The sequence below is a fragment of the Nannocystis punicea genome (assembly GCF_026965555.1).
In the GTDB taxonomy this organism is placed as follows: Bacteria; Myxococcota_A; Polyangia; order Nannocystales; family Nannocystaceae; genus Nannocystis; species Nannocystis punicea.
In genome coordinates, this window is the sequence record NZ_CP114040.1 from 12,721,773 (window position 1) to 12,951,685 (window position 229,913).

General features: G+C 71.5%; 189 protein-coding genes and 1 riboswitch (1 of these 190 only partly in view). Of the genes, 93 read left to right on the plus strand and 96 right to left on the minus strand.

All coding sequences use genetic code 11. The features are described from left to right. Positions 1-336: 336 nt before the first annotated feature. The gene (locus O0S08_RS49020; RefSeq protein ID WP_269036464.1) at positions 337-777 is read left to right on the plus strand and encodes a hypothetical protein; all 441 of its coding nucleotides are present in this window, start codon (positions 337-339) and stop codon (positions 775-777) included. A 526-nt stretch (positions 778-1,303) separates the two neighbouring features. On the opposite strand, the gene O0S08_RS49025 is transcribed toward O0S08_RS49020, so the two are convergent. From O0S08_RS49025 to O0S08_RS49045, 5 genes are all read right to left on the minus strand, one after another. Then, entirely contained in the window at positions 1,304-1,975 is a 672-nt protein-coding gene (locus O0S08_RS49025) for an alpha/beta hydrolase (protein WP_269036465.1), read from the minus strand. 12 nt (positions 1,976-1,987) lie between these two features. After that, positions 1,988-2,977, minus strand: a complete 990-nt coding sequence (locus O0S08_RS49030) for a hypothetical protein (protein ID WP_269036466.1) — start codon at positions 2,975-2,977, stop codon at positions 1,988-1,990. 602 nt (positions 2,978-3,579) lie between these two features. After that, on the minus strand, positions 3,580-4,200 hold the full coding sequence (locus O0S08_RS49035; RefSeq protein WP_269036467.1) for a hypothetical protein: 621 nt from the start codon (positions 4,198-4,200) through the stop codon (positions 3,580-3,582). A gap of 49 nt (positions 4,201-4,249) precedes the next feature. Beyond that, positions 4,250-5,977 carry a DUF8740 domain-containing protein gene (locus O0S08_RS49040; RefSeq protein ID WP_269036468.1) on the minus strand — a complete coding sequence of 576 codons (1,728 nt, stop codon included), beginning with the start codon at positions 5,975-5,977 and terminating at the stop codon, positions 4,250-4,252. Positions 5,978-6,009: 32 nt separating this feature from the next. Then, the gene (locus tag O0S08_RS49045) at positions 6,010-6,342 is read right to left on the minus strand and encodes a hypothetical protein (protein WP_269036469.1); all 333 of its coding nucleotides are present in this window, start codon (positions 6,340-6,342) and stop codon (positions 6,010-6,012) included. Positions 6,343-6,974: 632 nt separating this feature from the next. Here O0S08_RS49045 and O0S08_RS49050 point away from each other — a divergent pair. Then, positions 6,975-7,553, plus strand: coding sequence for a tetratricopeptide repeat protein (locus O0S08_RS49050; protein WP_269036470.1), 579 nt, complete (start codon positions 6,975-6,977; stop codon positions 7,551-7,553). 240 nt (positions 7,554-7,793) lie between these two features. On the opposite strand, the gene O0S08_RS49055 is transcribed toward O0S08_RS49050, so the two are convergent. Further along, positions 7,794-9,122, minus strand: a complete 1,329-nt coding sequence (locus tag O0S08_RS49055) for an RsmB/NOP family class I SAM-dependent RNA methyltransferase (protein ID WP_269036471.1) — start codon at positions 9,120-9,122, stop codon at positions 7,794-7,796. A gap of 43 nt (positions 9,123-9,165) precedes the next feature. Here O0S08_RS49055 and O0S08_RS49060 point away from each other — a divergent pair, with 43 nt between their 5' ends. The 3 genes from O0S08_RS49060 (at position 9,166) to O0S08_RS49070 (ending at position 11,489) form a co-directional block, all read left to right on the plus strand. Next, positions 9,166-9,657 (plus strand): hypothetical protein, encoded by a 492-nt coding sequence (locus O0S08_RS49060; protein WP_269036472.1) that lies wholly within the window; start codon positions 9,166-9,168, stop codon positions 9,655-9,657. 196 nt (positions 9,658-9,853) lie between these two features. After that, a complete protein-coding gene (locus O0S08_RS49065; RefSeq protein WP_269036473.1) occupies positions 9,854-10,099 on the plus strand; it encodes a hypothetical protein in 246 nt (81 codons plus the stop codon). A gap of 298 nt (positions 10,100-10,397) precedes the next feature. Then, complete coding sequence (locus O0S08_RS49070) at positions 10,398-11,489, plus strand: hypothetical protein (protein ID WP_269036474.1); 1,092 nt, start codon at positions 10,398-10,400, stop codon at positions 11,487-11,489. A 585-nt stretch (positions 11,490-12,074) separates the two neighbouring features. Here O0S08_RS49070 and ettA read toward each other — a convergent pair. Further along, a complete protein-coding gene (gene ettA, locus O0S08_RS49075; protein ID WP_269036475.1) occupies positions 12,075-13,754 on the minus strand; it encodes an energy-dependent translational throttle protein EttA in 1,680 nt (559 codons plus the stop codon). Positions 13,755-14,029: 275 nt separating this feature from the next. On the opposite strand from ettA, the gene speA reads away from it, so the two are divergent. After that, complete coding sequence (gene speA / locus O0S08_RS49080) at positions 14,030-16,036, plus strand: biosynthetic arginine decarboxylase (RefSeq protein ID WP_269036476.1); 2,007 nt, start codon at positions 14,030-14,032, stop codon at positions 16,034-16,036. 450 nt (positions 16,037-16,486) lie between these two features. Here speA and O0S08_RS49085 read toward each other — a convergent pair whose 3' ends face one another. Further along, on the minus strand, positions 16,487-17,167 hold the full coding sequence (locus O0S08_RS49085; protein WP_269036477.1) for a hypothetical protein: 681 nt from the start codon (positions 17,165-17,167) through the stop codon (positions 16,487-16,489). A 304-nt stretch (positions 17,168-17,471) separates the two neighbouring features. Here O0S08_RS49085 and O0S08_RS49090 point away from each other — a divergent pair, with 304 nt between their 5' ends. The 5 genes from O0S08_RS49090 to O0S08_RS49110 all read left to right on the plus strand — a co-directional run bounded on the left by O0S08_RS49090 (position 17,472) and on the right by O0S08_RS49110 (position 21,052). After that, the gene (locus O0S08_RS49090; RefSeq protein WP_269036478.1) at positions 17,472-17,822 is read left to right on the plus strand and encodes a hypothetical protein; all 351 of its coding nucleotides are present in this window, start codon (positions 17,472-17,474) and stop codon (positions 17,820-17,822) included. Positions 17,823-18,095: 273 nt separating this feature from the next. Then, positions 18,096-19,025 (plus strand): hypothetical protein, encoded by a 930-nt coding sequence (locus tag O0S08_RS49095; protein WP_269036479.1) that lies wholly within the window; start codon positions 18,096-18,098, stop codon positions 19,023-19,025. A 130-nt stretch (positions 19,026-19,155) separates the two neighbouring features. Then, positions 19,156-19,695, plus strand: a complete 540-nt coding sequence (locus O0S08_RS49100) for a YceI family protein (RefSeq protein WP_269036480.1) — start codon at positions 19,156-19,158, stop codon at positions 19,693-19,695. Between the two features lie 5 nt (positions 19,696-19,700). Then, the gene (locus O0S08_RS49105) at positions 19,701-20,099 is read left to right on the plus strand and encodes an OsmC family protein (protein ID WP_269036481.1); all 399 of its coding nucleotides are present in this window, start codon (positions 19,701-19,703) and stop codon (positions 20,097-20,099) included. Positions 20,100-20,143: 44 nt separating this feature from the next. Continuing rightward, positions 20,144-21,052, plus strand: coding sequence for a pirin family protein (locus O0S08_RS49110; RefSeq protein ID WP_269036482.1), 909 nt, complete (start codon positions 20,144-20,146; stop codon positions 21,050-21,052). A gap of 63 nt (positions 21,053-21,115) precedes the next feature. Here O0S08_RS49110 and O0S08_RS49115 read toward each other — a convergent pair whose 3' ends face one another. Genes O0S08_RS49115 through O0S08_RS49130 form a run of 4 tightly spaced genes read right to left on the minus strand, consistent with a single transcriptional unit; the run spans position 21,116 to position 24,843 of the window. Then, on the minus strand, positions 21,116-21,499 hold the full coding sequence (locus O0S08_RS49115; RefSeq protein WP_269036483.1) for a hypothetical protein: 384 nt from the start codon (positions 21,497-21,499) through the stop codon (positions 21,116-21,118). 41 nt (positions 21,500-21,540) lie between these two features. Continuing rightward, entirely contained in the window at positions 21,541-21,921 is a 381-nt protein-coding gene (locus O0S08_RS49120) for a RidA family protein (RefSeq protein ID WP_269036484.1), read from the minus strand. Between the two features lie 37 nt (positions 21,922-21,958). Beyond that, positions 21,959-23,311 carry an amidohydrolase family protein gene (locus tag O0S08_RS49125; RefSeq protein ID WP_269036485.1) on the minus strand — a complete coding sequence of 451 codons (1,353 nt, stop codon included), beginning with the start codon at positions 23,309-23,311 and terminating at the stop codon, positions 21,959-21,961. A gap of 17 nt (positions 23,312-23,328) precedes the next feature. Further along, a complete protein-coding gene (locus O0S08_RS49130) occupies positions 23,329-24,843 on the minus strand; it encodes an amidohydrolase (RefSeq protein WP_269036486.1) in 1,515 nt (504 codons plus the stop codon). Positions 24,844-24,966: 123 nt separating this feature from the next. Between O0S08_RS49130 and O0S08_RS49135 the strand changes: the two genes are divergently transcribed. Genes O0S08_RS49135 through O0S08_RS49145 form a run of 3 tightly spaced genes read left to right on the plus strand, consistent with a single transcriptional unit; the run spans position 24,967 to position 27,741 of the window. Beyond that, on the plus strand, positions 24,967-26,130 hold the full coding sequence (locus O0S08_RS49135) for a thioredoxin domain-containing protein (protein WP_269036487.1): 1,164 nt from the start codon (positions 24,967-24,969) through the stop codon (positions 26,128-26,130). A gap of 4 nt (positions 26,131-26,134) precedes the next feature. Next, entirely contained in the window at positions 26,135-27,088 is a 954-nt protein-coding gene (locus O0S08_RS49140) for a prenyltransferase (RefSeq protein WP_269036488.1), read from the plus strand. Continuing rightward, positions 27,079-27,741 (plus strand): ferrochelatase, encoded by a 663-nt coding sequence (locus O0S08_RS49145; RefSeq protein WP_269036489.1) that lies wholly within the window; start codon positions 27,079-27,081, stop codon positions 27,739-27,741. Before O0S08_RS49140 ends, O0S08_RS49145 begins: the two co-directional genes overlap by 10 nt. Positions 27,742-27,833: 92 nt before the next feature. On the opposite strand, the gene O0S08_RS49150 is transcribed toward O0S08_RS49145, so the two are convergent. Then, complete coding sequence (locus tag O0S08_RS49150) at positions 27,834-28,457, minus strand: hypothetical protein (protein ID WP_269036490.1); 624 nt, start codon at positions 28,455-28,457, stop codon at positions 27,834-27,836. A 26-nt stretch (positions 28,458-28,483) separates the two neighbouring features. Here O0S08_RS49150 and O0S08_RS49155 point away from each other — a divergent pair, with 26 nt between their 5' ends. After that, the gene (locus tag O0S08_RS49155; protein WP_269036491.1) at positions 28,484-29,476 is read left to right on the plus strand and encodes an RluA family pseudouridine synthase; all 993 of its coding nucleotides are present in this window, start codon (positions 28,484-28,486) and stop codon (positions 29,474-29,476) included. 326 nt (positions 29,477-29,802) lie between these two features. Here O0S08_RS49155 and O0S08_RS49160 read toward each other — a convergent pair whose 3' ends face one another. After that, positions 29,803-30,336 carry a hypothetical protein gene (locus O0S08_RS49160; RefSeq protein WP_269036492.1) on the minus strand — a complete coding sequence of 178 codons (534 nt, stop codon included), beginning with the start codon at positions 30,334-30,336 and terminating at the stop codon, positions 29,803-29,805. Between the two features lie 46 nt (positions 30,337-30,382). Continuing rightward, a complete protein-coding gene (locus O0S08_RS49165) occupies positions 30,383-31,372 on the minus strand; it encodes a hypothetical protein (protein WP_269036493.1) in 990 nt (329 codons plus the stop codon). Between the two features lie 899 nt (positions 31,373-32,271). Here O0S08_RS49165 and O0S08_RS49170 point away from each other — a divergent pair. From O0S08_RS49170 to O0S08_RS49185, 4 genes are all read left to right on the plus strand, one after another. Beyond that, positions 32,272-33,012, plus strand: a complete 741-nt coding sequence (locus tag O0S08_RS49170; protein ID WP_269036494.1) for a hypothetical protein — start codon at positions 32,272-32,274, stop codon at positions 33,010-33,012. 12 nt (positions 33,013-33,024) lie between these two features. Then, a complete protein-coding gene (locus O0S08_RS49175; protein ID WP_269036495.1) occupies positions 33,025-33,897 on the plus strand; it encodes a hypothetical protein in 873 nt (290 codons plus the stop codon). 66 nt (positions 33,898-33,963) lie between these two features. Continuing rightward, complete coding sequence (locus tag O0S08_RS49180) at positions 33,964-34,485, plus strand: hypothetical protein (protein ID WP_269036496.1); 522 nt, start codon at positions 33,964-33,966, stop codon at positions 34,483-34,485. A 65-nt stretch (positions 34,486-34,550) separates the two neighbouring features. Continuing rightward, positions 34,551-34,976 (plus strand): hypothetical protein, encoded by a 426-nt coding sequence (locus O0S08_RS49185; RefSeq protein WP_269036497.1) that lies wholly within the window; start codon positions 34,551-34,553, stop codon positions 34,974-34,976. Positions 34,977-35,139: 163 nt separating this feature from the next. Here the strand turns inward: O0S08_RS49185 and O0S08_RS49190 are convergent, their stop codons facing one another. Both O0S08_RS49190 and O0S08_RS49195 read right to left on the minus strand, forming a co-directional pair. After that, positions 35,140-35,997: a hypothetical protein gene (locus O0S08_RS49190; RefSeq protein ID WP_269036498.1), complete on the minus strand. Its 858-nt coding sequence runs from the start codon at positions 35,995-35,997 to the stop codon at positions 35,140-35,142. A gap of 9 nt (positions 35,998-36,006) precedes the next feature. Next, a complete protein-coding gene (locus O0S08_RS49195; RefSeq protein ID WP_269036499.1) occupies positions 36,007-36,645 on the minus strand; it encodes a hypothetical protein in 639 nt (212 codons plus the stop codon). 242 nt (positions 36,646-36,887) lie between these two features. On the opposite strand from O0S08_RS49195, the gene O0S08_RS49200 reads away from it, so the two are divergent. Both O0S08_RS49200 and O0S08_RS49205 read left to right on the plus strand, forming a co-directional pair. Beyond that, a complete protein-coding gene (locus tag O0S08_RS49200; protein ID WP_269036500.1) occupies positions 36,888-38,747 on the plus strand; it encodes a hypothetical protein in 1,860 nt (619 codons plus the stop codon). A 35-nt stretch (positions 38,748-38,782) separates the two neighbouring features. Continuing rightward, positions 38,783-40,267: an FAD-dependent monooxygenase gene (locus O0S08_RS49205; protein WP_269036501.1), complete on the plus strand. Its 1,485-nt coding sequence runs from the start codon at positions 38,783-38,785 to the stop codon at positions 40,265-40,267. 278 nt (positions 40,268-40,545) lie between these two features. Here the strand turns inward: O0S08_RS49205 and O0S08_RS49210 are convergent, their stop codons facing one another. From O0S08_RS49210 to O0S08_RS49230, 5 genes are all read right to left on the minus strand, one after another. Continuing rightward, positions 40,546-42,669, minus strand: a complete 2,124-nt coding sequence (locus O0S08_RS49210; protein WP_269036502.1) for an ATP-binding cassette domain-containing protein — start codon at positions 42,667-42,669, stop codon at positions 40,546-40,548. Positions 42,670-43,252: 583 nt separating this feature from the next. Beyond that, complete coding sequence (locus O0S08_RS49215) at positions 43,253-45,946, minus strand: cysteine peptidase family C39 domain-containing protein (protein ID WP_269036503.1); 2,694 nt, start codon at positions 45,944-45,946, stop codon at positions 43,253-43,255. Next, positions 45,943-47,112 (minus strand): HlyD family secretion protein, encoded by a 1,170-nt coding sequence (locus O0S08_RS49220; protein WP_269036504.1) that lies wholly within the window; start codon positions 47,110-47,112, stop codon positions 45,943-45,945. The genes O0S08_RS49215 and O0S08_RS49220 overlap by 4 nt, the downstream gene beginning before the upstream one ends. Positions 47,113-47,971: 859 nt before the next feature. Next, positions 47,972-49,048: a hypothetical protein gene (locus O0S08_RS49225; RefSeq protein ID WP_269036505.1), complete on the minus strand. Its 1,077-nt coding sequence runs from the start codon at positions 49,046-49,048 to the stop codon at positions 47,972-47,974. After that, entirely contained in the window at positions 49,045-52,131 is a 3,087-nt protein-coding gene (locus O0S08_RS49230; RefSeq protein WP_269036506.1) for an FG-GAP repeat domain-containing protein, read from the minus strand. The genes O0S08_RS49225 and O0S08_RS49230 overlap by 4 nt, the downstream gene beginning before the upstream one ends. 162 nt (positions 52,132-52,293) lie before the next feature. Between O0S08_RS49230 and O0S08_RS49235 the strand changes: the two genes are divergently transcribed. Beyond that, complete coding sequence (locus tag O0S08_RS49235) at positions 52,294-52,848, plus strand: heme NO-binding domain-containing protein (RefSeq protein WP_269036507.1); 555 nt, start codon at positions 52,294-52,296, stop codon at positions 52,846-52,848. Continuing rightward, positions 52,845-53,762: a sensor histidine kinase gene (locus O0S08_RS49240; protein WP_269036508.1), complete on the plus strand. Its 918-nt coding sequence runs from the start codon at positions 52,845-52,847 to the stop codon at positions 53,760-53,762. The genes O0S08_RS49235 and O0S08_RS49240 overlap by 4 nt, the downstream gene beginning before the upstream one ends. An 8-nt stretch (positions 53,763-53,770) precedes the next feature. On the opposite strand, the gene O0S08_RS49245 is transcribed toward O0S08_RS49240, so the two are convergent. Both O0S08_RS49245 and O0S08_RS49250 read right to left on the minus strand, forming a co-directional pair. After that, positions 53,771-53,932, minus strand: a complete 162-nt coding sequence (locus O0S08_RS49245; protein WP_269036509.1) for a hypothetical protein — start codon at positions 53,930-53,932, stop codon at positions 53,771-53,773. A gap of 306 nt (positions 53,933-54,238) precedes the next feature. Beyond that, a complete protein-coding gene (locus O0S08_RS49250) occupies positions 54,239-54,841 on the minus strand; it encodes a TetR family transcriptional regulator (protein ID WP_269036510.1) in 603 nt (200 codons plus the stop codon). Between the two features lie 98 nt (positions 54,842-54,939). On the opposite strand from O0S08_RS49250, the gene O0S08_RS49255 reads away from it, so the two are divergent. Next, positions 54,940-55,845: an oxidoreductase gene (locus O0S08_RS49255; RefSeq protein WP_269036511.1), complete on the plus strand. Its 906-nt coding sequence runs from the start codon at positions 54,940-54,942 to the stop codon at positions 55,843-55,845. A 4-nt stretch (positions 55,846-55,849) separates the two neighbouring features. Next, positions 55,850-56,539: an NAD(P)H-binding protein gene (locus O0S08_RS49260; protein WP_269036512.1), complete on the plus strand. Its 690-nt coding sequence runs from the start codon at positions 55,850-55,852 to the stop codon at positions 56,537-56,539. A 232-nt stretch (positions 56,540-56,771) separates the two neighbouring features. Here O0S08_RS49260 and O0S08_RS49265 read toward each other — a convergent pair whose 3' ends face one another. Further along, on the minus strand, positions 56,772-57,644 hold the full coding sequence (locus O0S08_RS49265; protein ID WP_269036513.1) for a hypothetical protein: 873 nt from the start codon (positions 57,642-57,644) through the stop codon (positions 56,772-56,774). Positions 57,645-57,727: 83 nt separating this feature from the next. On the opposite strand from O0S08_RS49265, the gene O0S08_RS49270 reads away from it, so the two are divergent. The 3 genes from O0S08_RS49270 (at position 57,728) to O0S08_RS49280 (ending at position 62,322) form a co-directional block, all read left to right on the plus strand. Then, positions 57,728-59,788 carry a RecQ family ATP-dependent DNA helicase gene (locus O0S08_RS49270; RefSeq protein ID WP_269036514.1) on the plus strand — a complete coding sequence of 687 codons (2,061 nt, stop codon included), beginning with the start codon at positions 57,728-57,730 and terminating at the stop codon, positions 59,786-59,788. A gap of 265 nt (positions 59,789-60,053) precedes the next feature. Then, the gene (locus tag O0S08_RS49275) at positions 60,054-60,956 is read left to right on the plus strand and encodes a ChaN family lipoprotein (RefSeq protein WP_269036515.1); all 903 of its coding nucleotides are present in this window, start codon (positions 60,054-60,056) and stop codon (positions 60,954-60,956) included. A 10-nt stretch (positions 60,957-60,966) separates the two neighbouring features. Beyond that, on the plus strand, positions 60,967-62,322 hold the full coding sequence (locus O0S08_RS49280) for a hypothetical protein (RefSeq protein WP_269036516.1): 1,356 nt from the start codon (positions 60,967-60,969) through the stop codon (positions 62,320-62,322). Between the two features lie 700 nt (positions 62,323-63,022). On the opposite strand, the gene O0S08_RS49285 is transcribed toward O0S08_RS49280, so the two are convergent. Next, positions 63,023-63,613: a hypothetical protein gene (locus tag O0S08_RS49285; RefSeq protein ID WP_269036517.1), complete on the minus strand. Its 591-nt coding sequence runs from the start codon at positions 63,611-63,613 to the stop codon at positions 63,023-63,025. A gap of 185 nt (positions 63,614-63,798) precedes the next feature. Here O0S08_RS49285 and O0S08_RS49290 point away from each other — a divergent pair, with 185 nt between their 5' ends. Further along, on the plus strand, positions 63,799-64,881 hold the full coding sequence (locus tag O0S08_RS49290; protein ID WP_269036518.1) for a hypothetical protein: 1,083 nt from the start codon (positions 63,799-63,801) through the stop codon (positions 64,879-64,881). A gap of 79 nt (positions 64,882-64,960) precedes the next feature. Here O0S08_RS49290 and O0S08_RS49295 read toward each other — a convergent pair whose 3' ends face one another. Genes O0S08_RS49295 through O0S08_RS49320 form a run of 6 tightly spaced genes read right to left on the minus strand, consistent with a single transcriptional unit; the run spans position 64,961 to position 71,367 of the window. Then, entirely contained in the window at positions 64,961-65,197 is a 237-nt protein-coding gene (locus O0S08_RS49295) for a formate dehydrogenase subunit delta (RefSeq protein ID WP_269036519.1), read from the minus strand. An 11-nt stretch (positions 65,198-65,208) separates the two neighbouring features. Next, positions 65,209-68,055, minus strand: coding sequence for a formate dehydrogenase subunit alpha (gene fdhF / locus O0S08_RS49300; protein ID WP_269036520.1), 2,847 nt, complete (start codon positions 68,053-68,055; stop codon positions 65,209-65,211). Positions 68,056-68,077: 22 nt separating this feature from the next. After that, positions 68,078-69,613 (minus strand): formate dehydrogenase beta subunit, encoded by a 1,536-nt coding sequence (locus O0S08_RS49305; RefSeq protein WP_269036521.1) that lies wholly within the window; start codon positions 69,611-69,613, stop codon positions 68,078-68,080. Then, complete coding sequence (locus O0S08_RS49310) at positions 69,610-70,083, minus strand: formate dehydrogenase subunit gamma (RefSeq protein WP_269036522.1); 474 nt, start codon at positions 70,081-70,083, stop codon at positions 69,610-69,612. The genes O0S08_RS49305 and O0S08_RS49310 overlap by 4 nt, the downstream gene beginning before the upstream one ends. Before the next feature lie 58 nt (positions 70,084-70,141). Beyond that, positions 70,142-70,963 (minus strand): formate dehydrogenase accessory sulfurtransferase FdhD, encoded by an 822-nt coding sequence (locus O0S08_RS49315; protein ID WP_269036523.1) that lies wholly within the window; start codon positions 70,961-70,963, stop codon positions 70,142-70,144. After that, the gene (locus tag O0S08_RS49320; RefSeq protein WP_371879588.1) at positions 70,960-71,367 is read right to left on the minus strand and encodes a nitrate reductase associated protein; all 408 of its coding nucleotides are present in this window, start codon (positions 71,365-71,367) and stop codon (positions 70,960-70,962) included. The genes O0S08_RS49315 and O0S08_RS49320 overlap by 4 nt, the downstream gene beginning before the upstream one ends. A gap of 474 nt (positions 71,368-71,841) precedes the next feature. Here O0S08_RS49320 and O0S08_RS49325 point away from each other — a divergent pair, with 474 nt between their 5' ends. From O0S08_RS49325 to O0S08_RS49360, 8 genes are all read left to right on the plus strand, one after another. Beyond that, on the plus strand, positions 71,842-72,048 hold the full coding sequence (locus O0S08_RS49325) for a microviridin/marinostatin family tricyclic proteinase inhibitor (RefSeq protein WP_269036525.1): 207 nt from the start codon (positions 71,842-71,844) through the stop codon (positions 72,046-72,048). Between the two features lie 76 nt (positions 72,049-72,124). Next, on the plus strand, positions 72,125-73,054 hold the full coding sequence (locus O0S08_RS49330) for an MvdC/MvdD family ATP grasp protein (protein WP_269041923.1): 930 nt from the start codon (positions 72,125-72,127) through the stop codon (positions 73,052-73,054). A gap of 25 nt (positions 73,055-73,079) precedes the next feature. Beyond that, on the plus strand, positions 73,080-74,096 hold the full coding sequence (locus O0S08_RS49335; protein ID WP_269036526.1) for an MvdC/MvdD family ATP grasp protein: 1,017 nt from the start codon (positions 73,080-73,082) through the stop codon (positions 74,094-74,096). Positions 74,097-74,153: 57 nt separating this feature from the next. Next, on the plus strand, positions 74,154-75,881 hold the full coding sequence (locus tag O0S08_RS49340) for an ABC transporter ATP-binding protein (protein ID WP_269036527.1): 1,728 nt from the start codon (positions 74,154-74,156) through the stop codon (positions 75,879-75,881). A gap of 42 nt (positions 75,882-75,923) precedes the next feature. Beyond that, a complete protein-coding gene (locus O0S08_RS49345; protein WP_269036528.1) occupies positions 75,924-76,583 on the plus strand; it encodes a pentapeptide repeat-containing protein in 660 nt (219 codons plus the stop codon). A 176-nt stretch (positions 76,584-76,759) separates the two neighbouring features. After that, positions 76,760-77,884: a hypothetical protein gene (locus O0S08_RS49350; protein WP_269036529.1), complete on the plus strand. Its 1,125-nt coding sequence runs from the start codon at positions 76,760-76,762 to the stop codon at positions 77,882-77,884. A 260-nt stretch (positions 77,885-78,144) separates the two neighbouring features. Then, positions 78,145-78,759, plus strand: a complete 615-nt coding sequence (locus O0S08_RS49355; RefSeq protein ID WP_269036530.1) for a helix-turn-helix domain-containing protein — start codon at positions 78,145-78,147, stop codon at positions 78,757-78,759. Then, positions 78,743-79,561 carry an SRPBCC family protein gene (locus O0S08_RS49360; protein WP_269036531.1) on the plus strand — a complete coding sequence of 273 codons (819 nt, stop codon included), beginning with the start codon at positions 78,743-78,745 and terminating at the stop codon, positions 79,559-79,561. The genes O0S08_RS49355 and O0S08_RS49360 overlap by 17 nt, the downstream gene beginning before the upstream one ends. Before the next feature lie 23 nt (positions 79,562-79,584). Here O0S08_RS49360 and O0S08_RS49365 read toward each other — a convergent pair whose 3' ends face one another. From O0S08_RS49365 to O0S08_RS49375, 3 genes are all read right to left on the minus strand, one after another. Further along, positions 79,585-80,226 carry a hypothetical protein gene (locus O0S08_RS49365; protein WP_269036532.1) on the minus strand — a complete coding sequence of 214 codons (642 nt, stop codon included), beginning with the start codon at positions 80,224-80,226 and terminating at the stop codon, positions 79,585-79,587. Between the two features lie 74 nt (positions 80,227-80,300). Continuing rightward, on the minus strand, positions 80,301-82,181 hold the full coding sequence (locus O0S08_RS49370) for a S8 family serine peptidase (RefSeq protein ID WP_269036533.1): 1,881 nt from the start codon (positions 82,179-82,181) through the stop codon (positions 80,301-80,303). Between the two features lie 352 nt (positions 82,182-82,533). After that, on the minus strand, positions 82,534-83,646 hold the full coding sequence (locus O0S08_RS49375; RefSeq protein ID WP_269036534.1) for a hypothetical protein: 1,113 nt from the start codon (positions 83,644-83,646) through the stop codon (positions 82,534-82,536). A 474-nt stretch (positions 83,647-84,120) separates the two neighbouring features. Here O0S08_RS49375 and O0S08_RS49380 point away from each other — a divergent pair, with 474 nt between their 5' ends. Next, entirely contained in the window at positions 84,121-84,696 is a 576-nt protein-coding gene (locus tag O0S08_RS49380; RefSeq protein ID WP_269036535.1) for a hypothetical protein, read from the plus strand. 7 nt (positions 84,697-84,703) lie between these two features. Here the strand turns inward: O0S08_RS49380 and O0S08_RS49385 are convergent, their stop codons facing one another. The 4 genes from O0S08_RS49385 to O0S08_RS49400 form a co-directional block, all read right to left on the minus strand. Continuing rightward, complete coding sequence (locus tag O0S08_RS49385; RefSeq protein ID WP_269036536.1) at positions 84,704-87,094, minus strand: ATP-binding cassette domain-containing protein; 2,391 nt, start codon at positions 87,092-87,094, stop codon at positions 84,704-84,706. Between the two features lie 133 nt (positions 87,095-87,227). Beyond that, positions 87,228-87,662: a VOC family protein gene (locus O0S08_RS49390; protein ID WP_269036537.1), complete on the minus strand. Its 435-nt coding sequence runs from the start codon at positions 87,660-87,662 to the stop codon at positions 87,228-87,230. Positions 87,663-87,672: 10 nt separating this feature from the next. After that, positions 87,673-88,116 carry a helix-turn-helix transcriptional regulator gene (locus tag O0S08_RS49395; RefSeq protein ID WP_269036538.1) on the minus strand — a complete coding sequence of 148 codons (444 nt, stop codon included), beginning with the start codon at positions 88,114-88,116 and terminating at the stop codon, positions 87,673-87,675. A gap of 304 nt (positions 88,117-88,420) precedes the next feature. Further along, positions 88,421-89,428, minus strand: a complete 1,008-nt coding sequence (locus tag O0S08_RS49400; RefSeq protein ID WP_269036539.1) for a DUF4062 domain-containing protein — start codon at positions 89,426-89,428, stop codon at positions 88,421-88,423. A 135-nt stretch (positions 89,429-89,563) separates the two neighbouring features. Here O0S08_RS49400 and O0S08_RS49405 point away from each other — a divergent pair, with 135 nt between their 5' ends. Continuing rightward, complete coding sequence (locus O0S08_RS49405) at positions 89,564-89,857, plus strand: hypothetical protein (RefSeq protein WP_269036540.1); 294 nt, start codon at positions 89,564-89,566, stop codon at positions 89,855-89,857. A 222-nt stretch (positions 89,858-90,079) separates the two neighbouring features. Here O0S08_RS49405 and O0S08_RS49410 read toward each other — a convergent pair whose 3' ends face one another. After that, the gene (locus tag O0S08_RS49410; protein ID WP_269036541.1) at positions 90,080-92,575 is read right to left on the minus strand and encodes an FG-GAP-like repeat-containing protein; all 2,496 of its coding nucleotides are present in this window, start codon (positions 92,573-92,575) and stop codon (positions 90,080-90,082) included. Positions 92,576-92,804: 229 nt separating this feature from the next. Between O0S08_RS49410 and O0S08_RS49415 the strand changes: the two genes are divergently transcribed. Beyond that, on the plus strand, positions 92,805-93,563 hold the full coding sequence (locus O0S08_RS49415; RefSeq protein WP_269036542.1) for a DUF2071 domain-containing protein: 759 nt from the start codon (positions 92,805-92,807) through the stop codon (positions 93,561-93,563). A gap of 48 nt (positions 93,564-93,611) precedes the next feature. Here the strand turns inward: O0S08_RS49415 and O0S08_RS49420 are convergent, their stop codons facing one another. Continuing rightward, positions 93,612-94,310 (minus strand): hypothetical protein, encoded by a 699-nt coding sequence (locus O0S08_RS49420; RefSeq protein ID WP_269036543.1) that lies wholly within the window; start codon positions 94,308-94,310, stop codon positions 93,612-93,614. A 236-nt stretch (positions 94,311-94,546) separates the two neighbouring features. Between O0S08_RS49420 and O0S08_RS49425 the strand changes: the two genes are divergently transcribed. Further along, positions 94,547-94,984 (plus strand): YbaY family lipoprotein, encoded by a 438-nt coding sequence (locus O0S08_RS49425; RefSeq protein WP_269036544.1) that lies wholly within the window; start codon positions 94,547-94,549, stop codon positions 94,982-94,984. A 3-nt stretch (positions 94,985-94,987) separates the two neighbouring features. Here the strand turns inward: O0S08_RS49425 and O0S08_RS49430 are convergent, their stop codons facing one another. Both O0S08_RS49430 and O0S08_RS49435 read right to left on the minus strand, forming a co-directional pair. Then, positions 94,988-95,635 (minus strand): glutathione S-transferase family protein, encoded by a 648-nt coding sequence (locus O0S08_RS49430; protein WP_269036545.1) that lies wholly within the window; start codon positions 95,633-95,635, stop codon positions 94,988-94,990. A gap of 31 nt (positions 95,636-95,666) precedes the next feature. Further along, on the minus strand, positions 95,667-96,107 hold the full coding sequence (locus tag O0S08_RS49435) for a YccF domain-containing protein (RefSeq protein WP_269036546.1): 441 nt from the start codon (positions 96,105-96,107) through the stop codon (positions 95,667-95,669). 146 nt (positions 96,108-96,253) lie between these two features. On the opposite strand from O0S08_RS49435, the gene O0S08_RS49440 reads away from it, so the two are divergent. The 4 genes from O0S08_RS49440 to O0S08_RS49455 all read left to right on the plus strand — a co-directional run bounded on the left by O0S08_RS49440 (position 96,254) and on the right by O0S08_RS49455 (position 100,307). Next, a complete protein-coding gene (locus O0S08_RS49440) occupies positions 96,254-97,021 on the plus strand; it encodes a hypothetical protein (protein WP_269036547.1) in 768 nt (255 codons plus the stop codon). Positions 97,022-97,326: 305 nt separating this feature from the next. Next, complete coding sequence (locus tag O0S08_RS49445; protein ID WP_269036548.1) at positions 97,327-98,148, plus strand: hypothetical protein; 822 nt, start codon at positions 97,327-97,329, stop codon at positions 98,146-98,148. A gap of 15 nt (positions 98,149-98,163) precedes the next feature. Continuing rightward, positions 98,164-100,023, plus strand: coding sequence for a zinc metalloprotease (locus O0S08_RS49450; RefSeq protein WP_269036549.1), 1,860 nt, complete (start codon positions 98,164-98,166; stop codon positions 100,021-100,023). A 38-nt stretch (positions 100,024-100,061) separates the two neighbouring features. Next, positions 100,062-100,307: a hypothetical protein gene (locus O0S08_RS49455; RefSeq protein WP_269036550.1), complete on the plus strand. Its 246-nt coding sequence runs from the start codon at positions 100,062-100,064 to the stop codon at positions 100,305-100,307. A 101-nt stretch (positions 100,308-100,408) separates the two neighbouring features. Here O0S08_RS49455 and O0S08_RS49460 read toward each other — a convergent pair whose 3' ends face one another. From O0S08_RS49460 to O0S08_RS49475, 4 genes are all read right to left on the minus strand, one after another. Then, complete coding sequence (locus tag O0S08_RS49460; RefSeq protein WP_269036551.1) at positions 100,409-102,880, minus strand: thioesterase domain-containing protein; 2,472 nt, start codon at positions 102,878-102,880, stop codon at positions 100,409-100,411. A gap of 132 nt (positions 102,881-103,012) precedes the next feature. Beyond that, a complete protein-coding gene (locus O0S08_RS49465; protein ID WP_269036552.1) occupies positions 103,013-103,837 on the minus strand; it encodes a hypothetical protein in 825 nt (274 codons plus the stop codon). Positions 103,838-103,913: 76 nt separating this feature from the next. Further along, entirely contained in the window at positions 103,914-104,798 is an 885-nt protein-coding gene (locus tag O0S08_RS49470) for an alpha/beta hydrolase (RefSeq protein WP_269036553.1), read from the minus strand. 45 nt (positions 104,799-104,843) lie between these two features. Beyond that, positions 104,844-106,388, minus strand: a complete 1,545-nt coding sequence (locus O0S08_RS49475) for a right-handed parallel beta-helix repeat-containing protein (RefSeq protein WP_269036554.1) — start codon at positions 106,386-106,388, stop codon at positions 104,844-104,846. A 171-nt stretch (positions 106,389-106,559) separates the two neighbouring features. Here O0S08_RS49475 and O0S08_RS49480 point away from each other — a divergent pair, with 171 nt between their 5' ends. After that, complete coding sequence (locus O0S08_RS49480; protein WP_269036555.1) at positions 106,560-108,584, plus strand: hypothetical protein; 2,025 nt, start codon at positions 106,560-106,562, stop codon at positions 108,582-108,584. On the opposite strand, the gene O0S08_RS49485 is transcribed toward O0S08_RS49480, so the two are convergent. Beyond that, positions 108,538-112,125, minus strand: coding sequence for an alkaline phosphatase D family protein (locus O0S08_RS49485; RefSeq protein ID WP_269036556.1), 3,588 nt, complete (start codon positions 112,123-112,125; stop codon positions 108,538-108,540). The genes O0S08_RS49480 and O0S08_RS49485 overlap by 47 nt on opposite strands. 432 nt (positions 112,126-112,557) lie before the next feature. Continuing rightward, a complete protein-coding gene (locus tag O0S08_RS49490; RefSeq protein WP_269036557.1) occupies positions 112,558-113,076 on the minus strand; it encodes a P-loop nucleotide/nucleoside kinase family protein in 519 nt (172 codons plus the stop codon). A gap of 161 nt (positions 113,077-113,237) precedes the next feature. Between O0S08_RS49490 and O0S08_RS49495 the strand changes: the two genes are divergently transcribed. Then, the gene (locus tag O0S08_RS49495; protein ID WP_269036558.1) at positions 113,238-113,576 is read left to right on the plus strand and encodes a helix-turn-helix domain-containing protein; all 339 of its coding nucleotides are present in this window, start codon (positions 113,238-113,240) and stop codon (positions 113,574-113,576) included. A 142-nt stretch (positions 113,577-113,718) separates the two neighbouring features. Here the strand turns inward: O0S08_RS49495 and O0S08_RS49500 are convergent, their stop codons facing one another. Then, positions 113,719-114,267, minus strand: coding sequence for a GNAT family N-acetyltransferase (locus O0S08_RS49500; protein WP_269036559.1), 549 nt, complete (start codon positions 114,265-114,267; stop codon positions 113,719-113,721). Between the two features lie 212 nt (positions 114,268-114,479). Between O0S08_RS49500 and O0S08_RS49505 the strand changes: the two genes are divergently transcribed. Next, on the plus strand, positions 114,480-115,508 hold the full coding sequence (locus O0S08_RS49505) for a B-box zinc finger protein (protein ID WP_269036560.1): 1,029 nt from the start codon (positions 114,480-114,482) through the stop codon (positions 115,506-115,508). A 107-nt stretch (positions 115,509-115,615) separates the two neighbouring features. On the opposite strand, the gene O0S08_RS49510 is transcribed toward O0S08_RS49505, so the two are convergent. Continuing rightward, complete coding sequence (locus O0S08_RS49510; RefSeq protein ID WP_269036561.1) at positions 115,616-116,986, minus strand: hypothetical protein; 1,371 nt, start codon at positions 116,984-116,986, stop codon at positions 115,616-115,618. Between the two features lie 252 nt (positions 116,987-117,238). On the opposite strand from O0S08_RS49510, the gene O0S08_RS49515 reads away from it, so the two are divergent. Next, entirely contained in the window at positions 117,239-117,499 is a 261-nt protein-coding gene (locus O0S08_RS49515) for a hypothetical protein (protein WP_269036562.1), read from the plus strand. Between the two features lie 315 nt (positions 117,500-117,814). Continuing rightward, positions 117,815-118,252: a hypothetical protein gene (locus tag O0S08_RS49520; RefSeq protein ID WP_269036563.1), complete on the plus strand. Its 438-nt coding sequence runs from the start codon at positions 117,815-117,817 to the stop codon at positions 118,250-118,252. A gap of 39 nt (positions 118,253-118,291) precedes the next feature. Here O0S08_RS49520 and O0S08_RS49525 read toward each other — a convergent pair whose 3' ends face one another. From O0S08_RS49525 to O0S08_RS49535, 3 genes are all read right to left on the minus strand, one after another. Further along, positions 118,292-119,359, minus strand: a complete 1,068-nt coding sequence (locus O0S08_RS49525; protein WP_269036564.1) for an iron-containing alcohol dehydrogenase — start codon at positions 119,357-119,359, stop codon at positions 118,292-118,294. Between the two features lie 448 nt (positions 119,360-119,807). Next, on the minus strand, positions 119,808-120,707 hold the full coding sequence (locus tag O0S08_RS49530; protein ID WP_269036565.1) for a hypothetical protein: 900 nt from the start codon (positions 120,705-120,707) through the stop codon (positions 119,808-119,810). A gap of 106 nt (positions 120,708-120,813) precedes the next feature. Continuing rightward, entirely contained in the window at positions 120,814-127,062 is a 6,249-nt protein-coding gene (locus O0S08_RS49535) for a hypothetical protein (RefSeq protein ID WP_269036566.1), read from the minus strand. A 224-nt stretch (positions 127,063-127,286) separates the two neighbouring features. Here O0S08_RS49535 and O0S08_RS49540 point away from each other — a divergent pair, with 224 nt between their 5' ends. From O0S08_RS49540 to O0S08_RS49550, 3 genes are all read left to right on the plus strand, one after another. After that, the gene (locus O0S08_RS49540) at positions 127,287-128,189 is read left to right on the plus strand and encodes a LysR family transcriptional regulator (protein ID WP_269036567.1); all 903 of its coding nucleotides are present in this window, start codon (positions 127,287-127,289) and stop codon (positions 128,187-128,189) included. Positions 128,190-128,390: 201 nt separating this feature from the next. Further along, positions 128,391-129,287, plus strand: a complete 897-nt coding sequence (locus O0S08_RS49545; RefSeq protein ID WP_269036568.1) for a glycerophosphodiester phosphodiesterase family protein — start codon at positions 128,391-128,393, stop codon at positions 129,285-129,287. Positions 129,288-129,297: 10 nt separating this feature from the next. Further along, positions 129,298-129,855: an ASCH domain-containing protein gene (locus O0S08_RS49550; RefSeq protein ID WP_269036569.1), complete on the plus strand. Its 558-nt coding sequence runs from the start codon at positions 129,298-129,300 to the stop codon at positions 129,853-129,855. 89 nt (positions 129,856-129,944) lie between these two features. Here O0S08_RS49550 and O0S08_RS49555 read toward each other — a convergent pair whose 3' ends face one another. After that, positions 129,945-131,189, minus strand: coding sequence for a hypothetical protein (locus tag O0S08_RS49555; protein ID WP_269036570.1), 1,245 nt, complete (start codon positions 131,187-131,189; stop codon positions 129,945-129,947). 51 nt (positions 131,190-131,240) lie between these two features. Continuing rightward, positions 131,241-132,437 (minus strand): hypothetical protein, encoded by a 1,197-nt coding sequence (locus O0S08_RS49560; RefSeq protein ID WP_269036571.1) that lies wholly within the window; start codon positions 132,435-132,437, stop codon positions 131,241-131,243. A gap of 118 nt (positions 132,438-132,555) precedes the next feature. Between O0S08_RS49560 and O0S08_RS49565 the strand changes: the two genes are divergently transcribed. The 7 genes from O0S08_RS49565 (at position 132,556) to O0S08_RS49595 (ending at position 141,305) form a co-directional block, all read left to right on the plus strand. Continuing rightward, positions 132,556-133,857, plus strand: a complete 1,302-nt coding sequence (locus O0S08_RS49565; RefSeq protein WP_269036572.1) for a hypothetical protein — start codon at positions 132,556-132,558, stop codon at positions 133,855-133,857. Between the two features lie 45 nt (positions 133,858-133,902). Further along, positions 133,903-134,373: a 4-hydroxylaminobenzoate lyase gene (locus tag O0S08_RS49570; protein ID WP_269036573.1), complete on the plus strand. Its 471-nt coding sequence runs from the start codon at positions 133,903-133,905 to the stop codon at positions 134,371-134,373. Positions 134,374-134,380: 7 nt separating this feature from the next. Further along, a complete protein-coding gene (locus O0S08_RS49575) occupies positions 134,381-136,015 on the plus strand; it encodes an AMP-binding protein (RefSeq protein ID WP_269036574.1) in 1,635 nt (544 codons plus the stop codon). A gap of 143 nt (positions 136,016-136,158) precedes the next feature. Next, the gene (locus O0S08_RS49580) at positions 136,159-136,941 is read left to right on the plus strand and encodes a hypothetical protein (RefSeq protein WP_269036575.1); all 783 of its coding nucleotides are present in this window, start codon (positions 136,159-136,161) and stop codon (positions 136,939-136,941) included. A 108-nt stretch (positions 136,942-137,049) separates the two neighbouring features. Then, positions 137,050-137,264, plus strand: a riboswitch (cobalamin riboswitch). Between the two features lie 201 nt (positions 137,265-137,465). Continuing rightward, positions 137,466-139,877, plus strand: coding sequence for a ribonucleoside-diphosphate reductase subunit alpha (locus tag O0S08_RS49585; RefSeq protein WP_276082580.1), 2,412 nt, complete (start codon positions 137,466-137,468; stop codon positions 139,875-139,877). Continuing rightward, on the plus strand, positions 139,874-140,896 hold the full coding sequence (locus O0S08_RS49590; RefSeq protein ID WP_269036576.1) for a ribonucleotide-diphosphate reductase subunit beta: 1,023 nt from the start codon (positions 139,874-139,876) through the stop codon (positions 140,894-140,896). The genes O0S08_RS49585 and O0S08_RS49590 overlap by 4 nt, the downstream gene beginning before the upstream one ends. After that, a complete protein-coding gene (locus O0S08_RS49595; protein ID WP_269036577.1) occupies positions 140,883-141,305 on the plus strand; it encodes an acyl-CoA thioesterase in 423 nt (140 codons plus the stop codon). Before O0S08_RS49590 ends, O0S08_RS49595 begins: the two co-directional genes overlap by 14 nt. A 559-nt stretch (positions 141,306-141,864) precedes the next feature. Here the strand turns inward: O0S08_RS49595 and O0S08_RS49600 are convergent. Next, on the minus strand, positions 141,865-142,197 hold the full coding sequence (locus tag O0S08_RS49600) for a hypothetical protein (protein ID WP_269036578.1): 333 nt from the start codon (positions 142,195-142,197) through the stop codon (positions 141,865-141,867). 70 nt (positions 142,198-142,267) lie between these two features. On the opposite strand from O0S08_RS49600, the gene O0S08_RS49605 reads away from it, so the two are divergent. Continuing rightward, positions 142,268-143,563, plus strand: coding sequence for a hypothetical protein (locus O0S08_RS49605; RefSeq protein ID WP_269036579.1), 1,296 nt, complete (start codon positions 142,268-142,270; stop codon positions 143,561-143,563). Positions 143,564-143,638: 75 nt separating this feature from the next. Here O0S08_RS49605 and O0S08_RS49610 read toward each other — a convergent pair whose 3' ends face one another. Together O0S08_RS49610 and O0S08_RS49615 are read right to left on the minus strand one after the other, a co-directional pair. Then, positions 143,639-144,478 (minus strand): MbnP family copper-binding protein, encoded by an 840-nt coding sequence (locus tag O0S08_RS49610; protein ID WP_269036580.1) that lies wholly within the window; start codon positions 144,476-144,478, stop codon positions 143,639-143,641. 107 nt (positions 144,479-144,585) lie between these two features. Then, positions 144,586-145,056, minus strand: coding sequence for a hypothetical protein (locus O0S08_RS49615; RefSeq protein ID WP_269036581.1), 471 nt, complete (start codon positions 145,054-145,056; stop codon positions 144,586-144,588). 1,076 nt (positions 145,057-146,132) lie between these two features. On the opposite strand from O0S08_RS49615, the gene O0S08_RS49620 reads away from it, so the two are divergent. Continuing rightward, positions 146,133-147,401 (plus strand): metallophosphoesterase, encoded by a 1,269-nt coding sequence (locus tag O0S08_RS49620; RefSeq protein WP_269036582.1) that lies wholly within the window; start codon positions 146,133-146,135, stop codon positions 147,399-147,401. A gap of 23 nt (positions 147,402-147,424) precedes the next feature. Here the strand turns inward: O0S08_RS49620 and O0S08_RS49625 are convergent, their stop codons facing one another. Next, the gene (locus O0S08_RS49625) at positions 147,425-148,381 is read right to left on the minus strand and encodes an MSS51 C-terminal domain-containing protein (protein ID WP_269036583.1); all 957 of its coding nucleotides are present in this window, start codon (positions 148,379-148,381) and stop codon (positions 147,425-147,427) included. A gap of 116 nt (positions 148,382-148,497) precedes the next feature. Between O0S08_RS49625 and O0S08_RS49630 the strand changes: the two genes are divergently transcribed. Then, positions 148,498-150,201: an Eco57I restriction-modification methylase domain-containing protein gene (locus O0S08_RS49630; RefSeq protein ID WP_269036584.1), complete on the plus strand. Its 1,704-nt coding sequence runs from the start codon at positions 148,498-148,500 to the stop codon at positions 150,199-150,201. A gap of 74 nt (positions 150,202-150,275) precedes the next feature. Here O0S08_RS49630 and O0S08_RS49635 read toward each other — a convergent pair whose 3' ends face one another. From O0S08_RS49635 to O0S08_RS49660, 6 genes are all read right to left on the minus strand, one after another. Next, positions 150,276-151,934, minus strand: coding sequence for a S53 family peptidase (locus O0S08_RS49635; protein WP_269036585.1), 1,659 nt, complete (start codon positions 151,932-151,934; stop codon positions 150,276-150,278). Further along, the gene (locus tag O0S08_RS49640) at positions 151,925-153,754 is read right to left on the minus strand and encodes an NAD(P)/FAD-dependent oxidoreductase (protein ID WP_269036586.1); all 1,830 of its coding nucleotides are present in this window, start codon (positions 153,752-153,754) and stop codon (positions 151,925-151,927) included. Before O0S08_RS49640 ends, O0S08_RS49635 begins: the two co-directional genes overlap by 10 nt. A gap of 86 nt (positions 153,755-153,840) precedes the next feature. Beyond that, positions 153,841-153,981: a hypothetical protein gene (locus O0S08_RS49645; protein WP_269036587.1), complete on the minus strand. Its 141-nt coding sequence runs from the start codon at positions 153,979-153,981 to the stop codon at positions 153,841-153,843. A 57-nt stretch (positions 153,982-154,038) separates the two neighbouring features. Further along, the gene (locus O0S08_RS49650) at positions 154,039-154,764 is read right to left on the minus strand and encodes a hypothetical protein (protein WP_269036588.1); all 726 of its coding nucleotides are present in this window, start codon (positions 154,762-154,764) and stop codon (positions 154,039-154,041) included. Positions 154,765-154,951: 187 nt separating this feature from the next. After that, complete coding sequence (locus O0S08_RS49655) at positions 154,952-155,848, minus strand: M28 family metallopeptidase (RefSeq protein WP_269036589.1); 897 nt, start codon at positions 155,846-155,848, stop codon at positions 154,952-154,954. Positions 155,849-156,075: 227 nt separating this feature from the next. Next, positions 156,076-156,798 carry a hypothetical protein gene (locus tag O0S08_RS49660; RefSeq protein WP_269036590.1) on the minus strand — a complete coding sequence of 241 codons (723 nt, stop codon included), beginning with the start codon at positions 156,796-156,798 and terminating at the stop codon, positions 156,076-156,078. Between the two features lie 98 nt (positions 156,799-156,896). Here O0S08_RS49660 and O0S08_RS49665 point away from each other — a divergent pair, with 98 nt between their 5' ends. Next, positions 156,897-158,111 (plus strand): MYXO-CTERM sorting domain-containing protein, encoded by a 1,215-nt coding sequence (locus O0S08_RS49665; RefSeq protein WP_269036591.1) that lies wholly within the window; start codon positions 156,897-156,899, stop codon positions 158,109-158,111. On the opposite strand, the gene O0S08_RS49670 is transcribed toward O0S08_RS49665, so the two are convergent. Continuing rightward, positions 158,092-159,768 carry a serine hydrolase domain-containing protein gene (locus O0S08_RS49670; RefSeq protein WP_269036592.1) on the minus strand — a complete coding sequence of 559 codons (1,677 nt, stop codon included), beginning with the start codon at positions 159,766-159,768 and terminating at the stop codon, positions 158,092-158,094. The two genes, O0S08_RS49665 and O0S08_RS49670, sit on opposite strands and share 20 nt — an antisense overlap. Positions 159,769-160,090: 322 nt before the next feature. Between O0S08_RS49670 and O0S08_RS49675 the strand changes: the two genes are divergently transcribed. Next, positions 160,091-160,669 (plus strand): hypothetical protein, encoded by a 579-nt coding sequence (locus O0S08_RS49675; protein WP_269036593.1) that lies wholly within the window; start codon positions 160,091-160,093, stop codon positions 160,667-160,669. Positions 160,670-160,734: 65 nt separating this feature from the next. Beyond that, on the plus strand, positions 160,735-162,270 hold the full coding sequence (locus O0S08_RS49680; RefSeq protein ID WP_269036594.1) for an AMP-binding protein: 1,536 nt from the start codon (positions 160,735-160,737) through the stop codon (positions 162,268-162,270). A 59-nt stretch (positions 162,271-162,329) separates the two neighbouring features. Here O0S08_RS49680 and O0S08_RS49685 read toward each other — a convergent pair whose 3' ends face one another. Beyond that, positions 162,330-163,409, minus strand: a complete 1,080-nt coding sequence (locus O0S08_RS49685) for an aldo/keto reductase (protein WP_269036595.1) — start codon at positions 163,407-163,409, stop codon at positions 162,330-162,332. 93 nt (positions 163,410-163,502) lie between these two features. Here O0S08_RS49685 and O0S08_RS49690 point away from each other — a divergent pair, with 93 nt between their 5' ends. Beyond that, positions 163,503-163,910: a MarR family winged helix-turn-helix transcriptional regulator gene (locus O0S08_RS49690; protein WP_269036596.1), complete on the plus strand. Its 408-nt coding sequence runs from the start codon at positions 163,503-163,505 to the stop codon at positions 163,908-163,910. 55 nt (positions 163,911-163,965) lie between these two features. On the opposite strand, the gene O0S08_RS49695 is transcribed toward O0S08_RS49690, so the two are convergent. The 3 genes from O0S08_RS49695 to O0S08_RS49705 all read right to left on the minus strand — a co-directional run bounded on the left by O0S08_RS49695 (position 163,966) and on the right by O0S08_RS49705 (position 166,479). Further along, on the minus strand, positions 163,966-164,307 hold the full coding sequence (locus tag O0S08_RS49695; protein ID WP_269036597.1) for a DUF779 domain-containing protein: 342 nt from the start codon (positions 164,305-164,307) through the stop codon (positions 163,966-163,968). Next, positions 164,307-165,827, minus strand: coding sequence for an acetaldehyde dehydrogenase ExaC (gene exaC, locus O0S08_RS49700; protein ID WP_269036598.1), 1,521 nt, complete (start codon positions 165,825-165,827; stop codon positions 164,307-164,309). The genes O0S08_RS49695 and exaC overlap by 1 nt, the downstream gene beginning before the upstream one ends. Positions 165,828-166,002: 175 nt before the next feature. Further along, the gene (locus O0S08_RS49705; RefSeq protein ID WP_269036599.1) at positions 166,003-166,479 is read right to left on the minus strand and encodes a GFA family protein; all 477 of its coding nucleotides are present in this window, start codon (positions 166,477-166,479) and stop codon (positions 166,003-166,005) included. Between the two features lie 158 nt (positions 166,480-166,637). On the opposite strand from O0S08_RS49705, the gene O0S08_RS49710 reads away from it, so the two are divergent. From O0S08_RS49710 to O0S08_RS49745, 8 genes are all read left to right on the plus strand, one after another. After that, complete coding sequence (locus O0S08_RS49710; RefSeq protein WP_269036600.1) at positions 166,638-167,033, plus strand: YchJ family protein; 396 nt, start codon at positions 166,638-166,640, stop codon at positions 167,031-167,033. A gap of 63 nt (positions 167,034-167,096) precedes the next feature. Further along, entirely contained in the window at positions 167,097-168,827 is a 1,731-nt protein-coding gene (locus O0S08_RS49715) for a right-handed parallel beta-helix repeat-containing protein (protein WP_269036601.1), read from the plus strand. 401 nt (positions 168,828-169,228) lie between these two features. Then, the gene (locus O0S08_RS49720) at positions 169,229-170,308 is read left to right on the plus strand and encodes a restriction endonuclease (RefSeq protein ID WP_269036602.1); all 1,080 of its coding nucleotides are present in this window, start codon (positions 169,229-169,231) and stop codon (positions 170,306-170,308) included. Positions 170,309-170,351: 43 nt separating this feature from the next. Continuing rightward, positions 170,352-170,897, plus strand: coding sequence for a GNAT family N-acetyltransferase (locus O0S08_RS49725; protein WP_269036603.1), 546 nt, complete (start codon positions 170,352-170,354; stop codon positions 170,895-170,897). A gap of 515 nt (positions 170,898-171,412) precedes the next feature. Next, positions 171,413-171,793, plus strand: a complete 381-nt coding sequence (locus O0S08_RS49730; protein WP_269036604.1) for a hypothetical protein — start codon at positions 171,413-171,415, stop codon at positions 171,791-171,793. A gap of 451 nt (positions 171,794-172,244) precedes the next feature. Then, positions 172,245-173,300 (plus strand): GNAT family N-acetyltransferase, encoded by a 1,056-nt coding sequence (locus O0S08_RS49735; protein ID WP_269036605.1) that lies wholly within the window; start codon positions 172,245-172,247, stop codon positions 173,298-173,300. Further along, positions 173,297-173,866 carry a GNAT family N-acetyltransferase gene (locus O0S08_RS49740; protein WP_269036606.1) on the plus strand — a complete coding sequence of 190 codons (570 nt, stop codon included), beginning with the start codon at positions 173,297-173,299 and terminating at the stop codon, positions 173,864-173,866. Before O0S08_RS49735 ends, O0S08_RS49740 begins: the two co-directional genes overlap by 4 nt. 24 nt (positions 173,867-173,890) lie before the next feature. Beyond that, on the plus strand, positions 173,891-174,571 hold the full coding sequence (locus tag O0S08_RS49745; protein WP_269036607.1) for a HEAT repeat domain-containing protein: 681 nt from the start codon (positions 173,891-173,893) through the stop codon (positions 174,569-174,571). 502 nt (positions 174,572-175,073) lie between these two features. Here the strand turns inward: O0S08_RS49745 and O0S08_RS49750 are convergent. The 6 genes from O0S08_RS49750 to O0S08_RS49775 are packed head-to-tail and all read right to left on the minus strand — an operon-like array spanning position 175,074 to position 180,704. Then, positions 175,074-175,976, minus strand: coding sequence for a crotonase/enoyl-CoA hydratase family protein (locus tag O0S08_RS49750; RefSeq protein WP_269036608.1), 903 nt, complete (start codon positions 175,974-175,976; stop codon positions 175,074-175,076). 48 nt (positions 175,977-176,024) lie between these two features. Beyond that, entirely contained in the window at positions 176,025-177,173 is a 1,149-nt protein-coding gene (locus tag O0S08_RS49755) for an OmpA family protein (RefSeq protein ID WP_269036609.1), read from the minus strand. A gap of 41 nt (positions 177,174-177,214) precedes the next feature. Further along, a complete protein-coding gene (locus O0S08_RS49760; protein WP_269036610.1) occupies positions 177,215-178,291 on the minus strand; it encodes a class I SAM-dependent methyltransferase in 1,077 nt (358 codons plus the stop codon). A gap of 7 nt (positions 178,292-178,298) precedes the next feature. Continuing rightward, positions 178,299-179,246: a fibrinogen-like YCDxxxxGGGW domain-containing protein gene (locus O0S08_RS49765; protein WP_269036611.1), complete on the minus strand. Its 948-nt coding sequence runs from the start codon at positions 179,244-179,246 to the stop codon at positions 178,299-178,301. Between the two features lie 5 nt (positions 179,247-179,251). After that, positions 179,252-180,214, minus strand: coding sequence for a class II fructose-bisphosphatase (gene glpX, locus O0S08_RS49770; protein WP_269036612.1), 963 nt, complete (start codon positions 180,212-180,214; stop codon positions 179,252-179,254). A 1-nt stretch (position 180,215) separates the two neighbouring features. After that, on the minus strand, positions 180,216-180,704 hold the full coding sequence (locus tag O0S08_RS49775; protein WP_269036613.1) for an acyl-CoA thioesterase: 489 nt from the start codon (positions 180,702-180,704) through the stop codon (positions 180,216-180,218). Positions 180,705-181,273: 569 nt separating this feature from the next. Between O0S08_RS49775 and O0S08_RS49780 the strand changes: the two genes are divergently transcribed. The 5 genes from O0S08_RS49780 to O0S08_RS49800 all read left to right on the plus strand — a co-directional run bounded on the left by O0S08_RS49780 (position 181,274) and on the right by O0S08_RS49800 (position 188,593). Next, positions 181,274-182,311: an alpha/beta hydrolase gene (locus O0S08_RS49780; protein ID WP_269036614.1), complete on the plus strand. Its 1,038-nt coding sequence runs from the start codon at positions 181,274-181,276 to the stop codon at positions 182,309-182,311. 14 nt (positions 182,312-182,325) lie between these two features. After that, complete coding sequence (locus tag O0S08_RS49785) at positions 182,326-184,098, plus strand: DUF8614 domain-containing protein (RefSeq protein ID WP_269036615.1); 1,773 nt, start codon at positions 182,326-182,328, stop codon at positions 184,096-184,098. Beyond that, a complete protein-coding gene (locus tag O0S08_RS49790) occupies positions 184,095-186,686 on the plus strand; it encodes a DEAD/DEAH box helicase (RefSeq protein WP_276082581.1) in 2,592 nt (863 codons plus the stop codon). The genes O0S08_RS49785 and O0S08_RS49790 overlap by 4 nt, the downstream gene beginning before the upstream one ends. 111 nt (positions 186,687-186,797) lie before the next feature. Beyond that, positions 186,798-187,352: a heme NO-binding domain-containing protein gene (locus O0S08_RS49795; protein WP_269036616.1), complete on the plus strand. Its 555-nt coding sequence runs from the start codon at positions 186,798-186,800 to the stop codon at positions 187,350-187,352. A gap of 2 nt (positions 187,353-187,354) precedes the next feature. Then, positions 187,355-188,593 (plus strand): sensor histidine kinase, encoded by a 1,239-nt coding sequence (locus O0S08_RS49800; RefSeq protein ID WP_269036617.1) that lies wholly within the window; start codon positions 187,355-187,357, stop codon positions 188,591-188,593. On the opposite strand, the gene O0S08_RS49805 is transcribed toward O0S08_RS49800, so the two are convergent. From O0S08_RS49805 to O0S08_RS49815, 3 genes are all read right to left on the minus strand, one after another. Continuing rightward, on the minus strand, positions 188,533-190,041 hold the full coding sequence (locus O0S08_RS49805; protein WP_269036618.1) for an SLC13 family permease: 1,509 nt from the start codon (positions 190,039-190,041) through the stop codon (positions 188,533-188,535). The genes O0S08_RS49800 and O0S08_RS49805 overlap by 61 nt on opposite strands. 6 nt (positions 190,042-190,047) lie before the next feature. Then, positions 190,048-191,394, minus strand: a complete 1,347-nt coding sequence (locus O0S08_RS49810) for an MFS transporter (RefSeq protein ID WP_269036619.1) — start codon at positions 191,392-191,394, stop codon at positions 190,048-190,050. A gap of 517 nt (positions 191,395-191,911) precedes the next feature. Then, entirely contained in the window at positions 191,912-193,051 is a 1,140-nt protein-coding gene (locus tag O0S08_RS49815) for an oxygenase MpaB family protein (RefSeq protein ID WP_269036620.1), read from the minus strand. Positions 193,052-193,276: 225 nt separating this feature from the next. Here O0S08_RS49815 and O0S08_RS49820 point away from each other — a divergent pair, with 225 nt between their 5' ends. The 8 genes from O0S08_RS49820 to O0S08_RS49855 all read left to right on the plus strand — a co-directional run bounded on the left by O0S08_RS49820 (position 193,277) and on the right by O0S08_RS49855 (position 201,707). After that, complete coding sequence (locus O0S08_RS49820) at positions 193,277-193,681, plus strand: MarR family winged helix-turn-helix transcriptional regulator (RefSeq protein ID WP_269036621.1); 405 nt, start codon at positions 193,277-193,279, stop codon at positions 193,679-193,681. 168 nt (positions 193,682-193,849) lie between these two features. Further along, positions 193,850-194,605: a hypothetical protein gene (locus O0S08_RS49825; protein ID WP_269036622.1), complete on the plus strand. Its 756-nt coding sequence runs from the start codon at positions 193,850-193,852 to the stop codon at positions 194,603-194,605. Beyond that, entirely contained in the window at positions 194,602-195,678 is a 1,077-nt protein-coding gene (locus tag O0S08_RS49830; RefSeq protein ID WP_269036623.1) for a hypothetical protein, read from the plus strand. The genes O0S08_RS49825 and O0S08_RS49830 overlap by 4 nt, the downstream gene beginning before the upstream one ends. 125 nt (positions 195,679-195,803) lie before the next feature. Continuing rightward, positions 195,804-196,424: an RNA polymerase sigma factor gene (locus tag O0S08_RS49835; RefSeq protein ID WP_269036624.1), complete on the plus strand. Its 621-nt coding sequence runs from the start codon at positions 195,804-195,806 to the stop codon at positions 196,422-196,424. Then, positions 196,421-197,467 carry a tetratricopeptide repeat protein gene (locus O0S08_RS49840; RefSeq protein ID WP_269036625.1) on the plus strand — a complete coding sequence of 349 codons (1,047 nt, stop codon included), beginning with the start codon at positions 196,421-196,423 and terminating at the stop codon, positions 197,465-197,467. The genes O0S08_RS49835 and O0S08_RS49840 overlap by 4 nt, the downstream gene beginning before the upstream one ends. Then, entirely contained in the window at positions 197,464-198,675 is a 1,212-nt protein-coding gene (locus tag O0S08_RS49845) for a hypothetical protein (protein ID WP_269036626.1), read from the plus strand. Before O0S08_RS49840 ends, O0S08_RS49845 begins: the two co-directional genes overlap by 4 nt. Positions 198,676-198,760: 85 nt before the next feature. Continuing rightward, positions 198,761-200,206, plus strand: coding sequence for a hypothetical protein (locus O0S08_RS49850; protein ID WP_269036627.1), 1,446 nt, complete (start codon positions 198,761-198,763; stop codon positions 200,204-200,206). A gap of 43 nt (positions 200,207-200,249) precedes the next feature. Beyond that, the gene (locus O0S08_RS49855; RefSeq protein ID WP_269036628.1) at positions 200,250-201,707 is read left to right on the plus strand and encodes a hypothetical protein; all 1,458 of its coding nucleotides are present in this window, start codon (positions 200,250-200,252) and stop codon (positions 201,705-201,707) included. A 399-nt stretch (positions 201,708-202,106) separates the two neighbouring features. Here O0S08_RS49855 and O0S08_RS49860 read toward each other — a convergent pair whose 3' ends face one another. From O0S08_RS49860 to O0S08_RS49885, 6 genes are all read right to left on the minus strand, one after another. Further along, positions 202,107-202,811 (minus strand): response regulator transcription factor, encoded by a 705-nt coding sequence (locus O0S08_RS49860; RefSeq protein WP_269036629.1) that lies wholly within the window; start codon positions 202,809-202,811, stop codon positions 202,107-202,109. 49 nt (positions 202,812-202,860) lie between these two features. After that, complete coding sequence (locus O0S08_RS49865) at positions 202,861-203,613, minus strand: NADH-quinone oxidoreductase subunit B family protein (protein WP_269036630.1); 753 nt, start codon at positions 203,611-203,613, stop codon at positions 202,861-202,863. 674 nt (positions 203,614-204,287) lie between these two features. After that, positions 204,288-205,838, minus strand: coding sequence for an NADH-quinone oxidoreductase subunit D-related protein (locus tag O0S08_RS49870; protein ID WP_269036631.1), 1,551 nt, complete (start codon positions 205,836-205,838; stop codon positions 204,288-204,290). After that, positions 205,835-206,587, minus strand: a complete 753-nt coding sequence (locus O0S08_RS49875; RefSeq protein ID WP_269036632.1) for a hypothetical protein — start codon at positions 206,585-206,587, stop codon at positions 205,835-205,837. Before O0S08_RS49875 ends, O0S08_RS49870 begins: the two co-directional genes overlap by 4 nt. A gap of 942 nt (positions 206,588-207,529) precedes the next feature. Continuing rightward, positions 207,530-207,868 (minus strand): cupin domain-containing protein, encoded by a 339-nt coding sequence (locus O0S08_RS49880; RefSeq protein ID WP_269036633.1) that lies wholly within the window; start codon positions 207,866-207,868, stop codon positions 207,530-207,532. Between the two features lie 62 nt (positions 207,869-207,930). Continuing rightward, positions 207,931-209,781 (minus strand): multiheme c-type cytochrome, encoded by a 1,851-nt coding sequence (locus tag O0S08_RS49885; RefSeq protein ID WP_269036634.1) that lies wholly within the window; start codon positions 209,779-209,781, stop codon positions 207,931-207,933. A 198-nt stretch (positions 209,782-209,979) separates the two neighbouring features. On the opposite strand from O0S08_RS49885, the gene O0S08_RS49890 reads away from it, so the two are divergent. Together O0S08_RS49890 and O0S08_RS49895 are read left to right on the plus strand one after the other, a co-directional pair. Beyond that, positions 209,980-210,456, plus strand: coding sequence for a hypothetical protein (locus O0S08_RS49890; RefSeq protein WP_269036635.1), 477 nt, complete (start codon positions 209,980-209,982; stop codon positions 210,454-210,456). A 485-nt stretch (positions 210,457-210,941) separates the two neighbouring features. Continuing rightward, the gene (locus O0S08_RS49895) at positions 210,942-212,009 is read left to right on the plus strand and encodes an NAD(P)/FAD-dependent oxidoreductase (protein ID WP_269036636.1); all 1,068 of its coding nucleotides are present in this window, start codon (positions 210,942-210,944) and stop codon (positions 212,007-212,009) included. A gap of 199 nt (positions 212,010-212,208) precedes the next feature. Here the strand turns inward: O0S08_RS49895 and O0S08_RS49900 are convergent, their stop codons facing one another. The 5 genes from O0S08_RS49900 to O0S08_RS49920 form a co-directional block, all read right to left on the minus strand. After that, the gene (locus tag O0S08_RS49900; protein WP_269036637.1) at positions 212,209-213,063 is read right to left on the minus strand and encodes a helix-turn-helix domain-containing protein; all 855 of its coding nucleotides are present in this window, start codon (positions 213,061-213,063) and stop codon (positions 212,209-212,211) included. 106 nt (positions 213,064-213,169) lie between these two features. Beyond that, the gene (locus O0S08_RS49905; RefSeq protein ID WP_269036638.1) at positions 213,170-214,381 is read right to left on the minus strand and encodes a hypothetical protein; all 1,212 of its coding nucleotides are present in this window, start codon (positions 214,379-214,381) and stop codon (positions 213,170-213,172) included. 278 nt (positions 214,382-214,659) lie between these two features. Then, entirely contained in the window at positions 214,660-215,787 is a 1,128-nt protein-coding gene (locus O0S08_RS49910; protein WP_269036639.1) for a hypothetical protein, read from the minus strand. Positions 215,788-215,868: 81 nt separating this feature from the next. Continuing rightward, entirely contained in the window at positions 215,869-217,473 is a 1,605-nt protein-coding gene (locus O0S08_RS49915; RefSeq protein WP_269036640.1) for an ATP-binding protein, read from the minus strand. Next, positions 217,470-220,019, minus strand: coding sequence for an adenylate/guanylate cyclase domain-containing protein (locus O0S08_RS49920; RefSeq protein ID WP_269036641.1), 2,550 nt, complete (start codon positions 220,017-220,019; stop codon positions 217,470-217,472). The genes O0S08_RS49915 and O0S08_RS49920 overlap by 4 nt, the downstream gene beginning before the upstream one ends. Before the next feature lie 373 nt (positions 220,020-220,392). Here O0S08_RS49920 and O0S08_RS49925 point away from each other — a divergent pair, with 373 nt between their 5' ends. Further along, positions 220,393-221,178: a hypothetical protein gene (locus tag O0S08_RS49925; protein ID WP_269036642.1), complete on the plus strand. Its 786-nt coding sequence runs from the start codon at positions 220,393-220,395 to the stop codon at positions 221,176-221,178. 87 nt (positions 221,179-221,265) lie between these two features. Here O0S08_RS49925 and O0S08_RS49930 read toward each other — a convergent pair whose 3' ends face one another. The 4 genes from O0S08_RS49930 to O0S08_RS49945 form a co-directional block, all read right to left on the minus strand. Then, positions 221,266-222,483, minus strand: coding sequence for a peptide-N-glycosidase F-related protein (locus O0S08_RS49930; RefSeq protein WP_269036643.1), 1,218 nt, complete (start codon positions 222,481-222,483; stop codon positions 221,266-221,268). A gap of 333 nt (positions 222,484-222,816) precedes the next feature. Then, complete coding sequence (locus O0S08_RS49935) at positions 222,817-223,608, minus strand: hypothetical protein (RefSeq protein ID WP_269036644.1); 792 nt, start codon at positions 223,606-223,608, stop codon at positions 222,817-222,819. A gap of 668 nt (positions 223,609-224,276) precedes the next feature. Then, entirely contained in the window at positions 224,277-225,854 is a 1,578-nt protein-coding gene (locus tag O0S08_RS49940) for a GMC oxidoreductase (RefSeq protein ID WP_269036645.1), read from the minus strand. Further along, on the minus strand, positions 225,851-226,705 hold the full coding sequence (locus O0S08_RS49945) for an SIR2 family NAD-dependent protein deacylase (protein WP_269036646.1): 855 nt from the start codon (positions 226,703-226,705) through the stop codon (positions 225,851-225,853). The genes O0S08_RS49940 and O0S08_RS49945 overlap by 4 nt, the downstream gene beginning before the upstream one ends. 29 nt (positions 226,706-226,734) lie before the next feature. Here O0S08_RS49945 and O0S08_RS49950 point away from each other — a divergent pair, with 29 nt between their 5' ends. Further along, complete coding sequence (locus O0S08_RS49950) at positions 226,735-227,124, plus strand: TraR/DksA family transcriptional regulator (RefSeq protein WP_269036647.1); 390 nt, start codon at positions 226,735-226,737, stop codon at positions 227,122-227,124. 826 nt (positions 227,125-227,950) lie between these two features. Then, positions 227,951-228,187, plus strand: coding sequence for a hypothetical protein (locus O0S08_RS49955; protein ID WP_269036648.1), 237 nt, complete (start codon positions 227,951-227,953; stop codon positions 228,185-228,187). Positions 228,188-228,286: 99 nt separating this feature from the next. Here O0S08_RS49955 and O0S08_RS49960 read toward each other — a convergent pair whose 3' ends face one another. Next, positions 228,287-229,913, minus strand: the 3' portion of a protein-coding gene (locus O0S08_RS49960; RefSeq protein ID WP_269036649.1) for an ABC transporter ATP-binding protein. The gene runs 188 nt beyond the window's last position; 1,627 of the gene's 1,815 nt are visible here — the last part of the coding sequence; its start codon lies beyond the right edge, outside the window — the gene reads right to left on this strand; its stop codon occupies positions 228,287-228,289.

Here is a 229,913-nt window from a genome sequence, read left to right on the forward strand (position 1 = left end):
TCGACGGTGACGTCGACAACGACGACTCCACCCGCGTCGACGGGGACGTCGACAGCGCCACCCGCGTCGACGGGGACGTCGACAGCGCCACCCGCGTCGACGGGGACGTCAACAACGACGACTCCACCCGCGTCGACGGGGACGTCGACGACTCCACCCGCGTCGACGGGGACGTCGACGACTCCACCCGCGTCGACGGGGGTGACTTCGGGGCCGACGACAACGAGCAACAGCGCGACGACGGCTCCGGACGCGGCCACTTCGGCGGCGGGCGGGGTGACGAGCCCCGGGTCGAGCGCCGAGACGGCGCGGCCGACGACGGCTCCTGGGGGGTCGGTGGCTGTGGAGGCGCCCGCGGAGCCGGGGCGGTCGCGGCCGCGGACGTGGCAGATCTATCAGCGCCCGCTGCCCGGCGCGGAGCACAGCTGGGGGCCGCCGAACGGGCAGATGCCGGCGGTGGTGGAGGTGTCCGAGGCGCCGATCGATCCGAACAGGACGCCGCCGAACGGGACCCCGCGGATGATCATCGGCGCGGCGATGGGCACGATCGGTCTGGTCGTGTTCGGCCTCGGGATCGCGGCCCGCACGACCGACGTGTTCGGCGAGGACCGGCGCGCCGGCGTGCCGCTGATCGGCGGCGGCCTGGTCGTGGCTGCCATCGGCTGGGGCCTTTTCACCCACGGGGTGCTGCGTCGCAAGGCGTTCCTCCGCTGGCAAGAAGGCCGCGCGACTGTGGCGCCGACCATCGGCGGGGCCATGCTGCAGCTGCGGTTTTAAAAATAGCTAGACGGCCAGCGGGGTGGTCGAAGGGACAGGTGTGCGGCCGGGCCGGGAAGCGAGCCTCGGTGTCGCGCATGTCCGAAGGGACAGATGCGCACGCGCGGGTCGCTGCGCCGGTGGTCGAGGTGCTCGTGCGCCAGAGGTGGCAGTCGAGGCCGCGGAGCGAAGGATGTCGGAAGGCGAACGCCACGCCGAGTCCGACGCCACGCGGCAGACGAATGGGCTCGCCCGCGCAGGCCAGGGATGAGGCCCAGCGGGTCGCTGAAAAGTCCCGGCCGGCAGAATCGGCCTGCCCCTTCGGACAGATGCGCGCGCGCGGGTCGGTGCGCCGGTGGTCGAGGTGCTCGTGCGCCAGAGGTGGCAGTCGAGGCCGCGGACCGGCGCACGGCGCTCCTCGATGATGGATCGGGCGGCCTCGCGGGGCTCCGCTGCGAGATTTCAGCGGCCTGCGAGGCCGAGGCGAGGATAATTAGCTGTCCGAGAGGACATGTCTGAATGTTTAAAACATGTCCTCTCGGTCATGTCATCGCGGCAGCCGCTCGTGCAGCCAGCCGGACACGAGCTGGAGCTCGGCGGTCGAGACCTCGTGCTGGATGGGGTAGTCGTGCCAGCGGACGTCGCGGCCGGGGCGGAGGGCGGCGTCGTGGGCGGCGCGGCCGGCGAACATCGGCACGAGGGGGTCGTGGCGGCCGTGGCAGAACAGGGCCGGGGTGTCGAAGTTGGCGCGGGTCTGCTCGTCGCGCTTGTCGGCCAGGAGCTCGTAGGCGCTGAGGACGAGCAGGCCGGCGAGGGTCTCGGGGTGACGCGAGCCGGTGAAGAGGGCCATGGCGCCGCCCTGGCTGAAGCCGCCGAGGACGATGCGGTGGCTGGCGATCCCGCGGGCGTTCTCGCGGGCGATGAGGCGGGTGATGGCGGCGGCGCTGGCCCGGATGTGGGCCTCGTCCTCGCGCGGGCCGGCGTGCGGCTCGAAGCCGAGGCTGCGGATGTCGTACCAGGCGGGCATGACGAAGCCGCCGTTGATCGTGACCGGCAGCGAGGGCGCGTGCGGGAGGATGAAGCGCGCCCACGGCAGGCCGAACAGCGGGACGGCCGGCTCGAAGTCGTGGCCGTCGGCGCCGAGGCCGTGGAGGAAGATGACGCTGGCAGTGGCGGGGACCTGGGCGTCGACCTCGACGCAGGGGAGCAGTTCGTTCATGACGGCACGCAATCACTCGGCGGCGGCGCCGAAGAAGATCTCGGTGACTTTTTCGCGCTGGGCGTCGAAGGTGAAGATGACGCCGCTATAAACCGAACCGGCGACGAAGGACAGCGCGTCCTGCTCCTCCTCGGGGTCGCGGTCGGCGAGGTAGGCGGCCTCCACGGTTTTATAAAGGTCCCCGATGCCGATCCCGCGAGCAGTGCGCAAGGCGCAGGGGGCGACGGCGCGGATGGCGGCGAGCGCGTAAGGGCCGCGCTTGTCGGCGGCGTCGAGGGTGAGCTCGAGGCCCCTGTCCGGCCAGCTCCACTGCTGGACGTAGCTGCCTGTCGCTTCGGACATCTCGGCCCGGCCGCGGCGCACGGGGGCGCCGAGGAGCCGGGTGACCTCGTCGGCGGCGAGGCCGATCTCGAGCTCGCCGAGCCGCTCGCGCGTGAGGATCGACGGCGGCTCCTCGGGCTCGCCGCCGTCGTCGGCGCCGGCGTCGGGCGGGCCGGGCAAGAGGCAGGCGCCGAAGCTGACCCAAGCGCCAGGTCGCTCGCTCGGCCTCCATTGCTCGCGGGTGCCGAGGACGTCGCCCGGGTGCTCGGCGCCGATTTCGCGGCAGGCGTGCGTCAGCGAGCGGGCGACGATCGATCTGCTGCCGCCTCCGCGAGCCTTGCGCTCGAGACCCTCGCAGTCGGCCTCGGCCTGCCGGCAGGCGGTCGTCGGGGTCGGGCCGACCCGCGAGTAACAGGTGCACCACCAGCGGACCTGCTCGGCGGCGGGAGGGTTGGCGAGGGGTGGGCTGTCCTTGGGGGCAGATGTGGCGGACGGGCTGTCCCTGGGAGGGGGTGCGGAGGGCGAGCTGTCCTCAGAGGCAGGTGTGGAGTGAGTGCTGTCCTTGGGAGCAGGTTGCGCGGCGGGGCCCGGCGAGCTCGCAGTGCAAGCCGCCGCCAGGAGCACGAGCGCCGCGGCGCAGGTGGGCGCGAGCTGGAGGAGACGGCGCGGGCGACGGAGCACGACTGGTGGTCGCAGACTCTCCAGAGCCGGTCAAGCGCGGCCTCGGGCGAGGACGCGCGTCCATGGGTAGCGAACGCTGGTCGCGTTCTCCAGGCCGCGTGCACGCGTGCTGCCTGGTAGATCGCTTACGCAGCCGGCGAGGCCGCCGGAGAACTCATGGGACGGACTCGACGAAGGCGATCTCGGCGCAGTGCGGCAGTCCTCCCTCGCCGCGACCTTCGTCTTCCTCCACCTGCCTGGCAGTGTCGTCTGGACGACGAAATCGTCGGTCCGCTGGCGGTGCGGGGCGTCCCGTCATGAACGAGCGCGCTCGTTCCGCGGGGGTCCGCCGCTGACGCGCCGCTGCGAGGGTGTCGAGGCCGCGGGAGGACTCGACGGGGGTGATATCGGCGCTGCTCGACAGTCTTCTTCCACCACTCGGCAGTGTTCGCCTGGACGACGAACTTGTCGGTCCCCGGGACGGGGCGGCGCATTCCCCTCGTGTCGTGTCCTGACGGCTCGTTGCAGGCCATGAGGGCGAGGGCGAGGACGACCGCGGGCGGGGCTTGCCGCCGTACTCGCTCCCGGAGCGATCGAGGATGTCCTTTGGGACATGTACGCGATCACGGGGCGAGCACGCCGCGGACGCTGAGCTCGACGCCGGGGGGCGGGATCGACATGGCGAACGGCTGCGACTGGAGGCACTCGAGGACGTCGGTCGCGTTGCCGTGGTCGGCGAACTGGCGCCCCAGCAGCTTGCCGTCGGGGCCGAAGGTGGCCTGGACGAAGATGTTGCTGGCGTCCTTGCCGCCGCAGGCGCGCAGGAGCGAGCCGCGGCGGTCGTCGAGGGCCTTCTGCAGCTCGGAGGTGGCGGCGGCGCGGGCGGCCTCGAGCCGCACCTGCGCGCTCGTGTCGACCTCGATCTGCGGCCCCGGGTCGGCGAGCCAGGCCTTGCGGTCGGAGGTCAACTTGTCCTCGGGGACAGGTTCGATCCGCGGGGGAGCGGCGGCGACGTGGTCGGGGCGCGGGTCGAAGTCGTCGAATTGCCGCCGCGCCGGGTCGGCGTCGGCCGCCTGCACGCCGAGCGAGACGGCCGGCTCGGGCCCGGCCGCCGGCGCGGCGGGCTCGGGCGCTTCACCGCCGGACAGGAGGTACCAGCTGCCGAGCAGGAGCACGGCGCTGCCGGCGAGGGCCGCGGCGATCCGCCGACCGCTGCGCGCGAAGATGTCTGAACTTCGGGTCATGTACGATCATTGGGCCGCCCCGGCCGTGCGGCCGGGACGGGCGCGAGGGTCAGTACTTGGGCCATTCGGAGCAGCAGTACTTGCCGCTCTTGGTGTTGCCCACCGGGTCCTGGCCGTCGAAGTTGTTGCAGTCGGCGATGTTGACGTACATCGCGTCGTCGTCGTCGACGCGGTCGGCGAGCCACGAGTTGATGATCGGCGTGAAGCCGCCGGCGATGCAGGCGCGACGGATCTCCTCGTGGCGGCACAGGTGCGCCCCGCCGTAGAAGTTGTAACAGTCGTTCGTGGACAGGTTCCAGTTGGTGCCGAAGTTCTCGTGGTACACGCAGAGCAGCGAGCGGGCCGTGTTCACCGATGCCAGCTGGTCGGCGAAGTTGACAGCGGGGCACGCGGGCACGCTGGTCGGCCCGGGGGCGCCTTGCGGACCCTGGGGGCCCTGGGGTCCCTGGGGTCCTTGCGGGCCGGTGGCGCCTGCGGGGCCGGCCGGACCTGAAGGGCCGGCGGGACCGGCGGGGCCGGCGGGGCCGACCGGACCGACAGGACCGGCGGGGCCCATCGGACCGACCGCGCCTTGCGGGCCCGGAGCGCCTGCAGGGCCCTGAGGGCCGGCGGGACCGGCAGGACCGGCGGGGCCCGTGTTGCCCTGGAGGCCTTGCGGGCCCGGATCGCCCTGCGGGCCGGCAGGGCCGGCCGGGCCCGCATCGCCCTGCGGGCCGGCAGGGCCAGCCGGGCCCGCATCGCCTTGCGGGCCGGCCGGACCGGCGGGACCCGGGTCGCCCTGGACGCCTTGAGGGCCTGCAGGGCCCGGATCGCCTTGCGGGCCGGCGGGACCGGCGGGGCCCGGGTCGCCCTGGACGCCCTGGGGGCCCGCGGGGCCGGGATCGCCTTGCGGGCCCTGGGGACCGGCGGGGCCGGGCTCGCCCTGGACGCCCTGGGGCCCGGTGGGGCCGGGATCGCCTTGCGGGCCCTGGGGACCGGCGGGGCCGGGCTCGCCCTGGACGCCCTGGGGCCCGGTGGGGCCGGGATCTCCTTGCGGGCCCTGGGAGCCGGCGGGACCGACGGGGCCGGCAGGACCGGGCGGGCCATCGGCGCCGGCGGGGCCGGCAGGGCCGTCGGGACCGGCGGGGCCGGCAGGTCCGGCGGGACCGGCGGGGCCATCGGCGCCGGCGGGGCCGGCAGGGCCCTCGGGACCGGCGGGGCCGGCGGGACCGGCGGGGCCGGCGGGGCCCTCGGCGCCGGCGGGACCGGCAGGGCCCTCGGCGCCGGCGGGACCGGCGGGTCCGGGCGGGCCGGCGGGACCGATCAATCCGGACGGATCGCCGACCCACTGGCCGCTCTCGTTGATGACCTGGCCGAAGCCCTGAATGTTGACACTGGTCGGGTTGATCTCGCCGCGGACGTCGCCGGCGAACATCGCATACGGGACGCTGACGATCGCCGCGCGCGGGGTCATCTCCGGGTCGGCGCCGACGGTGATGCCGAGCCAGCGGGTGCTGCCGTCGAAGACGATCTCGTCGAGGACGAGCTGTTCGCCGAGGCGGACCGAGAAGAAGCCCTCGTCGAAGGTGACGCTGATGGTCTCGGCCCAGATCTCGTTGCCGGCGACCTCGGCGTCGTAGATGGCGAAGGTGAGGTCCTGGGTGCCGTCGACGGGGACGCCGTTCGCGTCGAAGAGGCGGCCCTGGTGGGTGACGAGGGCGGGCACGGCGAGGGCGCTGGCGTCGGTCGGGAGCAGCCACGCGGACGCGAGCACGGCCCCGAGCCACCACCTCTTCATCATCGTCCTCGTCCGGTTGCGTTGCGTCGATTTCATGGCGGGTTCCCGTTGGCGCCGATCAGGCCGCCCTGCAGGCGAAAGTTGTCGGAGATGTAGATGCCCTGATTCTGGGTCGGTTGGCCCAGGGTGAAGACCATGCGAAAACTGGGGCTGGCGGCGACGGTGCCGCTGTTGACGGTCTGGGTGACCGAGCGGCCGGCGACCGGATCGCCGGTGGTCGTGCCCGTGTCCGTGTCGGTCGCCGAGGTGGTCGTGGTCGACGTCGTGGTGTCGGTGTCACCGGTGGTGGACGTCGTCGAATCGGTGGTGGTCGGGGCGACCGTGGTGGTCGGCGCCTCGGTGGTCGTCGAATCGGTGGAGGTCACCGGATTGGTGGTGGTCGGCGTGTCCGTGGTCGGTGAGGCGGTCGGCGAATCGGTGGACGTCGGCGCGTCGGTCGTCGTCGCCGTCGGACCCTCGGTGCCACTAATAGAGAGCGTGCCGGCGGTCGTGTCGTCGGCGCATCCGGCCGCGTTCGACGCGGCGCATACCAGCCCCAATACAGCCCCACACCTGCGCCCAAGCGCGGTTCGGCGCATGCTCACCCCCAGTCCGAAGAGCGACGTCTACAACGAGAGACGCGGCGATCGACTCGCGCCCCACGACGCGACGATCTCGGTCCACGCTATCATGATTGACAGCGGAGCGACAAGACCACACTTTCGCGCGAGAGGGCCGGTGCGTCGGCGGCTGCACGGCGCGATGCGTGGGGGTGAGGCCTCGGGCGAGGATGCGTCGAATGTCCCGAGGGACATGCGCGAGCGGGACGCGGACGTCTCATGCGAGATGTCCATTGGGACATGTGACGGGGCGGGGCCGCGCAGGTCGGCGGGTGGGATACGGCGGAGGGCGCGCCCGCGCGCGGCGGCGACGACGGCGAACGCCGACGTCGGGGCGCCGGAAAATGATATGACAGCGGGGCCCGAGGTCTCTGATGTTGCCGTGCCTGCGCCGTGTCGTGCTCCCGCTCCTGCTCGCGTTGCCCGTGGCCTGCGACGGCTCGGCGCCGGCGGCCCCGCCCGACCGGCCGAGCGCCGAGACCCCGGCGGCCTCGCCCGAGGCCGAGAAGCAGTACCAGGAGGCGCTCGAGCTCGAGGCGGCCGGGCGCCACGAGGAGGCCCGGCTCGCCGTGGAGAAGGCGATCGCCGGCGGGTCAGGGCGGGACGCCAAGCTGCTCGCGGCCAAGCTGGCGATCCTCCGCGACGACCTGGACGAGGCGACCCGGCTGCTGGAGCCGCTCGCCAGCGACGGCGGCGACGCGCTGGTCCTCTACAACCTCGGCCTCGTGGCGCAGAAGCGCGGCAAGTACAACAACGCCCGCAGCAACTACCTGGCCGCCCTCAAGGCCGACCCCAACTACAACCCGGCGCGCTTCAACCTGGCGGTGCTCACCTGGGAGGCCGGGGTCAAGGACGAGGCGCAACACCACGCCCGCAAGTTCATCGATGCGGTCCCCGGCGACGACCCCTTCGCCGCCAAGCTGCAGCAGATGATGGGCGGCGTGGCCCCGGCCCCGGCCTCGCCCGGCCAACGCTGAGCGGCGAGTTTACCCGGGGACATGTTGAAATGAACATGTCGTGAAGGACATGTACTTTTAGACATGGCGCGTGGGGCGGGTTGAAGCGCGAGCTCGGCGCATCCGCAGACGGGCCACGAATCACGAGCCGGACGACGCGGTCCGTCCCGGCGTCGAGCTGGAGCGCGAGCGCGTCGACGCGGAGTCGTGCCCGTCGCCGTCGCGGCGGCCGAGCTGTCCGGAGGGACATGCGGACGCCGGTCAGGTCGGGCGGAGGCGGGCGAGGTAGAAGCCGTCGGTGTGGTGGGCCTCGGGCGTCCAGGTCTCCTCGTGCTCGAGCGTGAAGGCGCCGGCCTCGCAGGCGGCGCGGACCAGGCGCGGGCCCTCCTCGGGCTCGAGGCTGCAGACGGCGTAGACCAGGCGGCCGCCGGGGCGCACGCGGGCGCGGCAGCGGTCGAGGAGGCGGCGCTGGAGGTCGGCGCAGGCGGCGATGTCGTCGAACTGCACCGTGGCGCGCAGCTCGGGGTGGCGGGCCAGGTTGCCGAGGCCGGTGCAGGGGGCGTCGAGCAGGACTGCGTCGTAGGTCGAGTCGTCGACGCCGAGCTGTGGTTCGGGGGCGGCGAGGTCGGCGACCACCGTGGTGAAGCTGAAGTCGGGCGCGTCGAGCTCGCCGCGGCGGCGCAGGGCGGCGTGCTCGCCGAGGCGCTGCTCGCTGGCGTCGGCGGCGACCAGGCGGCCGCGGCGGCGCATCAGCTCGGCCAGCTGCAGCGACTTGGTGCCCATGCCGGCGCAGGCGTCGAGGACATGTTCTTCAGGACATGGCGCGAGAGCCAGAGCAGCCCGCTGCGCGCCGAGGGCCTGGATCGAGAACAGGCCGCGCTCGTGCAGCGGGTGGCGGACCAGCTCGCCGCCGCCGCGCACGCGCAGAGTCTGCGGCTGGTCGGGGAGCAGCTCGACCATGGCCTTGGAATCGGCCTCGCGCAGGGCCGCGGCGACCTCTTCGGCTGTCGTTCGGGACAGGTCGACGCGGAGCTCGACGGCGGGCGGCTCGGCGAGGGCGCGGGCGCGGGCGAGGGCGAGGTCGGGGCCGAGGGTGGCGAGCCAGCGGCCGGCCAGCCAGCGGGGGATCGACCAGCGATTGGCGAGGACGTCGAGCGGTTTGCCGGCGGCGAGGCGGGCGTCGAGGGCGGCGCCCTCGCGGTCGATGGCGGAGAGGATCGCGTGCAGCGGGCGGGCCAGGCCGCCGCTCGGGTCGAGGGCGGTGGCGAGGCCGAGGGCCTGGGGGATCGCGGCGTGCGGCGGGTGCTGCAGCTCGCGCAGCTCGAACACCGCGACGCGGGCGATCTCCCGCGCCCGGGCGCTGAGGGCCTTGGGGCGGGCGGCGGCGGCGTCGATCAACGCGTCGAGGCGGCCGCGGTGGCGCAGCACGCCGTACACGAGGGTCGTGGTGAGGCCGCGCTCGCGCCGCTCGAGATCCGGGTGGCGCTCGAATTGCTCGGCCAGGATCCGGTTGCTGAAGCCGCGGCGTTGATCGATCTGCCGGAGCGTCTGGACGGCGAGCGCACGGGCGGTGATGGGGTTTCTCGGCACGGGGGCGCGGATCGTAGCCGCAAAGGGTGTTATGGTGTCGACGATGTCGACGCGCCGCAGCGCCGCGATCGCCGCCGTCCTCCTCGGGGCCGCCCCCGCGGGCTGTGAGGAGCCGCTGCAGCCGGTGTCCGAGGCGCCCACGCTGCTGGCCGAGGCCGGCGATTACACGCAGTGGGCGCGGCCGAAGAACCGGGCGGAACGCCAGCCGGTAGTCGCGCCCCACGGCGGGTTCGTCGACATCTACATCAACGACGTGGTGGTCGCCGACCAGGCGATGGTCCTGCCCGAGGGGCTGCCCGCGTGGTCCGACGAGGCGATGGTGGTGCTCGCCGGCCACGACGCGATGGAAGGCGGGTCCCTGGTGCAGGTCGCGGTGATGCAGAAGCGCGGCGGGGTGTGGGCGTGGGAGCAGTACGACGGCTCCAGCGACGAGCCGCGCTTCTCCGGCCGCCCCGACGTGTGCGTCGGCTGTCACAGCGCCGGCGAGGATTTCATCCGGTCGTTCCGCCTGCCCGACCCACCGCCCGAGGAGTGACGGGCGCTACGGCGAGGTCGGCGCGAGGAGTCGGAGCGAGGGGACGAGGTCGAAGCGCGGCGTGAGGAGTGAGACGCGGCGCAGGGCGTTGCGAGGAGCGGGACACCCGCGAGCGGGTGGGTGAGGCGTGAGTCGTGGCGGGGGGCGAGGGGCATGTGCTTGCTCGCGGGCGGACGAGGGGCTATGCCCCCCGGCGATGCTGCAGAACGCACTCGTCCGTGTCCCCACCGAGGACCTCAAGCGGCTGCTGGCGCTGCTCCACCGCGGAGAGCTGCAGTGCCCGCTGACGCCGGTCGAGGTGACGCGGTGCGGCTTCCAGATCCACATGGACGCGCTGCTCGGCCACCTGCGCGGGCTCGAGGCGCCGGCGGTGCGGGCGGTGCTGACGGCGGTGCTGCTCGAGCGACAGGCGGCGCAGGAGCGGATGCCTCGCCTGGTCTGAAGGGCATGTCTTGAGGGACATGTTGTAGGTCGTTCGCGGCCGGCGAAGCGGCGTCACGAAGCGCGGGCCGCGACGATCGGCGTGAGGCGAGGTCGTCGCGACGAGCTCGGATGCCCGTGCGAGGGCGACTCGGAGCACCTCGCGCGGCGTCTCGCAGCAGCGCCGCGCCGGGAGCGTCACGGGTGATCGGCGCTCACGGCCGGGCGCAGTTCGAGAGCGAGCTTCGGGCGCCGGTATGGCCGGCTTCGCGCCTGCATTGGCAGCCGCGCTCGCCGCCGGCCGCCGCTATCATCCGTCGATGCGCTCCTGCCCGCACGCCCGGACGCTCCTGGTCGGTATGTGCCTGGCGACCTGCCTGACGACCGCGCGCGCCGACGTCATGCCCGAGGCCGAATACGACGGTCAGGAGATCGGCGCGGTCACCGAGCTCTCCGGCCTGTCGCGCTTCCCCGAGCATGTCTTCTACGTGTTCCCGGCGTACTGCACGGAGGCGCTGGCGAAGTTCACGGGGTCGCTCGAGTCCGGCGACGAGGATCCAGAGATCGATCCGCGGTTCTACTACGACGACAAGAACGACGGCCGGCCCAATTACCTGGTCCTGAGCGACGGGCAGCTGCCCCGGTGGACCAGCGGGGACACTCCCTGCATCTCCTCGACCCTCTATTCCGTGGCGCGCGAGGTCGCGGCCGGCGTCGATCTCGCGGCCATGCCGCTCGCGGAGATGCACCGCTTCTTCACCGAGGACCCGCGGGTGTTCCGCAGCGACTTCGAGTTTCAGGGTTCTCCTCTGTACGCGCCGAAATACTCGCGGCTGCGCGCGGTCCACGAGGCGGTCCGGATCGTTCGCGTCGGGCCGACCGAGCTCGACGCCGTCCTCGACGCCGCCACGTATCGCTTCGAAGACGGCACCGAACAGACGCTCAAGCTCGCCCACACGGAGCGCCCCGCGCTCCCGTTCAAGCCGCTCAAGCCGGAGAAGATCGCCAAGTACGCCGACAAGTACGCCAAGTGGGAGGCCCGCCAACCACTCGAGCCGCCTCCTGCACCGCAGCTCCCCGCGAGCGAAGACCTCGCCGCCGAACCGGTTGCCGAACCAGCCGCCGACGCGACCGCCGGAGCGGACGCTCCAGTCGTTCCGCCGCCCGCCGAGGCGCCCGCGGTCGACCTCGTCGCCTCGGCGCCGGCCCCTGCACCCGCTCCCGTCGCTCCCGCGCCCGCTTCGCCGCTGGAGCCCGAATTCGCGGCGCCTGGTGAGGATGTCCCCGAGGACATGGATGAAGAGGCAGCTCCGACCTCGGATCCCGCCTGGCCGCTGGGCGCCGCGATCGCGGGAGGTCTGGCGCTCGTCGTCGTCGTCGCGCTGACGCGTCGGGCACGAGCCGGCGGCTGATCGCGGCAGACATGGCACGAGATGGGGGCACTTTGGCCGCTGGGAGCTGCGATCGCGGGAGTCCTGGGGCTGGTCGCCGTCGTCGCGCTGACGCGTCGGCCGCGAGACGGCGGCTGATCGCGGCAGACATGGCACGAGATGGGGGGACTTTGGTCGTTGGGCGCCGCGATCGCGGGAGTCCTGGGGCTGGTCGCCGTTGGCGCGCTGACGCGTCGGGCGCGAGCCGGCGGCTGATCGCGGCAGACATGGCACGAGATGGGGGGCACTTTGGCCGCTGGGAGCTGCGATCGCGGGAGTCCTGGGGCTGGTCGCTGTCGTCGCGCTGACGCGTCGGGCGCGAGCCAGCGGCTGATCGCGGCAGACATGGCAGGTCACTGGATTCACCGCCGAGGTACCGGTCGCGTCGCGACGGCAGTCGCGGACGGTATGGGCTACGGACGGCGAGTTCAGTGAAATCATGTCGCGGCATCCTCCGCGGGCGCTTCACCGCCGGATCGGCCCGGGAAACGGTTCGGCTGCGACCATTTTAAAAAGACATGCCCCTGAGGTCATGTCCTCGGGGGCATGTTCTTCAAGGAAGAAAGCTCAGTGGGTGAGCTTCTTGTAGCGGATCCGGTGCGGCTGGAGGGCGTCGTCGCCGAGGCGCTTCTTCTTGTCGGCCTCGTAGTCGGCGAAGTTGCCCTCGAACCAGGTGACCTTGGAGTCGCCCTCGAAGGTGAGGATGTTGGTGGCGATCCGGTCGAGGAACCAGCGGTCGTGGCTGATGACGACGGCGCAGCCGGGGAAGGCCAGGAGGGCCTCCTCGAGGTGGCGGAGGGTGTCGACGTCGAGGTCGTTGGTGGGCTCGTCGAGCAGCAGGAGGTTGCCGCCGCGCTTGAGCAGCTTGGCCAGGTGGACGCGGTTGCGCTCGCCGCCGGACAGCACGCCGACCTTCTTCTGCTGGTCGGCGCCGTTGAAGTTGAACTTGCTGACGTAGGCGCGCGAGTTGACGTCGCGGCCGGCGATGCTGAGGACCTCCTGGCCGCCGGAGATCTCCTGCCACACGGTCTTGTTGGGGTCGAGGGCGTCGCGGGACTGGTCGACGTAGGCGATGTCGACGGTCTCGCCGACCTTGATCGCGCCGCCGTCCGGCTTCTCCTGGCCGGTGATCATGCGGAACAGGGTGGTCTTGCCGGCGCCGTTGGGGCCGATGACGCCGACGATGCCGCCGCGCGGGAGGGTGAAGGTCAGGTCCTCGAACAGCAGGTGGTCGCCGTAGGCCTTGCTGATGCCCTTGCACTCGACCACGGTGGTGCCGAGGCGCTTGGTGAAGGGGATGACGAGGTCGGTGGTGTCGACCTTCTTGTCGCTGGCCTGGGCCAGCAGCTCCTCGTACGCCTTGACGCGGGCCTTGCTCTTGGCCTGGCGGGCGCGCGGGCTCATCTGCACCCACTCGAGCTCGCGCTGGAGGGTGCGCTGGCGGTTGGACTCGGCCTTTTCTTCCTGGGCCAGGCGCTTCTTCTTCTGGTCGAGCCAGGACGAGTAGTTGCCCTTCCACGGGATGCCGGAGCCGCGGTCGAGCTCCAAGATCCACCCGGCGACGTTGTCGAGGAAGTAGCGGTCGTGGGTGACGGCGACGACGGTGCCGGGGTAGTCCTGCAGGTGCCGCTCGAGCCAGGCGACGCTCTCGGCGTCGAGATGGTTGGTGGGCTCGTCGAGCAGCAGGAGGTCGGGGCGCTGCAGCAACAGGCGGCACAGGGCGACCCGGCGCTTCTCGCCGCCCGACAGCTTGGTGACGTCGGAGTCGCCGGGCGGGCAGCGCAGCGCGTCCATGGCGATCTCCAGCGTGCGGTCGAGCTCCCAGCCGTTGCCGGCGTCGATCTTGTCCTGCAGCTCGGCCTGCTCGGCCAGCAGCCGGTTCATCTCGTCGTCGCTCATCGGCTCGCCGAGCTTGGTGCTGACCTCCTCGAAGCGGGCCAGCGTCGTCTTCATGCCGATGACGGCCTCCTCGATGTTGCCCTTGACGTCCTTCTTGGGGTCGAGCGCGGGCTCCTGCGGCAGATAGCCGACCGAGACGCCCTCGGCGCTCCAGGCCTCGCCGATGAACTCCTTGTCGACGCCGGCCATGATCTTGAGGAGGGTCGACTTGCCGGAGCCGTTGAGGCCGAGCACGCCGATCTTCGCGCCGGGGAGGAAGCTGAGCCAGATGCCCTTCAACACCTCCTTGCCGCCGGGGTAGACCTTGCGCAGGTCCTTCATGGTGTAGATGTACTGATACGAGGCCATGCCGTGACGACTCCTGGAGCGCCCTGCGGGCGCGGGGCGGGAGGATAGCAGAGGCGCGGGCGAGCAACCGCGGCCGCGAGCGGCGGCAGTTGCGAGCCCCGCCGGCCGCGACCGGCGCGAGCGCGGGCCGGCCTCGGTCCGGGCGGCCCCCGGGGCCCGCAGGCGTGCTCGTCCGCATTTTCCCGGGCTGCGCGGCGAACCGGCGGCGCGCCGGGCGGGAGATCGCCGGAAGGGCTTGCGGCCGGGGCCGATGCGCACCCATCATCCCCCGCGAGATGAGCCAGACGACGGAAGCAGATGTGGTCAAGCCGGCGGCGCCGGTGGCGGTCGAGGTGCCGGTGGGCGTCGAGCCCGACGCGAGCAAGCGCTCGGCGCAGGCGCAGGCGCTCGCGGTCGAGACGTCGTTCAAACGCTACGGCATCAACCGCTGGGGCAGCGCGTTCATCCGCGCCAGCAACGAGGGCCACCTGGTGTTCGCGGCGCCGAACTCGCCGGCGGTCGACCTGTTCGCGCTGTCGCAAGAGCTGGCCCGCCGCGGCATCCGCACGCCCTACGTGGTCCGCTTCCCGACGATGATCGAGAACCAGATGGGCACGCTGAAGGACGGCTTCGCCAAGGCGATCGCCGACAACAGCTACGAGGGCAAGCACATCGGCGTGTACCCGCTGAAGGTCAACCAGCGCCGCAGCGTGGTCGACACGGTGGTCAAGGCGCGCGAGAAGTTCAACTACGGGCTCGAGGCCGGCTCGAAGCCGGAGCTGCTGCTGGCGATGGCCCAGCCGCCGCTCAAGGGCTCGCTCCTGGTCTGCAACGGCTACAAGGACCGCGAGTTCATGCGCATGGCCTTCCACGCGGCCGAGCTCGGGCACCACACGATCATCGTGCTCGAGAGCACCCGCGAGGTCCGCCGCTACCTCGACGTCTACCAGGAGCAGGACTGGACGGCGAAGCCCGAGGTCGGCATGCGCGCCAAGCTGTACAGCCGCGGCAGCGGCCGCTGGCAGAGCTCCGGCGGCGAGAGCAGCAAGTTCGGCCTGACGACCAACGAGCTGCTGGCGGTGGTGCGCGAGCTGACGGCCGCGGGGATGGTCGAGCAGCTGTCGCTGCTGCACTTCCACATCGGCTCGCAGATCACCCAGATCAAGCGGATCAAGACGGCCGTCCGCGAGGGCGCCCGCATCTACGCCGAGCTGCAGCAGCTGGCGCCGCAGCTGCGCTACCTCGACCTCGGCGGCGGCATCGGCGTCGACTACGACGGCTCGCGCACGTCGTACCCGTCGTCGGCCAACTACTCGCTCGAGGAGTACGCGTCGCAGGTGGTGTTCGAGGTGATCGAGGCCTGCCGCGAGGTCGGGGCCCGCCAGCCGACGCTGCTCACCGAGTCGGGCCGCGTGGTGGTGGCCAACCACGCGGTGACGATCGCCGACCTGCGCGAGGTCCAGGGCGAGCTGCTGCCGGTGCCCGAACCCGGCGAAGACGAGCACCGCCTGGTCCACGAGCTGCGCAGCACGCTCGAGAGCCTCAACATCAAGAACGTCGAGGAGTACTTCCACGACGCGATCGACTACCGCGACGAGTGCCTGCAGCTGTTCTCGCGCGGCTACCTGAGCCTGCAGGACCGCGCCAGCGCGGAGGGCCTGTTCGGACGGATCCGCAACAAGGTCAAGCAGATCGTCGAGCCGATGCCGCACCCGCCCGAGGAGATCGTCGACTTCCTCGGCAAGGCGCACCAGAAGTACCTGGTGAACTTCTCGATCTTCCAGAGCATCCCCGACGCGTGGAGCATCGACCAGGTGTTCCCCACAGCGCCGCTGTCCCGCCACGGCGAGAAGCCGACCATCAACGCGCAGATCGTCGACATCACCTGCGACTCCGACGGCTGCGTCGAGACGTTCGCCCACCCCGACGAGAACATGCCGTACCTGCCGCTCCACGAGCGCCGCGGCTCGGACGAGAAGTACTACCTGGGGTTCTTCATGACCGGCGCGTACCAGGACAGCCTGGCCAACGTGCACAACCTGTTCGCCCGCTGCCACGAGGTCATCCTCCGCAACCCCGACGACGACATGGTCCTGCCGGGCAGCGAGCGCGTCGAGCTCGGCGAGAACTTGACGTTCGAGATCAAGATGGGCGCGACCTGCGAAGACGTGCTGTCGGCGATGGACTTCGACGTCGAGCGCATGACCCGCTGGCTCCGCGACCGCCACCTGGCGGTCGAGACGACGCTCGGCGAGTCCTGGCTGCTCGGGGTGCTGCAGAGCTATCCGTATCTGTCGCGCTGATTCGCGGGCGAGGCTGCATCGAGACACGGCGATCGTCTTCCGCGGCGATCGTCGTGTCTTCGCGGGCTGCGGCGATCGGCTTCGCGGCGATCGTCCCGTCTTCGCGGGGCGGGGCCGCGGCGATCGTCGTGGGGCGGACGGGAGGCGGCGCAGCGGGTCGTTGTCGCGACGCCGGACCTGCCATGCCACGTGCTCGACGCCGATGAATTTCTGGGCTTGTTCGTCGATCGGCTCGGCGTCTCCGCGCGAGGCATGGGGCCCCGGCTGCGTCCCACTGCGCCGCCTCCCGTCCGCCTGCAGAGAGCGTGGTGGGCCCCGCTTGTCGCCGGGCGACGAAGGTCGAGCTCGAGCGCAACTGCGGCGGTCCGGGCAGCAGGAGGCGGTCGTACGTGGGATGTCCCAGGTCTTAGTGGAGTGGGATCTTCGTCGAGCAGGTCGAGCGCGAGCGGGCTATTGCGGCGGCGTTGGGAACATGAGGCGGTCGCACGTCAGGCGCGCGGCGGTCCTTCGCTTGTTGCGGCGGGCGTCGTCGTGGAGCACTTCGATGCCCTGCGAGGTCACGGTGAGCACCGGCGCGACGTGGACAGGGCCGATGGCCGCGGCGCCGAGGACCTGCGCGGATTCGGTGAGCAACGCGACGAAGCCGTGGGGATGACGCGTCGCGCCGTGGCGCGCGATCGGGGACAGGGCCCAGCTCACGGCCACTCCTCCGGGCCACCAGGCGAGGTGCGCGTGCCAGATCGTCCACGTGTTCGGATCGGGGTAGCGGGCGACGAGCACCGCCGGGCCGACCTGCCGGAGCTGCGCGTCGAAGCGGACGAGGGACAGGCGCAGGCCGTCGAGGGCCTCCGCGACATACAGCGCGATCGTTCCGGTGTCGGTGCGCCGGCTCGCCTTCCACCGTCCCGTGCCCGCGAGGTCCGAAGGCAGGCCCTCGCCTTCGATGGGACCGACGAGCGGCGTGTCGGCTTCGAATCGGCGGAGCTGGGTGTAGCGCGGGCAGCTCTGGCTCTGCGGGAGCGGGGGCACCGGCGCGGGCACAGGTGGAGTGCAGGCGGCGACGATGACCAGCGCGAGCCCGACGAGGCGGCGGGGCTCGGGTCCACGAGAGCGTCGGGGGGCGTTCGTCACTCGAACCCGGGGACAACGTACCGGGAGTCGTCCGCGAGTTCCACCATCGGCCGCGACGAGGCGATGCTAGGGGCGACGGGCGGGATGAACGAGGAGGCGTGGGGCGTCGAGCGCGAGGGGGAGCTCCGATGCTACCGTCCGGGGCGCGGCGCGAGGGGCGATGAATCATCACGACGGACGACGGCGACGGGTGCGAGGCAGGGGCGCGGCGATGCTCGCCGGACTGGTGATCGGGTGCGGTGCGGAGGATGTCGAGCGCGCTTCGCCGGCGTCCGCGAGCGCGCCGCAGGTCGCAGGTGAGGTTGTGGGGCCTGCGGCGCGGGTCGAGCGGGATGCGAGGGCCGGCGAGGATGACGGGCCGGAGGCCGAGGGCGCGACGCCTGGTCCGGCGGCGCCGGGGACGGGGCGCGACGAGTACGACTCGCTGCCGATCGACTGCGAGGGCGCGATCGCGTCGCGGCAGGAGGACGAACGGACGATCGTGTACATCACGCCGACGCAGAAGGACAGCGCCCGGCCCGGTCAGTGGGTGCACTGCGCGTGGAAAGATCGGCCGCCGTCGTCGGCGTGCGAGGTGCTCGACATCGTCGACGGCGGGATGCTCGAGGCGAGCTGCGGAGAGGTGAAGCCCGGCTCTCGTCGACCGCCGAAGTGAGCACCTGTCGAGCTCGAGGCGCGGGTGCCGAGACCGATCCCGGCCAGCATGTCGCTGGTACAGCGATCGCGGCGCGCCGACTCGCGGTCGTGCCGGATCGGGAGTACCCTGCGTGACGTGAGCCGGACGGCGGCCGTGAGATGGGCGAGCGCGATCGCTGCGGGGTTCGTGGCTTCGGCCTGCGCGCGGGGAAAGCCGGAGGCGGAGACGGCGGCACCGCCCGCGGCCGCGACCCCAAAACAGACGCCGGCGCCGGCCGTACCGGCAGCAGCCGTGATCGACGCGAGGCAGCCGGGGCGCCTCGCGGCGTATCTGGTGCCCGACGCTGCCCAGCGATTCAGGCGCCGGGCGTGGGTGGCGAAGCTCGGGGAGCTGCGACTGTCGCCAGACGGGCCCGTGGTCGCGAGCGGACCCGGGGCGACGACGGAGGAGATCGAGCTGGTGGTGGTGGAGGAAGGGGCGCGGGTCGGCGCGGTGCTCGAGGAGAGCGGGTTTCAGCAGCTGATCTACGTGGACCCGGCCGACCTGGCGGACGTGGTGACCCGCGAGGTCAAGCTGGCCGCCGAGTTCGATCGGGCGCCCGCCGCCGACGATGTGGGCGTCACTCTGCACATCGGCGCGCGCCCCGAGGTGCTCGAGCGTCGCAACTCGATGGTGAGAGTGTCGGGCAGCTGCGAGGGGTTCGAATACGAGGGCTGGATGCCGGGCGACGCGCTCGGCCGGGTGTTCGACGGCCAGGAGGAGCGCGGGGCGGAGTCCGATGCCTTCCTCGCCTCCGACGGCGAACTGTTCGTGGCGCCGGGCGGGGCGCGCCTGGCTCGCTTCTACTCGGAGCTCTACGAGACGCGAGAATTCGAGCACGATGTGCGGCGGCTCGGCCGACCTCTCCGCGGCTTCCAGAAGGTCGAGCACCAGAGCTGGTTCTGCACGGTGCGCGGGTGGGCCAGGCTCGCCGACGTGGCGAGAGAGGGCGAGGGCAACGACGTCTGGGGCGGGCTGACCTCCCCGCCGACGTGCGACCCGAAGGCGGGCACGGTGCTCCTGCCCGCGGGCGTGTGGCTGCGACACGCGGGCTCGCAGGTCGTGTTCGCCACCAGCGCGCACTCGCTGTGGCTCGCTCGAGTGGTCGGGTCGGCCGACGAGCGGCTCTGCCTCTCGACGCCCTGGGGGCCGCTCGAGGTCCAGCCCCTGCTGACGCTGTAGCTCGTGACGGCGGCGTCACGCCTCGGCGAGCGCGCGTGACAGCGGCCGCGGATTGTTCGTCTCACAGCAACAATCGGTTCGCCGGCGGAGGGCTAGTGGCCGGTGCAGTCGGGGGTCATCGTTCTGCTCCATGACGACTGCGACGAATGCCCCGACCCGCTGGACCATCGACACCTCTCACTCGAGCGTCGGCTTCAGCGTGCGCCACATGATGATTACCAACGTCCGCGGCGAGTTCAAGAAGTTCGCCGGCGAGGTGGTGCTCGACCCGCAGGACCCGAGCGTGAACGCGACGGTGGAGATCGGGTCGATCCACACCCGCGAGGAGCAGCGCGACGCGCACCTGCGCAGCGCGGACTTCTTCGACGCCGAGAAGTACCCGACGATGACCTTCACGTCGAAGCGCGTGGCCCGCACGGGCGACGGCTACGACGTGGTCGGCGACCTGACGATCCGCGACCAGACGCGCGAGGTCGTGCTCAAGGTCGAGGACGTCACCGGCGAGACGGCCGATCCATGGGGCAACACCCGCATCGGTGCGTCGGCGAAGACGAAGATCCGCCGCTCGGAGTTCGGGATCACCTGGAACGCGTTGCTCGAGCTCGGCGGGGCGATGGTCGGCGACGAGGTGACGATCAACATCGAGGTCTCTCTGGTAAAACAGAAGTGAGACCCATGACGATCCGCTCGACGAACGAGAGCCCCCCGCAGTTCCGCCAGGTCGTGTCGGTCGACGCGCACACGCTCCACGCCGACGTGAGCAGCGCGCTCGGCGGCGCGGACTCGGCGCCCGGCCCGCACGACCTCTTCGACGCCTCGCTGGCGACCTGCAAGGCGCTGACCGCCTGCGTGTACGCCAAGTCGCGGGGCATCGCCCTCGAGCGCGTGACGGTAGAGGTCGAGCGCGACGACACGCAGGAGCGCCAGGGCACCTATGTGCTGAGCGTCAAGCTCGCCTTCGAGGGCGCGCTCTCCGACGCCGACAAGCACAAGTTGCACGAGACGGTCCTGCGCTGCCCGATCCACAAACTGATGACGACCTCGACGGTGGACATCCGTCAGTCGCTCGCCTGACCCTTCGGACATCCAGTATAATTCGACGGCCAGGGAGCACAGCCATGCAAGCAGACGAACCAGCGGAGACTGCGATCGAGCTCGAGATCCCGGCGCGCGCGCGCCGGCTCGACGCGTTCGAGGTCGGCCGGGTGCTGCCGGCGCCGACCCGGCGCATGGTCGGCCCGTTCGCGTTCTTCGACCACATGGGCCCGGCGCACCTCGGGCCGGGGCTGGGGATGGACGTGCGGCCGCACCCGCACATCGGCCTGGCGACGGTGACGTACCTGTTCGAGGGCGAGATCCTCCACCGCGACAGCCTGGGTTCGCTGCAGGCGATCCGCCCCGGCGCGATCAACTGGATGTCGGCCGGCCGCGGGATCGTCCACTCCGAGCGCTCGCCCGCGGAGGCGCGCGCGCAGGGGCCGAAGCTGCACGGGCTGCAGCTGTGGGTCGCGCTGCCGCGCTCGGCCGAGGAGTCCGAGCCGGCCTTCTCGCACCACCCGACCGAGACGATCCCCGAGCTGTCGAGCCGGGGCGTGCGCGTGCGCGTGCTCGCCGGCTCGGCCTACGGGGTGACGGCGCCGACGCCGATCGCGTCGCCGCTGGTCTACGTCGAGGCCCACCTCAAGGCGGGCGCGAGGTTCGAGCTGCCGCCGGCGAGCGAGCGGGCCGTGTACGTGATCGAGGGCGAGCTGCGCAGCGGCGGCAAGACGGTGCCCCCGCGCACCCTGGCGGTGCTGCGCAGCGGCGACGTCGAGCCGCTGACGGCGACCATGCCGACGCGGATGGTGCTGGTCGGCGGCGAGCCGCTGGGCGAGCCGCGCTACATCTGGTGGAACTTCGTCTCGAGCTCGCAGGACCGCATCATCCAGGCGGCCCACGAGTGGAAGGAGCAGCGCTTCCCGCTGGTCCCCGGCGACGAGCACGAGCGCATCCCGCTCACCGACGAGCCGAAGTTCGCTCATCCGTGAGAGAACCGAGGGACATGTCGCCTGAGACATGTCTCTCGGTTCATGTCTCTTCGAGCGCCCGGTTCAGATCGTGGCGAAGTAGACGGCCGCGTGCGCGCTGGCCACCAGGGCGAAGGCGATCCGGCGCCGCCACACCCGGCTCCGCTGCAGGTCCTCGTCGAACGAGGCGAAGCGGGCCGGGGCGCGCGGGACGGGCGGCGCGGGCGGCGGGCTGACGAGCGCCGTCAGGCCCTCGAGCAGCAACATCGGGCCGGCGAGGGCCACCGCCGCGAGGACCGCGAGCAGCTCCACGCCGTCCTCGAAGCCTGGCTCACCGGGGCGAGGGACGAGCGGATGCAATAGCCAGCATAGGGCGACGGCTGCGACCCCCGCGGCGGCGGTAGCGAGGCTGCCCTTCTTCTCGAGCAGCCCGTCGAGCTTCTCCAGCGCGGACCCGAGGTCGTCCACCCGGCCAGTCTAGCGCAGGCGAGCGCCCGCAGGCGGCCCGCTCACACGTGGGCGATGGCTTCGATCTCGACCTTGAAGTTGAAGGGCAGGCGCGACACCTCGATGCAGGTGCGGGCGGGGATCTTCGGGCCGGGGAAGAACGTCCCGTAGACCTTGTTGAAGGCGGCGAACTGGCCCATGTCGGTGATGAAGGCGGTGATCTTCAGCACCTTCTCGAGGCTGGAGCCGGCCTTCTCGAGCGTGCGCCGGAGGTTGGTGAGCGTCGCGTGGGTCTCGGCGACGAGGTCCCCGAGAGTGATGCCGAGCGTCTCGACGTCGACGGCGGCGTGACCGGAGGTGAAGATGAAGCCGTTGTGGTCGCGGTGCCACGAGAAGATCGGGCCGTGCTCGAGCTGGTGGGGGCTTCGGTGATGACTCGTCATGAGGCCAGAGATCTATACCGCGACGCGGGCGGGGGCGTCACTTTTGCGGGGGTGCCGCGGTGGTCGCGGTAGTCGCGGCGGCGCCGGTGTCGGGGCGAGGACGCGCGTCGGTCGACTTCGTCGACTCGGCGCTGCCGAACTTGTCGAGGCTGCGATAGCGGTCGCGCAGCAGCGTCTGGCGCGAGACCATCGGGATCGCGCGGCCGCGGACGAACACGTGGGTGGGTCGGCTGCTGAGCTCGAGCGGGTCGCCGCTCCAGACGACGAGGTTGGCGACCTTGCCGACGGCGACGCTGCCGTGCGTCGCGCTCTGGCCGTAGGCGACGGCCGGCTCGAGGGTGATCGCGCGCAGCGCCGCGGCCCACGGCAGGCCGTTGGCGACGGCGATGCCGGCCTCCTGCGTCATGTTGCGGAGGTTGTGCGAGTCGTCGAGCCAGGCGATGACGACGGGCACGCCGGCGGCGGCCAGCAGCGCGGCGTTGTCGAGGCGCGCCCCGAGGGTGTCGAAGCTGCTCGGCAGGTTGCGCGACGGCTGCACCACCACCGGCACCTTGGCGGCGGCCAGCTCGGGCGCGACCTTCCACGCCTCGGAGCCGCCGACGACGACGAGGCGCAGCTTGTACTCCTTGGCCAGGTCGATCGCCGCGAGGATGTCGCTCGCGCGGTCGGCCGACAGCGTCAGCGGGATCTGCCCGGCCAGCGCCGGCTGCAGCGCCTGCAGGTCGAGCGCGTGAGCCGCGAACGGCCGGGTCTGCGCCCGCTCGTAGGCGTCCTTGCGGCCGCGGAACACCTGCGCGTCGGTGAGGACCTCGTGCAGCTTGGCCAGCGCGGCCGCGCGAGAGTTGTCGTAGCTGTGGCCGAGGTTGCCGTCGATCGCCACGCCGGCCTTGCTCAGCGCGCCGCGGTGGTCGCCGTGGACGAGGTCGACCCAGGCGACCTGTCCCGAGAGCAAGCCGCCCGCGGGGGCCACCGCGGCCGTGGTGACGCCGCCGATCGCCTGGACCTGGATCAGGCTCGACTCGGCGTGGAAGGCCCGGCTGGCGTCGTAGGCGGCGCGGATCGGGTGGTCGCCGGAGCGGGCGTCGTCGTGGGTGCTGCCCTCGAGATCGATCTCCACCAGGCCGAGCTGGTTGTCGGCGGCGATCAGGCCCGGCGTGACGACCTTGCCCGTGGCGTCGACGCGCGTCGCGTCGGCCGGGGCGCTCGCGGCCAGCTCGGGGCCGCCGACGGCCGCGAACTTGCCGTCGCGCATCAGCACCGTGGCGTTCTTGACGACGGTGCCGTCGCCGACGTGGAGGTCGCCGCCGGTGACGACCGCGACCGGCGCGGCGGGGCGAGCCGGCGGGGCCGGGGCGAGCAGGGTGAGGGCGGCGAGGAGGATGTGGCTCATGGGACAGGTCCTCGCGGTCAGTGCGCAGCGGACATGTTGGAAGGGACAGGTTGCACGGCGGCCGGCGGGGCGGCGCCGGGGTTGTAGCCGAGCTCGAAGTCGGTGCCGGGCTCGTAGGTGCCGCGGACGAACACCGGCTCGCCGTCGATGTAGACCTGCTCGGCGCGGGTGTAGACGCTGAAGGGGTCGCCGGACCAGACGACGAGGTCGGCGCGCTTGCCGGGGGTGAGGGTGCCGACCTCGTGGTCGATGCCGAGGGCCCAGGCGGGGTTGGCGGTGAGCCAGCGCAGGGCGTCGTTCTCGCTGATGTCGATGCCGATCCGGCGGCCGGCGTGCATGGCCTTGGCGGCCTCGTGGTTGAGGCGCTGGATGCCGGTGGCGCTGTCGGAGTGGATGATCGAGCGGCCGCCGGCGGCGTGGAGGAGCGCGGCGTTCTCGAGGATGCCGTCGAAGGCCTCGGCCTTGAAGCCCCACCAGTCGGCCCAGATCGAGGCGGCGGTGTCGGCGGCGGCCAGGCGGTCGGCGATCTTGTAGGCCTCGACCGCGTGGTGGAAGCTGCGGATCTTGAAGCCGTAGGCCTTCGCGAGGTCGAGCATCTGCGACATCTCGTCGGCGCGGTAGCAGTGGTTGTGGACCAGGATCTCGCCCTTCAGCACGAGGCTCAGCGTCTCGAGGCCGAAGTCGCGGGCCGGCGGCTGCGGCTCGTCGGGCGGCTTGCCCGGCTGGCCGTCCTTACCCGCAGGCGGCGGCTTGCCCTTGTTCTTGTCCCAGTCGGCGTGGTCCTTCTGGTACTTGGACCATGTCCGTTCGTACTCTTTGGCCTTCTGGAAGGCGTCGCGGTAGCCGGCGGCGTTGCCCATGCGCGTCTTGGGCCCGGACTTGTCGCCGTAGACGCGCTTGGGGTTCTCGCCGCAGGCCATCTTGAGGCCGTAGGGCGCGCCGGGGAACTTGACGTCGGCCACGCTGCGCGCGTCGGGCAAGAACCGCACGGTCACGCTGCGCCCGCCGATCAAGTTGGCCGAGCCGGGCAGGATCTGCGCAGTCGTCACCCCGCCCGCGCGGGCCCGATCGATCTGCGGGTCCTGCGGCCAGTAGGCGTCCTCCGCTCGCGCGTAGGCGGTGTTGGGCGCGCTGGCCTCGTTGCCGTCGCTGTGACCGTTCAGGCCCGGGGCCGCGTAGACGCCGATGTGCGAGTGAGTGTCGATGATGCCGGGCGTGATCGTCTTGCCGGCGGCGTCGACGACGACCGCGCCGTCGGGGGCGGCGAGGCCGGGGCCGACGGCGGAGATCCGGCCGCCGACGACCAGGACGTCGGCGCGCTCGAAGATGTCGCCGGCGGCGGTCATGACCTTCGCGTTGCGGAAGAGGCGCGGCGGGCCGTCGCTGACCACCGCGGGCGCCGCGGTGCGACCGGCGACGTCGGATGCGGGCGCCGCGTCGTCGCTCGGCGGCTGCGGCGGAGTCCCGCGGTTGCACGCGAGGAACAGGACGAGGCCCGAAATTACGGGCGAGCGAGGGCGACGCGAGCTCACGCGCCGAACCTACGCCGGACGCAGCAGACCGGGCAATCGCCCGGCGGCGGCCGGGACGTGTGTTTGAGCCCGGTCCGCGGCGGTGGCGGCGCGAGCCGGCCGCGGATATCCTTCGCGCCGCTCATGCATGTTCGCACCCTGATCGGTGCCGCGGCGCTCGTGTTCGCGGCTGGTTGTCTGTCCGAGCGCGGCAAGCCGCCCGCCAACAAGCAGGTCGCTGCGGCGGGCGCCCCGGCCACCACGACGAAGGCGCCGGCGCCGTCGGGCCCGCCGGCGATGCGTGCGCCGGCCAACCCCGGCTCGTCGCTGTGCGAGCAGGCCTCGCTCAAGCTGGCGCCCGGCTCGGTGGTCGCGCAGATCGACGGCGTCGACATCAAGCTCGAGGACCTCGGCGATCAGCTGGTCCAGGCCGAGAACAAGGCGCTGCGGCAGTACTGCGGCGAGGTGGCGCGGGTGCGCGAGGCCGCGCTCGAGAACATCGTGCAGCAGAAGGTGCTGACCGCCGCGGCCGAGAAGGCCGGCAAGCCGATCAACGACTACGTGCAGGGGCGCATGGAGGCGGCGGTGCCGGCCCCGAGCGACGCGGAGATCGAGGCGTTCTACAGCTCGCGCAAGTCGCCCGACGCGCCGCCGCTCGACCAGGTCCGCGACCAGGTGGTGCAGGCGATCAAGGCCGAGAAGTCGGAAGAGGCCTTCATGGGGATGCTGGCCGAGCTGCGCGCGACGTCGGCGATCGACAACCGGCTGCCCGACGTGCGCCCGCCGGCGCTCGAGCTGGCGGCGACCCACTCGCCGTGGCTCGGCAGCGCCGACGCGAAGGTGCAGGTGGTCGAGTTCTCCGACTTCGAGTGCCCGTACTGCTCCCGCGCGGCCGACACGCTCAAGCAGCTGAAGGAGAAGTACGCGGACAAGCCGGTCCAGTTCGTGTTCCGCCACTTCCCGCTGAGCTTCCACCCGAACGCCCGCCCGGCCGCCGAGTACGCCCAGTGCGCGCACGAGCAGGAGAAGTTCTGGCCGCTGCACGACGAGATCTTCGCCGCCCAGCGCGAGCTGTCGACCGACAAGCTCAAGGAGCTGGCGACCAAGGTCGGGCTCGACACCGCCAAGCTCGACGAGTGCCTCACCCGCGTCGGCGCGCTCGTCGAGGCCGACATGAAGGCCGCCGGCGAGGCGGGCGTCGGCGGCACGCCGAGCTTCTACATCAACGGTCAGAACTTCGACGGCAACCCCTCGGTGGCCGGCCTGTCCGAGGCGATCGACGCCGAGCTGGCCCGCGCGAAGGGCTGAGCCCATGCACCCGGCCTTCGCCTCGCCGCTGCGCCGGTGGCTCCACGCGGTCAAGCCGGCCAGCTGGCCGAAGGTGCTCGCGCCCGCGCTTCTGGGACAGGTCCTCGGGACCATGTCCTCGGGGACATTTGATTTCGGCGCCGCGGTCGTCGGCCTGGCGTTCGCGGTGTTCGCCACGATCTACGTGGTGCTGCTCAACGACTGGTTCGACGCCGACGTCGACGCGCTGAAGCGGCGCATGTTCCCCGAGGCGGGCTCGCCGAAGACGATCCCCGACGCCATCCTGCCGGCCGAGAGCGTGCTGCTGGCCGGCGCGGGCTTCGGGATCATGGCGCTGGCGGTGGCGCTGTGCGGCGAGCTGTTCCTGCCCGGGCGGCCGGGGCTGATGCTCGGCGCGGTGATCGGCCTCGGGCTGCTGCTGGTCTACTCGGCGCCGCCGCTGCGGCTCAACGACCGCGGCGCGGGCGAGTTCGTCGAGGCGCTCGGGGTCGGGGTGCTGGTGCCGTGGTGGAGCGCGTACGCCCAGAGCGGGCAGCCGATGTCGCCGTGGTACGTGTGGGCGCTGCCGGGGCTGGCGCTGCTGGCGTTCGCGTCGGCGGCCGCGAGCGGGCTGTCCGACGAGGAGAGCGACCGCCGCGGCGGCAAGGCGACGCTGACGACGATGTACGGCAACCGGGTCGCGCGCATGGCCGCCGAGTACTCGGCGTTCGCCGGGCTCATCGCCTGGATGTTCGCGGTGCGGGCCAGCGGGGGCGAGTTCCCGCTGATCCCGGTGCAGATCGCAGTGCTCGCGGCGGCGCTGCCGTGGCGAGCGCTCACCCGCGAGAGCCCGCATGCGCTGACGAACTGCTTCAAGGCCCAGAGCCGCTACAAGACCGCGCTGCACCGGATGATCTGGGGCTCGTCGGTGACTCTGGCGCTGGGGCTGGCGGTGATGCGCCTGGCAGGGTGGCTATGAGCTGGCCGGGGCGGTCGCTGGCGCCCGGGCGGGCGAACAGCCGCAGCGCCGAAGAAGTGGCGGCGCGCGTGGCCGCGGGCGCGCGGGCGGCGGCGGAGCTGGCCGCGACGCTGCGCGAGATCGAGGCGGCGGCCGCGGGCGCGTTCCCCGGCAACATCTTCTGGGACACCGAGCTGCTGGCGGCCGAGCTGCTGCGCGCGGGGCCGGGCGAGATCGCGGCCCAGGGCCGCCGGATCGCCGGCTTGCAGGCGCTCTACGGCCACACCACGGCGATCCGCTTCCGCTATGTGCACGACTTCCTCTACGGCTACGACTGGGCCAAGTGGGTCCAGCGCGAGCCCGACGAGCGCGCGCGGGTCGGGCCGTTCGCGCCGGCCTTCATCGACCATCAGGAGCGCCGCGCCCGCGAGCTCGAGCAGCTGATCGCCGCCGACGACGTGGTCTATCCCAGCTTGCCCGAAGGACAGGTCCGCAACCCGTTCCCGTTCTCGCGCGAGCCCGAGGCCGAGGCGCTGCTGCTGTCCGACCTGGCCGCCGCGAGGCTGCTGCCGGTCGAGGCCTGGGACCCGGCCGCTTCGCCGCGCTGGGACCGACCCTACGCCGACCTGCGGACCCGGCGGGCGGCCGCGCTGGGGCTGCTCCTGCCCGAGTGACGATGGCTGGCTGTTCGGACACGCACAAAGGGGCATGCTCTTCAGAGCATGCCCCTTCGGACCTGGCCCGATCTACAGGCAGTGTCGGCCGGTCACAGACCGGACTGGCGCTGCTTCTCCTTGAGGCCGGCGACCTTCTGCTCGAGGTCCTCGACGAGCTTCTTCTGGTCGGTGTAGTTCTTCTCGACGATGACGCCGCGGCGCTCGGCCAGCTCGATCTGGTCGGAGGTGCGGGCGTTCTCCTTGACCTTCTTCATGCGCTCGAGGAAGACCGTGCGCTGGGCCAGCTCCTTGCGGGCGATGTCGAGTTTCTTCTCCCAGTAGGCGATCTCCGCGCTGGCGCTGGGGAAGCTGGTCGGCTCGGGCTTGGGCTTCTTCGGCGGGGCCAGCGAGTCGGACTTGGGGCCGACCGGGAGCAGGGCCGGGTTGACGCGGGCCTTGCCGCCGGCGCGGTTGGGGTCGTACTCGCGGGCGCCGACGCCGAGCGCCTGGGCCGTCGGCTCGCCGCCGCCCTGGGCGAGGCTGGCCTGCTGGCCGCCGCTGACCTTGCCCTTGCCGGCCCCGGCGGTGCCCGAGGCCGCGTCGCCGCCGGGCCAGAAGATGAGGAGCGCGGCGACCACGAGGATCGCGCCGCCCACGATCAGCGCCCACAGCGCGCCGCCCTGGGCAGGCTCGGGCTGGTTCGCGGTTGCCGGCTTGGGACCAGGTTCGGACATACGCGGGCGAGAATAGCATGTCCGCGGTGAGCGAGCCCCCGGAGGAGTTCATCGAGATCCCGCTGGTCGTCGACCCGGCCCGCCACGGCTTTCGCCTCGATCGTTTCCTCTCGAGCCGGATCGCCCGGCTGTCGCGCACCCGCGTGCAAGCGATCCTCGACAACGGCCAGGTCCGCCGCGCCGACACCGGCGAGGTGCTGCTGCGCGCGTCGCAGCGCGTGCGCGCGGGCGAGGCCCTGGTGATCCGCCGCCCGGCTCCGCGTGAGCCCGAGGTGGTGCTCGATTACCGGGAGATCTACAGGGACGAGGCGCTGCTGGTGCTCGACAAGCCGGCCGGTCTGCCGGTGCACCCGTCGGCGAGCTACCACCGCCACACGCTGACGCAGGTGCTGCGCGACCGCCTCGGCCCCGGCCACGGCTGGGACATGGCCCACCGCCTCGACCGCGAGACGTCCGGGGTGATGGTGTTCGGCCGCCGCGCGGGCTCGGCGACCGCCCTCAAGAAGTCGTTCCTCGGCCGCGCGGTGCGCAAGACGTACCTGGCGCTGGTCCACGGCTGTCTCGAAGAGCATGTCCGTATCGACATGTCCCTCGGGTTCGCGATCGGCTCGAAGATCCGGATCAAGATCGGCCCGGTGCCCGTCGAGGCCGGCGGCCTGCCGGCCGTGACCACGGTCCGCCCGCTGCGTCACGGCGAATTTTCGCCTAATAATAGTAATAAGGGGCCGGTGACGCTGGTCGAGGCGCTGCCCGAGACGGGCCGGCAGCACCAGATCCGCGTGCACCTGGCGGAGATCGGCCACGCGGTGGTCGGCGACAAGCTGTACGGCCTGCCCGAAGAAGAATTTTTAAAAGTGGTGGAGGGCGGTCGGAAGCTGCACGAGCTCGGGGCCCAGCTCGGGCTGCAACGCCACGCCCTGCACGCGGCCGCGCTGGCGCTGCCTCACCCGATCACCGGGGCCGAGGTGCAGTTCACGGCGCCGTGGCCGGCCGAGCTCGCTGCGATCCTCGCGCCGTGAAGCCGGCGCGAGGCAGAGCAGAGCGAGCTCGGCGGCGAGGATGAGGCGCGCCGCGCATCGAGGGTGAGGGGGCGAGGAAGGGCGAAGCGAGCTCGGCGGCGAGGATGAGGCGCGCCGGGCATCGAGGGTGAGAGGAGGGGAAGCGAGTCGGCGGCTCGAGGCCTTCGAGCGCATGCTCTCCGAGCAGTCGGGGCGAAGACGGGCGCTCGAGTTGGTGTCACGTGTCCCTATGGACACGTGAAATCGCCGATGTCTCGAAGGACATGTCCTGCGCAACGGGCTGGGCGGCAGGCCCGGCCGCGGATGTCTCGAAGGACAGATGGCGCTCAGGGCTTCAGGAGCGCGGCGGCGCCGGGGTGCAGGACCTCGACGATCTCGCCGGAGACCGGCTCGATCGCGGTGGTCTTGCCGTTCTCGACCACGACCTTGAACTGGGCCATGTCGGAGCCGTCCTTGAGCTTGAGGGTGCGGTCGGGCAGCTCGACGGTGTCGACGCCGGGCGGCTCGCGGCTGAGGCCGAGGCGCGCCTTGCCTTCGGACCAGGTGAACACGCGCGGCCGCTCGGAGGCGTCGGTGCCGGCGGGGAGCTCGAACTGACGCAGGGTCGCGGGCTGCTGGCCGCGGCGGGCCCACTGGTACCAGGCGAACACGGTGCCGACGGCGAGGCAGGCGAGACAGGCGAGCAGGACGCGGCGGACACGCCGAGCTGCGGTGTAGCCGGCGAAGCGGCCGAGGTGGTGCTCCCCGGCCGGCGGGTCACGCATGAGCTCGTCGTCGCGGACGCTGGTGGGCGGGGCCTCGACCGGGCGCCACTCGCTGGGTACGTCGGAGGACGGCGTCTCGAGGTCGTCGCGGGTCATGCCCGGAGGATAGCGCGGGTCGGCGAGGGGCGCGCTCGCGCGGCGCTCACATGCACACCGAGCCGATCAGTGCGCCCAGGTCGAGGTCGACGGCCGGGTCGGTGCACTGCTGGCCCACCGGGCAGTCGGCGTCGCTGTTGCATTGGCCGCAGATGCCCAGCTTCAGCAGGTTCATCACCGAGGCCTCGCCGCAGAAGCCGGAGGCGCACGCCTGGTCGCCGGTGCCGTCGAAGTCGCAGCCGCCGTTGTTCGGCACCGAGTCCGGCGCCTTGCACTTCATCTGGCCGGTGAAATCGCCGATGTCGTAGTCGGGGGTGCAGTGGGGCGCCTGGGCCGGACAGTCGGCGTCGGTCTTGCACTCGCCGCAGGTGGCGACGGTGATGATGCCCGGGACCTCGAGCACGGGGCTGCAGTCCTGCGAGGTCGGGTCGTTGCACGCGGCGTCGCTCTCGCAGCCGTCGCCGGCCTTGCCGAGGTTGCACACCGCGCCGACGCCGGCGACCGGGTTGGGCGCGGTGCAGCCGCCGTCGGGGCAGTCGCCGTCGCCGAGGCACTCGCCGCAGAAGCCGCCGATCGCGGGGACGACGAAGCACTTGCCCGACTCGCAGCCGCAGCCGCTGGCGTCGGTGCAGGGGGCGTTCTGCGGCTGGCCGGGGACGTCGTTGCAGAAGCCGCCGGTGGTGAAGCCGGTGCTGAAGCTGTCGGGGCCGATCGAGGTGGAGATGACCTCGGTGGTGACGGTCGAGACGGTGCCCGGGAGGGTGTCGCTGGGGTCGCCGTCGGTGGCGGAGCCCTCGGTGACGAAAGTGGTGGGCGAGGCGGTGGTGACGGTCTGACCCGCGGTGGTGGTGACGGGCTCGCTCGGATTGGCCGAGGTCTGGCTGTGCCCCACGCTGACGGAGCCGTCGCTCGCGCCGGAGGTGCTGCCCGCGGTCTCGGTGCTGGTTTGAGTGTCGGAGGCGGACTCGCCGTCGGCCTTGGGGCTGCAGGCGACGACGACGAACAGGGCGGACCACAAGCGCAAGCGAAGCTTCACGCCGCGAGTATACGCGGGGGACGGATGCGGCGCGGGGTGAACGTTGCTAGATGTCCTTTGGGACATGAGCGGCTCCGCGCGGGTCGACGGACCCCAGGGCGCCTGGAGCAGGCGATGACAGGACGCGGTCGGTGCGGCCCGGCGCCGCGAGAGGGTGGGCGCTGGTTCACGCACCGAAGATTGCGTCGAAGGGCGGGCGCAGAGCCTGGGATGATTCGGCGCACCAGCACGATGCGTGGTGGCTCGCGCGCGAAGGACTGTCGAGGCCTCATGAGAGTGCGGATCGACGAGGCGACGCATTGCCCATAGCGGCAGGCGCGATTCGTAGGGGCCCGGGGACCACGATGAAAGAGCAGGGGCCGACGAGACGCCGGGAGCTCGAGCGCGGGGCCGTGCGATCGGACGTGGCTTATGGGACAGGACATACCGGTGCCCTGGCGGCTCGTGTCACGGCGGCTCGATCGCGATGGCTGCCCGATGGAACATGTCCTATTGGTCAGGAGTTCCATCGGGTGAGCGACGCGCCGCGAGGCATCGCGAGAAGAGCGCTCGGTTCGAGCGGCAGCACGGCGTCGGGGTCGGGTCCGTTCGCAGGGCCAGCCCTGTCGTTCCTCGCCCGGCGCGCCACGAGCGGCGCGTCTTCGTGACGACGAGGAGAGCAACTTCGCTCGGCTGTCGCGCCCCGGGTGTCACAAAGTCGATCGACGTGTCGGCCTCGCGCTGCCGCGCTGTTCGAGGGCGAGCGTCGCGGCGGAGCATCAGCCCCATCTGGGGGCGCTCGGCGGCTCGAGCATCGTCGTTCGCGGCGACCGACATTCCGGTCGCGTGTTGATCGGCGTCGAGCCCGTTGGCTACCCTGCGCAGGATCAGGCGCCTCTTCGAACCCAGGCAGGGTCATCGTGAGCCTCAGGATCGCGCGCGAGCAGATCGAGAACATCCGCTATCAGACCCACCAGCCCGTGCTGGTCGCGGCCATGAACAGACTCGACCCGCACCGCTTCCGCGGCCTCGGCCCCGCGAGGACGGAGGTGTTCGTCCGCCACGGGTGGGAGACGGCGCAGGGCCTCGGGCTGCTCTACCTCAACGATGCGGGTTACGTCCTCTTCCTGATGACCTTCCTCGGGTCGCACTTCTTGGGGGACTTCCGTTACGCGGATCTCGCCCGCATCCTGCAGGAGCCGGACCCGGAAGAGGCGCCGGGCTTCGACACCCGCATCCGTCGCGCGCGCGATGCATTCATCGCCCTCGGCGAGCGAATGATCGGGGAGAAGGCGGCGATCTACCTCGCCGACCTCGGCCGCTTCTCGGCCTGGTTCGCCAAGACGACCAGGCTCGACACGGAAGAGATGCTCGAGGCCTTGCCTCGCTGCCACGGGGGCATGGAGGTCCGCCTCACCGAGCCGCAGAAGTGGATGATCCTGGCCGAGGCGCAGGCCTCGGCGTATGCCCTCGGCCTCGACCAGGACGAGGGGGACGCGGTCGCCCTCGCCCTGCGCTGGTGGCTCGGCTTTCGCTTCGAGGAGGACCCGCTCTTTCCCTGGGTCCGCGACGTCACCGGGCGCGAGAGCGACGCCGGGGCCCGCACCCGGGCGCTCCGCGACTACGCGCTGCGTCGTATGTCCGCCGTGATGAGGGGTTGAGAGGGAAACCCTATGTGCAAGACGTCGACCAGCAATTATTCCGCCGGCCCCGAGGACATCACCCGGGTCCGCAACCTCACGACCAACGCCACGACCGGCTGCTGCACGTACACCTACAGAAAGTCGGGCAGGTTCGGCTCCACCGGCAAGATCCAGCAGCTCAAAGCCGACGGCGCCACGCCCAACGGCCAGAACGACAGCCCGTGGACGGGCGAGGTCGTCATCGCCTCCGACTGCGACAAGGGCACGGTCACCGTGTCCCACAACGTCAAGGCCGTGAACAAGACGTCGGACACGACGAGCTACCCCGACACCGTCGCGGTGACCGACGCGGATCTGACGACGAAGGTCGCGAAGATCCCCCCCGCGATCGAGCGGGCCTGGAACTCCAGGGCTTACAAGCTCAAGATCACCGACAACAAGTGCGGCGAGCGGCTGTTCGAGGTGAAATTCGTGGTGAGGATGGTCGACAGCCGCCCGCACTACACGATCAACTTCGTCAACGTGGCCGGCATGGGCACGTCCAACGACGTGGCCGGCGTGACGAGCGGGCGCTCCTACATCCTTCCGCCCGACCGGGGCAAGTTCAACCTCGGCGACTCGCGCTCCGCCTCCGACGACGGCGACGAGTGCCTCGAGCCGCACGAGTTCGGGCACATGATCGGCCTCAAGGACGAGTACCTGGACATCCCGCACGACCGCGGCGGCGTGAAGTACGAGTTCCCCGACAAGACGACGGAGACTGTGGCCGTGAACGGCGAGCTGATGGGCAGCATGAGCAACAAGACGCCGCAGCCGACCCGCTACTGCGTGACGATCGCGTACGCTGCGATCGCCTTGCTCGAGGCCAACGGCCACACCGTGACCGACTGCGTGATCCTGTGACCGCACCGCACCGCACCGACGCGGCCGCGCTGTCCGCCGCCCTCCTCGCCCCACGGACGCTTCGCCATGAAAACTCTCCCTGCCCCCCTCCAGTTCGTCCGCGGCACCGACTGCGGCCCGGTGCGCGTGGAGCTCTACTACACCCCGGTCACCGACCCCGCCCACGCCTCGGGCCGCGCCGACGGGCACCCGTTCCGCGACCGTTTCGAGATCCGCCTGATCCATCGCGGCCTGCCCGAGGGCGCGACGTTCGACTATCAGAGCCCTCAGCCGCTCCAGTTCTTCTTCTCGGTGAAGCGCAAGCTCGCGGGCGGTTCGCTGCTCGACGTGACCTCGCCGCAGATCGACGCTCACCACACCGGGTTTCCCCAGCCGCAGAAGAAGAGCTTCACGCGGGCGGGCGAGACGCTGACCGATCGGATCTCCTACTTCGCCCTCGCGACGATCGTGCCGGACGACGAGATCGTGCCGGGCGAGTACCTGGTGGGGATCTCGCGCTTCGTGGTGCTGCGCGTGGGCGACAGCTCCTGCGAGTTCGAGCCGATCGAGCTGCCGCTGACCATCCTGAATCCGCCGCCGGAGGGCTGAGAGCCGGCTATCCTCGAACGATGCGGTTCGTCGACGAAAGCTCGGTTCGCGCAGCGCTCGCTGCCGTGTCACCCGCGCTGCAGGCGGAGCTCCACGCCATCGCCACGGCGCTCCGCGCCCTCCCGGAAGTCGCGCTCGTCGTGTTCGACGTGCAGGCCGAGTATGCCTTCAGCAGCTTCCCGGTCGAGGTTTTCACCTTTGATGCGCACGGGACAGATTACGAGTGCTCGCTCGACGGCCGACGGTTGCTCGCCGGCCGGACGCTCCTCGACCCGCGCGACGACTACCCGCTCGGGCGCATCGACTGGTTCGGGGCGGACACGACGTCCGACCTCGAGCTCGTCGAGCGGATGATCGTCGAGGAGCTCCGCGCGCAGTGGCCGAAGCTCACGGGTGTCCGCGCCTGCGCGGGTCGGGTCGAGTGGAAGGACGATGGGCCGGACATGAGCGAGCTCCTCAGCCTCGACGATCCGCCTTCGCGCGACGCTTGACGCAGGGCCACGACGGTCGCCTCGATTCGCCGGGCATCGCCGGGCTCAGGACAGGGCGCGGGCGTCCCGACTCGCCGCGGCGGGGCTCGCCCTGGGCGGCTCGCTCCGGCCGCCTCATTGCCACCTCGACGACCGGATGCCGGCGGACGAGCGGGGGCTCGCGTCACGGCAGCTCGAGCGGGATGGCTGTGCAATTGGACATGTCTGCGGGGACAGGCATGTCCTGGCGCAGGAGCTCGCCGCCGGCCGCGGCGTAGACGCCGGCGGCGCGGACGAGGGCGGACGGGGGCTCCTCGGCGCCGGCGCCGGGTAGGCGGGGGGTCGGGAGGAGGACCAGCGAGCGGCCGCACAGGCGCGGGGCGAGGGCCCACGGGGGGCCCTGGAGGGTGCTGTCCCCGAAGACAGATTGGCCGAACCACAGCGGGGCGAACACCAGCGGCGCGGGCTCGACGTCGACCCGCGGAGACGGCGGCATGCCGGCGCCGATCCACGCCGCCGCGGCCAGCTCGCTGTCGGCCGAGGGCCGCACTGCGAGCAAGATCGGTCCCACCGGGGTGACCACGCCCGACCAGCGGCACGGGTCGCACCCCGGAGGCGGGACCACCGGCACCGGAGCGCGCACGTGGGCCGGCGCCGCCTCGCCGCGGCCGAGGGGGCGGACCGCGAGCTCGCCGTGTTTTTTTGAGAAAAGTACCCAGGGACATGTCTGATCGGGCATGTCCTCGCGGGCAGCCGCGGGGCGCGCGGACGGGTCGGCGCGGCGCGGCGCGTCAGGGCGCGCGGGAAGTTCGGTCGGCGATGCGGTCGCGGTGGTCGGACGCGACGGCCCGCCCGCGCCCGTGCGGCCGGGCGCGGCGGCGGGGTCGGGCAGCTCGGGCAGCCAGGCGAGGGTGCCGGGCGGGGGCTCCTCGCAGGTCGGTTCCGGCGGGGCGGCCTCGACCGGCGCGACGGGGGCCGGCTCGCTGCTCGCCGGAGGGTTACACGCCAGGGCGGCCGCGAGGGCCACGCGCCGGAGCGTCATGTCGGCGGCTCATGGCGCCTGCTTGGCGATCGAGGCCTTGATGCAGCCGGCGGTGTTGCGCTGCATGATGCCGCGCGCGTTGTTCCACGACTGGGCGTTCCAGAGCGTGCTGCCGTCCTTGTTGATGCCGATGACGTCGGACGGCAAGGTCAACTTGACGAACGGACGCTGGTTGCTGGTGCACCCGGCGTAGGCCTCGACCGGGCCCGGGCCCCACAGCAGCGTGCGGCCGTTGACCTTGGCCGGGTCGGTGATCCGGTAGGTGATCGACATCTGGTAGATCGGGTTGTTGTCGGACGGCTGCAGCGTCTGCGCGAAGCTCTCGACCTCACAGGCGACCAGCGGATCGGAGACGCTCTCGCTGCACAGGCGCTCGGCCCACTCGGCGAACACGGCCTCGCCCTCCTTGCCGTTCATCGCCTGGTCGACGTTGGTCTTGGTGTAGTAGTCGATCAGGCACGGCTCGTACTTGAGGGTGACCTTGATCTTCGCGGTGCCGACGAACGGATCCGCCTCCTGGTTCTCGGCCTGGATCAACTCCACGCACGTGAAGCCGAACTCCTCCTCTTCTTCCTCCTTGCAGGCGGACAGGAAGAGGGCGCTGGTGGTGCAGAAGCCGAGAGCGGCGATGAGCGAGAGGCGGGACATCGCCGCCAGTGTTGCAAACCCGAGCGCCAGGTCGCAAGCAGGTTCGCCGCAGGCCGCGCAGACGGGCTCGAGGTCGTGGGGCGCCGGCTGCGCATGAGCCTGGACGGCGTCCGCACGGCCGTTTGGCTGTGACGGGCATCACCAGGCCGGTGGGGCTCGCGTGCTAGCGTCGCCAGCGCCTCATGACGGCTCCAGCGGCGAAATCGACGCTTCACGAGCGGCTGGCAGCAGCGCAGGCCCGGATGTTCGCACGCGCAGCCACCTGGCGGCAGCGGGCGGCGGTGAGCGGGCGCGCCGGCGGCGAGCCGCGCTGGTCCCTGGGTGTGCCGGACATCAGCCTCGCGTGCGAGGTGCTGCTGGCCGATCGCCTGTTCCACGACCTCACCCCCGAAGAAGCCGCCGGCCTGGCCCGGTGGATCCGCGCCGACCAGCAGCCCTCGGGCGCGTGGCACCTGCCCGGCGGCGGGCCTGACCTGTCGCTCACCGTGTTCGGCTGGTGGGCCCTGGTGGAGGCCGGCGACGACCCGTCGGCCGAGCACCTGGTGCGGGCGCGCCGCGTGGTCCACGAGCTCGGCGGGGCCCAGCGCGCCAACGCGGCCGTGCGCATGTGGCTGGCGATGGCCGACGCGATCCCGTGGAGCTGGGTGCCGACCTTCCCGGCCGAATTGTGGCTGCTGCCGGCGTGGGCGATCCTGTCGCCGAGCCGCGTGGCGCCGTGGGGCCGCGGGGTGATGACGCCGTACCTGCTGCTGTCGCGCGCGCCGGCGCGGGTCCACCTGTCGGACCCGCGGGCGCTGCTGCTCACGCGGCCCGACGGCGAGCCGATCTTGCCGCGCCTGACGCAGCCGGGGCTGGCGGGAGATCTGCTGCAGAGCTTCGACCAGGCGGTCAAGGTGATCCGCAAGCTGCCGCGCGGGCCGGTGCTGACGGCCGCGCTCGCCCGCGTGCAGCGCTGGCTGGTCGACGCGCAGCAGCGCCACGGCGGGTGGTTCTCGGCCCAGCCGACGCTCATGAGCCTGATGGCGCTGCGCGTGCTCGGGGCCAGCTTCGACGACCCGCGGATCCGCGAGGGCCTCGACTACCTCCGGCGCGCGCGCGGGCGCACCCGCTTCGCCGGCGGGGCCAACGGCCAGCAGGTGCACCTGGCCCAGGGGCAGGTGTGCGAGCCGCTGGCGACCACCGCCCGGCTGGTGCGCGTGGCCCTGGCGGCCGGCGACGCCGACGCGGAGGCGATGCTGACCTGGCTCCTGGACCAGGAGATCACGGCGCCCGGCGAGTGGCAGCTGCGGGTCAACGCGCCCGCGGGCGGCTGGCCGTACGAGCCCGGGGCCGACCGCTACGTCGACACTCTGTCGACCTGCGCGGTGCTCGACGCGCTGGCGGCGGCGCCGAAGACGTCGCCGCTGCAGACGCGGATCCGCGCCGCCGCCCGGCGCGCGGTCGAGGTGCTGCTGGCGATGCAGGAGCACGACGGCGGGTTCTGCCGCTACGAGCGCGGCGAGGCCGACGTGTTCATGACCCGCTTCCCGATCCGCGACGTCGCGCTGCTCACGGCCGGCGACCCGCACGGGCCCGCGCGCGTGCGCGTGACCGCGGCGGCGCTGCGCCAGCTGGCTCGCCTCGGGTTCCAGGGCGACGACGACCGGGTCGCGCGCGGGCTCGAGTTCCTGTGGCGGCGGGTGACGGACGACCTGTCCTCGCGGACATCCGACCTGTCCTCGCGGACATCCGATTACATCGACGTGGCGACGCTCGCCGAGGTCGGCGCGTGCGCGGCGGCCCTGTGCCCGCCGACCCACCCGCTGCGGCAGACGGTCGAGCGCCAGCTCCGCGGGCGCCAGCGCGAGGACGGCAGCTTCGGCCCGCCGGTGCTGACGGCGCTGGCGGCCCAGGCCCTGATGGCGCTCGAGGGGGCGGCCTGCGTGCAGACGCAGCGGGCCGTGCGCGAGCTGGTGCAGGCGATCGAGGTCGACACGGAGGACCTCGGCGGGGCGTGGTCGGACGGCTTCGGCCTGTCGCCGGTGTGCCACGACCCGACCGCGGCGGTGCGCGAGGCGGCCCTGGCGCTCGACCAGTTCGTCGCGCTCGGCGGCAACTTTTGAGCTGACTCTCAAGACATGCGCGAAAGGACATGACCATGCAGCCAGACAAGAGCGAAGGGGTGGCGAGGCCGGGGGCGCGCTACGACGTCGTGATCATCGGCGCGGGCATGGCCGGCTGCGCGGTGGCCCAGGCGCTGGCGCTGGCCGACAAGGGCCGGCGGCGCAAGATCCTCGTGATCGACCGCCACAAGGGCTCGGCGCCGCGGTTCGCCGGCGAGTTCATCCACCCGCGCGGGGCCCAGGTGCTCGAGGACCTCGGCTTCTACGGCCCGCTCAAGGCGGCCGGCGCGGTCGACGTCGACGGCTTCACGGTGCGCGAGCGGGCCGAGGGCCGCTACGTCGAGCTGCCGTACGCCGACGTGGCCGGGCAGCGGCCGCAGGGGATCGCGGTCCACCACAAGACGCTGGTCAAGGTGATGCGGCAGGTGATCACCCGCCGGCCGCAGGTCGACCTGTGCGAGGGCTGGACGATCAAGTCGCTGGTGCGCGGGTTCGGCGAGCGCGTGCTCGGGGCGGTGCTCAGCGGGCCCGACGGCGAGGACGTCGAGGTCCGCGCCGACCTGGTGGTCGGGGCCGACGGCAAGGCGAGTCAGGTCCGCCGCCTCGCCGGCCTGCCCGACGACCGCCAGACGATCGGCTTCACTGCCGGGCTCGAGCTGCGCAACGCGGCGGTGTCGGCGGCCACGTGGGGCAACATCGTGCTCGGCGCGTGGGGCCCGGTGCTGATCTACCCGATCCACCGCGACGCGGAGGGCCTGACGTACCGGGTGACGCTGGACCTGCCGGCCCAGCTGCCGGCCAAGGGCGCCAAGCTGGCCGAGTTCCTGCTCGAGACGTTCATCCCGTACCTGCCGAGCGCGCTCGGCGAGCAACTGGCCCACGCGATCGCGACGCACAAGGGGCCGTTCGAGATGGCGCCGACGGTCAACCTGCCGGCCCCGCGCGCGAGCTCGCCGGGGCTGGCGCTGGTCGGCGACGCGGCCGGCTGCTCGCACCCGATCACGGCCAGCGGGATGACGATGGGCCTGCGCGACGCGGAGGTGCTCGGCGAGCAGGCGCGGCTGCGGGCCGGGGCGTCGCTGCACGAGGCGTGGCTCGACGACGCGTCGGTGCGCCGCTACCGGGCGATCCACGACCGCTACGTGCCGACGCGGCAGGCGCTGGCCGACGCGATTTACGAGGTGTTCCGCGGCGGCAACGAGGGGGCGCGGGCGCTCCAGCGGGCGCTTTTCGACTACTGGGAGGCGAGCCACGAGTCGCGCGTGCGCTCGATGGCGCTGCTGTCGTGCGCGGAGGGCCGCCCGTCGGTGTTCCTCACCGAGTACCTCAAGACGGCCCGCCACGCGCTCGAGACGAGCCTGGTGCCCCGCCACGCCCGCGCGCTGCCGGCCCGCGACCGCCTGCGCCAGGTCACCGGCGCGGCGATGCTGGCGAGCAACAAGCTCGGGCTGGTGGCGCAGGTGATGTGGGCCCAGGTCCGGCCGTCGTGGCTGCCGCACCGCGACGAAGAGCGCGCCTGAGCCGGTCCTTGCACGAGGATGACCGCGTCGCGGGCATCCTCGTTCGTCGTCTTCACGGCGATCGCCTCGGCGCGCGCGCCAGCGGTCCGCGAGCGCGGCCTCCTCGTCGATTCTCGAGCGACGCGGCGAGTCGATCGCGCGGGCGCTCGTCACGTGCTCGATGAGACATGTGGCGAGGTCCGGGGCGGTGGAGAGAGATGTCCCATCGGACATGTGAAAGCGCTCGCCGCGACCTGTGGCGAGGCGGTGAATCACATGTCCGTTTGGACATCTCTCGCTCACGGGTGGGCGATCACCAGGACCGCGCGGGCGCGGGTGAGGACGCAGCGCAGGGCCTGCTGCAGGGTCGCGGGGTCGAGGGCGGCGAAGCTCTCGTCGAGGACCACGAGGTCGACGTCCTGCAGCAGGGCGCGGGCGATGAACAGGCGGCTGCGCTCGCCGTGGGACAGCTGCCAGCCTGTCTCTCCGACCATCTGCTGCAGGCCGCTGGGCATGCGCTCCAGCAGCTCGCCGAGGCCGAGCTCGCGGCAGACGGCGTCGGCCTCGGCCAGCTGGGCCTGGGTGGGCGGCCAGCCGCGGCCCATCAGCAGGTTGAAGGCGAGCGGCGCGGTGACGACGTGGTTCTCGTGGAACTGCGGGGCGGCGGCGACGCGGCGGCGCCAGCCGACCAGGCCGAGGGTGGGGCGGTCGAGGCCGGCGAGCAGGACCAGGCCGCTGGTGGGTTCGCGCAGGCCGGCCATCAGCGCGCCGAGGGTCGACTTGCCGCCGCCCGAACCGCCCTCGAGCAGGAGGCGGTCGCCGGCGGCGACCTCGAGGTCGACGTCGCGCAGGACCGGCCGCTCGCGCCCGGGGTAGCGGAAGCCGAGGCCGCGGGCGACGACGATCGGCTGTCCTTCGGGTACTGGCGGAAAGGACAGCATGAGGCCGTGCGCGCCGGCGTCGGCGGACTCGGCGGCGCGGAGCATCGGCAGCGCCTGGCGGACCGCCACGCCGCAGCCGAGCAGGGCGGTGGCGCCGACGACGAAGGTGGCGAGGCCGCGCTGGGCCAGCAGGACCCCGCCGATCGCGGCGGCGACCGTGGCGGGCGGGGCCGAGCCGGTGACGAACGCGGGCAGCAGGGCGGCCAGGCCGAGCACCAGCCAGCCGCGCGGGAGCAGGGCGACCAGCAGCGACTCGCTGTGGTTGAGTCGGGCCTCGCGGGCGAGGACGCGGACGAGGCGGGCGTCGTCGTCGTCGTGCCAGCGCTCGGGCGCCTCCTGGGCCAGGCGCGTGCGGTGGCCGACCATCGCCTCGACGAGGTGGTGGGTGAGCTCGCCGCGGGTGTCGGTCCAGGCCGCGAGATGCCGGCCGGTGCGGCGCACGAGGACCACGCCGAGCGCGGCCCAGGCGGCGAGCAGCGCCAGGTGCAGCGCCGGCGCGGGGCCGAGGGCGAGGATCGGCACTGCGGCGGCGAACTCGAGCGCGGCGACCAGCGAGACCAGGCCGCCGCGCAGGCCGAGCGACTCGACCGCGGCGGTCTCGAGCACGCGCCCGAGCAGCAGGCCCGCGCCCTCGCGCCGCGTGAGGTCGTCGGGCAGCGCGAGGGCGCCGACGAGCAGCCGCCGCTTGAGCAGGGCGCCGGCCCGCTGCAGGATGTCGCCGGCGATCGCCGCCTGTCCCATGCGACATGGCACGATGGTCAGGAGCAGGAGCAGCCACGCCTGCGACCAGCCGGCGTCGGTGCGGCCGGCGAACACGAGGTCGCCGATCAGCGCCCAGGCGGCGATCATCAGCGCGAGCTCGGCGGCGTGCAGGCCGGCGAGGGCGGTGGCGCGGGCGAGGAGGCCCTCGGCGCGCAGGAGGCGGAGCAGCGGCGCGGCCGGGGAGGGGCGGAGCACGAAGGCGCGGCCGACCCGCAGGACGCCGAGGCGCTCGCGCAGCAGCAGCTCGACGGCGCGCTCCCGTCGCTGTCCTTTGAGACCTGTGCGATCGACCAGGGCCTCGGCGCGGCCGCGCAGGGGCGCGAGGACGGGCTCGCAGACGAGGCGGCGGACCTCGGCGGCGGGGACGCGGCGCGGGCGGAGGTCGGGCGCGACGAGGACGAGGTCGCGCCGGCCGCCGCGGAGCAGGAGCAGCAAAGTGCCCCCGCCCGGGCCGACGCGCAGGACCGCGGGGGCCGCGGCGCGCAGCAGGTCGTCGACGCCGGCGATGTCGGTGTCGACGGCCTCGGCCTCGAGCCCCAGATTCGCGGCCGCGCCCGCCAGCCAGCGCTCGACCGACGCGTCGGCAGGGTCGGCGAGCACCGCCGCGCCCGGGGCCGCGAGCTCGCGCAGGCGCGGCTGCAGGCCGGCCTGCGCGGCGAGGACGGTCAGCGCCTCGCCCGCGCGCGCGAGCGGCCAGCCGAGCGCGAGCAGGTCTACCACGCGGCCTCCGGGATATGTTGGAAAGGACATGTCCATGGAGACATGGCGAGAGTGCGGGGTGCAGGCCCTGGAATCGCCGCCCGAGGCTCATCGCGGACACGGCGGAGAGCGATGGCCGAGGCGGCGGGACTGGGCGCGGTGCCTCGCCGGCGGGTGCCCGGGGACGTGTCGTCGGCGAGGCGAGGGGCGGCGGAGGAGGTCACGGGGCAGGATGTCCTCGGGGACATGTCGCAAGTGACGCGGGGAGCGGCGGGGGCGGTCGTGCGACGGGATGTCTCTGAGGACATGTCGCAAGTGACGCGGGGAGCGGCGGGGGCGGTCATGCGACGGGATGTCTCTGAGGACATGTTGCAAGTGACGCGGGGAGCGGCGGTCACAGGGCGGGATGTCCCCGGGGACATCCCGGAAGTGACGCGAAGAGTGGCGGGGGAGGCCGGGGACCCTGATGTCCTCGGGGACATGTCGTGAGTGACCCGGGGTGCGCGCGAGGCCACGGGTAAGAATGTCCCTTGAGACACGTTGCGAGCGCCACGACATGGCCGAACACCCGCACCGCGCTCGTGCCTCGCCACGGACGGCCGGGTCATGTGGCCGCCTCCTCCGCGCGCAGGTGCCCGCCGTCCATGCGGAGCCTTCGCCAGCGCGGGTCGCTCCAGCCCTCGGCGCGCAGCTCGGTCTCGGCGCGCAGCAGGGCGGCGAAGCGTGAATCTGGCTGTTCGGACAGGTCCTTGGGGGCGCCGTCCTCGACCAGGCGGCCGCCGTCGATCACCAGCACGCGGTCGAAGCCGAGGGCGGCGTCGATGTCGTGGGTGACGCACAGGAGGGTGCTCGTGCGCCAGTGCTCGCGGGCGCGGGTCAGCAGGGCCGCGCGGGCGTGGCGGTCGAGGCCGCGGAACGGCTCGTCGAGGAGGACGAGGCGCGGCTCCTCGCGCAGGAGGGCGCGGCCGAGGCGGACGCGCTGGCCCTCGCCGCCGGACACGAGGCCGCCGCCCTCGCCGAGGATCGACTGCAGGCCGTCGGGCAAGCGCTCGAGCACGGGGCCGAGGTCGGCGAGCTCGAGCGCCTGCGGCAGGCGGTGGTGCTCGGCGTCGCTGCCGTAGCGGAGGTTGCGCAGCAGGGACTGATTCCACAGCTGCACGGCCGGGTCGACCCACGCGGTGACGCGGCGCAGCGCGGCGAGGGCGGGCTCGTCGAGGCGCTTGCCGTCGACCTCGAGGCGGCCGCCCGCGGGTCGGTGCCAGCCGAGCAGGAGGCCGAGCAGGCTCGACTTGCCGGCCCCCGAGGCGCCCACCACCGCGACGTGCTCGCCGGGCGCGATCTGCAGGTCCAGCTCCTGCAAGATCGGGTGGCCGCCGGCCACGGCGCTGACCTGCGCGAACGACAGGGCGACGCCGCCGCTGCCCGGCCACGGCTCGGCGTGCACGACCGGCTCGGGGGCGTCGGCGGTCGTGTGCAGCGGCTCGAGCAGGCGCAGCGCCGCCGCCCGCAGCGCGGGGATCTCGAACGCCGCGGCGGCCACGTGGTCGCCGATCGCTGGCAGCGACAGCGCCCAGTAGAGCAGCAGCAGCGCGCCGGCCGGCTCGGGGTGGCGGGTGACGTAGGTGTTCCAGAGGACAGCCGCGAGGATCATCCCCAGCGCGGCGCTGAGGCCGACCGCGACCACCTGCACGCGGAACAGCGACCGCTGGGCGCGCGACCACTCGACCAGCAGGGCCTCGTGCTCGCGCAGCAGCGAGCGCTCGGCGGCGTGGGTGCGGATCGCGGTGAGGCCGAGCAGGGCGTCGAGGTAGAAGCGGCCGAGGGCGCCGCCGTGGCTGCGCGCCTTGAGGTCGCGCTCGGTCATCACCGGCTGCAGCGCGAGCGGCAGCGCGAGCACGAGGACGGCGGTCAGGACGATCCACGGCGCGCCGCCCGGGTCGAGCCAGATCAGCGCGAGGGCGGTGAAGAGCAGCTCGAAGCCGCCGCGCACCAGTCGAGCTGCGACATCGGGCAGGTGGCGAAGGACATGTCCTCGGTGACATCTCTCGGCCATGTCGGAGATCGGCCGGCTGGCGAGATAGCGGTCGCCGAGGCGCGGGATCTGGGTCAGGAAGGCGACGCGCAGGCGGGCGCTCAGGCGGCGACCGACCCGGCGCACGCCGGCGGCGAGCGGGAGCTCGAGCGCGAGGACGGCGACGAAGAAGGCGAGGATCGCCGCGGCGGCGCCGAGGCGCTGCTCGCCGACGCCGATCCGCTCGCCGACGTCGAGCAGCGCGCGCAGCACCAGCGCCTCGGCGACGACCACGGCGGCGGCGGCGACGAGGCCGAGGCCGAGGACGGCCGGGAGCGCGAGGCCGTCGGCGCGGACGAGCGCGAACAGCTGGCGCAGCGGGGAGATCTGCGGCTCCGTCAGGGCGGCGACGAGGTCGGGAGAGAGTGTACTTTGGGACAGGTCGGCGAGGTGGAGCGCGGGCGCGTCGGGCCGCACGCCGGCGACCCGCACCAGCACCGCGCCGCGCAGCAGAGCGGTGTCGTCGTCGGGCCCGGGCGCGGCGGTGAAGAACTGCTCGGGCAGGACCGCGAACAGGGCGTCGCCGCCGAGGCCCTCGCTGGCCGCGAGCAGGCCGGCGACGAAGCGCTCGGCCTCGCCGCCGCGCGCGAGGGCGCCGGCGCGGGCGAGCGACTCGGCGAGGCGGACGGCAGCGTCGACGCGGGCGAGGCCGAGGATGCCGGGGTCGGCGAGGCCGGCGGCGAGCCACGCGTCGACGCGGGCGCGGGCGAGCTTCAGCGCGCGGGCGCGGACCCGCAGGGGGCCGGTGAACTCGTCGCCGCCGAGCCACTCGCGCAGGTCCTCGGCCGGGACCGGCATGCGGTGGACGAACAGCTCGCGCTGCAGCTGCTCGCGCGGGACGAAGCGACGGCCCACTGCCGGGTCCATGATCTGGACCAGGCCGGCGACGCACGACCACACGACCACGAAGTGGGTCAGGCCGCCGGGCGACAGCACGACCGCGATCGCCGGCAAGGCCGCGGCCTCGGCGGTGAGGATGTGATCGGGCGGGACCATGACCTGCTCGGCCTCGAGGCCGAGCTGGACCGCGACGTCCTCGATAGTGTCGATCGAGGTGCCGTCGACGTCGGTCTGGCAGGCCTCGCGCAGGCGGCCGTAGCTGACCGAAAGACCATGGCTCTCGAGCAAGCACTTGAGCGTGGCCGGGCCGCAGTCCATGGCCGAGCTCTGGATGACCTCGGCGACCAGGCGACGGCGACGGTGACGGCGACGCGGCGGCGAGGTCATGGGGCGATGGCCTGGCCGATCGTACGCAGCAGCAGGGCGGCGGGCGAGACGGACTCGACCTCGACCTCGAGGACGCCAGTGAGGCCGTGCTCGGCCGGGATCTTTCCGCCTGTCCCGACGGACATTTTATCTGTCTGTTCGGACATGTCGCACTCGACGCGGACAAGGCCGTCCTCGGCCTCGCTGGCGACCGCGGCGACGCGGCCGTGGAGGCTGCCGAACTCGGTCCAGGGGAAGCCGTCGAGGCGCATGCGCGCGGGCTGGCCGGGGCGGATCCGGCCGACGCTCGCGGGGCTGAAGCGGCCGACGATCCGCAGCGGGTCGTCGGGGATCACGACCGCGACCACGACCCCGCGCGCGAGCACTGCGCCGGCCTGCAGCGGGACCACCCCGCCGAGCCGCCCCGCGATCGGCGCGCGCAGCGAGTGTTGATCGATCTGGTGGTCGAGCGTCGCCAGCGCGGCGATCTTCGCCGCCAGCACCCGCTGCAGCTCGGCCTCCTCGCGGCTGGTCCGCGCGAGGTCGATGCGCATGGTCGCCAGCCGCTCGCCGAGCTCGGCCCTGGTGCGCGCGACCTGCAGGCGGCGGATCGTCGCCACCGCGGCGCTGCCCCGCTCGCGCGCCTGCAGCAGCTCGGCGGCCTCGCTCGACTCGACGCCGAGGCCGCGCAGGCTCTCGCTGCGCTCGGACATGGTGCGCGCGAAGGCGGCGGCGATCTGGGCCTCCTGCGCGCTGGCGCTGGCCTCGCTCTGGCGGGTGCGCCCGCCCGCCTCGAAGGCCTCGATCGCGGCCGCGAGGGCGGCGTGCTCGCCGGCCAGGGCGCCGAGCTCGGTGAGCAGGCCCTGGCGCTCGGCGTCGACCTCGGCCCGCGCGAGCTGGAGGCCGCGGCTGTCGAGCTCGAGCAACAGCTCGCCGGCGGCGACGCGCCGGCCGAGAGCGAGGCTGGCCGAAAGGACACGTCCCTCGATCACCGGCGCGAGCGGGACGGCGGCCCGCGCGACCTCGAGGCGCGCCTCGTCGCTGGTGGCGATCAGGCTGACCTTCGCCAGCACCAACCACGCGGCCCAGGCGGCGAGGAAGCCGACGGCGAGGGCGACGCCGAGGACGGTGCCGCGAGCGCTCTCGGCCCCCAGAGCCCGCAACGAGCGCGAGAAGGCGATCGGCACGCACCGTGGGTACCGCAATCGCTGCGAGGGGTAAAGCAGGCCGCACGCGCGCGCGGCCGCGCGAGCACGAGGGCTCGCGGATGCGGGCTCGATGTGGAGGGCGAGGTTGGTGCGAGCGCCAGAGTGGCCGCGCATTCGCGGAGCAATCACGAGAAGTCCGCGAGCTCGCGGTGGCCGAGGCGAGTGCGAGCGCCAGCGTGGCCGCGCGCTCACGGAGCAATCACGAGAAGTCCGCGGGCTCGCGGTGGTCGAGGCGAGTGCGAGCGCCAGTGTGGCGGCGCGCTCGGGGAGCAATCACGAGAAGTCCGCGAGCTCGCGGTGGCCGAGGCGAGTGCGAGCGCCAGCGTGGCCGCGCGCTCGGGGAGCAATCACGAGAAGTCCCCGGGCTCGCGGCGGCCGAGGCGAGTGCGAGCGCCAGCGTGGCGGCGCGCTCGGGGAGCAATCACGAGAAGTCCGCGGGCTAGCGATGGCCGAGGCGAGTGCGAGCGCCAGCGTGGCGGCGCGCTCGGGGAGCAATCACGAGAAGTCCGCGGGCTCGCGGTGGTCGAGGCGAGTGCGAGCGCCAGTGTGGCGGCGCGCTCGGGGAGCAATCACGAGAAGTCCGCGGGCTCGCGGTGGCCGAGGCGAGTGCGAGCGCCAGCGTGGCGGCGCGCTCACGGAGCAATCACGAGAAGTCCGCGGGCTAGCGGTGGCCGAGACGAGTGCGAGCGCCAGCGTGGCGGCGGGCTCGCGGAGCAATCACGAGAAGTCCGCAGGCTCGCGGTGGCCGAGGCGAGTGCGAGCACCGGTACGGCCGCGCTCACAAAGCGGGTTCGCGGCGGACGTCGAGCGCTGTGCGAGCGCCGGGGCGGCCGCGCGATCATGGAGCGCTCGCGGGTGCGGGCTCGATGCGGACGCCGATGCTGGTGCGAGCTCTCGCCGGGCCGTGCAGACGCAACGAGTGGCGCCCGGCCGCGAGCGCGACGGTGAACGGTGTCTGGCCGGGGGGGATGGTGACGCCCGGGCCGCCGCAGATCGTGCACGGCTGCAAGCTGACGCGGTTGTTCGGATCGTCTCCGAGGACGGTGACGAGGTAGTCGCCGTCGGCGGGGACGGTGATGGTGTGGAAGACGAGGGCGGCGTCGCCTGCGTAAGGGCCGACGACGTCGCCCTGCTCGCAGGCGATCGAGCGGTGATGGACGAAGCGATCGCCGCTCCACTCGAGCTCGGGCGCGGCGCACTCGACGATCTTGGCGTCGCGCTCGGGCGAGCCGCAGTCGGGGACGTCGAGCGCGGCGAACTCGGCGACGTTGTCGTCGAACGAGGCGCCGAACTCCTCGCGGAAGATCGTGTCGACGCCGCGCGCGGTCTCGAGGGGCCCCACGGCGGCGTACATGCGCAAGTACGCGTCGAGCCCGTGGCGCTGGACGAGGAAGGTCGTGAACGCGCCGGCGAGCGGGTAGGCGCGCGCACGGCCCAGCTGGACGCCGGTGAGGAGGCCGAGCACGTCGTGGACGTCTCCGTACGGCCACATGTCGTCGGCCACGCTGTCGCCGAGGCCCTCGAAGGCGGTGGCGAAGCCCTCGGCGAACAGCGGCAGCGTGGAGCCCATCGTCGCGGCGAGGTTGTGGACGAGCTCGTGATTGAGCGGGAGGACCGGGGTGCTGTGGTGGCTGTCGCCGGCGCACGCCAGGACGTCGTCGGGGCAGCCCGAGCGGGCGTGGAAGTCCTCGCGCGCGAGCCAGTAGACGAGGAAGCGATCGTCGCCGGTCGGGGGGTCGACGCCCATCGCGTCGGCGAGGCGAGCCACGAACTCGTCGAGGTGGACGAGGGTGCCGCCGCACGCCTCGAGCCCCGGATCGGCGGCGAGCACGACGTGCGCGCCGAACACCTGCGGCTCCGGCAGGTCGCCGCAGGCGGACAGCGCCGCGACCACGACGAGCGGAGCGGACCTCATGGTAGGCGCCTCACGATCGCCGCGCCGAATTCGTCGACGAGGATGACGTCGAGCTCGCCGTCGCCGTCGACGTCGGCGACCGCGAGCTCGCGCGCGCCGACGCCCGCGATGAAGTGCTCGGTGAAGCCGAAGCTGCCGTCGCTGCGGCTGCGGCCGACTCTCAAAGTGACGCCGCCCGACGTGGTGCCGGCGGCGAGCAGCTCGGGGTAGCCGTCGCGGTCGAGGTCGGCGGCCGTGTAGGCGAGGACGCCCGTCAGCAGCTCGCGGGCGCTGCGGGCATCGTCGCCGCGGGTCCACGTCAGTCTGCCGAACACGTCGTGAGTGACGAGATCGACGCGGCCGTCGCGGTCGAAGTCGCCGAGGACGAGCGGCGCGTAGTGCCAGAGCGACGGTCGCCATCCGCTCCAGTCGAACGCGGGCCCGAAGGCTCCGTCGCCGGCGCCGGGGAACACGCGCACCCCGCCGCCGCCGGGATAATCGTTGTAGGTGACTGCGATGTCGAGGTGGCCGTCGCGGTCCATGTCGTGGATGCCGATCCGATCGACGGAATGGTCGTCGTCGAGCTCGAACGCGGCGAAGTCCTCGAAGCCGCCGTCGGCGCGGCCGCGCGACCAGGAGCCCTGCACTCCATAGGTGACGTCGAACACGACGAGGTCGCGGTGGCCGTCGCCGTCGAGGTCGACCGCGAAGCTGAAAGCAGCCCTGCCGAGGAAGTCGTCGATCTGGGACGCCTGCGCGAGCCCGGCGAGCGAGAGGTCGGCGACCTGGACGTAGTCGGGTGACGTGCGGTCGCGCCGCGTGGTCCACACGAAGCGCGCGCCGTCGTCGCCGGCGAGGAGCAGGCCGTCGATGATGCGCGAGCGGTCGTCCGGCTCGGCCCACAGCTGCGTCAGCGGCCCGAAGCCGCCGCGTCCGTCGGCCCGCGCGACCGCCAGAGTCTCGCCGAAGGCGAGCAGATCGGCGGCGCCGTCGCCGTCGAGGTCGCCGAAGCGCAGCCGCGGCTCCGCGGAGAGCCGCCGCTGTTCGACCTCGACCAGCGAGGGTCCGATGTCGAGGTGCAAGGCCTTGAGGTCGAGCTCCGAGGGGAGCAAGAGCTCGGGCGTGCCGTCGCCGTCGAGCTCGGCGAGCTGGGTCTTGACCAGCGACTGCGGCACGGTCCGCGCGCCGGCCGAGCTCCAGGTGTCGCCGTCATGAAGCCACGGAGTGAACCGGGTCGCGCGCTCCGGCTCGAAGAAAGCCTCGCGGACGAGGATGTCGAGGTCGCCGTCGCGGTCGAGGTCGAGGACGCTGAGGACGTCACACGCCGCGGTGAACAGCTGCTCTGTGTCCGTGATCTGACCGAGGAAGTCCGGGTAGACGAAGACGTCCCCGTTGTTGCAGAAGACCGCGTCGAGTCGGCCGTCACCATCGAGGTCGGCGGGGACGAGGTCGGAGACGCCGAAGGAGCTGAACCAACCGAGGTAGTCGGCGGGGGCTTCAGCGTCCTCGAGGTGGAAATATTCCCCGCGGTAGTTCCACAGCAGCAGGTCGGGCCGGTCGTCGCCGTCGCCGTCGAGCACGCGCAGCCGCTCGGGCGGGTATTCGGCGCTGATCGTGAGGGTCTCGGCGAGGGCCGAGTCGCCGGCCTCGTCGCTGCGGTAGATCCCCAGTCGACTCTCGGCGGTGTCGGGCGTCAGCACCAGCAGCTCGGCGGCTCCGTCGGCGTCGATGTCGGCGACGGCGAGGTCGTCGGCCGACGTGAGCGGCAGCGGCGGGCCGAGCTGCCACGCGCCGTCCGACTGTTGCACGGCGACGACGAGCTCGGTGCCCCTGCGCGCCACGAGGTCGGGCCGGCCGTCGCCGGTGAGGTCGGCGGCGAGGACCATGTTCGGCAGGCCCGCTCCGAAGTCGATGTCGAGCGAGTCGTCGCCGCGGCGCAGGGTCAGCAGGCCGGTGAAGCCGTTGGCCAGCAGCAGCTCGTCGCGGCCGTCGCCGTCGACGTCGACCGGCCACACCTCCCGCAGGACGGACCGGACCTCGAGCACCGAGGTCATGATGATGCCTGTCCCGGGGGACAGGTCGGAGATCGCCGCGCCGGCGGACACGAGCGCGTCGCCGGCGGCGGCGAGCGACGAGGGACGGGTGGCGAGGACGCCGACGACGGACTCGCCGGTGCGTGGGTCGAGGCGCTCGACGGTGTCTGTCGTTTTGGACAGGACCCCGAGGACAGGTAGTGCGTCGGGCGGCTGGACGACCGCGAGGTCGCCAGGCAGCGAGACCGTGGGCCAGGCCTTGCGATTATTAAATTCGCCGCCGCCGGCGGAGAGCAGGACGCTGACGGTGTCGTCGAGGCTGTCGGCGGTGGCGAGGTCGAGGTTCGCGTCGCCGTCGAAGTCGGCGGCGACGAGGCTGTAGGGGGCGGCGCCGACGGCGAGCCGCGCGGCGGGCCACAGCGCGCCGCGGCCGTCGCCGCGGAGCCATTGCACCGCGTCGGCGTCGGCCAGGGCGACTGCGACGTCGTCGTGGTCGTCGCCGTCGAGATCTCCGGTAGCGAGGGCGCGCGGGCCCGGGCCCACCACCAGCGGCGGAGCGGCGACGAACCGGTGCAGGACGGTGATCGTGCCGCCTGCGAGATCGGCGGTGACGAGCTCGGGCGGGCGCGCGCCGTCGAGGTCGGCGGCGATCAGGGCGCGCGGGACCGCGCCGGCGGGGAAGCGCTCGGGCTCGGCGAACGAGCGGCCGCCGCGGCCGCGGACGACCGCGATCGCATCGGCGTGCGGGAGGGCGGTGGCGAGGTCGAGGTGGCCGTCGTCGTCGAGATCGGCGACGACGATGCCGGCGACTTCCTGGTCGATCGACCAGGTCGTTGCAGTGCCAGTGAAGCCGCCGTCTCCGCCCCACGCGACGGTGATGGTGCCCGCGGGGCCGCTGGCGCCGACGAGGTCGCGGGTGCCGTCGCCGTCGATGTCGGCGAGCGTGAGCGCGTCGGGGGCGACGCCGACCCGCACGCGCGAGACGTCGGCGATCGAGAGGCAGAGCGAGGCCGGGTCGTCGCAGGGGAGCGGCGCGGCGCAGCCGGCTGGCACCAGGACGGCCGCGAGCACGCGCGTTGCGAGGCGAGGAGAAGTCACCCGAGAGATCCCGCCGAGCGATGGTAATCAAACGGCGAAGTGGTGTCTTTCTTAATAGGACACGTGTCCGGGAATTCATGAGCGCGCGGGACGCCGGATGACACGCCTCGGGGCGGTGCGATAGCGTGGTCGCAGATGAAGGGCGTCGTCTTTACCGAGTTCCTCGAGATGGTGGAGTCCCGGTTCTCGGGCGAGATGGTCGAGGAGCTGCTCGGCAGCTGCGATCTGGCCTCGGGCGGGGCCTACACGTCGATCGGTACCTATGACCACCGCGAGCTGATCGCGCTCGTCGGCGCGCTGTCCGAAAGGACAGGTGCTCCCGCGGGCGCGCTGGTCCACGAGTTCGGGCGCCACCTGCTGCGCCGCTTCACCGCCGGCTTCCCGGTCTTCTTCACGGCGGCGCGCGACACCTTCGGGTTCCTGGGTCGGGTAGAGGGCTACGTGCACACCGAGGTGCGCAAGTTGTACGAGGACGCCGAGCTGCCGACGTTCGAGTGCAAACGCGAGTCGGATGACCGGATGGACATGGTCTATCGGTCATCTCGGGGGTTCGCCGACCTGGCGCACGGGCTGATCGTGGCGACCGCGGAGCACTACGGCGAGGAGATCGCGGTCGAGGTCGAGGATCTGTCCGGGGGCGCGCGGACGCACGTGCGTTTCCGGCTGCGCAAGCTACAACCGGGGGAGTGAGCGAGAGGGCCGTGGACGAGCTCGAGATCTTCCGCCGCCGCTACGACCGCGAGCGTCGGGCTCGCAAGGAGGCCGAGGTCTTCGCCGAGACGAAGACCCGCGAGCTGTACGAGACCAATCAGGCGCTGCAGCAGCTGGCGGCGACGCTGCAGGAGCAGGTGGCCGAGCGCACCGCGGAGCTGAAGCGGATCGCCGAGGAGGCGGTGGCGGCCAACGAGGCCAAGTCGCTGTTCCTCAGCGCGGTCAGCCACGAGCTGCGCACGCCGCTGAACGCGATCATCGGCTACGGCGAGCTGCTCGGCGAGGAGCTGACGGAGGTCGACGGCAGCGGCGAGCTGGTGAGCGAGGCCGACAAGATCGTGCAGGCGGCCCGGCACCTGCACGCGCTCGTCAACGACCTGCTCGACCTGCAGAAGGTCGAGGCGGGCAAGCTGGTGCTGACGTTCTCCGACGTCGATGTCGCGGGGGTGGTCGCCGAGGTCACCGATGCGCTCGGCGCGAAGCTGCAGGACGGGTCCAACGCGCTGCGCGTGACGGTCGAGCCCGGCGCCCGCCGGCTGCGGACCGACGAGCTGCGGCTGCGCCAGGTGCTCTATAACCTGCTCAGCAACGCGGCGAAGTTCACCCGCGAGGGCACCGTGACGGTCCGCGCCCGCGCGGCGACTCGCTCGGGCCGGCGCGGGGTGGTGTTCGAGGTCGAAGACACCGGCGCCGGGATGACTCCGGAACAATTGGGGCGGCTGTTCACGCCGTACGTGCAGGTCGACGAGGTGCTGGCGCGCCGCCACGGCGGCACCGGCCTCGGCCTCGCGCTGACGCGCCGGCTGTGTCAGCTGCTCGGCGGCGAGATCACGGTGGAGAGCGAGTCCGGGCGCGGCTCGTGCTTCCGCGTGTTCCTGCCGGCGGCCGCTTGAGCGCGGATTCAGGGCTGCGCGCGGGGCGGGCCGGGACGATCGATGTCGGCCCACATCGCGCGAGCGAAGCGTCGCTGCTGGATGCTCCGCAGGGCGCCGCGGAGCAGCAACGACATCAACAGCAAGAAGGGCACGCCGAGGAAGATCAGTGTCATGATCGCGCCGGACATGTGCTTCATACGCGATCAGCGTGGGTCCGAGGTCGCGGCGGTCAACGGTCTGCACCGTCGTGTTCGCGGGTCGCGAACTGCGGCGGTGCTGTTCGTGAGTGCGTGTGGCTCACGGCGGATCGATCGCTCCGGTGACGCGGCGGGCATCGAAGCGCGAGAACATCGGTGCGACGACCGTGCCCTCACAGGGCCGTGAACTGCGGCGGTGCGGTTCGTGAGTGCGTGTGGCTCACGGTGGATCGATCGCTCCGGTGACGCGACGAGCATCGAAGCGCGAGAACATCGGTGCGACGAGCGTGCCTGCGATCAAGCCTCCGGCGGGCCGTCGACGACGTGCTGGATCTGCGCGGCCATGCACGACGCCAGCGCGGTGTCGGGGCCGCCCGCGAAGGCGCGCATCGGCAGCGCCTGGCGGAACAGCCAGGTGCCCGAGATGATGGCCAGGAGCAGGGCGGCGCGGGCCTCGGCGCGCGGCGGGCCGAGCCAGCGCGCGAGCGGCTGGATCACGCGCGTGGTCAGCAGCTCGGTCGCGAGGTCGCACACGTCCGGCTGGCCGGCGGCGTGGAGGAGGATCGACAGGACGTCGGCCTCGCGCACCGGCTTGCTGAAGAAGTAGCGGGCGATGTGACGTCCGACCGTGGCGCGGTCGGGGCCGAGGAAGGGGCCGAGGCCGATGTCGGACTCGATCGCGGCGACGAACAGGTCGCGCTTCGAGCCGAAGTAGCGGACGACGAGCGCGGGGGTGATGCCGGCCGCGGCGGCGATCTCTCGCATGCCCGCGTTGGCGTACCCGCGGGTCGCGAACAAAACGCGCGCGGCTTGGAGGATCTCCGACCGGGTCTGCTCGGCGTCGCGGGGGCGCGGCGGGGCGGCGGAACGGGGGCGGGTCGGGCTCTTGCGCTGGGCCATCGGTGTTTTTTGTAAACGGCTGTTGACTTCTAGCACGGCCGGTCCAAGCTTGCCCGCAAGTAAACGGGCGTTTACCCGGAACCGAGGAGAACGACGCGATGAGCGGCTGGGGCACGAAGGACATCCCACGACTGGACGGCAAGACCGCGGTGGTCACGGGCGCGAACAGCGGGATCGGCTATTACACGGCGCTGGAGCTGGCGCGCGCGGGGGCGCAGGTGGTGATCGGCTGCCGCGACCCGGGCCGCGGCGAGGAGGCGCTGAAGGGTCTGCGGCAGCAGTCGGGGGGGCAGGTCGAGCTGGTGCCGCTCGACCTGTCGTCGCTGGCGTCGGTGCGGGCGTTCGCGGACGAGGTGCGGCGGAGGCACCCGCGCCTCGACCTGCTGGTCAACAACGCGGGGATCATGGCGCTGCCGCGGCGCGAGACCACGGTCGACGGGTTCGAGAAGCAGTTCGGCACCAACCACCTCGGGCACTTCGCGCTGACGGGGCTGCTGCTGCCGGCGCTGCGGGCCAGCGCGGCGCCGCGGGTGGTGACGGTCAGCAGCGCGGTGGCCTGGCCCGCGCGCCTCGACCTCGACGACCTGCAGAGCGAGCGGCGCTACACGCCGATGGGCACGTACGGGCGGTCGAAGCTGGCCAACCTGCTGTTCATGCTCGAGCTGCAGCGGCGCGCCGGCGGGGCGGGGCTGCGCAGCGTGGCGGCCCACCCGGGCGGCGCGTCGACGGGGCTGCAGAAGCACGCGTTCGCGACCAGCATCAAGTGGTTCGGTCAGCCGGCGCAGGACGGTGCGCTGCCGTCGCTGCGCGCGGCGACGGCCCCCGACGTGCAGGGCGGCGAGTACTACGGGCCGTGGCTCCTGCTCATGCGCGGCGCGCCGATCCGTGCGACGATCCCCCCGCAGGCCCGCAACGAGCAGACGGCCGCGCGGCTGTGGCAGCGCTCCGAGGAGCTGACGGGGGTGCGCTTCGACCTGCCCCCGGGGACAGGCGCGAAGGAGTGAGGCGATGAAGGTGCTGATCTTCGGCGCGACCGGGATGATCGGTCAGGGAGTGCTGCGCGAGTCGCTGCTCGACCCGCAGATCGATCAAGTGACGGTGGTCGGCCGCAACCCGACGGGTCAGCGCCACGCGAAGCTGCGCGAGCTGGTGCACGCGGACCTGGACGACCTGTCGCCGATCGCGGCGCAGCTGGCAGGCCACGACGCGTGCTTCTTCTGCCTCGGGGTGTCGTCGGCCGGGATGTCCGAGGCGGACTACTCGCGGGTGACGTACGACCTGACGCTGAAGGTGGCGCGCCCGCTGGCCGAGCTGGGCCCGAACATGACGTTCATCTACGTGTCGGGCAACGGGGCCGACAGCAGCGAGCGCGGGCGCGTGATGTGGGCCCGCGTGAAGGGCAAGACCGAGAACGCCCTGCGCGCGCTGCCGTTCCGCGCGAGCTTCGTGGTCCGCCCGGGTTTTATCCAACCGATGCACGGGATCCGCTCGCGCACCCGGCTGTACAACGCGCTCTACGCGGTGCTGTCGCCCCTGTACCCGCTGTGGAAGGCGCTGTTCCCGGGGCTGGTGACGAACACCGAGCAGCTGGCGAGAGCGATGATCGCGGTGGCCCGCGACGGGACTGCCAAGTACATCCTCGAGACGCGCGACATCAACGCGATCGGCCAGCGCGAGCTGGCGGCGCGCGCGGGGTGAGTGGCGCTGGCATGTCCTTGGGGACATGCGCGGCGGGTCCGAGCGAGCGAGTGCGCGGGTGAGCTCAGGACATGTTCAAAGGGACATGTGTTGATCGCTCGCCCGCGGCCATGGCGGGCGACATGGCCGGAGTCTCGGGTCGCGGCCGTGAGCTCGTCGTCCCGCATGGCGAGCCTGCGCCGGGCCGACGACGCTGCGCGCCCCGACGGCGCGGGAGGCCTGGCGGGGAGCTTCAGGCGCGGCGTGGCGGTCGGTGTGAGCCCTGGACCTCGAGCTCGTCGGCCCACGCGTGTCGACCGTGCGCGGGGCCGACGATGCTGCGGCGGGCCGCTTCGAGGGTGACCTCGGGGCGGTCGTGGAAGAGGGGACAGTCGGCGTAGCCGACGAACAGTCGCGGCGAGAGGAACACGAGCAGGCCGACGGGCGCGCCGGTGGCGGCGGCCGCAGCGAGCTTGTGGTGGCCGTCGAGGACGACGGCGAAGGCGCAGCGCTGGTTGGCGTAGCAGCCGAAGGCGAGGGCGGTCGGGCGGGCGCCGGCGGTGAGGCGGCGGGCGTAGTGGTCGATGCGCGCGAGGTCGGCGGCGGCGGTGAGCGGCAGCAGGAGGATGGAGAGGTCGCCGATCGTGCCGCGGTACATCACCGTCGGCGCCGGTTGAGGGACATCGCGACCGTAGCCGAGGAATCGGGGGGAGCCGGCCTCGCGGACCTCGACGCCCCAGTCGTCCGGCGGCTCGCGGGAACCCCCCGTATAGTCGGCGGGGAAGTTGATGCAGAGGCCGGTGTGACGGACCGCGGTGAGGCCGACCTCGGCGTGGACGACGTCGTAGACGCCCGCGGGCAGCGGGGCGCCGGCGGCTGCCAGGAGGTCGGGCGCGAGCGGGAGCGGGCCGTCGCCGGCCAGCTCGGCGCATAGCCGATCGGACATGTCCGGTGGGACAGCATCGCCGAGGCAACGCACGAAGCACTGGAAGGTCTCCTGCGTCAGCTCGACGGCAGTCACGCCGCGCACCGAGACGGCGCCGTGCTCGAGCATCTCGATCTGGACGTCGACCAGGGCGGCGTCGGTGGCGACCACGTGGTCGACGAGCAGCCGGGGCGCAGACACGATTCTGCAGCCTAGCACGGGCCCCTGGTGCGAAATTGCACGCCGTTGCGGCCGCCGGCCGGGAATGATGCTAGACAAGCGCGATGATCGAACAGGCCGATCTCGACCGCGTGCTCGCCGAGCGGTTCGGCTTCTCCGAGTTCCGACCCGGGCAGCGGCGCAGCGTCGAGGAGCTGCTGCTCGGGAGCGGGTCCCTGCTCTGCATCCAGCCGACCGGCTACGGCAAGAGCCTGCTGTACCAGCTGCCGGCGGCGCTGCTCGACGGGATCACCCTGGTGGTGTCGCCGCTGCTGGCGCTGATGCGCGACCAGCTGCAGCACCTCAACGACCGCTTCGGGCTGCCGGCGGGCAGCATCAACAGCGACCAGAGCGAGGAGGAGAACGACGCGGCGCGGGCGGCCGCGGCCCAGGGGCGGGTGCGGCTGCTGTTCGTGTCGCCGGAGCACCTCGACCACGTCGATCGCTTCGAGGCCCTGGCGGCGCTGCCGATCCGCCTGCTGGTGGTCGACGAGGCGCACTGCATCTCGACGTGGGGCCACGACTTCCGCCCGGCGTACCGGCAGATCGTGCACCTGCTGCGCGCCCTGCAAGCGCGCCACCCGTCGCTGCGCGTGCTCGGCTTGACCGCGACGGCCGACGAGCGGGTGGAGGAGGACATCCGCGCGCAGCTGCAGCGCCCGGGCGCGGCGCCGCTGGTGGTGCACCGCAGCAGCATGGACCGGCCCAACCTGTCGCTGGCGGTGGTCGGCCTGACTGGGATGGCGACCAAGCTGGCCTACCTGGCGCAGATCGTGCCGCGGCTGCCGTCGCCGGGGATCGTGTACTGCGCGACGCGCGAGCGCACGGAGCTGGTCGCGGGTTACTTGCAGTCGCGCGGGCTCGAGGCGGCGGCGTACCACGCGGGGCTCGAGCCGGAGCGCAAGCGCGAGCTGCAGGCGGAGTTCCTCCACGGCGATTGCCCGGTGATCGCGGCGACCAATGCGCTGGGGATGGGCATCGACAAGTCGGACCTGCGCTACGTCATCCACGTCGACGTGCCGGGCTCGGTGACCGCCTACTATCAGGAGGTCGGCCGCGCCGGGCGCGACGGTCGGCCTGCCCGCGGGATCTTGCTGTATGACCCGGAGGACAGGCGGATCCAGGAGCACTTCATCGACTCGGCGCAGCCGCAGCCGGAGGACTTCACGGCGGTGGTCGAGGCCATCGAGCACGAGCCGCTCGGCCTGACCGCGATCAAGGTCCGCACCGGCCTCCACCCCACGCGCGTGACGGTGGTGGTCGCCGAGCTGGTCGAACAGGGCTTTGTCCGCAAGCTCAGCGCCGGCGGCAAGCAGGTTTACAGCCTGACTCAAAAGACAGGCGCGCCGGACCTCGACCGCTACCGCACGCAGCAGGCGGTGCGAACGCGCGAGCTGGGGGCGATGCTGGCGTACGGGCGCGGCGAGGCCGACTGCCTGATGGCGACGCTGCGGCGGGCGCTCGGCGACCGCGAGGCCGCCGCGTGCGGGCGCTGCTCGCTGTGCCGCGGGCAGCAGTCGAGCGTCGACGTCGAGTCGGCGGCCGCGGAGGCGCAGCGCTGGCTCGAGTCGCGGCCGTCGCCGATCGCCGCCAGCGCGCGGCCCGAGATGGCGGAGGGGCTGGCGCTGCTCGACGGGGAGATCGCGGGGCCGCTGTTCCGCTCGTTCTTCCACGGGCGCGAGACGGCGGAGTCGCTGCCGCCGGCGCTGACCGAGCTGCTGCGGAACCACGTGCGCGCGCTCGGGGAGCAGTTCTCGTTCGCGGCGGTGACGGCGGCGCCGAGCCGCGACTGGCGACAGCGCGAGGAGGCGCTGCAGATCGCGGCCGAGACGCTCGGGGTGCCTGCGCTGCCGGAGCTGGTGGTGTGGCGCGAGGAGCCGCGCGCGCGGCAGAGCGAGCTGCGCAACAACGACCAACGGCGCGAGAACGTCGAGAACACGATGAAGCTCGGCGGCGGCAACGTCCGCGGCGAGGTGCTGCTGCTCGACGACTTCGTCGGCTCGGGCGCGACGCTCAAGGAGGCGGCGCGAGTGCTGCGAAAGGACGCGAAGCTGAAGGCGGCGATCGTGCCGCTGACTCTGGCGCGGGTGCGCTGGAAGCTCGGCTCGGCCGGGCGAGTGCACTGAGTTGTCGCGCGGGAGAGCGGGCGAGCCTCACGGCGATGAGAGGCTCGGCCCGCCGGTCCACCGAGTTGTCGCGCGGGAGGGGCTGCCCGAGCCTCACGGAGAAGCTCGGCCGGCCTGCTAACTGTCGCGCGGGAGGGCCTGTGCAAGCTTCACAGCGATAGAAGTTCGGCGGGGCGGGACCACGGATTTGCCGCGCGGAGATGAGAAGCTCGGCGGGCGAGTCCGCTGGCTTGTCGCGCGGGAGGGGCTGTGCGAGCCTCGGTGCGTGCGCGGGCAGTCACGGCGGCGGTGGATGCAAGTGGCGATGGGCGCGATGAGCTTGCCCGGCTGCCGCAAGCAGGACACGCGCGCGCCGGAGATGACGGAGGCGCGGCTGTTCTCGGCGGTCGATGGTGCGCCGAGCTCCGAGGCGCAGATGGTGGCGGCGATGGCGGCGAGCGACGTGGTGCTGATCGGCGAACAGCACTCGCACCCGCTCGGGCTCGCGCTGGCGGCGGACTTGTTCGAGCAGCTGCTGGCGACCGGGGCAAACGCGGCGCTGGCCCTCGAGAGCGTGGGGCGCGACCGGCAGCAGGAGCTCGACGCGTTCCTGCGTGCGGAGCTCGACGAGGCGGCGTTCCGCAAGGCGGCCGACCTCGAGGGCGAGCGCAAGTTCCCCGCGGGGCATCGTCGCATGGTGTTGGCGGCGCAGGCGAAGGGACGGCCGGTGATCGCGGCCAACGCGGCGCGGGCGCTGGTCAAGCGGGCGCGGCTCGAGGGGCTGGAGCCGCTGCGAGCGCTGGGGCCCGAGGAGCAGGCGCTGGTCGAGGTGCCGGACGAGCTGACCGAAGGGACATATCGCGAGCAGTTCGTCGCATTGATGGGCCAGCACGCGGGCGTCGACGCGGCCACGCTCGAGGGGTTCTACCGGGCGCAGAACGTGTGGGACGCGACGATGGCCGGATCGATCGGCCGCGCGCTGGCGGCCGGGTCACGACCGGTGGTGCAGGTGGTCGGCAGTTTTCACGTGGACGGCGCGGGCGGGCTGTATCAGCGCGTACTCGCCAAAAATCCCGCGGCGAAGGTGTGGCGCCTGTCGGTGGTGGCAGAGGTGGCGGAGGCGCTGCGGCCGGAAGATCGCGGGCGCGCCGACGCGGTCGCGTACGTGGGGCCGCTGCCTGCGGCGTGAAGAGGCGAGGATGGAGCGGGAGGAGTTCGCGCGTCGGCTGGCGGAGGCGACGCGCCGGTTGCTGGCGCTGACGCGGACGTACGTGATCGACAGTCTGCCCGAGGCGGTGACGTACTCGCTGGCGATGCAGCCGTGGGTCGAGCACGTGCCGCTCGGGCCCGGGGAGGTGTTGTTCGCCGCGGACGGGGAGAGGTTCCGCGAGCGGCGTCGTTGCAATGCGGAGGAGGCCGTCGAGTTGCTGTGGCGCGACGGCCTGGTGCCGCTGTGGGTCGACCTGGTGGTGGTGGCGGTCGCGGACGGGCGCACGCAGATCGAGGCCGAGGTGTCGCCGCGGTTCATCCGCGAGCCTCCGGAGCTGCAGGGCGAGGAGCGGCCATTTTTGATAAAGGTGCGCAACAATCCGCCGTGGATCCCGCGATCGAAGTGGCACGGGCCGCTGAAGCGGTTCCCGCTGCACTGGCGCGACGACCCGGAGGCGGCGCGGGCGGTGCGAGACCCGGAGGAGAGGCGAGTGTCGACGCGGCGGTTGCTGCTGCGGCGATTGCTGGCGGCGCCGCCCGTGCGAATCACGTTCGCGCAAGTGCTTGGGCAGCTGCGCGAGCGGCCCGCCGCCGATCTGCAGTGGCGCGACGAGGACGAGCAGCTCGAGGCGATCGACGAGGCCGAGCAGGTGATGGCCGGCTGGGGCGAGGCGGAGCGCGAGGGGGCGCTCGGCGAGGCGTTCTTCGGCGACATGCGAGTGCGACCGTGGGCCAGGCTGCTGCGCCGGGTGGTGGTGGCGCGGGTCGAGCAGAACGCGTGGATGCTGCCGGCGCTGCTGCAGTCGCCCTACGCGGCCGGATTGACGGGGCTCGAGATCCGCCGCAGCGAGGTCGATCTGCGGGCGATCGCAGGATCGACGCAGGTCCGCGGGCTGCGGCGCCTGATCTTGCACGACACTGCGATCACCGAGGAGGAATTCGCGGCGCTGGTGACGACGCCGAACCTCGCCGGGCTGACACACTCGACGCTGTCGAACCTGTCGCTGCCGCCGGCGCGACTGGCCCGCTGGCTCGACGGTACGCCGGGTCGCTCGCTGCGCGAGCTGGTGCTGGCAGGATTCGCGGGCGCGGAGCATCTGGAAGTGTTGCTGGCGCGCGCGCCGGTGCTGCTGCGATTGCGATCGCTGGGCGTCGTCGACGGGTATGTCGGTGATGCGGAGGTGCTCCGGCTGGCCGCATGCGAGGCGCTCGGAGGTCTGGCGACGCTCGACTTGCGAGGTTCTCGCTCGCCGATCTCGCAAGCCGCCGCGGCGAAGTTGCGGGCGGCCCCGCACCTCGCGCGGACGCAGGTGTTGCTGGACGACGGAGCGACGGGCAGCCGGTAGCAGATCGCGCGAGGTTCAAGGGCGCGACTGCCCTCGAAGGGCGGCGAACATGGCCGGATTCGCCGGTGTTCTGTCCGAAGGGACATGCGGGCCTCGTCCAGCAGAGACAGCTCCGTCGGCTTGCCGGCGAGCTGCCGCGGCGGCGAATCGCCGATCGCGTCCTGCGCCTGTCCGAAGGGACATTCCGAGCTCGGCCCGCAGGGACGGCTCCGTCGGCGAGCTTCGTGGCGGCGAGGGCCGATCCTCGATGGAAAAACTCAGGTAGCCAGAGGATCGTGACGATGTCGACGTCGAGGCCGATCACGGCGGGCTCGTCGGTGATGCCCGGGGGCGAGCTCGGCCCGCAGGGACGGCTCCGTCGGCGAGCTTCGTGGCGGCGAGGGCCGATCCTCGGATGGAAAAACTCAGGTAGCCAGAGGATCGTGACGATGTCGTCGTCGAGGCCGATCACGGCGGGCTCGTCGGTGATGCCCGGGGGCGAGCTCGGCCCGCAGGGACGGCTCCGTCGGCGAGCTTCGTGGCGGCGAGGGCCGATCCTCGGATGGAAAAACTCAGGTAGCCAGAGGATCGTGACGATGTCGTCGTCGAGGCCGATCACGGCGGGCTCGTCGGTGATGCCCGGGGGCGAGCTCGGCCCGCAGGGACGGCTCCGTCGGCGAGCTTCGTGGCGACGGTGGCCAATCTTCGGAGGGGGAAAAACTCAGGGCAGCCAGAGGATCGTGACGATGTCGTCGTCGAGGCCGATCACGGCGGACTCGTCGGTGATGCCCGGGCCGGTGTTGGTGAACCAGGTCGGCTCGGCGCCGGCCCACAGCTCGGCGGTGAACCACCGGCGGAGGGCGTCGAGGTCGATCATCAGGTCGGCGAGGGCGGAGGGGCGGACGGCGTGGAGCCAGCCGCCCTGCTCGGCCTCGGCGCGCTCGGCGGCCTCCTCGGCCTCGACCTCGGAGATCCGGGCGCGCGCGGTGGCGAGGAGGCCGTCGACGCACGCCTGCATCTCGGCGCGGTCGATCGCGCGCCAGATGCCGTCGACGAAGGTGCAGTAGGGGGCGTCCTCGGGGGTCCATCGATTGAAATGGTCCTCGAGGAAGGTCTGGACGATGGTGCGCTTGGCCGCGACGAGCGCGAGCGGATCGGCGCCGGCCTCGGCGAGCGCTTCGCGGTGGATCGGCTCGAGCACCGCGCTCGCGGGGACCGCCTTGAGCCACGCGCTGGTCCACGTCGGGTACCACTGGCGCTGGATGTGCTCGGCGAGCGCGAGCCGCCGCGCGAGGTCGGTGTCGGGGCGCATGGACCGAAGGGTAGCGAAGTTCGCGGGGCCCAGGATCTGGGGTGAGGCGAGAGTTCGTCAACCGCCGGGTGCGTCGGCCGGACGCACCCTCGTGGCCGCGAGCCCGCGGAGGGGCGGGCCGAGGAGGCAGGCGGAATGTGAGAACTCGAGGCGCCGGGGCGTCGCTCGCGTAACATCGGCGAGCGATGGACGTGCGCGAGCTGTTTCCCGAGCGGGACGAGATCGACGAGGTGCAGGCGGCGGCGATTGCGGCGGTCGCCGCGCGGCTCGGGATGGAGCGCGAATGGCTGGCGGAGGACGACTACATCCACGAGATCGTCGGCGGGGCGATCGACGGTGAGCGGGTGGCGTGGGTCGAGCGGCGGACGAAGGACGACGGGGGCTGGGTCGACGTCGACTACTCCCTGCGCATGCGCGTCGGTGAGGTTTTGGTCCGTGAGTGGGTGGTCGACACGTACAACCCGTACTTCGGCTGCGACGTCGGCTACCTGCGCTGGTGGGGCGAGGCGGTGGTGATCGTCTATCGCGAGAAGCACCGCACGATCGCGTGCAGGCTGGGGCTTGAAGGTGCGCCGCAGCTGAGGGCGATCGGGGACGGCTGGACGGCGCTCGGCGACGTCCTGCTGCACGAGAGCGCGGCGCGCGGGCTGGTCGAGCGGCTGCAGCTGCCGGAGCTGCGGGCGGCGACACCCATGCCGGGGGAGCTGGCGAACGAGAGGATGTCTGTTGGAGCATGTTCTCGGGGACATGTCCTCGGTGAGTCGCCGGCGGCGCTGCAGCGGCAGATCGCGGCGGGGTTGCCCGAGGTCGCGGCGCCGATCGCCGAGCTGCTGGTCGGGGCGCTGGCGTATCGCTTCTGGGACCCGTTCCCGCCGCTGGCGGCGACCTACGAGGAGGCGTTCGACGACCACCGCTGGAACACGCCGTGCTGGTTGCCGTACTACCTGGTTTGCGCGAGCCCGGAGGCGGAGCGACAGGTGCTGCTGGCGCAGCTCGACGCAGTGGCGGCGCGACCGCCCGAAGCGTTCGCAGCGGAGGACAACGCCGCGGAGCTGGCTTGTCGCCACATCGCGGGGCGCTGCGCAGAGCTGGCCGCGGCGTGTCGCGCAGGGCGGCTGCCGAAAGGGGAGTCTTGCTACTTCTGGGTCGATTGGGCGCAGGAGGCCTTCGCGGGCGCGGAGGCGCTGTTCCCGGCGGGGATGTGGAAGGTGTGGCAGACGTTGCGCCCGCGGGCGCACGCGCTGCAGGCGTTCGGCGAGAGCAGGTGAGGCTGGACCACCGGAGCTGCGCTGGCGCGACGGGCGCCGGACAATCAGCGGATGTCCGAGCGGACATGTCCGAAGAGACTTACGCCGCGGGCGGCGTGAGGCTCTTGCGGTTGGCCGCGATCGCGGCGAGCACGGCCGGGCGGCAGCCCTCGCCGGCGTGCTCGTCGATGTGCAGCAGCAGCGCGCGGCGCATGCGGGGGTCCCAGAAGCGGCGGATGTGGCCGGCGATGCCGTCGCTGACGGCGGCGGGGTCGGGGTCGGACTCGAAGAAGGTGGCGATTTCGTTGGCCATCCTGACCAGCTTGTGCGCGTCCATGATCGCCTCCGTCAGTGCGAGTCGGTCCGGGGCAGGAGGGCGTCCTGCTCCTCGCTGAATTCGCCGAAGCGGCGCTGCCAGGTCGAGGCCGGCTCGCCGGTCGGGCTGACCTGCACCGCGGTGACCTTGTACTCGGGGCAGTTGGTGGCCCAGTCGGAGTTCTCGGTGGTGATGACGTTGGCGCCCGAGCCGGGGAAGTGGAAGGTGGTGTAGACGACGCCGGGCTGCATGCGCTCGCTGATCGTCGCGCGCAAGATGGTCTCGCCGGCGCGGCTGACGATCTTGCACCAATCGCCTTCCTTGATCCCGCGGTGCTCGGCGTCGTGCGGGTGGAGCTCGAGGCGGTCCTCGTGGTGCCAGGTGTTGTTGGCGGTGCGCCGCGTCTGGGCGCCGACGTTGTACTGGCTGAGGATCCGCCCGGTCGTGAGGATCAGCGGGAAGCGCCGGGTGACGCGCTCCTGGGTGGCGACGTACTCGGTGATGACGAACTTGCCCTTGCCGCGCACGAACTCGTCGATGTGCATGACCGGGGTGCCCTCGGGCGCCCGGTCGTTGCACGGCCACTGGATGCTGCCGAGCTGGTCGAGCTTGGCGTAGCTGACGCCGGTGAAGGTCGGCGTGAGCCTGGCGATCTCGTCCATGATCTGCGACGGGTGGGTGTACTGCATCGGGTAGCCGAGGGCCTCGGCCAGCGCGAGCGTGGCCTCCCAGTCGGCCTTGCCGGCCAGCGGCGGCGTCACCTTGCGGACGCGGGAGATCCGCCGCTCGGCGTTGGTGAAGGTGCCGTCCTTCTCGAGGAACGACGAGCCGGGCAAGAACACGTGGGCGAACTTGGCGGTCTCGTTGATGAAGAGGTCCTGCACGACCAGGCACTCGAGCGACTCGAGCGCGGCGGTGACGTGCTGGGTGTTGGGGTCGGACTGGGCGATGTCCTCGCCCTGGACGTAGAGGCCCCTGAACGAGCCGTCGATGGCGGCGTCGAACATGTTGGGGATCCGCAGGCCCGGCTCGGCGTCGATGTCGACGCCCCAGGCGGCGGCGAACAGGGCCCGCACCGCGGGGTCGCTGACGTGGCGGTAGCCGGGCAGCTCGTGCGGGAAGCTGCCCATGTCGCAGCTGCCCTGCACGTTGTTCTGGCCGCGCAGCGGGTTCACGCCGACGCCCGGCCGGCCGATGTTGCCGGTGACCATGGCGAGGTTGGCGATGCCCATGACCATGGTCGAACCCTGGCTGTGCTCGGTGACGCCGAGGCCGTAGTAGATGGCCGCGTTGCCGCCGGTGGCGTAGAGCCGCGCGGCGGCGCGGATCTCCGCCGCCGGCACGCCGGTGACCTCCTCGGTGGCCTCGGGCGCGTTGCGCGGGTCGCTGATGAAGGCCTTCCACTTGTCGTAGGCCGGCTGCTCGCAGCGCGTGCGCACGAAGTGCTCATTGTGAAGACCCTCGGTGACGACGACGTGGGCGAGGGCGTTGATGACGGCGACGTTGGTGCCGGGCCGCAGCTGCAGGTGATGCGCGGCCTCGACGTGGGCCGAGCGCACGAGGTCGATGCCGCGCGGGTCGATGACGATGAGCCTGGCGCCGGCGCGCAGGCGTCGCTTCATCTGCGAGGCGAACACGGGGTGCGCGTCGGTGGGGTTGGCGCCGATGACGACGATGACGTCGGCGTGCTCGACGGAGTCGAAGTCCTGGGTGCCGGCCGACTCGCCGAGAGTGGTCTTGAGGCCGTAGCCGGTGGGCGAGTGGCAGACGCGGGCGCAGGTGTCGACGTTGTTGTTGCCGAAGGCGGCGCGCACGAGCTTCTGCACGAGGTAGGTCTCCTCGTTGGTGCAGCGCGAGGAGGTGATGCCGCCGACGGCGCCGCGGCCGTACTTGGCCTGGATCCGCTTGAACTCGCTGGCGGCGTAGGCGATCGCCTCGTCCCACGAGACCTCGCGCCACGGGTCGCGGATCGAGCTGCGGATCATGGGCTTGGTGATGCGGTCCTTGTGGGTGGCGTAGCCCCAGGCGAACCGACCCTTGACGCACGAGTGGCCGTGGTTGGCGTGGCCGTCCTTGTTGGGGACCATGCGCACGACCTCGCTGCCCTTGACCTCGGCGCGGAAGGAGCAACCGACGCCGCAGTAGGCGCAGGTGGTGACGACGCTGTGGTCGGGCTGGCCGCGCTCGACGATCGACTTCTCGACGAGGGTGGCGGTCGGGCAGGCCTGGACGCAGGCGCCGCACGAGACGCACTCGCTGCTCTTGAAGTCGGTGTCGCCGCTGGCGATCTTCGACTCGAAGCCGCGACCCTGCAGGGTGAGCGCGAAGGTGCCCTGGACCTCCTCGCAGGCGCGGACGCAGCGCGAGCAGGCGATGCACTTGGCCGGGTCGAAGTCGAAGTAGGGGTTCGAGGTGTCCTTCTCGGCCTGCTTGAAATGGTTGGCGCCGTCGAAGCCGTAACGGACCTCGCGCAGGCCGACGACGCCGGCCTGCTCCTGCAGTTCGCAGTTGCCGTTGGTCGGGCAGGTGAGGCAGTCGAGCGGGTGGTCGGAGATGTACATCTCCATGACGCCGCGCCGCAGCTTGGCCAGCGGGTCGGACTGGGTCCGCACCTTCATGCCGGGCTCGACGACGGTGGTGCACGAGGCCGGATAGCCGCGGCGACCTTCGATCTGGACCAGGCACAGGCGACACGAGCCGAACGCCTCGAGCGACTCGGTGGCGCACAGCTTGGGCACGCGCACGCCGGCGTCGGCGGCCGCTCGCATCACCGAGGTGCCGGCCGGGACGGTGACGGCGCGGCCGTCGATCTCGAGGGTGACCTGCTCGCTGCTGTTCCGCTCGGGGGTGCCCGCGTCGGGCTCTTTGACGGAGTACATGGCTGATTCCTCCTGCGGCGCGTCAGCGCTGGAAGTCCTCGGGGAAGTGCTCGAGCGCGCTGAGCACGGGGGCGGGGGTGAGGCCGCCCATGGCGCACAGCGAGCCGTGGGTCATGGTGTCGCAGAGGTCGCGCAAGAGGGCGAGGTTGGGGCCGCGGCGCTCGCCCGTGCGAATGCGGTCGATGACCTCGACGCCGCGGGTGCTGCCGATCCGGCACGGGGTGCACTTGCCGCACGACTCGATGGCGCAGAACTCCATGGCGTAGCGGGCCATGAGGGCCATGTCGACGGTGTCGTCGAAGACGACGAGGCCGCCGTGGCCGATCATGCCGCCGGCGGCGGCGAAGGCCTCGTAGTCGAGCGGGACGTCGAACTTCGATTCGGGCAAGTAAGGGCCGAGCGGGCCGCCGACCTGGACCGCGCGCACGGGCCGACCGCTGGCGGTGCCGCCGCCGTAGTCGTAGATGAGCTCGCGCAGGGTGAGGCCGAAGGCCTTCTCGACCAGGCCGCCGCGCTTGATGTTGCCGGCCAGCTGGAACGGCAAGGTGCCGCGCGAGCGACCCATGCCGTAGTCGGCGTAGTACTGCGCGCCGCGGTCGAGGATGATCGGGACGCTGGCGAGGGTGATGACGTTGTTGATGACGGTGGGCTTGCCGAACAGGCCGGAGATCGCCGGCAGCGGCGGCTTCGGGCGCACCATGCCGCGCTTGCCCTCGAGGCTCTCGAGCATGGCGGTTTCCTCGCCGCAGATGTACGCGCCGGCGCCGCGGCGCAGCTCGATGTCGAAGCGGCGGCCGCTGCCGAGGACGTCGCGCCCGAGCCAGCCGGCCGCGCGCGCGGCGTCGATCGCCGCCAGCAAGGTGCGCTCGGCGTCGGGGTATTCGGAGCGGAGGTAGATGTAGCCGTGGTCGGCGCCGACGGCGAGACCGGCGATCGTCATGCCCTCGAGCAGGAGGTACGGGTCGCCCTCCATCAACATGCGGTCGCTGAAGGTGCCGCTGTCGCCCTCGTCGGCGTTGCAGCAGACGTACTTCTGCTCGCCCGCGGTGCCGGCGACGGTGCGCCACTTGATGCCGGCCGGGAAGGCGGCGCCGCCGCGACCCCGCAGGCCGCTGCGCACGACCTCCTCGACCACTTCGGCGCCTGTCCCCGCGGACAGAGCGGCCCGCAGCCCGCGGAGGCCGCCGTGCTCCTTGTAGTCGGCGAGGCTCAGCGGGTCGGTGACGCCGACGCGGGCGAAGGTGAGGCGCTCCTGGCTCTTGAGCCAGTCGAGGTCGTCGGTGCGGCCGTGCGCGAGCGGGTGAGCGCCGCCGCGCAGGAAGTCGGCGGCGAACAGCGAGGCGACGTCGGCGACGTCGACCGGCCCGTAGGCGACGCGGCCGGCGGGGGTGACGACCTCGACGAGCGGCTCGAGCCAGCACAGGCCGCGCGTGCCGTTGCGGACGATCTGCACCGGCTCGCCGCGGGCGGCGGCCTCGCGGGCGATCGCGGCGGCGACGTCGTCGGCGCCGACGGACCGCGCGGTGGCGTCGATCGGGACGTAGACGATGTGAGTCACGTGCGCTCCTCCGTGGGGGCGACGAGGGCGTCGACCAGGCGGTCGAGGCGCTCGCCGGTGAGGCGGCCGCGCAGCTGACCGTCGAGCAGGAGCGACGGCGCGGCGGCGCAGTTGCCGAGGCAGTAGACCGGCTCGAGGGTGACGGCGCCGTCACGCGAGGTCTCGCCGAACTTGCACCCGAGGCGCCGCTCGAGCGCGCCCGCGAGGGCCTCGCTGCCCATGGCCTGGCACGCCTCGGCGCGGCACAGCTTGAGGACGTGGCGCCCCGGCGGCTGGCTGCGGAAGTCGTGATAGAAGGTGACGACGCCGTGGACCTCGGCGCGCGAGAGGTTGAGGGCGGCGGCGACGCGGCCGATGGCCTCGGGCGGGATGTGGCCGAGGCGGTCGGCGATGCCGTGCAGGACCTGCAACAAACCGCCAGGCAGGTGCCCGCTCTGGGCCAGCGCCTGGTCGATCGCGTCGGAGCTCATGCTCGCGAATCTAGCGACTTCCGGGCCGAGCCCCAAACGCGGAGTGATCGCCGCCGCGTCAGCGAGTGATCCGGATGCCACCGCTGTACACGGTGAAGCGACCTTCGCGCACGAAGCCGAGCAGGGTCATTTCGGCCTCGAGGGCGAGCTCGACGGCGAGGCTCGACGGCGCGCCGACGGCGGCGAAGATGGGGATCTGGGCCATGAGGGCCTTCTGGACCAGCTCGAAGCTGGCGCGGGCGCTGACCAGCAGGACGGCGTCGGTCGCGGGCAGCTGGCCGGCGAGCAGGAGGGCGCCGACCAGCTTGTCGAGGGCGTTGTGACGGCCGACATCCTCACGCAGGAGACGAAGCTCACCACGGAGGTCGAACAGGCCGGCCGCGTGGATCCCTCCGGTCGCGGCGAAGGTCGCCTGCGCTCGCAGGAGCGCCCCCGGCAGGCCGGGGACCACCGCGGCGGCCAGCTGGGGGTGGCCCGGGGTCAGCGGGCCCGGGGGGCGCGCGCGCAGGCCGTCGAGCGAGGCGCGGCCGCACACGCCGCAGGCGGAGGTCATGACGAAGCTGCGCTTCGGGACAGCTTCGGGCAGGCGCACGCCGGCGGCGAGGTCGACGCGCACATGGTCTTCGGAGCAGGTGATGCCGGCGATCTGCTCGCGGCCGCGGACGACGCCCTCGGTGAAGAGGAAGCCGGCGGCGAGGTCGGCGTCGTCGCCGGGCGTGCGCATCGTCATCGACAGCCGGCGCGGCTCGGGGTCGTCGTCGGTGACGACGCGGATCTCCAGCGGATCCTCGACCGCGAGCAGGTCGCGGCGCGCGCTGACGTCGTCGCCGCGGTGCAGCACCGCGGCCACGGAGCGCGTGCGCGGGTCGGGCGTGGTCACTGCGGAAGGATGCCGAACTCGCGGCAGGCGGGCACGAAGTTCTCGTTCTTGTGGCTCGAGCGGCTCAGCTTGTAGAGCGCGAAGCGCTGCAGCGGGGCCAGCGCGGCCCACTGGGCCGGCGACAGCGCGACGCCCTCGGCGGCGGCCTTGGTGGCGACGTCGTCGGGGACGCGGGCGGTGTCGGCCCACGGCGGGGCGGGGTCGACGGCGATCCGCGCGGGCGGCTCGCCCATGCGCTGCTCGACCATGGCGACGACCGCGGCGTCGAAGCGGCCGACGGGGTCGGCGTGGACGGAGTCATCGAGGAGGGCGACGACGGCGCTGCGCTGCTCGGGGCCGAGCTTGACCCACTCCTTGAGCGAGAGCTTGATCCCGCACAGGTCGAGCTGGTGCCGCACGGCCATGGGAATGCAGCGGAGGTCGGTCTGGAAGTCGCCCTCGAAGGCGAACAGCGCGGGGTGATGCGGCACGAGCGGGAGGCTATCGCAGGCCCGCGGGCGACGCCAGCGAGGCGTGCGCGGCGCGGGGCGGGCGGCAGGCGGGCTCGGCGGTGAGAACCTGTCCTTTGGGGAATATGTCCTCGGGGACAGGTCGGCGGAGGCCGGCGCCGGGCGCCTGCGGGTGGAGGCCCGCCGGGGCGCGCGGGCGAGCGGCGAAATTTTTTTCGTCGGTGGCGCGTGAGAGGTCGAGGGCCCGCTGCTTAGGTGACCGGGCGGCGCGACGGGCCCGGTCCGATGCGCCGCCGGACGCCCGCGGGCGTGGGCGGGCGTCCGCGAGTCACACGCGAGGGGAGGGACGACATGCTCGCGGGGAGCACGATGGTGTGTCTCCACGACGGGATGCTCGTCTCCAGGACCCTGTCCATCGAAAGGAAAGCCATGGCGAACAAACAGCCCGGCGAGGCGCTGCAGGCGGAGGCCTTGCCGTTCTTCGCGCATCTCCTGAGCTCGCAGAGCGACCCCGCGGCCGACGGCGGCGGCACGAAGCCGGCGCCCACCTATCATTGCCTCGATTCGCCTTGCACGAAGAAGTACCCGAGCGACGACGACGAGTCGACGACCTGGTTCAGTGACAGCGACGGCTAGAGACGGACCGCGATCGAAGTGACGACCCGCGAGCGGGCGTGAGGGGCGAGGACTGGCGATGAAACGAGGAGCTCAAGTGTTGCTGCTGTCGCATCGGCAGGAGCCGTTCTGCACCGCTCGCGTCGCGGGCGCGCTCGAGAGCCGCGGCGCGCGGGCGCTGCGGCTCGACACCGATGATTTTCCGGAGGTGCTGCAGTTGAGCGCGGCGCTCGACGAGCGCGGAGCGCGGCTGCTGCTGGACGGGGAGGCGTTGCAAGTCGACGCGGTGTGGCTGTGGCGCCTGTGGCCGCCGAGGATCGACGCGCGGGTGGAATCAGGGCGGCGCCAGGCGGCGCAACGCGAGGCGGCGACCTGCCTGCGCGGGCTGCTCGACCTGCTGCCGGCGGCGCGGTGGATCGACCCGATCGAGGTGGTCCGCGCGGCCGAGAACAAGCCGCGGCAGCTGCGGCTGGCGCGGGCGCTGGAGCTGGCGATCCCGCCGACGCTGATCACGGCCGACCCGGCGGCGGCGGCGGCGTTCTTCGCGGCGCACGACGGGCAGGTGATCGCCAAGCTGCAGACGGCGCTCGACCTCTCGATGCGCGGCGGCGGGGGGCTGCCGACGCGGCGGTTGCGACCCGAGGACCTGCCGGCGCTGGCGGGGCTGCGCCACTGCCCGATGGTGTTCCAGCGCTGGGTGCCGAAGGCGCTGGAGCTGCGGATCGCGTGGGTCGACAAGCGGGCGTTCGTCGGCGCGCTCGACGGAGCGCAGTGCGGGGTCGACTGGCGCCACGAGTCGACGGCCGGGTGGCAGTCGTATGAATTGCCGGCGGAGGTGCACGCGAAGCTGGCGCGATTGATGGCAGCGCTCGGGCTGCGGCAGGGGGCGATCGACATGATCGTCACGCCCGACGGAGCGCACGTATTCCTCGAGGTCAACCCCCACGGCGAGTGGGGCATGCTGGAGCGCGACCTGGGGCTGCCGATCGCGGCGGCGCTGGCGGACGCGTTGCTGGCGAGTGAATGAGTGATTTTCTAAGGAGGGCGATCGTATGAATCGAATGGTGATGCTGGTGACCTGGTCGGGCGATGTCAGCGGGATCGTCCCGGCGATGCAGGAGCTGCTGGAGGCCCGCGGGGTCCGGGCGCTGCGGTTCGACACCGACGCGTTCCCGACCGAGCAGCAGGTGCGATTCGTTCATGACGGCGCGACCGAGGCGCTGCAGGTGCGCGACGGCGAGGTCTGGCGGACGCTGGCGCCGGACGACGCGATCTGGTACCGCCGCGCGCGCTGGGCCGGGAAGCTGCCGGCGACGATGGATAGACAGCTGCGCCACGGCTGCACGGTCGAGTCGGAGGCGTTCCTGCGCGGGGTGATGGCAGCGGCGCCCTGCTTCGTGATGGACCCGCCGGAGGCGGTGCGGGAAAACGGCCACAAGCCGTATCAGCTGAGCCTGGCCCGCCGGCTCGGGCTCGCCACGCCGCGCACTCTGGCGACCAATGACCCGGCGGCGGCGCACGCGTTCATCCGCGCGTGCCCGCACGGGGCGGTGGCGAAGATGCTGTCGGCGTTCCCGGTGTACGACGAGCAGGGCGAGGAGCAGGTGGTGTTCACGACGGCGCTCGCAGAGGACCACCTGGGCAAGCTCGAGGGCCTGCGCTACGCGCCGATGGTTTTCCAGGAGCGGCTGCAGAAGGCGCTCGAGCTGCGCGTGACCGTGGTGGGCAGACGGATCTTCGCGGCCGCGGTCGACTCGCAGCGGCAGCCGGGCGCGGAGGTCGACTGGCGCGAGCGCGGGGTGTCGCTGCTGCGCTCGTGGGTGCCGTACGACCTGCCGGCCGAGACCGAGCGGCGATTGAGCGAATATATGGAACGCATCGGGATGCAGTACAGCGCGATCGACATGGTGGTCGAGCCGGACGGGCGCCACGTGTTCCTCGAGGCCAACCCCGCGGGCGAGTGCTACTGGCTGCAATACAACAGCCCGCACTTCCCGCTGGCGCAGGCGCTGGTCGATGTATTGGTGGACGAGCCGGGGGCGCGACGGGCTAGCCGGCGGGTGGGGTGATTCATGGCGCGGGGCCCGCGGAGAGCTCGCCGGCGCCAGTGGGCGGAGGCGCTGCGCATGGCGTGGGACAGCTCGCCCGTCATCGCGGGGCTGTGGATCGCGGTGATGGGATTCGCGGCGATCCTGCCGCTGGCGATCGCGTACGTCGGCAAGGCGATCGTCGACGCGGTGGTCGAGCGCGCGCCCGGACCGGCGCTGACGTGGGTGGCGGTCGAGCTGCTGCTGATGATGCTCGTCGGCGCGGCCGGGCGCGGGTCGGGGGTGCTGCGCGGGCTGCTCGGCGTCCGCCTCGGCCTGCACGTGAACCTGAAGATCTTGCGCAAGGCGCTGACGCTCGAGCTGCTGCAATTCCAGGATCCAGAGTTTTACGATCGATTGACGCGGGCGCGCCGCGAGGCGTCGTCGCGGCCGCTGGCGCTGGCGGGCGAATTGCTGGGCGTCGGCGGGTCGCTGGTGACGCTGCTCGGCTTCGTCGCGCTGCTGCTCAGCTTCAGCCCGCTGGCGGTGCTGGTGCTGATCGCGGCCGGGTTCCCGGCGACCCTGGCGGAGCTCCGCTTCTCGCGCGAGGCGTTCGACCTGCGCCATCGCCGGACCACGGAGGCGCGCCGGCTCGGGTACCTCGAATACGTGCTGGCCAGCGACGAGCACGCCAAGGAGGTGATGATGCTCGGCCTCGGCCCGGCGCTGCTGGCCCGTTACGAGGCGGTGGGCGAGCGGCTCTGGCGAGAAGAGCGCGGCCTGTCGGTGCGCCGCACGCTGTGGGTGACGCTGCTGGCGCAGCTGGGGTCGCTGGCGTTCTACGGCTGCTATGCGCTGATCGTGTGGCGCACCGCGAAGGGGGAGCTCGGCCTCGGCGACATGACGCTCTACGTGCTGGCGTTCCGCCAGGGGCAGCAACTGTTTCAGGCGATCCTGCTCGGCGTGGGCTCGCTCTACGAGCACGAGCTGTACATGGCGAACCTGCTCGAGTTCCTGCACCGCGAGGGGAAGCCGGTGCGGCCGGCCTTGCCGATGATTGTGACGAATGGGGTGCGCGGCATTCGCTTCGAAGACGTCGGGTTCCGCTACCCGGGCCAGGAAGGCTTCGCGCTGCGCCACGTGGACCTGGAGATGGCCGCCGGCACGAGCATCGCCCTTGTCGGCCACAACGGCGCGGGCAAGTCGACGTTCATCAAATTGTTGACGGGGTTGTACGAGCCGACCGAGGGGCGGGTGCTGCTCGATGGGGTCGACTTGCGGCAGATCGATCGCGCAGACTTGCGGCGACGGCTCTCGGTGGTGTTTCAGGACTATAATCAATACCAATTCACGGCCGGCGAGAACGTCGGTTACGGGCGGCCGGAGGCGGTCGCGGACGCTGCGGCGATCGCCCGCGCGGTCGAGGACGGCGGGGCGCGGGCGGTGATCGAGGGGCTGCCGATGGGGCTGGAGACGCAGCTCGGGCGGTGGTTCCCCGGCGGGGTCGAGCTGTCGGGCGGTCAGTGGCAGCGAGTGGCGCTGGCGCGCGCCTTCATGCGCAGCGAGGCCGACGTGGTGGTGCTCGACGAGCCGACTGCGGCGCTCGACGTCGACGCGGAGGCGGAGCTGTTCGAGCGGGTGCGGGCGTCGACCGCGGGGCGGACGCTGCTGCTGATCTCGCATCGCCTGGCCAACGTGCGCCTGGCCGACTGGATCGTGGTGCTCGGGCCGCGCGGGGTGATCGAGAGCGGGACGCACGCGGCGCTGATGGCGGAGGGGGGCCATTACGCGGCGATGTTCCGCAAGCAGGCGCAGGGCTACGCGTAGCGGCTTGACCGCGGCCGACGAAGGGTGCGAGCTTGCCGGCCCATGCCGGACCTGGTCGACCTCGACAGCCTCCTCCGCGACAGCAGCTTCGAGGACCAGACCTTCAACGGGCTGGAGATGCAGGAGGCCGACCTCGCGGGCAAGGAGTTCGCGGGCTGCACGTTCGTCGGCTGCAAGGCGCAGGAGAGCCGCTGGCGCGGGGCCCGGCTCGAGGATTGCGTGTTCGAGCGCTGCGACCTGACGCAGGCGCGGCCCGCAGGGATGATCGCGGGCAAGCTGCAGTTCCGCAGCTGCAAGCTGATGGGCGTCGAATGGACGGAGCTCGGCCGCTTCGCCAGCCTGAGCTTCGTCGAGTGCACGCTGCAGTTCGCGTCGTTCCTGCGGCTGAGCCTGTGCCGCGCGGAGTTCGTCGATTGCACGATCAGCGAGGCGAACTTCTTCGAGGTCGATCTCGCCGAGGCGAACTTCCGCGGGTGCTCGCTCGCCGGCAGCGTGTTCCGCGGCTGCAAGCTGCGCAAGACCGACTTCTCCGCGGCGACCGGGGCGTTCGTCGATCCCTCCGCCAACGAGGCCCGCGAGGCGATCGTGCCGGTGGAGTCGGCGGTGCTGCTGGCGATGCACCTCGGGCTGCGCGTGGCCGGTTACTCGGGGCCGGCGGCGAAGTCGGAGCCGACGCGGTCCGGTCGCGGGCGGCGTAAATAAGCGGCCCTTGCGCGCGCGCGAGCGCGGGAAACTCTGCGCGTCGAAGGAGGATGGATCGAGGCGATCGCCGTCGAAGTCCGAGGCCGCGCGAGCAGACGTCGGGCGCGCGTGGACAGGGCGGTGGAGAGTTGATAAGCCTGCTGCGACGAGCGATGGGGCGGCGATCAGGAATTCTCGTGAGTGCGATCTTCGATCCCTGCGCGTCGTCGATGCGGCGAACCGTCGGGGGGAGGTGGGCGGCCGGTGTCCTGATTGGCGTCGCGCTGTCGGCCTGCGCCTCGCGGGCCGCGTCGGAGGCGACGACGCCGGTGCCGTCCGAGCCGCAGTCCGCCGCGCCCGTGGCGGTCGAGCCGACGCCGGACGCGCCGGCGGCCTCCGTCATCCCGGCAGATCCGTCCGAGCAGGTCGACTTCGAGCCGTCCGCGCTCGCCTTCGGCCGCTGCCGCAGCGACGAGGCGGACGGGGGGCCGTTCGTCGTCGGCCGCGACGCCGAGAGCTGGCGCGAGGGCGAGCCGTTGTGGGTGATGACGAACGCCGGCGGTGCGGTGCGGGGGGCCGCGGGGAAGCAGTTCGAGTACTGCGGCCCGGGGCTCACGCAGCCGACCGCGACGGGCTCGTCCGAGGAGACCTGCGTCAAGGCGGTGGCGGTCGTGACCGAGGGGCCGCTGCGCTGCGACGAGTCGCCCGGCAACGGGGCGGCGAGGCCGTTCACGAGCGAGCCGGGGCCGCAGCTCGACTACGTGTTCGCGTTTCATCGCCGCCACCGCCCGCCGACGCCGGTGCGGATGAACTTCGCGATGCGGGTCCACGCGGTGTGCCAGGATCCCGCGAAGGATTTCGACGAGCCGGGCGCGATGATCCCGGTGAGGGACGGGCCCTCGCCGATCGACAAATTTTTTGAGAAAGAGATCGCGGGGCTCGACAAGCGGAGCTGGCGGGCGGTGCGGGTCGAGCTCGAGGGGTCGAACGAGCCGCTGCACGTGCTGCACGCGGCCGAGCATCAGCGCAAGGCGAAGGTGGCGCAGTGGTCGGTGCTGCGGGAGAAGGCCGACGGCTCGGCGAGCGAGCTGGTGGCCAAGGCCGATCGCTCGTGGCCCGACTCGTTCCTGCTGCGCGACCACCAGTGCGGCCTGCCGTTCTCGCCGCCGCTGCCGGCGCTCGCGTTCATGCACGGGCAGAAGCTGCACTGGGTCACCGTCGAGGACGTGAACGCGAAGGCCATCGCGCGCGTGTGGGAGGTGGGCGACCAGCTGCGCCGCGTGGCCGTGCTGCCGGTGGCCCTGTCGTCGCCGAAGTGGTGAGCGGGCCGCGGGCGAATCGAGGTGGTGTTAGGGACATGCTCTTTGGAGCATGTTTGTAGAGACATGTGCGTTCTGACAGTGACCCGGCCGTCGCCGGAGCGGTGAGCATTTTAAAGAGACGTGACGATCAGGACATGTCTCTTCAAGCATGCGATCGTCGTCGCGGAACTTGGTTGCGTGAAACGCGCTGAAGTCTCATAGAATGGCGCTGCGGGCCGAAATTACTTTGACAAATTTTTTGTTCAAGCTACGGTACGGGCGTGCTCGACGTCGCCGTCATCGACGATCCGGCGGCCGCGACGGTGGCCCTCGACCCCGTCCGCGGCCGACTGCTGGCCGAGCTCGCCGAGCCCGCTTCGGCGGCCAACCTGGCCGCGCGGCTGGGGATCCCCCGGCAGAAGGTCAACTACCACCTGCGCGCCCTCGAGGCCCACGCGCTGGTGCGAGAGGCGGAGCAGCGGCGCTGGGGCGGGCTCACCGAGCGGCTGTTCGTGGCGACTGCGAGCTCGTACGTCGTCTCACCGGGGGCGCTGGGGCCTCTCGCGGCCGATCCGGCGCGCGCGACGGATCGGCTCTCGGCCGGCTATCTCGTCGCCCTCGCGGCTCGGGTCGTGCGCGAGGTGGGAGCCTTGTGGCGACAGGCGGTCCGCGCCGACAAGCGGCTGGCGACGCTCTCCATGGACGCCGAGATCCGCTTCGCCTCGCCGCGCGAGCGCGCGGCCTTCACCGAGGAGCTCACGCGGGCGATCACGACGCTGGCCGCCCGCTATCACGATACTTCGGCGCCGGGCGGGCGTGACTATCGATTGATCGTCATGGCTCACCCCCGGCCCGCGGAAGATGCACGAAAGGATCGACATGCCAGTCAAGAATGACGCCGAGAAGAGATGGGTCGAGCTCGAATTCGTGGTGCCGGGGACGCCGGAGCAGCTCTGGCGCGCGATGGCCACGGGGCCGGGGATCGGCGCGTGGTTCACGACGACGACGGTCGACGAGCGGGTCGGCGGAGCGATCGAATTCGACTTCGGCGGCGGCGCGGTGTCGAAGGGGGTGGTGACGCGCTGGGAGCCGCCGTTCCGCTTCTGCTACGAGGAGCGCGGCTGGAACGGCGAGGCGCCGCCGGTGGCCACGGAGATCACGATCCGCACCCGCGCGGGCGAGCAGTGCGTGGTCCGAATGGTCCACAGCCTGTTCACCAGCGAGGACTCGTGGGACGACGAGCTCGAGGGCTTCGAGTCCGGCTGGCCCGGCTTCTTCGAGGTGCTGCGCGTGTACATGCGCCAATTCGCCGGTCAGAAGGCGAGCTCGCTCCGCGTGACGAGCTCGCACGCGGGGACGCCGGCCGAGGCGTGGAAGAGCCTGAGCGCGGGGCTCGGTCTGGCAGGGGCCGACGTCGGTGAGCAGCGCGAGGCCCCGAGCGAGGCGCCGAGCCTCGCCGGCACGGTCGAGCGCGTGCAGCAAGGCGGCGAGGTCTTCGAGCAGATGCTGCGCCTCGAGCGGCCCGGGCCGGGGGTGGCGGCGATCGGGACGTATCGCCACGCGGGCAGCGCTCGCGTCGGGGTGAGCATTTATTTGTACGGGGAGCAGGCGGAGGCGACGGCGGCCGAGGCCCAGCGGCGCTGGTCGGCGTGGATGGCCGAGCGGTTCCCCGCGCGCGAGGCCGAGGCGAAGGCGTAGCGACGCCTCGTCGCGCACACCGTCTATTCGCCCCACTCGGTCGCGCAGGCCGCGGATGCACAGTCGCACAGCGGCGGCGCCGGCGGCTTCACGCCGTCGATGCACACAGTGCCGAATTCCTGCGGCTCGGCGCCGACTGCCGATCGTGCGCCGAGGGGGCCGTCGAGGTAATTGCCGTTGCTCGCACAGCCCATCTCGAGAAGCTCTGCGGCGTCCACGTCCGCACGCAGGCTGAACTGCAACGAATTTTCGTCGTTGCAGTGATTGCCGCAACCCAGCAGGGTGTCCTCGAGGCCTGCCTCGCAACGACCGACCACCGACTCGACGGCGCAGGTGGCCGGGTCGGCGAAGGTGACGACCTTGGCCCAGCCGCAGCGGATGATGTATCCGCCGTCCCCGAACAGCAACGGTTCACGCGCAGTGCACGTCGCCTCGTCCGTGGCCGCCAGGCAGCGGTTCCTCAGCGCCACCAGGCAGTCCGCCGCGAGGAAGGGTGAGCTGAGGTCCATGCATTCCACGGGCGTCTCCGTCGTCGGCGTCCCGTCGGTGGTCGTCGGTGCGCCGGTGTCGAGGCTCGTGGTCGTGGGCGCGCCGGTGCTGGTGCCGGTGGTCGCGTCGGTGCTCGCCGGGCCCGTGGGCTGGCACGCGGCGACGAATGCGAGCACCCGGAGCGAACGACCGTGGAGGGTGAAGCGACCGGCTTGGTCGCGGTTCGGAGGGAGTTTCGAGATCTCTTCGGTCATTGCGGTTGCGTGCGAGGCGACAGCTGGCGGGAGCGGCGGCGGGGAAGGGCTGCGAGCATCAGCAGCAGCCACGCGGATCGGCCGTCGCCGTCGGTCGCGCAGCCGCAGCCGTCGTCACCGGTCGCGGGGGCGCCGCTGTCGGTCGCGCCGTCGCTCGTGCTCGGGGCGGAGGTGGAGGTGGAGGTGACGCCGTCGCTCGTGCTCGAGCCGGTCGTCGGTGACGCGCCGGTGTCACCGGTGCCGCTGTCCTCGCCGGTGGTCGGGGCGCACGCGGGGTCGCCGTCGCCGTCGCAGTCGTTGTCGATGCAATCGTCGGGATCTTCGTCCGCGCCGGGCCAGCGGGCGGGGTCGGCGTCGTCGCAATCGCCGGCGCACAGGAGGACGCCGTCGGCGTCGGCGTCGACCTCGTCGGCGGGGATGGTCTCGTCGCAGTCGTTGTCGCGGCCGTCGCAGATCTCGGTCGCGCCGGGGTGGCTGGCAGGGTCGTCGTCGTCGCAATCGTCGCCGCCGCAGGCGACCGCGTAGTGCCCGTCGGCGTCGGCGTCGACGCAGGTGCAGTGGAGCCCCGCGGCGGCGAGGCCATCGATGAGGCCCCACCCAGCGTCGTTGTCGGGGGCGTCGGGTTGCGTCGCGGTGGCGCGCAGCAGCGCACGCATGCCGGCCGGATCGAGGTCGGGGTAGGCCTCGAGCAGCAGGGCGGCGATGCCGGCGGCGAGCGGGGTCGAGAGGCTGGTGCCCTGCGACATCTCGTAGGCGACGAGGCTGTCGGAGCGGGCCATCCACACGTCCTGGCCCGGCGCCACCAGGTCGGGCTTGATCCGGTCGTCGGCGGTCGGGCCGCGCGAGGAGAAGGGAGTGACGACGCCGTCGAAGTCGGTGGCGCCGATGGCGATGACGCCGTCGACGTCCGCCGGCGCGTCCAGGGTCTTCGGCTGCGGCCCCTGGTTGCCCATGGCGGCGAACATGATGAGGCCGTTGGCGACCGCCACGTTTGCGGCCTGCGAGGCGACGGCGGTCTTGCCGTCGAGCTGCTGGGGCTCGTACCAGTCGGAGTAACCGAGCGAGGCGGTGAAGATGTCGGCGCCCATGCCCTCGATCCACTCGAGGCCGGCGACGTAGTAGTCCTCCTCGAAGGGCTCCTCGACGTCGATGCGCTCGGTCTTGGCCAGAATCACCGCGACGCCGGGGGCGACGCCGGAGAAGACATCGCCGTCGTCGGCGACGATCAGCGAGAGGACGCCGGTGCCGTGGTGGTGCTGCCCGGGGGTGTCGCCCTCCTGGTCGGCGACGACGTCGTCGCCCTGCACGAAGTCGCGGGCCGCGAGCACCTGCACCTTGGAGAAGGCCTGGTGTTCGAGCAAGAAGCCGGTGTCCTGCACGCCGACGACCACGCCGGCGCCGGTCAGGCCGCATTCGTGCAGCTCCGGGACGTGCAGCGCCGAGAGATGCGGCCAGGACAGGCCCTTGGCCTGCGAGGTCGGCGATTCGTCGGTGACGGGCAAGGGGTGCTCATGGCGCCGCGTCCGCGCCACCGGCCGCGTGCGAGTGACGAAGGGGAGGCGAGCGATCGCGGCCCGCTGGGCGGCGTCGGCGTCGACGCTCACTGCATTGAGCCAGCGCGAGGTGGCACGAATCCGGGCGCCGGTGGCCGCGACCGATTGTACATAGGCGGACGCGGGCGGGAGGTCGCGGACATCGACGCCCCGATCGCCGCGGACCCGTGCGCGCCGGCGCAGGGCTCGCGGCGCGAGCTCCTGCTCCTGCCGCACGAGGGCCGCCTCGAGGTCGGCCGCCGCGACCTGCTTGTCTTCAAAAAAGATCCACGTCGGCGGCTCCACCAGGTTGGTGACGATGGCTAGCGCGGCGATCTGCAGCATCTCGACGTCCTCTTCCTCGCGCGGTCATTGTCGCTGGAGCGGGTCGCAAGCGCGGCCCGTCGCCTGCTCGCGCGGGTGAGGCAGGTCTCGGGGCTCGACGCGACGGAATTCGATGGGGGCGGCCGCGCGGCATGACGGGCGAGCCCCGGCGCTGCTCAGGCGGACTCGGACGCGCGGGCTGGGGCCGGAGCGAGCGTCGGCGCGGACGCGAGTGGCCATGCTGGTAGGCGCTTTTGGACATGTACGAAAGTTCATGTCGGTGATGGCCCGCGGGGGCGCTGTCGGAGCGGACAGCAGCAGGAATCACTGCCGCCGCGGGCAGGCCGATGCAAAGGTGGCGGGCGTGATTCGCTCAGCGTGTGGGGACGGAGGCGGGGATGAGCTCGTCGACGACTTTGTGAACGACGTCGAGGACAGCGCCGACGCGCTCGGGATCGCGGGCCTGCCAGGCGGCGAGGACGGCGACGATCGGGGCGGGGTCGTCGAGCGCCGGGGGAGGGGCGAGCGGTGCAGGCTCGGACGCGGGGTCGGCGAGCACGGCGGGGTCGGCGAGCGCGGCGTGATAGGCGAGCAGGGCGGGGTCGTCGAACTCGGGAGGAGCGGTGAGCAGGGCCTCGCGCAGCGCGGCGGTGGGGGTGCCTGTGCCGCGCCAGGACGACCGCGGGAGTTCGTTTCTGCTGTAGCCGATCTCGGCCGAGACGGAGTCGAGGGGCAGGTGCAGCTCGCGGGCCAGCTCGCGGTCGTCGCCGCCGGCGAAGCCCGCGAGCAGCCGGACCTCGAACCGCGGGAGACCGGCTGTCTTTTCGGGCAGGCGACGGACGTGCACGACGGAGCGTCGGAGCGGCGACGGCGGGTCGCGCGGGCGCGCGGTCCAGCCGGTGGTGTCGTGGAGGCTCAGCTCGATCTGGCCGCGGGCGGCCAGGCCGGCGAGCGTGGCGGCGACGACCACGCGCGGCTCGCCGGTGCTCCATGCGGCTGTTTTTGAGGACATGTCGGAACAGTCATGTGATGTGATGACGGTGCGGATGGTGCGGGTGACGCCGCCGTGGACGGGCGCCCGGCGGCGGACCCATACCTCGCCGAGGACGGTGTCGCCGGGGACGGGGTCGAGGTCGACCAGCAGCCAGGCGCGGCCCCTGTAGCGCTCGGGGAGCATGATCAAGAGGCCGAGGCCGACCATCGCCGTCGGCCCGGTGACGAGGAGCATGCCGAGGACGCCGAAGTACTCGGCGAGGGTCCGCGGCGGCCAGTCGGAGAAGATCGACCAGAGCAGCGGGCCCACGCCGATGAGCGCGACGGCGGCGGCGAGCATGAAGAGCGCGGCGCCGAGGAATTCGCCGAGGCCGTCCCACCACGGGCGCGGCTGCCACGTGAAGCGCGGGTCGCGGGCGTGACCGCAGCGCGGCGTCGGGCCCGGCGACCAGGCGCCGCAGACGGGGCACAGCGGGAGCTCGCGGCGGGCCATGGGCGAGGATGGTAACGCGACCGCCCGGGACGAGCACGCCGAGGTTCGCCGGGTCCGCAGCGCTGTCACGATCACCGATGCGAGCGTGTGATCGCTCTGCGGTGCAATGCCTCGTCCGTGGTCCTTGCGACTCGGCGCTCCTCGGCGAGCTCTCGTGCCGCGCGAACAGGGCGACAGACCTGCCGGCTTCGCGATCGCCTTGCCTTCGCGTGATCGTCGTCGTCTCGGCGGCCGAGGAGGTGATCGGACGCGGCGCGGACCTCTTTGGCTGGCGACGGGGGGAGTACGCGTGGCTCGGTGATGGTCTACACGAGGCCCGCGCGGCCGCAGTGGCCGGTGAAGGGCGAAGACGAGGTGTGGCGGAAACGAGGGCGAAAATGTGTGCCCTGACCTGTCGGCGCAGGAGCGCCCGCGTGAGGGGCGCGCTATGCTGCGACCATCATGGCCAGTTTTTATATAAGACTTACGACCCTGTTGGCTGGCAGCTTGTTCGTGCTCGGCGACTTCGACGCGCACGCGTGCTCGATGATCGACAACTTTCCATATGACATCGATCCCGCCGAGGCAGCGGTCGACGACACGCCGCCGGGGATGATCGCGGCAGTCAAGGTCGGCGAGGTGGGGGAGGGCGGCGGCGCCGGCTGTTCGGACTGCGGCGGCGACAGCATGCACGTGTCGCTCTCCGTCACCCCGGGGGCCGACGATAGCACTCCCTCGGGCGATATCGGCTACGAGCTCGAGGTCGTCGACGGCGAGTTCCCGTTCTCCATGCCCGAGGGGCCGATCGAGGGGACGTTCATCCTCCTGTTCTCGGAGCATGATTACAGGGTGTTCACGGCGACGCTCGAGGTCCGCCCGGTCGACCGCGCCGGCAACGTCGGGCCGGGGACGCGCGTGGAGATCCGCAACGCCGTCGCCAACTGCAACATGACTCTCGGGTCAGGTGGCGGGTCCGTGTGGCTGGCGATCCTCGCGCTGCAGTGGTTCGCGCGGCGGCGGCGACGCGGCGGCGGCCTGACCCGCGGCATCCAGCGGCAGGAGCGGGCATGACGAAGATTCAGGCGCCGACGTAAGCCGCGAGGTGCTTGCCGGTGAGGGTGGAGCGGGCGGTGACGAGGTCGGCGGGCGTGCCCTCGAAGACGACCCGGCCGCCCTCGTGGCCGGCGCCGGGGCCGAGGTCGATGATCCAGTCGGCGTGGGCCATGACTGCCTGGTGGTGCTCGATGACGATGACCGACTTGCCGGAGTCGACGAGCCGGTCGAGCAGGCCGAGCAGCTGCTCGACGTCGGCGAGGTGGAGGCCGGTGGTCGGCTCGTCGAGGACGTAGACGCCGCCCTCCTCGGCCATGTGGGTGGCCAGCTTGAGTCGCTGCCGCTCGCCGCCGGACAGCGTCGTGAGCGGCTGGCCGAGGCTGAGGTAGCCGAGGCCGACGTCGGCGAGCCGCTCGAGGATGGCGTGGGCGGCCGGCGTGCGCGCCTTGCCGGCGCCGAAGAACGCCTTGGCCTCGTTCACCGACATCGCCAGCACCTGGCTGATGTCGCGGTCGCCGAGGCGGTACTCCAGCACCGAGGCCTGGAACCGCTTGCCCTCGCACTCCTCGCAGGTGGTGGCGACGCCGGCCATCATCGCCAGGTCGGTGTAGATGACGCCGGCGCCGTTGCAGGTGGGGCAAGCGCCCTCGGAGTTGGCGCTGAACAGGGCAGGCTTGACGCCGTTGGCCTTGGCGAAGGCCTTGCGGATCGGCTCGAGCAGGTCGGTGTACGTGGCCGGGTTGCTGCGCCGCGAGCCGCGGATCGCGCCCTGATCGACGGCGACCACGCCCGCGCCGGCGGGGATCGATCCGTGCACGAGCGAGCTCTTGCCGGAGCCGGCGACGCCGGTGACGACGACGAGGACGCCGAGCGGGATGTCGACGTCGACGTCGCGCAGGTTGTGGGCCTTGGCGCCGCGGATCTTCAGCTTGCCGGTCGGCTTCCGCACCTTCTTCTTGAGGGCGGCCCGGTCGTCGAGGTGGCGGCCGGTGAGGCTGCCGCTCTTCCGCAGGCCGTCGAGGGTGCCCTCGAAGCAGACGGTGCCGCCCGCAGAGCCGGCGCCGGGGCCGAGGTCGACGATGTGGTCGGCGATCGCGATCGCCTCCGGCTTGTGCTCCACGACGAGCACGGTGTTGCCCTTGTCGCGCAGCTGCAGCAGCAGGTTGTTCATCCGCTGGATGTCGTGCGGGTGCAGGCCGATCGTCGGCTCGTCGAAGACGTAGGTGACGTCGGTGAGGGACGAGCCGAGGTGGCGGATCATCTTGGTGCGCTGCGCCTCGCCGCCCGACAGGGTGCCCGCCGGGCGATCGAGGCTGAGGTAACCGAGGCCGATCTCCACGAACGAGTCGAGGCTGTGCTGCAGCTTCCCGAGCAGCGGCGCGACCGACGGCTCGTCCAGGCGGCGCACCCACTTGGCGAGGTCGCTGATCTGCATCGCGCAGGCGTCGGCGATGTTGATGCCCTTGATCTTCGACGACCGCGCCCCCTCGTTGAGCCGGGTGCCCTTGCAATCGGGGCAGACGCTGAAGGTGACCACCCGCTCGACGAAGGCGCGGATGTGCGGCTGCATCGCGTCGACGTCCTTGGCCAGGAACGACTTCTGGATCGTCGGGATCAGGCCGGCGTACGTCAGGTTGATGCCGTCGACCTTGATCTTGGTCGGCTCCTTGTGGAGCAGGTCGTGGAGCTCCTTCTTGTTGAACTTGCGGATCGGCTTGTCCGGGTCGAAGAAGCCGCAGCCGCGGAAGATCCGGCCGTACCAGCCCTCCATGCTGTAGCCGGGGATCGTGAGCGCGCCCTCGTTGAGCGACTTGCTGTCGTCGTACAGCGCGGACAGGTCGAAGTCGGTGACGTTGCCGCGGCCCTCGCAGCGCGGGCACATGCCGCCGGTGATGCTGAAGCTGCGCTTCTCCTTCGTGGAGGTCCCGCCGCGCTCGACGGTGACCGCCCCCGCGCCCGAGATGGAGGCGACGTTGAACGAGAACGCCTGCGCCGAGCCGATGTGCGGCTTGCCTAGCCGGCTGAAGAGGATCCGCAGCATCGCGTTGGCGTCGGTGGCGGTGCCGACGGTGGACCGGGGGTCGGAGCCCATCCGCTCCTGGTCGACGATGATCGCGGTGGTGAGGCCGTCGAGCACGTCGACCTCGGGCCGCGCCATCGTCGGCATGAAGCCCTGCACGAAGGCGCTGTAGGTCTCGTTGATCATCCGCTGCGACTCTGCGGCGATCGTGCCGAACACCAGCGAGCTCTTGCCCGAGCCGGAGACGCCGGTGAACACGGTCAGCCGGCGCTTCGGGAGCTCGACGCTGATGTCCTTGAGGTTGTTGACGCGGGCGCCCTGTACGCGGATCCGATCGTGCCTGTCGGCGACGTGCTGCGCGGGCGACTGGGTGTCCGTCCTGGTGGCCTTGCTCATGGTGTCTCCAATCTCTCGGGCGTCGGCGACCCCCGGCCCGGGCTGACTCGCCAGGGCCGTGCGTAGGATTGTCGTTCGTCAGCGCGGCCGCGGCAGCGACCCGTTGTCTATTGAATTGGTGAAGCGGCGCAGGTCAGGCCTGCGATCGCCGGGCGGCGGGGCGCTGCTCCTGGATGCGGATCATGTTGCCCGCAGGGTCGCGGACGGCGCAGTCGCGGACGCCGTAGGGCTGGTCGGTGGGCTCCTGGACGACCTCGGCGTCGCTGGCCTGCAGCCGCGTGAAGACGCCGTCGAGGTCTGGGGTGGCCAGCAGGAGGCTGGCGTAGGTGCCCTTGGCCATCATCTCGCCGATGGTGCGGCGCTCGTCGTCGGTGATGCCGGGATCGGTGCCCGGCGGGTAGAGGACGATCGAGGTGGCGGGTTGACCGACAGGGCCGACGGTGATCCAGCGCATCCCGTTGTAGCCGACGTCTTTGCGGACCTCGAAGCCGAGGAGGTCGCGGTAGAAGGCCAGGGAGGCGGCCGGGTCGTTGTGCGGGAGGAAGCTCGCGTGAATGCTGATGTCCATGGCCGTGATGCTAGGGGAGGCCGTCGGCCGGCGCTTCTCGATTCCTGACCGGTCGCGTCACTTGCTTGGCGAGGCAGGACGGTATCCCCTCCGTCGCCTGGGCGGCCTGCCGCCGGTAGACGCTGGGCGGCATACCGACGAGCTCGGTGAAGCGCGTGCTGAAGGTGCCGAGAGAGGAGCAGCCGACCTCGAAGCAGACTTCGGTGACGCTGAGGTCGCCGCGACGCAAGAGGGCCATCGCGCGCTCGATGCGCCGCGTCATCAGATAGGAGTACGGCGACTCGCCGTAGGCGAGCCGGAACTGGCGGCTGAGGTGCCCGGCAGACATGTTCACGCCGCGGGCCAGCGCCTCGACGTCCAGCGGCTTCTGGTACTCCCGGTCCATCCGGTCGCGGACGCGGCGCAGCTTCACCAGCTCCTGCAGATTCGGCGCTGCGGCGGGTCTGCTGGGCACGTGCGCGATCTTGCCACGTCGCACCGGAGTTGTCTAGCGCCGGCGGCGCGGCGACGAGGACGCGAATCATCGGTCCTCTTCGCCATGGCGTCGTCGACGATCGCGTAGATGTCGACGATGGGTCGTCGGGGGGCGTCGTTGAAGGGGAGCTTCAGGGTCTCGGGCTCGAACGGGTAGAGGGCCTCCTACACCGGTGCCGATGCAAGTATTTGCGGTAATTGGCTTCGTGCACACAAGCCGCCCAAAATCGCGCACGTTTAGCAACGGTCTGCGTGGTGGAGTGCGCCGGCTTTTCGGCGGCTTGCTAGGATTGCTCGACTGGGGGCATCTTTTTGATCGTACGGATATCGAGCATGAAAGCCTTGCCTTTCTCAGTAAGAAACCAAAATAGAGCAAGTGCGCCTGTGGTCGTTGGGCGCGATTCCACAGAGATCAGCTTTTGTGCCAACATCTGCACCTTGAATGTCTGGAACGTTTGATCCTCAACCCGCGGAAATCTTCCTTTCTTCTCGAGCGCTCGAGCTACTGCCTCCTCCCAGATGTGTCGGACGTCATCATCAGCTTTGCGCTGTAGTAGATGTGGTGCGAGTAGACCGAATGCCTCTCTCCAAGAAATCGTGCCCTCCCAATGCCACTTATCGCTACTATTGAAATGCGTCGTGTTGCCACGGACAGTAAAGTGCTCGTCAAGCCCCGCCAAGTCGTCAACTGCGGGGCGATGTTCCTCCTGCAGCTTGTGAAGCTGGGCTTCTAAGCCAGCGATCTTCTTGCGGAGAAGGTTGTTGTCCGTAAGAAGGTCGACGTTTGCAACGGTATTCGCCCTCACCCAGCCGATCGCTGGGTATGTCTTAATCGTCTTGGACAGACTTAGAGCTACCAGACCGGGAAGTTCAGTGGTATCCTGCCAGAACCTAACCAGCCGTCCCGTCTTCACTTTGGCGCGGAAGGCCGCAAGTTTCTCAGCTTGAGCGGGGACAGTTTCTGATTTGGACAGTGGAAGAGAATCGGGATCTCCATGGATCAGAGCGATGACCTTCAAGCCTTTGTCAACGGCATAATCATATTCTTTCTCCGTATAGCTTATCCCTTCGGGAGTCGTGGAGCCGTAACGCCCCCCAATGATCAGAAGGTAATAGTCGCAGTCATCAATGACTTTTTTAATAAATTGCCATTGCTCTTCGTCTGCAGCCGGAAAAAGTTCCATGCCTGCCGGAATACAATCCATCTCCATCAGAGTCTGAATGACTTTGGCCCGTTCGTCCTTTAGGTCCGTGTAAGTGGAACTCACGAAGATCTGGTAGCGCTTATCCATGTCTTGCCTTGTTGAGGCTGCTAACTCATGGATTCTCGCGCAACAACTTCCTCATATGAGGAAGCCTGGGCTGCCCTGTGATAGCGGGGGGACGCGTGGAGCGGTCCGACGTAGAACTCGCCATCGAACCCGTCGGTGAGCTGCTCGAACAGCTCGATCGAGCGAGAGCCCCGACGCTCGGCGCGGGCCGACGCATCGCCCGACGACGCCAGGAAGCGATCGATCCGCGCCTGCTCGCTGGTTGGGATCTCGAGTGCAGGCACCAGCGCCCGCCAGCGTGGCCTTGGCGTTGAGCACGGCTACCAGGCCGGCGGTGACTTCGATCTCGATCTCGATCTCCTCCGCGGTCTTGCTCAGAACTCGGCCTACGAGCATAACTTACCGGATTTCCTGCGTTCCCACGATACCCTTCCTTCCTCCGCGCGGTGACTCGCGAGGGGAGGCAATGTATCACGGCACGATGCGCGGAGGGACGCGCGGTCCATGGTGTACCGCGTTAGATCTTCGGGGCGCCGTGCAGGTTGCCGCGGACCATTGCCCCGGGGGGCGAGTGACAGCCACCGCCGCAGGCTCGACCTCGAGCTCATCTTGATCGAAGCGATGGGCGGCGGCAGTCGTCAAGAGGCGGCCGCAGAATTCACAGGCAATCCGTCAGCCGGCGATGAGGCACTTGCCGGTGCTGGTGCCGGTATTGTTGTCGACGCGGCACTCCTGCCATTCGGGGTGCGGGACCATGGTGTCGTCGACGATCGCGTAGACATTGACGATGCCGTTCTTGACGTCGTCGGGGGCGTCGTTGAAGGGGAGCTCGAGGGCCTCGGACTCGAGCGGGTAGAGGGCCTTGGTGGTGGTGAGCTCGCCGACCTTGGTGCCGGTGTTCGGCTCGCCGGTGTAGAAGCCGACGACGACGCCGGCGGGCAGGGCGGCCTCGCCGACGTTGCGGACGGTGGCGACCAGGGAGTAGCCGCTGTCCTCGCACAGCGGGGCGATGGCGACGATCGCGTCCGGGGCGCCGCGCTCGCTGTCGGGCTGCTTGTTCTGGCGGAAGTTGTTGAGGCCCGCGGCGGTCCAGTTGGGCTCCTCGCCGAGGGGGAGCGAGCCGTCCTCGTTGATGTTGGTGATATGATAGGTGTGCTGGTTCCAGACGCGGCGGGTGCGGACCCACTTGCCGCCGGCGGTGCCGAACACGCGCACGCCGGACTGGCCGTTCACGCCGTCCTCGACGCAAGTGATATTTGGATCCGCCTTGCCGTAGGCGTTGGAGACGACGACGATGTCGGCCTGGCCGTCGTTGTCGATGTCGGCGATCACCGGGTACTCGATGAGGGTCGCGGTGGTGTTGCAGCGCTCGAGCAGGACGTCGCCGGTCGGGCCCTCGTAGATGCGCAGGCGGTTCTGGTCGGAGTAGACGACCTCGGCCTTGCCGTCGCCGTCGAAGTCGAACACCGAGCTGCCGGTCGAGGCCGACGAGCAGTCGACGGTCTTCTTGATCCACAAGAACGTGTCGGGGCCGGCCACGCCGGGGTCGACGAGGGCGGCGCCGCTGAAGACGGCGTAGCCGATGCCGCCGGCGGTGCCGACGTCGGGGACGCCGTCGCCGTCGAAGTCGGCGACCGTCGGGGGGCCGCCGCCGTGGGTGCTGCCCCACGAGCCCGGAGCGCACGAGGCGGGGTCGAGGCTGCCGTTGATGTCGACCGGGCCGCGGACGACGACGAAGCCGTTGGGGGCGTTCGGGTCGTGGCGCCAGATCGACAGGGCGTGGTTGATGTTGTCGATGACGACGACCTCGGGGATGCCGTCGAGGTCGAAGTCGGCGACGGCCGGCCACGGGCTCTTCCAGTCCTGGGTGGCGTAGAACTGGCTGGTCGCGGCCAGCCCGGTGTCGACGAACACGCTGCCGCCGTGGTAGCCGCGGCTCGAGGTGATGATGTCGAGGACGCCGTCGTCGTCGAGGTCGCTGACGACGAACGAGGTGTTGAGGGTCGGGCTGAAAGTGGCCTTGACCGCCCCGGTGGCGCCGTCGAGGATCGCGCCCTCGACGATGACCTCGGCGTTGCCGTCGCCCTCGAGGTCGGCGATCGCCGGCATGAAGCAGGTCTGATTGGCGGTCCACAGCACCGAGCCGTCCTCGCCCTTGAGCGCGAACACCTGGCCGTTCACGCCGCAGGCGACGACCTCGTTGCCGGGCTGACCGTCGAAGTCGCCGCCGGCGAGCTGCTTGGTCGGGTTGACCTGACCGGCGAGGACGTTCCACTTGTCGACGACCGCGCCGTCCTCGATCGAGATCGCGTGCAGGGAGCCGTTGGTCCCGTACTGCCCGTTGGTGAAGGTGGAGAACACGATCTCGGGGATGTCGCGCTCGGTGATCTTGCCGTCGCAGTCGTCGTCGTCGAGCTGGACGACGATCGGGGTCATCATGATGTCGCTGCTGAACGGCGAATTGACCATGCCGCCCCACGAGAACTTGACCGTCGGGTTGAACTCGCCGCCGGTGGCGTACTCGCAGCTCTGCAGGCACTCGGGGTCGTTGGGGTCCTGCGGCGGGTCGTTGGGGCCGCACAGCGGCGGCTTGGTCAGACACTTGCCGGTCGGCTCGGCGACGCCGCCCATGCACATCGGGTCGGGCGGCTTCACGTCAGGCTCGCCCAGCGAGTAATCACAATACTCGTCGGCGCCGCAGTCGGCCTTCTCCTTGCAATCGGCGCCGGGCAGCTCACACTTCGTGAAGTTGCAGACCTCGCCGACGCTGCAGCACACCTCGCCGCAGAAGAGCTCGCCCATCTCGCAGCACTCGGCTCCGTGACAGCTCGGGCCGGTGGTCTCGGTGGTGGTCTCGGTCGCGCTGACCGGCCCGCTGGTGTCGGTGGCAGTCTCGGTCGCGGTGGTGGTCGTGGCGGTGGTGCTGGTGGGCCCCTCGGTCGGGCTCACTGTCTCGCTCATCGAGCCCGAGCCCTCGGTCGCGGTCGAACTCGTGCCGGTGGGCACGTCCGGCGTGGTGGTGGCGGTGCCGTCGGTGGCGGTGCTGGTGTTGCTCGAGTTCGCTGCGGAGTCGGTGCCGGTGCCGTCGTCGCCGCAGGCGGCCAGGCCGAACGACGCGAGCGCGACGACGAGGCGCGCGTCGCCGAATACGTGTAAGGAGCGGTGCATCGCCCGAGGGTATCGGATCGCAGGGCCGCGGGATCGATCGGCGAGCGCGAGGGATACGGCGAGCTTGCCGCAGCGATCGAGTTCGCTCGCGCGGACGCGAGGCCGGCAGCGTCGCTCGCGTGACATCGCGGGCACGAGGCGTCTGCGTCGATGCATCCTCGAGCGACGACGCACGGAGCGTCACGGGCGCGAACCCTTCGGCGTGGTAGCTTGTGGGCAAACACGCGCCATGAGCCTGCTCGACTCCATCCACGGCGTCATCGCCCGCCGCGTCTTGCTCAACTATCGCCTCGACCCGGCGGCGCTGCGCCAGATCTTGCCGGCTCCGTTCCGGCCGAAGCTCTACCGCGGCGCGGGCATCGGCGGGGTCTGCATGATCCGCTTTCGCCAGCTGCGACCGCGAATGACCCCGGCCTGGCTCGGCCTCAGCTCCGAGAACGCGGCGCACCGGATCGCCGTCGAGTGGGAGCAGGACGGCGCGCTGCGCGAGGGGGTCTACATCCCGCAGCGGAACACGAATTCGTGGTTCAATGCGTCGTTCGGCGGACGTGTCTTTCCGGGCATCTTCACTCGCAGCCGCTTCGAGACCCACGAGGACGCCGAGTCGGTGCGCGTGCGGATCGTCGAGGCGGACGGGCGCGAGCAGCTGGCCTTCGCCGGTCGGCCGGCGAGCGGCTTGCCGGCGTCGAGCGTGTTCCCGACGCTGACCGCGGCCGCGGAGTTCTTCTCGCTCGGGGCGACCGGTTACTCGGCGACGCGCGCGCCCGGGCGCTATGACGGGATGGAGCTGAGGTGCCTGCGCTGGACGATCGAGCCGCTGCAGGTCGAGGAGGTGCGGTCGCGGTTTTATGAGGACGCCGGGCAGTTCCTGCGCGGGGCGGCCGAGGTCGACTGCGCGCTGCTGATGCGAGACATCGACCACGAGTGGCACAGCCGGCCGGACCTGTTCGCGTCGGCCGACGGGGCGAGGTTGTCGTCGCGGCGGTGAGCTCGTGCGCGTCGCGTCGGCGAAGGCTGTCCTCGCGCCGCGTGTTCGTCACGTAAAGGGTGCGGCGCTGACCTCGATGCAGCCGGCCGCGTCGTTTTTGAACACGCTCACCGGGTTCGACCAGCTCTGGGCGCTCCACAGCTCGGTGCCCTCGGCGTCGAGGCCGACGAGGTCGGTCGGCAAGGTCATGCGCACCGAGGGCAGCTGGCCCTCGCATTCGGCGACGGCGTCGACGGGGCCGGGGCCCCACAGCAGGCGACGGCCGTCGATCTGCGCGGGGTCGCCGATCTGGTAGGTCACGGCCAGCTCGAACTTCGAGGCGCCCTCGTCGAGGGTCTGCGCCAGGCTCTCCACCTCGCACGGCACGAGGGCGTCGGGCAATTCGTCGCACAGGCGAGCGCGCCAATCGTCGACGATCGCCGCGCCCTCGGGCGCGTCGAATGCGTGCTCGGGGTGACGCTTGGTGTAGTAATCGATCAGGCACTGATCGTACTTGAGGGTGATGCGGATCTTCGCAGTGCCGGCGAATGGGTCGTCCTCGACGTTCTCGGCCTTCAGGATGTCCATGCACACGAAGCCGAACGGCTCGCCGGCGCTGTCCGTCGTGGTCGGCTCGCTCTCGCCGGCGGTGGTGGACGAGGTCGCGTCGGTGGTCGGGGTGTCGTCGGTGGTGGTGGGCTCCTCCTTGCCGGAGCCGCAGGCGGCCAGCAGCAGGGCGAGCGAGGCGTAAGCGAAGGGGCGCATCATTCTCGGCGAAGATGGGCGATCGCCGCGCCGGGTACAAGACAAAGCGGCCGCCCGCTCGCGGGGTTCGTCAAGCGCCTCCTGCGCAATAGCGCGCGCCCTGGCGCGTCGCCAGCGCGTGGTGTGGTGATTCGCCGGGCTGCACGGCCGCGGCCGCCCGTGTGCGCGAGGCAGCGCGTTCGCCGGGGCGCGTCGACCATGCTGTCGCGCGATTCCCCCACATGCCCGAGGAGAGCTCGATGCGTCGAATGTGCCTGACCGTGTGCGCCGCCCTGACCATGCCGCTGGCCGCGTGCCAGGGGGCAGACAGGGCCGACAACCCGAGCTCGCCGGCGCGGACGGTGACGCTGCAGGGCAATGCGTCCTATCTCGAGAAGGTCATGCCGACGCCGGGGTCGATGCTCCGCGTGCAGGTGGTCGACACGCGGCACCCCGACGCGGCGCTCGCGGTCCTCGCCGAGGACAGCTTCAACGCGTCGAGTGTGCCCATTCCGTTTCGGCTCGAGATCGAGGGCAAGAAGATCGAGCCGAACGTTCAATACGGGGTGCGCGCCAGCTTGCGCGACGTCGACGACAAGGTGCGGTTCAAGACCGACACCGCGGTGCCGGTCGACCTGAAGTCGCCGGCGCCGCTGGAGCTGCGGATGGTGCCGACGTCCGGCGAGAAGATCGAGTAACGGTCACGCCTTCCAGTGCGGCGGGATCGTGCGGTCGTGGTACGGCAGCGCGGCCAGGCGATCCTGCCAGGCGCGCAGGTTGGCCGGGAGGGCGTCGGCGAGGCCGAGGCCGGCGAGGCGCTGGTCGAACCGCTGCACCAGCCGGTAGTGCGGGTAGAAGGCGAAGTCGGCCAGGCCGAGGTCGCCGGCGAAGTACTCGCGGTCGCCGAGGTAGCCGGAGAAGCGCTCCAGCTCGGCGAGGATGCCCTCGCGCGCGGCCGCCAGCGACTCGGGGGTGGCCTGCTCGCGGCCGAAGAGCATCATGGCGGCGGGCCGGGTGGCGGTGGCGAAGTAGCCGTCGGCCTCGAGGGCGATCCGCCGGGCCAGGGCGCGGGCGGCCGCGTCCCTGGCGAGCAGCGGCCGCTCGGGGTACCTGTCCTCGAGGTACTCGACGATGGCCCCCGACTCCCACAGGGCGTTGCCGTCGTCGACCAGCACCGGCACCTTGCCGCGCGGGTTGAGGGCCAGGAACTCGGGGGAGCGCGTGTCGCCCTTGTCGAACGACAGCAGCTTGAACTCGTACGGCAGTTGTTTGAACTCGAGCGCGAGCCAGACCTTCCATGCGTAGGGCGAGCCGGACCCGTAGTAGAACGTGCGCGAGGTGTTCGACATGGCGGGAGACTTGCCGAGCTCGCCGGAGCCGTCAAGTGCGAGGAAGCGACATGCCCGACACGACGACCTGATGCGGCTGGTGCATCCTGCGCTCCTCCTCGATGCTGAGGATGGTCTTGCCGAACGGCGTCAACGCGAGCCCGGCGAGCTTCATGCATGCGATGCCGAACGGGATGCCGATGATCGTCAGGCAGAGGATGAGGCCGGCGAGGAGGTGACCGATGGCGAGCCAGATGCCGGCGAACACCAGCCACAGGACGTTGCCGATGGCCGACAGCGCGCCGCCGTCGCCGGGGACGGTGACGACGACCCGCCCGAAAGGCCAGGCGGCGAACAGCGCGAGCTTGAACGCCTGCACCCCGAACGGCAGGCCGACGATCGTCAGGCACAGGACCACGCCGGCCGCGAAGTAGCCGAGGAAGAGCGGCAGCCCGGCGACGAGAAACCACAGCACGTTGAGGATCAGGCGCACCCGGGCAGCCTAGCACGCGCGCCGAGATGCGCACGGCGCAGCGTCCGCGGCGAGCGCGGGAGCGACGAATGCAGCCGACGGCGCGGCGCCCGGCGAGGTCTCGCTGGACGCGTCGTCCCGGACCACGCTACCGTCGGCGCCCAGAGATGCGCTCGAGACTCGCCGTCGCCACGATCGTCACGTCGGCCTGCATCGCCTGCGGGCCGGGCAAGAACACGACCACCGAATCCGAGCCGACGACCACGCTCGAGCCGACGAGCACGTCGCCGACGGACGGAGTCACGACCACGTCGACGACGGCGCCGACCGGGACGAGCCCGACGGAGACGTCGACGGGCGAGCCGCAGGCCTGCGACGCGTTCTTGCCCGACGAGATCCTCGGCGACCAGACCACGATCACGATCACCAACGCCGGCGCCGTGCCGCTCTGGATCGAGGCCGCCAGCTGCATCGGCCTGCCGAAGCTGGTCATCACCGACGCGGAGGGAGACAACCACTTCTTCGCCGGTGGCCCCTGCTCCCCTCCGCCGTGTGAATCCCTGATGCAGGGAGAATGCCTCCTCGGCTGCGACGACTGCGGCGTCCCGCCCGGCCTGAAGCTCGAGCCCGGCGCGAGCTTCTCCGTGCTGTGGGCCGCGGCCGACGTCGAGTTCATGGAGATGACTGCCGAGTGCGCGCCGGAGGTCGGCTGCGCGGGCCCGTGTGCGGTCGCCCGCGAGCGGCCGGCCGGCACCTACGACGTCGCGGTGACCGCGTTTCAAACGTGCGTCGGCAGCTGCGACTGCGACCCGCCCAACCCCGGCGGGCACTGCACTCTGGAGGGAGGCATCGTGCTGTCGGAGCCGCTGACGGTCAGCCTGCCGCTGGCGTTCCCCGAGATGCCCGAGATCGAGGTGTCGATCGGGGCATTGTGACGACGCGCGGGAGACCGCGGAGCGTCGAGGGCATGCCGCGAGAGGCAGGACCTGGACGACCTCGATTGCGTGGATAGCGACGCGCTCCGGCTGGCCCGAATCGAACCGCGAACTCGGCGCCCACGCAGGTCGGGCGCCGCGAATCGTGGTTCGCGTGGGGACAGCCCTGGACGGGTATCCGGCCGCGCCGGGCGAGCAAACAGTTTCGCCTCGCCGTGTTGACAACTCTGTCACAGGGACAACACCGGCGTGCTGTCATGAGTACTCGTACAATATACACCTGTGAATGACATATGAATATTTCCGTGAACGTCCTCACTGCAATGGCGGAGCGGTGGCGCGGCTGGATCTTGCCTTCGCAAATTCGCCTTGCTATTGAGATCACGATGATTGATGTGAAACGGACCTGGTTCGGGCGCCATGAATTGTGGTTGGCACAATTGCCGTTGCTCCTCGCCTGTCAAATGGAGGGGGAGTTCGACGAGGAGGCTGAACAGCCGGTGACCGAGGAGGTCCGGACGGTCGAGGCGAGCCGTCCGGAGGCCCCGCCGGCGAGACCGCTGGAGAGCCGCTTCATCACCCCGGAGGAGCTGGCGGAGCGCGACGCCGCGCGCGCGGATCGCCTGCAGATCCGGCTGCCGGCCGAGCTGAAGGAGCCGGTGCGTCGATTGGCGAAGGGCATGCTGGAGCGCGCAGAGCGGGCCGGGGAGCTCTCCACGCCGTCCATCATGGAGACCCAGGTCATCGCTCACGGCGCGCTCGTCGGCCAGGCCGTCGCGCGGGTGCGGGCGGTGGCGTCCGAGAAGATCACGCTGCCCGGAGGGCGGCGCATGCCCGGAGTTCGGACGACGCTGCGCATCGTCGAACGGGTCGCCGGCGACCTGCCGGACGAGTTCCAGGTCGAGCACCGGGGCGGCGCCAACGAGCACCGGATCGTGAGCGACTGCGGCCAGCCGCAATTCACGGTCGGGGCCGAATACCTCGTCTTCCCGAGCCGGGCCGGCGAGGGGTGGTACATCGAAGGCCAGCGGGCGTGGCCGATCGCGGCCGACGACCGCCTCGGCGGCGCCTCCGGTGTCACCTATCAGGAGTTCGTGCGCGCGTACGCCGCGAGTCACAGCGATTGAAGCGAGGAGGACGTCATGCTGAAACATTCGACGCACAACAATCTCCGCAAGTACGCCGCATGCGCCGCCGGCCTGGCGCTGAGCCTCGCCCCCCTCGACAGGGTCGCGCACGCTTACTGCATCACCAACGGTTCGGCTTACCTGGAGCTGGTGTCGGGCGAGTTGGTCCCCGTCTACCTGGGCGGCAACCTGTGGACGACCGGCCTCTCCAGCGCCGAGCTGGAAAAGTGGATCAAGGTTGCCATCGACATCATCAATCGCGCCTCGCACGACGGGCCGAAGCTGTACTTCGCCGGCCCTGAGCCGGGAGGCGTGACTCAAAGCCCCGAGATCGACTGGGCCACCGTGGAGAACGGAATCACCATCGAGGGGTACGAGTCCTGCAGTACGCAGAACTTCGAAAGCATGCCGGGGGAGTTCGCCTCGACCAACACCGATCTCGGCCGCAACAAGGCCGTCAGTTTCTTCGCGCGCGGCGGGGTCTGGGCATGCAACGCCGCGAGCGACGATGAGCACCTGAAGAACAACAGGTGGTGGGTCGATCCCGACCACGACGACGGCAGCGTGTCCTTCAATCACGACCTCGTCGGCGTGATGGTGCACGAGCTCCTCCACTCCCTGCGGCTCAATCACACCGACGCGCCCAGCGCCAGCGCCTGTACCAACGGCGCCGTGTCGTGGACGTACGGGGCGATGTGGACGTCGCGGAAGGACTTCCGCCGCCAGCTGCGGCGCGACGACGTCGAGGGGCTTCGGGCCATCTACGGCGAGCCCGAACGCGCGATTCACGTCGCGTCCGGCGGTCCTACCTCGATCAGCTGGAACGCGCCTGCGGCGATCGATCCCGACCTGGTGACCAACACGGTCGTGTCCGCCAGCGACGCGGTGGGCCCGAACCTCGACCAGATCCTGGTCGGCTTCACCGACACCAACGACCTCGTCCGGGTGTTCTCCGGCACCACGATCGGCTGGGACACCAACGCCTTCAGCGGCGGCATCCTCATGGACAACGGCGCCGGGGCCTCCCTGAAGACCTTCGACCGCACCGAGGTCGCGCTGGGCTACAACGAGTCGGACAGCACCAAGCGCCAGTTCGTGTCGTGGTTCGGCAGCCCCTCCAGCAGCACCTCGGGCGAGAGCACGGGGAGCGTCGACACGCGCATCTGGTGGCGCACGTTCGCGGACGGGACGTGGAGGGCGCCGCAGAGCAGCCCGCTTACCCAGTACAAGTCGATGGGGGCGAGTTACGATCCGCACGAGGACGTGTTCGTCCTCGCCTACCTCGACGTGTGGCCCGACGACGGCGACGGCCAGACATACGACATCGTGGGCGATCAGCGCGTGTTCGTGCGCACGATCAACGCGGTCTCGGGCGGCGGCGGCTGCACTCAGGCCATGACCACCGTCGGGCACGTGCTCGAGGTCGGCAGCGTGTCGTGCGACCACCGCAACCCGAGCGCGACGCGCTGCGTCGTGCCGCTGTCCACCACCGAACAGTCCGGACCGGTCGTGCGGATGATGGAGGGCGCCATCACGACCTTCAACGGCTCGATCTGCTTCGTCCGCGACGGGCAGGACGATCCGCTGGTGATCCCCTTGACCACGAGCAAGCCGTCCTACGGGATGCTGGACTCGGCGATGGCGGGCGGGACGGCGAACGGCCTGGTGATGTTCAGCTACGTCTCCGGGTTCAGCGGGACGACCCCCGGCACCTCCAACTACGCGAAGATCTTCACGATGACCCGCAACGCCAGCAACCTGTTGACCGGCACGGTGGCCAACGAGCGCACCTTCCCGTCGAACCACTGGCCGATCAGCCTGGGCTCGATGGCGTCCGGCGGGACGAGCACCTGGCGCGCCTTCACGCACCAGTGACGCGGTCGTCCGACGCGGCATGAGATGCGTCGAGAGACATGTCCTTCTGGACATGTCTCTCGATGTGTGCCGGCGGCGCGCTTCTGGCCGCGCATCGCTCAGGCGGAGCGCGGGGGCTCGCGGCGGATCGGCCGAGCGGCGACGTCGACGGCCCGGAAGCCGCTGCCGCCGGCGGCGGCGAGGTCGACGTGCGCGTCGTCGGCCGGATCGTTCGGGCGGGTGTCCTCAGGGACAGATCGGCGTCGGCGGGCGCGGAGGATGAGACGACTCGATGGCAGCGCTGAGGCGACCGCGGGCGCCGAGGTGTCGATGTCTTTACGGGCATGTCCCAGGAGACATGTCATGTTGTCGTGACCGGAGCGTGCTCGATGTCTTTTCGGACATCTCAAGGCCCGGCGCGCACGCTGAGCCAGCGCCACGTGAACGCGTCGCACTTCGCGGCGAGCGCCAGCGCGGCGGAGGAGGGCACCCGGGCGGGCAAGGCCCACAGCAGCGGGCCGTCGGGCTCGCGCGGCAGCGACGCGAGGACGAGCGGGCCGGCGTCGGTGTGCAGGGCGGCGGTGACCTCGCAGGCGGGGGCGCCGGCTGGCAGCCACAGCTCGACGCGGGCGCCCAGCGGCAGCGGCAGCGGCTCGGTGACGAAGCCGGTGTGAGTGGCCGCGACGAACATGCTGTCGGGGTAGAGGCTGAAGGCGCCGGAGCTGCGCCAGATCGATCTGTCGAGCTGCTGCAGCTCCCACGGGCCGCCGCCGTCGACGAGCCGGGCCGGGGCGCCGCCCTCGACGGTCTCGGCGCGCGGGGCGTGATAAACGCCGCGGGCGACGACGCGGGTGCGCCAGGGGCCGTGCGCGGCCGAGGGCCAGCGCTGGCGATCGGCGGGCTCCCAGCCGCCGGACAGCAGGAACACCGGGGTGCCGGCCTTGAGCGCGCCCTCGACGATGTGCCCGCCGGGCGCCGCTGCGAGGGCGTCGCGGCCGAACGAGAGCAGGGCCGGGGCGGCCAGGAGGCCGCGCCAGCGGCCGGGGGCGCGGTCGTCGAACAGCAGCAACGAGTCCTCGGGGACATGTTCGAAGAGACCGGCGAGCTGGGCGGGGTCGTCGGCGAGGTCGCGGGTCCAGTAGACCTCGCGCGGGACCAGGCGCAGCGGCGGCAGCAACCACGCCAGCAGCACGGCGCCGCAGGCGAGGGCGGCCGGGCGCGGGCCGCGGCGGCGCTCGAGGCGGGCGACGAGGTGTCCCAAGAGACAGGCGGTGGCGACCGCGAGCACCGGGACGACGTCGGCGACGAAGTAGCGGGCGTAGTAGAACTCGTAGCGCACGCCCGACTTGAGCGCGGCGGTCAGGACGACCGCGGCGGCCAGGGCGACCCACGGCAGGTGCCGCTCGTCGGCGCGGCGAACCGCGAGGGCCAGACCGACGAGGCCGAACAGCAGCGGCAGCGGCCCGCCGTGGCGCAGCAGCACCGCGAGCACCTGCTGCTCGGGGCTCGCTTCGTCGCTCCCGAGCCACGCTCTCCGCACCAGGACGATCGCGGCGAGGGCGAGGCCGAGGCCGGCGAGGACTCGCAGCACCCGGCGCGCGAGGCCGCGGAGGGGCGGGGAGAGGCGGCCCAGGCCGAGGTCGAGGAGGAGCAGGGCGGCCCCGGCGGCGAGGGTCCAGGCGACTGCGACGGCGGGGCGCGGGGTGAGCCGCGGGACGTGGAAGTGGTTGGCGGCGGCGGAGAAGAAGTAAGGCCACGAGTGCAGGACGGCCTGCACGACCGCGAGGGTGGTGCCGACGACGAGCGCCGCGAACAGGGCCCGGCGAGTGCGCGGGGCGCCGTCGCGGGCGAGCAGGAGCGCGAGGGCGAGGACGATCGCGTGGGCGACGAAGCTGCCGCGGGTGAAGGCGCCGGCGGCGAAGCAGAGGCCGCCGAGGACGGCGAGCAGGCGCGCGCCGGGGCGATCGTCGCGCTCGGCGGCACCTGCCTCGAGGGACAGGCAGGCGGCCATCAACAGGCAGGCGCGGGCGAGGTTCTCGGTGACTGTGAAGGTGGAGATCCACAGGTCGAGCGGGTGCAGCGCGAGGCCGGCGAGCGCGACGAGGCCGATGGTGCCGGCGCGGCGGCGGACCAGCGGATCGGCGCTGTCCAGGGCGAGGCGCCGCGCGAGGCCGAACAGGGCCAGGGCCGAGAGGGCCCAGAACGGCACGAGCGGCCAGGTCGAGCGGGCGAAGCCCCAGTCGAGCTCGCACATGGCGAACCACACCGGCATCAGCTGAAAAAACGCGGGGACCAGGCGGCCCGCGCGGGCGTCCTCGATGTGGATCCCCGCGGTCCAGCGACCCTCGCGGACGCCCGCGAGCGGCGAATCGGCGGGTTGCGGCTTGACGCGGTAGGCGGCCAGGACGTCGGCCTGCGGGACGCCGCGCACCGCTCCTCGCAGCAAGCGATCGACCGGCCGCAGGCGACCGGTGCGGGCGATGTGGTGACCGACGTTGACGTAGATGCCCTGATCCTGGCCGCCCTGCAGGTAGGGGGACGGGTGCAGGCGCAGGCCGACGCCGGCGACGATCAGGACGCCGAGGCCGAGCGCGAGCGGGCGAGCGTGGAGGACAATGGCAGGAGTGATTGCGGGCAGTCGACGGCGGGCGACGAATGCGAGGAGTATGATGATTGCGAATGCGGCGAACAGACCGAGGCGCAGGGGCCAAGGCTGCAGTCGGCCGAGGTCGAGCAAGATCAGGCCGACTGCGCTGGCGGCGAGGAAGGTGCCGGCGAGGGCGACGCAGAGGGCCACGACGGCGCCGAGGCGATCGCGCAGGAGCGCCGCGACCGCGAGGACGGTGAGCAGCGCGAGCGCGGTCAGGAGGCCGGGCACGCGGCGCAGGCTACCATCGATGCGACTCTGGCGGGCTCGTGCAGTCGCGCCACGGGAGTCACGTAGGCGCGGCGGTGCTCGGCCGGCCGGCGGGGTGCTCGGCGCCGGCGCGGGCACGCCAAGGACATGTTTTTATGAGTCATGGCATTCGTCGCTCGCGGGTCGCGGCGCACGGCGGCGGCGGCCGAGCAGCGCGAGCAGCAGCAGGAGCGGAGGGGGCGTGCGCGACGCGGCCAGGGAGCAGCCGCCCGGGATCTCGATGTCGATCCACTCGCCGTAACCGGAGTGATTGCCGGCGAGGTCGAAGGCGCTGAGGCGGATCCGCGTGCGCGCTCCGGGCTCGCCGGGCCAGTTGTCGAGGCACAGGCCGCGGCCGAGAAACAACTCGTCGCCGGTATAGACCTCGGTGATCTCGCCGGACAGCGTCTGCGGATCGAGCTCGGCCTGGCCCTCTTGCTCGAGCACGACGAGCGACATCGGCTGCTTGAGGGCGATGTAGGCGTGACCTTCTTCGCGGTCGCTGCCGTATGCGATGTCCTCGACGACCGGGATCGGCGGCGGCTTGGTGTCGAAGGCGTCGCCGACGGTGAAGCTCCAGTCGCTGAAGCCAGCGAGGAAGACCTCGTGCAGGCCCGGGACCAGCGGCTCGACGGGCGTGAAGATCCACAGGTCGAGTCCGGGGTGCTCCTTGGGATCGCCCCAGATCCAGTTGGTGTCGACGATCGAGTGCGTCAGCGCGACGGGGCCGTCGGGGCCGACGAGCTCGATGGTGTCGAGATAATTGAAATCGGAGAGGGGAAGGTTGATCCACAGGCGGGTGTTGGTCGGCACCTCGATCGCGCCGGGCTCGGGCAGGCGGTGGGCGAGGCCGTAGAAGTTGTCGCAGTCCACCACGACGTCGTTGTTACAGGCGGAGGCGAGCAGGGCGGCGGCGAGGCACGGCGAGACGCGGCGCACGGGCGCAGCATAGCGGTTCGCGGCGCAGCTGTCGCCGTGGCTCCTGGAGCCGTGAGATGAACTTCGGGACAGGTGGTCAGCCGAGCGCGGCGCGCAGGTGGACGGCGACGAGGTCGGCGGCGGCGGCGATGAGCTTGGGGTCGTCGTAGAAGTCGACCTGGCCCTGCGAGGTGAGCCAGTGGATCGCCTTGGGCCCGCGGAGCGCGGCGTGGAAGCTGCGCGCGAGCGCGGGCGCGAGGGCCTTCTCCGAGTGGACCAGCGCAGTGGGCACGCGGATGTTCGGCGCGGCGGACTGGGCGTCGAAGGGGACGGTGTGCTCGCGCGACATGACCGCGAAGGCGTTGACGTAATTGGCGACCGCTCCGCGCGGGGTGCCATAATAATTAAAGGCCTCGGCGAGCGGCATGGCGACCTCGCCGTCGCCGACCGCGGGGATCGTGTCGGCCTGGCCGGTGGCCTCCCAGCGCTCCCGCGCGGCCCGCCCGGCGGCGATGGCGGCCTCGAAGCCGGCCTCGCCCATCCACTTGAGCTGCATCGCCACGTCGTGGAAGAACCCGGCGACGGCCGCGAAGGCGCGGATCCGCGGATCCTCGGCGACCGCGGCGGCGACGTAGCCCGCGCCCGCACACACGCCGACGGCGCCGATCCGCTTGCTGTCGACGCGCTCGTGCGCGACCAGGAAGTCGACCGCGGCGCGCAGGTCCTCGACCTTCTTCGGCGGCGACTCGTACTGGCGCGGCTGGCCGCCGCTCTCGCCGAAGAAGCGGTGGTCGAAGACGAGGGCGACGAAGCCCCGCTCGGCGAGCGCGCGGGCGTGGTTGCCCTGGGCCTGCTCCTTCACCGAGGTCAGCGGGCCGTCGACGACGACCGCTGCCAGGCGACCCTCACGCGCGGGGACGAACAGGTCGCCGACGATCGGCGCGCCGTGGGACTCGAAGGTGATTCGATGCGTGTCGACCATGACGCGACGCTACCACGCGTGCATGACGTTTTGCCGGCGCGACCGTCACTCGATCGCGCCGATGTCGGGCGCGTCGCCGCGCGGCTGGCCGAAGAAGTCGAACTCGGGGATGACGATGTCGGCGTCGCCGGGCCAGCCGGCGTCGATCAGAGGACTGCCGGCGGCCGGCGCGAACGCGTCGGCCGCCGGATCGACGATCGCAGGCCCCTCGCCGCCGGGGATCGCGGAGAATTGGGGGTCCTCGGCGACGATGTCGTGGGGCCCGTCCTGCCACTGACCGAGCGAATAAGCGAACAGGTTGTAGTCGCCGCGGTGCTCGGCCGGGTCGTACTCGCCGCCGATGTGCGTGTAATTGATACTGAGGATGACGTTGTTGTAAAGGTCGAGGTCGCTGACGTTGACGCCGATCGACAGGCCGCCGTAAGCGCCCTGGTGCAGGCCCCAGATCACGTTGTTCAGGACCTCGATCCCGCGGGCGTCCTCGATGTAGGCGACGAACCCGGTCTCGGGGCTGTAGAGGATGTTGTTGGCGAGCAGGACGTTCTCGCAGTACTCGCTCTCGCCCATGCCGAGCTCGTCGGCCCAGTTGCCGAAGAAGACCGCGGCGGTGCTGGCGACGTCGTAGATCATGTTGCCGACGATCTCGCTGTCGGCGACGTCGTAGAGCTCGAGGCCGTCGCTGTGGCCGTTGTAGCAGGGGCCGCAGTCGCCGTCGGTGCCGCAGCCGTGGAGGGCGTGGACGACGTTGCCGGTGAACGAGAGGTTGACGAGGCCGGCGATCGAGACGCCGTCGTCGGCGGCGTCGTGGATCCGGTTGCCGGCGACCACCACGTCGTCGCCGCTGATGTTCATGGCGGTGCAGGCGCCGCCCGTGTGCTTGCCGCCGCGCTCGGCGAAGGCGCCGTCGACGTCGCTGCGGAGGAAGCGGATCGCCGGCGCGGCGATGTCGACGACGGTGCTCTCGAAGCCGCCGACGACGCGGGTGGCGTCGCGGCCGTCGAACTCGTAGCGCCCGCTGGTGAACCGCAGCTCGCCGAACACCGCCTCGCCGGCGGCGAAGCCGGGGTCCCAGCCGACGTCCGTGCCGTGGTCGGCGGCGCTGGCCCGCAGCACGCGGATGTCCTGGTCACCGGCTTCGGCGTCGTCGAACTGGTACGCGGGGTAGCTGCCGGCGGCGACGAAGTAGACGTGGCCGCGCTGGAGCTCGGCCGGCAGCTCGGGCGAGGCGTCGTCCCAGTCGGCGCCGCTGCCCGACGCGCCGGCCCTGACGTAATGACAGTTGTCGTCGGCGCACTCGGTCGGCTGCGCGCCGGTGGTCGTCCCGCTGGTGATGTCCTCGCCGGTCGAGGTCGCGGGCGCTTCTGTGGTGCCGGTGCTGGTGCCGGTCGGGCCCTCGGTGGTGGTCGGTGGGTCGCTGTCGCTCGTCGGGCCAGGCGTCGACGTCGGTGATGACATTGTTCCGCCGGTCGGGTCCGCGCCGGTGCCGGGCGGGTCGTCGCTGTCGCTGCTGCTGTTGCCGCCGCCGCCGCCGCAAGCGCTGGTGAGCGCGACGGCGACGAACCACTTCCATTGCGCGCTCGGTGTCTGCACGCGCCGAGCGTAACACGCCGACGCGGGCGAGCTCGCTCGTGCAGATCGTCGCAATTGTTTTCACCTCGACCATCACTTTGGGTCGACGCGTTTCCCAAGTCGAGTGCGGTCGTCGGGGGCAGAGAACCTCGGGCGCGGTCGCTTGCCGGAGCGCACCACAAGGAGTCGAAGATGCGGAGTGGAACCAGGCAGCGACTGGCGGGGGTGACGTGCGGTCTCTTGACCCTGAGCGTGGCGCAGACGGCCCTCGCGAGCGATCAGTACCTCGAGCTCGAGCCGCCGAAGACGCTCACCGGCCGCGGATACGGCTACAACAGCATCAGCCGCGAGTACGTGCTGCGCCAGTGCGTGCAATTCGGCGCCGGCCTGCTCGACGGCTCGGGCGCGAGCGGCGACGAGTTCAAGTTCAGCTCGATCGTCTCCAACTCGCAGCTGGCCGACGAGATGGACCTCGCGGTCAATACCAAGTTCTCGGCGTCGATGGGCCTCGTCAGCGCCAACGCCAGCTCGAAGGTCGACTTCTTCCAGTCGACCCAGACCAACTTCAATACCCACACGATCCTCGCCAAGTACCACAACGTCGAGCCGATGAAGTTCGTCGCCGGCGACATCAACCTCAAGCCCGAGTACCTGGCGATGGTCGGCACGCCGGCGTTCCGCCAGCAGTGCGGCGACTACATCGTCATCGGCGAGCAGAAGGGCCGGTGGTTCTTCGGCACGGTGCAGCTGTCGGTCCGCGACACGGTGACCGAGAGCAAGCTGGCGGCCAGCGGGGTGATCGGGGTCGAGTACGCGACCATGAACGCCGAGGTCGGGATCAGCACGATCAACAAGCTCAAGCAGGCCAGCAACACCCAGGACCTCGAGATCCACGTGACCTCGAGCGGGACGAGCAGCGCCAGCCTGTCGGTCGAGCAGTTCCTGCAGCAGGTGCAGGCGTTCCCCGGCCAGAACGGGGCCAAGCAGACGTTCAAGCTGATGGCGGTGCCGTACGAGGACATCGTCGCCAACTGGCCGGTGAACAACCCGCTGGCGCCGCTGACCTCGGAGCAGAAGCTGACGAAGCTGGCCGAGGCGGCGTGGGGGCTGACCGCGCTGATCGGCGACTCGGACTTCATGATCCAGAACGCGAAGCTGTTCGCGCTGGGGACCACGCCGGCCAGGCGCGACGCCCGCGTGGCGTACATCAAGTCGCGGCGCGCGTGGTACCAGGGCCAGCTCGACGACATGCGCAACCGGGCGCGCGACTGCGACGTCGACTGGGCGGGCAAGCCGGCCTGCGAGTCGCTGTACAACACGTGGAAGGACTTCGAGGACTTCGTGGTCGCCGAGTACGACCAGTTCCCGATCCGCTACGTGTCGGAGTGCTACGCGGGGCGCGACGCCGGCGAGAGCATCCAGAGCAAGCTCAAGACGGCGCTGCTGACGACGCAGGGGCAGTTCAGCAACACCAAGGGCGACCGCGAGATGGGCGGCGGGCCGGTCAGCTTCAGCGCCAACGTGACGTTCAAGTCCGACTTCACCGGCGGCGACCCGCTCGACACGCGCAAGCTGCTGTCGACGCTGAAGATCCGGATGGAGGAGTCGAAGGCCGACCACACGACCTTCGAGACCACGCTGAAGACGCCGGTGTTCGACCTGGCGGCGCCGTCGCCGGGCGAGACGCTGGCGCAGTGCTCGTACAGGGGCTCGGGCGTGAAGGCCGAGTACGTCACGATCGACGCCGAGGCCGTGTGCGGGCCGATGAAGGCGATCAACAAGAGCGCCTACGAGAAGTGCCTGGAGGGGTTCAAGGACGTCAAGTACCACGGGATGCTCAGCGGCAAGACGGGCGAGGACCCGCGCACGGAGACGTTCAACAAGAACTCGCGCGGGGTGCTGACGTCGATGAAGTGCACGGTCGACTCGAACGCCGGCAACGACACGCCGATGATCGGCTGCCAGTCGATCGACCTGCGCTCGGTCCAGCTCGACCTCGTCAACCGTCAGGACGTGGTCGCCGACGGCTGGGTCGCGCCCAAGAAGATCGACGTCAAGAAGCTGACGCCGAGCATCAAGCCGACGATGCAGCGCAGCAACGCGCTGCGCAAGCTGATCACCCCCAAGTCGGCGGTCGCGGCCAAGGCCTCGCGCTGCGGCGAGGGCCTGGTCACTGTGGCCGGACAGTGCTTGCCGAAGTTGAAGAAGGCGCGCTGACCGGCTGCGTCGGCGTGGAGGAGGGCTGCTTCGGCGCGGTGGAGGGCCGCGTCGGCGCGGTGGAGGAGGGCTGCTTCGGCGCGGCGGAGGGCTGCTCCGCCGCGACGGGCGAGGGCGCCTCCGCGGGGCCGCTCACGACCACGCGGTACTTCTGCTTGCCCTTGACGTCGTGGTAGCGCGCGATCACCGAGCCGTCGGGCTTGATCTCCAGCACCCCGTAGTTGGGGCCATCGGTGATGGCGAAGCCGCCGTACTTGGTCACGTCGGCCAGGTGCTGCGGCAGCATGTCCTCGAACGACCAGGCGTCGAGCGGGCCGGCGATGAGCTCGTTGATCCCGGTCTCGCGGTCGACGAGGTGCCACGCGAGGTGGTAGTCGCCGGACAGGACGATGACGCTGCCGGGCGGCTCGCTGGAGAGCACGGTGGCCAGCTCGGCGCGCTCTTCGGGGAAGGCGTGCCAGCTGTCGTGGCCGAACGGGACGAACATCGGCACGCTGCTGACGACGATCTTGGTCCGCGCGGTCGACGACTTCAGCGAGGTGATGAGCCACTCCTTCTGCGCCTCGCCGAGCATGCTGGCGCGCGCCGCCGGCGGGTCGCGGAAGCTCCGCGCGTCGAGCATGAACACCTCGACCTGCGGGGCCGGGCGGAACGAGCGGTAGAGGCCGACGTCGTCGGGGTCGGCGCTGCGCATCGGCCACTGCTCCTTGAACACCTGGCGCGCGACCGCGAGGTTGGCGGTGTCGCGGTGGGCGTTGTTGCTGATCTCGTGGTCGTCCCACACCGCGGCGGTCGCGGTCGAGGCGAGGAACGACTGCAGGGTCTCGTCGCGGCGGACCAGCTTGTGGCGGGCGCGGTAGGTCTTGAGGTCCTTGCCCTTGTTCTTCTTGGGGATGTCGGCGTACATGGTGTCGCCGAGCATCAGGAACACGTCGGGCTTCTCGCGCTTGAGCGGGCCGAAGATCTGGAACGGCGCGTTGTCGGCCAGCAGGTCGGCGCTCCAGGCGATCTTGACCGCGCGGGGCTTGTCGGCGGCGGTGCTGAAGCTGGCGGTGTCGCTGACCAGGCGCTCGCCCTCGTGGGTGAGGACGGCGCGGTACCAGTAACGTGTCCCCGGGGACAGGCCGGTGACGTCGACGACGCGGACCTGGTCGCCGTCGGCGGTGACCTCCTTGGCGGTGGTCTGCAGCGCGTCGACGAACTTGGCGTTCTTCGCCAGCTCGAAGTGGATCTGCGCCGGCAGGGTGGCGCGGGCCCACAGCAGCACCGAGTCGTGGGTGACGTCGAAGGCGGCCGGCTTGGCGGCGAACAGCGGCTGCGGCGGCTTGGGCTTGGCGCGGGCGGCGTTGAGCGCGTCGAGCAGGTCCTCGAGGTCGTCGGCGACGTCGGGGCGGCTGGACAGCGCGCTGGCCTCCTCCTTGGGGTCGTTCTCGAGGTCGAACAGCTGGGCGGTGTCGTTCTTGAGGTCGCGGATCAGCTTCCAGCGGCCGTGGACGACGGCCTGCAGGTCGGTGGTGCGCTGGGCCTGGCTCGACATGTAGCGGTGCAGCTCGGTGAACACCGGCCGCTCGGCGGGGTAGGTGCCGCTGTCGATCAGCGGCACGAGGTTGACGCCGTCGATGCCGGTGAGGTCGCCGCCGGCGAGCGCGAGCATGGTCGCGGTGGCGTCGAGGGTCGAGACCGGCTGGCGGAACACCTGGCCGGCCCGCCCGGGCAGGCACATCAGCATCGGCACGCGGACCTGCTCCTCGTACAGCGAGGTGCCGTGGGTGTTGTTGCGGTGGTCGCCGAGCGCCTCACCGTGGTCGGCGACCAGGAAGATCGCGGTCTTGTCGCGCAGGCCGCGTTGCTCGAGGCCGTCGAGGAAGTCGCCGATCGCGGCGTCCATCTCCTGCACCAGCTCGGCGTAGCGCTCGCGATCGCCGCCCGACTCGTGCGGGTCGAACAGGTGGACCCACTGGAAGAATCGCTTGCCCTTGGCCTTGTCGAGCTGCTGCAGCGCGATCGGCAGGACCTTGGGGCTGGCCGGCTCGCGTAAGCTCGAGGAATTGAAGTCGGTGTATTCGTCGAAGCCGGGGTCGAAGCCGGCGTCCTTGCGGAAGAACCGGCTATAGCCGTCCCACGGGGTCGCCAGAGTGCGCAGGCCGGCGGCCTTCATGCGCTGGGCCAGGTTGCCCTCGGGCGGGATCTGCGGGATCGTGGTGTATTGCACGCCGCCGGTGAGGCCGCGGATGTCGCGGGCGGTGGCGGTGCGGGGATTGATCAATTTGCCGTCCCACATCCACAGGTCCCATTGAATGTGGGCGCTGTAGCGGCCGAGCATCAGCGCGCCCATGCCGATCGCGGTGCGCGAGCCGGGCGCGTAGGTGCGGCGGAAGTCGGCGCAGCCGGCCGCGAGCGCGGACAGCCGCGGGGCGGCGCTCTTGTCGGGGTTCTCGGGGTCGGGCAGGGCGTCGGCGCGGAGGGCGTCGACGCTGATCAGGAGGATGTTCCAGTCGTTCTTCGGCGGGGCGACGTCGTGGTAGAGCGGGTGGTCGAGCTCCTTGAGGTTGCCGCGCACCCGGCCCTCGCCGCGCGCGAGGAAGCGAATGATCGAGGTGCCGACCGTCGATTCGCCGACCTGGGCGCGGAAGCCCCGGTCGCTGGCGTAGCCGCCGAAGGCGACCACGGCGAAGCCGACAGCCGCGAGCACGACCATGGCGAGGGCGACCGCGCCGGCGCGCTGCAGCCCGCGGACGAGCCCGGGGGCGACGCGCCAGCGCTCCAGCTGGGCCAGGGCGAGGCCGCGGCCGAGGGCGGCGTCGAGGCTGAGCACGGCGACGATCTGCAGCCAGACGTGCACGCCGGGGTAGAGGCCGACCATGAAGCGGCGGTCGGCGAACATGAAGGCCAGGGCGACGACCGCCGCGAGGCCGCTCCACACGGCCCACCAGCGCGAGGGCGCGGCGGCGCCGACCCGGCTCGCAACGCGCGCGCCCCACGGCAGCAGCAGCGCGAGCGAGGCGGCCCAGGTGCCGAAGTAGAGCACCGCGTGCAGGCGCTCGGTGCCGGGGCGGACCACGGCGAAGGTGTCCTCGGAGACATGTACGTAGACGAACAGGGCGACCAGCTGGGCGGCGGCGACGGCGGTGCCCAGCCAGAAGCGCGGGTCGTCGGGCGCCCCGAGCCGCGGGGCCAGCCGGTCGATCGCGATCACCACGGCGACGGCGAACACGAGCCCGGCCGGCAGCACCAGGGGCAGCGCCGCCGGCGACTGGAAGCCGAAGATCAGCGCGGCCAGCAGCAGCAGCGGGGCGCTCATGATCAGCGCCGCGACCCGCCGCAGGCCGCGGACGGACAGCCTGCCGCCCGGCAGCACGGCGCCGACGAGGTCGAGGGCCGAAAATCCCACGACGAGGAAGGCGGCGCCGCCGAACAGGAACAGCCCGAGGCGGGGCGAGCTCAGGGCGTCAGGGGCGACGAGGCACGCGAGCGCCACCGCGGTGGCGAGCGATGCCGACGATCGGTACTTCGAGGTCGTCTCGGCGAAAATAGCGGGCATATCGGTCAGCGAGTCCGCGGCGTGAGCCAGCAGGCAAAGTCAAGTCAAGTGCGTCGATTCGTAGGCAGGAGATCGGGCGCGCTTCGGCCCGCGTCGGCGCGTCGCGGGCCTGCGGAGCGCTCAGCGTCGCGACCGCTTCCGCGCCCGGGAGTCCGCCATACGAATTGTCAGTAAGGAGAAGTTAAGTGGCATGACTCGTGAGGCTACCCCGCCCGTCGACGCAGTCAAGCACAATCCCGCCGGCGAACTCCCCGCTCTCGGGCCCGGCCCGAGGCTGCCCCCGCCCTGGCTGCCTGCGCGAGGTTCTGTCGAGCCCAGGGCGCGAAAGGACCCGGCGAAACGCGATGCGCGAAACCGAACGCCGGTGGCGTGAATGCTTGGACCGGGCAATGTCGATAGTGCGCCGCCGGTCCGCGGATTCCGGGCGGTCGATCAGGTCAGCGCATATGCGTCGAGTCCGAGGGCGGCGACGACCTGCTCGACCGGGTCGTCGCGGACCTGCGCGGTGTCGACGACGACCCGCGGCGCGGTCAGCCACGGCTCGTAGACCCGCGCCTGGACGTCGGCCCAGGTGGGCAGGCGGTGGCCGGGGATGTCGGCGACGCGCGCCTCGAAGCGGCGCCGGTGCTCGTGCAGGTCGGTGCAGACGATCTCGACGTCGCGGCAGGCGACGTCGGCGGCGCGGGCGAGGTCGTGCCAGGCGGTGCGGGTGGCGGCGATCGGGTTGACCGCGTCGGCGACGACGGTGAAGCCGGCGGCGAGCAGATCGCCGGCGAGGGCGCGGGCGACGGCGTAACCACGGCCGTGGAGGTCTGCAGCGGGCAGGCCGTCCCGCACCAGCGCCTGCTCGATGGTGTCGATGCGCAGGTGGACGCCGCCGGTCCGCGCGGCCAGAGCCCGCGCGAGGGTGGTCTTGCCGACGCCTGGGAGCCCGGAGAGCGCGATCAACACCGGGGCAGGGTGCCACGATTCGCGCGCGGAACGATCGCGGCCGCCAGCCCGGCGCGATTCCGCGCGAGCGGAGTTAACTCCAGAAGTAGCGGGACGACGTTCGACTTCGCACTTGACGCTGGGCGCCGATCGCGTTAGCCCGCAAAAACAGCATGGCCGAGATGCCCCGAGAGCTGTTCGCCGCGACCTCCGCCGAGGGTGACCCGCTGTCGCCGGGCGCCAAGGTCGTGCTCGCTTACCTCTGGACGTTCGTCGACGCGAACCTGGCCGCGACCTACCGCAACCGCAAGGGCCCAGCCAAGGCGCCGCGGGTGATCTGCGACGCGGAGGAGATCGGCAAGGTGTTCCAGATCGACGCAGAGGCGGTCCGCCGCCACCTGCGCGCGCTCAAGGACGCCGGCTACGCGGTCCACCACCAGGACGACGCCGACAGCTCGCTGGCCCTGCTCGACGGCAAGCACCGCGACGAATACCTCAAGGTGTTCGGGCCCAAGTCCTGAGGCGCGGCCGCTCGGGCGCGGACCGCCGGGTGCGGTGATTCGTCGACGTGCCGGCGTCCGAGACGCCTGGCGTGTGGACAATAATGATAGGACCTTCAAGACATGTTCGAGAGGACATGCCGTGTGAAGGCCCCGATCGGGCTCAGGCCGGGTGCTCGGCGAGCCAGCTGCGGGCGTCGCGGGTGAAGAAGGCCAGCGGGTCGTCGCCGTAGGCGGGGAAGTGGCGCTCGCCGTCGCGGTGGAGGCCGATCTTCAGCAGGACGTGCTGCGAGTCGACGTGGGGCAGGTCGGTGATCGCGGAGATCTGCGGCAGGCCGAGCTCCTCGAAGCCGTATCGCAGGAGCCTGGCCGCCATCTCGGTGGCGTAGCCGCGGCCCCAGTACTCGGGGTAGAGCAGGTAGCCGACCTGGATGACCGTGTCGTTGCGGACATGGTTGAGCAGGTGCGTGCCCACCGGCGCGCCCGTGGCCCGCTCGCTGGTGAGCCAGATGCCGAGGCCGGGGTGCTGATCGTAGTAGGCGAGGATCCGCTCGTTCAGCATCGCCTCGGTCTTGGCCCTGTCGTACACGCCGCCGGCGAAGCGCATCACCTGCGGGTCGGCGTGCAGGCGCACCAGCAATTCGAGGTCGTCGGCGGTGAACCGGCGCAGCACCAGGCGCTCGGAGGTCAACGTGTCGTGCGAGGCTCTCATGACGCGAGCACGGTAACACGCCGCGCGCGGGGAATTGACGGCGCGGTGGCAGGCACCGGGCGACCGAAAAGAGAGTGCGCCGGTCCGAGGAGTCGACGGCCGAGATCGGCGGCGGTTGGCGGCGCCGCGTCGACGGCCGCGAATTTGCGAGCAGAGCGGCGCGGGGGCCCGGGTCGCGTGACTGTCGATCGCGCTCGCACTATCCTCGCGGCGTGGCCCCGGAGCCGTCGTCCTGCGCCAATCACCCCGATCGGCGCGGCGTCGTGCGGTGCAGCCAGTGCGGCGCGCCGATGTGCGACGAGTGCTGGCGCTTCCGCGTCAGCGCCTACGAGGTCGGGCGGGCCTATCTTCCGGCGTGTGTCGGGTGCGCCCACGCTGCGAGCAGCCACCGCACACGCCGCACCGCCCTCGCCTTTGCGTTTCTCGCGCTGACTCTCGGCGCCGTCGTGCTCGCCGCGCTGCGCTGGCGCCTGTGGGCGGACTACTGCGCCCTGCTGGTCGCGTTCGTGGTCCTCGCCCTGGCGCTGTTCGCCGGCCTGCTCGTCACCGCCCACAAGCCCCCGCTCATCGTGGAGGAGCGCGCCGACGACGAGGCCGACGCCCAGGCCCTCGACCGCGCCGAGCACCCGTACCGCGCCGAGCACCCGTACCGCGCCCGCGGTCGGCGAGTCGTCGCGGCGCTGTCGCCGAAGCTGTCGGGCAAGACCGCCGCGCTGGTCGCCGGTCTCAGCTTCGTCCTCACCGCGGTGCTGCTGCCGGTGGCGCTGAGCTTGCCGCGCTGGCTCGAGATCGAGGTCGTCCTGGCCGCCTGGTGGCTGCTGTCGGCGCTCGGCTTCGCGGCCCTGCTCCACCACGGCTTCCGCCTGGTCGACGACTACGTCTACTTCGCGCCGTGGAACCGCCCATCGAACGCGGGCGAGGCGGCGCGCGTCGGCGTCGAAGGCTGCTCCGGCTACACGCCCGACGATCCGGAGGGCTGCCTCATCGGCCTCCTGTTCGTCCTCGGCGCCGCCCTGCTGTTCGGCGCCGCCTGGCTGCTGGTCGAGATCGCCGCCCCGCTGCTGTTCCTGCTCGTCTACCTGCTCGTCACCCGCGCCCTCACCCGCGTCGCCCGCGACCGCCACGACTGCCGCGGCGCCCCGGCACGCGCGCTGGCCTGGGGAGCGCTCTGGGCGACGATCTACTTCCTCCCGCTGGCCGCGCTGGCCTATGCGATCCACGCGGCGGTGGCCTCGCCCTGACAGTGAATGTCCATCACGACATGTTCATGAGAACATGTTTTTTTAATAATGTCCTGAAAGACATCCTCGTCGGTGCATAGGGTGCGCCGGCCAGGACGATGGAGCGCCTAAAATCGCAGCGTCCGCTCCGTCGGGCACTGCAGCGACCAGGTCGCGAGAGCGCCGGTCTCCGGCCGCGTCGGGCTCATGAGGGCGCAGCCGTTCTCGCTCACCGCCGCGGGCTGCGAGTCGAGGCGGATCCGTCGGGCCCCGGAGACGTCGACCGCGAAGTGCTGGCCGTCGACGACGACGAGCCCCGGCGCAAGCACGTCCGCGCCCGTGATCTCCCGCGTCCGACCGGTCACCGGGTCGTACGCGAACGCGAGCGGGTCGCTGCGGTAGTTTTTGACCAAAAGCCATCCGCGCCGATCTTGCCGGCTCCCGCGCTCCCAGTTGAAGCTGAGCGCCTCGGGCCCGAGCTCGATGCGGCCGTCGGTCAGGTCGACCCGCGCGAATCGGACGCCGTGGCCCTGCGACACGGTGGCCGCGCGCCACAAGCGGCCGTCGCTCGCGAGCACGGGCTCGCCGATCCAGCCGCGGAAATTCTCGAGTACGACGGTGCGCCCGGTCGTCGGCCACAACAGCCGCTCGTCCGAGGTGCAGGACAGATGCACGGCCTCGGGGCTGACTCTCTCGTTTGCCCGACACTCCGACGTGCTGAAGGACTCGGTGGAGATGTGCGGCTGCGACGGCCAGAGCAAGGCGGCATCGTCCGCGAAGTCCTCGTCCATGGTGCGGCCGTCGCGATGGCGGAGGCTGTACCAGGGCCACGAATCCTCGTCCTCCCAGAGCGGATCGACCGGCGGTCGGCAGCAGGGATCGGGAGGTTCGGCCGCATGCCTCCAGCTCGAAGGCCGGCGCATGTCGAAGCGCACCCAGCCCGGATGGCCGAGCGGGGTGGCGCGGATCACCGGCCGCTCCGGGGCCGCGACCTCGTACTCCTCACCCGTGGCGAGCCGGCGGACGACGGCTCGGGTGGGATCTGTCCGAAGATACAGGAGCTCTTGCCCCCACGGATCGAACACCGCCTGGCGCCCGCCCCAGCATGCACCATCGTCCCGGGTGAGGTCGGCCCCGCGCCGCGCGAGATCTTCGCGCAGGCCGGTCTCGCTGTCGATGAGCCACAGCTGGCTGCCGAGGAGGGCCACGGCGTAACGACCGCGCGGATCGACTGCGACGATTGATTCCAGGTTCTCGCGCGTGCCGCGGACCGTGTCGAACAGGACCAGCCGGGGATCGGCGCAGGCACGGTCGCTCGCTCTCGCGTCCACGCCCAGATAGAGGGCGACGAAGCGGGCGTTGGCGCTGAGCCATTTCAGGCGGCCAGGTTGAGCTTCGCCGAGATCGATCGTGACGGAGTCGACGAGGCGGACGTCGGCGACGCCCGGCGCGACGCATGCGGCGAGCGAGAGACAACCAGCCAGGACGGCGCGGTTCATGGCCTCACGAAGATGCCAGATTCTGCCGGTCTCGTCGCCCTCGGTCGCGCATTCACCTCCGGCGAGGCTCACGGGCGGGCGTTTCGGCGCGCTACTCGGCCGACCCGCAAGATATTCCGCCGGGCGAGGCCGGCGGGCCGCACAGGCCGGATCCCGGAGACGAACCCCGGCTGCGGGAATAATCCGCGCCGAGATCGCTTGAATGGTGATACGGCGTGCTCGCCGATTCGGAGGTCATCCATGAGATTCGACATGCGTTCGTGGTTGACGCTGGGGCTCGGCTTCGCGGCCGGCCTCGCGTTCGTCGTCGGCTGTCCGCTGGAGGACAGGGGCCCCTCGGTCGCGTGGGCCGAGGAGGGAGACTGTGGACAATGGGAGTTCTCGGCGTGGACGACGTACAGCCCGGGCTCGGTCTCCACGCTTCCGCCCGATTGGCATCCGTTCGCCGCAGTCGCCAGCGGCGACTCGCTCGGCAGCGTCGATGTCTTCGCGCGGCGCTGCGTCTCGCCCTGAGCGAGCGCGAGGCGCAGTCGGCAGTTCACGCGAGCTCGGCGTGCGGCCGCGCTCTCGCCGATATCGGCGAGTCGCACGCCGACCGGGACTCTTCTGACCAGCGGGCCTCACCCTCGAGGTCGAGGAGGCTGTGCCGTGTCGGCGCTCGTCCACGGCTGCCTCGATGCGTTCTCGGACGCCCGTTGCATGGGCGCGCGAGGCCCCTCCGCAGCTGCTGGGCGGACCGCGAAGCCGACGTTCGCGCACCGCTCGGCTCCAGGGAACGTCCGTCGATCTCGAGACGAGCGAGGCCGGGGCTGATAGTCTCGGGGACGTATGCTCTCGACGCCCCTGGTCTGCGCGCTCTCTGCCGGAGTTCCGGACCCCGCTGGCCCCGCCGCACCGCCGGCGCCCGTGTCCCCGCCGGTGATGCCGCAGCGGTCGGCCTACAGGATGCAGCTCACCGGCGCCGTGCTGCTGGCGTTCGGTGCGGTGACTCTGGTCGGCATGGGCGCGGCGATCGGGTACGGCCGGGGGATCGATCGTGAGCGCCGGGAGGCGCTCGACGAGGGCGCCGCTCCTGCAGAGCTCGAGGCGCTGCAGCGACGCGGGGCGCGGGCCGATGCGGCGGCGATCGCCACCGGCGTCGTCGGCGTCGCGCTCGCGGGTACCGCGATCGCCCTGTTCGTCACCGCGGAGCGCTGGAAGCGACGGGCCATCACGATCCACCCCGGACCGGGTCTGCTCGGGCTGTCGCTACACGCCCGGTTCTGAGCGACGCGACCCGGGTCGCGCGCGGAGGTTCGTCCTCGGTCACCACGCGGCGCGGAAGATCGCCATCGCCTCGGCGACGGGAATGTGTCGCGCCAGCGGCTCCGCCGCGGCCTGCAGATCGGCGTCGCTCAGGCCGTAGGCGCCGAGGTGCTGCGGCAGCCCCAGCGCGCCGACGAGCGACGCCACTGCGTCGGCGGCGTCGGTCTCGGCCCCGAGCGCCAGGGCCACGCGCTCGAGCGTCGCTCGATGCGCGGGCCCGAGGTGGCGGAGCACGTGCGGCAACAGCAGGCACGAGGTGACGCCGTGGGGGATCCCGTAGCGCGCGCCGATGCTCTTGCCGAGCACGTGGCTGAGCCCGCGCGAGGACGACTGCGGCAGCAGCATCGACAGCCAGGCGCCGAGCTGCGCCTCGGTGCGCGCCTGGAGGTCGCCGGGATCGGCGTGCGTGCGCTCCAGGGCCGGCCGCAGCCGCTGCAACGCCGCGAGCGCTGCCGCCTCCGAGAGCGGGTTGGCGTCGGGCGCCAGCAGGCCCTCGATCGCGTGGTCGACCGCGCGAATGCCGGTCGACAGCCACAACGGCAGCGGCGTGGGCAGCGTGAGGTCGGCGTCGTAGAAGACCGCGGTGGGCACCAGAGTGCGGGCCCGGATGCCGACCTTCTCCCTGGAGTCGGTGAAGCCGGCTGCGCCGTCCATCTCGGCGGCCGAGAGCGTGGTGGGGACGGCCAGGTGGGGCAGTGTTTCGGGCTCCAGGGCACGGGCCCGATCGCGGTCGTCGAGCGACAGGCCGGTGGCGAGGATGAAGGCGATGCTCTTGGTGGCATCGACGGCGCTGCCTCCGCCGAGCGACAGCAGGCAGTCGGGCTGGAGCGCGCGGGCGGCCTCCGCCGCGGCGCGCACGTCTTCGATCGGGGTGTGCTGGCGGATGCGGGCGAAGCGTCCGACCAGACGACCGCCGAGGAGGCGCTCGACCGTGGGACCGAGAGCGGCCTCCACCGAGCGGGTGGTGACGAGGAAGATCCGCCGCCAACCACCCGCCTCGTCGACGAGCCGCGCCGCGCACCCGGCGCCCGCATGAATTCGCAGGGGGTTGTCGTAGCTGAAGCGCATGTCCCGTTCATGACGACGCGCGGGCGAATGTCCCATGGGCGCGCCGCGAGACGCCTCGGCCGCGCAATCGGATGGTCTTCACCGTGAATGACGCCGGGCTGCGGCCGCGTCGCCGAGGTCGAAGCGGCGAGCGGGCGGGTGCGACGGTTCGGACACCGTCCGCGGCGGTCCACGAGCGCTGTGGGCCATGCCGGGCCGCTTCGCCATCTCCACGCTGACGTAGTCAGCGGCGGCGAGCGGCGGGCCCTCGCTCGGCGAGACCGTTGGCCAGGGCTCGGCCCGGGCGACCGGCGGGGTGGCGGGATGAGCCGGCTCGAGGTCCCGGCGAGTTCGCCGGAATCAAATGTCTATATGTCTTTGAAGACATGTCGCGCGAATGGTGTTTAACACTCGATGATGCGCGAACATTCGGGACGGGCCGCTGGCAGGATCGCGTCTCGTGTTCGCGTCAGTCGTGCGCGGCCGGGGCCCGGGCGATGCGCTCGTCGATCCACCGCGCGAGGGCCGGCGTGCACTCGAGCGGGCACCAGGAGAATCGGTCGCGCGCCTCGCGGGCGAGGTGGTCCGCGAGCTCGTCGTCCCCGCGTGCCGCGAACACGCGCGCCAGCGCGGCCAGGGTCAGGCTCGAGTGGTTGAGCTCGAGCGCGAGCCGGGTCCAGCGCTGGAGGTCGTCCTCGGGCAGCTCGCGCTCGCGGCCCTCGGCGCTGGCCAGGACGAGGTCGGCGCCGGCGAGAGACAGCGCGATCATGTCGGCGCCGGGGCCCGGCGGGGTGATGCGGTCCCGCAACCTGCGTGCCTCCGCGATCTCGCCTGTCCGTACGTACAGCTCGACGAGCGCGGCCTCGATCGAGGTGCGACGGAAATCTCTCCGCTTGAACTGCGGCAGGCCGCGCTCGAAGATCTGGATCGCCTCGCGATCGTGCCCGCGGGCGTACGCGAGGTAGCCTTCGATGTACAGTCGGTGGCGTGCTCGTGGGCCGCGGGCCGGGGTGGCGAGGCGTGCGAGGATCGCTTCGGCGCCCGCGAGGTCGCCCGCGACGAGCCGCGACTGGGCCTGCAAGTACGGCCGCTGCGCGCGATGGGCGAGGACAAGACCGACCACCCCGGCGGCGGTCATGCCGAACCCGAGTTCGGCCAGGTCGAGCAGCATGAACGGCGCCGAGAGGATGCCGAGGATCGCGCCGAGCCAGACCGGGCGGAGATGCAGGCTGAACCGCGAGACCTCCCGGCCGCGCGAATCGACGGCGACGAGCTCCCCGGGGCGGGCAGTGCGGGCCGACGCCGCGAGCCGCAGGTCCGGGCTCGCCGGGACCTGCTCATTGGGTTCTTTGGAACGCTGCGCCGTCACCGAGGTTCCTCGTGCCACATCTCCGCTCGACGATGCACGCGCGCGCGCAGGCGGTCAACGGGAGCGACCGCACCCCCTCTCGCGGGCGCGGTGCCTGGGCGCTCGCTCAGCGCGGCGGGGGTGGGGCCTCGAGGACGGTCGCGCCGGCCTCGTCGGATACCACGAGGATGGCGAATCGCTCGACGCGGTCGAGGTCGTCGGTCGACAGGGTCACGTAGTCGAAGCGGCCGCGCATGTCGGTGTAGCCGTCCTTGTAGAAGGCGATCGCGCCGCCGGCCTGGCGGGCGTAGACCTTGACGTAGGTGGCGGGCAGGGCGGCCTGGGTCGAGGCGCGGAGGACCCGGAGCTGGCCGTATTGATGCGCCAGCTGGGTCGCCAGGTCGTGCGAATAATGGGTGATCGATCGGCGCAGGCCGGCCGCGACCGCGTCGATCACCAGGTTCGCGCCGCGCATGCCCTGGGGGATCTCCACGACCGTGAGGCCCTCGCCCGACAGCGCCACCTCGAGCGTCGCGCCCGGCTCGATCCACGAGAAGCGCTCCACGTCGCCCTGCACGAACGGCTGGCGCGAGAACAGCAGCTCGATGTCCATGCGGTAGAAGCGGAGCTGGCAGCTCGCCACGTTGTGGTGCTGGAGGATCACCCGGCCCTGCTCCGCGGTGAGGGCGAGGGCCGGCTGGCGGGCGGCCAGCTCGTCCATGCGTTGCTCGCGGCTGTCGGCGTCGATTGCGGCCGCGGGGCCGCGGCCCTCGGCCTCGTCGAGCATCGCCAGCAAGGCGGCGAAGCGGCTGCGCCAGCGGTCGACCGGGTGGGCGCGCCACGGCTCGGCGAGGGCGCGCGCGGCCGCGAGGTCGCCGCTGCAGCAGGCGGCGTAGGCCGCGAGGTAGTCGTATTGCAGGCGGGTCGCCAGCTGCGTGGAGTCGACCCGGGCCAGGGCGGCGAGGGCGTCGTCGATGCGGTCGAGGCTGAACAGGTAGTGCGTCGCGGCCAGCAGGTCGTCGGGGCCGGCGGCCGGGCGGTGGGCGACGAGGTCGAGGAACTGGTTGTACTGCGCGGCGAGGGCGTCGTTGAGGACCTGGCGCTTGCTGCCGAGGCGGTGCGCGCGGGCGCCGACGAGCGGGGCGTACTCGAGGTGCTCGTACCAATTGCGCTCGACCGCGTCGACGTCGACGACGCCGCCGGCGAGCGCGGGGCCGGCCTTGCGCACGAACGCGTCCTGGTGGCGGAGCCACTCGGCGACGCGCGGGCGGTCGGCGTGGAGCAGCGCGTAGGCCCACAGGCGATCGTTGTAGGTGCGGCGAGAGGTGAGCAGGGCGAGGACGCGGGTGAAGGCGTCCCTGTCCTTCATGCGCCAGGCGATCTTCTCGAGCTCGACGCGGCCGAGGTTGGCGCCGGCGAGGAAGGCGAGGACCTCGTCGGTGGTGCCGTGCTGCGAGACGTGGGCCCACGAGGTGGCGTCGACGCGGGTCGGGGTGACGACGACGTCGAGCACCGTCGGCGGGGCGGCGCCGATCAGCTCGACGCGCTCGCCGTGGTGGCGGCTGACGTGGGCCGGGAAGTGGGTGAACTGCCCGGGCGCGGGAAAGTAGAACGCGTACTCGAGCAGCTCCGTGCCGTAGGGGTCGACGTGGAGGTTGAAGGTGCGGGTGTAGAAGCCGCTGGCGACCGGCAGCGCGCCGCGGGGGATCTGCAGCAGCGCGGCGACCCGGCGGGACTGGCTGGTCGGGTTGGTGACGACGACCTGGCAGCGATACACGACGCCCACCAGCAGCTCGCCCTCGACCACCTTCTCGCGCTGTTCGGCGCCGTCCCACTCCCAGCGGTCGTCGCTGCGGACGTAGCTCTGGCCGACGAGCAGGGCGGCACGGGTGTCCTCGGCCGCCTCGACGGCGGCGATCCGGGTGCGCGCGGCCAGGGCCGGCGAGGCGCAGGTGAGGCTGAGGCGCGTGTCCTCGACGACGATCGCGTGCGCGCCGGCGACGAACGGCAGGTCGAGCGCCGCCAATGCGCACAGCGCCGAGGCGAAGTCGCCGGCGCACTCGCCGAGGTACGGCGACAGGAACGGACCCGTCGCGGGGTCGTGGCGGGCGAAGTCCCGCCAATAGCGATTGATTGCGATCAACGCATTGTCGGCGGCGGCGGCCCGGATGTGCCACCAATCCGACTCCGCCCATTCCTGGGTCTTGTCGGCGCCGCGGTAGAGCGGGGCGGAGCGGCTGCGCTCGCGCAGGTCGGCGGCGACGACGGTGCCGTCGAGGTCGCCGCCGCGGCTGGCGGCGCGCATGGGCATCGCCGCGGCCGGGGCGGGCGGCGGGCCGCCGATCTCGGCGGCGGCGGACGAGAACGCGTCGCCCTCGTCGTCGTCGCTGGCCGCGTAGTCCATCTCGCTGCGGGCGCGGCGGGTCATGCTGCGCTTCTTGGACTTCTCCTTGGGCGCGGGTTCGCTGGCCTCCTCGGCGGCGATCTCCCGCTCCATGAAGTCCATCGTCGCGGTGGCCACTGCGCCGCCCTCGAGCGAGGAGGCGCCGAGCAGGGTGTCGACGAGGCGATCGTCGCGCTCGGGGTCGGGGGGGACGAGGTCGACCGCGTCGCCGAGGAGGCGGAGGATCGATTCGCGCACCTCGGGCAGGCGGCGGGCCAGGAGCGCCCGCTCGAGCGCGTTGAGGCGGCCGAACGCCCACGGCTCGCAATAGGCGGAGAGGTCGGCGCCGAGCAGCCAGTGGTCGACGAAGGTCTTGCGCTTCTTGTGCTCGAGGTACGGCCGGACCACGCGGGCGAAGAACTCGGGGTCGCGGAAGTGGAGGAACAGGTGCAGCTCGTGGCAGGCGTACTTGCTGTAGCGGGCGCGGCGGGTGGCGTCGTCGAGGGCGTGCCACTGGGTGACGAAGGCGAACTCGCGCAGGCTGTCGGGGGCGCCGAGCGAGAGCAGGACCTGGTGGGCGCGGGCGACGGTGTCGACCAGCTCGAGCTTGCCCGAGCGCAGGTCCTCGACGACCAGGGTGGCGCCGGCGGGCGCACCGTCGACGCCGCGGAGCTCGGTGAAGTGCCGGTCGTGCGCGAGGGCGAAGCGCAGCCGGAGGTCGCGCGGGCGCAGCTCGGTGGCGGGCAGGCCGAGGTCGGCGACGCTGGTCAGCGCGGGGTCGACGACGACGACGCGCACGCTCTGGGCGTCACCGAGGTCGGCCCGGGCGACGCGCAGCCGGCCGTCGGCGTCGGGGCGCAGGTTGGCGAGCACGACCGCCGGCGCCGGCAGGAAGTCGAGCGAGACGAAGCCGCCCTGCTCGCCGGCGTGCGCGGCCTGGGGACGCGGGGCGGCGGTCGCCGGCGGCGCCGGGGCGCGCAGGGCGTTCGCGGCGTAACCTCCGCCGCCCATGGCGTGCTGCACCGCGGTGCTGGTGGTCCGCACGGCCCACGGGTTGAGGAGCAGACCTGGCTTTTCGAGCAGCATGCCCGGGCGCCGCGGGTGGTTGCGGCGGTCGAGGACATAGCGGTACTCGTCGCCGATGTCGCGGCCCGAGACGTAGTGCGACAGCACCGGCGCGACCGCGCCGGCGAGCGGCGGCCGCGGGGCGCGACGCAGGCTGCGAGGCAGCGCGCGGTCGGGGCGGTAGCGGGTCGCCAGGACGTGCACGCGGGTAGCAGGGCCGGTGCCGTCGATCTCGAGCAGGAGGTGATCGGCCTCGGCGCGCAGGGTCCGGAGCAGCGGCAGCGGCGGCGACAGTTCGATCGAGGTCGGCCCGGCGGCGGCCCAGCCGTCGCTCACCGGGGTGTCGGCGGGCACGACGACGAGCCGCACGTCGGCGACGCCGCGGCACTGCAGCAGGTACTCGCCGGCGTCGAGGTCGCCGGCGACGACCAGGACGCGCTCTTCGAGCGAGACGCGCGGCGAGACGGCGCGCGCCGGGGCGCCGCCGCGCAGCTCGACCAGAGAGACGTCGCCGGCGCCGATCGCCGGCGGTCGCGGCAGGAGGACGCGCTGACCGGCGATCGCGTGGATCGTGCGGGCGGCGTCGAGCTCGGGCCACAGGTCGAACCTGTGATTCTCGCTGGTCGGCAGCGTGGCGGTGACGCGCTCGATGCCGGGCAGGGCGCCGAGCTCGATGCGCCCGCGGGCGTCGGTCTCGAGCGTGGTCGACAGCTCGAAGGTCACCGCGACGTGCTTGAAGCTCAGGGCGACCGCGCGGCCGGCTCGCGGTTCACCTGTCTTTCCGAGCAGGTGAAGCGCGTGGCCCTCGGCGCCGGCCGAGAGGTGCAGCGCCTCGGTGAATTCGCTGCGGTGGATCCGCCCGACGTCGGCGCTGGCGGAGTCGACGAGGTCGCCGGTCTTCTGCGTCGAGGCGGCGCGGACCTGCCCGCGCGCAGTGACCGAGAGGTGGGCGGCGTCCTCGGGGACGACGAGCTCGACCACGGTCTCGGCGTCGTCGTGGAGGACCACCGGCTGCGTCTTGGTCGAGGTGGTGCCGGCGCCGTCGGTGACGGCGATCTCGACCACCGGCGCGTCGATCAACGCGACCGTGGCGGGCCAGCCGGCGACCGTGAGCATCGGCCGCAGCAGGACGCGGGCCTGCTTGCCGGGCACCAGTGATTCGCGCTCGAGGTGGATGCCGGCGTGGAACTGATACTGCTCGGCCGGGTGCTGCAGGGGCTCGGCCTGGGCGACGTCGCCGTGGACGAGCAGCATGGTGGCGCGCGACGGGGCGGTCGAGAACGGGATCGTGATGGCGCCGTCGTCGCGGGGGGTGTACTCGCGGCCGGCAAGCCAGATCCGCGCGTCCTCCAGCGGGCGGCCGAGGTCGTCGAGGACGCGGATCGTCGGGCCGGCGAGGCCGACGCGGACGGTGTGGCGCAGGCCGCCCTTGCGGACCAGCGCGCGGCTCGACTTGCCGCCGCCGATCAGCTCGATCACGTAGGTGCCAGGGCGGCTGCAGCCGGGCAGGTCGATGTGCCGGCGCACGCGCTGGATCGCCGGGGCGTCGCTCAGGATCACCTGCTCGTCGCTGGCGACCAGGCCGTCGAGGTCGATGGTGGTGTCGACCTCGGCGCGGCGGGCGAGGAAGTGGGCGACCGCGTCGATGCGGTAGGTCTTGACGACCAGGCGCGGGACGTTCTTGACGTCGAGCTCCAGCGTGACCGGAGCGTCGGCGGCGAAGCGCGCGGGGTTGCGGACGGTGAGCTCGAGGTCGACGCGGTCGCGCAGGGCGGCGAGGCGGGCCGGGCCGAGCAGGGCGGCCCAGCGCTCGGGCTCGGGGGCGCCGGCGAGCAGGCGCGCGGTGGCCAGCTGCTCTTCGAGCCAGTCGGCCCGCAGGTGCTCGGCGAAGGCGTCGCCGTCTTCTTGCACGAGCAACTGCTCGAGGTACTCGCGCACCAGCGGCTCGTCGTCGGCGACGGGCTCGAGGCCGGCGGACTGGGCGGCGTCGGTGCCGAGCACGACCTGCTGGTCGGTGGGGACGTGGCGCAGGCGCTCGGCGGCGGCGTAGTGGACCTTGCGCGGGAGCTCGAGGTACCGCAGGAAGCGCTCGCGGTCGAGGACGCCGCGGCGGCGGTCGAGGTCGAGCTGGTGGTAGAGGACCTGGGCCTTGAGGGCGTTGAAGGCGGGCGGGAGCGCGGCGACGTGGGCCCACAGCTCGGCGAGGTAGACGGCGCGCGCGGCGAGGTCGGTGCGCCAGTCGACGTGCGTCGGCGGGCGCAGGCGGACGAGCACGGCGGCGACGAACTGCGGGTGCTTGCGCAGCTCGGGCCTCAGGGCGGCCAGCTCGTCGAGCTGGGCGCGAGTGAGGCGAGCGTGGACGGGCAGCGAGCCGAAGCCGCGCGACGACTTCTCGCCGAGGTCGGCGGCGACGTGGGCGACGAGCCCGGGGAAGTCGGCGCGCTGCAGTCGCTGCAGCAGGTTGCGGCGCTCGGTCGGGTCGAGGCTCTCGCCGACGAGGTCGGGCAGGGCCCAGTCGGTGAGGTAGGTGAGCTCGTGGCCGCGACCACGAGCGTCGCGCACGAGCGCGGCCTGGTCGATGAGCGCGGGGTCGAGGCGCGTGGGGTAGCGGTGCGCGGCGGTGACTGCCTCGGCCTCGTCGTCGAGCCGGACGCGGGCCTCGAAGCGGAGCGCGTCGGCGTGCGCGCCGAGGTCCTGACCTGCCCGAAGGAGCAGCTGACGGCGCGACAGCCGGGCGTGCTGCTCGTCGATGCGACCGTGCCGCTTCTTCCACCCGGCGAGGATCGCGTCGACCTGGTCGAGCCGACCCTGGTGCTGCAGATGCACGCCGCGCCAGTAGTCGTGCTCCGGCGTGCCGGGCAACAGGCCGGCGAGGGCGGCGGCGCGGTCGTCGGAGAGCGCGAGGGCTTCGAGGTGCTCGAGATCCATGAGGACGCTGAGGGTATGCCGCCGTCCAGGCGCGTGCCACTGCGTGCGATCGCCCGGCGAGCGAGGTCGAGCGCGACGAGGGGTACATGTCCCAAGGGTCAGGTAGCGCGCGAGCTGCGAGCGGTACGTCGTTCTGCCCGGGGCGATTCCGCGCAGTCGCCCGATGGCGGCCGGCGGGGCCCGCTATCGCCGCGTACGCCGGCTGAGCTACCCTCCGCGGTCGGATGGATCTCGAAGAGTTCAGGGCCTTCCTCGGGGTGGTCGAGACCGGCTCGTTCCTGGCCGCGGCGACCCAGCTCAACATGGCCCGCGCGACGCTGCGGCGCCGCGTCGAGGCGCTCGAGGCCCGCGCCGGGGTGCCGCTGCTCGAGCGGAGCGCCCGCGGGGTGGTGGTGACGGAGGCGGGAGCTGTCCTCGCGGCCAGAGGCCGTCACGTGCTGCAAGAGGCGAGCGCGCTGGTGGCCTCGGTGCGGGAGATCGGGCGCGAGCCGGTGGGGGTGCTGCGGGTGCTGATGCCGATGGGGCTGCCGCCGCACGCGCTCACGCCGCTGTTCGCGGCGCTGCGTCAGGCGTTCCCGCGGCTGTCGCTGCAGCTCCGCTTCAGCGAAGACCCGGTGGCGAGCGCGCTCGAAGACGTCGACGTGCTGGTGCACTTCGGCCCGGAAGGCCCGGAGGGGCCGTGGCTGTCGCACGAGGTGTGGCGCCTGCGCGAATGGCTGCTGGCGTCGAGCGATTACCTCGAGCGCCGCGGGACGCCGAAGTCGCTCGAGGACCTGGCACATCACGAGGTGCTGGCGTGGGCGCCCCCCGGCGAGGACGCGCGCGTGCTGCCGACGCCGTCCGGCGAGTCGTTCGAGGTCGAGCCGGCGCTGGTGACGGCCGACGTGCATTGCCTGCGGCAGATGGTGATCACAGGCCTCGGGATCGGCTTCCTGCCCGACGCGATGCTGCCCGACCCCGGGGTGCCCGACGGGCTGCTGGTGCCGGTGCTGCCGGAGCTGATCGGCCGTCAACGAGCCCTCCACGTGGTGTTCCCGGCCGCGCAGGCGGGGCTGCCCAAGCTGCGCTCGATCCTCCAGCATGTGCGCGCGTTCGCCGAGCGCTCGGCGGCGCTGCGCGGGGGGTGACGCGTCGCGGTGCGATGATTCGCCAGCGAGACGACGCGAGCGTGGAAGGAGGCTGCCCGGCCGCCCGCCCGACACGATGCGTGATGATTCGCAATCGAAGGCGCCGCGCTGGCGGCGGCTCCTGGTGTGGTAGCGTGAGGCATGCTGCGAGCGTTCAGCGCTGCATTTGTAGCTGCAGTGATCGGCTGCGGTTCGCCCGGGATGTCCGCAGAGACGGAGAGCTCGAGCGGCAGCAGTGAGGCGAGCACGAGCACGACGACGACGGGTGACACGACCGCGGCGCCGACGACGTCGACGAGCGGCACGACCGAGGCGGACAGCGAGACGGGCGAGCCGGCGGGTAATCTGTTCCTGTCGGACAATTTTTTGAACATCGCTCACCGCGGAGGGGCGGCGCTGCGGCCGGAGGAGACGTTGCCGGCGTTCGAGCACGCGCTGGCGGTCGGGGCCGACGTGCTCGAGTTCGACGTGCACGCGAGCAGCGACGGGGTCATCGTGGCGATGCACGACGGCACGGTCGACCGCACGACCGACGGCACGGGGGCGATCAAGGCGATGACGCTGGACGAGCTGCGAGCGCTCGACGCGGGCTATCGCTTCACGCCCGACGGCGGGCAGACGTTCCCGTACCGCGCGACGGGGATTGCGATCCCTACGCTGGAGGAGATCTTCAAAAAATTCCCCGATTCGTACTACTTGATCGAGATCAAGCAGACGGACCCGCCGATCGTCGACGGGTTGCTGGCGGCGCTGGAGGAGCACGGGGCGCTCGAGCGGGTGGTGATCGCGTCGGGCGACCTCGAGACGATCGAGGCGGTGCGCGCGGCGTCGCCGACGGTGTTCACGTCGCTGAGCACGCCGGAGATGCTCGACCTCTATTTGAAAGTCGGCAGCCCGGACTACGTGGCGCCGGCGCTGTTCGTGCATTCGCCGTGGGATCTGTCGAGCGCCGAGCTGGTGACGTTCGCGCACGAGCGGGGGATGAAGGTGCACCCGTGGACGGTCAACGAGGAGAGTCGAATGGTCGACCTCATCGGCCGCGGGGTGGACGGGATCATGACCGACGATCCGGCCCTGCTGGCGACGGTGGCGCCGTGAGGGGTGAGTCGTGCTGATCCGGCGTGAAATTTTAAAAAAGGTCGCCGAGGGTAGCGTGACGCTGCAGTTCCGCCGCTGGCAGCGGCCCACGGTGAAGCCGGGCGGGACGCTGCGGACATCCCTCGGGGTGCTGGCGATCGGCGCGGTCGAGCCGATAGCGCTGACACAAATCAACGCGGCCGAGGCCCGACGCGCGGGGAGCCCGTCGCTGGCGGCGCTGCGGGCCGAGCTCGCCGGGCACGCGGGGACGGTGTACCGCATCGAGGTGTCGCTGGCCGGCGCCGACCCCCGGGTGGCCCTGCGCGAGGCGCTGCCCGACGCGGCGCAGGTGGCCGAGCTGCAGGCGAAGCTCGAGCGGCTGCCGTGGGCCGTCGAGCTGCTGCGCACGATCGCCGCCCAGGCGGGGGTGCGCGCGCCCGACCTCGCCGCCGCGGCCGGGCTGCCGACGCCGAACTTCAAGGCCCGGGTCCGCCGCCTCAAAGAGCTCGGCCTCACCGAAAGTTTAATTATTGGGTACCGCCTGTCGCCGCGCGGGCAGACGCTGCTGGCGGCGCTGTCCCACCGGTAGCCTCTTGCGAGAAGGTTCGCATGGACATGTCCTGATGAGCATGTATTTCAGGACATGTCTTTTGAGAAGCGGCCGGTCGGCCCGTGGGATCACAGGCAGTCGGTGCACAGCTTCACGAGGCCGCGCAGCTCCTCCGAGGGGGTCTGGCCGGGGGTCCACGGCTCCCCGGGAGCGGCGAACGCGACCTTGGTGCAAGCCCCGCTCGCGGCGAAGAAGTTGAAGCCGGCGCCCGAGGGGGCGGCCGCGCTCGGATAATTGAACTCGGCGGTGATCGAGTACTCGTCGTCGTCGACGAGCTGGCAATTGGGCCCGCAGTCGGTCATCTTCGGCTTGCAGTCGTGCGGCTTCATGAGCTCGATGTTCTGCAGGGCGGCGTTCAGCCACACGTCGCCGGGGACGTCGAGGATGATGTTGGCGGCCCACGGCTGCGCGGCGCGGACGAGCAACTGACCGAAGAGCGACTGGTCGCACGGGCAATCCGCGGACCACGCCTCGCTGCCGTCGAACGGAAAATCATCGCAGGCCTGAACGTCCTCCGGCGGGCACTCGGGGGCCGGCGAGAGATCGCGGCACATGCGAATGTTCGCCCGCCCGGCCTCGAGGAAGATCTCGCCGCTGCTGCACAGGTCGACCACCGTGACGTCGCCGCGACGCGGCCAGGACTCCTCGGTGATGTTGTCCTCGGTGGTGACGAGCAGCCGGCCGCGGTACCCGGTCGGCAAGTGGACGCGGAAATCCATGCCCATGCGCGCCGGCTGCGACTTGCCGTCGTAATACGCGTAGATCGAGCAGCCGTCCTTCCAGGCGCCCTGCGTGCAATCGGTCGCCGGGTCCGGGTGGGGGACCGGGTTGCCGGGGGCGGCGTAGGCCCACAGGGACAGGCGATCGAGCTCCTGGGCGTCGATGGCGTCGCCGAACACGTACTTGCGGAGCTCGACGGTGATCGTCTCTGCTTCGTGATCGAAGAGGACCTCGACGACGCCGCGGTTGGCGAAGTTCTCCTCGTACTCCCTGCGGCCAACGGTGAGCGTGTGGATATCGGCGAGCGGGAACGGCACGGCGTCGACGACGACCTCCCAGGGGCCCTCGCGCGGGCCGACCTCGTCGCCGGGGATGACGCCGGTGGTCGTCGTCGGTTCGCTCGTGTCGGTGGTCGACGGGTCGGTCGTGCCGGTGGGGAGCTCGTTCGTGGTGGTGGTTAACGGGCCGGTCGTCGACGAGGAGCCGGGGTCGCCGGAGATCGTGCTGTCGGTCCCGCCCTCGCCGGGACGACCGGGACAGGCGGCGAGCACGAGGCCGCCGATGACGATACGGACAATATCACTGCGAATCATGCATCCACGAGTATCATGATTCGCAGGCGACGGGCCAGCAGAAAGCAGCGATCAGAGACATCCGACGCACAGCTTCACCTTGCCGCGCAGCTCCTCCTTGGGCGGCTGGTCGGGGGTCCAGGGCTCGCCCGGCTCGGCGTACGGGATCTCGGTGCAGCCGCTGCTGAGGGCGTAGACGTTGAAGCCGGCGCCGTGCGGGGCGGCGTCGCTCGGATAGTTGAACTCGGCGGTCGGCGCGAACGGGTCGGTGGCGTCGAGGACGCACCGCGGCGCCTCGCAGCCGGACAGCTCCGGCAGGCACTGCGGCTGCTTCATGGCGGCGGCGTTCTCCAGGGTGGCGTTCAGCCACACGTCGCCGGGCACGTCGACGGTGATGTCGGCGGCCCACGGCTCGGGGGCGCGGACCACGAGCTGGCCGAAGTTGTCGACGCCGCACGGGCAGCTGGGGGACCAGGCCTCGAGGCCGCTGCCGTCGGGGAACTTCTCGCAGGCCTCGACGTCGGCGGGCGCACATTTCGGGGCAGGCGAGAGGTCGCGGCACATGCGGACCTTGGCGCGCCCGGACTCGAGGCCGATCTCGCCGCTGCTGCACAGGTCGAGGACGGTGACGTCGCTGCGCCGCGGCCAGATGTCCTCGGAGGTGTTGTCCTCGGTGGCGACGAACAGCTCGCCGCGGTAGCCCCGGGGCAGGTGGACGCGGAGGTCCATGCCGGTGCGGATCGGCTGCGTCTGGCCGTCGTAATAGGCGTAGATCGCACAATTGTCCTTCCACGTGTCCTTGGTGCAATCGGTCGACGGATCGGGCCGCGGGACGGGGTTGCCGGTGGCGGCGTATGCCCACAGCGACAGGCGCTCGAAGGCTTCGGTCTCGGCGGCGTCGCCGAACACGTACTTGCGGGTCTCGATGGTGATGGTCTCCTCGTCGTGATCGAAGAGGACCTCGACCTGGCCGCGGTTGGCGAAGTTGCCGTCGTACTCCTCGCGGCCGACGGTGAGCTTGCGAATGGTGGCGACCGGAAACTGGACGGCGTCGACGACGACCTCCCACGGGCCCTCGCGCGGGCCGATCTCGTCGGCCGGCAAGGGGGTGCCGGTGGTCGGGCCCTCGCCCCCGGTCCCGGTGGCCGTGTCGGGCCCGCCGGTCGTGCCGGGCCCGCCCCCGGTCCCGCCGCCGCCGGGCTGACAACCTCCGAGGACGAGGCCGCCGAACAGGACCACGAGGACACCGGGCGAATGGATGGAGCGCATGATCCTCGGTTAGCACGGGGTTCCCCGAAACGGGCCAGCGCACCGAGCGCGGACCGATCGCAAATCGTGCGAGTTCGAGCGGACACGAGCTGCAAAGCTCGCGTGTTATGGTCCAGCGATGCGACGCACCGCGCTCACTCTGGTGATGACGACCCTCGGCTGCAGCCCGCACACGTCGCCGCCCGAGCCGAAGGTCGCGGTCGCTGCGACGCCCGCGGAGGCGCCGCCCGAGTCGCCGGAGCCGCCGGCGCCGCGTGAGCCGCTGCCGCCGAAACAGCCGCCGGCGAGCACGACGTGGACGACGTTGACGGTCGTGCCCGGCTGCGAGCTGCAGATCGCCGACACGCCGGCGAGCCTGGGCCCGCCGCTGGCGTGGACGCAGTGCAAGGACGGGCCGGACGGATGCCTCGAGGCGTCGACCCAGACGGCGGGGGCCCTGGCGCCCGACGTCGACGTCGTCGGGCTGTCGCACGGCGGGCAGGTGACGATCGCGGCGTTGCTGTCGCTGTCGGGGCCTCGCTCGCGCTACGTGCTGGCGCCACGCGACGGCCTGCCGTTCTTCGCGGTCGAGGGGGCGCGGGAGGTTGGATGTTCTTTGGGACATGTCGGTATTTCGGACGACGGCGCGGTGATCGAGGTGCTGTTCGATCACGACGACGGCTACGCCTCGCGGGCGTACCTGCGCGGGCCGCTGGCCGAGGACGCGAGCTGGCGCGAGGTGGCGGCGGTGCTGCCGCGGCGGCAGTTCCCGCAGTTCATCGGCGAGTCGGTGCTGTCGGTCGGCGGGCGCGTGATGGTCGAGCAGAACGGCGGGCCGCTGCGCTGGTATGACCCGAAGGACAGGCGATGGGTGGAGGTGCCGGGTTCGCACGACGGCTGGGAGTGCTGCGCGAGCGGCCACGGCGACGCGGTGGTGTTCTCGTACGCGGCCATCCCCGAGCGGCCGATGGCGGCGCGGCTCGGCGAGCGGGCGCACCCGCTGCGGCGCGGGCCGGTCGCCGGCATGAGCCCGGTGATGATCGACGGAGCGCGCGCGGCGTGGCTCGAGGGCTCCGGGCGCGACAACAACAATATCTATAAGAAGATCGACCTGTGGACCGCGGACGTGGTCGAGGGGCCGGCGCTGGCGAACGCGCGGCACGTGCTGGCCTTGCCGCTGAAGACGATGCCGATGGCGCACGTCGGCGGCGGGGTGGTCGCGATTCGCATGCCGGAGCGCGCGGACGGGCTGAGGATCGTGCGGCTCGATCCGCTCGAGCAGCGGGTCTTGAGGGCGCCGGCCGGTCTGACGATCGAGCGGCTGCTGTGGATCACGAGCGACGAGGTGGCGGTGCGGATCGGCCCCGGAGAGATGAGCGCGAAGGCCAGCGTGATGCGGCGGATCCCGCTCGCGGCGCTGCCGCCGTGGACGGAGAAGTGAGGGGTTGCACGGGCGCGGGAAACGGCCTAGCGTCGGCCGACGATCATGGATCTGCCGCGCTTCGAAGCCCTGATGGTCGATCTGACCGCGAAGGTCGCAGGACGCCCGCTCGACGCCGATCTGGCCGAGTGGCTCAACCGCGAGGTCCCGGCCGACGGGCCCCAGTTCGCCGCGATCGCGCAGGCCTGCCGCGAGGCGGTGGCGGCCGGCTGGATGTGCAGCCGCGAGCACGCGGGCATCAAGTACGGGCGGGTGATCAAGGCCGGGCCGGCGACGCACGGCTTCTCGGTCGACGTGGTCGACATGAACGAGATCGCCGGCGGGCACCACGTGCACCCGAACGGCGAGATCGACATGGTGATGCCGCTCGAGGGCGAGGCGAAGTTCGACGGCCACGGCGCGGGGTGGTGCGTGTATCCGCCGGGCAGCGCGCACACGCCGACGGTCGCGGGCGGGCGGGCGTTCGTGCTCTACCTGCTGCCGCAGGGCGCGATCCAGTTCACCCCGGCGGCCTGACGCGGCGATGACGACGCCGAAGCTGTCGTACGTGCACGGCACCAGCGCGACGCCGCTGCTGGGCGAGACGATCGGCGAGAACCTGCGGCGCACGGTGCTGCGGGTGCCCGACGCCGACGCGCTGGTGGTCCGCTCGCAGGGCTTCCGGGCCACGTACTCGCAGCTGTGGGCGTGGACGGGCCAGGCCGCGCGCGGGCTGATGGCGCTCGGGGTGCAGCGCGGCGACCGGGTCGGGATCTGGTCGCCCAACCGGGCCGAGTGGGTGATCGCGCAGTACGCTGCGGCGCGGATCGGGGCGATCCTCGTCAACATCAACCCGGCGTATCGCGTCGACGAGCTGCAGTACGCGCTGCGTCAGTCGGGCGTGTCGGTGCTGTTGCTGGCGCGGCAGCACCGCGGCTCGGACTACGCGGCGATGGTCGCCGAGGTGATGCCCGGCTGCCCGGCGCTGCGCCTGACGATCGTGTTCGAGGACGGGTGGGACGCCATGCTCGCCGGCGGGTCGGCGATCTCGGAGGACGAGCTGGCGGCGCGCGAGGCGACGCTGCAGTTCGACGACCCGGTCAACATTCAATACACCAGCGGCACCACCGGCGCGCCCAAGGGGGCGACGCTGTCGCACCACAACATCCTCAACAACGGGTTTTACATCGGCGAGACGCTGCGCTACGGCGAGCGCGACCGGGTCTGCATCCCGGTGCCGTTCTACCACTGCTTCGGCATGGTGATCGGCAACCTGGCGTGCACGAGCCACGGGTCGTGCATGGTGATCCCCGGCGAGGTGTTCGACCCGGTGAGCGCGCTGCAGGCGGTGCAAGACGAGGGCTGCACCTCGCTCTACGGCGTGCCGACGATGTTCATCGCCGAGCTCGAGCACCCGCGGTTCGCCGAGTTCGACCTGAGCACGCTGCGCACCGGGGTGATGGCCGGCTCGCCGTGCCCGATCGAGACGATGAAGCAGGTGCAGTCGCGCATGCACATGCGCGAGGTGACGATCTGCTACGGCATGACCGAGACGTCGCCGGTGTCGACGCAGAGCGCGTGCGACGATCCGTTCGAGCAGCGGGTGACGACGGTCGGGCGGGTGCACCCGCACCTCGAGGTGAAGATCGTCGACCCCGAGACGGGGGCGATCGTGCCGCGGGGGGTCCGCGGCGAGCTGTGCACGCGCGGCTACAGCGTGATGCTCGGCTACTGGAACGACGACGCGGCCACGCGCGCGGCGATCGACGCGGGCCGCTGGATGCACACGGGCGACCTGGCGGTGATCGACGACGCCGGCTACGTGAGCATCGTCGGGCGGATCAAGGACCTCATCATCCGCGGCGGCGAGAACGTCTACCCGCGCGAGGTCGAGGAGCTGCTGCACACGCACCCGCACGTCAGCGAGGCGCAGGTGATCGGGGTGCCGAGCCAGCGCTACGGCGAGGAGGTGATGGCGTGGGTCAAGCTGCGGGCCGGGGCCAGCGTCACCGCCGACGAGCTGCGGCAGTACTGCCTGGCCCGGCTGGCGCGCTTCAAGGCGCCCGTGTACTGGAAATTCGTCGACGGCTTCCCGATGACCGTGACCGGGAAGATCCAGAAGTATCGCATGCGCGAGATCGCGGTCGCCGAGCTCGAGCAGGCCGCGCGCAGCGAGTGACGCGGGCATCCGCGCGCCTGCGACCGGCGGTCGCGTGCGCGGGGCCGCGAACTCCGGTACCGTGGGGCGTGCGCGTCGCAGTCGTCGCCGCAGCGCTCGTCGCTGCCTGCAGCGGGTCCCCCAGCGGGCCCGCGAGCACGACCATGGACACGACGGCTGCGAGTTCGAGTGGCGCCGCGATCGACTGCGCAGTCGAGCCCGATGCGCTGTTTATTAAAAGAATCGAGCCGCTGCTGGCGACGGACCGGCCGAAGACGTGCAACACCTGTCACCTGTCGGGCGTCGACATGGAGATGTTCGTGCAGGACACGCCGTGCCAGACGATGGCGTGCCTCGAGTCGAAGGGGCTGGTCGACCTGAAGGAGCCCGAGGCGAGCGTGGTGCTCGGGTGGATCTCCCGCGCAGACCCGCAGAGTCCGCTGATCGATCAGTCGGTGATCGACGAGGAGTACCAGGCGTTCCTGGCGTGGATCGAGGCGACCGCGGAGTGCGGCCTGTGCTGGTCGGGGGATACGCCGTGCGGCGAGCCGAGCGGCGAGAAGTGCGACGAGGACGAGGCGGCGCCGGAGTGGGTCGACCCCGGCGACTGCTCGCCGCTGACCCGTGAGTCGCTGTTCCGCCACAAGGTGTACGTGTGGCGCGACCGCTGCTTCCCGTGCCACTTCGACAGCACCGACTTCGACGCGCCGAAGTGGATCGCCACCGGCTCGTGCGAGCTCGGCTCGCTGATGACGATGCGCAACGTGCTGGAGCGCGGGCTGGTGGACTACGACGAGCCGGAGCAGAGCCTGCTGCTGCTGAAGCCGCTGGCCGAGAGCGCCGGCGGGGTGATGCACGGCGGGCACGACAAGTTCGCCGACAAGAGCGACGAGGCGTACGTCGACTTCCTGGCGTGGATCTCCCGCGAGGTCGAGTGCTCGCCGTAGGGCCTGTCTCTCGGGACAGCCAGTGCGTGCGGCGAGGACGCTGTAGAAGACGCTGTGCGGATGCGCAGGTCTCCTACATTTTGTGTTGACGCCCTCCGGGCACCCCCATATATTGCGGTTGGCGCTGGTACCCTCTGCGTTTGCGAAGACGCTGCGGGTTTAATAGGGAACCCGGTGAGAATCCGGGGCTGCCCCGCAGCGGTAAGCGAGAACGAACCCCACGGAGCACTGGCCGCGCGGCCGGGAAGTGTGGGTAGTAGGGACTCGGCGGCGACGTCGAGGAGCTCGTGAGCCCGAAGACCTGCCTGCGCCCGGCGACGGGAGACATCCGCCGCCGGAACGACCTGGAAGCCTCGCGGGAGGCGCGGTGCAAGCGAAGCGGAGACCCCGCGACTCGCCTCTGCCCCTGTCCCGCGCCGACTTCCGGTCGCCCGCGGGGGCGAGAGGTCGGTGCAGGGCGTTCGCTCGCGCTGACCCTCTGCCCCGGCTCTTCCTCGCGGTTCACGTGAACCGAGGAGGGCGAGATGGACAGGGACAGCACGACGAGCGGGGCCTCGCTGGAGGGCGAGCCGACCCGATCTGGCTTTCAGACCAGCATGCGGGTGAAGAAGCGCAGCGGGGCGCTCGAGCCGGTCGACATCCACAAGATCGTGCAGGCGGTCGACCGCTGCTGCGCGGGCCTCGACGCGGTCGACGCGGTGCGGGTGGCGACGCGGACGATCAGCGGCCTGTACGACGGCGCGACCACGCAGGAGCTCGACCTGCTGTCGATCCAGACCGCAGCGGGGCTGATCGCCGAGGAGCCGCAGTACTCGCGGCTGGCGGCGCGGCTGCTGTCGAGCACCATCGAGGCGGAGGTCGGGCTCGCCGGGGTCCGCACGTTCTCGGAGTCGATCGCGCTCGGTCGCCGGCTGAACCTGATCCACGAGCGGCTGCAGGCGTTCGTCAGCGCGGCGGCGGCCGAGCTCGACGCGATGGTGGAGCCGGCGCGCGACCGCGAGTTCGAGTACTTCGGCCTGCGCACGGTCTACGACCGCTACCTGCTGCGCCACCCGCAGACGCGGCAGGTGATCGAGACGCCGCAGCAGTTCTTCATGCGGATCGCCTGCGCGCTGGCCGAGTCGGTGGCGGAGGCGCGCGAGCTGTACGCGCTGCTGTCGGCGCTGGAGTACCTGCCGAGCTCGCCGACGCTGTTCAACGCCGGGACACGACATGAACAATTGGCCAGCTGCTTCCTGCTCGACTCGCCGCGCGACCAGCTGTCGCACATCTACCAGCGCTACCACGACGTGGCGATGCTGTCGAAGTTCTCCGGCGGCATCGGCCTGGCCTACCACCGGGTGCGCTCGCGCGGCTCGCTGATCACCGTGACCAATGGGATCTCCTGCGGCATCGTGCCGTGGCTGAAGACGCTCGACGCGTCGGTGGCGGCGGTCAACCAGGGCGGCAAGCGCAAGGGCGCCTGCTGCGTGTACCTCGAGTCGTGGCACGCCGACATCGAGGCGTTCCTCGAGCTGCGCGACAACACCGGCGACGAGGCCAGCCGCACGCACAACCTCAACCTCGCCAACTGGGTGCCCGACCTGTTCATGCGCCGGGTCGAGGCCGACGCGGCGTGGAGCCTGTTCGACCCCAAGACCGTGAAGGACCTGCCCGACCTGTACGGCGAGGCGTTCGAGGCCCGCTACCTCGAGTACGAGAGGACCGGCCTGGCCGTAAGGACAGTCTCGGCGCGCGACCTGTACGCGCGGATGATGCGGACGCTGGCGCAGACCGGCAACGGCTGGATGACCTTCAAAGATCGCTGCAACATCACCTGCAACCAGACGGGGGCGCCGGGGCGGGTGGTGCACCTGTCGAACCTGTGCACGGAGATCGTCGAGGTCACCGCCGGCGACGAGGTGGCGGTGTGCAACCTCGGGTCGATCAACCTGGCGCGGCACGTTCGTACATGTCCGGATGGACAGGTCGAGTTCGACTTCGATCAATTGGCGCGGACGGTCGGGCTGGCGGTGCGGCAGCTCGACCGGGTGATCGACCTCAACTACTACTCGCTGCCGGGGGCGCGCGACTCGAACACCCAGTGGCGGCCGGTCGGGCTCGGGCTGATGGGCCTGCAGGACGTGTTCTTCCAGCTCGGCCTGGCCTTCGACTGCGCGGCCGCGCGGGCGCTGTCGCGGCAGATCTCCGAGGAGGTGTACTTCCACGCGCTGGCGGCCTCGTGCGCCCTGGCGCGCGAGCGCGGGCCGCACCCGACCTTCGGCGAGACCCGGGTGGCGCGCGGCGAGCTGCAGTTCGACGCCTGGCACGTGGCTCCGGGCGAACCTGAACGTTGGGACAGGCTGCGCACGGACATCCGGGCGCACGGCCTGCGCAACTCGCTGCTGGTGGCGATTGCGCCGACGGCGACGATCGCGGCGATCGCCGGCTGCTACGAGTGCATCGAGCCGCAGGTGTCGAACCTGTTCAAGCGCGAGACGCTGTCGGGCGACTTCCTGCAGGTCAACCGCTACCTGGTGGCGACGCTGAAGCAGCTGGGGCTGTGGACCGAGGCGACGCGCAACCACCTCAAGCTGGCCGAGGGCTCGGTGCAGCAGCTGGAGGGGCTGCCGGAGGCGCTGAAGCTGGTGTACCGCACCGCGTGGGAGCTGCCGATGCGCTCGCTCATCGACATGGCGGCGGAGCGCGGGGCGTTCATCGATCAGAGTCAGTCGCTGAACCTGTTCATCGAGAGCCCGAGCATCGGCCAGCTGTCGAGCATGTACTTCTACGCGTGGAAGCGCGGGCTCAAGACGACCTACTACCTGCGCTCGCGCCCGGCGACGCGGATCGCCAAGGCCACGGTCGACGCGGCGGCGAGCGCGGAGCCGCCGGCCCCGCGCGCGGCGGTCGCGTGCTCGCTCGAGAACCCCGAGTCCTGCGAGGCCTGCCAATGAGTCACGTCCACCGCCCCACCCGCCTGCTCGAGCCCGGCCTGTGCCTGTCGCTGCGGCCGATGCACTACCCGGTGTTCTTCGAGATGTACCGCGCGGCGATCAAGAACACCTGGACCGTCGAGGAGGTCGACTTCTCGACCGACGTCGCCGACCTTCGCGGCCGCATGTCCGAGGCCGAGCGCCACCTCGTGCAGCGGCTGGTCGCGTTCTTCGCCACCGGCGACGCGATCGTCGCCAACAACGTGGTGCTGAGCCTGTACCGCCACATCAACGCCCCCGAGGCGCGGATGTACCTGTCGCGGCAGCTGTACGAGGAGGCGCTGCACGTGCAGTTCTACCTGACGCTGCTCGACACCTACGTGCCGGACCCCGACGAGCGCCACCGGGCCTTCGCGGCGATCGAGACGATCCCTTCGATCCGCCGCAAGGCCGAGTTCTGCATGCGCTGGCTCGACTCGGTCCAGGGCACGGAGCGGCTGGGCGACCGCGAGCAGCGGCGCAGGTTCGTGCTCAACCTGATCTGCTTCGCCGCGTGCGTCGAGGGGCTGTTCTTCTTCGGCGCGTTCGCCTACGTGTACTTCCTGCGCTCGCGCGGGCTGCTGCACGGGCTGGCGGCCGGGACCAACTGGGTGTTCCGCGACGAGAGCGCGCACATGAAGTTCGCCTTCGAGGTGGTGAGCACGATCCGCCGGGAGGAGCCGGGGCTGTTCGACGCGTCGCTCGAGGCGGAGGTGCAGGCGATGATCGCCGAGGCGATCGACTGCGAGACTCAATTCGCCGAGGACCTGGTCGGCGGCGGCGTGGCCGGGCTGTCGGTGCGCGACATCCGACAGTACCTCGAGTACTGCGCCGACCAGCGGCTGGTGACCCTGGGCATGTCCCGCCGCTACGGCGTGAGCAACCCGCTGTCGTTCATGGAATTGCAGGACGTGCAGGAGGTGGCAAACTTCTTCGAGCGCCGGGTGTCGGCGTACCAGGTCGGGGTGACCGGACAGGTGGTGCTCGATGCAGCGTTCTGAGGCAGACAACGAGCGGATCGAGGCGGGCCGGGTGCGCGAGGCCCGGCTCGTCGAGATGGTGTTCCCGGAGCAGACGAACCACTACGGGACTCTGTTCGGCGGGCAAGCGCTGGCGCTGATGGACAAGGCGGCGTTCGTGGCGGCCTCGCGTTACGCGCGGCGCACGGTGGTGACTGCCAGCAGCGAGCGCGTCGACTTTCATGTGCCGATCCGCCAGGGGCAGCTGGTGGAGCTTATCGCTCGTGTGGTGGCGACGGGGCGGACGTCGATCACGGTCGAGGTCGAGGTGTTCGCCGAGGATCTGTTGACCGGCGATCGGCAGCTCGGGACTCGTGGGCGCTTCGTGCTGGTCGCCCTCGATGCGCACGGGAATCCGACTTCGGTGCCTGGGCTCTCGAGTCAGGGGTGAGCGGGGCTTGCTTGCGCGGGGATCGTGAGGCTGTGGTTCGCGAATTGCCGACTGCGCCTCGCGGGGGGTCCGGGGAAGAGTCGCCCGTGAGTTCAGCGCCCGGATGGGCGCTCGTGCCTCGCACCCATCCCGTCTCGAATTCACGGTCGACCCTTCCCCGGACCCCCTGGCACGGCCGCAGCCGTGAGAGGCCGACCCGCCGTCGCGGGCTTCGATGACGGATGTCCTTCGGGGCAGGTCGTCGGAGTCTGTTCGACGGCCAGGGCTGGCCGCCGAACAGACGCTTTCTCGCGTCCTTTCCGGCGGGTCCTCCTCGCGCGGCGAGCTTCGTGTCGGCGAGGGCGGGCTTCGTCGAACGGGTCGAGGCGATCTGCTCGCCGAACGCCGGGTCCGAGGATCTCGTCACCGGCGATCGCCGGCTCGGGACGCGCAGGCGCTTCGTGCCGACACGTACGGCAAATCCGACTTCGGTGCGGGCGCTCGCTGCGACTCAGGAATGACTTGCGGCCAGGGTTCCGCCGGCCGCTCACGGCGACCGAGGCGCTACCCGGGGAGCCCCTCAGCGCGGTTCCTGCCGGGTCGTTGCTTGATCGTTGCAGCGACCTGCTAGACTACGCGGGTAGATCGAGCTGGGGGATGAAATGATCAAACAGGCGTGTTTGCTCGGGTTGATGCTTGCGGCGTGCGGGTCGGAGGGGTCCGGCGCGAGCGCGACGACGGGGTCGACGGGGGAACCGGGCACGGGGACGGACGCATCGACCGGTTCGACGACGGATGGACAGGGCGACTCGGCGAGTCCGACGGAGAGCACGTCGACCGGAGAAGGCGCGGGGACGGAGAGCACGGGCGGCTCGTCGAGCGGGAGCACCGCGAGCACGTCGACGGAGAGCACCGGCCTCGAGTCGACGGGGAGCACGTCGGACGCGAGCACCGGCGCGACGACGGGCGGCGACGATCTGCCCGTGCTGTGCGGCGACGAGACGCTGTGCGACGAGGACGCGTGCTCGGGGCTGATGCTCAGCGACCAGAAGTACGCGGCTGCGCTGCGCGTGGCCCTCGACGAGTGCGGGGACATCATCCTGGCGGGGCGGCATCGGGGCCCCGAGCCGAAGCTGGGCTTGCCCGAGGCGAACGGGCTGAACGATGCATACGTGGTGCGGATGGATCGCGCGGGAAAATTGAAGTGGTCGCGCTCTTTCGGCGCGGTCGACGAAAGCAACGCGGCGACGGAGGCGACGCTGTCGACGCTGCGACTCGGCCCGGACGGGAGCGTGTTCGTCGCGGGGACGACCTATCATGATTTCGTGATCGACGGGGTCGCATGCGAGGTCGACCAGCCGACGCTCTTCATGCTCCAGCTCTCCGCCGACGGGGTCGCGCAGTGGTGCAAGACGCTCGAAACGCCCAACCAGGTGGTCGCTGCGTACGAGATGGTGCTCGTCGACGAGTCGGCGGTCGTCGTCGGTGCGTGCGGGGACGATCTCGGTCACCACGAGATGCTAGTCGCCAGGGTGCCGGCCGACGGCGACGGCGAGATCGTCCATGCGTGCACCGGCAACGGTGACGAGGCGGCGCTGTTCGGGGCGACGGTCGACGCGGGGCGAGTGGTCGTGTCCGGCGATTTCCTTGGTTCCTTGAGCCTCGGGCAGACGCAGATGGTCGCGGCCGATCGGGACCTGTTCATCGCTCGCTTCGATCCGGTCGAGTGGGAGGCGAACGCGCCGCCGCCCTGGGACTTCGCCGAGCAGCTCGGAGGCCCCGGGCTGGACCGCGCGCGGGGGACCGCGCGCGGGCACGACGGGACGATCGCGCTCGTCGGCGCGGCGACGGGGTGGGCCGAGTGCGAGAACGCGGACGGGCTGCCGAAGGGCGGCTACGACGCGCTCTTCGTGACCTTCGAGCCCGACGGCGACGGCTACGCGCGGACTCGGACGCTCTGCTACGGCTCCGCGGCGGACAGCGTCGGCGAATACCCGGTACCGCTGCCCGGCTCGGGGTTCGCGTGGCAGGGGAGGGATCAAGGAGGCGCCCTGTTCGCTCCGCCGCACCAGATCGGACCGAAGGCGGGCCAGAGGTTCTTCGTGGCGACGTGGCTCGAGGACGTGGGGGTGACTGCGACGTACGCGCCGCCGGGGAACGATTCGGTCTATCCCAAGGCCCTCGCGGTCGATCCGCTCGGAGCCGTGGCGTCCGGCGGGACGAGCGAATACCACATGTTCCTGTTACGACTCCGGCCCGATCTGACCGGCGGGCCGTAAGGCAAGCAAGGACATCTCCGACGCGCGGGATGACCCTCAGGATATGTCTTTAAAGACATATCATAATAGACATCCTCAATCGACGTGGAACACGACCTGGGTGCCGGCGGCGGCGCCGGTGGCGAGGTCGAGGCCGAGGCGGGGGAAGAGCTGCGGGCAGAGGGCGTCGATCTGGCGCGACCAGCAGCCGCAGGCGGCGCCGGAGGCCTGGCTGCAGAAGCGCAGGTCGAGGCCGTCGTAGAGGCTGCGCCAGTCGGCGACGATGGTGCTCGAGTCGGGGTCGAAGCCGTCGAGGGCGACGTCGAACTGGTTGGGGCGCTGGCAGTTGCCGATGCAACCGTCGGCGCCGAGGTCGATGCCGACGCCGGTGAACACGGGGTCGGCGGCGGAGAAGGGCTCCTGCTTGGCCCAGGCGGTGAAGAAGAGGTGGGCGCCGGTGATGGCGGAGCGCAGGGTGGGTTCGTCGAGGGGTGGAGGCAAGCTGGCGGGGTCGGCGAGGTCGAGCTCGGGAGGGACGCCGACGCGGAAGCGGAGACCGACGTAGTCGGCGTGTTTGCTGCGGTCGGCCTCGGAGAGGACGCCGCGGACGGTCTTGTTGAGGGCAGGGGTGCCGCGGCGGCACTCGCCGCTGGCGTCCTCGAAGTCGAGGAGGGCGACGCCGCGGGCCTGGAACTGGCCGTCGTCGAGCAGCTCGAGGGGGTGCTCCTCGCCGTCGGCGGTGACGAGGCGGACCGCGTGGATGAACAGGCGGAAGTCCTGCGGTTCGACGTTGGCGGTCGCCTCCGGGTAGACCTCGTTGCAGCTGAAATAGGAGCTGCCGACGGTGGGGCGGAAGAACAGCTCGATGGTGCCGTCGTCGGTGTCGCGGCCGGTACAGGCCGCGAGGAGGGCGAGGGACAGGAGGCAGACGCGCATCGCGTCAGTCTAGCCGGGGCGGCCGAAGACGGAGCGGGTGGCGGAGGCCGACGTCCGTCGGCGGACCGATGGTTTCCGCCGTTCCGGCCGCAGAGCGGCCGTGTGGCTCAGGCACAGGGGGCGCCGCCGATGGCGGCCTCGCACAGCGACTCGTCGCCGGCCGCCTGCTCGCAGTGGTAGAGCCGGCACTCCAGCGAATTGCCGGACATCGCCGGCATGCCGACGGTCGGCAGCATGTCAGCAGCGGCTTTGCAGTTGATCTCCGACATCGGGTGCTCCTCGCCCCAGGTGCCGTGATACTGGTCGTGGCAATTGACGAGCATGCACTCACAATAGTCGGCGGCCGGCGAGCTCCCCTCGGTGGTGGCGCCGGTCGAGGTCGGCTCGTGCTCGGTGGTGTGCTCGTGGTCGGTGTCGTGGTCGGTGGTTTGCTCGTGTCCGGTGGCGGTCGAGTCGGTGCCGGTCGAGGTGTCGTGCGCGTGGCCGGTCGAGGTGTCGTGCGAATCGTGGTCAGTGCCGGAATGGGTGGTGCCGCAGGCGGCCAAACCGAGGAGGAGGGGCGCGAAGATCGTCTTCATGGCAAGAGCGCGTGGTCGCGGTACGCAGGCCCAGGGCGAGCGGACCGGCGGGTCACTGTAGCCGAGAGGGCGCGAGGGCCAGCCTGCGGCCGGGTGTCGCAGGTGCGCCGTGGGGCTCGCAGGCGACGGGTGAGGCCACGAGCGCGGGCGAATTCGTGACGCACGCCGCGAGGGCCGTAAGGTGCGCCCCCATGCATCGTCGCGCCTTCGCCTCGGCCCGTCTCTCGGTCCGCCAGCGCGAGCGAGGTCGGCGGCAGGGTGCCGGGCGCGACCGCGGCGACGGGCGACGACGACGGCGACGAAGAGAGGGACCGACGACGATGCTCGACGCGATCGGGCTGCCGGAGCTGCGGCGCTCGACGTCGGGTGCATCTTCACCGCCTGCTCGGGCCTCGGCGGCGCCAGCATCCGCGATTACGACACCGACCCCCGCGACGACGACACCGGGTGGTCGAGGATCCACGCCGGCCACGATCAGCCCCGCGACGGGAGCAGGTTCAGGGCTCTCCTTCGATTAGAGAAGTTGTTCTTGCGCTTCCACGTCGGCGGCGAGGTGAGTGTCGACGAATGACCGAGGTCCGCACCAATGATGGGTGCGCGCAATTTGGCGCGTGCGCACGATGAGCGATCGCGGTCAACGTTAATCATGTCACGATCGTGTCATCGCGGGCGCGGCCTTCAGACATTCGCGTTGTCACCGCCGATCGGTCTCGACTCATCCGAGCTGTCTGTGTGAGTGGGTGAGAGTGCCGCTCCGGACGCGACGGCGGCGCGTCCGTGAGCCGTTCTAGGCGCGGGGTGCCACAATTTGTGCAGAAATTGCTGCGATGTTGAACCCTGCGCACCGGTGCAGGAAGCGGTCAGATCTGGGGCGGAGCAGCGTTCTGCGGCCGAGACTGCTGGCTCCAGGGGGCCGAATGGCGGTATCGGCGCCGATTTGAATGTGTACACCGCATCGATGAACTGGAGTAGCTTGCTTTCTTATGCACTCCCGTCATTTCCTCCTGGGCCTCCCTGCGTGTCTGGGCATCGCCTGTTCGAGCGGCGCGGGGACCGAACAATCCGGATTCAGCACCGTGACCTTCAGTACCGGCGGCTATACGTCGTCGGCGACGATGGGACTCACCGAGGCCGACACGGGCAGCAGCGGGTCGAGCAGCGGGGGGACCCATGTAGGCACCGACGGCGGGACCGCCGCGGAGCCGGCGCCGACCACGGGCGGCAGCTCGACGACGACCGGCAACCTGAGCGGGGCGTTCGAGACGCTGGACATGAGCACGAGCGGCGTGCCGACGACCACGAACGACGGGCCAGCGACGACCGACTCCGGGCCCGACGCGACCACCGGCACGAGCAGCACGAGCGGCACGAGCGGCACGAGCGGCACGACGGGGGACGGCACGACGGGCGGACAGGGCAATCCGCCGCCCGCCAACGCGACCGACGAGAACCTGCTGGTGGCGCTGTTCGGCGACCAGGGCACCGGCAACAACACCAAGGCTGTATACGACCTGGTGCTGGCGGAGAAGGCCGACTTCGTCATCATCCTCGGCGACTTCGACTACGGCGACGACCCCGACGGGTGGGCGAGCGAGATGGAGAGCGTGCTCGGCGACAGCTTCCCGGTGTTCGCGGTGATCGGCAACCACGACGCCGACGCGTGGTCGGGCTACCAGGACAAGCTGAAGACCCGCCTGGCGAAGATCCCCGGCGCGAGCTGCGAGGGCGACCTCGGCGTGAAGTCGAACTGCACCTATCGCGGGCTCCACTTCGTGCTCTCGGGCCTCGGCACCAAGGGCTCCGACAGCGACCACGAGAAGCACCTCGCCCAGGTGCTGGCCGCCGACGACCACCTGTGGAGCCTCTGTACGTTCCACAAGAACCAGCGCGACCTGCAGGCCGGCGACAAGCCCGATGACCTGACGTGGGAGGCGCTGCAGTCGTGCCAGGACGACGGGTCGATCATCGCCATGGGCCACGAGCACTCGTACGCGCGCACGCGCACGCTCACCGACGTGGGTAACAAGGGTGCATCCCATGGTGCCACTGGGATGGCCGAGTTGTTGGAGGTGGGCCCGGGCCGCACGTTCTCGGTGGTGTCGGGCCTCGGGGGCAGGAGCATCCGCGACTGGGACTCCGGCCTCCACGACGGCCAGAGCTGGTGGGCTTCGGTCTACACCGACAACTACTGGCTCAAGAACGGGGTGGAGGAGAACAACTTCGAGGCCGAACACGGGGTCCTGTTCCTCCGCTTCTACGTCGACGGCGACCCCAACGCGGCCCACGGCTACTTCAAAAACGTGAAGGGCGACATCGTCGACGAATTCGACATCATTCACAAATAGCGGCCCGCAATCGCGACAGGCGATCAGCGCCAGGCGCTGACGAAGGCGTTGTCGCGGGCGAAGTCGTTGGCGACGGTGGTCGAGCGCCGGGCCGAGAGCGAGGCGAACGGGTTGGGGCACGGCGGCAGCAGCGGCTCGGCGCCGATCGCCCGCAACACCCGCGCCTCGCCGGCGGCCTCCCACCCGCGGTAGCTGGTGATCGCAAACGGGACGCCGGAGCCGCGCAGGTCGTGCATGGTCGGCTTCCACGAGGGATAGAGGAGGAGGCCGCAGTCGTAGCCGATGACGAGGTCGGGGCGCCCGAGCTCGGACCACTGGGCGCGCCGGTACAGCCCCGGCACCACGCGCACCGCCGGCCCGAGGTCGTCGGCCGCGAGCTCGGGGCCGATGAGCGTGAAGGCGAAGCGCCGCCCGGGAAACAGCCGCTCCAGCTCGAGCCACAGGCCCGGCGAGACGTCGCGCTCGCGCTGGGCCGCGGCGATCACGTGGATCGCGGTCGGTCGCGAGGTGTCCTTCAGGACATGGTCGGAGAGCAAGGTGAGGAGGTGGGCCAGAGTCAGCGGCCGCGTGGCGAGGTCGCTCAGGCACCTGCGCTCTGCCGGCGAGAGGTCGGGGCCGAGCCAGTCGTCCCACCCGGCAGGGACGGCCGGGCTGCGCCGCGCGCGGGCGAGGAGCGCGGCCTCGAGGCGCTCGCGCGGGCGCTCGCGGAGGTGGGCGAGGTCGTCGGCGATCGCTCGCAGGGCGGGGCAGACCGGGGCGTGCCAGCGGAGGTCGAGGCGGCGGTGGTCGTCGCCGCAGTAAGCGACGCCGTCGCAGCCGAGGCAGACGCGGGCGGGGCTGATGCCACACACGAGGCAGGTCGCGGTGGGCGAGGCCGGGGCGAGGCCCGCTGGTTCGGCGGTCGCGGGCGGGCGAGGCTCGAGCCGCGCCATCTTCTCGAGCTCGGCGCACTGGCTGGGGTAGTCGAGCAGCCGCGGCATCGCGGGCCAGTGTAGGGCGGCGAGCGACGGCGCGGTCAGCGAAGGCGAGACCGACGAGTGGACGCGGCGAGCGCAGCGCACGCGGGCAGGGAACGCGCTAAGATCTCGCAAGCCCCGTGCAGTCGTCGCTCGAGCCGCGCGCGCCCCGGTCCCGCCTCGCCGGGGCAGACGCGAGCGAGCGCGGCGCAGTGTTCACGCGGCCCGAGGTGGTCGAGGCGCTGCTCGACCTCGCGGGTTACACGGCCGATCGACCGCTGCAGCGCTGGTCGGTGCTCGAGCCGTCGTTCGGCGCGGGTGATTTTTTGCTGGCGATCGTCGAGCGGTTGCTGGCCGCATGTGAGGCCGCGGGGCTCGGGCCCGCGGACGCGCGAGGCCTCGGCGCGGCGATCCGCGGGGTCGAGGTGCACTGCGAGTCGTTCGCGCGGACGCGCGAGCGCGTGCAGGCCCGGCTGCGTGAGTGGGGCGCGAGCAGCGGCGACGCGGCCTGGCTGTGCGAGGCGTGGCTGATCGAGGGCGACTTCCTGCTCGCGCCGCTGGCGGGCCCGTTCGACGTGGTGGTCGGTAACCCGCCGTACGTGCGGCAAGAGCGGATCCCCGAGCCCCTGCTCGCAGAATATCGCCGGCGCTATCGTACCATCTACGACCGCGCCGACCTCTACGTGCCGTTCTTCGAGCGCGGCTTGCAGCTGCTCGGCGACGACGGTCGGCTGGCGTTCATCTGCGCCAACCGCTGGCTGAAGAACCGCTACGGGGGGCCGCTGCGCGGGCTCGTGGCCCGCGACTATCACCTGTCGCACTACATCGACATGGAGGGCACGGACGCGTTCCAGTCGGAGGTGTTCGCGTATCCGGCGATCACAGTGATCCGCCGCGGCGCGGGCGAACTGACGCGGATCGCCCGGCGGCCGCAGATCGCCGGCGAGCTGCCTGCGGTGGTGCAGGCGATGACGCGGGCGGGGCCGGTCGGCGATCCGCGCGTCGAGGAGGTGGCGCAGGCGGTCTGCGGCGAGGACCCGTGGCTGCTCGAGGGCTGCGAGCAGCTCCGCGTGCTCCGCCGCCTCGAGGGCGAGTTCGCGACGCTCGAGGAGGCCGGGTGCCGGGTGGGGATCGGGGTGGCGACCGGGGCCGATCGAGTGTTCATCGCCGACTTCGCGGGGCTGCCGGTGGAGCCGGCGCGCAAGCTGCCGCTGGTGATGGCGGCCGATCTGCGCGACGGGACGATCGCGTGGCGAGGGCGGGGGATCGTCAATCCGTTCGAGGTCGACGGGGCGCTGGCGGAGGCCCGGAGCTATCCGAAGTTCGCGGCGTACTTGCGCGAGCACCAGGGGGCGCTGCAGCGGCGCTACGTGGCGCGCCGCAACCCCGAGGGGTGGTACCGCACCATCGACCGCATCGACCCGGCGCTGACGCGCACGCCCAAGCTGCTGATCCCCGACATCAAGGGCGAGGCGACCGTGGCCTACGACGAGGGTCTCTATTATCCGCACCACAACCTCTACCACGTGACGTCGACGACGTGGGACCTGCGGGCGCTGGCGACGATCCTCCGCTCGTCGCTGGCGGTGCTGTTCGTGGCCAGCTACGGGGTCAAGATGGCCGGCGGTTTCTTGCGGTTCCAGGCGCAGTACCTGCGGCGGATCCGCGTGCCGCGCTGGGCCGACGTACCTGCGCAGGCGCGGGCGGCCTTGATCGCGGCCGCGCCCGACGACCCTGCCGCCATCGATCGCGCGACGTTCGCGGCCTACGGCCTGCGGCGCGCCGAGGCCGAGACGATCCGCAAGGCGGCGGCTGCCGCTCGCGTCGCTCGCAAAAATTCTTGAAACATCTACATGTCCCAAGGGACATGTGCACTCTTCCACGCATGTCCGTGAAGACATCATGAGAGAGGCGGCGATCACGGCTCGTCGGAGGTGCCGAGGCGCGCGGCGAGGCGGGCGACTTGCGGGACGCCGAGGCCGGTGGCGGGGTCGAAGCCGGGGCCGGCGCGGAAGCCGGGGAGGACCTGCCAGCGGCGGGTGTCGTCGGTGGTGAGCAGCGGCAGCTCGAGGTCGGTGTGGCCCTCGACGATGTCGCGCAGCAGCTCGGGGTGACGAACGCCGGCGGGGTAGAGGCGCGGCTGGAGCTGACCTACGCGGGTGAGGCCGTGGCGGCGCCGGCGTTGGTTGAGGCGGGCGACGATGCCGGCCCAGATCGGCGCAGCCACGCTGGTGCCGCCGACGTCGTCGCGGAACTCGCCGTCGAACAGGCAGGCGTAGGCGGTCGGCCGTTCGCCGACGTCCGGGCCCCAGGCCATCAGGGCGACGTCGGGCTGCACGCGGCCGCTCGCGGGCACGGGGGCGTCGGCCGGGCCGCGCGAGAATTCGCGGGGCAGGAGGTCGCGTTGATAGTCGGGCACGGGCACGTGCACGCTGACGCCGCCGCTGCCGGCCAGCGCGGGCAGACCGATGGCGGCGCGCAAAGCAGGCGAGACGGGGGCGCTCCAGGCGAGCTCGCGCCAGGGCTCGCGCGCGACCACGTGCGTGCCGCCGACGCTGAGGACGCGGGCCTCGCAGCCGGGGAAGGTGTCGCGCGGGACGAGGGCGTCGCAGGCGTCGCGCGCCGGGCCGCTGCTGGGGAAGCCATCATAGGCGCCCCAGTCGCCGCTGGCGGCCACGACGGTGACGCCGAGGACGGCCGCGAGATCGAGCAAGTCGGCGAAGCGTCGGCGGCCGTGGACCGCGTAGTACTGCCGCGCGGGGGCGCTCCAGCTGGTCACTGCAATGGTAGTCTCTCGGGACATGTCCGAGAGGACATTTTTTAAGAAGGTGCTCCAGGGGTCGGCGGCGACGGTCGGGTCGAGGAGGTAGACGACGATCCGGGCGCGTGGGGCGACGGCGGCCAGCCACTGCAGGCCCATGGTGGTCTCGAAGCGGAACCGCGGGTCGGTGGCGCAGGCGCCCAGCGGGGTGAGCTGGACCAGCTCGATCTGCGGCGCGGGCAGGCCGAAGGCGCGGGCGAAGCCGTGGACGTCGGCCGCGTCGGGCACACCTCCGAGGGCCATGACTGCGATCGTCTCGCCCCCGCCGTCGGTGTCGTCGTCGAAGTCGTAGCCGCGCGCGAGCTCGGCAGGGCGCAGCCCGGTCGCAGGCACGGGCGGAGGCGCGGCGCCCGGATCGGCGAGCACGCGCGGCGGCTCCGGCGGCCGCCACGGGCCGAGCTCGAGCGCGGCGATGCTCGCGGCGAATGACGGGGGGACGAGCGCACGCGCGGCGTCGTCGACGAGGCGCCGGCGCGCGAGCAGCTGCTCGGCATCATGTCCCAGGAGACATGTCAGTCGAGCGCGGTCGAGCTCGGCGATCCAGGTGAGGTCGGCGAGGCCGGTCGCGACGGCGGGGATGTTCGCGGCGGCGAACCATTGCCCGATCTGGGTGTGAAGCTCGGGCGGCCGGGCGATGCGCGCGGCGAGGGCGGAGCGATCGAGGTGGCGGCCGAATTGCGGATCGCCGGGCGAGGACACCGCGTCGGCGAGGTCGCGCAGATCGGCCGCAGGGGCCAGCTGCAGGCTCAGGCGCACGCGACGGCCTCGAGCGCGGGGGACACCGCCGCGGCCGCGCGCGGACCTTCGAGTCCAATAAATCCCTTCATCGCGGCGACGCGGACGATGGCGAGCACGGCCGCGCGCAGGACCGCGGGGTCGCGGGCGGGGAACAGCGCCCGGGCGCGCGCGAGCAGGTCGGCGACGTCGCTGCACTCGTGCATGGCCGCGACCACGGGGGCCAGGGCCGGATCGATGCGCGCAGGCGTGGCGGCCAGTCGGTGGCTCATCTGCGGGGTCTCGGTCACGAGGTCGTGGTACACCTCGAGGCGCCCGCTGAGGCCGCGCTCGAGGCCCGGCTCGGTGCGCAGGTCGAGGCGGAACGGGGCCACGAGCGAGTATGTCTCGTGAGACAGGTCCTCCGGGGCAGGTACGCCGGCGTCGCGGTAGATCGCCTCGAGGCCGTCGGCCGCGCCGGTGATGCCCTGGATCAGCGGGACCACCACCTCGGCGCCGGCGCCGAGCGCCCGCGGGACCGGGAAGAAGCCGGCGGTCGCCATCGTGAAGGCCTGCCGGTCCTCGAGCCGCAGGCGACCGGAGGCGTTGACCAGCTGCTGCGCGGTCCACCACCACGAGGGTGCCGCCTTGTTGTTGCCGTAAAAGTAGCGGGCGAGGGTCAGGAAGGCGCCGTACTCGCCGCGCAGGTAATCGGAGTAGGCGCGCCACAGGCTGGCGGCCGGCAGGTCGGGCCGCGCGCGCTGGGTCAGCCAGGTGTAGGCCGCGCGGTGACCTGTCTGAAGGGCCAGGGTGACGCCGGTGGAGAGGATCGGGTCGACGAACATCGCCGCGTCGCCCGCGGCCGCCCAGCCGTCGCCGACGGTCTCCCTGGCCCACGACGACCAGTCCTGGCAGGCGCCGACGCGCGCGTTCTTGGGGAGAATGTCGTCGCGCAGGGTGGCGTTCTGAATGAGACCGGCGACCTCGGGGCACGAGCGCAGCGACTTCCAGAAGAAGGTCTCGAGGTCGACGCCCGCCAGCTTGTCGGCGAAGTGATGCCGGTTGGTGACGACGCCCACGGTCATCAGGTCGCGGGCGAGCGGGAAGTACCAGATCCACCCGTGCTCGATGGCGGCGATGAAGACGGTCGAACGATCTTCGGAGCCGCTGAAGGTGACCTTCCACTCGGCCCCCTGGAGGTAGCCGTAGACGGCGAAGTTGTTGAGGTTCTCGTCGTAGACGCGCTCGCCCCTGGTGAGCAGGTGCGACAGGCCGGTGGCGTCGAGCACGAAGTCGGCGGTGATCGTGCCGCCGTGGCCGGCGTCGTCCTCCCAGTCGATCGTGTGCCGCGACGATTCGCCGACCCGGGCGGCGCCGAGGGCCCTGGTGCCCTCGCGGACGTCGGCGCCGAGGCGGCGGGCGTTGTCGAGCAGCAGCTTGTCGAAGCGCGAGCGCTCGACGTTGAAGGCCGAATAGGGGGTGCGCTGGGTCTGGCCGGGGCCGAGCAGCTTTTCGAAGTCCTGGCCGGTGACCTCGATGACCGAGGCGTCACCGCCGGCGCGGGAGATCGTCTTGAGCGTCAGGTAATCGGCGGTCCAGGGCTTGCGATCTCGACCCCAGATGAAGGTGACGCCCATCTTCTTGACGAAGTCGGAGGCGAGCATCGTCTGGTAGACGCCGAGGTCCTCGAGCACGCCGTTGGCGGCGGGGATCGTCGATTCGCCGATGTGCCAGCGCGGGAACCGGCATTTCTCCAACAGGACGATCTTGGCCCCGGGGGCGTACTTCTTGGCGATCGCGGCGAAGGTGCTGCCGGCGGGGCCGCCGCCCAGGACCACACAGTCTGCGTGCTCGACGGTCATGACGAATCCTCGGTGTCGGGGGAGCGACGAAGAACGGGCAAAAGAGGCGCCGCGGAGCCGGGTCGGCTCCGCGGCGGCCGGGCGGCTCAGAAGCCGAAGTTGATGTCGGTGAGGGGGACGCTGTCGAATTCGACGACCTGAAGCTCGTCGGCTCGGCCCTCGCGGACCTCGAAGGCGGCGTCCTGGGTGGTGGTCTCGGTGGTCTGGGTGGTCTCTTGCTTGTTCATGGCAGTCTCTCCAGCGGTGTTATTGTGATTTTTTACCGGTGATACGATTCGAGGAGCTCAGTGGACGCGGCAGGGGGCGAGCATCGCGGCGATGTCGGCGTCGCTCGGCGGGCCGGCGGGGTCGGGGGTGAAGCAGAGGACGGCGGTGTCGCGCGCGGCCTCGGCGATCCGCGCGCGCTCGCCGACGGTGAGGCGAGCGACGGCGAGGACGGTGTCGGCGACGTGATCGGCGTCGCTGCCGGCGGCGCTGTGGACCCGTAAGCACCGCGTGGCCCGCGTGCCCGGCGGGAGGACGGCCTCGACCGCGCGGATGTCGGGCTCGCGCACGGTCATCGCCAGACGCTCGACGGTGTAGGCGTAGCCGACGCAGCGGATCGGGTCGAAGGCGAGGACGCTGCGCTCGAAGTAGTCGACCATGCGGATCGCGGTGGCCGGACGCACGCGCGCGATGACTGCCACGGGGTCGTAGCCGAGGTCGCGCAGGTCCTTCAGCGCGAGCCGGTCGTGGTTGCTCTCCTCGCGCGCGCGCTGGCGGGCCCACCCCGCGAGGACGCTGCGACCCGCGGCCGCGAAGCGCTCGGCGGCGAGGCCGAGCAGCGTCGGGGTGGAGTGCGTGAGGTGATACAGGCCGGCGAGGCGCCAGGCCCAGCGCGTGGCGGTGAGCGGCGGGACGACCTCGGGCCGCGCGACCGCGAAGGCGGAGGCGACTGCGCGGTCGAGGAGGTTGCGGACGGCGGCGACTTCGCGGTCGGCTGCGGTCGTTGTCAGGGTCGCGTTGACCATCTCGATCGCGTAGTGATCGCAGTGGTCACTTCGATCGGGGCCGCGTCCACATTCCTGACGGACGGGCCCCGGCGGGGCGGGAGACGGGCTGCGCGCGCAGCGATCGACTCCGGTCTCGGGCCGGTCCCGATCGGCAGACGGGTGCCGCGAGTATGGTCAATAGGGCGTGTCTAAAGAGACATGTCGATCAGGACAGGGCGTCCTCGAGGCCGGCGACCATCCACGACAGCTGCTGGCGCTGCTCGTGACTCAGGGGGCCGCGGGCGGCGAGGGCGGCGAGGGCGTCGAGCTCGGCGATGGCGAGCGAGACGGCGGGGACGTGCGGGGCGAGGTGGCGGGCGAGGCTCCGCAGCGAGGCGATGGTGGCGATGTCGTCGCGCGCGTGGGTGTCGAACGGGGCAGGGGCCTCGGGCCGCTCGCGCAGCAGCTGGACGAGGCGGGCCAGGTAGTCGACGGTGGAGACGATCTTGTCGAAGTCGAGCCGATCGGGGGTGTCGGTCGGCTGGTGATAGTGCTCCCAGCGGCCGCAGCTGAGGAAGAGCACCGGGACGCCGGCCGCGCGGAAAGGTTGGTAGTCGCTGAGCGGCGGGATGACGTCGAGGTCGGCGCGGCGCGGGTAGATGCCGCCGGCGATCGCGGCGTCCTGGACGAGGTCGCCGGTGCCGGGGCTGAGCTCGGCGCCGAGGACGAACACGGAGTCGCGGACCTCGCTCGGACACCCGACGGGCCCGAGCGCGTGGCCGCACAGGTCCATGCACACCATCATGTCGATGCCGGCGAGCGGCGCGGTCGGATGGGCGACGTGATACATCGAACCCATGGTGCCGTGGAGGAAGTGCGGCGGCTCCTCGCCGTCGTAGGCGGCGAGGACGACGCGCCGCCCGGACCGCCCGCGCGCGAGGAGCTCGCGCCCGACCTCGACGAGGATCGCCACCGCGGCGGCGTTGTCGTCGGCGCCCCAAAAGACCGTGTCGTCGGAGAGCGAACCCAAATGATCGTAGTGCGCGGCGACGACGATCGTTCGCTCGCCGAGCGGCCCGCTCCCCGGCATCTCGGCCAGGACGTTGGCGCCGCAGTCAGGCACGGGCTGCAAGTACCCGTCCGTGCCGCCCGGCCTCGCTCCGATGGCGCGAAACTCGTCGACGATCCGCCTGCGCGCCGCCAAACCTCCGGGCGTGCCGGGCGCCCGGCCGGCGCACTCCGGCGAACAGAGGTAGCGAACGAGGTCTTCGATCCGCGCGCGTCTCTCCGAAGGGCGAGCTTGCATGCGGCCGATCGTAGCGGAAACCGGCGGCGCCCGGGCCGGGGACGTCAGGGGACGTTTGCTTCGGTGTAGGCGCGCTCGAGCGCGAGCAGGCGCTCCCGCTCGCGCGATTGCTGTTCTCGCTCGGCAGGACTCGGTTCGAGGGCTTTCTCCAGGGCGGCGGAGATCCGCACGAAGCCGATGAACTCTTGCCGAGAATCGTCGCCGCGGGGCGGCGAATGTGGACCGGACGCCTCGCTCGCTTCGGTGGCCAGGCGCTCGAGCTCGAGCAGGCGGTCACGCTCTCTCGCCTCGACTTCTCCCAGGAGCTCCGGCACCACCTTACCCATGAGCTCGCGGTCCTCTGGTTCTTCGGTGCTCTGGCGCGGGACGGGCCGCGATTCGCAAGCTTCCTCGATGCGGTCGGGCCGCGTGATGCGGTCGGTGCTCAGCGCGGGCCGGACGTCGTCGTCGAGGCCGGGGACGACGGTGTCCTCACCGTGAGGAGTGCAGGCGACCAGGGCCGAGGCCGCGAGGGCGGTGCGCACGAGGTTGCGGGTGAGGCCGGCGCGCGGGACGTCGAAGCGGAGGTTTTGCTGGCGATCGACGACGTAGCGGACGCACAGCGATCGGCCGCTCCGCAGCAGCGCCGCGGCGTCCTGCTGCGACATGGCGGAGAGGTCGTGCACGTGCTCGCGGCAGGCGTGACAGAATCGCCGCGGTCCGGCCACCTCCATCGATTCCCAATTCTCGTGACACGGTTCGGGGATCGGGACCTGGCTGCGGTGCACGGGTCGGCGAACGCCTGGATCGTCGCGTCGATCTCGCGCCGCCGGCGTCGCGTCGACTCGCGGCGCGAACAGGCGCGGGGTTGTGGTAACAAGGAGCGATGGATCGCTCGATCTCGTGGCGCCTGGCGTCCTGCCTCGGATTCGCGGTCGGGCTCGTCGCGCGCGAGGCGGCGGCTTGCGGCGACTTCCCGGGGCCCTGTGACTTCGTGGACACGTGGACCACGGTCGAGGAGGTGTTCACTGCGGCGATCCCGACCGACGGGATGATCTTCATGCGGATCTCCGGGCCCTCGGGGGCGCCGCCGGTGCTGGATTTCATCGAGATCGAGGTGACGCTCGACGGGCTCGTGCTGCCCGGAGCGCTCGAGGAGGTCGGGATCGAAGAGGTCGTGGCGTGGCGGCCGGAGGCGCCGTTCGTGGCCGGCAGCACGGTGGTCGTGAGCGGGCGGATCATCAACGTCGAGGCCGGGCCGGACCCCGCGGTCTGCGGGTCGCCGAGCGAGCCGTTCGAGTTCGAGGTCGAGATCGCGGGCGGGCCGATGCCGCCGCTCGAGTTCCCGGCGGTGACTGTGAGCGAGGCGCTGCAACCGCTGTACCTCGACTACCTCGATCAGCTCGTCTGTTGTGACGGCGCCTACCCGCAGGGAGAATGGGTCACTTGCGACGGCTTCAGGGTGGTGGCCCCCGAAGTGGGCCACTGCGCGCCGCTCGACTGGTACGGGATGATGAACATCGAGGCGGTCGGCAAGCCGGTGGTGGCGTCGGGCACGGCGTCGATGATCAGCGCCGAGTTGTTCGTCGCCGGGGAGCTGCGGAAGCAAGCGTTCGCGCTGGACGACGGGTTCGCGCTGCAGACCTGGGGGACCGAGCCGTTCTGCAGCGAGATCGTCCTGCGCAACCTCGTCACCAGCCAGACGGTGACCGGGCCGCAGCAGTGTCACGCCGACGCGCTGGCGAGTCAGCTCGGGCATCAGAAGCTGGCCCCTGATTCGCCGGCGCTCGCGGCCTGCGTGGGCGCGCCGTATGTGTGCGAGGTCGACGAGGCGCACATGGCGTGGGACCCCGATCGATGCATCGCATGGCCGAACAGCCAGGAGGACACGGGGGCGTCGACGTCGGGGTCGGGCGGCGAGAGCTCCGCGGGGACGACGAGCCCGGGGGACGGACTCGTGGCCCACGGGTGCGCGTGTGCGAGCGGCGGTCCGTCGTGGGGCGCGGCGGGGCTTTCGTTGCTCGGGCTGATGGGTCTGCGGCGACGACGGCGTGGTGGGTTTTCGTCGGCGCTCGCGGGAGTCAGACGTCGCTGCGGGTGAGGCGGTAGCCGGCCCACGTCAGGACCGGGCCGTCGGGGCCGTCCTCGGCGGCGACGCGCTGGCCCTTGCCGCGGCCGATGCCGAAGATCCGCGCCTCGTTCGGGCCGAGGACCTCGAGCGCGAAGCGGGCGAGCGTCGAGCTGGTGGCGAACGCTTGCGGCAGCTCGAGGCGGAGCTCGAGGCCGCCGACGACGTGCTCGAGGTGCGCGGCCTTGAAGGCGACGATCTCGCCGGGGTCGGCGTCGACGCGGTAGCGGCCGGCGCGACGCAGCCAGTCCTCGGGGACAGGTCCTTCGGGACAGCGAACACCGACGCGGGTGGTGACGCCGCGGACGGTGCTGGTGAGGACGTGATGGCCGGCGTGGTCGGCGATGTCGACGTGGGCGTCGGGGTTGTCGGCGCTGTGGAAGCCGCCGCCGGGGGCGGGGATCAGGGCGGTCTTGCCGATCTCTGCGCGCGAGACGAGGCCGCCGCGCTCGATGTCGAGGCGGACGACGTCGAACTCGTTGGCGTAGCGGCCGACGTGGCGCTGCAGGGCTTCGCGGTCGAAGGCGGCGCGCGGGCGCTCCTCGGCGTCGCTGGCGCTGGCGGGGAGGTCGAGGCCGTCGCGCTCGAGCAGGGCGGTCTGCAAGGCGAAGGCGGCGAGGTCCTCGACGCCGCCGGCTTCGCGGAAGTTGGCGAGGACTGCGACGCCGAGGCCGCGGTCGGGCAGGGCGAACAGGACGGCGCGGTGACACAAGGTGCGGCCGGTGTGCCAGGCGACGCGGCCGGCGTGGGCGAGGCCGACGTGCCGCAGGGCGAGGCCGAGGCCCCAGCGCTCGTCGAAATCGAGCGGGCCGGCCGCCTGCGGGGTGAGCATGGCCGCGGCGGCGCCCTCGCCCGCGAGCAACCAGCGGATCAGCGGGACGAGGTCGACGACGCTGCCGAGCATGCCGGCCGCCGGTTGCAGGCGCAGGCGCGGCTCGTCCTCGCGCCGGCCTGCGCAGTAGCCGGCGGCCATCTGCGGCGGCGGGTCGAAGCGCAGACCGGAGCCGCCGAGCGCGAGGCGGGCGACGTCGAGGACGTGCTCGTCGTAGGGCTTTGGGGATATGTTTGAAAGGACATGTCCCAAGAGCGTGTAGCCGACGTTGGAGTAGGCGTACCAGCTGTCCGGCGCGGCGATCAGCGGCTCGTCGGCGATCTCGTCGGCGACCCGAGTCCAGTCCGGGGGGCGGGCGCCGAGGCTGCCGCGGTGCCAGTCGGAGACGAGGCCCGAGCGGTGGCACAGGAGGTGGCGCAGGCGGATGGCGTCGCTGCCGGGGGCGCGCAGCTGCGGGAGGTGACGTCGCAGCGGCGCGTCGAGGTCGAGCTCGGCGGCCTGCCAGGCGCGCACGGCGGCGAGGGCGGTGTAGATCTTGGTCAGAGAGCCGAGCGCGTAGACCGTGTCGGCGGCGGCGGGACGACCGGCCTCGCGGTCGGCCATGCCGAAGCCGGTCGCCCAGGCGAGCTCGCCGCGGTCGACGAGCGCGATGCTGAGGCCGACCACCGGCATCTTCTCGCGCCAGGCGTCGATCAGCGCGGCGACGGTGTCGCGCGTCTCGCCGAATGCGGGCGTGGTCTTGCCCGGCCGACCGCACGCGAGCGCGGCGGTCGCGGCGAGGAAGCTGCGGCGGCGCATTGTTGCATCGTACGCGAGGGCGCGAGGGACGGGGAGGCAGCGGCGCACGATGGACGGATGAAGGAATGACGCGCTCGCAGGGGTGGTGCGCTGTCGGCAGGCGATCGAGCGCGCCCGAAGAGATGGGGCTCGGGGTGCGTGCGAGAGGGTCGCGGGATTGCGCATGCGGCGATCGAGGCGGAGTTGTTCGATGGGCGAGAGGGACGGGGAGCGCGACGCAGGCGGGCTGTCTCGAGGGACATGTGATTCTCGCGGCGCGAGGCGGACGCGCGCGGGGGCGCGCCTTGCTGGGCCAGGGCGGCTGCGATAGCGTGGCGGCACCGTGGACTTTCGCTCGCTCCGCGTCGCCGACCTCGAGGTCCGTCTGTTCGGCGAGGCGTCAGGAGCGGGGGAGCGGCTCGAGTTCGCGGACGTGCGGACGGCGTCGGCGTTCGTGTCGCAGCTGCTCGGCGACCCGCGCGACGCTCACGTGCTGCAGCGGCTCGCCGGCGAGCTCGAGTACCGCGGCGGTGAGGACGTGGTGAGCCGACTGGCGGGGGCGCTGGTCGCGGGTCGGCTGGTGTTCACGCGCGGGGGAGCGCCCGCGGCTCCGCGGGTCGGGCCGGCGGGCGAGGCGGCGAAGGGCGAGCAGGCGGGCGAGGCGGCGGAGGGCGAGCAGGCGGGCGAGGACGCGTTCGCGGCGCTGGAGGCGGGCCCGCCGACGCACTGGGTGGAGATCCAGCTGGTCGGCGAGGACGGCGAGGGGATCCCAGGTCAGCGTTACCGGATCGTCGCGCCCGACGGCGTCGAGTGGCGCGGCTACACCGACTCTCTCGGGGTCGCGCGGCTCAGCCGGATCCCCGAAGGCACCTGCCAGGTCTTCTTCCCCGACCTCGACGCCGACGCGTGGGAGCCCCTCTGAGGCGATCGCCGCGCCGCTGATTTCGTGCGATCCTGCCGGCCTCTCTCTCGCCGCAGGAGCTCGTCTTGCTGGTCCCGCTCACGATCCTCGACTTCATGCGCCGCGCCGAACAGGTCTACGGCGAGCGCGTCGCCGTGTTCGACGAACCGCAGCAGCCGGCCGCTTCGCTCGGCGCGCTGACCTACGCCCGCGTGGCCGCGCTGGCGCGCGCGCAGGCGGCCGGGCTCGACGCGCTCGGGGTCGGGTTCGGCGAGCGCGTGGCGATCGTGTCGCACAACGCGGCGCGCATGCTGGTGTCGTTCTTCGGCGTGGCGGCCCACGGGCGCGTGCTGGTGCCGATCAACTTCCGCCTCAGCCCGGCCGAGATCGCGTACATCGTCGAACACTCGGGGGCGTCGATGCTGCTCGTCGACCCGGAGCTCGACGCGGCGCTGGCGGAGGTGCAGTGCGCGCAGCGGTTCGTGCTCGGGGCCGAGAGCGACGCGCTGCTGTTCCGCCACGACGTGGCGCCCGCGCGCTGGCAGGCCGACGAGCAGGCGACCGCGACGATCAACTACACGAGCGGCACGACTGCGCGGCCGAAGGGGGTGCAGCTGACGCACCGCAACCTGTGGATCAACGCGACGACGTTCGCGCTGCACACGGGGGTGACCGACCGCGACGTGTACCTGCACACGCTGCCGATGTTCCACTGCAATGGCTGGGGCATGCCGTTCGCGCTGGCCGGGCTGGGGGCGCGGCAGCACGTGCTGCGCAAGATCGACGGGGCGGAGATCTTGCGCCGGGTGGAGGCGCACGGGATCACGCTGATGTGCGGGGCGCCGGCGGTGCTCAACGCGATCCTGGCGGCGGGGCAGCAGTGGCAGGGGCCGATCCCGGGGCGCGGCAAGGTGCGCGTGGTGTGTGCCGGGGCGCCGCCGCCGACGCGGACGATCGAGCGCGTCGAGACCGAGCTCGGGTGGGAGTTCATGCAGATCTACGGGCTGACGGAGACGTCGCCGCTGCTGACGATCAACCGCACGCGCGAGGAGTGGGACGGGCTGTCCGATCACGAGCGCGCCGAGCGGCTCGGTCGGGCGGGCGCGCCGGCGCTGGGCACGGAGATCGAGGTCGACGCGCACGGCGAGGTGCTGGCCCGCGGCAACACCGTGCTCGAGGGCTACTGGCGCGATCAGGAGGCGACCGCGACGGCGATGGGCGACGGCTGGTTCCACACCGGCGACGGCGGCACGGTCGACCCCGAGGGCCATCTGGCGATCTCCGACCGCAAGAAGGACGTGATCATCACGGGCGGCGAGAACGTGTCGTCGATCGAGGTCGAGGACGCGTTGTGCTCGCACCCCGCGGTCGCGGAGGCGGCCGTGATCGGGGTGCCCGACGAGCGGTGGGGCGAGACGGTCAAGGCGCTGGTGGTGCTCGCGCCCGGCAAGTCGGCCACCGAGGCGGAGCTCATCGCCCATTGCCGCCAGCGCCTGGCCCACTACAAGTGCCCGACCTCGGTCGAGCTGCGCACCGAGCTGGCGCGCACGTCGACCGGCAAGCTGCAGAAATTCAAGCTACGCGCGCCCTACTGGGAGGGGCGCACGCGGCAGGTGAACTGAGTCGAATGATCCGTGCGCGGCCGCTCGCGGCGGCCGCGACGGGTCGCGGCGCTCGCGGATCAGTACGGCTTCTCGCCCGCGCCGATGACGAACGGGCTCGGCGGCATCTGCACGCCGTTGACGCGGGTGCCGCCGTTGTGGATGGCGGGGAAGATCGGCTGCATGTTCTGCGGGAAGCCGAGGGTCGGCTTCGTGAGCTCCTCGAGGCGGGCGAGGTCGTCGGCGTTGAGCTTGACCTCGAGCGCCTTCACGTTGTCCTCGAGCTGGGCCAGGCGGCGGACGCCGATGATCGTCGAGGTCACGCCCGGGCGGCCCTGCACCCACGCGAGGGCGACGCGGGCGACGGTGGTCTCGTGCGCCCTGGCGATCTTCTCCAGCTCGTCGACCAGGGCGAAGGTCTTCTCGTTGAGGTACGGCTCGAGGAACACGCCGCGGCCCGGCTTCTCGGTGCTGCTCCGCGTGTACTTGCCGCTGAGCGCGCCGCTCTTCAGCGGCGACCACGGGGTGATGCCGATCCCGAGCTCGAGCGCCATCGGCACCAGCTCTTGCTCGATCGTGCGCTCGAGCAGCGAGTACTCGACCTGCAGGCCGATGAAGGCCGACCAGCCGCGGAACTGCGCGGTGACGTTGGCCTGCGCGACCTTCCACGCCGGCGTGTCCGACACGCCGATGTAGCGGACCTTGCCGGCGCGCACGAGGTCCTCGAGGGCCGCCATGGTCTCCTCGATCGGCGTGTGCACGTCCCAGTTGTGCAGCCAGTAGAGGTCGATGTAGTCGGTCTGCAGGCGGCGCAGCGAGTTGTCGCACGCCGAGACGATCGACTTGCGGCCCGAGCCGCCGCCGTTGGGGTCGCCCGGATAGAGGTTGCCGCTGAACTTGGTGGCGAGCACCAGGCGGTCGCGGCGCGCGGGGTGGCGGCCGATGTGGTCGCCGAGGATCTTCTCCGAGTGGCTCTTCGTGTAGAAGTTCGCGGTGTCGATGAAGTTGCCGCCCAGCTCGATGTAGCGGTCGATGATCTGCTGCGACTCCTCGACGCTCGAACCCCAACCGAGGTCCTCGCCGAAGGTCATCGCACCGAGGCAAAACGGGCTCACGCGCAGGCCCGAGCGGCCGAGCGTCACATAATGGTCGAGAGGCATCGTGACTCCTGGTATGTTCGAGTTGGTTCAGCCTCGAACTTGTTCAACCTTGAACTGGTTTAGTCTTGAACTACCTGGAGCGCAAGAGGGGACATGACGAAAATCGACGCCGCGAGGCTCTGGTCGCTCAATCACCGTTTGCTGATGTCCGTGATCGCCACGGTGGCGGAGGATGTGGGCGCGCTGGGGCTCGAGGTGAAGGAGCTGTTCGTGCTGTCCGAGGTCGACGAGCACCCCTACCCGGCCGAGCTCGCGGCGGCGCTGGTGATGCCGAAGCCGTCGATGACGGTGTACGTGAAGCGGCTCGAGGCCGCGGGCTTCCTCCGGCGGGAGATCGACGCCGCCGACCTGCGCAAGCACCGCTTGCTGATGACGCCCGCCGGGCGGAAGGCGATGCAGCGCGGCCTGACGCTGCTCGCCGACGCGTTCGCGGAGCGGCTGGGGCGGCTGAGCGGGAGCGAGCAGGCGCAGCTGCGCGGGCTGCTCGAGAAGCTGTGCTGAGTGGATGTCCATCGAGACATGTTTTTAAAAACATGTCTCGATGGACAAGTGACGATCACACGGCGCAGACGTCGGAGCGGATCAGGAAGCGCACGCCCTCCGGGGCCTCGAGGGAGAAGCCGGAGCCGCGGCCGCGGACGACGTCGAGGGTGAGGCGGGTGTGACGCCAGCGCTCGTACTGGTCGCCGCCGATGTAGAACGGGGCGCCGCCGACCTGGCCGAGCAGGACGTCGCGGGCCCCTATTTTAAACTCGCCGGCGGGGTAGCACATCGGCGCGCTGCCGTCACAGCAGCCGCCCGACTGATGGAACATCAGCGGGCCGTGCTGCTGCTCGAGCGCGGCGATCAGCGCCAGGGCGGCCGGGGTGGCGCTGATCGCGGGCGGCGACTCGGTCATCAGAAGAACCCCATCGGCTTGGGGTCGTAGCTGACGAGCAGGTTCTTGGTCTGCTGATAGTGGTTCAGCATCATGCGGTGGGTCTCGCGGCCGATGCCCGACTGCTTGTAGCCGCCGAACGCCGCGTGGGCCGGGTACAGGTGGTAGCAGTTGGTCCACACCCGGCCGGCGGCGATGTTGCGGCCGGCCCGGAAGGCGGTGTGGACGTCGCGGGTCCACACGCCGGCGCCGAGGCCGTAGAGCGTGTCGTTGGCCTGGGCGATCGCGTCGTCGAAGCCGTCGAAGCTGGCCACCGAGACTACCGGGCCGAAGATCTCCTCCTGGAAGATCCGCATCTTGTTGTGGCCCTCGAAGATCGTCGGCGCGACGTAGTAGCCGTTCTCCAGGCCGTCGCCGAGGCGCACGCGCTCGCCGCCGGTGCGCACGCGGGCGCCCTCCTTCTTGCCGATGTCGATGTAGGAGAGGATCTTCTCCAGCTGGTCGTTGCTGGCCTGGGCGCCGATCATCGTGCCGGTGTCGAGCGGGTCGCCCTGGACGATCCGCCGGGTGCGCTCGGTCGCCAGCTCGAGGAAGCTGCCGTAGATCTTCTTGTCGACGAGCGCGCGCGATGGGCAGGTGCAGACCTCGCCCTGGTTGAGGGCGAACATGGCGAAGCCCTCGAGCGCCTTCTGGCGGAAGTCGTCGTCGTGGTCGAGGATGTCGGCGAAGAACAGGTTGGGCGACTTGCCGCCGAGCTCGAGCGTCACCGGGATGATGTTCTCGGAGGCGTACTGCATGATGAGGCGGCCGGTGGTGGTCTCGCCGGTGAACGCGACCTTGGCCACGCGCGGGCTCTGGGCCAGCGGCTTGCCGGCCTCGAAGCCGAAGCCGTTGACGATGTTGACGACGCCGGGCGGGAGGATCGAGCCGATCAGCTTGGCCCACAGCAGGATCGTCGCGGGGGTCTGCTCTGCCGGCTTGAGGACGACGCAGTTGCCGGCGGCCAGCGCGGGGGCGAGCTTCCACGCGGCCATCAGCAGCGGGAAGTTCCACGGGATGATCTGGCCGACCACGCCGAGCGGCTCCTTCAGGTGATACGAGACGGTGTGCTCGTCGAGCTCGGCGAGGGTGCCCTCCTCGGCGCGGATGCAGCCGGCGAAGTAGCGGAAGTGGTCGATCGCCAGCGGCAGGTCGGCGGCCAGGGTCTCGCGGATCGGCTTGCCGTTGTCCCACGTCTCCGAGACCGCGAGCTCCTCGAGGTGGGCCTCCATGACGTCGGCGACCTTGTTGAGCAGGCGCGCGCGCTCGGCCGCGGGGGTCTTGCCCCACCTGTCCTTCGCGCCATGTGCGGCGTTCAGCGCCAGCTCGATGTCGGCTTCGTCGGAGCGCGCGACCTCGCAGAAGGTCTGCCCGGTCACCGGGCTCGGGTTCTCGAAGTAGCGCCCCTTGACCGGGGCGACGAACTCGCCGCCGATGAAGTTGTCGTAGCGCGACTCGTAGCTGATCTTCGCGCCGGGAGTGTTGGGCCTGGCATATCGCATGTCGTCGGTGCTCCTCCGCGGGCCAAGATACTCCTGCGTCGGAGCGCCTGCGTGGGGCTTGTCGCCGACATGAGAGCGAGGAGCGCGCCGCGCATCAGGAAAGCGTCAGCGCGGAGGTCGGACGGAGCGCTGTTCCGCCGCGGGGGCGCACGGAGTGCGCGGGCTGCGGGCGCGATCAGGCCGGGCGCGGGCCGCGAGCGGCGAAGTCCGCCATGAGGGGGCCGTACTGCTCGGGCGGCGGCAGGTCGGGGAACGAGTGCTTCGCCGGCGTGGTGACCCACGGCAGCTTCTCGGCGGTCGCGGTCTCGATGAAGGGGGCGAACCACGCGTGGTCGTCGAGCATGGTGGGGCGGATGACGACGAGGTGGTCCATGCCGTCGGGGCGGCCGAACATCCACGACTTGCAGTGAGGGCAGTGGAAGTGGCGGTTCGGGCCGTGGAGGCCGCCGATCACCGGCTCGCCGGCGGTGAGCTCGAAGCCCGCGGAGAGCATCAGCAGGCTCAGCGAGAAGGCGCTGGCAGACATGCGCTGGCAGCCGCGGCAGTGGCAGGCCATGGTGATGAGCGGCGGAGTGGTGACGCGGAACCGCACGCGGTCGCAGCGGCATCCGCCGGTCCAGGGGAGCTTCCAGTCGGTCGTCGTGTCGTCCATGAGTGGGTGGTCGCGCCCGGGTCAGGCTGTCCGGAAGGGCAGGTCGGCGCGGCGCCTGAGTTCTACCTGCCCGCGGCGAGAAGACAAGCGCGGCGCAGCGAGCGACGCGCCCGTGCGACGCGTCGTCGCGCCGGAGGAATTGTGGCACCATGCGGCGCATGTCCAGGCGTTGCCCGTGCGGTCGTCGCACCTACGAGAGCTGCTGCGGCCCGCTCCTCGCCGGTGCGCGGCGGGCCGAGACCGCGGAAGATCTGATGCGCAGCCGCTACACGGCGTATGTAGAAGGGGCGGTGGACTATCTCCTCGAGACCACAAGCGCGGCGACGCGCGGGACGATCGATCGCCAGCAGCTGACCGCGTATTGTCGGGGGCTGCGAGGGATGTCGCTGACGATCGTCGAGACGGCCGCGGGCGGGCCTGCGGACGACACCGGCGTGGTCGTGTTCGAGGCGGCGCTCAAGTCGGAGGGGCGCCGGTTCGTGCAGCGCGAGCGCAGCCGGTTCGCCCGCGAGGACGGGCGGTGGGTGTACGAAGGCGGCGATGTGCAGGGATAGCGGCGGCGGTGGCTCGGTGAGGTCCTGGTTGACGGCCGGCGGGCCGTGCCCGACGTTCGCGGCATGAAGCATCGCTTTATCGTCCTGGCACCATTCGTCGCGCTCGTCATGACCATGCCGGAGGCCGCCGAAGCGGCGCCGTGCGACTGCGACCACGTGATCGAGCTGTCCGGGGAGGTCGTGAACGGCACCGACATGGGGGTGCAGCCGGGCGACAGCGTGTGCGTGCGCGGCGGCGACCGGCCGTTCTTGCGCCTGCAACAATTCATCGGCGAGGAGAATGCGCCGATCGAGATCCGTAACTGCGAGGGGCAGGTCAACATCGACAACGCCGACAAGGGCTACGGCCTCACGGTCGACGGCTCGCACTACGTGCGGGTGACCGGCGCGGGCGACCCGGACTTCGAGTACGGCTTCAAGGTGCGGGCGTCGCGGAAGGGGCCCGACTACTCGGCGTTCGGCGTGGCCGTGGGCGACCTCAGCAGCGACGTCGAGATCGACCACATGGAGGTCTACGAGGCGGGCTTCGCCGGGGTGGTGATGAAGACGGAGTCGCGCTGCGACGGCTCGGCCAACCTCGGCAACTTCGTGATGTACAACTCGCGGCTGCATCACATGTGGATCCACGACGTGAACGGCGAGGGCATCTACTTCGGCAGCACCGGCTACGGCGGGCGCGTGTTCACGTGCGACGGCAAGGAAGTGACGCTCTACCCGCACGAGCACCACGGGGCGTGGATCCACGACAACCTCATCGAGAACACCGGCTGGGACGGGGCGCAGATCGGGGTGACGCCGAAGGACTGTCACTTCTACCGCAACACGATCAAGAACGTCGGCACCGCGGGCGAGCTGTACCAGCAGCAGGGGCTCCAGATCGGCGGCGCCTCGAGTTGCAAGATCTGGGGGAACACCCTGCTCGACGGCCCCACCAACGGCTTCTTCATCTTCGGCGCCGGCCACACCCAGCTCTACAACAACGTGGTCGCCAACTTCTCCGAGAGCGGCATCTACATCAACGACCAGAACCTCAACATGGGGTCGATGATCCAGGTCGCCCACAACACCGTGATCTCGTCGGGCGGCTGGGGGATCGCGGTGTTCGGCGCGGCGCTCGGGCCGGGCTTCCTGCGCAACAACGCGGTGGCCGGGGCCGGGATGTCGGAGATCGGGATCGGCGGCGAGGTGCCCGAGTTCATCGACGAGGGCAACCAGACGGCCGACGACCCGGACGGCTTCGGGTTCGTCGACGCGGCGGCGCGCGACTTCCACCTGACGGACGACTCGCCGCTGCGCAACGTCGGCTTGCCGGTGCCGGAGATCGAGATCGTCGACGACCACGACGGGGTGCCGCGCGACGACGGGGCGCCCGATGTCGGGGCGTTCGAGGTGACGGACACCGGCACGACGGGTGATTCGTCGACGTCGTCCTCCGGCGATCCGACCGGCGACCCGACGAGCGACGGCGAGACGAACGGGCCGACGAGCGGGCCCACCAGCGGGCCGACCAGCGGGGGGGACGACACTGGCGGCGACAGCGAGGGGAACACGGGCGGGAACACGGGCGGGAACACGGGCGGGAACACCGGCGGCGAGGGTCCGACGAGCACGGCGACCGCGGGCGTCGGGACCGAGGGCGGCTCGACCGACGCCGATTCGGCGACCGCGGGCGACAGCGATCCCGACGCGAGTGGTTGCGCCTGCTCGAGCGACGTGAACGCGACCGCGGCGTGGCCGATGCTGCTGGTGCTGGTGGGCTTCCGCCGGCGCAAGCAGGGCGCTGCGGTTCAATGAGAAAAATCGCTCGAATGGCGCGCGAGCCCGCGAGCGACGTCGCGGGCTCGCGGTGCGACTGTCACAGTGGTGCGCCGAGGGTGATGACTGGCGCGATCGACGACGCGGGCTCGCGGTGTGACCGTGACGCTCGCGATCGCTGACGGGCTCGTCGTGACGGCGAGCGAGTGCGGCCCGCGAGCGATGTCGCGGGTGACAACGCGTTCGTGGAGCTCGTCGGCGCGAGGTCGCGGCCCTGCGGCGGCGGGAACGAGAGCGGGCGTTGTTGCGCCCTCGCAGATTGCATGGAGTCGGTGCTCGAACGGGCCCGGCGGCGGCGGACGGGGCCATGCGAGACTTCGGGGCGGTTCCGCTCATTGCGATGTCCTACGAGTGCAGTCATTCCCCGCAGGTACCGCCGAGTGCCCGCACAGCCCCGGGCCGCGGGCGATCTGGCCGAAAAAGCAGTACCCAAGGGGCTGGCGGCGTGGCAGGGTCGGGGCGTGGTGAAGTTCCACAAGCAGGAGGCGGCCGGCGTCGATCGCCTGCACCGCACCCTCGACGTGCCGCAGGCCGATCGGCTGAGCAACATCCGCCAATTGGTGGCGGCGGTGCGCGACGGCATCGAACACGCGGGGATGCTGCTCCAGCTGCTCGACGTCGATCGGCGGCACTTCCTCTACTACCGCCAGGCGGCGGTGATCCTCGGGCTGGTCGAGTTCAACGCGCGCGGGGACGTGCTGGTGACGTCGCTGGGGCAGCGGCTCCTGGCCACGAGCGAGGGCACGCGCGAGGAGCGGCAGGTGTTCGCCGAGGCGGTGGGGCTGGCGCGGGCGCTGCGGCCGTTCGCATCGTTCTTCGCCGGCGAGCCGCTCGACCTGGCGACGCTGACGCGCCGACTCGAGGTGCTGACGGGGCTGTCGCGGACGACCGCGGAGCGACGGGCGCAGACGCTGATCAAGTGGCGTCGCTATCTTCAGGGCCCGGACGCGGCGCCCGGCGGGCTGGAGCTCGGCGACCCGGCGCCGCAGATCGAAGCCCTGGTGGCGCGGCACAACGCGCTGGTGAAGCAGCAGACGCTGCTGTGGCTGATGAGCGTCGAGCCGCGCAAGTTCGAGGCGATCGTGGCCGAGCTGCTCAAGGCGATGGGCTACGTCGACGTCGAGGAGCGCGGCGGGCCGCTCGACGGCGGGGTCGACGTGGTGGCGACGCGCATGGACGCGTGGGGCCATCGTGCGCGGATCGCTGTGCAGGCCAAGCGCTACGCCGGCCCGGTCGGGCGCCGCTACGTCGACGAGCTGCTCGGGGCCTATCGCCGCCAGCAATTCGCGGAGGCGCTGCTGGTGACGACGTCGGAGTTCTCGCCGCAGGCGACCGGGGCGGCGCACGGCGAGCCGAACCTCAAGCTGGTCGACGGGCCGAAGTTCGTCGACATGCTGGCGCAGCACGGGGTGCTGCTGCGCGTCGGCCGGTACGGTGAGCTCAAGCGGCACGGCGCCTGATTTCAGCGTGCAGACGGCCGCGCGTGGGTGCAAGATCGGGCCGATGAGCCCGAGCCTCCGCCTCGCCACCCCCGCCGACGCGCCCGCGCTGCGCGAGCTGATCGCCGCGTCGGCGCGCGGGCTGCAACAGCAGGACTACACCGCGGCGCAGATCGAAGCGGCGCTGCGCTCGGCGTTCGGGGTCGACACCCAGCTGATCGCGGACGCGACGTACTTCGTCGCCGAGGCGGCGGAAGGGCCGGTGGCGTGCGGCGGCTGGAGCTTCCGCCGCACCCTGTTCGGCGGCGACGACCAGCCGGGTCGCCAGGCGGAGCGCCTCGACCCGGAGCGCGAGGCGGCCCGCATCCGCGCGTTCTTCGTCCACCCAGCGTGGGCCCGCCGCGGCCTCGGTCGGGCGATCCTGGACCGCTGCGAGGCCGAGGCCCGCGCGGCCGGCTTTCACGCGGCCGAGCTGATGGCGACCCTCCCGGGAGTGCGGCTGTACTCCGCGCTCGGCTATCAGGCCGCGGCGCCGCTGGAGATCCCGCTGACGGGCGGAGTGACGATCACGTTCGTGCCGATGCGCAAGAGTTTGGTGGCTCCGTCCTGAAGGACACGGACGGCGCGCTGAATGTGCAGAGGGGCCGCCCGCCCGCTCCAGCGGCCCGCGGGCGCCCGTTCGGCCGTGCTCGCGAGTGCTGCGATTGCCGGTCGCCCGCGGCTCGGCGGCCACGGTCGCTCGCTCGCGGCAATGGATGACGATGTGGTGAATCGCGAGGAATCGTGGGTATCGACGGGACGCCGCGGCCTCGACGAGGCTGCAGCGGCCCGTGCGGGCCGGAGCCGGCGTGCGGGCCAGGCGGGGGACGCGATCGCGGCGGTGCGCGACGGGCTCGGCGGGGTGGTCGGCGTCGAATGTCTACACTGTGATGATGAGCACAATCGGGGCCGCGCCGCCGCAGGAGCCTGAGCGCGACGGATTCGCGGCGGCCTGAGCGGGTCGGCGGCCATTGTGGCGAGGCGGCGCTCGATCGGAGTCGCCCTCAGACTCACGACATTCCCCGAGGGAGCCGCGAACGCCGCGCGCGACGCGTCCCTCGCCGCAGCAGACAAGGAGTGCGAGCGATGTTCATCCAATCCAAGCGACGGTTCTACGCGTGCCTGATGACGGCGGGGCTGGTGCTCGGCTGCGCGATGTCGGACGACGACGACGGCGTTGCCGAGGCCGTCTGCGAGGTGGACGCGGACGACACGGACTGCGACGTGTGCATCAAGACGGGCTGCTGCGGTGAGTACTCGTCGTGCCAGAACGACACCGATTGTCTCTGCGTGCTCAATTGCGCCAATGATAACCAGCCGCGCGAGGTCTGCGCCACCCGCTGCAACGTGACCGATGAGAATATCACCGATATCCTCACCCTGCTGGGCGGCGAGAACCAGACCTGCACCGTGCAGTGCGACGACGAGTGCGCCGTGTACGGCTTCGTCCCCGTCGACGGCCTTTAAAAGACCCACGAGCTCTGACGCAACAGAGGAGAGGGTCGCGCGGGGTCGACAGGCTGTCGTCCCCGCGCGATGTCGTGGCAATTGTGGGCTCGAGCCGGCGGCGCGTCGGAGCGAGCGGCCGGCAGGCTGTCGCTCGGGACAGGTGAGCGTCGAGGATGGCCTTTCGGGCAGGTGAGCGCGGGCGATGCGAGAGGTTGGACCTGCTGCAAAGGACAGGTCGAGGGATCGCCGCGCCGGCGGGGAGGTCGGCGCGAGGTCTCACGCGCCGACCTGCGCGCGGGCCGCTGGCGCACAGAAGGCCGTGGAAGGGCGGTCCACGCGGGCTGGAGCGGGGTGTGCGATTTCGCGCCGGCGATCGGGAGGGGCCGCGGGCGGCCGGGTGGTGGTAGAAGCGTGCGCGCGTGCTCGACTCTCCGCCCCGTCGCTCGCCCCTGCCCGGACGTGCCGCGCCATGTTGATGTCGGTGCAGGAGTACGTCGACTGGATGACGCGGCTCGGCCGGTTCGGCGAGTCGGCGGCGGCGCCGGAGCACGACCCGCGGGTGTGTACGCGCTACTTGCAACTGCACGCGCGCTGGCTCGGCGGCCCGCTCGAGGCGCCGGTGGTGGTGGTTCCGGGCGGGCTCGGGTTCTACCGCGATCCGCTGGCGGGCGGCGGAGCGTTCGCGTGGGCGCTGGTGGGGGCGCTGTCGCATCCGGTGGTGCCGCTGGCGGCGCCGGAGATCGCGGCGGCGGCGGAGGCGGTAGCGATCGCGCTGGCGGACGACTGCGGCGATTCGCAGGTCATGACCGACACGTTCGAGGCGGAGGGGCTGAGCGAGCCGACGGCGCCGAACGGTGAATGCTTCGCGTGGTTGTCGAGCCCGCGCGCCCGCTTCGACGGGACGTTCTCCGAGTACCTGGCGTCGCTGTCGGCCGACCGCCGCCGGGCTGCGCGCGAGCTGCTGGCGCGATTCGACGAATCGGCGGGGTTCCGCTTCGTCCTCACGCCGGAGGCGCCGAGCGAGGCGGAGCTGACGTGGGTCGCAGAGCAGCTGACGCGACAGTGGGGCGAGGACGCCGCATACGCGCTGGCGCAGCATCTGTGGCCAGTGGCGGTCGCCGAGGTGCGGCCCGGTCAGGCGCTGTTCATGCGCGTGTACGCGGGCGACCAGCTGGCGTACTTCAACGGCTACCTGGTGCGCGGCGCGGTGATCACCTCGCAGTCGACCAGCCGCAACCTCGACCTGCACCACGACGGCCTCGGGGTGGTCATCGATCTGCTGGCGATCGCCCGGCTCATCGACGCGTTCCCGGCGGTCCGCCGGCTCGACCCGACGTGCCGCACCGGGCTCGACGATCCGCCGTCGATCGGCGTGGCCAAGCGCAAGGTCGTCAACGAGAACGCGTACAAGCCGGCGCTGCTGATCGGGGCGCCGACGCCGGAGTGCGCGGCCGGGTGCCCTTATTTCGCGCCGGGACAGGGGTGGGTGGCCGGGACGGCGGGGATCGTCGGGAGGCGGCTGTGAGTCGCGGTGGTTCTGCTAATAATAACAGGACACCGCCGCGGCTGACGCCGGCGATCGTGCGCCGCCTGGCCGCGGAGCTGCAACAGCGCCGGGCGGGCGCGGGCCTGCGGGCGTTCGTGATGGCGGCGGAGGACATCCCGGAGGTCGCGGAGATGAGCGCGACGGCGTTCGGCGAGGAGGCGCTGTCGCCGGCGAAGCTGCGGTTCTACTGCGAACGAGCGCACGCGCTGGCGATCGGGCTGCGCCGCGAGGACGCGATCGTCAGCTACACCCTGGTCGAGCTGAACCGCGGGCAGCGGCGGGTCTACGTGGTGGAGACGTGCACGCGCGCCGGCGAACAGGGCCGCGGCCACGCGTCGTGGCTGCGCGCGAAGATGGCAGGGATCGCGCACCGGCTGGGCTACCGCACGCAGACGACGCACGTGCGGCTGTCGAACACTGCGGCGCAGGAGCTCAATCGCCGGGCGGGGATGGTGCTGGTGCGGGCGATCGAGGAGTATTACGATGATGGCGAGACGGGGCTGTACCTGGCGCGGGCGTTGACGGCGGCGGACGATGATGCATAAGAGGCGGGCGTGGGAGGGTGAAGGATGAAGGACTTTCGCGCGACCATGGAGGAGATCGGCACGCCGCAAGACTGCTCGCGCCTGTGGCAATACGGCATCGAGACCTACGAGGACCTGCTCGCGCTCGCGGAGGGCGAGCACGACGTGGACCTGCGACGGAGCGCGTGCTGGTACCTGGCGCGGCTGGGAGGCGAGCGCGCGTTCACGGCGTTCGCCCGCTGTCTCGAGGCGGAGGAAGAGCGCGTCCGTTGCGGGGCAGCGCTCAGCCTCGGCGAACTGGGCGGCGAGCAGGCCATGGAGCGGCTCATCCAGTGCCTCGAGGCCGACCCGGACGCCGACGTGCGCTGGTTCGCGGCGCACGGCCTCGGCGAGATCGGCGACAAGCGGGCCTTCGTGGCGCTCCGGACCGTCTTGCGTCGATCGGAGGAGGACCCGCGGGTCCGCGGGATGGCGGCGGAAGCACTCGCCTACATCGGCGACCGGCGGGGCGTCGGCGAGCTGGTCAAGGTGCTGGGCGATCCCTCCCCGGAGCTCCGATACTGGGTCGTGTTCGCGCTCGGTCAGATCGGCAACGCTTCGCTGATCCCGAAGCTGCTGCCGATGCTCGAGGACCATGCGAGCACGCCCGAATTCGGATCGGTCGCCGACGAGGTGGCCGCGACGATCGAGATCCTCAAGGAGAAGGAGGGCGAGAACGGCGGCTGAGCGGCGAACGGCGACCCTCATGACGGGTAGCCTCGCGCCGCGGGTCTGCGCACTCGGAGGGCGGGGTGGCTCGCGGTATCGCGTCGAGATGAACCCGCGCGCGGATCGAGCTCTCGCGGCCCTTCTTTTGTTCCCACGGGCCGGTCGCCCGTGAATCATCCGACTACGATTTCGGCTTGAAATCTACATAGCCCACAGCATCCGAGAGCTGCGCGACAATAGCATGGCGAGCGGCCCATTCTCGATAACACACGAAGCAATCGAGCCGAAGCAGCGTGTCGGTAATACAGTCGTGCCGAGCGTTATCATCAGACAGTCGAAGCAGCGCCAGCTCGCACTCCGAACAAAGCGGGAGGTTGCCCAACCCGGCGATCGGGATATGGACGACACCAAGAGGGCGATCCTCGGCCGAGGCCTCCGCCAGATGAAGTCAGACATGGAAGAACATGCGGACCTCATGTCCGCGCCTGCACTTGCTCATGGGCCTCTCCTTCCTGGGGCCTCAGCCCTTGCGGCGCGCCTCGAGCTCGCGCGCGAGGGCGCGTGCCTCGTCGCCCTCGGGGATCGGTTGGCCGCCGTCGCGCCAGGCGATGGCGGCCTTGAAGCCCTCCGCCTGGGCGTAGCGGCGGAACCACAGGCCCTCCGGGTTGTGACGGGTGATGCCGTCGAAGAGCGTGGCCAGGTTCTGGGTCTGCTCGAGGCCCATGGTCAGCATGACCTGGTTGACCACCATCTTGTGCATGGCGAGGTGATTGCGTGGCACCGCGGCGATGCGGTCGGCGAGCTGGCGCGTGCGGGCCTCGAGTCGATCGAGCGGGACTGCGTCGTTGGCGAGGCCCCACTCCTTCGCGGTGAGGCCGTCGATCGTGTCGCCGGTGAACATCAGCTGTTTGGCCCGCGTGGGCCCGAGACGGAAGGTCCACATCGCGGTGGTCGGGCAGCCCCACACGCGCGTGGGCATGTAGCCGATGCGCGCGTCCTCGGCCATGAGCAGCAGGTCGCAGCACAGGGCGATGTCGCTGCCGCCCGCCACCGCGGCGCCGTGGACCTTGGCGATCGTGGGCTTGGGGCTGCGCCACAGCGACATGAAGTCGTCGGTGTTGCGGCGCATGAACGCGTAGTCCTCGAGCGGGTCCCACGGGTCGCGCTCTTGCTGGCAGGGGTGATCGATCTGCCCCTGGCCGTAGAACGCCAGGTCGTAGCCGCCGCAGAAGCCCTTGCCGGCGCCCTCCACCACGATCACGTGGATCTCGGGCTCGGCGTTGGCCCACTCGACCGCGGCTCGCAGCTCGCGCGGCGTCTCCTCGCCGATCGCGTTGAGGCGGTCGGGGCGGTCGAGCAGCAGCCGCGCGACGCGAGGGTTGACGGGGTCGGGATCGATGCGGAGCGTGGAGAAGACGGGCATGGGACCTCTTCGCAGAGGTAGCACGCCCGGGCGGCGCTGCGGCCCGCTTCAGATGCCCTTGCGGCGGCCGCGGCCGAAGTGCCAGGCGGCGTTGAGGCCGATCTCGGTGGCGAAGGCGGGGCTGCCCGGGCTGCCGATGATGCCGAACTCTGCGTGGCCGCCGAGGCTCCAGCGCTCGTTGATCTTGCCGAGCACCATGGGGCCGCCGAGCAGCCAGCCGGCGAAGTTCACGTCGCGGAAGGTGCCGTGGGTGATGCCGACGCCGAGGCCGAGGCGCAGCGAGAACAGGCCGACGATGCGCTCGTTGCCGCCGCCGATCAGGAGGTTGCCCTCGGGGCCGATGTAGTGGGTGGCGAAGTCGTAGTGGACGAGGCCTTCCTGGCGGCCGCGGACGCCGCGGTAGTGCAGGCGCGGGCCGCCGCCGATGTAGCCGCGGTCGCGGGCGCCGAAGCGCTGGGAGGCGTGGACGCCGATGCCGAAGTGGCCGCCGTGGAAGTCGTCGCCCGGGTACATCAGAGAATAGCCGCCGAACAGGCGCAGGGCCCAGTCGGGCGGGCGCTTGGCGGACCTGGCCTCGGGGACAGGTGTGGGCTCGGGCGCGGAGGCGACGGCGCCTTCGGCGGGCAGGCTGTCCGCGCCCTCGGTGATGATGAAGCCGGCGCGGCGGTTGGTGGTCCAGATCTCCTGGCACTCGGCGAGCTTGTTGTCGGCGACGGTGTCCTCGGAGCGGTTGCGGCAGGCGGTCGGTTCGACGCGCTCGGGCTGGCTCTCGCCGAAGCCGCGGGCCTCGAGGCGCTCGGCCGCGACGCCGCGGCGGACCAGCGCGGCGCGGAGCGACTTGGCGCGCAGGTCGGACAGCTCTTGATTGGACTTGGTGCTGCCGCGGCTGTCGGTGTGGCCCTCGATGCGGACCTTCACGTCCGGGTACTGCTTGAGGATCGCGGTGTAGCGGTCGAGGATGTCGTCGGAGCCGCCGCCTTTCAGCGCGGCCGAGCCGGTCTCGAACTCGATCTCGCCGTTCTCGTAGGCGAGCTTGTCGCCCTGGCGCACGATCGTCACCGCCGAGGCGCGGACGATCGGCTTGTCGGCCGAGCCGTCCAGCGGCGGCGTGGACACGCTCAGCGAGGCCGAGGCCTTGCAACCGGCGAGGCCCGCGAGCGCGAGGACGACGACGAGGGGACGAGGAGGTCTGCGCATGCGCGGAAAATACACCACCGCCGCGCCGGCGAGCGACGAACTCAAGGGCCGGTGAGGCGCTGGCGACCGGCGCGGGTGAGGCCGCAGACGAACAGCTCCATACGATTGCTGGGCAGCTGCGTGGCCTTGACCTCTTCCATGCCCATGGCGCCGATCGAGGCGAGCAGGCGGGGGATGTGTCGGACGGCGCGCCAGTCGTCGAGCTTGAGGGTGAGGAGAACACCGTGAAGCGCGTGGCGGGGGCGGGCGGCGAGGCGGCGGGCGGTGATGAGGGCGACCTGCGGGGCGAGGTTCACGTCCATCAGCACCCAGTGCAGCGCGGTCGGCAGGTCGGCGCGCTGGACCATGCTCATCGGGCGGTGCAGGTGGATGAAGCGATTGTCGGCGGGGCCCCGGTAGTCGAGGACGACCGGGTCCATGAGCGCGGGGTCGATGCCGTAGACGGTGACGCCGCGGCGCAGCAGGGCGTAGCTGGCACCGCCGGGGGCGCTGCCGATCTCGACGGCGACGTCGCCGGCGCGCACCGGAGCGCCGGACCAGATCAGGGCCTCCTCGAGCTTGCGATAGGCCCGCGAGGGGGCCTCGGGCGGCATGTCGACGGCGATCCGCCCGCCCGGGAACGGCGAGTGGCCGGGGCCGTGGACGTGGTGGCCGACCCACCACGGCTCGTCCTCGGCGACGATGACGTCGAGCACGCGGTCGCCGACGGCCGCGACCTCGCCCGGGAGCAGCGGGTGCTGTCCTTCGGGCCAGGCGGCGAGCAAGGCCGCGCGCACCTCGGCGGCGCGCGGGCCGTAGCGGAAGCCGTGCGGCTCCTCGCCGGGGCGGGTCACGTCGCGCTCCCACACGTGCAGGCGCACGGGCTGGCCTTCGGGACATGTCCCGGAGAGCATTGTGAAGACCTGCGCCGGGCCCTCCGCGGGGCCGAGCGAGGCGCCGAAGGCGCGGACGAACACCGCCGGCAGCGGGGCGTCGGGGGCGACCGGCGAGGGCGACTTGAAGGTGACGAGGCCGGGCCGGCTGTAGGCGAAGCGGAGCTCGGGGCGCAGGGTCGCGAGCTCGGCCTTGACTGCCGGCTCGGCGCCGAGCTGGCACACGCAGAAGAGGAAGTGGGTCACGCGGGCGCTACTTGACGAACACGGTGACGGCGCGGAGGCCCCACGACTCGTCCTCGATCGGCTCGTCGAGGTTGCTGGTGAAGCTCAGGGCGATCGCGTCGCCGTCGTGGGCGGCCGCGTTGGTGCTCACCGGGAGCAGGCCGTCGGGGGACTCGCCGTCGCCGCAGACGTCGCTCTCCTGGTTGCAGCTGAACGACGAGGCCGCGTCGCACAGCTGCGTGAAGATCTCCGTGTCGCCCAGCTTGATGATCAGCTGCTCGCCGGTGAAGGCGTCCCACGAGTCCATGATCACCGCCTCGGCGTTCACGCGCAGCTCGGTGTGCGGGACGGACGCGGCGGTGGCCGCGAGCGCGAGCACGTCGCCGGTGCCGAACGGGCCCATCATGGCGCCGAATTCGCCGCACTCGCCCTCGACCACCGGGTCCCAGGTGCCGCGCGAGTCGGCGAGGACCTGCGTCCACCCCGGGCTGTCGGGCTCCATGTCGCAGACGAAGTCGGCGGCCTGGCCGTCGCCGTCGGGGTCGAGCGGGTAGGTGCCGCTCGGCAGGTCGGGCTTGGCCTCGTGCAGGGCGAGGCAGCTGGCGAGCAGCGGGGCGCAGGTGCCGGCGTCGCAATTGCCCGACTTGCAGTCGCTGTTGTCGACGCAGGCGGCGTCGCTGTCGCACGGGCCGCAGGTGCCGCCGCCGCAGTCGACGTCGGTCTCTTCGTTGTTCTTCTCGCCGTCGGCGCAGCCCTCCGGAGCGTCGGTGGTGCTGGTCGACAGCGTGTCCGAGGTCATCACCGAATTCGTCGTGGTCGGCTCGGTGACGCCGGTGGCGGTGTCGGGCTCGCCGCTCGAGCTGGTGTCGGTCGGGTCCTCGGTGTCGGTGTTCCCCTGGACGGCCGGGTCGACGCAGCCGAGGAGGAGCCCGGGCAAGACCAGGGTGGTGACGAAGAGACAGGTCTTGGAGGACATGTGGCTCAGTGCTCGTTCAGGAAGCGGTGCGCGTCGACCGAGGTGTCGACCCAGCGGATTGTGCCAGTCTTGCTGCGGATGGCCAGGCTCTGGAGGTGCATGCGATCGCCGATCCGCCGCACACCTTTCAGCAGGGGGCCCCCGGTGACTCCGGTGGCGACGAAGATGACGTCGCCGCGGACCAAATCCTCGACGCCGAACACCCGATCGGGGTCTTTGTGCCCCATGGCGATGGCCCGCTTGCGTTCGTCGTCGGAGCGGAACACCAGCTTGCCGACGAACTCGCCGCCCATGCAGTGGATCGCCGCGGCCCCGAGCACGCCCTCGGGCGCGCCGCCGATGCCGTAGACCATGTCGATGCCGCTCTTGGGGATGCACGTGGCGACCACCGGCGCGACGTCGCCGTCGGTGATCAGGTGGATCCGCGCGCCGGCCTCACGCAGCTCGGTGACCAGGTTCTCGTGGCGCGGCCGGTCGAGCACGACGACGGTGAGCTCGTCGGGCCGCCGACCCTTGGCGGCGGCGAGGGTGTAGAGGTTGTCGCGCGGCGACTTCGACAGCGAGATCTTGCCGCGACCCTCGGGGCCGCAGGCGATCTTCATCATGTAACAGTCGGGCGCGTTGAGCAGGAGGCCGCGGTCGGTCACCGCGAGGACGGTGATCGCGCCGGGCAAGCCGTTGGCGCACAGGTTGGTGCCCTCGAGCGGGTCGACGGCGATGTCGACCTCGGGCAGCGTCGGGTCGGAGGGGCCGACCTTTTCGCCGATGTAGAGCATCGGCGCCTCGTCGCGCTCGCCCTCGCCGATGACGATGGTGCCGCGCGCCGCGACGCGCTCGAACGCCTCGCGCATGGCCTTGACCGCGGCCGCGTCGGCGCCGTTGCGGTCGCCGCGGCCGATCATGGTCGAGGCGGCGATCGCTGCCGCCTCGGTGACGCGGGTGTACTCGAGGACGAGGGTGCGGTCCATGTCAGTCGTCTCCTTCGGGCTCGGGGGTCAGATTGGCGAGGGCGGCCCGCAAGGGGCCAGGAAAACGCGCCGGCCGCCCATCGGCGCGGGCGATACAGCAGTGGCAGGTCTCGGCGAAGGCGATGGTCAGCGGCTGTTCGAGGCCCCTGCGATCGCCCGGCGCGACGAGGACCTGGTAGCCGAGGATGAGCCGCGCGTAGCCGATCTCGACCACGCCGACCATGACCGACAGGATGTCGTCGTACCGCGCCGGCGAGAGGTAGCTGATCTGCAAGTCGGTCAGCGGCAAGGCGTAACCCGCCGCCTCGACGTCGGCGTAGGTCTGCCCGGCGTCGCGCATGAACTCGACCCGCGCCGCCTCGAGATAGCGGGCGTAGGTGCCGTGGTACACGACTCCCATCTGGTCGGTGTCGGCGTAGATGACCCGCAACTTGACGCCGAGCCGTAGCTCTCGAGCAGGCGAACGGGTGAGCCGGGGAGTGCGCGCCATGACGAGCGGCGCGAGGGTAAACCGCCCGGCCCACGAGCGGGACCGCCCGGGACGTGAGTCGGGTCGCGTGCGAGCGCGACGGCAGAATTTCTTTAGAAAAGGGAAAAACGACTGGAACGGCGACCGAGCGGCCATTTGCGGCCGGGCTTGCGAGGAATTCGCGACGCACGACCGCGGGTCGCGGGCGGGAGCTGTCGCGGCCGACGCCCGAGCGGACGCGGTGCTCGCCGAGGACCGACGACCTCGACGCCGCGCCGGCCGCCCGCTCGCGGCTCAGGCCGGCCGCTCGCGCCGCCTCGCGGGGAAGATTTCTACAACGGGCGAGTGGATCGCGGGGATCGTGGAGGATGCTCTCCGCGAGCTCCGTGCACTCCGAGCAATGCGCGGTGATGGGATGAATCGCTGCTCGACGGCGGGTGGCGGCCATAATGGCTTGATCTTCGAGATGTCTATAAGGACATGTTTTTTTAGACAGATGATCGCGTTGGCCGTGAAGCCGCGGCGGCGGGCCTGGGCGGTCCCGCCTGGTCGACGGGCGGGCCTGCGCGGTGTATTCTCGCGGCGCCGACATGCCGATCCACAACTACGCCCAGCCGCGCGGCACCACAGTCACCGTCGAGATCGATTCGCCAGCGCTGGCGGCCAACGTGGTCGGCGACCCGTCGTCGCGGGCCGTGGCGGTGTATCTGCCCGCCGGCTACGACCGCGGCAACGAGCGCTATCCGATCTTCGTCGACCTCGCGGGCTACAGCAGCTCGGGGCTCAAGCGGCTCGGGTGGACCGGGTTCGGCGAGTCGATGCCGCAGCGGCTCGACCGGCTGATCGCCAGCGGGGCGATGGGGCCGGTGATCGGCGTGTTCCCCGACTGCTTCACGGCGCTGGGCGGCAATCAGTACATCAACTCGAGCGCGCTCGGCCGGTGGGAGGACTTCCTCGCCGACGAGCTGCCGGCGCGGCTGGAGCGCGAGTTTCGCGTCAAGCCGGGGCGCGCGGGGCGGGCGCTGTTCGGCCACTCGAGCGGCGGCTACGGGGCGCTGGTCCACGGCATGCGCCGCGCCGACGCGTGGGGGGCGGTCGGCTGTCACGCCGGCGACTGCAACTTCGACCTGGTCTATCGGCCAGATTTTCCCAAGCTGGTGTCCGCGCTGGCGCGCCACGGCGGGGTCGAAGGTTTTTTAAAGACGTTCGCGGCCTCGCCGAAGTGGGGCGGCGGCGACCACCTGCCGCTGATGCTGCTGGCGATGGCGGCCACGTACGACCCCGACCCGACGGCGTTCATGGGCGTGCGGCTGCCGGTCGACCTGCACACGTGCGAGCTCGACGCCGAGGCGTGGGCCCGGTGGTTGCGCTGGGACCCGCTGCGCATGGTCGAGGCGCCGGAGGTGCAGGCCAACCTGCGCCGGCTCCACGGTCTGTTCATCGACGCGGGCTCGCGCGACCAGTTCCTCGCGCACTTCGGCGCGCGCGCGCTGGTGCGGCGGCTGTCGGCGCACGGCATCCCGCACGTGTACGAGGAGTTCCCCGACGACCACTCGAACACCAGCTACCGCCTCGACGTGTCGCTGCCCTACCTGTGGCGCGCGCTCGACGGGGCCGGCCCCGGGTAGTATCCTGCGGGCCCATGCCGCCTGTCCGCTCGACCATCTTCGTGGCGCTCGCGCTCGCCGCGTGCCAGAACCCCGACGTGAGCAAGAGCGACAGGCCGGTGGCGAAGGCGCCGGCAAAGGACGCGGAGGACGAGGCGGAGGCGGCGAAGGCGGCGCCGAAGAAGCCGGAGGTCAAGGTGCCGACCCAGGCCGAGCTGCTGCGCGCGAAGATCGATCAGTTCGTGACGTCGCCGCTGAAGACCGACGTGTCGGCGCTGCCGCCGGCGGAGAAGGCGGCGCTCGACAAGCTGATCGAGGCGGCGCGGCTGATGGACCCGATCTTCGACCGCCAGACGTGGGCCGGCAACCCGGCGCTGCGGGCGGAGCTCGAGAAGGACACCAGCGAGCTCGGCGTCATCAAGCTCGACTACTTCACCGTGATGCGCGGGCCGTGGGACCGGCAGGAGCACTACGCGCCGTTCGCGACCACTCTGGCGCACCCGCCCGGCGCGGGCTTTTATCCGGAGGACCTCGGCGCCGACGCCTTCAAGAAGTGGGTCGCGGATCATCCGGAGGACAAGGCGGCGTTCGAGAGCCTGACGACGGTGATCGCTCGCGTCGGTGACAAGCTCGAGGCGCGGCCCTACAGCGCCGAGTACGGCGAGTGGCTGGGCCCCGCCGCGAAGGCGCTCGAGGACGCGGCCAAGCTGACGAAGAACAGGTCGCTGACGAAGTTCCTGCGCTCGCGCGCGCAGGCGTTCCGCACCGACGACTATTATCAGTCGGACAAGGATTGGATGGACCTCGACAGCGTCGTCGAGATCACCATCGGGCCCTACGAGACCTATGAGGACGAGCTGCTCGGCCTCAAGGCCAGCTTCGAGGCGTTCGTCACCGTCAGCGACCCCAAGGCCTCGGCGGCGCTGGCCAAGTACAAGAAGTACCTGCCGGAGATGGAGCAGCACCTGCCGATCCCCGACGAGGTCAAGACCCGGCGCGGCAGCGAGAGCCCGATCCGCGTGGTCGACCTGGTGTTCTCCGCCGGCGACGCGCGCAAGTCGGTGCAGACGATCGCGTTCAACTTGCCCAACGACGAGCGGGTCCGCGCCGAGAAGGGCGCCAAGAAGGTGCTGCTGCGCAACCTCATCGAGACCAAATTCGAGGCCATCATGCGCCCGATCGGCAACGAGGTGCTGCACGCCGATCACGTCGCGTCGCTGTCCGGCGAGGCGTTCTTCCTGCAGGTGCTGTTCCACGAGCTGTCGCACAGCCTCGGCCCGGCGTTCGTCGGCGGCGAGGCGAAGGACGGGAAGGCAGACAAGGTCGACGTCCGGGTCGCGCTCGGGGCCAGCTACTCGCCGCTCGAGGAGGCCAAGGCCGACGTGATGGGCGCGTACAACGTGCTCTACATGATCGAGAAGGGCGAGCTCGCGGCCGAGCTGAAGGACAAGGTGCTGCTGTCGTACTTCGCGGGGCTGTTCCGCAGCGCCCGCTTCGGCGTGGCCGAGGCGCACGGGCGCGGGGCGGCGCTGCAGCTGAACCGCTTCCTCGCCGCCGGCGCGGTGACGCCCGAGAGCGCGAGCGGCAAGTTCAAGGTCGACCTCGCCAAGCTCGAGGCGGCGATCGGCGACCTGGTGCGCGACATCTGCCTGGTCCAGCACAGCGGCGACAAGGCCGCGGCCGACAAGCTGCTCGACGAGCACGGCAAGATCACGCCGCTGCTGCAGGCCGCGCTCGATCGCCTGGGGACCATCCCGGTCGACATCCGCCCCTCTTACCCGCTCGCCGGCGAGATCCTGCCGCAGTGACCGCCGCCGACAACATCGTCGCCGGCCCGCGCAGCCTGCGGGAGTTCGCGGCCAAGCTGATCGAGCAGCCCGACAAGAGCACCTCGTCGGACGCGATCCTCGAGTGTTTTTTGGATTGGGTCACCGAGACCGGGCTCGAGCTGTACCCGGCGCAGGAGGAGGCGATCCTCGAGCTCCTGGCCGGCAAGCACGTGGTGCTCAACACGCCGACCGGCTCGGGCAAGTCGCTGGTGGCGACCGCGATGCACCTGGCGGCGGTGGCCCGCCGGCGCCGCAGCGTGTACACGAGCCCGATCAAGGCGCTGGTCAGCGAGAAGTTCTTCGCGCTGTGCCGCGAGTTCGGGCCGGACCGCGTCGGCATGATGACCGGCGACGCGAGCGTCAACCGCGACGCGCCGATCCTCTGCTGCACGGCGGAGATCCTCGCCAACATGGCGCTGCGCGACGGGCGGATGGCGCCGGTCGACGACGCGGTGCTCGACGAGTTCCATTATTACGGGGACCGCGATCGCGGGATGGCCTGGCAGATCCCGCTGCTGGCGCTGCCGTACACGACGTTTTTGTTGATGTCGGCGACGCTCGGCGACACGACCAAGGTCGAGGACGGGCTCAAGCGGCTGACCAAGCAGGAGGTCGCGGTGGTGCGCTCGGCGACCCGGCCGGTGCCGCTCGACTTCGAGTACCGCGAGTCGCCGCTGCACGAGACGATCGGCTACCTGCTCGACCGCGGGCGCGCGCCGATCTACATCGTCAGCTTCACCCAGCGCGAGGCCGCCGAGGAGGCGCAGAACCTGATGAGCACGAACCTGTGCTCGCGCGAGGAGAAGGCGGCGATCGCCGAGGCGATGGCGGGGTTCCGCTTCGACACGCCGTACGGCAAGGAGATCCAGGGCTACCTCAAGCACGGGGTGGGGGTGCACCACGCGGGGCTGTTGCCGAAGTACCGCCTGCTGGTCGAAAAGCTGGCGCAGCAGGGCAAGCTGCGGGTGATCTGCGGCACCGACACGCTCGGGGTCGGGGTCAACATCCCGATCCGCACGGTGCTGTTCACCAAGCTGTGCAAGTACGACGGCGAGCAGACGCGGATCCTCGGGGCCCGCGACTTCAAGCAGATCGCCGGGCGGGCCGGGCGCAAGGGCTTCGACGATCACGGCTACGTGGTGTGCCAGGCGCCGGAGCACGTGATCGAGAACAAGCGGCTCGAGGCCAAGGCGGCGGCCGACCCGAAGAAGAAGAAGTTCGTGCGCCGGCAGCCGCCCGAGAAGGGGTATGTCCCCTGGGACAGGTCGACGTTCGAGAAGCTGTTAGGCCGCGACCCGGAGCCGCTGCAGTCGCGGTTCGTGGTGTCGTTCGGGATGATCTTGAGCCTGATCCAGTCGCCGGCCAACACCAACGCGTGGGGCGGCGGCTACCGCCGGCTGGTCGAGCTGATCGCGGCGGCGCACGACGAGGCGCGGGCCAAGACCCGTCACCGGCGCGAGGCGGCGACGCTGTTCCGGGCGCTGCGCAAGGCGGGGATCGTCAAGCTGGTGCCGCTCGACGCGCGCAAGGACGGCGGGGGCGGCCGCGCGGTCCGGCTCGACGAGCACCTGCAGAAGGACTTCTCGCTCCACCACACGCTGTCGCTGTACCTGCTCGACACGCTCGGCCGCGTGCCGCAGGACTCGCCGACCTACGCGCTCGACGTGGTGTCGCTGGTCGAGTCGCTGCTCGAGAACCCGCAGGTGGTGCTGCAGGCGCAGGAGCACCGCGCCCGCTCGGAGAAGATCGGCGAGCTCAAGGCGGCCGGCGTCGAGTACGAGGAGCGGATGGCGGAGCTCGAGAAGGTCTCGTACCCCAAGCCGCTGGCCGACTTCATCTACGACACGTTCAACGAGTTCTCGGCGGTGCACCCGTGGGTCGGGCAGGAGAACATCCGCCCGAAGTCGGTGGTCCGCGACATGGTCGAGCGCTACGTCGCGTTCAACGACTACGTCAAGGAGTACGGGCTGCAGCGCAGCGAGGGCGTGCTGCTGCGCTACTTGATGCAGGCCTACAAGCTCCTCGTGCAGACGGTGCCCGACGCGGCCAAGACCGACGAGGTGCACGACGTGATCGGCTTCCTGCGGGCGATGTTCGAGCACGTCGACACCAGCCTCCTGCAGGAGTGGGAGCGCATGCTGCACCCGCCGGTGTCGGAGGGCGAAGCCGCGCCCGTCGGGCCGCGCGATCTGTCGGCCGATCCCAAGGCGTTCGCGGCGCGCGTGCGCGCGGAGATGCACGCGCTGGTGCGCGCGCTCGCCGAGCGCGACTGGGAGGACGCGGCGGTCGGCACGCGCGCAGACCTTGAGGACCCGTGGACCCCCGAGCGGTTCGCCCAGGCGATGGCCGAGTACTACGCCGAGTACCCGACGCTGCGCTTCGACCACGGGGCGCGGTTCCCCAAGTACACGCGCATCGAGCCGGTCGCCGACCAGGTCTGGCGGGTCACGCAGGTGCTCGTCGACCCCGAGGAGGACAACCTGTGGCACATCGAGGGCGAGGTCGACCTGCGCGGTGACGGCTTCCCCGAGGGTCCGCTGGTGAAGGTGCGTGCGATCGCGGTGTGAGTCTCGGCGCGACATTCGCTCCGTGTCACCCCGCCCGTCCCCGCGTTGCCCCGGGCCCGCTGTTTGACCGACACTCGAGCAGGGCGCCGGCGCGTCCGCGGAGGCGACAGGATGTACGGTCTCGTCAACAAGGCGGTCGAAGATCTGGTGTGCTCCCACTACGGCGAGCACACGTGGGCGCAGATCCAGGCGCGCGCCGGGGTGCAGGCGCCGGGCTTCGTGTCGATGGAGACCTACCCCGACGAGCTGACCTACAAGCTCGTCGACGCCGCCAGCGAGGTGCTCGGAGCGCCGATCGACGTGGTGCTCGAGGCGGTCGGCGAGCACTGGATCCTGTTCACCGCGCGCCACGGCTACGGTGAGCTGCTGCCGATGTTCGGCGCGACGCTGCGCGAGTTCGTGGCCAACCTCGACAACATGCACGCGCGCGTCGGCCTCAGCTTCGCCAAGCTGCGGCCGCCGAGCTTCGTGGTCCGCGAGGCCGGGCCGCAGGCGCTCGAGCTCGAGTATCACTCGAGCCGCGAGGGGCTGGCGCCGATGGTGGTCGGCCTGCTCAAGGGCCTGGCGCGGACCTTCGCCGAGGACATCGCGGTCGAGCACGTGCACGGCCGCGAGCGCGGCGGGTTCGACCTGTTTCGCCTCGAACTCCAACCGGCGGCGGCGTGACCATGCTGCTGCTTTTTCGCGATCAATGTGAGCGGCTGTTCCCGTTCTCGATCCACCTCGACGAGGAGATGCAGATCCTCGAGCTCGGGCGGTCGCTGCGCCGGCTGATGGCGGCGGACGTGTCGGGCCGGCCGTTCGACGAGTGGTTCGTGATCGACCGGCCGGTGCTGGAGGAGCTGTCGCTGAAGGCGCTGCTGGCCCGCAAGGACTCGGTGGTGCTGCTGCAGGTCCGCGACCTCGACCTGCGCCTGCGCGGCGAGATCGTCGAGGTCGACGGCGGGGCGCTGTTCGTCGGCACGCCGTGGCTGACCGAGATGAGCCAGGTCGCCGCCGCGGGCCTGACGCTGAAGGACTTCGCGCTGCACGACCCGACCACCGAGATGCTGGTGGTGATGAGGTCGATGCAGACGGCGATCCAGGACGCCAACATCCTGGCCGACAAGCTGCGGCGGCAGGCGCAGCAGCTGCAGGCGGCGGAGCAGCTGGCGGAGCACCTGACCGCGGCCAAGAGCTCGTTCATCGCCAACCTGAGCCTCGAGCTGCGCACGCCGCTCAACGCGATCTTCGGCTACAGCGAGCTGATGCTCGACGAGCTCGGCGAGGCGACGCCGGAGGAGATGCGCGACGACCTGCAGCGGATCCAGCTGGCCGGGCAGCAGCTGCTGCGGCTGGTCGCCGACGTGCTCGACCTGTCGCGCATCGAGGCCCAGCGGGTCGAGCTGCGCGAGGACGTGTTCTCGCTGGCGACCCTGCTGCGCACGGTGCGGGGCACGGTGCTGTCGCAGCTGCGCCGCGGCGTGGCGCTCGTCTGGCCCGAAGACCAGGACGCAGCGCTGTTCGGCGACCAGGAGCGGGTGCGCCAGGTGCTGCTCAACCTGCTCGGCAACGCCTGCAAGTTCACCGAGCTCGGCGAGGTCGGGCTGGCGGTGCACCTCAAGGACGACGGCGAGGTCGAGTTCGTGGTCCACGACACCGGCATCGGCATCCGCGCCGAGCAGCAGAGCCGCGTGTTCGAGGCGTTCTACCAGGCCGACAGCTCGCTGCGGAAGCGCTTCGGCGGCTCGGGCCTGGGCCTGGCGCTGGCGCGCGGGTTCGTCGAGGCGATGGGCGGGACGATCCGCGTCGAGAGCGAGCACGAGATGGGCACCCGCTTCACCGTGAAGGTGCCGCTCGGCCGCAATCAGGGCCCGAGGCCGAGAGCCGGCAGCAAGAGCGCGCCGCACGCGATGAGCACGAAGTAACCCAGCAGGTCGAGGACGACGCCGAAGCGGACCATCGACTGGATCCGGATGAGACCCGTGCCGTAGGCGATCGCGTTCGGCGGGGTCGAGACCGGCAGGGTGAAGGCGAAGCTGGCGGCCATGGTGACGCACAGGGTGGTCGCCAGCGGGTCGATGCCGGCCGCCTGGGCGATGGCGATCAGCACCGGGACCATCATGCTGGTGGTCGCGACGTTGCTGGTGACCTCGGTCAGCCACAGCACGAGGAAGGTGCTGGTGGCGAGCAGGCCGAACGGCGAGCTGGCGAGCGGCCCGGCGACGCCGAGGAAGCCGCGCGCGATGGCCTCGGCGAGGCCGGTGTCGAACATCATGGCGCCGAGCGAGAAGCCGCCGCCCAGCAGGTAGAGCGTCGACCAGTCGAGCTTCATGGCCTTGTCCCACGGCAGCACCGCGACGCCCGGCTGCTTGCCGGCCGGGATCACGCACAGGAGGACGCCGGCGAGGGTGGCGACGACGCCCTCCTGCAGGCCGCGGTCGGCCCACTGCGCGGTCGGATGAGCGGCGCCGAGGATGACCTTGAGGATCGAGGGCAAGAGCCAGCCGAGGACCGCGAGCAGGAACACGCCGGCGGCCCGCCGCTCGCCCGTCGACATCGGCCCGAGCTTGTTCAGCTGGTCGCGGACCTCGACGGTGAGGCGGTCGAGCCGCTCGACCGGCGCAGGGAAGCGACGGTGGGCGTAGACGAGGGCGATCGCCAGGGTGGCGAGGCCGGTCGGCAAGCCGAAGCTCATCCACTGGAAGAAGTCGAGCTGGATGCCGGCCTGCCGCTCGAGGAAGTCGAGGGCGATGACGTTGGGGGCGGTGCCGATCGGGGTGGCGATGCCGCCGATCGAGCAGGCGTAGGTGAGGGTCAGCAGGGTGCCCTCGGCGTAGCGGTCGAACTTGGGCTGGTCTTCGGGCGGGGCGACGCCGCGGATCGCCGAGCACAATCCGAGCGCGACAGGGATCAACATCGCCGTGGTGGCGGTGTTGGAGATCCACATCGAGCAGGCGAACGCGCCGATGCCGATGGCCGTGCGCGCGCGAGCCGGCGAGCCGCGGACCCAGTCGCGCGCGAGCAGCCACAGCGCGGCGCGCCGGTCGAGCCCCTGCTCGCTGAGGCCGAGCGCGAGCATGAAGCCGCCGAGGAACAGGAAGATCAGCGGGCTGGCGAACGGGGCGAACGCCTTCGCCGCGGGCGTGACGTCCATCGCCACCGCCAGCGCCGGGGCGACGAGCGCCGCGGCCCCGAGCGGCACGGCCTCGCTCACCCACAACACCACTGTGGCGGCGAAGATCGCCGCCAGGCGGTGGGCTGGCGCGGGCAGGCCGGTCGGGGTGAGCAGCAGGGCGAAGAAGACCAGCGGCGCGAGCACGCGGCCGACCCGCTGGCGGGCGACGTCGAAGGTGCTGCGGGCAACCCGGTCCATGCGGCTTCAACTATTTTGGCGGAGGTACGGGATCAGCACCAGACAGGGGATGCAGGCGACCGCGGCGATCGAGAAGTACACCAGCGGTCCGTGGGCCTCGTACAGAAAGCCGCTGTAGGTGCCCGAGATGGTCTGCGCGAGCGAATAGATGGCGGTCGCGAACGCGAAGTGGGCCGCCTTGTGGTCGGGGTGGCAGCGGCTCATGATGAAGATCGTCTGGGCCGCGGTGGCGAGGCCGCCGCACAGCTGCTCGATGACGAGGATGGTGCCGACGTGCCACAGCGGCGGCGAGAGCGTGTGCGCGAGGCTCAGCGGGGCGCCGAGGCCGAGCATGACGTCGGCGGGCAGGCGAGGGGCGGCGAGCCAGAGATAGAGCGGCAGGGTGCCCGCCATGATGAGGGCGATCGGCAGCAGCGCGCGCTGCAGGCCGACGCGCGCGACCCACAGGCCGCCGAGCATGGCGCCGGCGATGCTGGCGGCGGTGCCGAAGCCGTTGAGCACGCCGCGGTCGGGGGTGGCGATGCCGAGCTCGCGGAACAGCACCTTCGACATGCCGAACATCAGCGCGTCGCCCAGCTTGAAGCTGAGGAGGAACAGCAGGACGACGAGGGCCCGCGGCTGCAGCAGGAAGCTGAAGTAAGCGCCGCGGATGTGGTCGACGCGGGCCCGCCAGTCGGCCGCTGCGTCGCCGGTCGGCCGCACCGGACGGGCGGCGTGGACCCGCGGGAGCCACACGCGGTGGGCGACCGCGAGGACGACCATGAGCAGCGCGCCGAGGCCGAAGCCGGCCAGCCAGTGGACGCGGCCGCCGAGGAACACCAGGCCGGACGAGCCGACCAGCATCGCCACGCGGAAGGCTGCCACGCGGATGCCGGTGTAGCGGGCCTGGTCGGCGCGGCCGAGCGCGGTCATGTAGTAGCCGTCGCAGGCGATGTCGTGGGTGGCGCTGAACAGGCCGATGGCGATCAGCACCAGCCAGATCACGGCCGTGCCAGAACCTGGCTCCGAGGCCATGTTGTGGGCAAGCACCGCGAGCACCGCCATCAGCACGCCGAGGCCGAACTGGGTGGCGACGATCCACTGACGCAGGGTCCCGATCAGGTCGACGATCGGGCTCCACACGAACTTGAGGCTCGAGGTGAAGTGCAGGGCCGAGGTGAAGCCGACCTCTCGCGCGGGCAGGCCGGCGGCGGTGAAGAACTCGGCGGCGACCTGGTGGAGGATCGACCACGGCATGCCCTCGCCGAAGTAGGTCGAGGCGGTCCAGGCGACGGTGCCGGCGCGACGCCCCGGCGGCTGCTCCGGCCCGGAGGGCCCCGAGGACGGGTCGGGCGGTGCAGCGGCGGTGCTCAAGCGGCTCGCCCGGTCATACCGGGAGGCGCGCGCGCGGCCAAGTTTTCCAAGCAGCGGCGAGGCGGGCGCCCGGCCAGGCCGAGGGGATGGAGTGATTCGTGCCGAGCGGGCGAGGCTCCTCCGGCGCCCGGGCCGCCGGGTCGCGAGACCAGCACAGCGTGGGGCGTGGGGGCCGGAGAGAGCGTGCCGAGAACGGCGAGCTGCGGGCAGACGTCGAGCAGCGCGGTTGCCGAGAACGGCAATGGTCGGCAACCGTCGACCTGTGCTTTTGCCGAGAGCGGCCAGACTCGGCGATCAGGCTCGGCGACCAGCCTCCCCGAGCCTTGGCGAGCAGGCTCAGCGAGCAGGCTCGGCGACCAGGCTCAGCGAGCAAGCTCGGCGAGCAGGCTCGGCGACCAGGCTCGGCGAGCAGTCTCGGCGAGCAGCCTCCCCGGGCCTTGGCGGCCAGGCCGCTCGGCGGGCACCCGGCAGCCGGCGCTCCGAGCGTCGAGCCTGGCGCCTCCCTTGCCGATCGCGGCTACGGCCAGTTGATGCCCCAGACCTGGCGCAGCTCGGTCGGGATGTGGAACGGCAGGCGCTGGCCGCCGCGGTTGGCCAGCAGGAGGGCCTGGACGAAGGCGCGGCTGAGCAGGGCGGCGGCGTGCTGCATGGTCTCGGAGCGGTCGCCGAGGCGGTCGCCGAAGCGGCCGAACAGCCGCCAGAGGTCGATGAGCGGCGAGCGCTCGCGGGTGGCGGGGACGGCGAGGAGGTCGGCGACGCGGTCGCCGACGAACCAGCGCACGCACTCGGCCGGCACCCCGTCGAAGGCGGTGCCCGGGGCCAGGTACTCCATCATCTCGAGCAGCGAGCGGGTGAGCGCCTGGCCTTCGGGACAGGCGGCGAAGTGGCGCTCGCCGATGCGGTCGGCGACGGCGCGGCCCTCGGCGTAGTCGCGCGGGAGCAGCTCCTGCTGCAGGCCCATGACCGCGCCGACCACGTTCCACGTGTGCATGTAGGCGTCGACCTCGGCGTCGGCGAGCTCGACGCCGAGGCGCTGCAGGCCGTCGAGGGTGGCGACCGAGAAGCTCATCAGCGTGCCGAGCATGTCCTCTTGATTGATCGGCAGGCCGAACGCCGGGTCCCAGCCGGAGTCGCGGCGGATCAGGTGGCGGATCGTCGCGTGCATCAGCCGTACCTTCTGCGCCGAGCGCAGGCCGGCGCCGCGGTCGCTGCTCGGGTCGAGGCCGCCGGGCGCCATGACGTCGACCACAAGCTGGGCGGTCTCGACGATCCGTCGGTGCGGGTTCGACTGCAGCCGGCCGGTGCGGACCAGCACCTGCGCGCCCTTGGCGGCGGCGTAGCAGATCGGCAGCGAGTAGGTGTTGAGCAGGAGGATGATCAGCGGGCCGTAGCGGTGGAACACGCGCTGGCCGAGCTCGATGCGCGCGCCGTCGGCCCAGCTCGGCAGGCCGGTGGCGAGGAAGTACGCGCGCGCGCCGGCCGGCAGCGAGGTCGCCGGCACGTCGTTGTTCTCGACGAGGTCGCGCATCAGCATGTTGATCGCGCGCACGACGTCGTCGCCGCGCGCGAACAGGTCGAGGATCACGTCGTCGGCCTCGGAGTCACCGCACGTGCGCAAGTGGTCGAGCTGCTCGTCGGACCAGCGGAGGTCGCTCATGCTGCGACGGTAAGAGCCGCCGGCGCCGCCTGTCCACGGCAGAAGGCGCGAGCCCGCGCTCTCGATATGCCCCAAGAGACATGTAGCGATGTCGCGCCTGGGCTCGCGAACGACCGTTCGCGCTCGATATGCGCCGGTTGACCGGCGATTCCTCTCCTATACAATGTCGCGGCGATGGGTGGCCGGCGGGCGACGAAGCAGGTGAGTGATATTGCGGCGCGCATCATGGACGAGTGCACGGCGTATCGCTTGCGCATCCTGAACCGCGCCATCAGCAAGCTCTACGACGACGCGCTGCGCCCGTTCGAGCTGCGGATCGCTCAGCTCAACACGCTGGTCGTGGTGATGCAGACGCAGGGGCTGACGCCGAACGAGCTGTCGCAGCGCATGCACATGGACGCGTCGACCGTCAGTCGCAACGTCGAGCGCATGTGCAACAGCGGCTGGCTCAAGCTGGCCGACATCGACGACGCGCGCTCGCACGAGATCCAGATCACCGAGAAGGGGATGAAGCTCATCGCCGACGTCGCGCCGGCGTGGGAGGCAGCCCAGCGCGACGCCGAAGAATTGCTCGGGGTCTCGATCGGCAAGGCCATCGCCCGCGGGGCCAACCGCCTCGGCGGCGAGTGACGGGCGGTCGACCGCCGTTCAGTGGGCTCGCGGTCGTTCGCCTGTGACCGCGCAGCATGCGCGAATTGCCGGTGGGGTGTCCAGAACCCGCTCCGACCGTTCCCTGCAGGTCCGATCGCGGGTGGGTTGTAAGTCTCGCGCGAGTTCTGCATCCTGAGGGTCCTTTCGGTGACTACGGCTGTCCTCCTGCTCGCTCTGGTTCAGGCGCCCGCCCCCGCGCCATCGGGTCCGACCCCCGAGCACGGGCCATTTTTCGCGCCGGAGGCGGCGACTGAGTCGCACTTCGCGAGCGGTCCGCCACCGACCGCGCCGCCGCGCTTCTCGGTCGGCAAGGGGGCGTTCTGCTTCGTCGAGGACGCGAAGTGCAGCTCGGCCCTGATCGCGAGCGTCGACGTCGGCATCGGCATCAACGGGATCGCCGGCGACCGCGGCGTCGACCTGCCGTACGCCCACTACAACTTCCGCGGCGGCTTCACGGTCCGCCCGCTGCAGCTGGCCCGCAAGCGCTGGAACCCGTGGTCGGTCGGCGTGATCGCCAGCTGGTCGCGCGGCACCGGCGTGATGGCCAACACCGGCTCGGTGGTCGACGCGCCCGACGAAGTGGTGCAGACGACCCCGCACACCTCCTCGTATCGCTTCGGCCTGGTCAACCAGCTGTGGCTGAGCCAGAAGCGCAACGCGTTCCACGTCGACCTCACCGTCGGCCTGGTCCGCTCGTCGGTGCTCACCTACGTCGGCTGGTACAACGGCACGCACATCGAGGTCGCGGCCGGATGGGGCGGCTGGGGCGGGTTCTTCGTCAGCGGTGACTTCCTCGACGGCGACTCGCGGGTGGTCACGGGCTTCCGCGCCCACGCCATCCCCGCGCTGCCGGCGATCGGCCTCGTCTTGCTCGGCCTGCTGGCCGGAGGAGCGATGCAATGAGCGCGCTCCTCCTGTCCATGTCCCTCGCGCTCGCGCAGCCGTCGGTGCAGACGCCGACGAGCGCGCCGCCGCCGGTGCAGACGCCGTCCTCGACGAAGACGACGGCGACGTCGACCTCGACGTCGCCCGCCGGGACGACGACCACGACGACGACGTCGACCGCGCCGTCGGGGACGACGGCCGCGGACTCGTCGGCGCCGTCGGTGCAGTCGCCGAAGTCGGGCAACTTGCCGGCGTGGGACCCGAGCGCGACCGGGGCCGTCCCCGCGGCGCCCGTCGAGCCGCCGGTGCCGGTGCCCGTGGCCGAGACCCCCGCCGCACCGCCCGCCGACGCCGCGTCGTCGCCGGTAGAGAAGGCAGGGCCGCCCTTCTACACCGAGTCCGACATGCAGCAGCTGCGCACGCGGCACGGGCTCGAGGCGACTGCGCCGACCAGCGAACGCAAGTCGCGCTGGCGCTGCCTGATCGCCGACCCGACCTGCGGCCTCGTGGTCGAGGTCCAGGCGACGTCCGGCTACGCGTACCGCGTGCGCCAGGGCGACGTGACCTCGCCCGGCGACCTCTACCGCTGGAGCTCGGCCCGCGTGCAGTACGACGTGTGGGTCAGCATCCCGACGCTGGTCGAGTCGCGCGGGTCGTTCAAGTACACGCGCGTGTCGCTCGGCCCCAAGGGCGGCATCATCGCCAGCGACAGCAAGGACGTCTGGGGCAACGTCGGCTTCGCCGGCCGCTACTGGTTCAAGCGGACCCGCTGGTCGCCGACGATCGAGTTTTCGAGCGGCCTGGCGTTCAAGGTCGCGGGCATCCAGAAGCCCGACGGGCGGTTCGACAACGTGCGCAGCCCGATCGGCTTCGTCGCCGACGTCGGCATCGGCCTCGGCGGCTTCGGGGCGATCGTGCTCGGCGGCCAGTTCGACAGCCCGCTCGCGCGCGAGGACGTGCCCGAGAGGGCGCGCACGCCGGCGGCCGGCATGTTCTACATCGGCTTCCGCGGCAACATCCTGTGGGGCGCGCCGGCGGTGTTCGGCGTGGCCACCCACGCGGCGGCCCTGCGCGGCGTCAACGCGCCCTGAGCGCCGCGCGCTCGTGAGCGGCCGGCGGGCGTCCGCATCGGCGTCGTACGATCGGCTGTAATCTCGAGGCCGTTCGCGCGGCTCACCGGTCCGAGCGCATGACCCCCGGCAGTCACCTCCGGCCGGTGCCCTCCCTCCCGGGCCCGACCTCTCCCGCCGCTCCGCCGCAGCGGGCGAGCACCGAACAGCTGGTCCAGCGGGCCAAGGCCGGAGAGATGAGCGCGTGGTCGCGGCTCTACCAGGACCACTACGAGCGGGTCTATCGCCACGTCCGCGCGCTCACCGGCGACGCCGGCCTCAGCGAGGAGCTGGTCCAGGAGACGTTCGTCCAGGCGCTGCTGAAGATCGGCGGCTTCGACGGCCGCTCGCAGCTGTCGACCTGGCTGCACGGGGTGGCGATCAACGTCGTGCGCAATCACTGGCGATCGCAGCGCAGCACCGCCAAGGCGCACGCGCGGCTCGAGGTGATGAAGTCGCTCGACGCCGGCACGCAACCACCCGACGGGGCGCTGCACCAGCGCCAGCGCGTGCGGGCGCTGTATGCCGCGCTCGAGCTGCTGCCCGACCACCTGCGCGTCGCCTTCGTCCTGCGCGACCTCGAGGGCCTCAGCCCCGAGGACGCCGCCGAGCAGCTCGGGATCTCGAGCGGCAACCTGGCCGTGCGGGCCAGCCGGGCGCGCCAGCGGATCCGCAAACAACTGGCGGAGTGGGGCGTGCTGCCGCCGCAGGAGGAGGAGACGTCGTGAAGGACCTCGACGCCCTCGTCGACGCCGCCGCGACCGACCTGGCCGAGGCGATGCGCCGCGACCTGCTGGCGCCCGACTTCGCCGCGGTGGTCGCCGAGGCGCACGCGCGCGACCCGAAGCGCGTGCCGGCTGCCGCGCTGGTCGAGGTGCGCGGGCTGGCCCCGGTGGCCCAGCTGCGCGGCGACGCGAGCGGGCGGGTGCCGCCGCGCGAGCAGGCCGAATTCGCGGCGCTGCTGGCAGCGGCGCGCGCGGAGATCGATCACGACTGCGCGAGGGTCCGGGCCGCCGGGCCGCCGCCGGTACCTGTCCCCGGGGCCAGGCGATCGGCGACGCGGCCGTGGATGTGGCTGGCGGCGGCGGCGGCGATCGGCGCGCTGGCGTTCGGCGCTCGCCCGCTGCTGACGCGCGGATCGATGGGGCCCGACACGGCCAACCAGGCGCCGTTTCACGACCAGGCGGACGCGCCGCGGCACGAGGTCGCCCCGGCGCCCGCGCCGACGCGGGTCGAGCGGGCGCGGCCGGTCGCGCGCGAGGCCGAGGTCGCGCCGGTGATCGCACCCGAGGTCGCGCCCGCGCCCGAAGCATTTTCCGAGGATGTCCCGAAGGGCATGCCTGAAAAGGCAGGTTTGAAAGGACAGCTCGAGAAGAGCCCGGCGCGGCCGCGGGGCGAGTCGCTGGTGGAGCGGCTGCGGCGGCTCGACGGCGAGGCCGAGGCGAAGTGGGAGGCGGGCGACCTGGCCGGGGCCGAGGCGCTGTACCGGCAGATCGCCGGGCTGGCGCCGGGCTCGCGCGCGGCCGACCTGGCGTACGGCGACCTGTTCTCGCTGGCCCGCCAGCGCCACGGCGGCGACCAGGAGGTCGCGCTGTGGCGCGAGTACCTGCAGGCGTTCCCGCGCGGGCGCTACGCCGACGACGCGCGCGCAGGCCTGTGTCGTCGCGCCGACGAGGCCCTGCGCGCGGCCTGCTGGCGCGACTACGTGGCCGACTTCCCCAACGGAGTGCACCGGCACCAGGCAGCGCGCGTGCTCGAGGGTGAACCGTGAGGCGCAGCGCGACAGGAGCGGCGCCGGGCGGGGTGGTGCTCGGATGGTTGGCGCTCGTGGCGTGTCGGCCCGTGCTCTACGATTTCTACGACAGCGCGGGCGTGCCCGACCCGGCCACCGATACTGTCCCGACGACCATGTCCTCGGAGACAGACAGTACAGTGACCGACGCGCCGCCGCCGAGCCCGACGGAGACGTGCTTCGACGGCGTGGTCAGCGGGACCGAGACCGACGTCGACTGCGGAGGTCCGGCGTGTCCGGCGTGCGAGCCGTGGCAGAAGTGCGCGGGGCCGTGGGACTGCGTCACGAACCTGTGCATCGACAACCTGTGCGGCGTGCCGCAGCAGTGTCGGGTCGCGGAAGACTGCCCGGCGGAGGTTTGCCGCCAGCCGCTGTGCGAGAAGGAGCAGTGCGTCTACGCCGAGCTGAACGGCGACAAGTGCGACGACGGCGATCCGTGCACCGACGGCGACCTCTGCCTCGAAGGTCAATGTACGGGGGCGCTGCGGGACTGCAGCGGGTACGGCGGCGTATGTCAGCAGGGGTTCTGCAACCCGGCCTCCGGCAAGTGCGCGGTCGAGTTCCTCGACGGCGAGCCGTGCGACGACGGGCTCTCGTGCACCCTCGGGGACTTCTGCGCCCAGGGGCAGTGCCTCGGCAAGCAGGGGCCGGTGATCCTGTTCGACTTCAACGATCCGGGGCTGTGGCAGTTCGACCCGCCGTGGATGATCGGCCCGGCGCTCCCCTCGGCCTGCGACGCCAACGGCTTCGAGGACCCGCCCGAGGATCACTCGCCCGACGGCGAGAACATGCTCGCGGGCGCGGCGATCGGCGGCTGCTTGCCGGGCGATCCGCTGCCGGCGGACGCGTGCTTGACCAGCCCGGAGTTAGGCCTGCCGCCGGAGGTCCAGCCGTCGATCCTGATGTACTGGAGCCGGCTGTCGGCGGTGAAGCTGCCGCTCCAGCAGCCGTCGAGCGCGCGCGTCGAGGTGTGGAGCGGCAAGGCCTGGACCGTCGTGTTCGAGACCCTCAACGAGCCGTTCGAGGAGCCCGAGTGGGCGCCGCACATGATCGACATCACGCCTCTCCTCAATCCGGAGCTGAGGGTCAGGTTCTGTCATCACCACCCCGAGCCCGGGCTGCCGCCGGCAGCGGGCTGGAGCGTGGACGACGTGTACATCGGGCCGCCGGAGTGTCAGCCGCCGTGATCACAAAATAGTAAGAGGGGGCTGTAATCGCGGCACCGCTCGCGCCACTCACCCGCCGAACGCATCGCAAAAGAAGGACGTTGAAATGAAGACATTCCCCTTGCTGCGCCGACTCGGCTTCCTGTTCTCGTGCTCGACCTTCGCCGTGCTGGTCCCCACCGGCTGCGACGTGAAGGTCGACGTGGAGGAGGGCGGCGGCGAGGACGACGAGCCGGCGCCCGGCGACTGCAAGGAGCAGTACATCGTGTGCCTCGACCAGGGTCACACCGCCGACGAGTGCGCGCCGCTGCTCGAGGGCTGCGAGCCGGCGCCCGTGCCGAACGACTGCGAGGCGCAGCTGCACGTGTGCCTCGAGGCGGGCATCGATCCGGAGAAGTGCAAGCTCGAGTTCGAGCAGTGCCTGCCGACGCAACCACCGCCGCCGGTCGATTGCCAGATCGAGGTGGCGGAGTGCCTGAAGCAGGGCCAGCCGCCGGAGGTGTGCGAGCAGCTGTGCCCGCCGCACCCGTGCCCGCCGCCGCCTCCGGACGACTGCAAGCATCAGTTCGAGATCTGCCTCGAGCAGGGGATCGATCCGGCGAAGTGCGAGGAGGAGCTGCAGCAGTGCATCGGCCAGCCGCCGGCGCCGGTCGACGAGTGCAAGCTGCAGTTCGAGATCTGCCTCGAGCAGGGGATCGATCCGGCGAAGTGCGAGGTCGAGCTGCAGGTGTGCATCGGCCAGCCGCCGCCGCCCGAGGACTGCTGGCTGCAGTGCGAGCAGCAGGGCCAGCCGCCCGAGGTGTGCAAGCAGCTGTGCGAGCCGCAGCCGCCCGACGACTGCAAGTGGCAATTCCAGCAGTGCCTCGAGCAGGGCATCGACCCGGACGAGTGCGAGGCGCAGCTGCAGGAGTGCTGGAACCCGCCGGCGCCGGTCGACGACTGCAAGTGGCAATTCCAGCAGTGCCTCGAGCAGGGCGTGGACCCGGCCGAGTGCGAGGGGGCGCTGCAGGAGTGCATCGGCGAGCCGCCGCCGGCGCCCGACTGCGAGTGGCAATTCCAGGCGTGCCTCGAGAAGGGCATCGACCCCGCGGAGTGCGAGGCGCAATTGCAGCAGTGCTGGGACCCGCCGGCGCCGGTCGACGACTGCAAGTGGCAATTCCAGCAGTGCCTCGAGCAGGGCGTGGACCCGGCCGAGTGCGAGGGGGCGCTGCAGGAGTGCCTGAACCAGCCGCCGCCGCCGCCGCCGGACGACTGCAAGCAGCAGTTCGAGGCGTGCCTCGAGCAGGGCGGGGACCCGGCCGAGTGCGAGGCGCAGCTGCACGAGTGCCTCGGCCCGCCGCCGCCGCCGAGCGACTGCGACCTCGAGCTCGAGCTGTGCCTGCAGCAAGGCGTCGAGCCCGAGGTGTGCAAGACGAAGTGGGCCGAGTGCATCGGCCAGCCGAATCCGCCCGCGCCCGACGAGTGCTTCGCCGTCCACATGTCGTGCCTCGAGCAGGGGTACGAGCCCGCGCTGTGCGACGAGAAGCTCGCCGCCTGCCTCGGCCAGCCCTGAGCCCTCGCCGGTTCGGCCTCGGCGGGCTATATAGCGGCTCGCCGTGCTCTTCACCCCCCTGCTCGCGCTCGCGCTGACGAGCCCAGCCGCCGCGCCGACCGGTGCGGCGGAGCGCGACGTCGGCAGGTCGGCAGACGCGAGCAAGGGCGGGATGCCTGACGCGCAGGGCAACGCGAGCGGGGCATCGCCGAGCGCGAGCAAGGGCGGAGCACCCGATGCGAACAAGGGCGCGAGCGGGGCATCGCCGGACGACGCGAGCAAGGGCGGAGCACCCGACGCGAACAAGAGCGGGACATCGCCGGACGACGCGAGCAAGGGCGGAGCGCCCGACGCGAACAAGAGCAGGACATCGCCGGCGGACGTGAACAGGAGCGCGAGCGTCCCGCCGTCGCCGAGCATGACTTCGCCGGACTCGTCGGCGGCCGGATCGAGCTCGACGGACGCGAGCTCGAGCCCTGCGCCGGCGCCCACCATCCGCGGGGCGATGGTGCGCGTCGAGGGGGTCGAATTCACCGACCTCGAGCGCGCGTTGCGGGTGCGCTTGCCGTCGCTGGCGCTGGCCCGACAGGGCGAGGAGCTGCCGCCGGGGGACGGTCTGCGCGCGTTCGTCGACCTGCGCCGGACCACGCCGACGCAGGTCCAGGTGGCGCTGATCCTGTCCGACGGGCGGGCCTACTTCCGCGTCGTCGACACCGAGGACGAGCCGCCGGCGCGCCCGGTCGCGGCCGCGCTGGCGCTGCTGATCGCGGCCATCGAGGACGATTCGGTCGCCCCCGACCAACGCGACGTGCCGGTGCCGCCGGCGATCGCGGTGCCGCCGCCGCCGCCGGTTCAGGCGCCTGTCCCGGAGAACACGGTCGAAAGGACATGTCCGGAGGTGCAGCCGTGTCCGCGGCCGTCGGCGCCCGCGCCGCCGCCTCCGCCCGCGTTCGAGCTCGGCCTGGTGCGCTACGACGGGGCCTCGTTCGGGCTCGACCGGCCGCTGGCCGGCGTGCGCGGGGCGATGTTCGGGCTCGGCCTCGACCTGCGCTGGCGTCGGGGGGCGATCGCGGCGGTCGAGCTGCGCGCGACGGTGGCCCCGGTCGACCGCCACACGCTCGCGCGCGTGCGCGTGGCGGCAGGGGCCGGCTTCGGCGTGCGGGTGCGGGCGTTCGAGCTGCCGATCGTCGGCCTCGTCGGGCTCGAGTGGTGGGGCCTGCCCGGCAGCGACGCGACAGTCGCCCGCGCCGGGGCGCGGCCGCTGATCGGCGGGGGGCTGCGGCTGTCGCCCGGCTTCTGGCTGCGTCTGCCCGCGGTGGCGGTGCGCGCCGGGGCGCGCGCGGAGCTGTGGGCCTCGGGCGAACCCGGCCCGGACGGCCCGCGCAAGCCGCTGCTGGCCCGCCCCGGTGAATCGCCGCTCGCAGCCGTGGGCGGGCTCGAGCTGAACCTCGGGCTGGAGATCTCGGTGTGGTTCGACCCGGGACGGCGCAAGCGAGCAGGCGCGAGAGGACGGGGGCGGTGAGGCGCGGCGGATCGATATGTCCGAGAGGACATGTGCCTGAACGCCAGGGCTCGGCGACCGCGGTGGAAGAATGAGGCTCGCGGTCGGCAGCCGCCGGGTGAAGCCGCGGTGGGCCTACCCGCGGGCCGTAGTAATATGTATGAAGAGACAGGTCGCGAGGCGAGGCTTGCGACGGCCGTGAAGGGCCTCGGAGGGGCTCCGTGCGCGGCCTTAGGGACATGGACGAAGAGACAGGGATCGAGACGATGCTCGCCGCAGCGGTGAAGCGGTCGTGACAGGCCCGCTCGCGGCGGCGGTGACATGTGCAAAAAGACAGGGATCGAGGCGAGGCTCGCGGCGGCCGTGAAGCGGCCCCGGTGAGGGCCGCCCCGCGGCGTTGGCATGTCCGAAGGGACAGCCTCAGGCGACGCGGTGGCCGGGCTCGGCGTGCCAGCGGTAGCCGACGCCGCGGACGGTCTCGATCATGGTCGCGTGCTCGCCGAGCTTGGTCCGCAGGTTCTTGATGTGGACGTCGATCATGTTGGTGCCGGGGTCGTACGCGGTCTCCCACACGTTCTGCAGCAGCTCGAGGCGGGACACCACGCGGCCGGCCTCGCGCGCGAGGTAGCCGAGCAGCATGAACTCGCGGTGGGTGAGGTCGAGGTCGATGCCGGCGAAGGTGACGGTGCGGTCCTGGCGATCGATGCGCAGCTGGCCGACCTCGAGGAAGCGGTCGCGCTGGCCGCGGCGGCCGAGGGCGCGCACGCGGGCCAGCAGCTCGCTGAGGTCGAACGGCTTCGGCAAGAAATCGTCGGCGCCGGCGTCGAGGCCGGAGACGCGGTCGCAAAACTCGCTGCGGGCGGTGAGCATCAGGATCGGCACGGACTTGCCGGCGGTCCGCAGGGCGCGGCACACGTGCAGGCCGTCGAGCGAGGGCAGCATCCAGTCGAGGATCACGAGGTTGTACTCGATGTTGCGCGCCTGCGAGACCGCGACCGCGCCGTCGTCGACGAGGTCGACGACGTAGCCCTCCTCCGAGAGCGCGCGGGAGAGGAAGCTGGCGAGCTTGCGGTTGTCCTCGACGACGAGGATCTTGGCCGAAGGGGATGGCGAGTGTGCCGGCATGTGCGTGGCCCGTGCGGTGAATGGGTGGAGGAGCGAGAGTGGCGCGCGCTCAGGCGACGCCGAGCGAGTCGAGCACGCCGTGGATGAAGGCCAGCGGGTGCGGCGGACAACCGGGCAGGAACAGGTCGGGCGCGTGCTCGCGGAAGAAGCCGCGCGCGTCGGCGAGGTCGTGGTGCGGGCCGCCGCCGATCGCACACGCGCCGACGGCGACCAGCACCTTGGGGCCGGCGATCGCGGCCCAGGTGCGGCGCAGGCGGGCGTCGTCGTCGTCGTCGACGAGCGGGCCGGAGACGACCAGGCCGTCGGCGTCGCGCGCCTCGTCGACCCAGTCGATGCCCCAGCGGCCCATGTCGAAGTGACCGTCGGCGCAGGCCCGCAGCTCGCGGTCGCAGCCGTCGCAGCCGCCGAGGACGAGGCGGTGGAGCTTGAGCGAGCGGCCGTAGAGGCGGCGAAACGCGGCCGAGGCGGCAGTAGGGGTCGGCGCGCGGCGCTCGGGCCCGATCACGAGGCCGCTGCGCGTGCCGCTGGCCAGGCGGTGCTCGGAGCTGAAGCGAACCTTGCCTTCGGGACAGGCGGCCACGCACTCGCGGCAGAACACGCAGCGCCCGAGGTCGAGCGCGATCGCTGCGCCGGTCCGCGCCAGGGCTCCGCCGGGACAGACCGGGAGGCAGGCGCCGCAGCCGGGCGGGCACTCTCTGTCCTGAAGGACAGGTAGACCGCAGAAGCCGGCGGCCTCGGCGGCGCGCAGGTCGGGCAGGGCGCGCCGCGAGAGCGGGCGGAGGTTGCGGAGGGTGGTCAGCACGCGCGGCCTCCGTGGGCGCGCGAGGGCGGTGATGTCACGGCGGGCGAGCACGCTCCGCGCGTGCGCGGGAGATCGCGGAAAGGGATCAGCACGCGGCCTCCGTGGGCGAGCGAGGGTGGTGATTTCACGGCGGGCGAGCAGGCTCCGGACGTGCGTCTGAAGCCGCGGGAAGGGGTCAGCACGCGCGGCCTCCGTGGGCGAGCGAGGGTGATTTCACGGCGGGCGAGCAGGCTCCGGACGTGCGTCTGAAGCCGCGGGAAGGGGTCAGCACGCGCGGCCTCGGTGGGCGAGCGAGGGTGATTTCACGGCGGGCGAGCACGCTCTGGACGTGCGCGGGAGGCCGCGGGAAGGGGTCAGCACGCGCGGCCTCCGTGGGCGAGCGAGGGTGATTTCACGGCGAGCGAGCACGCTCCGGACGCGCGGCCCACGGGGGCCAGCGAGGGGGGCGCGCGAGGAGACGGCCTGCTGCTTCGACCTACGGATCGCCCGCGATGATCCGGTGACCGCGCTTCGAGGACATGTTTTATAAAACATGTGTGAAGGGGAATGTCCTTCGAGGCATGTCCTATAAACCATGTCGTCAGGCGGCCGAGAGGGCTCGAGCAGAGGCTGGGTCGCGAGCGAGGTGGTTGCGCGGCGGGCGAGCGGCCTGCGCTCGTGGCCGCGCGGCGGGCTCAGCACGCGGCGCCTCCGTGGAGGAGCGAGAGGTCGAGGCTGTGGCCGCACAGCGGCACGTCCGCGAGCGAGCCGCCGCGCACTGCGGCGGCCAGGGCCTCCCAGGCGAACATCGCGGGGTCCTGGGCGCGGTAGTCGAGCAGGCGGCCGGCGGCGTCGGTCTCGAGCAGGTGGACGATCGGCCCGCGCGCGCCCTCGACGGCGGCGATCGCCAGGTGACGCGGCGCGAGCGAGGGGACCAGGATCGGGGGCGCGCCGGCGGCCTCGGCGACGCAGCCGAGGATCCACGCGACCGCGGCCTCGGTCTCGCGCACCCGCAGGGAGGCGCGGGCGAGGCAGTCGCCGTCGTACTCGACGAACACGTCGACCGCGTGGCGGCGGTAGAGGCGGCCGGGGAGGTCGCGGCGGAGGTCGTGCGGCAGGCCGCTGGCGCGCGCGGCCGGGCCGACGAGGCCGAGCTGGGCGGCGTCGCGACCGCCGAGGAAGCCGACGCCGTCGAGCCGGGCCTGGACCGAGCGGGCGCCCATCATCATCGCGCTGGCGCGGGCGAAGGCGTCGCGGAAGCCGTTCAGGGTGGCGCGCACGTCGGCGAGCCGGGCGGCGCCGAAAGGCTCGCGCACGCCGCCGGGGCGCACGTGCGCGTGGCCGTGGCGGCTGCCGCACAGGCGCATGAGGAGGTCGCGGATGGTCGCCTGCAGGCGGTCGAGCTCGGCCGCGCCGGCGCCGAAGCCGATCGCGCGGGCGACGGCGGCGAGGCCGACGAGGTGGCCGGCGATCCGCTCGAGCTCGAGGCCGACGCCGCGGTGCACGCTGCAGGCGAGGTCGAGCGTGACGCCGGCGAGGCCCTCGACCGCCATCGCGTGGGCCCAGGCGCGGGCGATGCTGCCCTCGCCGCGCAAGGTCTCGACCAGCGCGGGCAGCTGCACGAGCGGTCGCGTGCACAGCACCGCCTCGACGTCGCGGCCCGCGAGCGCGCGCACCTCGACGGCGCGGATCTGGTCGCCGCGGCAGTGCAGGCGCAGCGGGCCGTGATCGACGAGGCCGCCGAAGCCGACGTCGCGGTCGCTCGGGCTCTGGTCCTTGCCGGCGGGCCAGAACCACATGTCGCGCGGATCGAGCTGGTCCTCGGCGCGCCGCGGCGAGGAGGCGGCGAGCTGGAGGCCGTATGTCCTTTCGAGCAGGTTCTCGTGGGCGCCGAGCGGGCCGCGCAGGGCGGGCAACGGCCGCTGGTGGCCGGCGCGCCCGCGCATCACCGCGAGGCCGCGCGGGCGCACCAGGGCGGCGGTGAGGACGACGCCGCGGTGGTCGTCGCGGCGGCCGTGATAGACCAGGACGCGCGCGCCCGCGGCGGTCTCGCGCGCGAGGGCGGCGACGAAGGTCTCGCCGGGCAGCTCGGGCAGGTCGTCGAGGGCGGCGACGAGGAGCGGCCCCGGCCCGCCGTCGTCGTCGCCGGGCGCGGCGGGGACCGAGCGCGACGACACCAGCCGCAAGAACGAGCGACCGCCGGGGTCCTCCGGCTCCGGCGGGGCGGCGAATCGCGGTACGGTCATTCGGCCCCCCGGAGGTGCAGGACGACGCCGAGGCCCTCGCACAGGGCGGCGCCGCCGAAGTAGAGCGCGTGGGCGGCGGGGCGCGGGCGGGCGACCCGGGCCGCGACTCCACCGACCGCAGCGGCGAGCGCGAGCACGGCGACGAGGTGAATGGCGGCCGAAGGCCCGCCGCGCGCGAGCGGCTGGACGAGGGCGACGAACAGGCCGGACAGGGCGACGGCGACGACGCCGTCGAGCCAGCGCACGAGGCCGCGGTCGAGCGCGTCGGTGCGGCGCTCGGCGACGACGACGGGCCGCAGGGCCAGGAGCGCCGCGGCGGCGCAGACGAGGCCGATGAAACAGCGCGGGCTGGCGACGAGCTCGGCGAGGCCGACCTGCGAGCCGGCGAGCACCGCGGCGACGACGGTGAGGAGCTGCAGCGGCGAGCTGCGCGGCGCGTCGGGGCTGCGCAGCGAATGGTGGTAGAGGGCGAGGAGGCCGGCGAACACCGCGAGGTCGCCGTGGAACGCGAACGGCGACCACGGGCCGATGACCGGCGCGAGGGCGCCGAGGCCGAGCGCGGCGAGGACCGCCAGGAGCCCGCGCGGCCGCGTCGCCGAGCGCGCCGCGCCCTTGCGAAGCGCCCGCAGGAGGTCGCGCGCGGGCTGCAGCAGGCGGACGCCCGCGCGCCCGCTCAGCGCGGCCTCGACCTGGGCCGCCACGCCGAGGTAGACGAGCGGCAACAGCAGGACCCCGGCCACCTGCAACATTGCGACGCCCCACGGCGCGCCCGCCACCGGAGCGGCGGTGATTGGTGATAGGAGTGTCGACAATGAGCCCTCCACGGCGCCGCGCGACCCGACGCCTCGACCGATGGACTCGACGCAATCAAGGTAGGAGCGGGGGCGGGTAGGGTCGAGTTAAGTGCGGTTCACCGGTTCGCGGCGAATGAGCGGCGGCGCCAGATGAACTCGCGCTCATCGTCGTGGTGGGCTGGAATATGTCCGAAGGGACATGTCATTTCGTCGCGCCGGTGAATGTGACAGCGCGGCGCCCCTCGGGGCCGGTCGCGGCGCGGATGGCGGCGGCTTCACGGCCTAGGCCGAGCCGAGCGCGAGCAGGAGCGCCCAGACGCGGCCTGGCGCGGGAAACGGGCTGAACTATTGGGGAAAATATTGTCTGGAAAACACAATCTTGAATGATGCTGGCTTAAGGAGAGCCGGGGTCCGGGCGGCTCGGACGCTGTTCATACTTGGCGCGCGAGGGGCGCGGGAGGCGACCTGGAGGTGCGAGAGCGCGCCTGGGAGATCTCCATGACCGTCGGTCATGTGCGCGGTCGGCGGAGGGAGACCGCCGGTGCCGGCCAGCGGCCGATGCTGCGGTCGGGCCGCCAGGTCGCCGATCGAGGATGGCCTGGAGCGAGGGAGCGAGCCGATGCGGTGGTGACGTTCGGGTTGTTCGCTCCGCGGAACGGACGCGGCGCCGGGAATCATGGGAGTCGGAGAGCAGACAGATCTGTGATTCGAAGCCGGACGCGGCGAATGGGGAGACTGGCCAAAGGGCGAACACGAGGCGGCTGCGTGCCGCGGACATCTTGGGTCGCATGGACAGGACGAAGACAAGAGGGCGTCCGGCGCCGGGCGACCTCTCGAGCTACTTAGACTTGGACAGGAAATGGAATGACAGCAGGGCTCGGCCGGAGCTCGGCGAGCCTACGCCTCGATCTCCCACGGCAGCTCCCACGCGTAGACGATGGCCAGGGCCTCCGCGTCCTCTCGTGGGACCTCCATGAGATACTCGCCCTCGGGGAGGTCGGCCACGTCGCCCGCAGAGAGCAGAGCCTGCTCGCCGGCGATCGTGAGGGTGCATCCGCCCGACAGGACGTAGGCCCGGCAGCTCCTGCTGAATCCGTGGATCCGCTCTCCTGGCAGGTAGTCGTGGCGGCTGATGCGATGGCGATTCGCGGGGAGGTGCAGGCGGCGAATGCCGTCTTCGGTCCGCGGACCATCCTCGGCGACGTCCCATTGCTTCCGGAGCGAGAGCTGCGACATGAACGATCCGCGGAGGCGAGGCGACGAGCGCTGTCCCCGACACGGGCGAGCAGGGCTCGCGTTCAGCGCCGGGTCCGGCGGCGGCGGCCGAGCGCGAGCAGGAGCAGCGCCAGGCCGCCGGCGGGGCCGCTCTGCTGCCGGCAACCGCAGCCGTCGTCGCCGCCGGTCTGGCCGCTGGTGGTCGCGCTGTCGGTCGCGTCGGCGGTGGTGCTGGTGGGAGTGGCGCCGGTGCTCTCGGTCCCGCTGCTGCTGCCTGCAGTGGCGCTGGTGGTCGGCGCGTCGCCGGTGCCGTCGCTGGTGCCGTCGCTCGAGTCGCTGGTCTCGGCCTCCTGGACCAGGCCGGTGGCCGGGACCGAGGCTGTCCATTCGGCCAGGACCAATGGGTCAGGGTCGACGGGGAACAGCGCCTGGGCGTCGGCCCCGGCGCTGTTGGTGTGGTTCTCGCTGGCGAGGAACTCGAGGTACGTCGGGGTGTTGATGACGTAGAGGAGGCGGACGCGGAGGTCGAGGACGTCGGGCTCGCCGGGCGTGACGTCGAGGACGCCCTGCGGGCCGAAGGTGTAGACGACCTCGTCCCAGTTCGGCCAGGTCTCGTCGGGGAGCAAGGCGTAGCGGTCGCCGACGGGATCGGTCTCGAGGCCGGCCTGGAGGCCTTTCGGGGGGATCCGGCTGTCCACCTGCCAGTAGTCGTTGAGCAGGAGGTGGTTGGTGGCGCCCGTCTGCTGGTGGACCGCGATCGCCTCGTAGGTGCGCTGCTGCGCGTCGCCCTCGAGGCCCTCGCCGGCGATCCACCGGCCCGAGGCGTAGACGACCTCGCTCATGTACGTGGCGGTGACCTCGAGCCACATGACGCGGCCCTCGGAATAACCGGTCGGCAGCTTGTGGCCGGTGTTGTTGGTGACCTTGACGCCCCAGGCGTCGATGCCCGCCTGCAGGTCGATCTCCGCCGGCGCGGTGACCTCGAGCGTGGCCGCGGCGCCGAGCGAGAGGTCGATGCCCGCGAGCGCGAGGTCGAAGTAAGCGTCCTCGATGTCGCCGCTGCCCTCGCTGCCGTAGAGCGACTTCAAGATCTCGACCATGCGCCGGTTGGCACCCGCGAGGTCGTGTCGGCGACCGCCGGTGGGGTGGAAGGTGCCCTGGCCGTTGAACTCGGCGCAGCCGGCGACGTTGTCGACCGCCGGCATGTGGCAGTCCTGACACGACTTGAAGTCGAGGCCCTGGGCCGCGTAGGCGCTGGCGAGCCACTCGCTATAGGTCCGCTGCTCGTTGAACTTGGCGCCGACCGGCTGGCCCCGGGCGTCGAGGCGGTCGCGCCCGGTGGTGACGTCGTGGCAGGTGCCGCAGTGCTCGGACCGACCGAGCAGGTCGCCGACGACCCAGCTGTGCATCGGCTTGTCGCCGCCGTCGTACGACCACGGGCCCTGCTTCGGCACGTCGCCGGCGTCGCCGACCATGTCGTCGATGGTGTAGTGGGCGTCGCCCGGCGGCGTCATGCCGTCGTCGATCATGCGGTGACAGGTGTCGCAGTCGACGCCCGAGAGGTCGTCGGGCTCGAGGTCGTCGATCGCGGTGGCGCCGTCGCGGCCGGCGACGAAGGCCCGCGGGGCGTGGCAGCGGACGCAGCTGTCGGTCTCGCCCGGCATGTCCTGGGCGGCGATCGCCACGCCGGCCCAGAAGACCGGATCGCGGGCGGCGTTGGCCATCATGCCGCCGGCCCAGGCGATCGGCGAGACGTTGGGCTCGCCGGCGTGGTCGGGCGGGTTGGCGAAGGCGTGGCACTCGCGGCAGTCTTCCGCCTTCTCGAGCGGGTTCTGCAAGCTGCCCGGCTCGGTCGCGGCGCTCGCACGGCCGGAGATCGAGGTCGCGAGGGCGAGAGAAGCCGTGAGCCACGCACCGCGAGAGAAGGCCGTCATGGCGGGCATCCTATCGCGGCGAGCCGGGCCGGCGCATGCGCACGTTCGTGCGGATGGGCGCGCAACTGCGGCCACGGGCCGTCGCGGGCGCGGCGACACGTCGTCATGGCGGTCCCGACGACGACGCGGGCGAGGCCCCGCACCCGCGGGTCGGCGTGCGCGAGACGTCCGGGGCAGGGCCGGCTATGCTCCCGCGGCATGCCTCGCGCGCGCGACGCTCTCTTCGCGGCGGTGCTGATCGCCGCCTGTCCGGCCCCCGACGTGCGCCCGGCCTCGCCGACCGCCCCGAACGCCTCGCCGCCGCCGACCCAGGCGAGCCCCCCCGCGGGCCGCACCGCCAACAACGACGCGCGCGGGTTCGCCAACCAGCCCGACTACGACGCGGAGGCCGCGGCCCTCAAGGCCCAGGTGACGCCCCGCCTGCCCGACCCGCCGCCGACCGACCGCAAGCAGGCCTGCGCCGCGATGTTCGCCGCCGCCGACGCGCTGTACCGCGACATCGACCCCGCCGGGTCGGCCCTGCAGCTGCTGCAGGCCAGCCGCGCGGCCGACCAGAGCGCGTGCGAGCGCGAGACCAGCCCCCGCGCAGCCGCGTGCGTGACGGTGCTGCTGGCCGATCGCAACGCCGAGCTGCCGTGGCTGCTCGACCAGTGCTCGCGCGCGTTCCATGACTGATCGGGCATGTTCTTAAAGACATTCTCTTTCGAGCATGTCGAAAAGGATATGTTCGAAAGGCGTGGATGTCGTGAGGGATGGCCGGCGAGTCGTGACGCGCTCGGGGGCCCGGGGGCGAGGCGCTCACCGGTCCTGCGGTTCCGGGAGCCGTGGCGCTCGCGCGTGACCGCGGCAGCGAGGGCGCCGGTGAGGGGAGACCCGCGGCTCGCCTCGCCGCTCCGCGCTCTCACCAGGCGACCGCGACAAGCACCTCGAGGCCGGAGCCTCCGAGGACCTCACCAGGCCTTCGTGGCTGAACGACTGCTCTCGCCGCAGCGGGTGTAGCGCCAGGGCGGAAGAGCCGCTCAAAGTCTCTCGGCAACGGCGGTCCGGTTCGCGTCCCGAGCGGGTCGACGTGGAGCCGGGCGCCCGCGATCGAAAACCTCGCCGATTCGAGCGAAAGCCGCGCTCTACGAGGGCAGGGCGGGCGGCGCTAGGACAGGGGCATGGCCGACGAGACGGACGCCCCGCGCCTCACGCGACGCGAGTGGTTGCAGACGGGCGTCGCTCTCGGCGCCGCGGTGATCGGGCCCGGCTGCGCGTCGGTGCGCGGCGGGTCGCGGCACACTGCGGCCTCTGCGAAAGGACCTACCATGCTCTACGACGTCGTCATCGTGGGAGGCGGCCCGGGCGGCCTCTCGGCTGCGCTCGCGCTGGGTCGCGCGCGCAAGCGGGTGCTGCTGTGCGACTCCGGGCCGCGACGCAACGCGGCGGCGGAGCACATCCACAACTTCGTCACGCGCGACGGGACGCCGCCCGCGGAGTTCCGGCAGATCGGTCGCGCGCAGCTGGCCGCGTATGCCAACGTGGAGGCGCGGGACGTCCGCGTCGCGTCGATCACGGGCGCGCGCGGCGAGTTCCGGGTCGAGCTGTCGGGCGAGGTCGTGGCGGCCCGGCGCGTGCTGCTGTGCACCGGGATGGTCGACGAGATGCTGCCGATCGCCGGCTTCCGCGAGCTGTGGGGCCGCTCGGTGTTTCAGTGCCCGTACTGCCACGGCTGGGAGGTGCAGGACCGGCGCTGGGGCTACCTGGCGGGCGCGGCCGACTCGAACCACATGTTGCCGTTCGCCCTGCAGGCGCGCGGCTGGTCGCGCGAGGTCGTGGTGTTCACCGGCGGCGCCTTCGAGGTCCCGCAGGAGGCCCGCGCGAAGCTCGACGCCGCGGGCATCCGGCTGGTGACCGCCCCGGTGGCGCGGCTGGTCGCGCGGGACGAGCGGCTCGAGTCGATCGAGCTCGCGGACGGCAGCAGGGTGCCGTGCGAGGTGCTGTTCGTCCATCCGCCCCAGCGCCAGGTCGAGCTGGTCCGCGCCCTGGGCCTCGAGCTCGACGACGACGGCTACGTCCGCGTCGACCCGATGCGGCGCGAGACGTCCGTGCCGGGCATCTACGCGGCGGGCGACCTGACGACGCGGATGCAGGGCGCGATCCTGGCGGCGTCCACCGGCACGGTCGCGGCGGCGATGATCAACGTCGAGCTGACGATGGAGCTCGCGACCAGCGGCGCGTTGGGGTGAGACGTCGCGGCTTCGCGAGGTCGCGCCCTTGTACATGTCCGCGAGGACAGGTGCGGCGCGGCTTCGTGAGGTCGCATTGAATGATATGTCCGTGGGGACAGGGGCTCCGGGGTTCAGGCCTTGCCTGTCCTGGAGGACAGCGATCACTGCGGTCCCGTGAGCATCTCTCCTGTCCTCGCGGTCATGCGGCTAGCGCCGGTCACTTCGCTCTGGCGGCTCGCCAGGCGGCCGGGGTCGCGCCGTGTTCGCGGCGGAACATGCGGATGAAGTGGGTCGCGTCCGCGTAGCCGACGCGCTCGGCGACGATCTCGACCCGCTCGTCCGAGTGCAGCAGCAGCCGGCGCGCCTCGGCCATCCGGCCGCTGACGATCCACGCGCCGGCGCTGCGTCCGGTGGCCTGGGTCAGCGCGGCGGTCACGTAGGTGGGCGTGCGGCCGACCGCGGCGGCGACGTCCTTGAGGGTCAGGCTGCCGAGGCAGTGGCGCTCGATGAAGCGGAGCGCGTCGACGACGACGCCGCCGCCGGCTCGACGGGCCTCGTTCGGGCCGGCGGCCCTGTCGACCTCGGCGAGGATCAGGGTGAGCAGGCTGCGCTGGACCGCGGCGAACAGCTCGCCCGGGCCTCGCGGCCGGCGACCGAGCTCCTCGAGCTCGCGGAACAGCCCCTGTAGAAATTCGTGACGGGCGGCGGGGATGCTGACGACCGCGGAGGCGCCGTCGCGGACCCGCTCGAACGGGGCCAGCAGCGACGTGGCGCCGTCGGCGGCGAAGCACGGGACGCAGAAGGCCAGGCCCCACGACTCCACGCGCCGCATCTCGAGCATGCGGTGCGGCTCGCCGGCGGGCACCAGCAGGACGTCGCCCTCGCCGAGGTTCCACTCGCCGTTCTGCTCGACGCGCGAGCGGCCGCCGGTGTGGAACAGGAGGGCCGCGTAGCTGTGCGTCACCGGGGTGCGGCAGCGAGGCTCCGCCTCGTCCCACACGTGCCGCGTGGCGACGACCGGCCAGCCGCTGGTGTCCTGGCTGTCGCGGGCGATCGGTCGCAGGTGCCTCACGGATCAGGGAGTACCACGCGTTCGGCTCGCGGGCGAAGCCTCTCGGGCGAGCGCCCGCGCCGGCGTGCGTGCGCCGGCGCGAGCCCTGCGACGGAGCGACGCAGCCTCAGCCCGGCGGCTCGAACTGGTCGCAGGCGGTGTCGATGACGCTGACGGCGTCGTTGAAGAACGGGGTGTAGTCCGACGCGCACACGCTGCCGATCTTGCCGTTGGTGAACATCTGGACGAAGCTCTGCAGGCGCGGCGCGTCCTCGGCCCCGTTGCCGTCGCCCATGTTGGGGTCGACGCCGGGCTGGCACTGGCCCATCGGCAGGTTGCTGTCGCCGATCAGGCCGAGGACCACCGCGGCCTTCTCCTCGCCGCCCTTGGCCGCGACCACGGCCTTGAACCAGTCGGCCGGCTCGCCCGGCGAGCCCTTGCCGTCGTCGGCGACGTTGTCCTCCTCGTCGGTGATGAACACCAGCACGAGCAGCGCGTCGTCGCGGAGGAAGCCCTCGTCGCACCCGCCGGCGGCGTTCTGCGTGTCGCCGAGGGCCGAGGTGGCGGCCAGCATCGGCTTCTCGTCGCCGCTGCCGTAGGTGCCGACGTTGGCGATGCACTCGAACGTCTGGGCCAGCTCCGGCTGGCTCTCCGTCATGTAGCGGCGCATGTCGGCGAGCATGCAGTGCTTGCCGGTGGCGTCGAACTCCTTGCCGGTGCCGTACTCGAAGTGGCACTGCGACAGCGGCAGGTCGTTGCAGTCGAAGCCGTTGCAGGTCTTGCCCGAGCCGCCGCAGGCGTTCTCGCAGCAGACCGGCGCGGGGGTGCAGTTGCACGTGCCGTTGGTGCAGGTGCTGCTGAGGCCGGTGTTCATGCCGTTGTCGGTCGACACCGTCATGATGTGGTAGTCCTTGGCCGTCAGCGTCCCGGTGATGGTGGCGATGAAGCCGGGGAACGAGGCGATCAGGTTGGCCTGCTCGTCGGCCATCGAGCCCGAGTTGTCGACGACGAACAGGAAGTCGATCTTCTTGCACCCGGCCGCCAGCGGGTCGTCCTCGCCGGTCCCCTCCGGCTGCTCGCCGAGGTCGAGCTTCGGCAGGCTGGGCGGCGGGCTCTCGGTGGTCCCGGCGCTCGAATCGCCGGAGGTGGTCGGGACGCCCGTCGAGTCGCCGCCCGGGGAGTCCGGGCCGGTGGTCGACGGGGTCCCCTGGCCGGTGAGCCCGGTGGCGCCGGTGATCCCGGTGGCGGTGGCGGGGCTGGGTCCGCCGCTGTCGCCGCAACCGGCGACGACGGCGAGCCCGATGAATGATTCGACGGCGAATCGTGCTGAGCGACGCATACGCCGCCAGCATCTCTCACTCCATGTCCGCGGCGATAGGTTTAATGGTGAGTGTGAATCGTGTGCGCCGTCACGGGTGATTGTGTCTCGATTGCGCGGTGCGGCGAGCGCAGCGCCGCATGTCCCTGCGGACATCTATGCATATTCGCGGCGAGCCGCGCCGCGAGACGACGTTTCGCCGGAAATGTGGGCAGCGGCGGCCGAGCCGCCGGCGCGGAGCTGCCGCCGCGGTGAATGCGGGCAGTCCGGCGTTTCGCCGGGAATGACAGCACCGCGCGTCAGCCGACCGGGACGAACACGTCGCAGGCGAAGTCGATCACCCCGACCGCCTCGGAGAAGAAGGGCGTGTAGTCGGTGGCGCAGACGCTGCCGACCACGCCGTTCTCGAACTTCTCGACGAACTCCTGCAGCCGCGGCGACGACTCGGCGCCGGTGCCGTCCATGTTGGGTCCGCCTCCGGCCGGGCACAGGCCGCCGCCGAGGTTGCCGTCGCCGACCAGGCCGAGCACCACGACCGCGTCGGTGTCGCCGTGCTTGGCCGCGATCAGCTGGTCGTACCACTCGTTGGGCAGGCCGGGCGTGCCCTCGCCCTCGATCGCGTTGTCGTCCTCCTCGTCGGTGATGATGATGACGACCAGGATCGCGTCGTCGCGCAGGAAGCCCTCGTCGCAGCCGCCGGGCCCGTTGAGCGGCTCGCTGACGGCCTCGAGCGTCGCCAGCACCGGCTTCTCGGCGCCGCTGCCGTGGGTGCCGATGTTGGCCACGCACTCGAAGGTGCCGGCCAGGTCGGGCTGGTCGGCCTTCATGTAGCGGCGGCCCTCGGGGAGGCTGCAGCGCTGGCCGACGGCGTTGTAGATGTTGCCGCGCCCGTAGACCTGGTCGCAGTCGGTGATCGGCAGGGCGTCGCAGGCGAAGCCGTTGCAGTCCTTGTTGAACAGCTCGCAGGTCTTCTGGCAGCAGATCGGCGCCGGCATGCAGACACAGGTGTCGTCGTTGCACTTGGTGCTGAGGCCGGCCGCCAGACCGTCGTCGGTCGGGACCGCCATGATGTGATAGTCCTGGGCCGCGATCGTCTCGGTGATGGTGGCGATGAAGCCGGGGAACGAGGCGATCAGGTTGGCCTGCTCGTCGGCCATCGAGCCCGAGTTGTCGATGACGAACAGGAAGTCGGCCTTGGCGCAGCCCGCCGCGGCGGGGTCGTCCGGTCTGCCGCCGTCGGACGGGGGCAGGTCGAGCTTGCCGACCGCGCCGCCGCCGGGCACGTCGATGCCGCCGGTGGAGCCGTCGCTGGTCAGCGCAATCTCGCCCGAGGCGGCCTCGCTGGCCGAGTCCGCTCCTCCATGATTCTCACACGCCGTCGCCGCGGTGCACAGCGCGAGCGTCGACGCGAACACGAAGCGATCCATGCCCGCTACTATGCGCCCGATCGCGTGGACCATCGTCCGAGCGGTGGGGCCCGTCACATTCGATGCGCGCGCCGACCCGCACTACGATGATATCAGCCGCGTCCGCTCGACCGACAGCGCGGACTTCACCCTGGCGAATTCGCGGGCGACTGCCGCGAGTTCGTCGCTCGCGGGCTGCTCCGCCCGGGCCGCGGCATAGAGCGACTGACAGCGTTCGGCGAGCAGTCGCGCCCCGAACCCGGCCGAGCTGCCCTTGAGGCGGTGCGCCAATTGAGCGACTCGCGCGATCTCCTGGCCCGCGGCGGCCTCTTGCATCGCCTCGAGGTCGCGCTCGGCCTCGCGGAGGTACACGTCGATCAGGCCCGGCACGAACGCCGGGTCGTCGGCGGTGACGTAGCCGCGGATCACCGCCAGGTCGACGGCCTGCATGCGCTCGGCGGCGACGCGGGCGATCGTGGCGCGCAGCGTCTCGAGCTTGACCGGCTTGATGAGGATCGCGTCGATGCCGGCGCCCTTGCAGCGGCCGAGCACGTCGATCTCGGTGTGGCCGGTGAGGGCGATGAGGGCGACGTCGCCGCGGGCCGCACGGATCTGCCGCGCCGCGCCGGGACCGTCGAGCTCGGGCAGCTGGACGTCGAGGATCACCGCGACGTACTGCCGCGCCAGGGCGCTGGCGACCGCGGCCGCGCCGTCTTCCACGCCGTCGACCGCGTAGCCGCCGCGGCGCAGCGCGGTGACCAGGAGCTCGCGACCGGCGTGGTCGTCGTCGGCGACCAGCACGCGCGGGCGAGTGTCGGCCTCGGCGGCCTGCTCGGCCGGTGCGGCGGCGAGGACCGGCATGCGGACCTGGAAGCGAAAGGTGGAGCCGACGCCGGGGTCGCTGTCGACCTCGAGGCGGCCGCCGAGCGCCTCCACCAATTGCTTGCTGATCGACAGGCCGAGGCCGGTGCCCTCGACGCTGGGATCGCCGACGCGGGCGAACTCGCGGAACAGCTTGCCGAGCGCCTCCGGGCCGATGCCGACGCCGGTGTCGCTGACCTCGACCTGGAGGTGGGCGACGTCGGCCTCGACCCGCGCCGAGGCGCGCAGCTCGATGTGACCCTGGCGCGTGAACTTGATCGAGTTGCCGAGCAGGTTGATGACGATCTGGCGCAGGCGCAGGCGATCGCCGCGCAGCCGCGGCGGCAGGTCCGGCGCCAGCGCGGCCCGCAACTCGAGGCCGCGCTTGTGCGCGCTCGGGCCGAGCAGGTCGACCAGTTGCTCGAGCGTCGCCCGCGGCGAGAAATCGTCGGCCCGCAGCGACGGCCGCTTGCCCTCGATCTGCGCCGTGTCGACCAGGCCGTCGATCAGCAGCAGCAGGTCCTCGCTCGAGCCGCGCAGCGTGCTCAGGTGCTGCCGCCGCTGCTCGAGCGGCAGGCCGTGATCGTCGAGCAGCGCCAGCAGGCTCATGATCGCCTGCATCGGCGTGCGCAGCTCGTGGCTGACGTGCGCGACCATGCGCGAGCGCAATTCCGCGGTCGCGTGGGCGGCCTCGCTGCGCTCGCGCAGGGCCCGGTTCTCCTCCGCCAGCCGCGCCAGCTCGGCCCGGTCGGCCTGCGCGCGGCGGCGGCTCACGACCACCGACGCGACCAGGCAGGTCGTGAGCGCGAGGACGACGACGGCCAGGAGGACCGTCGCGACCGTCAATTGCCGCCCCCGACGACGACGAAGATCTCGGCCTCGCCCTTGCCCTTGATCTCGCTGCGGCCGATGCTCTCGGTCCTGTAGTCGGGCTCGATCTGCCGCCGCGCCGCCGCGCTGACGCACACCTGGCCGACCCGGGCGTTCTGCTCCATGCGCTGCGCAGTGTTCACCGTGTCGCCCCAGATGTCGAAGATGTACTGCCGCGTGCCGACCACCCCGCCGACCACCGGGCCGACGTGGATGCCGATCCGCAGGTTCCAGTGCGTCGACAGCTCGGCGCTGGCCGCCAGGATCGCCTGCCCGAACCGGACGCAGCGCAGGGCCGGCCGCTCGTCGTCGGTGTCGAACATGCCGACGGCGCCCATGAAGGAGTCGCCGATCGTCTTGATCTTCTGCACCCCGAACTCGAGCGCGAGCTGCTCGAAGCGGGTGAACAGGTCCTGCAGGCTGATCAGCACCTCTTCGGGGCTGTGGCGGTCGCAGTAGGCGGTGAAGCCGACGATGTCCGCGAACACCACGGCGACGTTGTCGAGCCGGCGCGGGGCGATCGTGCCGGTCGACTGCAGCTCGTCGGCGATCGGGTCGGGCAGCAGGACGCGCAGCAGGTCGTTGGCGCGCCGGCCCTCGGCGGCCAGCTGGACCAGGTGATGCCGGGCCTTGTCGCGCAGGAACTTCTTCTCGAGGCAGGCGCCGAGGCGGGCGCGCAGCAGCGCCGGGCTCACCGGCTTGGGCAGGAAGTCCTCGGCGCCGCGCTCGATGCAGGCCGCCACGCTCGAGGTCTCCTCGACCGCGGAGATCATCAGCACGCTGAGGCGCTCGAGCGCGCCCTTCTCGCGCAGCTCCTCGAGCACCGCGATGCCGTCGCTGTCGGGCAGGAGGACGTCGAGCAGGATGACGTCGAACTCCTGCTGCCACACCAGGTCGAGCGCCTCGCTGGCGGTGCCTGCGACCTCGACGGTGTTGCCGGCCTGCCGCAATTGATGGGCCAGCAATTCGCGGCTGGTCGGGCTGTCGTCGACGACCAGCACCGAGCCGGTGCGCCGCTCCGGCTCGGGCTTGGCGTCGGGGATGGCGAGGCGAGCCAGCCGCGACGAGGCCTCGAACGAGTTCTTCCACCCGCCGCTCATCGACGCGGCGGCGGTCTCGCCGAGGCCGCCCGCCAGCGTCGCCTGCTGCGAGCTCGGGGCGACGCCGCCGACCACGGTGAAGAACACCGTCGCGGTGTTGCCGGTGGTGTTGCCGGCCGACATGCGCCCGCCCAGCGACAGCACCAGCAGGCGGCAGATCGCCAGGTCGAGCCGGCCGCCCTGGCTGCGCGCGCCGCTGGTCAGCGGGTCGAAGTCGAGGTCGGCGGCGGTGTCGGTCAGCGGATAGCCGGTGTCGCGGACCGAGAACAGCAGCTGGTGTGATGATTTGTCCCCGGGGACAGGTTCGACGGCGATCCGGATCTCGCCGCCCGGGGCGCGGGCGATCGCGTTCTGGCCGAGCAGGCCGAGGATCTGCCGGATCTGCGCCTCGCGCCCGTAGAAGGTCGTGGGCACGCCCTGCTCGACGTAATGCCGCACCACCACCCCGGCGCGCGCGGCCTGGGCCGACAGCGCCTCGGCGGCCTCGCGCAGCAGCGCGGTCGGGTAGAACACCTTGGCCCCCTCGGCGCTGCCGCCGAGGCGGCCGATGTCGAGGAGGCTCTGGACCACGCGCTCGAGCTGTTCGCCGGCGATGCCGAGCTTGCGGGCCATGGCGGCGACGTCGGCCTCCGGCGGGGCGTCGCCGAGGGCGCGGCAGGCCCGCGACAGCTGGCCCAGCGGGTCGCGCAGCTCGACCGCGACGAGCGCCATGAATTCGTTGCGGGCGCGCAAGATCTCCTCGGCGATCCGGACCGCGTCGTCGAGCTGGCGGCGGCGCATGCGATCCTCGCGGATGTCCGTCAGGACGCACACGAATCCGCGGTGGGCCGGCACGATCGCCACCGCGACCGGCACCACCGCGCCGTCGCGGCGGCGCAGCTCGTGCTCGTGGGTGTGCGGCATGTCGATGCTGCTCTTGACCGCGGAGGTCGCGAACGGGTTGTCGAGCCCGACCGCCTGCATGATCGACTTGCCGACCAGTGCGCTGGCCGGCTGGCCGGTGAGCTCGCACAGCTTGCGGTTGACGGTGCGGACGACGCCGCGGTCGTCGACCAGCAGCACCGCGTGGCTGAGGGCCTCGAGCATGTCGCCGACCTGGCGCTGCGTCATGCTCGACTTCACCAGCGCCTGCATCGTGCGGTAGCTGGCGTGCGCGGCCAGGTAGACGAAGATCCCACCGCCGAGGAAGATGAAGCCGGACAGCGCCACGACCGCTTCTTGCCAGCCGAGCAGCACCACGATCGCGGTGGCGAGGTAGGCGGCGATGAAGACGAGGATCAGGGAGAGCAGGACCCGCCACGGGCCTGCATGAGGTGTGACCTGACGCAGTCGCAGCAGCGCCAGCGTCCGCTTCGCCCCCAGCGCCAGGACCCCAGAGCCCAGCGCGATCAAGGCTGCGGTCGCTGCGTGGAACGGCGTCATTATCCTACGGCGAGCTTGCGCGAAGCGGCTGCGGCGCTCAAGGGCCGACGCGCATGGACAGGCGTCCGCGCCGCCTGACGAGTGAGACAGATGCTTCGTGCATCACGAGCCGCGTCGCTCCGCGGCGTGCGGGCCGACCGTCGTTCGCAGCGGCGTTCTGCTGCCATTCTCGGCGCGCTTTGGCCCGTGAACGTCGGACTGCGCACGTCGCTTGTCGGTGCGCGTTGCCGCGCCGCGAAGGCCGCCCCATAGACGGGACATGGCCAGGTTTCCGCAGCGCGTCCCGCGAGGGCGAGCGCGACCCGTGCGGGCGGTGGAGCGCAGCCGGATCCGGGCCCGGGCACGCGCCGCGGTCGCGGTCGAGACGGCGCTCATGCGCCGGTGGTTCGGCACCACCAGCTTCGACGAGCGCGAGCGCAGCATCGCCAGCATCGCCGCGGAACAGGAGATCCCCGCTTACGCCGCGCAGCTCGAGGAGGAGTACCGCTACGACGGCGTGTGGGAGCTGCGCTGTCCCGGCTTCCTGCGCATCGGCGAGATCGCCGCGCTGCCCGACCGCGCCCTGCTCGCCTGGCTCGATCGCCTGAGCGGGCTGCGCCTGCCCAGGGCGCTGGCGATCCTCGACGCGGCGCCGGAGTTCTCGTCGGCGTGGCAGCTCGCGCTGCGCGTGTACATGACTCAAACCCTCGCCGAGGCCGACCAGGACCTGCTCGGCCTGCTCGCGGTCGAGGTCTGGAAGCGCCGCCGGCCCGACCGCCCGTGCCTCGAGGTCCTGCTCGACGAGGAGTTCGCCGCTCACGTCGCCTGCCTGGCCGACGCCGGGCGCAACCTCGGCCGCTACGTCGCGTTCGTGCGGCGCGTGTTCCCGCTGCTGCAGGGCGACAACTTCGACGACGCGACCCTCGGAGGCGAGAGCGCCAGCCACCTGGTGCTGTGTGTCGCGCGCCTGGCCAAGCTGTCCTTGCGGGCAGCCTGCGCCGCGCCCGGGCAGGCGAGCGACGGCATGGCCGAGGCGCTGCGCTGGTACGACCGCCTGCCCGTCCGCCGCAGCGACCTCCGCGGCCCGTTCGCGCGGATCCTCGCCGAGGGCCTCGAGGCGCTCGGCCGCGGCGACGAGGCCGAGCGCCTGCGTCGCCGCGCGGAGTCGGCGCGCTCGTGATTCACCGAATGGGCTTAGGGACATGTCCGAAGTGACATGCCCTCTCGAGCATGCTCGTTCAGACATGCCCGAACAGACTCGCCTCATTCACTGGCCGTAGGCGTAGAGCGCGGCGGACACCGTCCAGGTGCCGCCCTCGACCACGCCGTCGATGGCGAACTGGAACTCGTGGTCGGGACCGGCCCCGAGGGCCGAGGTGACGGGCCCGCGCAGCGGGGCGACGAGGGCGCCGGGGCACCAGTTGGCGCGGGCGGCGTTGACCGAGGCGATCGCGCCGCAGGGGTTCTCGGCGCAGAACTTGTCCGGGCCGACGCCGAGGTCGTTGGTGGTGACCGTGCACAGCTCGCTGCAGTCGGTGCGCCAGGCGTCGAAGGAGGTGACGAGGGCGCCGTCGAAGCTGATGTTGTGCTTGCGCTTGCAGAACTCCTCGGCCGGGCCGATGCAGTCGCCGATGTTGTCGGTCGCGCCGCCGTGGCCGCTCACCGTGTAGACCAGCTCGGCCTTCTTCACGCCCTCGGGCAGGTTGAACGGCACCGTGGTGGTGGCGCCGTCGACCCCGACGTCGCCGCTGAACAGCGAGACGGCCGCCAGCACCTCGCGCGGGGCCGGGCCCGGCTCGCCCTCGACGCGCACGCTGAGGTGCCAGCCGCCGGCCGAGCCGCTGACCTGGCCGGCGCCGTCGGGCCACGAGTTGATGTACGAGCGCAGCATGTGCCCGCCCGGGTGCGCGTTGGCGTAGTCGGTGATGTCTGCCTCGAGGTGGGCCGGGCCGCCGAACGGGGTGATCGAGCGCAGCAGCTCGAACCCCGGCGGGCTGTCGGCGTCGGCTGCGGGATCGCTGATGAAGCCCATCGTCCGGTCGAACGCGTCGCACGAGGCCGGCCAGTACTGACCCTGCGGCGGCGGGCTGTCCTGCCACTTCTCCCAGGGGTAACAGTCGGTGTCGAGGTCGACGATCAGCGTGACCTTCGAAAAGGGGCCTTCGCCGAGGTCGAAGGCGACGTCCTGGTGCTGGGTGTTCCAGCCGTCCATGCCGCTGATCCACGCGTTGTCGAGCACCTGCAGGCTGAACGGCTCGCGCACCATGCCGCCGGTCGTGGTCGAGGTGGTCGGCGCGTCCGTCGTCGGGGCGGTGGTATCAGTCCCTTCGGAGGTCGCGGTGGTGCCGTTCGTGGTGGTGGTCGAGGCAGCGGTCGCGGTCGCGTCGCCGGTCGAGGCCGTGGTCTCGCCGCCGCTCGACGGACAGGCGGCCAGCATCAAGAGACAGGTATAAAAGGACAGGTTCTTGGGGGCGGCGGCGAACATGCCTCAGGAGTAGACCGATGCCCGCCCGCTCGCGCAAGCGCTCGGGGGCCGCAGGCCTCGCAGAGCGCCGTCACCCCCGAGTGAGCGAAGCCCCGGAAGCGGCCTGCGCGGTGCTTTCTGACCGGCAGATCGATCGAAGCGCCCGGCGGTGCGGCGGAGTCGGTCGCGGCAGGGCGCGGGGTCGCTCGCGAAGATGGCCGAAGGGACAGGTTACGGCTGCTGTCGCGGCACGACGTCGTGGCCGGGCGATGCCGCGGTCCGAGGGGTACCGGGGCGAGAGCAGGCAAGGTGAAGATGCCCGAAGGGACAGGTCGTGAGTGGCTGTCCGAAAGGTCAGCCGAGGAGGGTGCGGCGGAGCAGGCGGAAGACCGTGGGCGTGGTGAGGGCGAGGGCGACGACGGCGAGGACGGCCGCGGGCAGGATGTAGAGGTGGGCGCCGGCGAGCTCCGCGGGCAGCAGCGAGGTGCCGGCGGGCGCGAAATTTTTGAGGCCGAACAGCGCGAGGGTGGCCTCGGCGGGCAGCACCAGCGGCACGACGTGGACGGCGACGACCAGGCTGGTGGCCCACAGCAGCAGCAGGGCGACGGCCCGCCCGGCGCACAGGAGCAGGAGGCTGACGACCAGGGCGATCATCGAGCCGCGGGCCCAGCCGGCGTCCTGGACGGCCTGCTCGGTGATGTGGTCGAGGAGGCCGGCGAGCGCGCCGGCGGCGTAGGCCGACCAGCGGAGGGTGCGGGTCTGGGCCGCGGTGAAGCCGGCCCACAGGTTCGGCAACCAGCGGACCCGCGACGGCGCCCGCTCGAACCGCTCGACCAGGTCGGACGAGGCGAGCAGCACGAAGGCGACCAGCGGGAACAGGCCGAGCGTCTCCCAGTCGACCTCGCCGAAGCGCAGGTGCGGCCACTGCTGGACCACCGCGCCGAGACAGGCGGCCACCGCTGCCGCCCGCGCGGCGTAGAAGCGGACCGCGAACAGCGCGGTGGCGACGACGTAGACCAGGAGGTTGGGCACGTCGACCGGCGAAGGCCGCACCAGCTCGAAGGTGATGATCGCCAGGCCGCCGAGGATGCAGACGAGCTCGCGCGGGGTGCGGCCGAGGATGAATTCGCGGTCGAAGAAGGTCATGCGGGCGCCTCGGGGGGAACGGCGAGATCGACTAGACACCGAAGCGCAGATCCTGGCAAGCATGGCGGCATGGCCACCCGGTGAGAGGATGTCCGAAAGGACATGTGATGGGGCGTAAGGCGATTCGCTGGCCCTCGAACGACGTTTCGTGGCCACCCTCCGCAGGCGAGGCCGCGACCATCGGCGACGGCCACGTCTGCTCCTCCGGTGCCGTTCACTCCAACCGGCCGAGGTAGACGATGCCTGCAGCTCTCGCGCATAGCGAGGTCGAGGGCGCTCTCGCGCATCCGCGGGCTGTCCGAAGAGACAGGCCGTCTGAAGAGACGTCGGCGATCGTGCCCCGTGCGGGGGCTCTCCGAGGAGAACGCCGGGGGATAGGCTGTTCCGAAAGACAGGCGCACCGGTGCATGGCCGTCCAAAGAGAGCGGCCACGCGAGACGGGCCGACGATATAGGCGGCGCCGGTGATGCTGCCCGAAGAGACAGGTTGTTCCGGAGATAATCTGCCTGAAGAGACAGGCCGCGCCCCGGCGCGACCTCCGAGGGGACACGCCGGCGCGAGGCTGTTTGAAAAGACAGGCGACGCCCTCGCGCCGCCGCTCACCGAAGCGGACGCGCCGGCGCGAGGCTGTCCAAAGAGACAGGCGGCGAGCTCGCGCCGGCGGGCGATCACGCGGAGGCGGCGACCTCGACGTTGGCGGGGATCCGGCTCATCGCCCGCTCGGCGAGGGCGGTGATCGTGAGCGAGGGGTTGACGCCGGGGTTGGCCGAGACGGCCGAGCCGTCGATGACGTAGAGGCCGTCGTAGCCGAAGGCGCGGTGCTGGTGATCGATGACGCCGGTCTCGGCGGAGTCGCCCATGGTGCAGCCGCCGAGGATGTGGGCGGTGGTCGGAATGTTGAAAAGGGTCTCGGTGACGAGCGACATCGAGTAACCCTTGATCTTGTCGGCGACGCGGCGGGCGATGTCGGTGGCCTCGGGGATCGAGGCGGTCGGCGGCTTGCCGGAGGACAGGTCGGTGGCGAGGCCGGCGGCGCCGAGGCGGAGGCGCAGGGTGCCCTCGGCGGTCTTCATGTACAGAAGAATGATCGAGTACTTGGCGAGGTCGGGGACCAGCAAGGCGCGGGCGAACTTGATCGGGTGGCGCAGGAAGGCGCCGGCGAACCGCGACAGGCGCACCAGGGCCTTTTCGCCGGGGACGTGCGGGGCGAGCAGGAGCCGCCAGAATCCGCTGCCGGCCGAGTAGCGGACCGGCTCGACGTGCGAGTGCTCGTCGAGCTGGATGATCGAGCCGATCGCCACGCCGCGCGAGAGGTCGTGCTCGCGCTGGCCGCCGACGACGCCGATCAGCGACTCGGAGTTGGTGCGCACGTTCTCGCCGAGCCGGTCGGACAGCTTCGGCAGGCCCTCCGGGTCCTGCTTCATGCGCAGCAGCAATTCGACGGTGCCGAGCACGCCGCCGGCGAGGACGACGTTGCGCGCGGTGAAGCTGCGCGCCTGCCGGCCGATCACGCCGGCGCCCGTGCGCGCCTCGACGCGATAACCACCGCCCGGCAGGGCCCGCACCGCGGTGACCTCGGTGTCGGCCAGCAGCTCCAGGCCGCGCTTGCGGGCGAAGTACAGATAATTCTTGTCGAGGGTGTTCTTGCTGCCGAAGCGACAGCCGAGCATGCAGCCGCCGCAGTAAATGCAGCCGGTCCGCTCGGGGCCGCTGCCGCCGAAGTACGGGTCGGCCACGGTCTTGCCCGGCTCGCCGAAGTACACCGACACCCGCGTCGGCTCGATCTCCTTGCCCATGTCGGCCGCGACCCCACGCATCACCCGGTCGACCGGCGTGACCGCAGGGTTCGGCGCCGCCCCCAACATCCGCAGCGCGGTCTCGTAGTGCGGCTTCAGCTCGCTCTCCCAGTCGGCCAGCCGCGCCCACGAGGGCGACTCGAAGAAGCTGTGCTTCGGGACAGGTAAGGTGTTGGCGTAGACCAGCGAGCCGCCGCCGACGCCGACGCCCGAGAGCACCGTGACGTGGCGGAAGAAGGTCATCTGGAACAGGCCGCGCCAGCCGAGCTTCGGCATCCACAGCCACCGCTTGAGGTTCCAGTTGGTCTTCGGGAAGTCGGCCGGCCCGAGCTCGCGGCCCTTCTCGAGCATGAGGACCCGGTAGCCCTTCTCGGTCAGCCGGAGGCCGGAGACGCTGCCGCCGAAGCCGGAGCCGACGACGATGAAGTCGTAGTCGAAGTCGGTGTTCACGTGCTCGGGTGTATCACGGCCGGCGCGTCGCGGGCGATGAGCCTGGCGGCGATCGCCGGCAAGGCGGCGGCGGCGGTGTCGCGCACCCAGTGGCCGCGCCGCAGCGCCCGCGCCAGCTCGGCGAACGGGTCGTCGGCGGGGTTCACGTCGATGACCGCCGCGCCGGCCTCGACCGCCTCCCGGGCGATGAGGTTGGGCAAGGTGGTGGCCCCGGCGGTGCCGACCACCAGCAGCAACGCGGCCTCGCGCGCGGCCTCCAGCGCGCTCTCCGAGCGGTACAGCGGTTCGCTGTAGTACTCGTCGAAGAACAGCGCGTGCGGCCGGAGGAGGTCGCGGCACCGCGGGCAGCGCAAGTGCGGATCGGCCGACGGATCGAAGTCGTCGGCGAGCACCGAGGCCGGCCGCGGCAGGAGGTCGAAGCAGCAGTCGGCGCCGCAGCGGACGAACCCGCCGTCGCCGTGGATCGCGTACACGCGGTCCGGATGGTTGCCGGCGCGCAAGTGATAGCCGTCGACGTTCTGCGTGACGGTGACGCAGCGCTCACCGAAACGCCGGTCGAGCTCGGCGATCGCGCGGTGACCGGCATTGGGGGCGCCGCCCGCGACCGCCCGCAGCAGCCGCGCGGTGAATCTCCACACCTCGTCGGGGATCGCGTTCCACGCAGCCCGCGTGGCGATCTCCTCGGGGTGATGCACCTGCGAACCAACCGTCCAGTAACCCCCGGGCCCGCGGAACGTCGGCAAACCGCTGTCCGCCGACAATCCCGCCCCCGTGAGGATCACCAGCTTGCCGCGCCCGCGGCCGAGATCGCCGGCGACTTCGTCCAGGAGAGCGGCGAGCGCTGCGTCCACGACCGAACAGTACTACGCTCTCGCCCGCGATGGACCACCTCACCAAAGACCAGCTCGCCCGCCTGAAGCAGCGCCTCGAAGACGAGCGCTCGTCCCTGCTCCGCCGCGAGGTCGAGCACCGCGCCGAGACGACCGCGCCGCCCTCGCCCGACGTCGGCGACCAACAAGACCTCGCCGCCAACGAGGCCGCCCAGGTGGCCCAGCTCAGCATCGCCGACCACGAACGCTCCCGCCTCCGCGAGGTCGAAGACGCCCTCGGCCGCATGCAGACCGGGACCTACGGGATCTGCGAGGACACGGAGGAGGAGATCCCGTTCGAGCGCCTGTGGGCCCAGCCGACCGCGAGGCTGACGGTCGAGGCGCAGGAGATCCGCGAACGCGAGGCGCGTGAGCGGGCCGAGCTGCGGGATGCGTATTGATGTCGCCGAACACCGACTGGCTCCTCCGCCTGGCGCTCTCGACGAGAGCGAGTATGCGGTGGCGTGTGCCATGCCATGTGCTAGATGCTTTTCAGGCTCCTCAAGTGGGTCAACTGGAGTGAAGTGAGCCGGACGACACATGTCCGCTCGAAAAACAAAACCTGAGACTTCGAGAAGGTCCGAGAGCTCGGAGCGAATACAAAAGAAGAGTCCGCGGAAATTAAAAAAATCTGAAAACGACAGGAGAGCTCTGGCCCGAGATCGGCGGAGAAACGTGAACAATCTCTGGTCCGAGTTCGGCGGAGAGAGCCAGAAGAGCTTGGCTTGGGTCGGCAAAGAAAACAGGACGAGCTCTGGTCCGAGATCGGTGGAGAAAACGGGAGCGCTCTGGCCTACGATCGGCGGAGAAACCCCGGAGAGCTCTAGCCTGAGATCCGAGGATTAAACCGGGGAAGCTCTGGTCCGAGAGTAGGTGCGGAATTTCTGCTCATCTCGGGGGGAAAGAATTTCGAAGAAAAGGGCGGTGTTCGGGGCACCGCTTTTGTCTTTTAAGAACCAAGAGTTTCAGCGCCGTACATTGAGGCTCTCTTCGTAGTAGTGGAAAATTGTCGAATGACAGCATCCGTTCATGCGACGGTTGCGATTTCTGCTGCCAGATTTATGTGACGCTAATTGCCAGCTTGTCGCCGAAGGGCTCAATCAGCTGACGATTGGCGATCCAGTGGTCATTGCTTTTGGTGTCGAATCGAAGGTCCGAAAGATTGTTTCGGGTCTTCGATGCGATGGTGTTTGTGTTTGACGGATAGCTGCCTGGGAGTGGATGAAAATGCGTGCGATGGAGAGGGTGCGTTATGAAATCGTTTTCTATTATGGATGGCGAACGGTGGTGCCGGACGCTGTGCGCGATTGTCTTCCCATGATCCGATTGATGAATATTCGCATCATGGAACGGTGTTTGGGTGCCGAAGGTATTCCGGAAGATCTCATCGATCTCGACCTTGTTCTTTTGTGCTGCACCTACTTGATGAGCCTGGCGCGGTGCGCTCTCAGCCGTCCCGGCTGAAGGCTCGACTCAAGGTGATCCTGGCGCTTCCACAGACGATTCCATGAGGAAGCAATGGAGCGATGAATGTGCGACTGATCTGACTCGCACAAGAACGCCTCAGCGATACCCTTGCGCCTGCAGCGAGAACAGGCGCTCGTAGCGGCCGCCTCGCTGCATCAGGGACTCGTGATCTCCGGCCTCGAGGATCCGGCCGCCGTGCAGGACGATGATGTGGTCGGCGGCGCGCACGGTCGAGAAGCGGTGGGAGATCAGGATGACCATGCGATCCTTGGAGAGGTTGCGGACGTGCTCGAACACCTGGGCCTCGGCCTCGGCGTCCATGGCGGCGGTCGGTTCGTCGAGGACGAGGACGTCGGCGCCGCTGCGCATGAAGGCGCGCGAGAGGGCGATCTTCTGCCACTGACCGCCCGACAGCTCGCGGCCTTCTTTGAACAGGCGCCCGAGCTGGGTCTCGTACTGCTTCGGCATGTCTTTGATAAAATCTTCGGACATGCCTTTTTGTGCGGACTCCTTCCAGCGCTCGCGGTCCTCGAAGGCGCTGACGTCGCCGGCGCCGATGTTCTCGCCGACCTTGAGCTGGTAGCGGGCGAAGTCCTGGAAGATGACGCCGACGCGGCGGCGCAGGGCGGTCGCGTCCCACTCGCGGAGGTCACGGCCGTCGAGGAAGATCTGCCCGGCCGTGGGGTCGTACAGGCGCGTCAGCAGCTTGATGAGGGTCGTCTTGCCGCTGCCGTTCTCGCCGACGAGGGCGAGGCTCTGGCCGGGGCGGACGTGAAAGCTGACGTCGTGCAGCGTCGGCGCGGCCGCGCCGGGGTAGGTGAAGCCGACGTGCTCGAAGCGGATGCCGTCGCTCGGGTCGGGGCCGGAGGTGGCGGTGCCCGAGGGGGCGGCGACCTCCTGCGAGAGATATTCGTAGAGCGTCGAGAGGTAGAGGTTGTCCTCGTACATGCCGCCGATCGCCCCGAGGATCGACGAGACGGCGCTCTGACCCTGGCGGAACAGCAGCAGGTACATCGTCATCTCGCCGAGGGAGATCTGGCCGGCCACCGCGGCGACGGCGATCCACATATAGGCGCCGTAGAAGGCGGCGGTGGCGACGAGGCCGAGGGTGCCGCTCCAGAAGCCGCGGCGCAGCGTCAGCTTGCGGTCCTCGGCGTAGAGGTCGCTGAAGATCTGTTGATAGCGGCGGAGGAACAGCGGGCCGAGTCCGTAGAGCTTGACCTCCTTGGCGTAATCGAGGGTGCTGATCGCCGTCTCGTAATAATATTGCATGCGCGTCTCGGGGGCGCGCCAGCGGAACAGGCGGAAGGCGTCGCCCGAGAACTTGGCCTCGGCGAGGAACGAGGGCAGGCCGGCGAGGGCGAGGATCAGCGCGGCCCACGGCGAGAAGCCGAACAGCAGGGCGGCGAAGCTGGTCAGCGAGATGGCGTTCTGGACCAGCGAGAAGGTGCGGCCGACCAGGCTCAGCGGGCGGCTCGAGGCCTCGCGGCGGGCGCGGGTCAGCTTGTCGTAGAAGTCGGCGTCCTCGAAGTGGGTGAGGTCGAGGGTCAACGCCTTGTCGAGGATCATGACGTTGACGCGCTGGCCGAGCTGGGTGCGCAGCAGCGACTGACAGACGGAGATCGATCTCTGGGCGAAGGCGAGGAGGATGACGAGCAGCGCCTCGACCGCGACGAGCCGCAGCACCGGCGCGGGATCGTGGCTGACCTGGGCGGCGTGGACG

Coding starts and splice junctions, on each gene's coding strand:
- O0S08_RS49025 (WP_269036465.1), bottom strand. CDS start 1,975: ATGAACGAACTGCTCCCCTGCGTCGAGGTCGACGCCCAGGTCCCCGCC.
- O0S08_RS49035 (WP_269036467.1), bottom strand. CDS start 4,200: ATGACCCGAAGTTCAGACATCTTCGCGCGCAGCGGTCGGCGGATCGCC.
- O0S08_RS49040 (WP_269036468.1), bottom strand. CDS start 5,977: ATGAAGAGGTGGTGGCTCGGGGCCGTGCTCGCGTCCGCGTGGCTGCTC.
- O0S08_RS49060 (WP_269036472.1), top strand. CDS start 9,166: ATGTCGACGCGCCGCAGCGCCGCGATCGCCGCCGTCCTCCTCGGGGCC.
- O0S08_RS49065 (WP_269036473.1), top strand. CDS start 9,854: ATGCTGCAGAACGCACTCGTCCGTGTCCCCACCGAGGACCTCAAGCGG.
- O0S08_RS49070 (WP_269036474.1), top strand. CDS start 10,398: ATGCGCTCCTGCCCGCACGCCCGGACGCTCCTGGTCGGTATGTGCCTG.
- ettA (WP_269036475.1), bottom strand. CDS start 13,754: ATGGCCTCGTATCAGTACATCTACACCATGAAGGACCTGCGCAAGGTC.
- speA (WP_269036476.1), top strand. CDS start 14,030: ATGAGCCAGACGACGGAAGCAGATGTGGTCAAGCCGGCGGCGCCGGTG.
- O0S08_RS49100 (WP_269036480.1), top strand. CDS start 19,156: ATGACGACTGCGACGAATGCCCCGACCCGCTGGACCATCGACACCTCT.
- O0S08_RS49105 (WP_269036481.1), top strand. CDS start 19,701: ATGACGATCCGCTCGACGAACGAGAGCCCCCCGCAGTTCCGCCAGGTC.
- O0S08_RS49110 (WP_269036482.1), top strand. CDS start 20,144: ATGCAAGCAGACGAACCAGCGGAGACTGCGATCGAGCTCGAGATCCCG.
- O0S08_RS49120 (WP_269036484.1), bottom strand. CDS start 21,921: ATGACGAGTCATCACCGAAGCCCCCACCAGCTCGAGCACGGCCCGATC.
- O0S08_RS49125 (WP_269036485.1), bottom strand. CDS start 23,311: ATGAGCCACATCCTCCTCGCCGCCCTCACCCTGCTCGCCCCGGCCCCG.
- O0S08_RS49135 (WP_269036487.1), top strand. CDS start 24,967: ATGCATGTTCGCACCCTGATCGGTGCCGCGGCGCTCGTGTTCGCGGCT.
- O0S08_RS49140 (WP_269036488.1), top strand. CDS start 26,135: ATGCACCCGGCCTTCGCCTCGCCGCTGCGCCGGTGGCTCCACGCGGTC.
- O0S08_RS49150 (WP_269036490.1), bottom strand. CDS start 28,457: ATGTCCGAACCTGGTCCCAAGCCGGCAACCGCGAACCAGCCCGAGCCT.
- O0S08_RS49160 (WP_269036492.1), bottom strand. CDS start 30,336: ATGACCCGCGACGACCTCGAGACGCCGTCCTCCGACGTACCCAGCGAG.
- O0S08_RS49175 (WP_269036495.1), top strand. CDS start 33,025: ATGTGCAAGACGTCGACCAGCAATTATTCCGCCGGCCCCGAGGACATC.
- O0S08_RS49180 (WP_269036496.1), top strand. CDS start 33,964: ATGAAAACTCTCCCTGCCCCCCTCCAGTTCGTCCGCGGCACCGACTGC.
- O0S08_RS49190 (WP_269036498.1), bottom strand. CDS start 35,997: ATGACGCTCCGGCGCGTGGCCCTCGCGGCCGCCCTGGCGTGTAACCCT.
- O0S08_RS49195 (WP_269036499.1), bottom strand. CDS start 36,645: ATGTCCCGCCTCTCGCTCATCGCCGCTCTCGGCTTCTGCACCACCAGC.
- O0S08_RS49200 (WP_269036500.1), top strand. CDS start 36,888: ATGTTCGCACGCGCAGCCACCTGGCGGCAGCGGGCGGCGGTGAGCGGG.
- O0S08_RS49205 (WP_269036501.1), top strand. CDS start 38,783: ATGCAGCCAGACAAGAGCGAAGGGGTGGCGAGGCCGGGGGCGCGCTAC.
- O0S08_RS49215 (WP_269036503.1), bottom strand. CDS start 45,946: ATGACCTCGCCGCCGCGTCGCCGTCACCGTCGCCGTCGCCTGGTCGCC.
- O0S08_RS49225 (WP_269036505.1), bottom strand. CDS start 49,048: ATGAGGTCCGCTCCGCTCGTCGTGGTCGCGGCGCTGTCCGCCTGCGGC.
- O0S08_RS49235 (WP_269036507.1), top strand. CDS start 52,294: ATGAAGGGCGTCGTCTTTACCGAGTTCCTCGAGATGGTGGAGTCCCGG.
- O0S08_RS49245 (WP_269036509.1), bottom strand. CDS start 53,932: ATGTCCGGCGCGATCATGACACTGATCTTCCTCGGCGTGCCCTTCTTG.
- O0S08_RS49250 (WP_269036510.1), bottom strand. CDS start 54,841: ATGGCCCAGCGCAAGAGCCCGACCCGCCCCCGTTCCGCCGCCCCGCCG.
- O0S08_RS49255 (WP_269036511.1), top strand. CDS start 54,940: ATGAGCGGCTGGGGCACGAAGGACATCCCACGACTGGACGGCAAGACC.
- O0S08_RS49260 (WP_269036512.1), top strand. CDS start 55,850: ATGAAGGTGCTGATCTTCGGCGCGACCGGGATGATCGGTCAGGGAGTG.
- O0S08_RS49270 (WP_269036514.1), top strand. CDS start 57,728: ATGATCGAACAGGCCGATCTCGACCGCGTGCTCGCCGAGCGGTTCGGC.
- O0S08_RS49280 (WP_269036516.1), top strand. CDS start 60,967: ATGGAGCGGGAGGAGTTCGCGCGTCGGCTGGCGGAGGCGACGCGCCGG.
- O0S08_RS49285 (WP_269036517.1), bottom strand. CDS start 63,613: ATGCGCCCCGACACCGACCTCGCGCGGCGGCTCGCGCTCGCCGAGCAC.
- O0S08_RS49290 (WP_269036518.1), top strand. CDS start 63,799: ATGGACGTGCGCGAGCTGTTTCCCGAGCGGGACGAGATCGACGAGGTG.
- O0S08_RS49295 (WP_269036519.1), bottom strand. CDS start 65,197: ATGGACGCGCACAAGCTGGTCAGGATGGCCAACGAAATCGCCACCTTC.
- fdhF (WP_269036520.1), bottom strand. CDS start 68,055: ATGTACTCCGTCAAAGAGCCCGACGCGGGCACCCCCGAGCGGAACAGC.
- O0S08_RS49310 (WP_269036522.1), bottom strand. CDS start 70,083: ATGAGCTCCGACGCGATCGACCAGGCGCTGGCCCAGAGCGGGCACCTG.
- O0S08_RS49320 (WP_371879588.1), bottom strand. CDS start 71,367: ATGGCCGTGCGGCACCAGCTCGACCTGTGCGGGATCAAGCTCTCGCTC.
- O0S08_RS49325 (WP_269036525.1), top strand. CDS start 71,842: ATGGCGAACAAACAGCCCGGCGAGGCGCTGCAGGCGGAGGCCTTGCCG.
- O0S08_RS49335 (WP_269036526.1), top strand. CDS start 73,080: ATGAATCGAATGGTGATGCTGGTGACCTGGTCGGGCGATGTCAGCGGG.
- O0S08_RS49340 (WP_269036527.1), top strand. CDS start 74,154: ATGGCGTGGGACAGCTCGCCCGTCATCGCGGGGCTGTGGATCGCGGTG.
- O0S08_RS49345 (WP_269036528.1), top strand. CDS start 75,924: ATGCCGGACCTGGTCGACCTCGACAGCCTCCTCCGCGACAGCAGCTTC.
- O0S08_RS49360 (WP_269036531.1), top strand. CDS start 78,743: ATGCCAGTCAAGAATGACGCCGAGAAGAGATGGGTCGAGCTCGAATTC.
- O0S08_RS49370 (WP_269036533.1), bottom strand. CDS start 82,181: ATGCTGCAGATCGCCGCGCTAGCCATCGTCACCAACCTGGTGGAGCCG.
- O0S08_RS49375 (WP_269036534.1), bottom strand. CDS start 83,646: ATGGCCCGCCGCGAGCTCCCGCTGTGCCCCGTCTGCGGCGCCTGGTCG.
- O0S08_RS49385 (WP_269036536.1), bottom strand. CDS start 87,094: ATGAGCAAGGCCACCAGGACGGACACCCAGTCGCCCGCGCAGCACGTC.
- O0S08_RS49390 (WP_269036537.1), bottom strand. CDS start 87,662: ATGGACATCAGCATTCACGCGAGCTTCCTCCCGCACAACGACCCGGCC.
- O0S08_RS49400 (WP_269036539.1), bottom strand. CDS start 89,428: ATGGATAAGCGCTACCAGATCTTCGTGAGTTCCACTTACACGGACCTA.
- O0S08_RS49410 (WP_269036541.1), bottom strand. CDS start 92,575: ATGCACCGCTCCTTACACGTATTCGGCGACGCGCGCCTCGTCGTCGCG.
- O0S08_RS49415 (WP_269036542.1), top strand. CDS start 92,805: ATGAGCCTGCTCGACTCCATCCACGGCGTCATCGCCCGCCGCGTCTTG.
- O0S08_RS49420 (WP_269036543.1), bottom strand. CDS start 94,310: ATGATGCGCCCCTTCGCTTACGCCTCGCTCGCCCTGCTGCTGGCCGCC.
- O0S08_RS49425 (WP_269036544.1), top strand. CDS start 94,547: ATGCGTCGAATGTGCCTGACCGTGTGCGCCGCCCTGACCATGCCGCTG.
- O0S08_RS49430 (WP_269036545.1), bottom strand. CDS start 95,635: ATGTCGAACACCTCGCGCACGTTCTACTACGGGTCCGGCTCGCCCTAC.
- O0S08_RS49440 (WP_269036547.1), top strand. CDS start 96,254: ATGCGCTCGAGACTCGCCGTCGCCACGATCGTCACGTCGGCCTGCATC.
- O0S08_RS49450 (WP_269036549.1), top strand. CDS start 98,164: ATGCTGAAACATTCGACGCACAACAATCTCCGCAAGTACGCCGCATGC.
- O0S08_RS49455 (WP_269036550.1), top strand. CDS start 100,062: ATGTCCTTCTGGACATGTCTCTCGATGTGTGCCGGCGGCGCGCTTCTG.
- O0S08_RS49470 (WP_269036553.1), bottom strand. CDS start 104,798: ATGGTCGACACGCATCGAATCACCTTCGAGTCCCACGGCGCGCCGATC.
- O0S08_RS49480 (WP_269036555.1), top strand. CDS start 106,560: ATGCGGAGTGGAACCAGGCAGCGACTGGCGGGGGTGACGTGCGGTCTC.
- O0S08_RS49485 (WP_269036556.1), bottom strand. CDS start 112,125: ATGCCCGCTATTTTCGCCGAGACGACCTCGAAGTACCGATCGTCGGCA.
- O0S08_RS49495 (WP_269036558.1), top strand. CDS start 113,238: ATGCCCCGAGAGCTGTTCGCCGCGACCTCCGCCGAGGGTGACCCGCTG.
- O0S08_RS49500 (WP_269036559.1), bottom strand. CDS start 114,267: ATGAGAGCCTCGCACGACACGTTGACCTCCGAGCGCCTGGTGCTGCGC.
- O0S08_RS49510 (WP_269036561.1), bottom strand. CDS start 116,986: ATGAACCGCGCCGTCCTGGCTGGTTGTCTCTCGCTCGCCGCATGCGTC.
- O0S08_RS49515 (WP_269036562.1), top strand. CDS start 117,239: ATGCGTTCGTGGTTGACGCTGGGGCTCGGCTTCGCGGCCGGCCTCGCG.
- O0S08_RS49520 (WP_269036563.1), top strand. CDS start 117,815: ATGCTCTCGACGCCCCTGGTCTGCGCGCTCTCTGCCGGAGTTCCGGAC.
- O0S08_RS49525 (WP_269036564.1), bottom strand. CDS start 119,359: ATGCGCTTCAGCTACGACAACCCCCTGCGAATTCATGCGGGCGCCGGG.
- O0S08_RS49535 (WP_269036566.1), bottom strand. CDS start 127,062: ATGGATCTCGAGCACCTCGAAGCCCTCGCGCTCTCCGACGACCGCGCC.
- O0S08_RS49540 (WP_269036567.1), top strand. CDS start 127,287: ATGGATCTCGAAGAGTTCAGGGCCTTCCTCGGGGTGGTCGAGACCGGC.
- O0S08_RS49545 (WP_269036568.1), top strand. CDS start 128,391: ATGTCCGCAGAGACGGAGAGCTCGAGCGGCAGCAGTGAGGCGAGCACG.
- O0S08_RS49555 (WP_269036570.1), bottom strand. CDS start 131,189: ATGATTCGCAGTGATATTGTCCGTATCGTCATCGGCGGCCTCGTGCTC.
- O0S08_RS49560 (WP_269036571.1), bottom strand. CDS start 132,437: ATGCGCTCCATCCATTCGCCCGGTGTCCTCGTGGTCCTGTTCGGCGGC.
- O0S08_RS49565 (WP_269036572.1), top strand. CDS start 132,556: ATGCGACGCACCGCGCTCACTCTGGTGATGACGACCCTCGGCTGCAGC.
- O0S08_RS49570 (WP_269036573.1), top strand. CDS start 133,903: ATGGATCTGCCGCGCTTCGAAGCCCTGATGGTCGATCTGACCGCGAAG.
- O0S08_RS49575 (WP_269036574.1), top strand. CDS start 134,381: ATGACGACGCCGAAGCTGTCGTACGTGCACGGCACCAGCGCGACGCCG.
- O0S08_RS49580 (WP_269036575.1), top strand. CDS start 136,159: ATGGACACGACGGCTGCGAGTTCGAGTGGCGCCGCGATCGACTGCGCA.
- O0S08_RS49585 (WP_276082580.1), top strand. CDS start 137,466: ATGGACAGGGACAGCACGACGAGCGGGGCCTCGCTGGAGGGCGAGCCG.
- O0S08_RS49590 (WP_269036576.1), top strand. CDS start 139,874: ATGAGTCACGTCCACCGCCCCACCCGCCTGCTCGAGCCCGGCCTGTGC.
- O0S08_RS49595 (WP_269036577.1), top strand. CDS start 140,883: ATGCAGCGTTCTGAGGCAGACAACGAGCGGATCGAGGCGGGCCGGGTG.
- O0S08_RS49610 (WP_269036580.1), bottom strand. CDS start 144,478: ATGCGCGTCTGCCTCCTGTCCCTCGCCCTCCTCGCGGCCTGTACCGGC.
- O0S08_RS49615 (WP_269036581.1), bottom strand. CDS start 145,056: ATGAAGACGATCTTCGCGCCCCTCCTCCTCGGTTTGGCCGCCTGCGGC.
- O0S08_RS49625 (WP_269036583.1), bottom strand. CDS start 148,381: ATGCCGCGGCTGCTCGACTACCCCAGCCAGTGCGCCGAGCTCGAGAAG.
- O0S08_RS49640 (WP_269036586.1), bottom strand. CDS start 153,754: ATGACCGTCGAGCACGCAGACTGTGTGGTCCTGGGCGGCGGCCCCGCC.
- O0S08_RS49645 (WP_269036587.1), bottom strand. CDS start 153,981: ATGAACAAGCAAGAGACCACCCAGACCACCGAGACCACCACCCAGGAC.
- O0S08_RS49650 (WP_269036588.1), bottom strand. CDS start 154,764: ATGGTCAACGCGACCCTGACAACGACCGCAGCCGACCGCGAAGTCGCC.
- O0S08_RS49665 (WP_269036591.1), top strand. CDS start 156,897: ATGGATCGCTCGATCTCGTGGCGCCTGGCGTCCTGCCTCGGATTCGCG.
- O0S08_RS49670 (WP_269036592.1), bottom strand. CDS start 159,768: ATGCGCCGCCGCAGCTTCCTCGCCGCGACCGCCGCGCTCGCGTGCGGT.
- O0S08_RS49685 (WP_269036595.1), bottom strand. CDS start 163,409: ATGCCTCTCGACCATTATGTGACGCTCGGCCGCTCGGGCCTGCGCGTG.
- O0S08_RS49690 (WP_269036596.1), top strand. CDS start 163,503: ATGACGAAAATCGACGCCGCGAGGCTCTGGTCGCTCAATCACCGTTTG.
- O0S08_RS49695 (WP_269036597.1), bottom strand. CDS start 164,307: ATGACCGAGTCGCCGCCCGCGATCAGCGCCACCCCGGCCGCCCTGGCG.
- exaC (WP_269036598.1), bottom strand. CDS start 165,827: ATGCGATATGCCAGGCCCAACACTCCCGGCGCGAAGATCAGCTACGAG.
- O0S08_RS49705 (WP_269036599.1), bottom strand. CDS start 166,479: ATGGACGACACGACGACCGACTGGAAGCTCCCCTGGACCGGCGGATGC.
- O0S08_RS49710 (WP_269036600.1), top strand. CDS start 166,638: ATGTCCAGGCGTTGCCCGTGCGGTCGTCGCACCTACGAGAGCTGCTGC.
- O0S08_RS49715 (WP_269036601.1), top strand. CDS start 167,097: ATGAAGCATCGCTTTATCGTCCTGGCACCATTCGTCGCGCTCGTCATG.
- O0S08_RS49725 (WP_269036603.1), top strand. CDS start 170,352: ATGAGCCCGAGCCTCCGCCTCGCCACCCCCGCCGACGCGCCCGCGCTG.
- O0S08_RS49730 (WP_269036604.1), top strand. CDS start 171,413: ATGTTCATCCAATCCAAGCGACGGTTCTACGCGTGCCTGATGACGGCG.
- O0S08_RS49735 (WP_269036605.1), top strand. CDS start 172,245: ATGTTGATGTCGGTGCAGGAGTACGTCGACTGGATGACGCGGCTCGGC.
- O0S08_RS49745 (WP_269036607.1), top strand. CDS start 173,891: ATGAAGGACTTTCGCGCGACCATGGAGGAGATCGGCACGCCGCAAGAC.
- O0S08_RS49750 (WP_269036608.1), bottom strand. CDS start 175,976: ATGCCCGTCTTCTCCACGCTCCGCATCGATCCCGACCCCGTCAACCCT.
- O0S08_RS49755 (WP_269036609.1), bottom strand. CDS start 177,173: ATGCGCAGACCTCCTCGTCCCCTCGTCGTCGTCCTCGCGCTCGCGGGC.
- O0S08_RS49765 (WP_269036611.1), bottom strand. CDS start 179,246: ATGTCCTCCAAGACCTGTCTCTTCGTCACCACCCTGGTCTTGCCCGGG.
- glpX (WP_269036612.1), bottom strand. CDS start 180,214: ATGGACCGCACCCTCGTCCTCGAGTACACCCGCGTCACCGAGGCGGCA.
- O0S08_RS49775 (WP_269036613.1), bottom strand. CDS start 180,704: ATGGCGCGCACTCCCCGGCTCACCCGTTCGCCTGCTCGAGAGCTACGG.
- O0S08_RS49780 (WP_269036614.1), top strand. CDS start 181,274: ATGCCGATCCACAACTACGCCCAGCCGCGCGGCACCACAGTCACCGTC.
- O0S08_RS49785 (WP_269036615.1), top strand. CDS start 182,326: ATGCCGCCTGTCCGCTCGACCATCTTCGTGGCGCTCGCGCTCGCCGCG.
- O0S08_RS49795 (WP_269036616.1), top strand. CDS start 186,798: ATGTACGGTCTCGTCAACAAGGCGGTCGAAGATCTGGTGTGCTCCCAC.
- O0S08_RS49800 (WP_269036617.1), top strand. CDS start 187,355: ATGCTGCTGCTTTTTCGCGATCAATGTGAGCGGCTGTTCCCGTTCTCG.
- O0S08_RS49805 (WP_269036618.1), bottom strand. CDS start 190,041: ATGGACCGGGTTGCCCGCAGCACCTTCGACGTCGCCCGCCAGCGGGTC.
- O0S08_RS49815 (WP_269036620.1), bottom strand. CDS start 193,051: ATGAGCGACCTCCGCTGGTCCGACGAGCAGCTCGACCACTTGCGCACG.
- O0S08_RS49820 (WP_269036621.1), top strand. CDS start 193,277: ATGGACGAGTGCACGGCGTATCGCTTGCGCATCCTGAACCGCGCCATC.
- O0S08_RS49830 (WP_269036623.1), top strand. CDS start 194,602: ATGAGCGCGCTCCTCCTGTCCATGTCCCTCGCGCTCGCGCAGCCGTCG.
- O0S08_RS49850 (WP_269036627.1), top strand. CDS start 198,761: ATGAAGACATTCCCCTTGCTGCGCCGACTCGGCTTCCTGTTCTCGTGC.
- O0S08_RS49860 (WP_269036629.1), bottom strand. CDS start 202,811: ATGCCGGCACACTCGCCATCCCCTTCGGCCAAGATCCTCGTCGTCGAG.
- O0S08_RS49870 (WP_269036631.1), bottom strand. CDS start 205,838: ATGACCGTACCGCGATTCGCCGCCCCGCCGGAGCCGGAGGACCCCGGC.
- O0S08_RS49875 (WP_269036632.1), bottom strand. CDS start 206,587: ATGTTGCAGGTGGCCGGGGTCCTGCTGTTGCCGCTCGTCTACCTCGGC.
- O0S08_RS49880 (WP_269036633.1), bottom strand. CDS start 207,868: ATGTCGCAGCTCTCGCTCCGGAAGCAATGGGACGTCGCCGAGGATGGT.
- O0S08_RS49885 (WP_269036634.1), bottom strand. CDS start 209,781: ATGACGGCCTTCTCTCGCGGTGCGTGGCTCACGGCTTCTCTCGCCCTC.
- O0S08_RS49890 (WP_269036635.1), top strand. CDS start 209,980: ATGCCTCGCGCGCGCGACGCTCTCTTCGCGGCGGTGCTGATCGCCGCC.
- O0S08_RS49895 (WP_269036636.1), top strand. CDS start 210,942: ATGGCCGACGAGACGGACGCCCCGCGCCTCACGCGACGCGAGTGGTTG.
- O0S08_RS49905 (WP_269036638.1), bottom strand. CDS start 214,381: ATGCGTCGCTCAGCACGATTCGCCGTCGAATCATTCATCGGGCTCGCC.
- O0S08_RS49910 (WP_269036639.1), bottom strand. CDS start 215,787: ATGGATCGCTTCGTGTTCGCGTCGACGCTCGCGCTGTGCACCGCGGCG.
- O0S08_RS49920 (WP_269036641.1), bottom strand. CDS start 220,019: ATGACGCCGTTCCACGCAGCGACCGCAGCCTTGATCGCGCTGGGCTCT.
- O0S08_RS49925 (WP_269036642.1), top strand. CDS start 220,393: ATGCGCCGGTGGTTCGGCACCACCAGCTTCGACGAGCGCGAGCGCAGC.
- O0S08_RS49930 (WP_269036643.1), bottom strand. CDS start 222,483: ATGTTCGCCGCCGCCCCCAAGAACCTGTCCTTTTATACCTGTCTCTTG.
- O0S08_RS49935 (WP_269036644.1), bottom strand. CDS start 223,608: ATGACCTTCTTCGACCGCGAATTCATCCTCGGCCGCACCCCGCGCGAG.
- O0S08_RS49950 (WP_269036647.1), top strand. CDS start 226,735: ATGGACCACCTCACCAAAGACCAGCTCGCCCGCCTGAAGCAGCGCCTC.
- O0S08_RS49955 (WP_269036648.1), top strand. CDS start 227,951: ATGCGTGCGATGGAGAGGGTGCGTTATGAAATCGTTTTCTATTATGGA.